The organism is Streptomyces yamdrokensis, assembly GCF_053890455.1.
In genome coordinates this window covers 6897868-7122906 of record NZ_CM132679.1, presented here as the reverse complement: position 1 = coordinate 7122906, position 225039 = coordinate 6897868, and the positions used below count along the sequence as shown (strand labels likewise).

The following is a 225039-nucleotide window of genomic DNA, read 5'->3' as shown; positions in this document are numbered from 1 at the left end:
CGAGGCCGGTGACGGTGCGGAGGCGATCTCCATGGCCCGCGCCCAGGAGATCGACCTGGCGGTGCTGGACATCGCCATGCCCCGGATGACCGGTCTGCAGGCCGCCCGTGAGCTGTCCGCGCTGAAGCCGGGCCTGCGCATCCTGATGCTGACGATGCACGACAACGAGCAGTACCTGTTCCAGGCGCTCAAGGCCGGGGCCGGCGGGTACGTCCTGAAGTCGGTCGCCGACCGTGATCTGGTCGCCGCCTGCCGGGCCGCGATGCGTGACGAGCCCTTCCTCTACCCGGGGGCCGTCACCGCCCTGATCCGCAACTACCTCGACCGGGTCAGGCACGGCGAGGAGGCACCCCAGCTGCTGACGCCGCGCGAGGAGGAGGTGCTCAAGCTGGTCGCCGAGGGACACTCGTCGAAGGAGATCGCCGGGCTGCTCTTCATCAGCGTCAAGACGGTGCAGCGGCACCGCGAGAACCTGCTGAACAAGCTGGGGCTGCGGGACCGCCTGGATCTGACCCGGTACGCCATCCGCGCGGGGCTCGTCGAGCCTTGAACGCCACCCCGCCGGGACGTGCCGCCCGCCTTCCGCTCCGCGCCGTCGCGGTCCTCGCCGCCCTGGCCTCCGTCCTCCTGGCCCTGGGGCTCGGTCTCGCCGACGACCCACGGACCGTCCGCGCGGCGCGGTCACCGGTCCACGACGCCCCTGCGGCTCCCGGCCCCGTGGCTCCCGGCCCGTCCGGACCCGCTCCCGCCGTACCCGGTGCCCCGGCACCCGACGGGCCGGGGCCGTACGCTCCGGACCCCTCCGCCGCGCCCGGAGCCGGCTCCTCGGACGCACGTCCGCGGACCGACGACGGCTGCACCGCCCGTACCGTCCCGCTCAGGCCGCAGCGGGACGCCGGGGAGCGCACGGTTCCGGCGGGTCATCTGCTCTTCACCCCCGCGCACACCCCCCGTATCCCGCCGCGCCCGGCCCGGCCCGCCCCGGCGGCCGGGCACGCGCCGCCCGCCGCCGCGCACATGCCGGCGGACCTCGGCCGGGCGCCGCCCGGGCCGTCCAGCACGTGAGAGTCCCGTTCCTCTTCCCCTCCGCCGCGTGCCCGACCGGCCGCGGCGCGACTGCTGGAGTCATCCGTGAAAAGTTCCGCCCGTGTCCGGGCGTTGTTCGCACTCGCCGTGATCGCCGTGTCCGTCTACATCGCCGCGACGGTCCCCGTACGTCTGGGACTCGACCTGCGCGGCGGTACCCAGATCGTGCTGGAGACCCGCTCCACCGAAACCCTCGAGGCCGACGGCGAGGCGACCGACCGCACGCTCGAGGTCCTGCGGGGCCGGATCGACGCGCTCGGCGTCGCCGAGCCCACCATCGTCCGCTCCGGTGACAACCGGATCATCGTCGAGCTGCCCGGTGTGCAGGACCCGCGGCAGGCCGCCGAGGTGCTGGGACGTACCGCGCAGCTCACCGTCCATCCGGTGCTCGGACCCGGTACCGGGTCCGGCCCCGACGATCCGCTGCCGAAGGGCGAACGCGTCCTGTCCGACGAGGCCGGGGAGCAACTCCACCTGGCTCCCGCCGCGCTCACCGGCGAGGACGTGGAGGGCGCCGAGGCCGCCTTCGACCAGCAGGGCGCCGCCGGCTGGCTCGTCACCGTGGACTTCAAGGACGACCGGGGCTGGGCGAAGCTGACCGGCGAGGCGGCCTGCCACCCGGCGGGCGATCCGCAGCGCCGGGTCGCGATCGTACTGGACGACAAGATCATCTCGTCGCCGCAGGTCGATCCGTCCGTGGCCTGCGGCGCCGGTATCACCGGCGGGTCCACCCAGATCACCGGTTCGTTCACCAGCGACGAGTCCCGCGAACTCGCCCTGCTCATCAGCGGCGGCGCCCTCCCGGTGCCGGTCGAAACGGTCGAGCAGCGGACCGTGGGGCCGACGCTGGGTGCCGAGGCCATCGAGTCGAGCGCCTGGGCCGCCGTCGTCGGCACCGCCCTGACCGCGGTGTTCATCATCGCCGTCTACCGGCTGATGGGTCTTCTGGCCACCCTGGCCCTGGTCTGCTACGGGGTGATCTCCTACGCCGCCCTCGCGGCCCTCGGCGCGACGCTGACGCTGCCGGGTCTGGCCGGTTTCGTCCTGGCGATCGGTATGGCCGTCGACGCCAACGTGCTGGTCTTCGAACGAGCGCGCGAGGAGTACGGCCATCGCGGCCGGCCCAGCAGCCGCTCGGCGCTGACCTCCGGGTTCAAGGGCGCGTTCAGCGCGATCGCCGACTCCAACATCACCACGCTCATCGCGGCGGTGCTCCTGTTCCTGCTCGCCTCCGGTCCGGTGAAGGGCTTCGGCGTCACCCTGGCCATCGGTGTCGTCGCCTCCATGATCAGCGCGCTGGTGATCACGCGGGTGTTCGCCGAGTTCGCCGTGGCGCGCCGGTGGGTGCACCGTCGGCCGAAGGTCACCGGCCTGGCCTCCATCGGCCGGGTCCGCGAGTACCTCACCCGCCGCGACCCGCAGTTGATGCGCCGCCCACGCCGCTGGCTGGCGGTCTCCCTCCTCGTGCTCGTCGTCACCGGCGCGGGCATCCTGGTGCGCGGGCTGAACTTCGGCGTGGAGTTCACCGGCGGCCGCCTGATCGAGTACTCCACCAGCAGCACGGTCGATCCGGACCGGGCCCGGGCGGCCCTGGCCGACGCCGGTTTCCCGCAGGCCGTCGTGCAGTCCTCCGGGGACAACCGGCTGACCGTGCGCACCGAGGAGCTGAGCAACGCCGAGGCGGTCGAGGTCGCCGAGGCCGTCGGCGAGGTCGGCGGCGGGGCGGAGAAGGTCCGCGACGAGCTGATCGGTCCGAGCCTCGGGGACGAACTGCGCCGCAACGCGCTGATCGCGCTGGGTCTGGCCCTCGGCGCCCAGCTGGTGTACCTCGCCGTCCGGTTCCGCTGGATGTTCGGTACGGCCGCGGTCGGCACCCTGGCGCACGACGTGGTGATCCTCACCGGCGTCTTCGCCTGGCTGGGCAAGCCCATCGACGGGGTGTTCCTGGCCGCACTGCTCACCGTGATCGGTTACTCGGTGAACGACTCCGTGGTGGTCTTCGACCGCATCCGGGAACTGTGGGCCAAGAACCCCAAGGCTCCGCTGGCCTCGTCCACCAACCGGGCGATCCTGCAGACGCTGCCCCGTACGGTCAACACCGGCATCGGTGTGATCTTCATCCTGACCGCGCTGGCGGTGCTCGGCGGTGACTCGCTCACCGACTTCGCGCTCGCGCTGCTGATCGGCGTCGCGGTGGGCACGTACTCGTCGGTGCTGACCGCCTCACCGCTCGCCATCGAGCTCGACGCGTACAGCGGAGGGCGTGGCGGCGGCCGTGAGGGCTCCGGCCGCGGCCGCGGTCGCGGCCGTGGCCGTGGCGGTCCGAAGAGCGGGAGGTCCGGCGACGGGGAGAGTTCCGTGCGGAGCGGGGCGACTTCCGTGGAGAGTGACGCGGAACGACCCTCCGCAGGGAACCGCAAGGAACCGTAGGCGGCCGTACGCGCGAGCACCGCCGGCGCTCGCGCGTACGCCCCACGGGGCGTCGGGTGTCAGGTCCTGGGCGTCGGGTGGGCTCTACACCACCACCGCCGCGCTCCGCTCCTGGTCCGCGGGCCGGCGGGCGAACTGGGTGCGGTGCAGTTCGGCGTAGCGGCCGCCGAGTGCCAGGAGTTCCTCGTGCGTGCCCCGCTCCACGATGCGGCCGGCCTCCACGACCAGGATCAGGTCCGCGGCCCGGACGGTGGACAGCCGGTGCGCGATGACGATGGCCGTCCTGCCCTCCAGGGCTTCCGTGAGGGCCTCCTGGACGGCCGCCTCGGAGGTGTTGTCCAGGTGGGCCGTGGCCTCGTCGAGGAGGACGACCCGCTGCCGGGCGAGGAGCAGCCGGGCGATGGTCATGCGCTGGCGCTCACCGCCGGAGAACCGGTAGCCGCGCTCCCCGACCACCGTGTCCAGACCGTCGGGCAGGGAGCGTACGAGGTCGTCCAGGCGCGCGCGGCTCAGCGCGTCCCACAGGTCGGGCTCGCTCGCGGCGGGCGCGGCGAGCAGCAGGTTGGCGCGGACGGTGTCGTGGAAGAGGTGGCCGTCCTGGGTGACCATGCCGAGGGTGTCGCGCAGCGACTGCGCGGTGAGGTCGCGCACGTCGACGCCGCCCACGCGCACCGCGCCCGAGTCGACGTCGTAGAGGCGCGGCAGCAGGTGCGCGATGGTCGACTTGCCGGCGCCGGAGGAGCCGACGAGGGCCACGGTCTGCCCGGGTTCGGCGCGAAAGGAGACGCCGTGCAGGACCTCGGCGCCGCCGCGCGTGTCCAGGGAGGCGACCTCCTCCAGGGAGGCGAGGGAGACCCTGTCGGCGGAGGGGTAGCCGAAGCGGACGTCGTCGAACTCGACGGAGACCGGACCGTCGGGCACGTCGCGGGCGTCCGGCTTCTGCTCGATCAGCGGCTTCAGGTCGAGCACCTCGAAGACCCGCTCGAAGCTGACCAGGGCGCTCATCACCTCCACCCGCGCCCCTGCCAGGGAGGTCAGCGGGGCGTACAGACGGGTCAGCAGCAGCGCCAGGGACACGACGGCGCCGGGTTCCAGGGAACCGCGCAGGGCGAGGTGACCGCCGAGGCCGTAGACGAGGGCCAGGGCGAGGGCGGAGACGAGGGTGAGCGCGGTGATGAAGACGGTCTGGGCGGTGGCCGTCCGCACGCCGATGTCCCGGACCCGGCGGGCGCGCAGCGCGAACTCCTCCGACTCCTCCTGCGGGCGGCCGAAGAGTTTGACGAGGGTGGCGCCGGGCGCGGAGAAACGCTCGGTCATCCGGGTGCCCATGGCCGCGTTCAGGGCGGCGGCCTCGCGCTGCATCCTGGCCATGCGGCGGCCCATGCGCCGGGCGGGGACGACGAACACCGGCAGCAGGAGCAGGGCGAGCAGGGTGATCCGCCAGGACAGGGTGAGCATCACCGCCAGGGCGAGCACCAGCGTCACCACGTTGCCGACCACGGTGGACAGGGTGTTGCTGAAGGCCCGCTGGGCGCCGATCACGTCGTTGTTGAGACGGGAGACGAGCGCGCCCGTACGGGTGCGTGTGAAGAACGCGACCGGCATCCGCTGCACATGGTCGAAGACGGCGGTCCGCAGATCGAGGATGAGTTCCTCCCCGAGGGACGCCGACAGTCTCCGGCCGAGGATGCCGAGCGCCGCCTCCACCACCGCGATCAGTGCGATGAGCAGGGCCAGCCTGACGACCGTGGCCGAGTCTCCGCCGGTCACGATGGTGTCGACGACGCGTCCGGCCAGTACGGGGGTGGCGACGGCGAGCATCGCGGTCGCGGATCCGAGCAGGACGAAAAGGGCCATGCGGCGGCGGTGCGGGCGGGCGAACCCCGCGATGCGGCGCAGCGTCCGGCGCGCGAAGGGGCGGTGTTCCTCCTCCGCTGTCATGACGCTGCGCAGCTGGGTCCAGGCTGTGGTTTCCATGCTCATGTCGGGAAAGGTAGAACCTCAACCATTGTTGAGGTCAAGACCCGCCGCCTGCACGGAATGGGCGCGGCCCGTCCGACCAGGGCGGCAGCAGGCCTCCCCGCGGCCACGGCGTGGTACGAACCGCCCTTGCGGATACGGCAGGATGAGCGATTGTGCCGACCGCCGGCGACCGGTTCGGCACGGCACGCCCTCCCGGGCCGCACTCCCCCGGGCATCCCCGAACGCGAGCAGGTGACGAGACGTGACACGACATCACATACGTTCCATGGCAGGGGCGTTCGCCGGAGGTGAGCGATGACGCGTGCGCTCACCATGAACGACGTGCTGTACGCCGGTATCGCGATCGTCGCCGGCCTGCTCGCGGCGTTCCTGCTGCGCATGCTGCTGCGCTGGCTCGGCCGGCACGCGGACCGCACCCAGTGGCGCGGCGACGACGTCGCCGTGGCCGCCCTGCGCATGATCGCGCCGTGGGCGGCGGTCGCGGGCGGCGCCGCGTCCGCGGCGGCGGCGCTGCCGCTGACCAGGACCGTGCAGCACAACGTCAACCAGACGCTGACGGTGCTGGTCATCTTCGCGGCGACGGTGTCGGTGTCCCGGGTGGTGGCCGGCCTGGTGCAGTCGGTGACCCAGGCCCGGTCCGGCGTCGCCGGCTCGGCCACGATCTTCATGAACATCACCCGGATCCTGGTTCTGGCGATCGGTTTCCTGGTGATGCTCCAGACGCTGGGCATCTCCATCGCCCCGCTGCTCACCGCCCTCGGCGTCGGCGGTCTGGCGGTCGCGCTGGCGCTCCAGGACACGCTCGCCAACCTGTTCGCGGGCATCCACATCCTCGCCTCCAAGACCGTCCAGCCCGGTGACTACATCCGGCTGAGCAGCGGCGAGGAGGGCTATGTCGAGGACATCAACTGGCGTCAGACGACGGTCTGCGACCTCTCCAACAACCTGGTGGTCATCCCCAACGGACAGCTCGCGAAGACGAACATGACCAACTTCATGCGTCCCGAGCAGGAGCTGACCATCCTGGTGCAGGCCGGGGTGTCCTACGACAGCGACCTGGAGCAGGTGGAGCGGGTCACCATGGAGGTCGTCGCCGAGGTGATGACGGAGATCACCGGGGCGCTCCCGGAACACGAGCCGGCGGTGCGTTTCCACACCTTCGGCGACTCCCGCATAGGTTTCACCGTGATCCTGGGCGTCGGCGAGTTCAGCGACCAGTACCGGATCAAGCACGAGTTCGTCAAACGGCTGCACCGGCGCTACCGCGAGGAGGGCATCCGCATCCCGTCGCCCGCGCGGACGGTGGCGCTGCAGCAGGGCTCGGTGATCTTCCCGCAGCAGCGCGGCGCCGAGCCGGAACCGGGTGACATGACGGTGTCCCGGCCGATCTGACGTACGGCGGGCCGACCGGTTCGCAGGGGTCCGAAACCCATGGGGGCGGCGCGGTCGGCCCCCATACGGTCCGGACCCCTGTCGAGCTCAGGGCGCGTACGGGATATCTTGATGTCGAGCAATGTTGCAGACGTGGAGCGGAGCACCCGGTGACTGACTCGACCATCATCTATACGCACACTGACGAGGCCCCCGCCCTGGCGACGTATTCGTTCCTGCCGGTGGTCCGGGCGTACGCCTCCCAGGCCGGTGTCCCCGTGGAGACGCGTGACATCTCGCTGGCCGGACGCATCATCGCCGTGTTCCCGGAGCACCTCACCGAGGACCAGCGCATCCCGGACGCCCTCGCCGAGCTCGGCGAGCTGGCGAAGACCCCCGCGGCCAACATCATCAAGCTGCCGAACGTCTCGGCGTCGATCCCCCAGCTCAAGGCCGCGGTCGCCGAGCTCCAGGGCCAGGGCTACGCGCTGCCGGACTACCCGGACGACCCGAAGACCGACGAGGAGCGCGAGATCCGCGCCCGCTACGACAGGATCAAGGGTTCCGCCGTGAACCCGGTCCTGCGTGAGGGCAACTCCGACCGCCGCGCCCCCGCCTCGGTGAAGAACTACGCCAGGAACCACCCGCACCGCATGGGCGCCTGGACCGGCGAGTCCAGGACCAACGTGGCGACGATGGGTGAGAACGACTTCCGTTCCACCGAGAAGTCCGCGGTGATCGCCGAGGACGGTGCGCTGCGCATCGAGCTGGTCGGTGACGACGGCACCACCACGGTGCTGCGCGAGTCCGTACCCGTCCTGAAGGACGAGGTCGTCGACGCCTCCGTGATGCGGGTCGCCGCGCTGCGCGAGTTCCTCACCGCGCAGGTCGCCCGCGCCAAGCAGGAGGGTGTGCTGTTCTCCGTGCACCTGAAGGCCACGATGATGAAGGTCTCCGACCCGATCGTCTTCGGCCACGTGGTGCGCGCCTTCTTCCCGAACACGTTCGCGCGGTACGGCGAGCAGCTCGCCGCGGCCGGCCTCAGCCCGAACGACGGTCTGGGCGGCATCTACAAGGGTCTCGAGGGCCTGCCCGAGGGCGCCGGGATCAAGGCGTCCTTCGACGCCGAGCTCGCCGAGGGCCCGAAGCTGGCGATGGTCGACTCCGACAAGGGCATCACCAACCTGCACGTCCCCTCGGACGTCATCGTGGACGCGTCCATGCCGGCCATGATCCGCACCTCCGGCCACATGTGGGGCCCCGACGGCCAGGAGGCCGACACCCTCGCCGTCCTGCCGGACTCCAGCTACTCCGGCGTCTACCAGGCCGTGATCGAGGACTGCCGCGCCAACGGCGCCTTCGACCCGTCCACCATGGGCTCGGTGCCGAACGTCGGCCTGATGGCGCAGAAGGCCGAGGAGTACGGCAGCCACGACAAGACCTTCGAGATCCCGGTCACCGGAACCGTCCGCCTCGTCGACCGGGCCGGCAACACCGTCCTGGAGCAGGCCGTCTCCGCCGGTGACATCTTCCGCGCCTGCCAGACCAAGGACGCGCCGATCCGCGACTGGGTCAAGCTGGCCGTCACCCGCGCCCGCGCCACCGGCTCCCCGGCCGTGTTCTGGCTGGACGAGACCCGCGCCCACGACGCCCACCTGATCGCCAAGGTCGAGCGGTACCTGGCCGAGCACGACACCGAGGGCCTGGACATCCGCGTCCTGAACCCGGTCGAGGCCACCAAGCTGTCGGTGGAGCGCATCCGCCGTGGCGAGGACACCATCTCGGTCACCGGCAACGTGCTGCGCGACTACCTGACCGACCTGTTCCCGATCCTGGAGCTGGGCACCAGCGCCAAGATGCTGTCGGTCGTCCCGCTGATGGCGGGCGGCGGCCTGTTCGAGACGGGGGCGGGCGGTTCCGCGCCCAAGCACGTGCAGCAGCTGGTCAAGGAGAACTACCTGCGCTGGGACTCGCTGGGCGAGTTCTTCGCCCTGGTGCCGTCCCTGGAGCAGTTCGCCGAGACCACGGGCAACGCCCGCGCCAAGATCCTCGCCGACGCCCTCGACCGTGCCACGGCGACCTTCCTCAACGAGGACAAGTCCCCGAGCCGTCGCCTCGGCGGCATCGACAACCGCGGCAGCCACTTCTACCTGTCCCTGTACTGGGCGCAGGAGCTGGCCGGTCAGACCGGCGACGCGGACCTGGCGAAGGCCTTCGCCCCGCTCGCCGAGACCCTCGCCGCGAACGAGCAGAAGATCGTCGACGAGCTGGGCGCCGTCCAGGGCGAGCCGGCCGAGATCGGCGGCTACTACCAGCCCGACCCGGCGAAGGCGGCCGCGGTCATGCGTCCGTCCGCCACGTGGAACGAGGCGCTGGCGTCCCTGAGCTGACGCCACCGGGCAGCCCTCGAGGGCTGCCCGCTCCGCCCCGGCCGGCAGCGCGCCCGGCCGGGGCAAAGCCGTGTCCGGGCGGTCCGGGCCGTCGCCTCGCGGGACACCGTCTCGATCTCGTTGCTCGCCTCCACGAACGCGGCCGCCGGGTCGTTGAACTCCTCGGTCGCGGCGTGGGTGAGGACGTGGAGCGCGGGCAGGCCGGCGGGCCGCTCCGCCTCGATCCGCGCGCACAGGGCGAACAGGACGCCGCGGCCCCGGTCGACGACGTGGTCCGGGCAGCGGCCGTCCCGGAACAGGTCCCGGAGGAACGCATGGGCGGTGACCTGCGCGTTGGTGAGGGGCATGGGACCGGTCCTCGGTCCCGGTGCGGCGGCTGCGTTGTCAGTGGCGTGTGGCACCTTGATCTTGTCGCGCACCACTGACAACGCCCTTGGAGCAGCCGTATGACCGATGTCCCGCCGGTACCGCAGCACACCCCGCAGGTCCCGCACGTCCCGCAGCCCTTCCGTCTTCTTCCCGGTGCCGGGGACTCCCCCGTGATCCTCCATGTGCCGCACTCCTCGCGGGAGATACCGGCCGGGGTGCGGTCCGGGATCGTGCTGGGCGACGCGGAGCTGGAGCGGGAGCTGGACCACATCACCGACGCGCACACCGCCGCGATCGCCGAGGCCGCCGCCGAGGCGGCCGGGATCACTCCGTGGCGGTTCGTGAACGGACTGTCCCGGCTGGTGATCGACCCCGAGCGGTTCCCGGACGAGCGGGAGGAGATGCTGGCGTCCGGGATGGGCGCGGTCTACACCCGGACCACGCACAAGGAGACGCTGCGGCCCGAAGGGTTCGAGCACGGGCCGCTGATCGAGCGGTACTTCCGTCCGTACGCGCAGGCCATGACCCAGGCTGTGGCGGACCGTCTGGCGGCCACCGGGCGGGCCGTGATCATCGACGTCCACTCCTACCCCACCGCGCCCCTGCCCTACGAACTCCACGGCGAGGGCCCGCGCCCGCCGGTCTGCCTGGGCACCGACGCCTTCCACACGCCGGCCGGTCTGCTCGACGCGGCCCGTGAGGCGTTCGCGCCCTGCGGGGAGACGGGACTCGACAGCCCGTTCGCCGGGACGTACGTGCCGCTGGAGTTCTACGAGAAGCGGGCGGAGGTGACGGCGCTGATGGTGGAGATCCGCCGGGACACGTACATGACCGAGCCGGGCGGTCCCGCGGGAGCGGGCCTGCGGGACCTCGCCTCGGCCCTGGGGACCCTGGTGGACGCGGTGTCGCGCCGACCGGGCGTCGTTCCCGGCGCCCGGTCGTAGCGCGACGCGCTACGACCGGGCCGGGATACGGCTCAGGTGCGCAGCCACTCCGTCTCGACCACGTCCCCGGCGGTCCGCAGGCGCAGGGCGAACGGGCCGGAGGGCGGGGTGGCGCCGGTGAAGCGGCCCATGTCGTCGGCGGTGAGGGAGGAGCCCGGCTGCGGTCCGCCCAGCACCTCGATCCGGGCCGGCTGGGGCGGCAGCAGCTGCCCCATGAGGCCGTGCGCGGTCACCTCGACGTCCACGGTCACCTCGCCCACGCTGAAGGTGAGCATCCGCGGCGGGTCCTCGGCGCCTCTGACCGGGATGGCGTCGACCAGCGAGTCGAAGGTCAGCTCGGCCACCCTGGCGTCCAGGTCGTGCAGCGCGTAGGCGTCCACGGCGATCTGCAGCAGCGCCGGCGGCAGCGGGTCCAGGACGGCGGCGGCCTGCCGGAGTTCCTCCTCCAGCAGATCGTCGTCCATCCCGTCGTGCGTGCCGTCCATGCCGTCCATGCCGTCCATGCCGTCCATGCCGTTCACATCGCCCCCCGTGCCTCGAGCCGGGCCCGCAGCCGGCGCAGACAGCGCTGGCGCAGGGGCCCGATACTGCCCACCGCGATACCGAGCGCGGCGGACACCTCCTGATAGCTGGGCGGCGGCGAGGCGATCAGCACGCGCAGCAACTGCCTGCACCGGTCGCCGAGTTCCTCGAACTCCTGCCACATCCGCCGTACCCGTTCGCTCTGGGCGGCGGCTTCCTCCGCCTCCAGCAGCGACTGCTCCGGTGCACCGTCCTCGCTGGCCCGGTCCAGGAGCTGCGGGTCGTCCGTCAGGGTCAGCCGGCGCGCGTTCCTGAGCACCTTCAGGCACTCGTGCCGCGCCGTGCTGGCCAGCCAGGCGCCGGTCTTCTCCGGTTCGCGGATGCGCCCCAGGTTCTGGGCGAAGCGGAACCACACCGTCTGGTAGACCTCGTGCGCGTCCGCGTCGGAGAGCCGGTGGGCGCGCACCACGGACCACACCAGGGGGCCCAGCCCCTCCACGATCGCCTTCCAGGCCGCCGCGTCGCCGCCGACGGCGGACTGGACCAACGCGCCGACATCAGTACGGTCCACGTCCCCACCCCTCGTGTACGGCACGTCATCGTACGCCGCGGAGGGGACGGTTTTGGACCTCATGTCCGGGCGGAGGGGAGCGCGACCGGCGTGGGACGCCAGGTGGCCGGGATGAGCGCCGGTACGTTCGCCCCGCGCACCTCGGCGACGTCGCTGTTCGCGTCCATCAGCTGCCGCCGGGCCTTGCGCGGGTCCGTCTCGGCCCGCGCGGTCATGTGGGCGGCGACCATGCCGACGGCGACGGGGGTGGCGAACGAGGTGCCGCTCCACTGGGCGAGGCCCTCGAACATCACCTGGTCCGGCTTGCCGGAGCCGCCCTCCTCGCTGAGGACGCCGGTGTGCCGGGGGTGGCTGCAGGTGCAGGCGTAGCCGAAGCCGTAGCGGCAGGCGTCGTAGGTGGAGTGCTGGTACACGTACGGCACGGGGGTCTCGAAGCCGGTGAGCGCGCTGGTGAGGCGCTCACCGGGGGCGTAGGCCCTCACCCAGGCGCCGTGGTTGCTGAAGCAGGCGCCGAAGTCGCCGTCGCCGCGCAGGGCGCCGATCGACAGGACGGCGTTCTCGAAGCCGGGGAGGTCCGCGTAGGCGGCGGGCCAGAACGGCGTGGCGCTGGAGTTGTTGCCGGCGGCCGCGACCAGCAGGGTGCGCCGCTGCCTCAGTTCCCGCATGAAGGCGTCGACGCCGAGCAGTCCGTCGGTGCGGCCGTTGGAGGTGCCGGCGGAGAGACTGATGACGTCGGGCCAGCCGCCCTGGTCGACGGCCTCGAACAGCTTCTCGCCGAACTCGGACTCCAGGATGGCACCGGCGTCGTTCAGGGTGCCGCGGACGGTGATGTCCGTGTTGGGGGCGACGGCCGCGACGAGCCCCGCGATGAACGTGCCGTGACCGCAGTACTGCCTCAGGAGGCCGTCCTCCCCGCACTCCTCGACCTGGGCGTCGCCCCGGGTGTGGGCGAGGAGCGGGTAGGACCGGTAGTCGTTCATGAGGCCGGTGTCGATGACGAGGACACCGACGGCGCTGTCCCCGGCGTACGCGCCGTCGGCGACGGCCGGGTTTGGCTGCGCGTCGGCCCCCACGGGGACGGGCTCGTCGCCGGGGCAGGCGTTGACGGCGATCGACACCACGTGATTGCGGCTGACCAGCCGGCGGCCGGTACGGCCCTCCGGCTCCCGCAGGGCGCGCAGGGCGCCCGCGACGGCGGGGTCGCCGCTGCCGTCGCCCTGCCCGGGGTCGGCGACCCGGATGCGGGTGATGCCCGAGCGGTTGGTCTCCGGGCCCGTCCGGCGCACGTGGTCGGCGGTCAGGCCGGCGAACGCGGTGAAGTGCTGCCGCACGGTGTCCTCGACGAGGCGGGCCTCCTCGCCGTCGCGGGCGAGCACGACGCCCTTCTCGTAGAGGAACTCTCCCGCGTCGTCCGGGCCGATCGCCAGGGGGACGTCGGGCATGGAACGCTGGATCTGGTCGTACTGCTCACGGAATCGCTGTGGTGCCATGGCGTGTCCTCCACCGGGACGATGGCGGCCGGGGCCGCGGGAGCTGTCGTGGAGCGGAGTCGGTGTCGTCGGGTGACGCTGCCGTCGGGCGGTGCTGCCGTCCGACGGCGCCGGTCGGACGACGCGTCGTGAATCAGAGTCGTGGGACGGTCTTTTGATACAACGTCACACCTGTGGGGCGCGGTTGCGGAGCACTACCATCCATGAGGTGACAGCGGGAAGCGAATCGGTGCTGGAACTGCTGCCGATGGTGTTCGCCGCCCCGGGCGAAGCCCTGGCGGGGGCGGAGAAGGTACTGGGCGGCCGTCCCACGCCGCTGCACGCGTCCGTCGCCCACCAGGTGATCGGCATGTGGCAGCGGGACTTCGGCGACATGCGGCTGGCCCTGACCCATCTGCGGCGGGCCCGGGACTGGGCGGCGCGCGCGGACTCGGCCGAGCGGGAGGCGGACGTCCTGGGCACCCTCGGGGTGGCGTTGGTTCACGCGGGGCGCACTCGGCAGGGTCTGGACGCCCTGAGCCGTGGCGTCGAGCGGTGCACCGGGCACACACGCGCGCGCGTGCTGTTCCGGCGTGCGTACGCGTGGTGGGTGCTGGGGCATCACAAGGAGGCGCTGGAGGACGTACGGCGGGCGATCACCGTGCTGCGGCAGGTGGACGACGTGATCTGGACGGCGCGTGCCCTGACCCTGCGCGCGACGGTGCATCTGGCACTGGGCGCGGTGGAACGGGCGGAGGCCGACTTCACCGCGGCGGAGGCGCTGTGGGACACCACGGGCCAGGAGCACGACAAGGCGGACGCCGTGGAGAGCCGGGGTCTCGCCGCGTTCCGCTCCGGTGACGTCCCGGCGGCACTCAGGCTGCTGGACGAGGCGGAGGAGCGCTACGCCAAGCTCGGCACGCCGACGTTCATGCTCGACATCCGGCGCTGCGAGGTGCTGATGGCGGCGGGGCTGGCGTCCGAGGCGCTGGCCGGGGCGGACGCGGCGGTCAAGACGCTCGACGGGATCGGCGGCCAGTCCACCCGCAAGGCGGAGCTGCTGCTGGCCGCCGCGCGGGCGGCCCGGCTGGCGGACGACCCGCAGACGGCGATCGCCCGCGCGGCGCTCGCCGTACGGCTGTTCGCGGGACAGCGGCGCGCCTGGTGGGAGACGCACGCACGGCTGGTGCTGATCGAGGCGCGGCACGCGGCCGGACGCGGTTCGGGACGGCTGGTCGCGGAGGCGGCCGCGGTGGCCGACCGGCTGGCCGCGCTGGGCGCGCCGACGGCGCCGGAGGCGTCGCTGCTCGCGGGCCGGATCGCGCTGGATCTCGGCTGGACGGCGGACGCCGAGCGGCATCTGACGGTCGCCGCCCGCAGCAGACGCAGCGGGCCTCCGCTCGCGCGGCTGACGGGCTGGGCGGCGCAGGCGTTGCGGGCGCAGGCGGCCGGGTCCGCGCGGGGTGTGCTGGAGGCCTGCCGACGGGGGCTCGACGTGCTCGACGACCACCGGATGACGCTGGGCGCGTCGGAACTGCGGGCCCGTGCCACCGCTCAGGGCGCGGAGCTGGCCGCCCTGGCGCAGCGGGCGAGCCTGGTTTCGGGCGGGCCGCGGCGGCTGCTGGTGTGGAGCGAGCGCTGGCGGGCCACCGCGCTGTCCACACCGCCCACCCGGCCACCCGCCGACCCGGCGCTGCTCAGTGGCATGACGGCCTACCGGGAGATCGCCGCCCGCGCGGAGGAGTCGCGGAGGGACGGCAGGGCCGTACCGGCGCTGGAGCGGGAACAGCGGCGTCTGGAGCGGGAGATCCGTTCCCGCACCCTGCACGTGCGCGGTACGCCGGCCGACGGCCGGGGCCGCTTCGACATCGGGGACAGGTTCGATGTCGGCAGGCTGCTGCAGCGGCTGAGCGACAGTGGTGACGTCCTGCTGGTGGAACTCGCCGTGCTCGACGGGCGGGTGCAGGTGCTGCTGTGCGGACAGGGGCGGGTCCGGCGGTTCGAGGCGGGGCAGCTGGCCGCGGCGGAGACCGAGGCCGAGCATGTGCAGGCCGGGCTGCGGCGCCTCGCCCATCCGGGGGCTCAGGCACGGCTGCCGGTGGTGGAGGCCGCGGGCAGGCGTCTGGAGGAGCTGCTGCTGGGTCCGGCGGCGGCGCATCTGGGCACCGGTCCGCTGGTGGTCGTGCCGCCGGGGCGGCTGCACCGGGTGCCGTGGGCGCTGCTGCCGTCGTTGCGGGACCGGGTGTTCAGCGTGTCGCCGTCGGCGAGCGGCTGGCTGCGCGCGCGGGAGACCGCGCCGCCGTCCGGGGGCCGCCAGGTGCTGGTGCGCGGCCCCGGGCTCGCGACGGGCGGCGCGGAGGTGTCGGAGCTCGCCGGCCGGTACGGCGGGGCGCGGGTCCTGGAGGAGGACGACGCGAGGGTGGAGCGGGTCCTGGAGGAACTGGACGGGGCCGAGCTGGCGCACATCGCCGCGCACGGCGAGTTCCGTGCGGACGGCCCGCTGTTCTCCTCGCTGCGGATGGCCGACGGGCCGCTGATCGTGCACGACTTCGAGCGGCTCGACCGCAGCCCGTACCGGATCATCCTCTCCTGCTGCGACACCGCGCGGTTCGCCAGCGTGGGTGCGGACGAACTCCTGGGCCTGGTCACGGCGCTGCTTCCACTCGGTACCGCGGGCGTGGTGGCGTGCAGCGCGCCCGTCAACGACGCCGCGGTGGTGCCGTTGATGCTCGCGCTGCACAAGGGGCTCGACGCGGGCCTTTCCCTCGCGGAGGCCCTGCGCGACGCACGGGCCTCCCTGCCGGGCGACGCGGTGCACCGGGCCACCGGATGGTCGTTCTCGGCGTTCGGCGCGGCCTGAACAAAGTCCTTGGGGACCGGGGTACGGGGGTCAGACGGGCTGGGCCTCCCGGGGTGCGGCCGGCCGGGGTTGCGTCATGCGTGGTTCGGCCGGCCGGGTTTCCACCGGCCGGAGTTCCGTCAGCCGGGGCAGGGCGGTGCGATCGCTCGCGCCGAGGCGGGTGTAGGCGCTGTACAGGTGGTTGCCGACGGTTCGGACCGACAGGGTGAGGTGTTCGGCGATCTGCCGGTTGCTGAGGCCGGTGGCGGCAAGGGTGACGATCTGCCGTTGCCGTGCGGTGAGTTCACCCAGGACCAGGCCCGCCAGCACGGGGGTGCGGGCGCCCTGGCAGCGGCGGGCGAGGGCGAGGGCACGGGTGCGTGCGGTGCGGGCGGCGCCCGGGGCGCGGTGGGCGGTGGCGGCCTGGGCGTAGGCCTCGGCCGCGTACAGCAGGAAGCCGCGCCGCTCCAGCTCTCCCGCCGCGCGGTCCAGGGCGGGGCCGTCGGCGTGCACGAGGGCGTCGGCATGGGCGGCGAAGACACCGGTGAGCCGCCCGGCGGCCCGCTCGGGGGTACCCAGGCGGACGGCTTGGTAGGGGTCGTGGGAGGGGTGGGTGGCACCGGGGACGTGCCGCACGCCTGTGCTGCCGTCCGACTGCGCTTCGGCGAGGGCGAGTTCGGCTTGGCAGGAGGGGGCGGAGGGCGTCGTGCGCAGTCCCTCGCGGGCCCATGCGGCAGCCTCCCGCACCTCGCCCCGCAGCCGCGCGAGCCGGGCCCGCAGAGCCGCGTACGCCGCGGGCACCGGGGCGCCCTCCGCCACCAGCCAGTCCCCCACGGGCGCCGGGACCGTCCGGACGTCGTCCTGTTCGACCAGCGTGGTGAGGACGGCGGTCTCGGCCGCCAGGGCGGGTTCGTACTCCTCGGGGGCGCGGGCCAGCCGTCGCGCCCGCAGCCTGCCTGCCGCGGCCCGCAGGACGCAGCCGTGCAGGGCGTGGGCCAGGCCGAGGGTCCCCCGGTCGTCGACGTGGACCAGTCCGTCGTCCTCCAGGCGTTCGAGGGCGTCGAGGTCGAGACCGTCCGGGCTCACCGGGTCCACCGGGTCCACCGGGTCCACCGGGTCCACCGGGGCCACCGGGGCCACCGGCAACGGTTCGGCGAAGGCGAGGCGGTCGAGCGTCTCGCGCTCACCGGGGCCGGTACGGGTGAGCAGGTGGGCGGTGCGTTCGCGGACGGCCGGGGTGAGCGGCACCGGGCCGCGCCAGGCCCACTCGGCGGTGCCCGGTACGCGGGTGAGCCGCCCGTGTTCCCCCAGCGCGCCGAGGAGTTCGCGCAGCAGCCGCAGGTCGCCGCCGGCGAGGCGGTGCAGCCGGTTGACGGTGAGCGGTTCCAGAATCCGGCCACCCGGGCCCGCCGCGACCAGTGGTGCGCTCTCCTCGCGGGGCAGTGGCTCCAGGACCAGGCGGGGCAGCAGTTCACCGGTCCACAGCCGGGACACCGCGGCGGGTACGGGGGCCCCGTCCGTGACGACGATCAGCAGCCGGGTGTTTGACCGCACGGCGAGTTGATGGACCAGGGCGGCGGAGGAGTCGTCGAGCAGGTGGGCGTCGTCGACCAGCAAGGTCCTTGCTCCGGAGAGGAATTGAACCGCGCGGTGCAGGGTGACCGATTCCGGCAGCAGCGGGGCGAAGGCGGCGAACGGTATCCGGTGGGCCTGCGGGATCCCCGTGGCCCGGGTGCAGTCGGTACCGCGGAGGGCCTCGGTCACGAGCCGGGTCTTGCCCCGCCCCGCCGGCCCGGCCACCACGAGGCCGCGCCGGGCGCCGGTCAGCGAGCGCCGTACCAGCTGGAGTTCGTCCTCACGGCCGGTGAACGGCCAGACCGGCAAGGGCTCCGGCGCCACCGCGTCCCTGACGTACGGCGCCTCGTCCCTCTCGTTCGGCGTGAACCGCGTGTACGGCGTGGTCGTGTTCCCCGGAAAAGTCGTCACGGCAACAGGAGCAGGGATACTCACCCTTGATACAGGGCGAATTGAGTAGACCCCGACTCAGGCGCCGAAGGCCCCGCGTGGGGCACCCTGTCGCCCATGACCCCTCGCTACTGCTCGCTGCCGCGGCAGCCGGCCCCCGCCTTCGCGCCGGGGCTCGCCGCCGAGCGGCTCGGCGCGCTGACGGCCGGGCGGCGGATGTGGGTCAACGGCACCGTGCTGCACTACTGCTTCTTCCGCGGCGACACCGACGGGTCGGTCATTCCCGTGCCGGGAACCGGTCGGACCCGCTGGGTGTCGTGGGGTGGTACCAAGAGGCAGCAGGACGTGGTGCGCGCGTGCTTCGCCGAGTGGCAGGACCTCGGGATCGGACTCACCTTCGCCGAGGTCCGCGACCACTCGGAGGCGGAACTGCGCATCGGCTTCCAGTCCGGCGGCGGTTCCTGGTCGGCCGTGGGCAAGGAGGCGCTGCCGGCAGGTCTGCACGAGCGCACCATGAACTTCGGCTGGGACCTGACCGCGCCCGGGGAGCGCGGGACGGCCCTGCACCAGATAGGGCACGCCCTGGGCATGCTGCACGAGCACCAGAGCCCCTGCGCCGGTCTCCACTGGGACGAGGAGGCCGTGTACGCCGAGCTCGCGGGCCCGCCCAACCACTGGAGCCGGGAGCGGACGCACCGCAACATCCTGCGCGAGCTGGACGCGAACGAGGCCAACGGCCCTGTCTGGGACGCCGATTCGATCATGGGGTACACCTTCGCGCCGGGGCTGATCCTGGAACCGGAGCAGTACCGCGGGGGCGTCCATCCGCCCGGAACCCTGTCCGCGGCCGACAAGGAGTTCGTCCTCGGCTGGTATCCCCCGGCCGAACGGCCCGGCCCGCCCACGCTGGTGCCGTTCCGTTCGGTACCGCTGGGCCTCGGCCCCGGCGAACAGGCCGACTTCCACATCGACCCGGTGGAGTCCCGCGCGTACACGGTGGGCACCTTCGGCGACGGCGACCTGGTCGTCGTGGTGTTCGAGGAGCGGGACGGGGAGCCCCGCTATCTCGCCGGGCACGACGACGGGGGAACCCCGCGCAACGCGACGCTCGCGGTCCGGCTCGTCAAGGGCCGCCGCTACTTCGTCCGGATCCGCCTGTACTCCGCACGGGGTTCGGGCGAGACGGCGGTCATGTGCTGGTAGCAGCACCGGGCCGCCGCACCGGACGCCACGACCACTGTCCGGCGCCGGGGGAGCGGTCGGGCGTCGGTCACCTTCGGGGGAGGGTGACCGGCGCCCGGCCCACGCCGCCCGCCGGTCCCGCGAAAGCGGACATGCTGTGCGGGGACCGGTGGACGGCGGCCGGCAGGGGCGCTCAGTAGGGGCGGTCGCCGGCGATGGCGACGCGCTCGGCGACACGGCGCTCGCGGCCGTAGTCGTTGACGGCGTAGTGCTGGGTGGCGCGGTTGTCCCAGAAGGCGACGTCCCCCGGCTGCCAGCGAAAGCGCACCTGGAACTCCGGAACGTGCGCCTGCTGGAAGAGGTACCGCAGCAGCCGGTCGCTCTCGTCGCGGGCCATCCCGGTGATGTGGGTGGTGAAGGAGGTGTTCACGAACAGCATGCGCCGCCCGGTCTCGGGGTGGGTGCGCACGACCGGGTGTTCCACGGGCGGGAACCGGTCCTGATGGGGGATCAGCCGCTCGGGCCCGTAGAACCTGGCGAAGCCGGGAATGAAGTCGTGCACGGCCCGGGCGCCGTCGATACGGTCCTTCACCTCCTGGGGAAGGTTGTCGTAGGCGGCCGCCATGTCCGCCCACATGGTGTCCCCGCCGAACGGGGGCATCTCGCGTACCTGGAGGACGGCGCCGAGCGCGGGCCGCTCCCGGAAGGTGACGTCGGCGTGCCAGACGTTCTCGTAGGTCGGGGTGGCCGAGTCACGCTTGTCGAAGCGGACGACGTCCTCGGTGGAACCGGTGGCGAGCAGCGGGTTCGTCTCCAGCTCGCCCCAGTGGCCCGCGAAGGCGCGCTGCTGGTCGGAGGTGAGGTGCTGGGCGCGGAAGAACAGCACCTTCCACTCCAGCAGAGCCCGGTCGAGTTCCTCGCGAAGCGCGGGACCGAGCGGGCGTGAGAGGTCGACACCCTTGATCTCGGCGCCGATCGTGCGCGCCTGCGGGAGCACGTCGAACCGTTCGTAGGGACGTTCCTCCCGTCCCTCGGGCAGCCGGCGCAGCGTGCGCCTCCCCTCGTACATCCCGTCCTGCGGGATGCGCGCTTCGCGCAGGCCGACGGCCGGACCAGCATGCGTGACGGTCATGAAGTGCTCCTTCTCGTGTCTGTTTCGCCACGGTGTCCGGCGTCCGCGGAAGACAGGGGTGCGGACGGTCTGAAAGCCGCCGGGACGGCCGGGCGCAATGATGCCCGCAGCGTCCGCCGGAAAGACGGAGGCGCGGGACGGGTTCAGGGTCGGGGTGCGTCGAGCCTGCGGCTCAAGGGCAGCCGATTATCGACCGGAGCGTTCACAACCGATTCGGTTCGGGACGCGCAGAGGCCCCGCCATCGTGTTGAACCGGAGTGTGGTCACGGCACTGATTGTGTGTTCTGCGTCCTCCTCTGTCAACGGGGCGTCACAGGGAGGGAACAGCGGGCGCGTGGAGGCCGGGCGTCACCCGAGCCTCCCGGCGCAGCAGCGCGGCCGGCCGCCAAAGCCGGTCCTGTCACGGTCCGTCCCGGCCGGCCAGGCAGCAGTCACCGCACTTCGAGCCGTTCGGTGCACGGTAGTGGAGGCAGCAACTGCGGCGTCGGAACGTGAGATCCGGTCCGGTGATCATTCCCGTACCCGCAGGTCGCCCGGTCCCCAGCAGCTCGGCCGTGAGGCCGGTGAGCGGCTCACGCAGCCCGGGGCGGGCCCCCAGCAGGGCGTGGGCCGCCCCGGCGAGTGCGGAGGCGGCGTTCCCTCCCGTCCAGCAGACGCGGAGCGATCCTGACGCGGAGTCCGTCCGCGGGCCCCCGCAGATGGCCCATCACCTGCTCGTTCAGCGCGAGAGCGGGTTGGTGCGCCACGGCCTCGGCCGGGTCGGTGAAGCCCCCCGCGTAGGAGTGGTCGAGCGGATGCCGGCCCTCGTCCCGGCCGCCGACGCGCATGACGAAGAAACCGCCGAGGGCCGCCACGTCCTGGAGAGCCGCGGCGACGGCCCCGGCAGACGCCCGGGCGTGTTCGGTCATGTCGGGGCGCTTCCTTTCGGCGGATGTACCGGCGCAGGACCGGTGCAGGGGCGAGCGCGGTCTCAGGAAGCCGTACGCCGCCGCGGTGGCGTGATGGCGTACAGGTTCGAGGATCTGACAGGGACCCGCCGCCTCCTGAGCCGCCGGGTACATGGATGCGGATCGCGCCCTGTGGGGTGCGTCGTCAGTCCGCCCTCACCGGATGCGTAAGGTTCGCTCCGGTCGCCGGGTCGAACACGTGAGCCTTGGCCATGTCGACCTGCAGCTCCACGGGTTCGCCCTCGCGGGCACGCGTGGCGGCGTCCAGGCGGGCCACGAGGTGACGGGTGTCGGCGCCGGTGTCGCGCAGGCCCGAGTCCTTGGCGAGCTCCTCCAGTTCGGTGGTCGTCGCGGGCCCGCCCTCCGCGGTGAAGTAGACGTACACATCGGATCCCAGCGACTCCAGTACCTCCACGACGGCGTTGAAGACCGGGCCCGTCCGGTCCCGGTCGTGTGACAGGGCCACGTCCTCGAACGCCTCCGGTCGCAGCCCTACGATGACCTCGCGGGGCGCGTTCCGCCGTTCCAGCGACTGCCTCGTACGGCCGTCGAGAGGCAGGTCGCCCAGGGACGAGCGCAGGACACCGCCCTCCAGGGTGGCGCTCAGGAAGTTCATCGCCGGGGAGCCGATGAAGCCCGCGACGAAGATGTTGCGCGGCAGGTCGTACAGCTCGGCAGGCGTGCCGATCTGCTGGACCAGGCCCTGTCTCATGACCACGACCCGGTCGCCGAGCGTCATCGCCTCGGTCTGGTCGTGGGTGACGTACACGGTGGTCGTGGCGAGGCGCCGCTGCAGCCGGGAGATCTGGGTGCGCATCTGTACCCGGAGTTTGGCGTCCAGGTTGGACAGCGGCTCGTCCATCAGGAACGCCTTGGGATCACGGACGATCGCCCGCCCCATGGCCACCCGCTGGCGCTGACCGCCCGAGAGGGTGGCGGGCTTGCGGTCCAGGTGCTCGGTCAGGTCGAGGATCCGGGCGGCTTCCGTCACCTTGGCCTCGACGGTGGCCTTGTCCACCTTGGCCAGGCGCAGCGGGAAGCCCATGTTCTCCCGGACGTTCATGTGCGGGTACAGGGCATAGCTCTGGAAGACCATGGCGACGTCGCGTTCCTTGGGAGCGAGGTCGTTGACGACTCGGTCTCCGATGCGCAGGGTGCCCTCGGTGATGTCCTCAAGTCCGGCGATCATGTTCAGGGTGGTGGACTTGCCGCATCCCGACGGACCGACCAGGATCACGAACTCGCCGTCGGCGATCTCGAGGTCCACGTCCTTCACGGCGAGGGCCCCGTCGGGAAAGCGCTTGGTGACTCCCTCAAGGATGATCTCGGCCATGGATGGTGCCTCCTTGACTTCATGCCTCCGGGTCCGGGTGCTGCGGTCGGTGTCCCGGACCCGGAGACCCGTCTGCCGTGGTGGGCCCGTTCACCCCTTGACTGCCCCGGAGGTCAGTCCGGCGACGATCCGCCGCTGGAAGAACAGGACGAAAACGATGATCGGGATGGTGATGACCACAGCGGCGGCGGCGATCGACCCCGTGGGCTGCTGGAACTGGGAACTCCCGGTGAAGAACGCGATCGCGGCGGGCACTGTGCGCGCGGACTCGGTGGAGGTCAGCGAGATCGCGAACAGGAAGTCGTTCCAGCAGAAGATGAACACGAGAATGGCCGTGGTGAACACGCCCGGCGCGGCCAGCGGCACGATGACCATCCGGAAGGCCTGTGCGGGCGTCGCCCCGTCGACCTTGGCGGCCTTCTCCAGATCCCAGGGGATCTCCCGGAGGAACGCCGACAGGGTGTAGATCGCGAGCGGCAGGGAGAAGGTCATGTACGGGATGATCAGTCCGATCCAGGTGTCGAAGATCCCGATGGTCCGCTCGATGTCGAACAGCGGTGACACCAGGGAGATCGGCGGGAACATGGCGATCAGCAACGACATGCCGATGAGCACCCGCTTGCCGGGGAAGCGCAGCCTGGCCACCGCGTAGGCGGCCATGGTGCCCAGCACCACCGCGATCACCGTGGCGATCAGGGCGATACCGATCGAGTTGATCAGCGCACGGGTGAACTCGGCGGTCTCGAAGATGCCCTGGTAGTTCTCCCAGGTCCAGTCCGTGGGGATGTAGTTGCCGTCGGTCAGGGTGCTGGGGTCCTTGAACGACAGCGCGGCGATCCACCACACCGGGAACAGGGCGTACAGCACCACCACCACGTTGATGACACCCCATCGGGCGGCGTGCGTCTTTCCCACCGCGGCCATCATCAGCGCTTCACCTCCGCGCCGGGTGCGGCGGCGCCGAAGAGTCCGACGAAGGTGAAGGCGATGATCCCGACGCAGATGAAGATCAGGACCGAGATCGCGGACCCGATGCCGAGGTTCAGCGCGGTGAACAGGTTGTCGTACCCGAGGATCGACAGGGAGCCGGTTCCCTGGGCGCCCGCGGTCAGGATGTAGATGTTGTCGAAGATCCGGAACGCGTCCAGTGTGCGGAAGAGCAGTGCCACCAGGACGGCCGGTTTCATCAGCGGCAGCATGATCTTGGTGAAGCGCTGCCAGGCGGTGGCGCCGTCCACCATGGCCGCCTTCAGGGCCTCCTCGGGGATCAGCGCGAGGCCCGCGAGCAGCAGCAGGCCCATGAACGGCGTCGTCTTCCACACCTCGGCGAGGACGATCAGCCAGAGGGCGGGCCACTGCTCGGTCAGCGGCGCCTCCCCGCTGGGCAGCAACTCGGCGAGGTATCCGAGTTCCGGGGTCCAGGCGTACTGCCAGGAGAAGGCGGCGACCACGGTGACGATCCCGTACGGAATGAGGACCGACGTGCGGACGACGCCGCGCCAGAAGATCGTGCGGTGCATCACCAGGGCGAGCCCCATTCCGAGGACGAGTTCGATCGCCACGGACACGACGGTGATGAACAGCGTGACCCAGAAGGCGTCCCACCAGAACGGGGAGGACAGCACCGCCCCGTAGTTGCTCAGGCCAACGAACTCCGCCCGTCCGGGAAAGCGCAGGTCGTACCGCTGGAGGGACAGATGGACGGCGTACCCGATGGGGTAGGCGGTCACGGCGATCATGACGACGACGGCGGGCGCGCAGAGCAGCCAGCCGAGCCGCCGCTCCTGCCTGGCGCCCGCCGAGAGTGCCGCCCGGCCCGCCCGGTCCGGCCCCGCCTGCTCCGTCTTTGGCCCGGGGGGCGGCGGGGTTCCGGCGGGTTGCGCCCGCGTGCTCATCCCGGACCGCCAAAGGACGAGACCCGCGCGCTGCGGCGCCGGGCGACGAAGTGGTGCGGGAGGTGGTGGTTCACGGGATCACACCCTCGGATCGCAGGGCATCGTCGATCTGTTCCCCGATGGTGTCGACCGAGCTCTCCGGTGTGATCCCGGACGGCGGAGACAGCGTGTGGGAGACCGCGATCGACACGTTCTGGTAGACCGGAGTGACCGGGCGCACACCCGCCGACTCCAGGGCGGCCAGCACTTCCCCGGAGAAGGGGTACTCCTTCATGAACGCGGGCTCGTCGTACAGGGCGCGCAGGGTGGGCGGCAGACCGCCCTCGAGCGCGGCGGTGAGCTGGTTCTCCCGGTTGCGCAGGCACAGCGCCGCCTCGAAGGCCAGGCCGGGGTGGCGCGAGTAGGCGCTCACAGCCAGATCGATGCCGCCGATGGTGGGCCGTGCCGGGCGGTTCGCGTCGACCCGAGGGTACGGCGCCCAGCGGAAGTCCTTGAACAGCTCGGGGTTGTTCGCCCTCATCGACGGATAGACGAACGGGTAGTTGAGCTCGAACGCCGCCGTCCCCGACTCCATGGCGAGCCGGTTCTGGTCCTCCATCTGGTTGGGCAGGGAGGGGTCCGCGGCCGGGGAGTTCGCCAGATCACGCATGATCCCGGCGGCCCGCACGGCAGGAGGACCGAGGGAGGGCTCGGTCGCGCTCGCGTTGAGGATGGAGCCGCCCGCGCTGTTGATCAGCGTGTTGAACCAGACGGTCAGACCCTCGTACTGGGCGCCCTGGATCTCCACGAAGTGCGGTTTGCCCTGCCGGGCGAGGGCTCCGGCCATGTCCAGCATCTCGGCCCAGGTCCTGGGTGGGGTGGGCACCAGGTCCTTGCGGTACCACAGGATCTGGGTGTTGGTGTTGTACGGGACGGCGTACAGCTTGCCCTTCCAGGTCGAGGTCTGCAGCGGTACGCGCAGGGTGCCCTCGACGGCCTGCCGCTTCGCCGTCCCCGTCCATTCCCGGATCCAGCGCGCCTCGGCGAACTCCGCCGCCCAAGTGACGTCCAGGCCCAGGATGTCGAGCGAGTCGTCCTCGGCGGCGAGTCTACGGACGAGCTGCTGGCGCTGGCCGTCCGCGGCACGCGGGAGCTTGTTGTAGCTGATCCTGTAGCGGCCGCCCGACGCCTGGCCGCACCGGTCGGCCGCCTTCTGGAGCGCACCGGAGTCGTCGGGGAAGTTGTACCAGTTCAGGGTGGGTCCACCGGAGCCCTCGTCACTGCCACAAGCGGTGAGCGCTGACGCCAGCAACGGCAGCACGGCGAACGCCCGCAGCCATCGCGTCCCTCTGGGACGTCCCTTGCGACCCGGAACCGGCCGGCAGCCGCACCTCGCGTGCACGCGCTCCACACCTCGCTTCCGGACGGTGGCACGGGCCTCGGACCTCGCAGCGCTTCCCTCCCGGCGAACACTAAAGACCGCATAAAGCAAGATCAAGCACATATCGCACCCAATCGCCCGGCGGCCCACCGCGGGACCGGCTCGGCGAACCTGCGGGCACGGGAGGGGGACGATCAACCCCGGCTGCTTCCCACTGCTCCACGGGAGGGCGCGCGATCCGTTCGACACGGAACGGGCCGCCGAACCCGATGGGGGTGCCGGCTTGCGCGCGGCCGCGCCCTGTCGGCCGGACGCGGCATCAAGGGAAACGCCTGCTCAGGTCGGAGCGTTCGACGATCGCCCCGGTGACGCACCTGGCCCGAGTCACGGGGCGTCACATGACCGCCCCGTGGCACTCGGTCCCCATCCGGTCCCCAGGAACGACGAAGAGGCCACTTCCGGTCAACCGGAAATGACCTCCGACCTGCTACTTCGCAAGTCGGGACGACAGGATTTGAACCTGCGACCCCTTGACCCCCAGTCAAGTGCGCTACCAAGCTGCGCCACGTCCCGATGCGGTCCGCGGGTGAACCGCGTGATCACGCAGGTCAACCCTACCGCATACGAGGCTGCCCCAAAGACCCCGTGCGGCGCTCGCCCCACGGTGCCAAATGACCGGCCGTCAGCCGCTCAGCGCCTCGATCACGCTGGTCAGGTGGGCGCGGACGGCCGCCTCGGCCGCTTCCGGGTCCCTGGCCCTGATCGCCTCGATCATGGCCAGATGCTCGGTCAGGGAGTGCTGCGAGCGTCCCGGTCTGAGCGCCAACTGGAAACGGTGACGGACCAGTTGGCCGTTGAGGCGGTCCAGCAGGGCCACGGCTGTGCGCTGGCCGGAGAACTCCTGGATGCGGGTGTGGAGTTCCTGGTTGAGCTGGGAGTAGACAAGGGGCTCGCCGTCGGCCACGGCCTTGGACATCGCCGTGCCCAGTTCGGTGAGCCGGTCCAGTTGCGCGTCGTCGGCCGTGGCGGCGGTCTTGGCCGCGCACAGCCCTTCGAGCACCATCCGGCATTCGGTGATGGCGACCGCCTCCTCCACGGTCACCACCCGCACCCGTGAACCGCGGTTGCGGATCCGCTCGACCAGTCCCTGGGCCTCCAGGTCGATGAGCGCGGCCCGGATACTGGCCCGGGTCACCCCGAACCGCTCGGCGAGCTCGTTCTCCACCAGACGCTGGGCCGGTGCCATCTCGCCGCGCAGGATCGCCTGGCGCAACTGAGCGACGGCGTGCTGCTTGGCCTGCTCCCCGGTGCTCGGGCGGACTTGGTCGGGCATCGTCGCTCTCCCCTGAGTGGGTGCCTGGTGACCCTAACCCTATCCAGACAGAATGGTCAACAATTCTGTTCACTTCTTTGCGGACAAGTACTGCCCGCCTGTCACCCTCCTTGACACCCTCACCCGTACACACTCAAGGTTTGTCTGGACAATGCTGGACGGAACAGGGAACGGTCCGGTCACGGAACGGTCCGAGGAAGGGCTCTCATGGTGGATACGCTCGGTGTCGCCGTCATCGGATTCGGCTGGATGGGGCGGGTGCACACCCAGGCGTACGCGCGCGTGCCGCACCACTATCCGCAGCTCGCCCTGCGCCCGGAGCTGATCACGGTCGCCGAGGAGGTGCCGGGCCGGGCCGAGGAGGCCGCCGCGCAGTTCGGGTTCGCCCGCACCACCCGCGACTGGCGCGACGTGGCCGCCGACCCCCGCGTCCAGGCGGTCAGCATCACGGCCCCCAACTTCCTGCACCGTGAGATCGGCGTCGCGATGGCCGAGGCCGGCAAGCACATCTGGATCGAGAAGCCGGTCGGTCTCACCGCCGACGACGCCCGCGCGGTGTCGGACGCCGTCGAGAAGGCCGGCGTCCGCAGCGCGGTCGGCTTCAACTACCGCAACGCGCCCGCCGTCGAGGCGGCCCGCGCACTGATCGCCGCCGGTGACATCGGCACCGTCACCCACGCCCGCATCCGCCTGTTCAGCGACTACGCAGCCCACCCCGAGTCCGCCCTGACCTGGCGCTACGAGCGGGAGCGCGGGGGCAGCGGAGTGCTCGGCGACCTGGCCTCGCACGGCGCCGACCTGGCCCGCTTCCTGCTCGGCGACATCGCCTCGCTGACCGCCGACACGGCGATCTTCCTGCCCGAGCGGGCCCGCCCGGCCGGTGCCACGGCCGGCCACGCCCGTGCCAGTGGCGGCGAACTCGGCCCGGTGGAGAACGAGGACTACGTCAACTGCCTGCTGCGCTTCGCCTCCGGCGCGCGCGGTGTGCTGGAGGCCTGCCGGGTCTCGGTCGGCGAGCAGAACAACTACGGCTTCGAGGTGCACGGCACCAAGGGCGCCGTGTTCTGGGACTTCCGCCGGATGAACGAGCTCGGCGTCAGCCGCGGCACCGCCTACCAGGACCAGCCGGTGAGCACGGTCCACGTCGGCCCGGGCGACGGCGAGTTCGGCGCGTTCCAGCCGGGCGCGGCGAACGCCATGGGCTACGACGACCTGAAGGTGATCGAGGCGCACCGTTTCCTGCGTTCCGTCGCCGAGGGCGCCGAGTACGGCGCCACGCTCACCGACGCCGTGCGCAGCGCGGCCGTACTGGACGCGATGGTGCGGTCGGCCGGCAACGGGGCCTGGGTGACGGTGGACGCCCCCTCGTGACGGTTCAGCGGGCCGCGCCCTCCCGGCGGCCCAGCCAGACCTTGAGCGGCACCAGCACCAGCCACCACCACATGGCGGCGGGCCCGACGGCCAGGGCCAGCGGGATGGTCACGAGGAACACCGCCACCGTCGAGCCCAGGTCGGCGATGGAGAGCCCCTCCTCCCGTGCCGGGGCCGCGTCGCCGCGCAGCCAGGGGCGTCTGGCGAGGAGGACGGCCAGCATGAGATGGACCCCGCCGAGTGCGGCGACCGCCGCCGAGTAGATGACCACCGAGACGCGCTCGTCGCCGTACTCCGAGATCAGCGCGGTCGGGAACGGCAGCAGTGCCGCGACGCCCAGGCCGAGCACGGTCAGCGAGATCACCTGTCCGTCCACCTGCCGGACGGTGCGGAAGATCGCGCGGTGCTCGCGCCAGAAGCCGGCCAGCACCACCAGGCTGATCGCGTAGGCGCCCAGGTTGGGCAGCAGCTCGCGCAGAGCGTCGTGGTACTCCTCGGGGCTCAGTCCCCGCGGCACGGAGAGGTCAAGGACGAGCAGGGTGATGGCGATGGCGAACACGCCGTCGGCGAGGGTCACCAGCCGCTCGGGCCCGCCTTCCGGGGTCGGTTTCCTCATGCGCACGACGGTAGGCAGCCCCGGCCCGCCGGGCGGGGATACACGCCCGGGCCGCGGCTCCTTCACCGCGAGCCGTCACCCGGCCACCGTGCCGGGCGGCATGTTGTAGGGGGTGACCACCTGGATCGCGGAGGGGAGGGTGGGCCCCGCGGGCGGCAGGGCGCCGTGGGCGCGCATCACGAGGTGGCAGGCCTCGCGCAGGTCGTGGCGCAGATCGTGGTGGAGCACGGCGGACAGGCGGTGCTCGCGCAGCAGCCGGGTGTTGTCGTGGTCGAGGTCGTGCGCGACGAACACGGCGCACTCGCGCCCGGCGTCCTCGAAGGCCCGCAGGGTGGCGATGTTGCCACCGCCGATCGAGTAGACCGCGCGGATGTCCGGGTCGCGGTCCAGCGCCGCCCGGACGAGCTCGTACTGGGTGGTGTCCAGGCCCTGTCCCTCGGCGATCTCCACGAGGGCGCGCTCGGGGTACCGGGCGCGCATGGCGCTGCGGAAACCCATCTCGCGCTCCTCCTCGTTGCGGAAGAAACCGCTGGAGAGGCTGGTGAGCACATTGCCGGGGCCACCGCCGAGCCACTGCCCCATGAGATACGCGGCGGTCGCGCCGGCCGCCCGGTTGTCGCTGCCGACGTAGCCGACACGGGCGCTCGCGGGCAGGTCGGTCACCAGCGTCACCACCGGGATGCCCGCCGCCGCGAGCCGGCCGACGGCGGCGGTGACCTCGGGGACGTCCGGGGCCTTGAGAACCACCCCCTGCGAGCCGCGCCGTCCGATCCGGTCGAGGGCGGCGACCAGCTCCCCCGCCGGACCCGTCTCGCGGAAGTGGAAGCGGGAGCGGACCACGGCCGGTCGCAGGGAGGGGAGTTCGGCCTCCAGGGCCGCACGGACGGCGGTGGAGAACCGCGCCGGCGACTGCATCACGATGTCCACCATGAACGTACGGCCGACCAGCCGTACCTGGGTGCGCTGCCGGTCCAGGTCGGCGATCGCCCGGCGCACCTCCTGCGCGGTGCTGTCCCGCACCCCGCCCCGGCCGTTGAGCACCCGGTCGACCGTGGCCTCGCTCAAACCTGCCTGACGTGCGATTTCCCTGATCAGGAAAGGGTGGCCCATGCGACCGGCTCCTGAGACTCCTGAGGGGTTTTTGATGGCTGACTGCTGGTTGTTCGAAGGCTTTGTACTGACAAGAATGACAGAGCCGAGTCCCCCGTGACCCGAAACGTGACCCGAAGGGACGAGCATGTCCTTCTCCACCGCCTCCACCCCGGCCCAGCCGTCCGCGCGGCAGCGGCACTGGCTGTCCGAGCAGGACTGCGACCTGGACGCGTTCCGTGCCCTGGTCGAGCGGACCACGGACCGTTCCGCCTACCCGCACGCCTGTGCCGTGGAGCAGAACGTGCTGCTCTACGACGCCGACCGGCTCTCCCTCGCCGACCGGCGCGAGGTCCAGGCCGAGCTGGTACGCGCCCTCGCCGACGGCCCCGGCGTCGTGATCGTCCGGGGCGCCTTCCCCGACCCGGCGGTCGTGGACCGGGCCACCGCCGTGTTCGACGCCCTGATCGCCGAGCAGCGCGCCACGGGTGCCACCGCCGGCGACCACTTCGCCAAGCCGGGCGCCAACGACCGGGTGTGGAACGCCCTGGAGAAGGCCGCCCTCTACGACCCGCAGGCCTTCGCCGACTACTACGCCAACGACGTGATCGCGCTGGTGTCCGCGGCCTGGCTCGGCCCCGGCTACCAGGTCACCTCCCAGGTGAACGTGGTCAATCCGGGCGGTGCGGCCCAGACCGTGCACCGCGACTACCACCTCGGCTTCCTCTCCAACGAGGCCGCCGCCGCCTACCCGGCGCACGTGCACCGCCTCTCCCCCGTGCTCACCCTGCAGGGCGCGGTCGCGCACTGCGACATGCCCGTCGAGTCCGGGCCCACGCTGTACCTGCCGCACTCGCAGAAGTACGGGCCCGGTTACCTCGCCTGGCGGCTCCCCGGGTTCCGGGCGTACTTCGAGGAGCACCACGTACAGCTGCCGCTCGCCAAGGGCGACGCGGTCTTCTTCAACCCGGCGCTGCTCCACGCCGCCGGCGCCAACCGCTCGGCGGACATCCGGCGCATGGCCAACCTGCTCCAGGTGTCCTCAGCGTTCGGCCGGGCCATGGAGACGGTGGACCGCGAGACCGTGACGGGCGCCGTCTACCCGGTGCTGCTCAAGAGCCGGGCAAAGGGCGCCGGCGAGCAGTGGCAGGAGAACGTGATCGCGGCGAGCGCGGAGGGCTACCCCTTCCCCACCAACCTCGACAACGACCCGCCCGCAGACGGCCTGGCCCCGCCCTCGCAGGCGGACCTCGTACGACGGGCGCTGCGCGAGGGCTGGACCGTGCGGACCCTGCGGGAGGCGCTGCGGGCCGGCGCCGGACGGCGTGAGAGCTGAGAGGAACCGGAACACGGACATGGGACTTCTCGACGACAAGGTCGTCCTCGTCAACGGTGGCAGCCAGGGTGTCGGCGCCGCCGTCGCGCGGGCCGCGGTCCGCGAGGGGGCGGACGTGGCCGTCACCGGGCGGCGGCCCGAGCCGGGTGAGGCCCTCGTGGCCGAGCTGACCGCCGCGGGCGGCAGGGCGGTGTTCGTCCGCGCCGACCTGGCCGACGCCGAGCAGGCCAGGGGCTCCGTCGCCGAGGTCGTACAGGCGTACGGCCGGGTCGACTGCCTGGTGAACTCGGCGGGGCTGACCTCGCGCGGAACCCTGCTGGACACCACACCCGAGCTGTTCGACCAGCACATCGCGATCAACCTCAAGGCACCGTTCTTCGCCATGCAGGCCGCCGTCGCGGACATGGTGCGGCGCGAGGAACCCGGCACGGTCGTCAACGTCATCACCTCGTCGGCGCACGGCGGACAGCCCTTCCTGGCGCCCTACGTCGCCGCGAAGGCCGGACTGATGGGCCTCACCCGCAACGCCGCACACGCCCACCGGTGGGACCGGATCCGGATCAACGGGCTGAACATCGGCTGGACCGCCACCGAGGGCGAGGACGCCACCCAGCGCACCTTCCACGGTGCCGGCGACGACTGGCGCGAGCGGGCAGCCGTCCGGCTGCCCATGGGCAGGCTGGGCCGGCCGGACGAGATCGCCGACTTCGTGGTCCTGCTGCTGTCCGACCGCTCCGGCGTGGTGACCGGCTCCGTGATCGACTGGGACCAGAACGTCCTCGGCGGCCTCGACTGACAGGGCAGCACCCGCCACACCCCACTCCCTCCCCCCGCTCTCTCCCCCCGCGCAAGACCGCACCCGCACCCGCACCCCGCACCCCGCACCCAAGGAGCACCACCCCCATGCGCATCGGAATCCTCGGTCTCGGCCGTATCGGCGCCTTCCACGCCGAGACCCTCTTCGGGCTCGGCTCCGTCGAGTCGCTCGTCGTCTCCGACCCGTTCGCGGACGCCGCGAAGGCCGCCGCCGAGCGCTTCGACGCCGAGGTCGCGGACTCCCCCGAGGCCGTGCTCGCCGCCGGCGTGGACGGCGTGGTGATCGCCGCGGCGACCGACGCCCACCCCGGGCTGATCCTCGCCTGCGTCGAGGCGGGCGTCCCCGTGTTCTGCGAGAAGCCGGTGGCCCGCACGATGGCCGAGGGGGCGCGGGTGCTGAAGGCGGTCGAGGGCCGCGACGTGCCGATCCAGATCGGCTACAACCGCCGCTTCGACGCGGGCTTCGTCGCCGCGCGGGCGGCCGTGCGGAGCGGAGAGCTGGGCAGGCTCCACACCGTGCGCTCGACCACGCTGGACCCGGCGCCGCCGCCGGCCGCGTACATCGCCGCGTCGGGCGGCATCTTCCGCGACTGTTCCGTGCACGACTTCGACATCATCCGCTGGGTGACCGGCCGCGAGGTGACCGAGGTGTACGCGGTCGGCGGCAACCGGGGCGCCGCCTACATCAAGGAGGCGGGCGACGCCGACACCACCGGCGCGATCCTCACCCTGGACGACGGCACCGTCGCCGTGGTCTCCAACAGCCGGCACAACGCCCGGGGTTACGACGTCCGCATGGAGATCCACGGCTTCACGGACTCCATCGCGGTCGGTCTGGAGGACAAACTGCCGCTGCGGTCGGTGGAGCCCGGGGCGACCTTCCCCGCGGACACCCCGCACGACTTCTTCATGGACCGCTTCACCACCGCCTACCGCGCCGAACTCACGGCGTTCACCGAGGTCGTGGCCGGCTCCCGGCCGTCCCCGTGCACGGTGGCGGACGCCCTGGAGGCGGGCTGGATCGCCGACGCCTGCACCCTGTCCCTGCACGAGCACCGCCCCGTCACCGTCGAGGAAGTGCGGCAGGCGTGAGCGGCGGTACGCGCCCCTGGACTCCGGTGGGATGAACAGTGTGGGTGGGGCCGCCCTTCGAAAGGGCGGCCCCACCCACGCGTTGCATCACCTCACCGGTACAGCGCCGGTTTCTCCGCCGGTTCGACCGCAACCCGGCCGCCCTCCTCCAGGGCCCGGACGCCGGCCTCGCAGACGGCGGCCGCCGCGTAGCCGTCCCAGGCGCTGGGGCCGTCGACCTCGCCCCGGCGGGTGGTGTCGACCCAGGCCCGGAGCTCGTCGTCGTAGGCCTGGGCGAAGCGTTCGGTCCAGTCCTGGGTGATGGTGCCGCCCCAGCGGCCGGCCGTGCTGGTGACCAGGTGGTGGCCGTCGCCGACACGGGCGGTGCCGCGCTCGCAGACCACCTCGGCCTGGACCTGGTAGCCGAAGCCGCAGTTGACGAAGATCTCGACGTCGCTCAGCGCGCCGCCGTCGGTCTCCAGGACGACGAACTGCGGGTCGCGCAGCCCGTCGGGCGCCCCGGCCGAGGAGTCGGGGGTGAGCACCGTGACCGCCGTGATCTCGTGGCCCAGCAGCCAGCGGGTGACGTCGACCTCGTGGGAGACGGAGTCGGTGATCAGCATGGAGCTGCTGAAGAACGGGGAACTGCTCACATTGCGGTGCCGGTTGTGCAGCATCAGGGGGCGGCCCAGCCGCCCGGTCTCCAACAGCGCCTTGAGGCGGACGTACTCGGCGTCGTAGCGGCGCATGAAGCCGACCTGGATCCGGCGGTGGCCGAGTGCCTGTTCGGCTTCGACGACGCGCAGCGCGGAGGCCGCGTCGGGGGTGAGCGGCTTCTCGCACAGGACGGGCAGGTCCAGCTCGAACGCGGCGAGCAGGGCGGCCTCGTGGGCCGGCCCCGGGGAGGCGACGAGCACCGCGTCGACTCCGGCCGCCGCCATCGCGGCGGCCGGGTCGGTGTGCGCGGTGCAGCCGTCGATGCCGGCGGCCACCGCCTTGGCCCGTTCCGCGTCGGTGTCGGCGACGGCGGCGACCCGCGCGCCGCTGATCACCCGGTCGATCCGGCGCACGTGGTCCGCGCCCATGCGGCCCGTGCCGATGACGGCGATTCCCAGGGGCTGGTTGCCGTGCACGGCTCCCGCCTCCCTTCCGGGTCGTCCGGCGGTGTCAGGCGCCGCAGGAGCGGAGGAACCTGCGGGTGCGGACCGCGATCGGCAGCGGCTTGTCCGGCTCGCAGGGGTACATGTCCTGCTCGACGATCGCGAACAGGTCCACATCCAGCTTCTGGGCCGCGGTCAGGACCGCGCCCAGCTCCGGTACTCCGGCGGGCGGTTCGCACATCACGCCGCGCTGCACGGCGGGACCGAACGGGATCTCGTTCGCGACCACGTCGGCGAGGACGTCCGGGTCGACCTGCTTGAGGTGCAGGTAGCCGATGCGTTCGCCGTAGGTCTCGATGAGCTTGACGCTGTCGCCGCCGCAGTAGGCGTAGTGCCCGGTGTCCAGGCACAGGTTGACCAGGGAGGAGTCGGTGGAGTCGAGGAAGCGCCCGACGTGCTCCTCGGTGTCGATGTGGGTGTCGGCGTGCGGGTGGACGACGATGTCGAGCCCGTAGGTGTCCCGCACCTGGCGGCCGAGGCGTTCCATGCCCCTGGCGAGGTGGCCCCACTGCTCGGTGGTCAGCTCCGGGGGCTCCAGGATCTCGGCGGTCTTGTCGTCGCGCCAGAAGGACGGGATGACGACCAGGTGCTTGGCCTCCATGGCCCGGGTGAGCGAGGCGACCCGGCTGACCTGCTCCCAGGTGGACTCCCACTCGGAGGGGCCGCGGTGCAGTCCGCAGAAGATGGTGCCGGCGGAGACCTTGAGGTCCCGCTTCTTCACCTCGTCACTCAGGCGGGCCGGGTCGGTCGGGAGGTAGCCGTAGGGGCCGAGTTCGATCCAGGAGTAGCCGGCCTCGGCGACCTCGTCGAGGAAGCGCTGCCAGGGCACCTGCTGCGGGTCGTCGGGGAACCAGACGCCCCAGGAGTCGGGGGCGGAGCCCACCCTGATGCGGTCGAGCGCGACTGCCATGTCAGGACTTTCCTTCCGGGGATGCCACTGCGGGGGCCTGGAGCTCTCCCTCCTCGGGGAGCTCCTCGACGTCGACGCCGCGGACCTGCGCCAACTCGTGTTTGAGGGCGGCGAGTTCGGTACCGCCGGCCATGTGGTTGGTGAGTTCCTCCAGGGAGACCTCGCTGCGGGCCGCGGAGAGCTCCATGGTGCCCAGGCGCAGGACGCTGAAGTGGTCGCCGACCATGTAGGCGTGGTGCGGGTTGTGGGTGATGAAGATGACGCCGAGGCCGCGGTCACGGGCGGCGGCGATGTACTTCAGCACCACACCGGACTGCTTGACGCCGAGCGCGGCGGTGGGCTCGTCCAGGATGAGGACGCGGGCGCCGAAGTAGACGGCGCGGGCGATGGCCACGCACTGGCGCTGGCCGCCGGAGAGGGTGCCGATGGGCTGTTCCAGGTCGTCCAGGACGATGCCCATGTTGCGCAGTTCCTCGTCCGCGGTCCTCTTCATCCGCTCGATGTCGAGACGGCGGACCGGCCAGGGGCCCTTGGTCATCTCCGAGCCGAGGAAGAAGTTGCGCCACACCGGCATCAGCGGAACGACGGCGAGGTCCTGGTAGACGGTGGCGATGCCCTTGCCGAGGGCTTCGCGCGGGGTGGAGAACCGTACCGGGGTGCCGTCGACGAGGAACTCGCCCTCGGTGTGCTGGTGCAGCCCGGACACGATCTTGATGAGGGTGGACTTCCCGGCACCGTTGTCACCGAGTACGCAGGTCACGCGGCCGGGGTGGACGGCCAGGTCGACCCCGTGCAGGGCGCGGATGTTGCCGTAGGACTTGCCGGCTCCGCGGAGTTCGACCAGGGGGTGCTTCCCGTCGGGGGCGGTGTCCTGCAGGACACCGCCGTGAGTGCCGGTCGTGTCGTCGGTCATTGCGGTCACCTCCGGGTCGCCGTGCGCTGGACCCACAGATTGATGAGGACGGCGCCGAGGAGCATCACGCCGAGGAAGGCCTTGAACCAGTCCGGGTTCCAGCCGGCGTAGACGATGCCCTGCTGCACCATGCCGAACATGAAGGCGCCGAAGACCGGGCCGATCGCGGAACCGTAGCCGCCGGTCAGCAGGCAGCCGCCGATCACCGCGGCGGCGATGTAGATGAGCTCCTGGCCCACGCCCTCGCCGGACTGGACGGTGTTGAAGGAGAACAGCTGGTGCATGCCGACGAACCAGGCGCCGAAGCCGACCAGCATGAACAGGGAGATCTTGGTGAACGTCACCGGCACACCGACGGCGCGGGCGCTCTCCTTGTTGCCGCCGACCGCGAAGATCCAGTTGCCGTACTTGGTGCGGAGCAGCACCCAGGAGGCCAGGACCGCGAAAATCAGCCACCACACGACGGTGATCTTCACCTGGACGCCGCCGACCTCGAAGCTCGAGGCGAAGACGGCCTTGGCCTGCTCGAAGCCGTCCATGTCGCTGATGTCGTCGGTCGCGACGTTCCCGGTGACCAGTTTGGTCACGGCCAGGTTGACGCCCTGGAGGATCAGGAAGGTGCCGAGGGTGACGAGGAAACTGGGCAGCCCCGTCCTGACCAGGAACCAGCCGTTGAACAGGCCGACGGCGAGGGACACCGCGAGGGCGACGATCACGCCCACCCAGACGTTCATGGACAGCTGGTAGGCGAGCATGCTCGCGGTGAGCGCCGAGGTGACCACGGCGACCCCGGCCGACAGGTCGAACTCGCCGCCGATCATCAGCAGCGCCACCGGCAGGGCCATGATCCCGATGGTCGACGACTGGTACAGGATGTTCGCCATCGAGCCGCCGTCCCGCATGGGCGGGGCGGCGATCAGGAAGAAGACCAGCACGGCCAGGGCGCCGAGGAAGACGCCGACCTCGGGCCTGGCCAGCAGCCGCAGTGCCGGCGGGCGCCGCGCGGTGCGGCCGTCGGTCTCCTTCGGGCCGGGGGCCGGCGGTGGGGTCACCGCCGGCTCAGCCTGTCGGGTCATACTCATCACCGAGTGCCCTTCGCGGCGTACTCGGCGACCGCGTCGACGTTGGACTCGTCGACGAACGCGGGGCCGGTCAGCACCGGCTGCTCACCTCCGCCGCTGTAGTTGCCGTTGTTCTCGTAGAGCCACAGGCCGTCGACGGCGAGGTAACCCTGGAGGTAGGGCTGCTGGTCCACGGCGAACTCGATGTCGCCGGCCTGGATCGCCTTGGTCAGGTCCTTGTTGAGGTCGAAGGTGGCGACCTTCGCCTCGCTGCCGGCGTCGCCGACCGACTGCACCGCGGTCTGCGCGAAGGGGGCGCCGAGAGTGGCGACGTAGTCGACGGAGGAGTCCTGCTTGAGCTTGGCGGTGATCGTCGACTTCACCGACGGCATGTCGGTGCCGTTGACGTTGAGGATCTGGGTCTCGCCCTCGAAGGTCTCCTTCAGACCGTCGCAGCGCTGGGTCAGGCCGACGTTGCCCTGCTCGTGGACGACACAGACGGTGTTCTTGGCGCCGACCTCGTTGAGCTTCTTGCCGAAGGCCTCGCCGGCCACGGACTCGTCCTGGCCGAAGAACTCCAGCAGGCCGAGGTCCTTCCAGTCGCTCAGGCCGGAGTTGAGGCCGACGACGGGTATGCCGGCCTTCTCCGCCTTGGCGAGGACGCTCTTGAGGGCGTCCGGCTTGGCGAGGGTGACGGCGATGCCGTCGACCTTCTGGTCGATCGCGTTCTGCACCAGGTTGGCCTGGTTGCCGGCGTTCGGGTCGGCGGAGTAGATGAGATCGACGTTGTCCTTCGCGGCGGCGGCCTCGGCGCCCTTGCGGACGATGTCCCAGAAGGTGTCACCGGGCGCCTGGTGGGTCACGAGGGCGACGGTCATCTCGGGCGTGTCCGCCTTGCCGGCCGACGCGCCGTCGCCGCCGCCCTCCTCGGCCTTCTTGCCGCCGGAGCCGCTGGAGCAGCCGGCGAGGGTCAGGGCGGCCGCCGCGGCCACCGCGACGAGGGGCACGATTCTGCGGGGGCGGTGGTGGGAAGAGCGGTCCATCTTGCCTGCACCTCACTGTGCTACGCGGAAAAAGGGCGGGGGTCCGAGGATCCTCCCCGGAGCCTCGGACGTCCGGGTCTGTGTCGTCGTGCGAAACAGCTGTCGTGCTGGGACGGGATCAAAGTCCCTGACGCGCACTCTGTCAATACTTTGTTAAGACATCATTTCACTTGCTAGTCCGAATGTAAGTACAAACTATTGACATCGCCGCCCTTCGAGACCTACACCTGAGAGGCGGCAGGTCCCCGGCTTCCACGCCCCACCGTGGCAGGGCGTCCCGGGACCCGCATCCCCAGCAGTTCGAGGAGCTTCGCTCGATGACCGACTCAGACGCACCACAGTATTTCGACCTGATCACCATGGGCCGCATCGGGGTCGACCTTTACCCACTGGAGACCGGCGTTCCGCTGACAAAAGTCGAAACGTTCGGAAAGTTCCTCGGCGGTTCGGCCGCGAACGTGGCGGTGGCCGCCGCCCGGCTCGGCCGCTCCACGGCCGTGATCACCCGTACGGGAGACGATCCGTTCGGCACCTATCTGCACGAGGCCCTGAGGGACTTCGGCGTCGACGACCGGTGGGTCACCCCGGTCGCCGCGTACCCGACGCCGGTCACCTTCTGCGAGATCTTCCCGCCGGACGACTTCCCCCTGTACTTCTACCGCCGGCCCAAGGCTCCCGACCTGGAGATCCACACCGCCGAGCTGGACCTCGCCGCCGTCCGCGCGGCCGGGATCTTCTGGATCACCGGCACCGGTCTGAGCGAGGAGCCGAGCCGCCGGGCGACGCTCGACGCGCTCGAGGCACGTGCCAAGGCGGGCACCACCGTGTTCGACCTGGACTGGCGCCCGATGTTCTGGCGCGACCCCGACGAGGCCCGCCCCTACTACCGCCAGGCCCTGCGGCACGCCACGGTCGCGGTCGGCAACCTCGACGAGTGCGAGGTCGCCACCGGAGTGCGCGAGCCCGAGGCGTGCGCCGAGGCGCTGCTGGCGGCCGGTGTGGAACTCGCCGTGGTCAAGCAGGGCCCCCGGGGAGTGCTCGCCGTGCACCGCGACGGCACCCGCGCACAGGTGCCGCCGGTCCCGGTGGACGTGGTCAACGGTCTCGGCGCGGGCGACGCCTTCGGCGGCTCGCTCTGCCACGGTCTGCTCTCGGGCTGGGACCTGGAGCGCACCATGCGCCACGCCAACGCCGCCGGCGCCCTCGTCGCCTCGCGCCTGGCCTGTTCGTCCGCCATGCCCACCGGGCCGGAGGTCGCGGACCTCCTCGCGCGGGCCGTGCCGCCGGGCGACATGAGCCTGCCGAGCCAGTCCTGAACGGAGTCCTTCCTTGAACCTCAGCATCTGTGACCTCACCACGGTCCGGGCCCGGCATCCGGAGGCCGTCGCCGAGGCGGCCGCCCGCCGGGCCCGCCGTCCGCTGATCGGCGACAGCGGACGGCTGATGATCGTGGCCGCCGACCATCCCGCGCGGGGTGCGCTCGGCATCGGCGACCGGCCCCTGGCCATGGCCGACCGCGCCGAGCTGCTGGAACGGCTGTGCGTCGCGCTGTCCCGGCCCGGTGTCGACGGGGTGCTGGCCACCGCCGACATCCTCGAGGACCTGCTGCTGCTCGGCGCGCTCGAGAACAAGGTCGTCATGGGGTCGATGAACCGCGGAGGTCTGGCCGGCTCGGCCTTCGAGATGGACGACCGCTTCACCGGCCACCGTCCCGAGGACATCGAGCGGTTCGGCTTCGACGCGGGCAAACTGCTGGTCCGCATCGACTACGACGACCCGGGGTCCCTGACCACCCTGGAGTCCACCGCCCGCGCCGTCGACGCCATGGCCGAACGCCGGCTCCCGGTGTTCGTGGAACCGTTCATCTCGCGCCGGGCCGGCGGCAGGGTCCGCAACGACCTGTCCGCCGAGGCAGTCACCCGCTCCATCGCCATAGCCTCCGGACTCGGCGGCACCTCCGCCTACACCTGGCTGAAACTGCCCGTCACCGAGAACGCCGACGACATGGCGGAGGTCCTGCGCGGCTCCACGCTGCCCGTGGTCCTGCTCGGCGGCGAGGTCGGCGACCAGGAGGCGGCGTACGAGCGGTGGGGCAGGGCGCTGAAGCTGCCCTCCGTGCAGGGCATGGTGGTCGGCCGCTCGCTGCTCTACCCGGCCGGCGGCAGTGTGGAGGAAGCGGTGGACACGGCCGTGAGTCTGCTGTGAACGATGCGTCAGCCGTGAACCATGAGTCTGCTGAGCCTGTTGTGAACCGTGAGCCGGTTGTGACCGGAAAGGCTGCCATGACCCATCACCTTCCCGCGGACCGTGCCCCGGCCGGCCCGTACCGTGTCGACGTGTCCCCCGAGTCGGCCGGCTGGGGCCATGCCGGCCTGCGTGTGCTGGAGCTGGAGCCGGGCGGCACGCACACCTTCGACACCGGCGCGAGCGAGTGGATCGTCCTGCCGCTCAGCGGCGGCTGCACGGTCGCCTCCGCCGACGACTTCGGCCACGACTCGTTCGAACTCGCCGGCCGCACCGGCGTGTTCGACGGCGTCACCGACTTCGCCTACGTGCCGCGCGACGCCCGCGCCACCGTCACGTCGGCCGGCGGCGGACGGTTCGCGCTCACCGGCGCCCGCTGCACCCGGCGGCTGCCCGCCCGCTACGGACCCGCCTCGGACATCCCCGTGGAACTGCGCGGTACCGGCACCTGCTCCCGTCAGGTCAACAACTTCGGGGCGGCCGGCACCTTCGAGTGCGACAGGCTGATCGCGGTCGAGGTGATCACCCCCGGTGGCAACTGGTCGTCGTTCCCGCCGCACAAGCACGACGAGCACCGGCCGGGCGAGGAGTCCGTGCTGGAGGAGATCTACTACTTCGAGTTCGCGGACCACGACGGCATCCCCGGCCTCGGCTACCAGCGGGTCTCCCCGTCCGGTCCGGGCCGGGACACGGACGTCCTGGCCGAGGTGCGCGACGGCGACGTGGTGCTCATCCCGGACGGCTGGCACGGGCCGTCCATGGCCGTGCCCGGCCACCACATGTACTACCTCAACGTCATGGCGGGCCCCGAGGACGAACGCGCCTGGCTGATCTGCGACCACCCCGACCACGCCTGGATCCGCTCCACCTGGCCCGACCAGCCCCTCGACCCCCGCCTGCCCCTCTACACCGCCCCGGAGAGGTCCGTATGAGCGCCGCCACCCGCCGACTGACGACCGCCCAGGCCCTGGTGCGGTTCCTGGCCGCCCAGTACACGGAACGGGACGGCGTACGACACCGGCTGATCGCCGGCACGTGGGGCATCTTCGGCCACGGCAACGTGGCGGGCGTCGGGCAGGCGCTCGTCGAGTACGCCGACGTCATGCCGTACCACCAGGGCCGCAACGAGCAGGCCATGGTGCACGCGGCCGTCGCCCACGCCCGCCAGCTCAACCGGTTGTCGGCGCAGGCCGTGACGACCTCGATCGGCCCCGGCGCCACCAACCTGGTCACCGGCGCGGCACTCGCCACCGTCAACCGGCTGCCGGTGCTGCTGCTGCCCGGCGACTACTTCGCCTCGCACGCGGCGGACCCGCTGCTCCAGCAGCTGGAGCACCCGGTCGAGGCGGACGTGTCCGTCAACGACACGCTGCGCCCCGTCTCCCGCTACTTCGACCGGATCACCCGCCCCGAGGCCCTGATCGCGTCCGCGCTGAACGCCGTACGGGTGCTCGCCGACCCGGCCGAGACCGGCGCCGTCACCCTCTGCCTGCCGCAGGACGTGCAGGCCGAGGCGTTCGACTGGCCTCAGGAGTTCTTCGCCGACCGCGTCTGGCGCGTGAGGCGTCCGGCACCGGACCCCGTCGAGCTGGAGGCGGCGGCCGAGGCCGTACGGGCCGCCCGCCGTCCGCTGATCGTCGCGGGTGGCGGCGTCCACCACAGCGAGGCCGAGGAAGCACTCCGGGCCCTCGTGGACGCCACCGGCATCCCGGTCTCCTCCACCCAGGCCGGCAAGGGCTCCCTGCGTCACGACCACCCGGCCGACCTGGGCGGCATCGGCCACACGGGCACGGCGGTGAGCGACGAACTGGCCCGCACCGCCGACCTGGTGATCGGCGTCGGCACCCGCTACTCCGACTTCACCACCGCCTCCGGCACCCTCTTCGCCGACCCGGACGTGCGTTTCCTCAACCTCAACATCACCGGCTTCGACGCGCACAAGCTGGGAGCGCGCACCCTGGTCTGCGACGCGCGGACCGGTCTGGAGGCACTGGCCGGAGCGCTGGCCGGGCACCGCGTGGACGCCGCGTACGAAGCCGGGTACGCGGCCGGGAAGGAACGCTGGGAGCAGGTCGTCGAGGCCGCCTACCGCGCCGATGACGAGAACGCCGTACCGACGCAGACCCAGGTGCTCGGCGCGCTCGACGCGGTCGTGGGCGACGCGGACGTGGTGATCAACGCGGCCGGTTCGCTCCCCGGCGACCTGCACAAACTGTGGCGGGCGCGCGGCCCGCGCCAGTACCACCTGGAGTACGGCTACTCCTGCATGGGCTACGAGATCCCGGCCGCGATCGGCGTCCAGCAGGCCGCGCCCGGCACACCGGTGTGGGCGCTGGTCGGCGACGGCACGTACCTGATGATGCCGACGGAGATCGTCACGGCCGTCCAGGAGCGGCTGCCGGTGAAGCTGGTGCTGGTCCAGAACCACGGGTACGCCTCCATCGGCGGCCTGTCCGAGGAGACCGGCGGCGAGCGCTACGGCACCGCCTACCGCTACCGGGCGAAGGACGGCACCTTCACCGGCGCCCCGCTGCCCGTGGACCTCGCGGCGAACGCGGCCAGCCTGGGCATGGACGTGCTGCGCGCCAGGACCGTGGGGGAGCTGCGCCACGCCCTGGCCCGGGCCCGCACCGCCGAGCGTCCGACCTGCGTGTACGTGGAGACGGACCCGGCGCCCACCACTCCCCCGGCCGAGGCCTGGTGGGACGTGCCGGTGGCCGAGGTCGCCTCCCGCGAGGCCGCCGTCCGGGCGCGCGAACGCTACGACGCCCGGGCCGCCGGCCGCCGCCGCCACCTCTGACCCTCTGCACCGCGGCACTTCCGCACCGCGCCGCCGACACCCCGGGCCCGGCACCCGAGCCCCCTTCCCTACCAACCCGACCACACGTGAAAGGTCGTCCGCTCTCATGAAGACCGTCAGCCACTGGATCGGCGGCAAGCCCGCCGAAGGCACCTCCGGCCGTTTCGGCCCCGTCTGGAACCCGGCCACCGGCGCCCAGGAGAAGCAGGTCGCGTTCGCGGACACCACGGAGGTGGACGCCGCCGTCGCCGCCGCCAAGGACGCCTTCGAGAGCTGGGGCACCTCGTCGCTGGCCAGGCGCACGGCGATCCTGTTCAAGTACCGCGAGCTGCTGGACGCCCACCGCGACGAGATCGCGGAGCTGATCACCGCCGAGCACGGCAAGGTGCACTCCGACGCCCTCGGCGAGGTCGCGCGGGGCATGGAGATCGTGGAGCTGGCCTGCGGTATCAGCGTGCAGCTGAAGGGCGAGCTGTCCACGCAGGTCTCCAGCCGCGTCGACGTCGCCTCGATCCGCCAGCCGCTGGGCGTGGTCGCCGGCATCACGCCGTTCAACTTCCCGGCCATGGTGCCGATGTGGATGTTCCCGCTGGCCGTCGCGTGCGGCAACACCTTCGTGCTGAAGCCGTCCGAGAAGGACCCGTCGGCCTCCGTCCGCCTCGCGGAACTGGCCACCGAGGCGGGCCTGCCGGACGGTGTGCTGAACGTCGTGCACGGCGACCGCACGGCCGTGGACCGCATCCTGGAGCACCCCGACATCGAGGCCGTCTCCTTCGTCGGCTCCACCCCGATCGCCCGGCACATCCAGCTGAAGGCGACCGAGCACGGCAAGCGGGTCCAGGCCCTGGGCGGCGCCAAGAACCACATGCTGGTCCTGCCCGACGCCGACCTGGACCTGGCCGCCGACCAGGCGATCAACGCGGCGTACGGTTCGGCCGGCGAGCGCTGCATGGCCGTGTCGGTCGTGGTCGCGGTCGGTGACATCGGTGACGACCTGGTCGGCCGGATCACCGAGCGGGCCAGGAAGCTCCGCATCGGTCCGGGCAACGACCCGGCCTCCGAGATGGGCCCGCTGATCACCCGCGAGCACCGCGACAAGGTGGCCTCGTACGTGACGGGCGCGGCGGCGCAGGGCGCCGAGGTCGTGCTCGACGGGACGGGTCTGACGGTCGACGGCCACGAGGACGGCTTCTTCGTCGGTGTCTCGCTGCTCGACCGGGTGCCGCTGACCGCGGACGCCTACCAGGACGAGATCTTCGGTCCGGTGCTGTGCGTGGTCCGTGCGGAGACCTACGACGAGGCCATCGCGCTGATCAACGACTCCCGCTGGGGCAACGGCACCGCGGTCTTCACCCGGGACGGCGGCGCCGCCCGCCGCTTCCAGCTCGAGGTGAAGGCGGGCATGGTCGGCGTCAACGTGCCGATCCCGGTCCCGGTGGGTTACCACTCCTTCGGCGGCTGGAAGGACTCCCTCTTCGGCGGCCACCACGTCTACGGCAACGACGGCGTCGCCTTCTACACCCGGGGCAAGGTCGTCACCACGCGCTGGCCCGACCCGTCCGACGGGGGCATCAACCTCGGCTTCCCGAGCAACTCCTGACCCCCGCCCCCTCAGCGGCTCCTGCCCCGGGAGCGCTCCGCGACAGGAAGGTACGTCCATGGCGAAGACCGGTGGTCCGGCCCGTGCCGTGACCGGACCCGCGCTCGGTTCACTGGACTTCCCCCTGGACCGGGGCAGTCCGGTGCCGCTGTACCACCAGTTCGCCCAGCAGCTGGAAGCGGCGATCGTGCAGGGCGTCCTCGCCCCGGGCAATCTCCTGGGCAACGAGGTCGACCTCTCGGTGCGCCTCGGTCTGTCCCGCCCCACGGTCCGCCAGGCCATCCAGTCCCTCGTCGACAAGGGGCTGCTGGTCCGGCGGCGTGGGGTGGGCACCCAGGTGGTGCACAGCCAGGTCAGGCGCCCCCTGGAGCTCAGCAGCCTCTACGACGACCTGGAGGCGGCCGGGCAGGGCCCGAGCACGGAGGTCGTCCGCCACGAGACGGTCCCGGCGCCCCCCGGCGCGGCGGCGGCCCTGGGTCTGCCCGAGGGCGGAGAAACGGTCCGCCTCGAACGTCTGCGCCGCACCCACGGCCTGCCCGTCGCCCTCCTGTGCAACTACCTCCCGTCGGGCCTGCTGGAACTGGACGACGCCCGGCTGGAGTCGACCGGCCTGTACCGCATGATGCGCGCGGCGGGCATCACCCTGCACAGCGCCAGGCAGACCGTCGGCGCCCGTTCGGCCACCGCCGGGGAGGCGTCCCGCCTGGACGAGAAGGAGGGCGCCGCCCTGCTCACCATGCACCGCACCGCCTACGACGACACGGGCCGCGCGGTGGAGTACGCGGCCCACGTCTACCGCGCCTCGCGCTACTCGTTCGACTTCCAGCTGCTGGTCAGGTCCTGAGCGGGTGGCCTTCGGCGGGCACGGGGCGGGCGTCCCGGGCGTCTCAGTGCGCCGCGTCCAGCCGGGCCCGCTGCTCCGACGACAGCTCCAGGTCCACCGCCGCCAGGTTCTCCTCCAGCTGTGCCACGGAGGAGACTCCGGCCAACGGCAGGATCGGCGGTTCGTGGCCGAGCTGCCAGGCCAGCACCACCTGGCCGGCGCCGGCCCCGGTCTCCCGGGCGACCTCGTGCAGCACCTTCAGCCGGGCGGGTGTCCCCGGGTGGTCGTAGTCCCGGGGCAGCCGCTCCGGCCGGGCGTACGCGCCCTTCAGCAGCGGCGAGTACGCGACCAGGGTCAGCCGGGGCTCGTCCCGCAGGTAGGTGAGCAGTTCGGCGCCGGCGTGCCCGAGGCTTCCGTCGGGGAAGAGGTCCTCGGGCACGTCGGCCCGGGGCCGCAGGTAGCTGTGCTGGTACTGGAGCACCTCGTAGCCGGGCAGTCCCGCGGCGGCGGCGAGGGCGCGGGCCCGCTCCACCCGCCACACCGCGTGATTGCTCGCGCCGAGCAGTCCGACCGTGCCCTCGGCGACGAGGGCGGCGAATCCCTGGGCCGTCTCCCGGAGAGGGACCGCACGGTCCTCGATGTGCGCGTAGAGCAGGTCCAGCCGTTCCATGCCGAGCCGCTCCCTGCTGCGCTCGGCGGACTCCCTGATCACCTTCGCCGACAGCCCCTCCGGGTTGTCGATGTAGCTGGTGCCGGGGGCGAGGGGCCGGGCGGTGACGGGGAACGGCCTACTTGTTCGTGGCCCGGAAGCGGCCGAACGCCTTCGTGAGGCTGCTGAGCGGCGAGCCCTCCTCCCCGGCCGCCGGTCCCGGAGCGGGCGGCAGGGGTACGCCGTCGCCGCCGGGCACCTCGGCGAGTGCGGCCTGCGCCGCCTCGGCCGCTTCCCGGTACCGGTCACGGGACTCCGTCATGGCTTCGAGCGCGTGGGCGTACCTGGCGACCATGTCCTGGGCGTGGGCCAGCTCCTCGTCCGGGCTGAGCAGGTGCCAGCCCTCGCGCAGCCGCGTCAGGGCCTGCTCGGCCCCGGACGGCAGGGGCCTCGGCAGTGCGGCGGACTCGATGATCCTGCCGAGGAACTCGACCGGTTCCGAGCCGTCCAGGAAGATGTTGCGCACCGTGGAGTGCTCCGGGTCGTAGCCCGGTTGCCGCGGCACCGTGGGCAGGACGACGGCGCCTCCGCGCGGCATCCGCAGCTTCAGCTCCCGCTGCAGCGCGAAGTCGGCGATCCGGGCCTGCTCCGGCGTGCCCCGGTGCTCGACCACCCGGTGCCGCAGGCTCGGCGGCAGGAATTCCGCGATCGGCCGCTGCCCGCGCGTGTCCGGTGTCATCGCCTCGTGCACCACGACATGGACGAACCAGCTGCCGCGCGCGCAGTCCCGCAGCCGGCGGCGCACCTCGTCGTCGTCCTTCGGCAGGTGGTTCACCGTCCGCAGGCGCACGCCCGGCACCGTGTCGTGGTCCCACTCGACCCGGCTGCTGTCCGGCCAGAACAGGGTGGCGGGCGACGGCCAGCGGGCGTCCCACGCACGCCCCGCCTCGGCGACGAGGATCCAGGTGACCCCCTCGGCCTCCTCCCCCCGGGCCTGCGGGTCGTACGTGGTCAGCTGCGCGCGCACCGTGACGTCCCCGGCCACACGCCAGCGGGCCTCGAAGAGGCGGCGGGCCGACGGGCCGGGGTCGGCGGAGGCGTCCCGGGGGTGCAGGACGGTGGACCGGACCGCCTCGACGGGGTCGAGCTCCAGGAAGTCGTCGAGGCCTTTGGCCGCCTTGAGGGCGATGAGGTTGCGGCGGACGTCCAGCTCGGGCTCAGGGCCCGGGTGGCGTCCGCGCGCCAGCCATACGGTGTCGGGGACGGTGGGCGTGGGAGTGCTGTTTTTGACCATGGAGTCGTTCTGTGAGTGGCCAGGGGCCCGATCAGTATGGTCGGTGCACCGGCGTACCGTCCATGACCTGCGGCACCTCGCTCACGGACGCCGGCACTGTCCCGGCTCCCGGCATGCTCTCCACGCGCCCCGCAGCGGTGCGGAGAAGCGCCCCTGACGCGGCTTTTGTCATGCCAGCGGGTCGTGGCCCCAGTTCATGAGCGAATACCGCCACCGGGTGTCCTCGACGTCGCCCGAGGGCCGCTGGGCCAGATGCCGCCGGACGTAGCCGACGACTTTCCGCATGTGCTGATAGTCGTCGTCCGAGAGGTCGCCTTTCTTCGCGCGCAGGATATCCACGATCCGGCGGCCCGAGGCGTGCCCCGTGGACTCTCCCCCGCCCTTGTCCTGTCCGGCGTTTTGCGACTGCTCCGAAGCCAGCCACTTCTCCAGTTCGGCCGGCTTCATGTTCACCAGCTCACGGAATGCGTCCCAGGTCTCTTTCCGCTCGTCGCCGTCCACGCGGCCTCACTTCTTCTTCAGGGCGGACGGCTTGTGCACCGCGGACCTGCCGGACTTCTCGCTGCGGACCTGATACTGCGGGTCGTCCGGCGAGGCGTCCACCGTCCGTCCCGCGGCCTCCGTCCGCTCGGTGATCTCCTTCTCCACCTCGCCCTCGGCCTGACTTCCGTGGCTGCTCCAGGCGACCTTGTCGCCTTTCTTCGGCTTTTTGCCCTCACTACGGTTCTTCGCCATTCCGGGTCCCCTCACCGTGCACTGCGGGAAGCTCGTTCCCTCTCCTTCCAGGGTGAGGGATCACCGTGCGCCCCGCAGCTCACGAGAGGGTCCGGGCCGGGGAAGCGGCCTCCTGCCGGGTCGTCGGCCCCGGGGAGAGGGCGTGTACGGCCACGTCCGGTCGCTGGAGGACCGCGCCCGGAGGTTGCTGCCGGTCCGGCACCGGGCGCGTTCCGCAAGCGATGTCCCGCACACCGCCCCCGGGTGTCGCCGGTGCTACTTCTCGTAGGTCGACAGTGCAAGGCCGAGGGCGAAGAAGGTGGGGGCCCACTCCCCGACGAAGATGCCCCAACGATCGGCGCGCTCCTCTCCCTTCTTCTCCACACGCAGTGAGGCCTTCCAGGAGACGACGGACAGACCGATGGAGACGAAGCCGGCCGTGTAGGCGTGTTCGGCTCGGACTCCGGACTCGTGCAGCTTCTTGACCAACACGACCGACTCGCTTTCTGCTGGGGGGGGAGGTCACCCTCATCACAACCGCCGTCCGGCGAATCAGCGAGCGGTGTGCCGCCGAACGGCTCACCGTCCTGCGGTGGGGGGGCCGGGCGCCGCACCGTGCCGGCCGTGCCCTTCCCCACCCGCACGCCCGTCAGGGGATGCACCGACCACCGGATGCCGTGATCGTGGCATCGCAGGCTCCGGCTCTCCGGCTCCCCAGCGAACAGGCGGGACACATGGACAGGACCCAGTTGATCGAGGCGACCGCGGGCAACGCGGCGGACAACGGCGACGGCCGTCGGCTCACCCCCGAGCATGCCGAGCGTGCGCTCGACGCCGTCTTCGGGACCGTGGAACATCCGGGCTCGATCGCCGAGGCCCTCCGTCGAGGGGAAACGGTCGTCCTGGGCAGCTTCGGCAGTTTCCACACGGACGGCGAGGCGGTCACGTTCCGGCCGGGCAAGGCCCTCACCGAGTACCTCCGGAACACGACAGGTTGACCGCAGCCCATGAGGCGGCCGCGTAGGGACGACGGTGCCGCTGCCCCGTGAGGGGCGCGACGGGCACGGCCGGCCACCGGCGAGTGGCGCCGGCGGGGGCTCCGTGCCGGACCATGGAGCCGCGGTCGCTGTCGCCCAGCAGGGCCGCCATGGCGGCGGCCTCGGTCCGGCCCGGCTCGGCGTACCCGGGCTTCTCCACGCGCGCCCCGTCAGCCCGATCCGTTCGGCGGTCTTCGCGCAGGGCAGAGCGGGCGGCGCCTTCCGGGCGGCCCCGCAGACGGGCGCCGCCCCCGCACATGGCCGAGGGCCGGTGTCGGACATCTCCGACACCGGCCCTCGCCTGCGACTCTCGCGAGTCGGGACGACAGGATTTGAACCTGCGACCCCTTGACCCCCAGTCAAGTGCGCTACCAAGCTGCGCCACGTCCCGATGCGCTCACATGCGGTGGACCGCGTGATCGCGCGGTCAGTACTTTACCCCACGGCCCCGGCCGGGCCGAAAGCGGTCCGGGCACGGGACAATCGGGGTATGGGAAGCAAGGACAGCATCTCCTGGGAGCAGGACGACAGGGCCGCCTCCGGGCGGACGGGCGACGCGCGCGACCGGGACGGCGACGGGCGGGCGCGCAGTGCGCGGCCCCGGGACGGGCTGGGGCGACCGCTGCCCTACGGGGCGCAGGGGGTGCCGCGACAGCCCGAGGGAGTTGTCCGGCCGCCGCTGGAGAGCGTCGCCGAGGCGCAGCGGCTGCTGGACGAGGGGAAGCCGTTCCACGCGCACGAGGTGTTCGAGGACGCCTGGAAGTCGGGGCCCGAGGAGGAGCGGGAGCTGTGGCGGGGGCTCGCCCAGCTCGCCGTGGGGCTCACGCACACGGCGCGCGGGAACGTGACCGGCGGGGCCCGGCTGCTGCGGCGCGGGGCGGGCTCGGCCGAGGAGTGGGCGGCGGGCGCGGGAGAGACGCGTCCGTACGGGATCGACCTCGGCGGTGTCGTCGCGTGGGCCCGGGAGCTGGCGGCGGAGGCCGAACGGGGGGACGGCGTTCCCGTGGACGCCGGGGCGCGGGCGCCCCGGCTGCGGGCGGGGGCGCGGGGGCAGGGCTCGTAGGCGGGAGGTTCCTTGGCGGCGGCTCCCGGCAACGGGGGCGGGGGGCGGTGTGTGGAGGCGGTGGGCCCGGTGCCGGCGGCGTGCGGCAGACTCGGGGCGTGCGAAAGATTCATGTCATCGGTATCGGTGCGGGCGACCCCGACCAGCTGACCCTGCAGGCGGTCGGGGCGCTGCGCGGCACGGACGTGTTCTTCATCCTCGACAAGGGTGAGGTGAAGGCGGATCTGACCGGCCTGCGCCGGGACATGCTCGACGCGCACCTGCCGGAGCGGGCGTACCGCGTCGTCGAGGCGCGCGACCCGGAGCGGGACCGGCGGGCCGGCGGTGCCGCCTACTCCCCCGCCGTCGGCGACTGGCGCGGCGCCCGCGCGGACATCTACGCCCGGCTGATCGCCGATGAGCTGGGCGAGGACCAGGTCGGCGCGTTCCTGGTGTGGGGCGATCCGGCACTGTACGACAGTACGCTCGCGATTCTCGAGGAGGTCCTGGCGCGGGGCGAGGTCGCCTTCGACTACGACGTCGTCCCGGGGATCAGCAGTGTCTCCGCCCTCGTCGCCCGGCACCGTACGGGACTCAACCGGGTCGGCCGCCCGGTCCAGATCACCACCGGCCGGCGGCTCGCGGAGGGATTCCCGCAGGGGGTGGACGACGTGGTCGTGATGCTGGACGCCCACCAGGCCTTCCGGCGGTACGCCGACCAGGACGTCGACATCTACTGGGGCGCCTACATAGGGACCCCGGACGAGATCCTCGTGTCCGGACCGCTCGCCGAGGCGGGCCCGCGGATCGAAGCGCTGCGCGCCGAGGCCCGCGAGCGCAAGGGCTGGATCATGGACACGTACCTGCTGCGCCGGAACCCCGAAGACGGGTGAGCCACGGGGACGCGCGAGCCCCGGGAGGCGTCAGAGAGGCCCCAGTCGCTCCAGGGCGCCCGCGACGTCGGGCACCGCGCGCACGCCTTCCGGGAGGGGCGGGCGGCTGACGACCACGACCGGCAGACCGAGTTCGCGTGCTGCCGTGAGTTTGGCGGAGGTCGCCGGCCCCCCGCTGTCCTTGGTCACCAGGACGTCGATGCGGTGCTCGCGCAGCAGGGCCGTCTCGTCGGCCACGCCGAACGGGCCGCGGGCCAGCAGGACACGGGTGTGCGGCGGCATGGGCGGCTCGGGGGGTTCCACCGACCGTACGGCGAAGTGGAGCCGGGTCAGGTGTGCGAAGGCGGCGAGGCCGAGGCGGCCGGTGGTGAGCAGGACCCGGTGCCCGAGCCGGGGCAGCAGTTCGGCGGCGGCCTCCAGGGTGGGGACCGGGTGCCAGCGGTCGCCGGGGCCCGGCTGCCAGCCGGGGCGGCGCAGGACGACCAGGGGCAGGCCGGTCGCGGTCGCGGCCCGAGCCGCGTTCGCCGTGATCGTCCCGGCGAACGGGTGGGTGGCGTCGATCAGGGCGGTCACGCGCTGGTCGCGCAGCCAGTCGGCGAGTCCTCGGGCCCCGCCGAAGCCGCCGACGCGCACCTCGCCCGCGACCGCTCCGGGCCGCGCCACGCGTCCGGCGAGCGAGGTGGTCACCCGTACGCCGGGGCGGGCGGTCAGCTCGGCGGCGAGTTCGCGTGCCTCGGTGGTGCCGCCGAGGACCAGGACGTGCGGGGGCGGCGACGGAGACGACGGCTGCGGGGACATGGCGTCGAGCGTACGAGGCCGGTACGGGGCGGTCGCGGCGCAGGTACGGGGCCGGTTGCCGAAGGACGCGCGGCGGCCCGGGAAAAGAGGCGCCGCGCGGGCCGGAACGCGCCACGGCGAGGGCCGGAACCGATCAGGACGGGTACGGGAACGGGTCAGGCACACGGATGTCGGACATGCGCCGTGACCAGGTCACGGAACCCGGTCCCGCCCATGGTCTCGTACACCCTACGATGACGCCGGCGACTGGAGGAGTCATGGCCGTGGACTTGAGCAGGCAGGCCTACTGGGCCCAGCGGTGGGCCGCCCGGGCGGCGCTGGCCGCGGCCGCGCTCGCGGTGGTGATCCCGCTCGTCTACGGCGGCACACGAGGCCTGGTGGTGCTGCTCTGCGGTGCGCTCGGGCTCGCCGCCAGCGCCGCCGCCCTGTGGTGGACGCTGACCCTGCGGGGGCCGCTGCGCTGGGTCGCCGCACTGGTCGCCGTCTGTGTGCCCGCGGCCGTCATCACCGTGTACGCGGTCATCCTGTTCTGGGCCCTCCCGCTGTCACTGGCCCTGTGGGCGCTGGCCGTGTGGAGCGGGAGGTTCGCGCTGCGCGGGACGGGAAGCGAGCGGCTGCGCGAACGGCCGGGGGAACGGCGGACGCCGCCGCCCCGGCGGGCGGTGCTCATCATGAACCCGCGGTCGGGCGGCGGCAAGGTGGGCCGCTACCGGCTGCGGGAGAAGGCGGAACGGCTGGGCGCCCGGGTCGTCCTGCTCGATCCGGAGAAGGAGAACGACGTGACGGCCATGGCCCGGGAGGCCGTCGCGGGCGGCGCGGATCTGCTGGGCGCCGCGGGCGGTGACGGCACACAGGCGCTGGTCGCGGCCGTGGCCGCCGAGCACGACATCCCGTTCCTGGTCATCAGCGCCGGGACCCGCAATCACTTCGCCCTGGACCTGGGCCTGGACCGCGGTGACCCGGCGGCCTGCCTGGACGCGCTCACCGACGGGGTGGAGCTGCGCATCGATCTGGGTTTCGCCGGTGGCCAGCCCTTCGTGAACAACGCGTCCTTCGGCGCGTACGCGTCGATCGTGCAGAGTCCGGCCTACCGGGACGACAAGATCGGCACCAGTCTGGAGCTGCTGCCCGACCTGCTCACCGGCCAGCAGGGAGGCCGGCTGGTCGCCCATGTCGGGGACACGGTGCTCGACAATCCGCAGGCCGTACTGATCAGCAACAACCCCTACCGCACCGACGACCCCTTCGGCCTCGGCCGACGGGAGCGGCTGGACACGGGTGTGCTCGGGGTCCTCGGCGTCAAGGTCGAGAGCGCGGTCGACGCCGCCGTGCTGCTGCTGGACCCCTCGCGGGGCCGGCTCACCAACCTGACCGCCTCCGAGGTCCTCATCGAGGGCGACCGGGCGGAGATCGAGGCCGGGGTCGACGGCGAGGCGCTGCTGCTGCCCGCTCCCGTCCGCTGCCGTATCGCGCCCGGCGCGCTCCGTGTCCGCGTCCCGCGCAAACGGCCGGGGGTGGCCCAGGCACCCCCGCGCCTGAACTGGAGGATGCTGCGCAAACTGGCGGCGACGGTCGGCCGTACGGCGGCCCCGAGCCGGTTCCGGCACCACCCGGATCTCCCGGACGTACCGGAAGGACAGGGGCCCTTCCTCGGACGGTGAACCCAGCCCGGCGCGCGCAGCAGCGGCTCTCCCCGTCGGCGCTTCCCGCTCCCTCCTCAGCGCAGCAGGAGTTGCAGGCCGCCCACCACCGTCGCCGCGATCACCAACTGCTCGAACAACCGCTGGTTGATCCGGCCGACGGCCCATTTCCCGAGCAGCGCGCCGGGTACGACGAACAGCACGAGCGCCGCGTCGAGCAGCAGTGACTCCGCGTTGATCAGTCCGAGGCCCACGCTGAACGGCACCTTGGACGTGTTGACGATCAGGAAGAAGAACGCCGAGGTCCCGAGGAACCCCAGTTTCCGGAAGCCGGCGGAGAGCAGGTACATGGACATCACCGGCCCGCCCGCGTTGGCGACCATGGTGGTGAAGCCGCCGAGGACGCCGTACGAGCGGGCCCTGATCCGGCCGGACCGGGAGGTGACCTCGTCCGGGCCGTTCCGTCCGCCCTGTTCGTTCTCCGCCTCGGAGGCGGTCTTCGCGGCCCGGTCCGCCACCCGCCGCCGCCACACCGTCACCGCGGCCATCAGCAGCAGGATCGCCCCGATCGACGTCCCCACGGCCTCGTCGTCCGCCCACGTCAGGAAGACGGTGCCGACGACGACACCGGCCGCGACCGCCGGGAACAGCCGCCACAGCGTGGGCCAGTGGGCGTGCCTCCGGTAGGTGAGGACGGCGAGCACGTCACCGGCGATGAGGATGGGCAGTAGTACGCCGGTGGAGGCGCGGGCGGGCAGCATCGCCGCGAAGATCGCGAGGCTGACCGTGTTCGCCCCGCTGACGGCGGTCTTGGAGAAGCCCACGAGCAGGGCTGCGAAGGCGAGGGCGGCGAACTCCCAGCCGGTGAGGTGCCAGAGCGTCATCGTGTCCATTGCGGAGACCGATGCTATGTCCACCTAACGATCGCCGTAAGCACCGTCTCGCCTGTCGGCTTCCCGCACGGCGCTCGCCGCCACCCCCGCCCGGCCCCGCGCGCACCGCGGCGGGCCCGCGTTTGCGCGGAGGGAAGCGGGGCACCCGCGCGTTCGCGGAGCGCCCGCGAATCCGACCGACGAGGAGCGACACCCCATGACCGTTGTGCGGAGCACCCTGCCCGACGAGGCCCGCCGGGTCGCCGGCAAGGCACTCCAGGACACCCTGGTGGATCTGCTCGGTCTCTCACTGATCGGCAAGCAGGCCCACTGGAACGTCGTGGGTCCGCGGTTCCGCTCGGTCCACCTCCAGCTGGACGAAGTGGTCTCGACCGCGCGTACCGAGGCCGACACGGTCGCGGAGCGGGCCGCGACGCTCGGCGTGCCGCCGGACGGCCGCCCGGAGACCGTCGCCAAGGTCTTCGCGCTGCCCGTCCCCGAGGAGGGTCGGCTGCGCGACGCGGACGCCGTGCGGCTGATGACGGAGGCGCTGGGGGCCGCGATCGTACGGCTGCGCGAGCGCATCGACGCCACCGAGAAGCCGGACCCGGTCACCCAGGACCTGCTGATCTCCGTCACCGCCCAGCTGGAGAAGCAGCGCTGGATGTTCGAGGCCGAGAACTCCCCCCACCAGGCGTGACGGACCGCGGCGACGGACCTCCACGGCGCTTCCCGCCTTCCGTCGGCGTCCCCTCCCCTTCCGCCCCGCCCCGCTCTCCCATTCCCGGGACAACGTGATCACCGCGCGGGCACAATGGCCGCGACGGCCGGATCCGGTCGCGGGAAAGGGCGAAGGCAGGGGAGAGGGAGGGGAGGAGACGTGGATGAGAAGCACGCCCCGCCGCGCGGCTCGACGCGGCTGGACACCTCGGTGGCGCACAACGCCCGCGTGTGGAACCACTGGATCGGCGGCAAGGACAACTACGAGGTCGACCGGCGGGTCGGCGACCAGGTCGCCTCGATCATCCCCCTCATCCGGGACATCGCCCGTGCGGACCGGGACTTCCTGGGGCGGGCCGTCACCTACCTGGCCGGTGAGCGCGGTGTGCGGCAGTTCCTCGACATCGGCACCGGACTGCCCACCGCGGAGAACACCCACGAGATCGCCCAGCGGATCGCGCCCGACTCCCGGGTCGTCTACGTCGACAACGACCCGGTCGTGCTGTTGCACGCCCGGACCCTGCTCACCGGCACCCGGGAGGGCGCCACCGACTACGTCGACGCCGATGTGCGCGACCCGGACGCCATACTCGAACGGGCCACCGCCACCCTCGACCTCGGCCGCCCGGTCGCGGTGATGATGCTGGGGATCCTCAACTTCGTCCTCGACACCGAGCAGGCGCGCGCAACCGTGCGGCGCGTCATGGACAGGCTGCCCTCCGGCAGTTTCCTCGTCCTCACCCACCCCACCCACGACGCCGAGGTGGGCGGCGAGAACCAGATCCCGGCGATGGAGTTCTGGAACGAGAACGCCACTCCCCCGATCACGGCTCGCAGCGCCGAGGACATCGCCACGTTCCTCGAAGGGCTGACTCCGGTCGAGCCCGGCCTGGTGTCCTGCTCGCGATGGCGCGCCGGGACCGGCTCCGTCGCCCCGGTGGTGCCGCAGTACGGCGCGGTGGCCATGAAACCCTGACGCGTCGCCCCGGACCCCCGCCGCCCCGCCCCTGCCGGCCCGGCCGAGCCCTTCGAGGAGGACACACCCCCGCGGAGCGGCCATCCCCGTCAACCCGACCGTTGAAAGTATGATCAAACAATGTCTGACACGACCGAAACCACGCCGGGATGGCTGTCCTCCGACGAACTGGAGATGACACGTGCCCGCATGCCGATCCTGTACGTCGAGTCCGTCCCCGTACGTGTCGACGACAGCGGCGAAGTCACCAGCGTAGGCCTGCTGCTGCGGATCGGACCGGACGGCACGGTCAGCCGGACGCTGGTCTCCGGCCGGGTGCTGCACCACGAGCGCGTCCGGGACGCGCTGCTGCGCCATCTGGAGAAGGACCTCGGCCCGGTGGCGCTGCCCCGGGTCCCGGCGTCGCTCCAGCCGTTCACTGTCGCCGAGTACTTCCCGACGCACGGGGTCACGCCGTACCACGACCCACGCCAGCACGCGGTGTCCCTGGCCTACATCGTGCCGGTGACGGGTGACTGCCGGCCCCGGCAGGACGCCCTCGACCTGGTGTGGTTCAGCCCTCAGGAGGCGCTGTCGGATGCGGTGCAGAACGAGATGCCGGGCGGGCACGGGGTCCTGCTGAGGCAGGCCCTCGCGCACGCGGGCTGCCTGAGCTGACGCGCTCCCTGCCGCTTCCCGGCCGTTCTCGTCGCGCCCCGGTCATACGGCTCGCCAGATGTTGTCGAAGGCCGCCGCCTCGACGGCCCGGCGCTGTCGTACACCGGCCAGCTCGACGACGGCTTCGTTGACCGCGGCGAGCACGGTCACGATCCGGTCGTCGCCGAGATCCGCGAGGTCGTCGTGGTCCCCGAGGGCGTTGTCGGGATCGTCGGCGCCCGGGTCACCGGCGTCCCGGGCGCCGACGCCCGCGGCGGCGGCGAGGGCGGTGAGCACGGGTTCGTGCGCCGCCCAGCGGTCGTTCGCGTGACGGCGCGCCGGTGAGTCGGCCAGCGCCGAGGGGTCGATGCTCAGCGAAGGCTTCCGCGTCCGCCAACGGGGGGCAGCCGATCCCGTCGTCTCCGACTCCGCGAGATACGCGTCCACCAGGTCGCGGCCACGGCGCCACAGCCAGTCCTCGACCGGCTCGTGGGGTTCCTGCCGGACCAGCGAGGACGCGGCCTGCCGCAGCAGCGGATCGTCGGTGGCCGGGCCCGCGGCGGGCTCCGCCGCCTGCCGCGGGTCCGGCGCCACCACTCGGTCCCCGTCGAGGTCGGCGGCCCCGGTGTCGATGAGGTCGATCAGCTCCGCGCCCGCGAGCGCCAGCGACAGATCGCCCGGCTCGACGGACGTACCGGACCGTGTGTCGATGACGACGACGAGCAGATCCCGCGCTGTGGTCATGAGTGACTCCACATCAAAGGGGCGACGGAGAAGGGACAACGGGCTTCGGCGGGTCACCCGTCGCCCCCACAACCACGAGGGCGGCCTGCTCATTCCCGGCTCGTTCCCGGCTCATTCCCAAAAGGGGAGCACCACCGGCCGAAGGCGAGCCGGGCCGGGAAGGACGCGACGACGACGAAGACGATGCCGCCGGCGAGCACTCCGCCGAGCAGGAACAGCCCCGGGGCCGTCGCCGGCAGGTCGCGAGCCTGGTGCCCGGCGCGCGAGCCGTGACGCCGTGGACGGCGAGCGGCGGGAGCAGCCCGCCGATGACGCCGGTGACGCCGCGTACGGCGGCCACCGGCGAGGGGAGGCGGTACCGCGCGAAGAGGCCGGTGCGGGGGCGACGACTGCGGTCGCGGCAGCGGGCGGCCCGCGACGGCTCAGGCCACGCCGTCGTGCGGTGCCCCTGCCTCAGAACAGGTCCTGAGCCTCGTCACGCAGGGCGGCCAACGACCGCCGTGCTGCCGCGGTGTCGGGCAGGACGGCGAACAGCAGGGGGCCGCCCGCGCCCGGTTCCTCGGCGAGTGCCCGGCGGACCCACTCCATGCCTTCCTTGAGTTCGGCGTACGCGTCCGCCGTCCCGCCGCTGCGGGCGAAGTCGCCGAGCGCCGACCGGTGCATCGAGTCGATCAGCGCGGAGAGCGCCATCGGCAGGAACGGCGGACGGTCCGCCGGCAGGTGGTCGCGCAGGTACCCCCTGGTCAGGGACACGTAGCGCTCGTTCTCGAGTACTTCGCGCCTGCGCAGCTCGGGCACGATCCGGGTCAGCTTGAAGCGGCGGAGCACCAGTTCGGGCCTGCTGAGGAAATCGAGCATCACCACCTCGGTGGCCGCGATGACGACGTCCACCGCCGACCGTTTCGGGGTCGGCTCCACCAGGTGGCGCGCCAGCAGTTCCAGTCGTGCGGAGTGGTCGGGGAACGCCAGTTCGTCCTTGCCGTCGAAGTACCGGAAGACCGTCCGCCGGGACACCCGCGACGCGTCCGCGACGGCCTCCACGGTGACGCTCTCGTAGCCCTGCTCCAGGAACAGCGCCATCGCCGTCTCCGCGATGCGGTACTTCGTCTCCAGCCCCCGCTCGGCCACGGCTCCCGCCTCCCGGTCGTCGTTCACGAACCTGCCCGGAAGTCTATAGACCACGGCGGCGACAGGGCCGGGACGGCCGTCATCCCCCGCTCTCGACGGCTGCCGCCTGCCCGCCGAACATGCCTGGCCGGGCGGTCGCGGTCGTGTTCCCCGCGTCCAGGGTCATGTTGTCCGGCCATCGGCCCCACCGTGCGCCGAGGCCGTCGTGCTGCGGACTGCCGGTACGCACGAACGCGCGGACACTGTCCGTCATCATGTGCGACAGCTGGAGCCGTCCGGGCTCGTTGCGCCGGCTGAACGAGAACGCGAACACTCCCTGGTCGAAGGTGTGGAAGACGAACGGCAGGTCGATGGCGTGCGCCGCGCCGTAGACGGTGTCGAACGGTGCGGGCTGCTGGTTCCAGTCGAACCGGTAGTGGAAGAGACGCTCGTTTCCCGCCGCCTTCAGGGAGTCCATGGAGTCACGGATGATTCCGGTGAAGACGGCGTCGGTCAGTTCGCCGGCCGCCTCGTTCCATCCGCCGGGGGCGTCGGCCGGCAGGTACCGGTCGACGATGAAGTCGTCGACCCCCAGTCCGGACGGGCGGTCGGGATCGAACCGGTACTGCCACGTGAAGCGCTGGTAGTCGGTCGGGCGGTACGCACCGATGACCGAACCGAACAGCTTCCCCTCCTCCGCGGTGTTGCCGGCGAGCACCGGCACGTCGCGGTACCGTCCGGCCGCTACCGCGGCGTGAGGGTCGGTGGGCAGCACCGAGCCGTCCGCGATCACCCGGGGCGGGTCCCCCGTTTCGGCACCGAGCCGCACCTGCGCGCGGACGAGGTCGTCGGCCGGCATCGCCCTCAGGCGGCGCACGGCCTCGTCCGGTTCGTGCACCGCGCCCGCCGCCTCGTCCGCGAACCGCTCGGCGTAGGTGCGTGCCGATGCCGGCGTGGCGAACTGCAGGCCGCCGCTGAGCGGGATCGCCTTGTGCATCAGGCCCTTGCTCAGCGGCGAGACCATGAGCGCCCAGACGTTCACCGCGCCGGCGGACTCGCCCATGACGGTCACGTTCGAGGAGTCGCCGCCGAAGGCGTGCGCGTTGCGCTGGACGAAGCGAAGTGCCTCGACCTGGTCCAGCGTGCCGAAGTTGCCCGAGTCGTTGTCCGGCTCGCGGGTCTTGAGTCCGGGCAGGTCGAGCCATCCGAAGACGCCCAGGCGGTAGTTCACGGTGACCACGACCGCGTCGGCCTCGCGTGCCAGTGCGCGTCCGTCGTACATCGGGTCCGCCGAGTAGCCGACCATGTTGCTTCCGCCGTGGACGAACACGATGACCGGGAGGTTCTTGCGCGCGGTCGACGGGCGGAACACGTTGAGCGTGAGGCAGTCCTCCGAACCGACGGGTTTCCTCAGCCCGTCACGGATGTCGAGCCCGTAGTGCGGACCGCTCGGCGCCGGACTGAAGAAACGCCCCTCCTGGATGCAGCCGTCCCCGTGGCGGCGCGCGTCGCGCACTCCGCGCCACGGCCGGTGAGTCACCGGCGCACGCCAGCGCAACTGGTCGACGGGGGGCTCCGCGTACGGGACTCCGAGCCAGGCGAGAGTGCCGGTGGACCGGCTCTGGTCGATGCCCTTGACGAGTCCGAGGCTGGTGCGGCGCACCACGGACGACTCGTGTGCGCTCGCGGGCGACGTCACGCCCCACGAGGTGACGGTCGTCAGGACGCCGAGCAGGACGGCGACGACACGGTTGCGTACGTTCACTTCGCTCCCTTGGTGAGAACCCGCTCCGGCGACTCGTCCGTGTCACGGGCGGACCCGCGGTCCTCGGAGCGCACCGTGCGCCACAGCACCGGCACGAGCAGCGCCCCCAGGAGGGATGCTCCGATGAGCACGGCGTGCCCGGCCGCCTCACTGCCCCGGCTCTCGGCGAGTCCGTACAGGTACGGCCCGACGAATCCGCCCAGGAGTCCGACGGTGTTGATGAACGCCAGCCCGGCCGCCGCCATCAGCCCGGACATTCTCGCCATCGCCACCGACCAGTAGAGCGGGAGGACGCCGATGAGCAGCATCATGGCGGCATCGATCAGCAGGATACGCGTCAGGGCACCGTCGGAGGCGCTGTACGCGACCGCCACCAGGACCGTGGCGGCCGTCACGTACGTCAGGACCCGGATCTCGTCGCGCACACGGCGCTGGATCCACGGGATCACGAGTACGCCGACGAACGCGCTGATGCCCACGCTGCCGCTCACGACGCCGATCATGAAGGATCCTTCGACGTCGAGACTTTCGACGATCGACGGGAAGTTGTACTGGATCGCCACGCTGTTGACCTGGTTGGCGAAGTAGATCAGGGACAGCGCGATGATGAACGGCCGGGCGAAGGCGACCCTGAGGTTGCCCTTCAGGCTGCTGTGCCCGGGAGCCGTCCGCACGACCGCGCGGTCGTTGAGCACCCCGGCCTCCCGTGCCGTGAGCCACGGGGCGTCCTCGGGCCGGTCGGGCACCCGGGTCCACACGAGGTACGCGACGGCGACCGTGATCACGCCCTCGACGAGGAACATCCACTGCCAGCCGTACAGCCCGCCGGCTCCGTGGAGTTCCATGAGCGCCCCGCCGAGGGGGCCTCCGAGCGTGAGGCCGGCACACACGGCCAGGTAGATGATCCCGACCACCGTCACCCGCTGCTTCTGCGAGAACCAGACGGTGACGATGTACATGAGCGCCGGGTAGAGCCCCGCCTCGGCCGCTCCGAGCAGGAACCGGACGATGTAGAACGACAGCTCGCCCTGTACGAACATCATGCAGGAGCACAGCAGGCCCCAGGTCACGGCTATACGGGTGATCCACCGGCGCGGACCGACGCGGTGCATGATCAGGTTGCTGGGCACCTCGAGAAAGGCGTAGCTGAGGAAGAAGACACCGGCACCGACGCCGTACGCCGCGGCGCTGATGCCCACGTCGGCTTCGAGCGCCGTCTTGGCCATGCCGACGTTGGTGCGGTCCACGAAGGCCATGAAGTACACGAGGCACAGGATCGGCAGAAGACGGAACGCGGCCTTGCGGCTCGCCGTGGCATGCAGGACGTCGTCGATGTCGTCCGGCTCGGTTCGCTGCTGCTTCACAACGGTCTCCCGGAGGTTTACGGCACTGGATGCCATCCGTTGACACCCGGTGACGATGGACCGTGTCACACGTCACACCGGTGCGCAAGATCTGTGCACACACCGAGTTGAGCCGACTCGCGGCATCACCGCCTCCCGGACACCCGGGGCGTCACCCGCCGGCCGGCGGGTGGGGCGGTGTCACCGACACTGCGGGCTGGGGGTGACGGGACCGCGCCGTCGGCGGGGCGGACGAGGAGGCGGGCCCGGGCCGGCTCCCGCCCAGGAACAGCAAAAGCCGTTTCCGCTGTCCGCGGAAACGGCTTCCGACCTGCGATGAAGCTGGTCGGGACGACAGGATTTGAACCTGCGACCCCTTGACCCCCAGTCAAGTGCGCTACCAAGCTGCGCCACGTCCCGTTGCCCGTCTGACCTGGTGGTTTCCCCGGGCCGACGTGCACCGAAACAATACCGCACCCAGGGGGATGATCGCGCACCCCTTTGGCCGAGTGGCAGCGCCTTCGAGGAGTCGGGGCCCGTTCTGATCGCCGCTCCGGCCGGGCCCCGAACCAACGGCCGACGCCTTCGCCGACGAAGCCCCGCGTGCTCACTCCCCCGGCGGCCGGCCCAGCCCGGGATGGGCGTCGAGCAACCGGGGCGGGGCCGCCTGACGCCAGGAGTCGGCGAGGATGTCACGCAGTTCGTCCTCGTCCTCCAGGGCGGCGAGGCGGGCCCGGACCCAGGCGAACTGCGCCTCGTGGCCGGCTGTCCAGAACTTCTCCGGCTCCGCGAGGGCCAGTTCGTCGCGCTCCTCCTTGGGACAGCGCACGGCGATGGACGTCTCGTCCTCGGGCAGGGTGACGAACATCTTCCCCGCCACCCGGAACGTGGGCATGCTCCAGGCCACTTTCTCCGTCGTGTCCGGCAGGGACAGCGCGATCCGTCGTACGTCTTCGGCATCCGGCATGGCAGGCACCGTAGCGGTCGGCACTGACAATCACCCGGTGGCAGCGGCGAGGGGCCGTGCGGGCGCCGGGGAGCGCGGCGGGCGAGACGACAAGAACCCGTCCCGCGTGGGCGGTCGGGCGACGCGCGGTCAGATGGACCTGTCCGTGCCCGGGAAGACGGGCACGGACAGGTGGGGCACGAACGGGGAGACCACGCCGACCAGGGTGGCGCGGCCGAGGGGCACGCCGGTCATCGACAAGGTGTCCGCTGCTTCCACGAGCGCGTCTTCTCCTCGAGTCCGTTCCCGCGTGGCCCATGTGCCTCGCGCAGCCGCACGGCCGACTGCGGGGACGGCCGGACGGACCGCTTCGGTTCCGCCGGGAGGAGGCCGGCCCGGGAACGGGGAATCGACGCCGCCGACGCCGCCGTGTCCGGCCCTACGCCTCGCCGGCGGCCTCGCCGAGCGCGTCCAGGACCGGGCGGATCAGCGGGTGGCCCTCGGCTCCCCGGCGTACGGCGGCGAAGACCCGGCGTGTCGGCGCGACACCGTCGACCGGTCGGACGGTCACGCCGGTCAGGTCCGTGCCGCGCAGCGCCGAGCGCGGGACCAGTGCGACGCCCACGTCCGCCGAGGCCAGGGCCACCACCGCGCGGAAGTCGTCCGAGGAGTGCTCGAGCCGGGGCTGGAATCCGGCGTTCTCGCAGGCCAGGACGACGACATCGTGGCAGGGGTTGCCGGGGTACGGGCCGATCCACGGGTCCTTGGCCAGCTCGGCCAGCGGTACCTCGGCGATGTCGGCCAACCGGTGCGTGACGGGGACGACCGCGTCGAAGGGCTCCGCGTACAGGGGGACGTGCGTCAGGCGGGGGTCGTCGGCGGCCGGCGCCCCGCGGTACTCGACGGCCACGGCCACGTCGACCTGCCGGTCCAGGAGCATCGGCAGGCTGGCGTCGCCCTCGGCGTCCTGGACACGGATGCGGATACCGGGCGCCCCCGCGGCGAGGCGGACCACCGCGGGGACGACGACCTGGGCGATCCCGGTCGCGAAGGAGGCGACGGTGACGGTGCCGGCCGCGCCCGAACCGTATGCGGCGAGTTCGGCCGCGGCCCGCTCCAGCTGGGCGAGGACCACATGGGTGTGGCCGAGCAGGATCTCACCGGCCGGGGTCAGCCGTACGCCCTTGGCACCCCGCTCCACCAGCCGGTGGCCGGTCTCCTGCTCCAGCGCGGCAAGCTGCTGGGACACCGCGGACGGTGTCAGATACAGCGCGGCGGCCGCCGCCGTGACCGTGCGGTGGTCGGCCACCGCACGGAGGATGTGGAGCCGCCGTGCCTCGATCATGCAACCGATTCTCTCAGGCGTCGAGCTCCGCCCGCGCCGCCACGAAGGCCTCCACCACGCGGTTCACGTCCTCGGTCGAGTGCGCGGCGGACAGTTGGACCCGGATCCGGGCCTGCCCCTCGGGCACCACGGGGTAGGAGAAGCCGATCACGTAGACACCGCGCTCCAGCAGCAGCTCCGCCAGGCGTCCCGCGCGGGACGCGTCGCCGATCATCACCGGGGCGATGGGGTGGTCGCCGGGGAGGATGTCGAAGCCCTCCTCGGTCATCCGGCGGCGGAACAGGGCGGTGTTCTCGCCCAGCCGGACCCGCAGGTCGTCGGCGGACTCCAGCAGGTCGAGGACCTTCAGCGAGGCCGCGGCGATCACCGGGGCGAGCGTGTTCGAGAACAGGTACGGCCGGGAGCGCTGGCGCAGCAGGGCGACGATCTCCGCGCGGGCGGCGACATAGCCGCCGGAGGCACCGCCGAGTGCCTTGCCGAGGGTGCCGGTGAGGATGTCGACGCGGTCCATGACGCCGTGCAGTTCGGGCGTGCCTCGTCCGCCGGGTCCGACGAAGCCCACGGCGTGCGAGTCGTCGACCATGACCATGGCGTCGTGACGTTCGGCGAGGTCGCAGATCTCGGCCAGCGGTGCGACATGGCCGTCCATGGAGAAGACGCCGTCGGTGACGATCAGCTTGCGGCGCGCCCCGCCCTCGGTGGCCTCCTTCAACTGGCGTTCCAGGTCGGCCATGTCGCGGTTGGCGTAGCGGAAGCGGCGGGCCTTGGACAGGCGGATGCCGTCGATGATCGACGCGTGGTTCAGCGCGTCGGAGATCACCGCGTCCTGCGCGCCGAGCAGGGTCTCGAACACGCCTCCGTTGGCGTCGAAGCAGGACGAGTAGAGGATCGTGTCCTCCTGGCCGAGGAACGCCGACAGCCGCGCCTCCAGGTCCTTGTGCACCTCCTGCGTGCCGCAGATGAAGCGCACCGAGGCCATGCCGTAGCCCCAGCGGTCGAGGGCCTCGTGGGCGGCGGCGAGCACCTCGGGGTGGTCGGCGAGGCCGAGGTAGTTGTTGGCGCAGAAGTTGAGGACCTCACCGGGCTGGCCGCCCGCGGTGACGTTCACCGTGGCGGACTGCGGGGTGCCGATCACGCGCTCGGGCTTGTGCAGTCCGGCGGCGCGGATCTCGTCGAGGGTGGCGCGGAGGTCGTCGCGCACGGAGTCGAACATCGGGAAGCTCCTGAAAGTGCTCGCGGAAGAGGAAGGGGAGGAGGGGGCGCCGAGAACGGCGCGAGGCGGGCTACGCCGTCCAGTCGAGGATGATTTTTCCGCTGCGGCCGCTCGCCGCGTCCTCGAAGGCCGCCTCGAAGTCGCGGTGGGAGTACCGGCCGGTGATCACGGGGGCGAGGTCCAGGCCGCCTTCGAGGAGCACCGACATGGCGTACCAGGTCTCGAACATCTCACGGCCGTAGATCCCCTTGAGGGTGATCATCGAGGTGACGATCCGGGACCAGTCGACCGCAAACTCCTCGGCCGGCAGGCCGAGCATCGCGATCCGGCCGCCATGGGTCATGTTGGCGATCATGTCGCGCAGCGCCTCGGGCCGGCCGGACATCTCGAGGCCGATGTCGAAGCCCTCGCGCAGGCCGAGGAGGTGCTGCCCGTCGGCGATCGCCGAGTCCCGCACGTTCAGCGCCAGGCTCACGCCGATCTTGCGGGCGAGTTCCAGACGCTCCTCGCTGACGTCGGTGATCATGACGTGGCGGGCGCCGGCGTGCCGGGCCACCGCGGCGGCCATCAGGCCGATCGGTCCGGCACCGGTGATCAGGACGTCCTCGCCGACGAGCGGGAAGGACAGGGCGGTGTGCACGGCGTTGCCGAACGGGTCGAAGATCGCGGCGACATCGAGGTCGACGGGGACGCGGTGCACCCAGACGTTGGCCGCGGGCAGGGTGACGTACTCGGCGAACGCGCCGTCGCGGCCGACGCCGAGGCCGATGGTGGCACGGCACAGGTGCCGACGGCCGGCCTGACAGTTGCGGCACTTGCCGCACACCAGGTGGCCCTCGCCGCTGACCCGGTCACCGGTCTTGATCTCGCCGACGTCCCGGCCGGTCTCGACGACCTCGCCGACGAACTCGTGCCCGAGGATCAGCGGGGTGCTGATCGTCTGCCGGGCCCAGCCGTCCCAGGCACGGATGTGCAGGTCGGTACCGCAGATACCGGTGCGCAGCACCTTGATGAGTACCTCGCCGGGGCCGACGGCCGGCTCCGGGACGTCCGCGAGCCACAGCCCGGGTTCGGCCTTGTCCTTGACGAGCGCCTTCAACGCCACGGCTCCTCGGGGTGAGTCCCGGCTCCGGGCATGCCGGAGCAGCCCTGGCCGGAAGCGGGGTGGGATCGCACTGCAATCTGCCGTACGACACCATCACCGGTCCATCGAGGATTTCTTAAGCGCGGCCACAGCTTTCCTTCACGCCGTCACCCCATCGGCCGCAGCACACCGCGTCCGCGGGCTCGAAGAAGCGGGCCCGTCTCCGCGGTTTCAGAAGGGCAGTCCGTGTCTCTCCCCGTGTTCGAGGCGTACGACGAGATCCGCGGCCCGTTCCTTGATGGCGGCGAGCCCTTCCTGTCCCCAGGCCCGGGGGCGGATGTCGGAGACGGACACGGTGCCCAGCACCGTGCCGGTGCTGTCGATGAGCGGGGCACCCAGGTAGGAGCGCACCCCGAACTCGTCGACGACCGGGTTGCCCGCGAACCGGGGATAGTCGCTCACGTCCCCCAGGACCAGTGCCTTGCGGCGGGCCACCACATGGGGGCAGAAGCCGTGGTCGCGGGGCAGCGACCGGCCCAGCAGTGCGCCGGTGCCGTCGCCGCGGACGACGGGGGCGACCGCCGGGGTGTGCAGCCCGGCGAAGAACTGTCCCTCCTCCCCCAGGAAGTTGACCATGGCGTACACCGCCCCCGTGAGCTCGGCGAGCCCGTACGCGAAGGCGTCGAGCGTGGGCTCGGGACGCTCGCCCAGTCCCAGCCGGCGCAGCCGCTCGATGCGGGCCGGGGCTTCCTTGTCCTCGGGGGTGAGCAGCAGACGACCGGCCGGACGCGGCGGGTCGTAGCTCATGGGCGGGCTCCCTGAATGTGGGCACATGTCATATACGGGCTCCGTGGTGGTGTGTGGGGATCACATGTGGGCGCGGTACCCCGTCGCGGGGGCCGGGGCGTGGGCGATGAGATGGCGGACCAGGGTCAGCAGGGTCTGGACGCCCGAGCTGGAGATCCGGGCGTCGCAGCACACGACGGGGATTCCGGCCGGCAGGTCCAGGGCTGTGCGTACCTCCTGGGGGTCGTAGCGGAAGGCGCCGTCGAACTCGTTGACGGCGATGATGAAGCCGAGGCCGCGTTGCTCGAAGAAGTCGACGGCGGCGAAGCACTCCTCCAGGCGTCGGGTGTCGGCGATGACGACCGCGCCGAGGGCGCCCTCGCAGAGTTCGTCCCACATGAACCAGAAGCGTTCCTGGCCCGGTGTGCCGAACAGGTAGAGCACGTGTTCCCGGTCCAGGGTGATGCGGCCGAAGTCCATCGCCACGGTCGTCTCGACCTTGTTCTCGATGCCGTCGAGCCGGTCGGTGGCAGCGCTGACCGTGGTGAGCAGTTCCTCCGTGCTGAGCGGCGCGATCTCGCTGACCGCGCCGACGAAGGTGGTCTTGCCCACGCCGAACCCGCCCGCCACGAGGATCTTGAGCGCGGTGGGGAACACGTCGGCGGCTGCGCCGCGGTCAGAGCTGTCGTCGTAGTCCATCAAGCACTGCCTCCAGAAGGGCCCGGTCCGTCGGGTTGTGGTCGAACACGGGGGGCTTGGTGGTGAGGCCTCCGCTGTCGACGAGGTCCGCCAGCAGCACCTTGGTGACGGCCAGCGGCAGCTTGAGGTGGGCGGCCACCTCGGCGACCGGGAGGGGCGCGCGGCACAGTTCGAGTGCCTGCGCGTGCTCGGGGCCGAGGTAACCGAAGGGGGTGGCCCCGGTGGCCATCACCTGTGACATCAGGTCGAGTTCGACGGTGGGGCGGGTGCGGCCGTCGCTGACGGTGAAGGGGCGCACCAACCGCCCGGCCGCGTCGTCCAGCCAGGGGCCGTCACCGGCCGTCGTCACGTTCAAGGCCTCATCGCCGGCGGTTCGACGGCGGGCTGCCGGGGGGCGGTCACCAGGTACGGCCGCACGCTCTTGACCAGCATGGCCATCTCGTAGCCGAGCACCGCCGCGTCGGCCTCGCGGCCGGCCAGCACGGCGAGGCAGGTGCCGGAACCGGCGGTGGAGACGAACAGCAGCATCGAGTCGAGTTCGACGACGACCTGGCGGACGTCGCCGCCCCCGGCGAAGCGGATGCCGGCACTGCGGCCGAGGGAGTAGAGGCCGGAGGCCAGGGCTGCCATGTGGTCGGCGCTGTCCGCGTCGAGACCGTGCACGGACTTCACCAGCCCGTCGCAGGAGAGCAGTACGGCGCTGGAGGTGTGCGGCACCCGTTGCACGAGGCCGCTCATCAGCCAGTCGAGATCGGAAACGTGGGCGGTCGGCGCATCGCTCGCCATGGTGGATCGACTCCTTGGGGTACGAAGGTCTGCGGGAGCGCTGGGGGCGGGGACGGGCGGGGAGGTGAGGGCCCGGTAGGGGGAGGAGGGTGCGGGCGTGCTCATCCGGCGGGTGCGCTCCCGTCGTGCCGTGCGGTGGGGTGGTCGGTGCGGGGCGCGGGCACGCCGTCGCGGGCTCCGCGTGCTTCCTGGGCTGCCGCACGCGTGGGACGCGCGTCGGCGGGGTGGGACTCCGTGGTGGGGGACTCCATCGCGTGAGTCGTGACGCTGTGGTGCGGGTCCGTGAAGCGGGCGGCCACGTAGTGGGTGTCGACGGAGTGGGTGTCGACGGAGTGGGTGTCCATCGGGTGGGCGGGGGGACTGGGGCGCTCGCCCATGGGTGACGACGGCGGCCCGGGCAGGGACGCCGTGTGGTCGCCCGCCATGTGGTCGTCGGCCGTGCCGTCATGGCACAGGTCGCCGCGGCCCACGTCCTCGTTCCCCATGTGGCCCGTGTCCATGGACTGTTGGGTTTCGGCGAGGCTGACGCCCCGCCGGAAGGCCGCCATCAGGTGGGGGTCGTGCCCGGCGACGTGCTCGGTGTCCTGGCGCGGCGTGGGACCGTCGCGGAGCTGGGGCGCCAGGTGTTCCTGGGCACGGCGGAGGGGCAGTCGGGGCCTGCCCGTGGTGCCGCGCACCGTGGTGCTGCGTGGGGTGAGGGGAACGGTCCCGATCCCGCTCTCCTCGAGCGTCCGCCGGTCGCCCGGGGTGACCCCGGGCACGGCCTCGGCCGGATTGGGCCGCACCGCGCGGGCGCCGCGCAGCGGCAGGGGTGGCGCCACGCCGTCGGGAGCCGTCGGGGCCGGGGCGGTGGCCCGGTCATGGTGCCGCGCGGACGGTACGGCGGGGGGCGACACCGGGGTGAGGGACGTCCCGCTCCCGGATTCCGGCGACAGGCCGGATCCGGTCTGCCGCACGAGGCCGGTCCGCGCGTCGGGCCCGGTCTGCGGGCCGGTGTCGTCGGCGTACGGACCGGTGCCCGTCTGCGGCCCGGCCGGCTGCCGGCCGCCCCCGTGCCCGGCGGGACCGTTCGGCGGGAGGCTGCCGGACGCGGGGACGGCATGCGCGGGCCGGTGTACCGGTCCGCCGCTGTGTTCCGCGCCCGGTGCCGCGTGATTCCGGGGCAGCCGGCCTGCGCCCGCGCCCTGCTCCGCGGACCACTGCTCGGCGCCGAGCAGGGCCTGCGGCACCACGAGCACGGCTTGCACTCCGCCGTAGATGTTGTTCTGGAGCCGGACCTGGATGCCGTGCCGCCGCGCGAGCTGCGAGACCACGTACAGGCCGATGCGCCCGTCGGCCAGCAGGCTGGCGACATTGACCTGGTCGGGGTCGGCGAGCAGGGCGTTCATCCGGTCCTGCTCGCCCACGGGCATGCCGAGCCCGCGGTCCTCGACCTCGACGGCGAGCCCGGAGGTGACGAGACCGGCGCGCAGCAGCACCTGGGTGTGCGGGGCGGAGTACAGCGTGGCGTTCTCGACGAGTTCGGCGAGCAGGTGGATGACGTCGGCGACGGCGTGCCCGCGCAGGGTGCCGTCGACCGGCGGCACGAGTTTGACCCGTGAGTACTGCTCGACCTCGGCGATGGCCGAGCGCAGCACCTCGGTCATGGAGACCGGGTGGCTCCACTGCCTCCGGGAGACGGCCCCGCCGAGGACGGCTAGGTTCTCGGCGTGGCGGCGGATGCGGGTCGCGAGATGGTCGACGTGGAAGAGGCCCTTGAGCAGGTCGGGGTCCTCGATCTCGTTCTCCATCTCGTCGAGGATGGAGATCTCACGGTGCACCAGGGACTGCAGACGCCGGGCCAGGTTGACGAACACCTCGAGCTTCTGCTCGCTGCCCGCCTGGCTGGAGAGCCGGGACGCCTGGACGACGGCGGTGACGGCGCTGTCGTGGGCCCGGGACAGGTCGGCGGCGAGCCGGTCGAACTCGTCGGCGTCCCCCGGCGTTCTGCCCGGCTGCGTGCGCGGGGGCGGGCCGTCGCCGCGGCGCAGGGTGTCCACGAGGGCATGCAGATCGGCCTCGCGCCGGGCCGTGCTCCGGCGCAGGCGCTCGACGCGGTCGTGCACGGCCTGCGCCGCGCGGTCGGCGGCGACGGCGGCGATGACGATGCCGGCGAGGGTCACCGACACCGCGCCGCCGAGCACGCCCCACAGGGGCGCGCCCGGCCGTACGCCGGTGGAGCGGATGAGGAACAGCACGGCGGCGCAGGCGCTGAGGGCGACCGCCACGGGCGGCAGGACGGCGAGCCGCAGCAACTGGGGCCGTATCTGCGCCTCGGGGTGCGCGGGGGCGGGCCGGGAGGGCGGGCGTCCGTGCCGTCCGCCCTCCCGGCGGTCCGTGCGGGAGGGCGGACCGGCGGGAGGGCGGGGGTCGGGCATGGGTGTCCTCGAACTGGTCCGTCGGTCCTGGGTGCGGGGTGAGCGCGTGGCGCCACGGCCGCCGGGCGCGCGGGAGCGGTTCCGTGCATCGCGCGGCTCGCCGCCGCGTGGTACGGGAGTACGCCCGTCGCCGGCATCGGCACGCGGGCCGGCCGGCGGCCCGTCCGGGACGCCCGCGGCTGTCTGCGACCCGGCAGGCGCGCCGGGCGCACCGGTCACGCCCGAGGCGCCGGCCGGGACCGAGCGCCGGGGCGTGGCACCCCGGCCTCTTTCTCGTCCGCCTCCGCCTTCTGCCTGCACCTACCGGTCCCCGCTCCCTGATCCGATCTGATGGGCGCGACCCCGTGGCGCGATGCGCCGAGCGACGGGTGTCGTCGCGGTGTCGCCGTACCGGTCGGGGACGCCTCGGAAGGCCGAGGGCGTCGGCCATGCGTCACCCGACCGACACTCACCGTAGCCACCACCGCATCATGTGCGGTGGTCAGTTGACAAACTCGCACGGACAGCGTCCCGCTCTGGTATGAGGCTTCGTACGACAGACCGATAAACCCACCTCCCCCTCACCAAAGAACGGGCGCCAATCGATCCGACCTGCTCAGATATGGTCACCGGGAAACGCCGAGGGCCGGGGAGCTCGCAGCTCCCCGGCCCTCGTCCTTCCATCCGGCCGCCCGGTCGGAGGCCATCTCAAAGGCCCTCCTCAGGGGCCCTCCCGCACTGTGCGCCACTCATGAATATCACTCAAAGTAGCGATCGAGGCCAAGGATCATTCCTCCCCCACCAGGTCCAGGCCCTCGTGGGAGGAGTCGGTGACGGGGTCGGGCAGCGGCCACTTGTGGTCCGGGACGTGTCCCAGGCCCCGCCACCACGGCTCGGCCGGCAGCTCCCCGGCGGGCTCGAACGGCAGGCCCGGGACGGGGAAGGCGGCGGGCTGCCCGACCGCGTCGGCCGCCGCCATGGTCCACTCGCCGGGCTCCGCCCACGGATGCGGCGCCAGGTTGAAGGTGCCCCAGTGGATCGGCAGGAGGACTCCGCCCGGCCGGCCCTGCTGGAGGTCGAGGTGGGCCCGGAGGCCTTCGGCGGGGTTCATGTGGATCTCCGGCCAGGAACCCGGTCCCGGAATCGGGTCCGACTGTCCCTTGGGCCAGAAGTCCGAGTACGCGCCGATCTGGATCATCGTCGCGTCGAAGGGGCCGTGGGCGGCGCCGATGTCCTTGAAGCCGTCGAAGTAACCGGTGTCCCCGCTGTGGTAGACGCGGTGTTCCCCGCCCGCGACGACCCAGGAGGCCCACAGGGTGTGCTGCGTGTTGCGCAGGCCCCGGCCGCAGAAGTGGCGGGCCGGGGTGGCGGTGAGGGTGAGTCCGCCGGCCTCGGTCGCCTCGTGCCAGTCCAGTTCGCGCAGCCGGCCGGCGGACACGCCCCAGTGCTCGAGATGGGCGCCCACGCCGAGCGGCACGGCGAACAGCGTGTCCGTGCCGGCCAGCGCCTTGATGGTGGGCAGGTCCAGGTGGTCGTAGTGGTCGTGCGAGATCACGACGACGTCGACCGGGCCGAGCGCGGCCAACGGCAGGGGTGCCGGGTGCAGCCGCTTCGGGCCTGCGAAGGGGAACGGGGAGCAGCGCTCGCCCCACACGGGGTCGAACAGCACCCGCCGCCCGTCGATCTCCGCGAGCACACTGGAGTGTCCCATCCAGGTCAGGCGCAGTCCAAAGGCCGGCGGGCGGGCCAGGTCGGCGAGAGTGGTGGCGTGCACCGGCAGGGGGTGGTGCGGGGCCCGGCGGGACCGGGTCTCCTTGTCGAAGTAGGTCTTCGCCAGGTCCCGGGACGAGCCCGGGGGCCGGGGCCGGGTGGGGCCTTTGGGATTCTGGAACACGCCGTCCCGGTAGTGCGGGGACCGGCGGATGCGCGCCATGCGCTCACCGGCGGGGTCCGCGCCGAAGGCCGCGGGCCGTAGCGCACGGAGCCCGGAGCTCTGGGAACGGATACCGGCCACGATGCCTCCAAGTGGAATCGGTCAGACATTCCATTATGTGCGTCGGTGCGGCGCCGCGGAGACGGGTGCGCGCGCCCGCACCGGGCTCCGTACGCGCCCCCTCCCCGCTCCCCTTCGCGCCCTCACGCCCGGTGTCAGGCCACCGCGGCGATGCGCTCCCTGATGTCACCCGGGGACAGCACTCCCTTCGCCGTCACATGGTCCCCCGACGACTCCCCGCGCAGCCTGCGTCCTATCCACGGCACCAGGTACTCGCGCGCCCACTGGACGTCGTCCCGCCGGACGTGGAGGCTGCCGCGCGGCGGCAGCGGGGGCCATGCCTGCTCCGGGTCGGCCGGGATGTCCAGGCCGAGGGCCTGGCCCGCGCGGAGCGCCACGCGGGTGTGTCCCTCGGGCGACAGGTGCAGCCGGTCGGCGTCCCAGGCCCTGCGGTCCTGGATGCTCCTCAGGGACCACAGGTCGAGCACCGGACAGCCGTACCGGTCGGCGACGGCCCGCACGTGCCCGTTGTAGGTGGCGATCTTGCCGCGCAGATGCCTCAGCAGGGGCACTCCCCGGGTGTCGAACCCGGTCGTCACCAGCACCGTGCCGGAGGCGGCCGTGAGCGCGGCGATCGCCCGCTCGAAACGCTCGGCCACCTCGTCCGGGTCACTGCCGGGGCGCAGGATGTCGTTGCCGCCCGCACAGAACGAAACCAGTGCGGGGGCCAGCTCGACGGCCCGCGGGAGCTGGTCGGCCACGACCTGGTCGAGCAGTTTCCCGCGCACCGCGAGATTCGTGTACTGGAAGTCGCCTTCGGGGCGCCGGTCGGCGAGGAGTACCGCGAACCGGTCGGCCCAGCCGACGAACGCCCCGCCGGGGCCGGGGTCGCCGACGCCCTCGGTGAAGCTGTCCCCCACCGCCACGTACGACCCGATCACTGGCTTGCTGTCATTCTTCGAATCGTCTGCCACAACCGGACATGATTCACCTTCGAATGTGACCTACGCGACCGTAGGAAGGCATTGACGGCCGGTGAGATAAGCCACTCGCAAAGCATCGGCCAATTCCGGAATAGCCCTCGGGAGGGGGATGTTGGGCGGCGGGCGACGTGACGTACGGAACACTCCGGGCACACACCGAACACACCGAACGCGCCGAAGGCCGGACCCGGGGATCGGGGTCCGGCCTTCGGCGCGTGCCGGGCAGGTTGCCGCGGGGGTCAGCCGATGGAGACGCCCTTGCCGCGGAGGTAGGAGACCGGGTCCACGTCCGAGCCGTAGTCCGGCGTGGTGCGGATCTCGAAGTGCAGGTGCGGGCCGGTCGAGTTGCCGGTGGAGCCCGAGAGGCCGACCTGCTGGCCGCCGCTCACGGCCTGGCCGGCCGAGACGGACAGCGAGGACAGGTGGGCGTACTGGGCGTAGTGGCCGTCGTTCAGCTTGATGACGACCTGGTTGCCGTACGCGCCGGCCCAGCCGGCGGAGACGACGGTGCCCGGGCCCACGGCCTTCAGGGAGGTGCCCGTCGGGACGGCGAAGTCGACACCGGTGTGGTAGCCGCTGGACCACATGCTGCCGGCCACCTTGTAGGCGGTGCCGAGGCCGCCGCCGGGCACCGGCGAGCTGTAACCGGAGGTGTTCGCGGCCTGGTTCACGGTCGCCGCACCGGAGGACGCCTTCGACGCGGACTGCTCGGAGGAGTCCGAGGACGGCTTCGAAGCGGACTGCTCCGAGGACTCACCGGCCGCCGCCGGCTTCGACGCGGAGGACGGAGCGGACGAAGAGGGTGAAGCGCTCCTCTCGGGAGAAGAGGACTTCTTCGGCGTACCGGTCGCGGCGGCCTTGCCGTCGACCGAGAGCTTCAGACCGGGGTGGATGAGCGACGGGTCACTGCCCACAGCCTCGCGGTTGTCGGCGTAGAGCTGCTTCCAGCCGCCGTCGACGCTCTCGGACTCGGCGATCTTCGCCAGGTAGTCGCCGCCCTTCACTATGTACGTGCGGGCGTCGCCCCCCTCTTCGCCGTCGGTCTTCACGCCGTCAGCCGTCTTGCCGGCGACGGAATACGACTGGACGGCCTTTTCCGGAGCGATCTGCACAGGGGCGGCGTTCGCTCCGGTGGCACCGAGAAGCGGCAGGGCGAGTGCGGCGCCACCGGTCCCGGCGACGGCGATGGAACGGGTGAAACGCAAAGCGCTGGGGCGGCGGTGCTTACCCTTTGCGGGCATGACGAATTCCTCTCCGGCGCCTACGAGGTGAGCTGTCGGGTTCGGACTGGAGATGCCCGGCCGCGCCGAAACGCGGCTTAACCCCGAGCCGTTCCGGAGACCGGAACAGGCAGTCGTACCTGTGGGTCCCCCGCTCCTGCCGCACACGGGTCAGAGTGTGAAGGCTCCGGACAGCGGCAGGATTAGGCGTCTGTCCGGATCGATGGTGAACGTAGGCGACCGGGACGCAAAGGAACAAGCGCGATCTTCCGAGCAAAGGCGCATTTGTGTGATCCATTGACATAAAAACCGTCACCCAGAGTCGCCCCGATTGTCACGCACCCCCGAATCCCCTTGCGAAACACCGAAATTACGTGAGCATGGCGACAACGCATCGTCACCTCTATGACGATGCTCACCACCCCATTCCCATCTCCCTTTCTATCGGGGCATGTTATGACGAAACTATCCAAACGGACAGAACGCCCGAATAGCAGAAGAAGGGGCCTTTCGGTCCGGCTGGGGGCCGCTCGGGAGCCGTCACGGGTCCGTCCGCGCAGGCGGCTCGAGACCGCCGGCTGCCACGCCGCCGGCCCGGTCACCAACTCATGGCCCCGCCAGGCATGTCGTATCGTCGGGTGACACCCGTCGACGCCGCCGCGCCGGCGGCGCAGAGTGGGAAAGGGGCCCCCGTGACGCAGCAGATCCCGTCGACCGAACCCGAGCTCACCGGTGTGCGCAATTTCCGTGACGTGGGCGGCCTGCCGACCGTCGACGGCCGCCGGGTGCGGCACGGGATGCTGTTCCGCAGCGGCCACCTCGCACACGCCACCGAGGAGGACGCAGCCTTCCTGTCCTCCCTGGGACTGCACACCGTCTTCGACTTCCGTAACGCGGCCGACCACAAGCTGGACGGACGGGACATCGAGCTGCCCGGCGTGCGCAATGTGAACCTGCCGCTGAGCGACCCGGCCGACGGCGCCGAGTTCTGGAGGATGGTCCGGGACGGGGACCTCGACCAGCTCCGCGCGATCCTCGCCGACGGCAAGGGAGCGGACCGGATGATCGCCTCGTACCGCGCGACCGTGACGCAGCGCACCTCCGAACACTCCCGCGTGCTGATCTCGCTCGCCGAGGAGAGCCTGCCCGCGCTGATGCACTGCGCGGCGGGCAAGGACCGCGCGGGCCTGTCGGTGGCGGTGACGTTGCTCGCGCTGGGCGTGGAACGGGACGCGATCTTCGACGACTACCTGAAGTCCAGCGCCGCGCACCGCCGCTACAAGGTGCGCCGCAGCGCCACCTCCGCCTCGGCCTACTCACCCGAGGTCATGGAACTGCTCGACCCGCTGTTCGACGCCCGCGCCGAGTATCTGTCGGCCGCGCTCGAGACGATCGAGGAGACCTGGGGCGGCGTGGACCCCTACCTCGAGCAGGCTCTCGGGTTCACCCCCGAGTACCGGGAGCGGCTGCGCGATCGCATGCTGGACTGAGCGGCCCCTCGAGGGCTACGCCTTCGCGCCCAGCTCGAAGAGCAGGTAGATGAAGGCCGCGAAGAGGTGGCCCACCACGACGTAGATGAACAGCCTCACCCACAGGGCGCGAGGGAATTTCTCCTCCATGTCCTTCATGACACATCTCCATGGGTGGGGCCCAGGCACAGGGCGGCCGTGGGGCTCTGCAGCAGGGTGTGGACGAACAGCAGCTCGACCCCGTCGGGGTCCTCGGCGGCGATGCGGTGCGGCGTCAGCGAGTCGAAGTGCGCGCTGTCGCCCGGAGCGAGGCGGTGCAGGGTGTCCCCGAGGCGGAGCCGCAGCCGCCCCCCGAGGACGTACAGCCACTCCTCGCCGGGGTGGACCCGAACGATGTCGCCCTGGGATCCCTGCGGGACCAGGACCCGCAGGGCCTGCATCCCGCGCCCCGCGGAACCGGCCTGCCGGTAGGTCCAGCCGCCGGCCGTGGTCGGCTCCATGCCGGCGGCGCGCACCACGGCTTCACGGTCGGCGGCGGTCTCACCGAGCAGTCCGGAGACCGTCGTACCGTAGACGCGGGCGAGGGAGAGCAGCATCGGCAGCGAGGGCTGGCGCTGTCCGGTCTCCAGCCGGGAGAGGTGGGCGGGCGACAGTCCCGCGTCGCGGGCGGCGGCCTCCAGCGTCAGGGAGGCCCGGCGCCTGAGGGCGCGCAGCTGCGGGGCGACCGCGGGAAGCGCGTCGGCCGGTTCGGCCGGCGTCCCGGCCTCGGGGGAACTCATGACTCCATTCAGCCGTAGCTTTGCCCGGGGGGCAAATTTTTTGCCTCCCGGGCAAGAAGTGTCGTTCTCACCGGTCGGCGACCGCCTGCTTCACCAGTGTCCTGCCGAACTCCCACACCAGACCGCCCTCATGGGCATCGTCCATGACCGCGGTGAAGGCGTCCACGAACCGGTCCACCTCCCGCTCGCCGATGATCAGCGGCGGGATCAGCTTGATCACCTCCAGGTGGTCGCCGGAGACCTGGGTGAGGATCCTGTGCTTCTGCAGCAGCGGGACGACCACCATCTGCGCGAAGAGCCCTTTGCGCGCGGCCTGCAGCATGGCCCAGCGACCGCGCAGCTTCAGCGACCGCGGCCGGCCGAACTCGATGCCGATCATCAGGCCCCGGCCACGGACGTCGGCGAGCAGCTCGTAGGTGTCGACGAGGGCCGCGAGCCGGGACCGCAGCAGCTCCCCGGTGGCCCGGACGTTCGCGACGATCTGCTCGTTCTCCATGACCGACAGCACCGCGAGGCCGGCCGCCATGGCCTGGGCGTTGCCCCCGAAGCTGGCCGAGTGGACCAGCACCCGGTCCATCGACGAGTAGACCTTGCGGAAGATCCGGTCCTTGCCGAGCGTGGCCCCCACCGGGACGTAACCGCCGGAGAGCGCCTTGGCCACGCACACCAGGTCCGGTTCGACCCCTTCCTCGTGCTGGTAGGCGTAGAAGTCGCCGGTCCGTCCGAGCCCGGTCTGCACCTCGTCGGCGATCAGCAGCGCCCTGTGCCGGTGCAACAACTCCTGGGCGGTACGCAGGTAGCCGGGCGGGGTCGCGTGCACGCCCTTGCCCTGGATGGGTTCCACGATGAGGGCGGCGACGTCGCCCTTGGCCAACTCCTTTTCCAGCGCGTCCACATCGCCGAGGGGTACGGCCGTGTCGGGCAGCAGTGGGGCGAATCCGTCCCGGAAGCCGGACTCACCGTTGACGGACAGGGAGCCGGTGGTCAGCCCGTGGAAGGCGTGCGCGCAGTACAGGACGCGGGGCCTGCCGGTGGCGTACCGGGCGAACTTCAGCGCGGTCTCGACTGCCTCCGTGCCGCTGTTGCCGAAGAACACCCGGTCCAGGTGAGGACTGTGGGTGAGCAGCTTCTCGGCCAGCAGTCCGGGCAGCGGCGGGCAGTCGAAGCGGGTGAGGTCGGCGAGCGAGGCGTCGAGGACGTCGTGCAGGGCCTTGCGGACCACGGGGTGGTGGCGCCCCAGGCCCATCACCCCGAATCCGGCGAGCATGTCCAGGTGGTCGTTGCCGTCCGCGTCCCAGAAGTGGGCTCCCTCGGCACGTTCGTAGACCTTGTCGAACCCGATGGTGTGCAGCATGCGCGGGAGCTGGTGGTTGAGGTGTCTGGTGTGCAGCTCGTAGCGCTCGGCTCCGCGCTCGGCCAGCAGTGCGCCGAGGTCGAAGTCCCCGGCCGCCCGTGACGGCTCCGACGGCTCCGACGGCTCCGACGGCTCCGGGGCGGACTCCGCAGTGGTCATGGCTGTTCCTCCCGTTGCTCCCGTGGTTCCCCTTGCCCCCACTGCTCCCGCTGTTTCCCGGGCGGTTCGTTCCGGAGCTGCCGCTCCTCCTCCACGTCCGGGCTCGCGCCGATCCGGCCGGCGATCCCGACGGGCGTCAGGCCGATGTCCGCCGGCACCTCACCGCGCTCGGCGTGCGCGAGGAACTGCCCCGGAACGCCGAACCGCCGTACCGGCACGTCGACATCGGCGTCGCCCGGCGCCAGTGCCAGTGCCACGGCCGAACCCACGCCCGCCGCACCGCTGTTGTCCTCGACGACGGCCACGAGGAGGATCTGCCCCTTGCCGTTGCCCGAGGCCACACCCAGGTCGGCCTCGCGGGCCTCCCCCGGGCCGCGTCCTGCGTCGGACACGCCGCCCGCACGGTCTGGCCCCCGACGCCGTCAGCTCCGCGATCCGCTGCGACGTCGCCCCGACGTCCGACGTACGCGTGGTCGTCGTCGACCGCACCCACACCGGCGCGTCCCCGCCCACCACCACCGGCCCGACCGGGATCCGCCGGCTCCTGCGCCGCGGGGCGGGCGGCCGCACCGGCATCCTCGGGACCCGAGGAGGACAGCCGTCACGGCGTCACTCCCTGTTTCCCGAGACCGTCTCGCGCAGGGCGCGCAGGGACTCCTTCAGGGACCCGGTGGTGGCGAGGACGGCGGTGGGTTCGTAGCCGCAGTGCGCCATGCAGTTGGCGCAGCGCGGGTCCTTGCCGCGGCCGTACTTGTCCCAGTCGGTCTTCTCGATCAGTTCCCGGTACGTCGGCACATAGCCGTCGCTCATCAGGTAGCAGGGACGCTGCCAGCCGAAGAGCGAGTAGTTCGGGATCGCCCACGCGGTGCACGGGAAGTCGACCCTTCCCTCGAGGAAGTCCAGGAACAGGGGCGAGTGGTTGAGCCGCCAGCGACGGCGGTTGCCACCGGCGAACGCCTTCCTGAACAGCTCGCGGGTCTGCTCCACACCGAGGAAGTGCTCCTGGTCGGGGGCCTTCTCGTAGGCGTAGGCGGGCGAGATCATCATCTCGTCGACCCTGAGGTCGTCGTTGAGGTAGTCGAGTACCTCGATGACGGTCTGCGGGGTGTCGGTGTTGAAGAAGGTCGAGTTGGTGGTGACCCGGAAGCCGCGCCGCTTGGCCTCCTTGATGGCGGCCACCGCCTCGTCGAACACGCCCTCCTTCGCGACGGACTCGTCGTGCCGCTCGCGCAGCCCGTCGATGTGCACGGCGAACGCGAAGTACGGCGACGGGGTGAACTTGTCCATCTTCCTGCGCAGCAGCATGGCGTTGGTGCACAGGAACACGTACTTGCGCCGTGCCACCAGCTGGCGGACGATCTCGTCGATCTGGGGGTGCATCAGCGGTTCGCCGCCGGCGATCGACACCATCGGCGCCCCGGACTCCAGTACCGCGCCCACGGCCTGCGCGACCGGCATGCGCTGCTTGAGCACCCCGGCCGGGTGCTGGATCTTCCCGCAGCCCTCACAGGCCAGGTTGCAGGCGAAGAGCGGTTCCAGCTCGACGATCAGCGGAAACTTGTCACGTCGGCGGAGCTTCTGTTCGGCCAAGTATGTGGCGACCTTGACGGACTGACGCAGCGGCATGGCCATCTGGCTCACCTCCCAGGGAGCAGCAAGGAACGGTGCCATTCGAGATACGCGGGAAGAACGGAACGAAGGACGCGGAAAGCCGATATTCCACCGCGCACCGTGCCGATCCGGACCAGTTCGTATTCAGGAGCGTCCACGACCACCCGTACGGCCGCAACGGGGCGCGCACCCGCGCGGACGGCGCTCAGGAGCGTGGCAGCGGACTCCATGTCGACCGCGATCGCGCCGGTGGCGAGCAGCTCGGGCCGTTCGTGTCCGCGGACCACGTGCCCGGAGCCGGTGAGCGGCCCGGTGTGGACGGTGCGCCCCGGCGCGACGCGCGCCAGTTCCTTCACCAGCAGGTCGGTTCCGACGCACGGCACGCTGCCGCGCGGGTCGCGGGTCTCCCCGGCGACCACCAGGTCGCCGGGGTGCATCCCGGGGGCCAGCCCGGCGCAGAAGCCGGTGGCCAGCACGGCGGCGTCGCGCAGCGCCGGGCCGGCGAGCGCCCGGGTGACGGAGCGCTCGGCGGCCGCCGGCCCCATGCCCGTGCGCAGGACGGTGACCGGCTCGCCGGCGCCGTGGCCTCTCCCGCGCAGGGCGAGCCGCTCGATGCCGAGCGCGCAGGCGATCAGCAACGGGGCCGGCATCGCCCGGGGGCCCATCAGCTGCCCGTCGCCCCGGCCAGCCGCTGCCGCTGCGCACCGGCGTCCGCCCCCGGCTGCACGACCGGCGTCTTTGTCGGCACCGCCGTCGGCGTCTTGGCGAACGGTTCCCCGTTCACGTACCGGCCGAGCGCGGTGAGCGGGAAGACCTGCCGGTAGAGGTGGTAGTTGATGGAGAAGTCCCAGGGGAAGCCCGTGCCGGTGAAGTAGGGCTCGTCCCAGGAGCCGTCCTCGTGCTGGGTGGCGGCCAGCCAGGCGATGCCGCGTTCCACGGCCGCGGACTTTTTCTCGCCGGCCGCCAGCAGGGCCATCAGCGCCCACCCGGTCTGCGAGGCGGTCGAGGCGCCCTTTGCGCTCCACTCGCGGGAGTCGCGGTAGGAGCGCAGGTCCTCGCCCCAGCCTCCGTCGTCGTTCTGGACCGATTCCAGCCAGGCCACGGCCCGTCGGATCGCCGGGTGCGAGCCGGGGAGACCGGCGGCGACCAGCGCCGGCACCACGGACCCGGTGCCGTACAGGTAGTTGACTCCCCAGCGCCCGAACCACGAGCCGTCCGGCTCCTGCTCGTCGAGCAGCCAGCGGATGCCCCGCCGGGTGCGCGGATCGTGGGCGAGCCCCTCGACGGCGAGCATCTCCACGACGTGCGCGGTGACATCGGCCGACGGCGGGTCGACGACCTCGCCGAAGTCGCAGAACGGCAGCCGGTTGGGGAACGGGCTGGTGTTGTCGACGTCGAAGGCGCCCCAGGCGCCGTTGCGGGACTGCATGCCGAGGTTCCAGCGGACCCCGCGGCCGATGGCGTTGTCCACCCGCTCCGGGTCGTGGTGCTTGACCCTGCGGAGCGCGAGGACCACCTCGGCGGTGTCGTCGATGTCGGGGTAGTTGTCGTTGTGGAACTCGAACGCCCAGCCGCCCGGAGGGAGTCCGGGCCTGCGTACCGACCAGTCGCCCGGCCGTACCACCTGTTCGCCGAGCATCCAGTCGGCGGCCCTGACCAGTTGGGGGTGGTCGGCGGGCAGGCCGGCGTCGGCGAGGGCGATGGTGGCGAGGCAGGTGTCCCACACCGGGGACTGGCAGGCCTCCACCATCCGGGCGCCGTCCTCGCGCCACACGGCGAACCGGTCGAGGGAGTCCAGTCCGGCACGCATCACCGGGTGGTTCAGGTCGTAGCCGAGCAGGTGCAGCGCGATGACGGAGTACACGGCGGGCGGCTGGATACCGCCCCAGCAGCCGTCGTTCTCCTGCCGCTCGATGATCCAGCGGGCCGCGGTGTTCATCGCCGCCCCGCGCAGTCGGCGCGGGACGGCCCGGCGCAGCGCGTGCAGGCCCTTGTCGAGCCGCTGGAAGGCGCCGTCCCAGCTGGTCACCGGTGCTGTCCGTCCGGGAGGGCGGGGGCGGGCCGGGTCGGTGTGCAGTTCGTCGAGCGGGAACGGGGCGGGCCGTACCGGCCGCTTGGCCGAGACGATCGTCAGCGGGACGATGGTCTGGCGGGCCCAGCAGCCGAAGTCGTAGATGTTGAGCGGCGCCCAGGAGGGGAACCAGATCAGCTCGGGCGGGAGTTCGGGCAGGTCCTCCCACTTCCACCAGCCGAACAGGGCCAGCCAGATCCGGGTGAAGACCCGGGAGGCGGCGATCCCGCCCCGGCCGCGGACCCAGGCGGCGGCGCGCGCCATGTGCGGGGCGTTCGGCGCGTCACCGGCCAGCCGCAGGGCGACGTACGCCTCGATGGTGGCGGAGAGGTCGCCGGGCCCGCCGTGGAAGGTGGCCCAGGTGCCGTCCGCGCGCTGCTCGCCCCGGATGAACAGGGCGGCGGCGCGGGTGGTCTCCTCCTCGAGGATGCCGAGGAACTGACGCAGCAGCAGGTCCTCGGCGTCCATCGTGACGTTGGTCTCGAGGTCCCCCTTCCACCAGCCCTGGTCGTCCTGGCGGGACAGCAGGAACTCGGTGGCGCGCCGCATGGCGCCGGCGGCGATGTCGGGTACCCCGGCCGCCGCGGGGATGTCGGTGTCGGTGTCGCTGGCCGCGGCCACCGAGGACGGCAGGGCCGCCCCGGTGCTTCCGTCGGTCGTCGCTGTCATGGCTTCCCCTTCGTGCAGTCCTGCAATGTGTGCGTCTGCTGTGGGTCCGCCGTCGGCCGGTGCCGTACTCCCCGCAACACCGGCCGGCGACTACGCGAGGGCTATTCGACCGATAGTGATCATCTCTTTCGTACGACGACGAAGTCCGCGAGTGCCGTGAACTGCTCCCGCACCCTGTCGGGCATGTCGACGGCGTCGAGGGCCTCGATGGCGATGGTGTGCTGACGACGCGCTTCCTCGGCGGTCCACTCCCGTCCGCCGGCCTGCTCGATGAGGGCCGCGCGGGCCGCGAACTCCTCCTCGGAGAAGGTGGCGAAGTCGCTGCCGCCGGCGTCGGCGGCGAGGATCCCCGCAAGCTGCTCGGAGGCCGGGCCGCCCGCGGCGAGCGCCGACACGACGGGGAGGGACTTCTTGCGCTGGCGCAGATCGCTCCAGGTCTGCTTGCCGGTGGCCGCCGGGTCGCCCCAGATGCCGAGGAGGTCGTCGACGGCCTGGAAGGCCAGACCGAGGTGGTAGCCGTACTTCTCCAGGGTGTCGGCGGTGTGCGCGTCGGCGCCACCGAGCACGGCGCCGACGGAGCTGGCGCAGGCGAGCAGGGCGCCGGTCTTGTTGCCCTCCATCTCCAGGCACTCCTCGACGCCGACGCGGTCTCGGTGTTCGTAGGAGATGTCCTGCGCCTGGCCGTCGATCAGGGCGCGGGTGGCGGTGGTCAGCCGGCGGGTGGCCCGGCCGGCCTCGACGGTGCCGAGTTCCAGCAGCACCTCGTTGGCGAGGGCGAACAGGGCGTCGCCGACGAGGATGGCCTGGGCGGGGCCGTGCGTCTTCCAGACGGTGTCGCGGTGCCTGCGCTGCTCGTCGCCGTCCATGAGGTCGTCGTGCAGCAGGGAGAAGTTGTGGACGAGTTCGACGGCGACCGCGCCGGGGACGCCGACCTCGGGGGCGGCACCGGTGACCTCGGCGGACAGCACGGCGAGCGCGGGGCGCACGGCCTTGCCGCCGTCGCCGTCCGCGGGCCTGCCCTGGGCGTCGATCCAGCCGAAGTGGTAGGCGGCGACGGTGTCCATGGGAGGCGCCAGGCGGCCGATGGCCGCCCGCAGTACCGGCATGGCCAGTGTCCTGCCGCGCTCCAGGAGCGCGGGCACGTCCGCCGCGGTCCTTCCAGCGGCCTTCGAGGCCGGGGGCACAGTGGGCACAGTCTCTCCTCTTGTTGCGGTACCGGGGGTGCGGGGACCCGCCGCGGCGGGTGCGTCGGCGCTCACCGGAGTCCCTCTCGCACGGCGGGGCCCCGGGCGCCGCGGCCGGCCTCCCCGTCCCACGCGAAGAGGTGGCGGGGCCGTGGCCGGCCCAGGGCGCTCAGCGCGGCGTCCGCCGCGCCGACGCCGCTGCGGACCGCACCCTCCATGGTCGCGGGCCACCCGGTGGCGGTCCACGCTCCGGCCAGGTACAGGCCGGGAGCCTTGGTGCGGGCGCCGGGCCTGAGCCGTCCGACGCCGGGAGCGGGGGTGAACGTCGCGGTGCGCTCCCGGGTGACGAAGAAGTCCCGCACGCCGGCCTCGCGGGCGCGCGGCAACAGGCGTTCCAGTTCGGGCAGGTAGCGCTCACGCAACGCGGCCACGGGCTCGTCGATGTCGCCCTGGGCGACCGACTGCGAGACGGCCAGGTACTGGCCCTGCCGCAGACCGGAGGTCCGGGTGCGGTCGAAGACCCACTGCACGGGGCTGCCGAGGGCGGCGAAGAAGGGGCTGGTGAGCACGGTGCGGTCGTAGACGACGTGGAGGTTGAGGATCGGCGCGGTGCCGATGCCGAGCAGCCGCCCGGGATCGTCGAGCGCTCCGGCGGGCAGCAGGCCGTACGCCTCGCGCTGCGGTACGGCGAGGACGACGGCGTCCGCGTCGAGGGTCTCGCCGGGAGTCCGGACGCTCCAGCCCCCGTCGCCGCGGGCGGTGACGGAGGTGACGCGGGTACGGACCTCGGTACGGACCGCGGCGGAGTCGAGCGCCTTGCGGGCCAGCCGGTCGTGCAGGTCCCCCAGCGGGACATGGGCCCAGCCGATGTCGGCCGCGCCCGGGTCGGACAGCAGGCCGGTCTTGAAGACCATCGCGGCGAGTGCCAGCGAGGCGTCGCCCGCGACCGCGTTGAGGGTGGCGATCCCCACCAGGTCCCACAGTGCCTCGACGGCGCGCGGCGACTGGCCGTGCGCGGCCAGCCAGCTGCCGAAGTCCTGGTCGTCGAGGGCGGGATCGGTGAGGTCGAGTCCCTTGAGCGCGAGCGCGGCGCGGCCCACGCCGGCCCGTTCGGCGAGCGAGAGGTGCGGGTAGGCGGCGAGACTGCGCCCCAGGTGCAGGGGTACGGGCAGCGGGTCGCGGCGCAGTCGGCCGAGCCGGCGTCCCTCGGGCCGGTCGGCGTCGATCACGGGCACGTCCAGACGGTTCTGCAGCGGTGCCAGGGCCGTGCCGTCGATCCGGTCGAGGAACCAGCGGTAGGCGGTGCAGCAGCGCAGGTAGACGTGCTGGCCGTTGTCGACGGTCAGGTCGCCGCGCTGGAAGGAGAAGGCGAGTCCGCCGAGCCGGGGACGGCCTTCGAGCAGGGTGACGCGCACGCCGGCGTCGGCGAGCGCGAGCGCGGCGGTGACGCCGGCGAGACCGCCACCGACCACGACGGCGTGCCGCCCCGCCGGTGCGTCGCCGCCGGCGTGCGATTTTTCGGAGCTGTCGACACGGGTCATGGCGCGCCCTCCCCTGCCCGGCCGCCGTGCCGCCGGATCGGTGCGCGGCGGGCCGTCCTGGGAAGGGACGCGAGACCGCGGCGGAGGGTTGCGCCCCGTTTGCCGGGGGCGCGACCGGGTGGGAGAGGTCTGTCCATCAGGCGCGCCTCCTGACGGTCCGCCGGGTGACGTGCCGGGTGTCCAGGCCGGAGAGGCCGCGCACCGCGACGTAGGCCTTCTCCCGTCCGGGCAGGGAGACCCGGCCGCGCAGCACGGCCTCGGGCTCGCGCTCGATGCGGTCGAGGAGGCGGCGGTAGATGCCGGCCATGGCGGCGACACAGGCGCCGCTGCGACGGTCGAGCATGGGCAGCAGCCGGTAGCCCTCGGCGAACAGGGCGCGGGCCCGGCGCACCTCGAAGTGGACGAGGCCGGCGAAGTCGGAGCCCTCCGGCGGGGTCGGCCCGCTGAACCCGGCCGAACAGCCGAACTTGGCGAGGTCGTCGGAGGGCAGATAGGTGCGCCCTCCCTCGGCGTCCTCCCGGACGTCCCGGAGGATGTTGGTGAGTTGGAGCGCGAGCCCCAGCGTGTCGGCGTATTCGGGGGCGCGTTCGACGCCCCGTGCGCCGGGTTCGGTGCCGAAGACGCCGAGGGAGATCCGCCCGATGGCACCGGCCACGCAGCGGCAGTAGACCTTCAGGTCGTCCCAGGTCTCGTAGGTCTCGCCGCGCACGTCCATCCGGACGCCGTCGATCAGTTCGTCGAGGCCGCCGAGCGGGACCGGGAACTGCCGCGCGGTGTGTGCGAGGGCGACGGCCACCGGGTCGGTGTCGTCCTCGTCGACCGCGCCGTCCCGGACCCGGGTGAGCAGCGCCCGGGTGTCCTCGAGCCGGGCGACCTTGACGTCGTCCGCCAGCGTGCCGTCGCCGATGTCGTCGACGCGCCGGGAGAACGCGTACAGCGCCGACATCGCGCGCCGCTTCGGCGTCGGCAGCAGCCGGATGCCGTAGGCGAAGTTCCGGGCCTGCTGTCCGGTGACGGCCTCGCAGTAGCTGTATGCGGCGAGTACCGGCGCCGATGTGTGCGTGTCCGACTCCACTGCCGGAATCACCCCTCTTCTCGCAGCGTCGTGCCGGCCTCGCGCAGCAGCCGGGCCTTGCCGACCCCCGGCGGGCCGGGAAGTACGTCGTACTCGGCGGCGGCGATCGCGCCCAGGGCCGCCCGTCCCCCTGCCACGAACCCCGCGAGCAGCAGCTTCAGCCTGCCGCGGACGCTGCCCACCAGGGGGGCGCCCTCCTCCAGGAGTTCCCGGGCGCGCTGCGCCTGGAACGCGACCAGGGCGCGCACCGCCGCGCCGGCGTGCGGCGCGGCGAGATCCGCCTCGTCCACGTGGAAACGTTTCATGTCCTCGGCGGGCAGGTAGACACGGTCGCGGCCGAGGTCCTCGGTGACGTCCTGGAGGTGCTCGACGATCTGGAGGGCGGTGCAGACCGCGTCTGAGCGGCGGATCCGCTCGGGGGTCGAGGTTCCGGTGACACCGAGGACGAGGCGGCCGACCGGGTTGGCCGACAGTTCGCAGTAGGCGAGCAGGTCGTCGTAGGTCTCGTAGCGGCTGACGATCTGGTCCTGGCGGTTGGCGGCGATCAGGCCGAGGAAGGGGCCCGGGGTCAGGCCGCGGCGGCGGACCGTCGGCTGGAGCCTGCGCAGCAGCGGATGGTGCGGGACCGCGTCGAAGACGCGGCGCAGATCCGCCTCGAGGGCGTCGAGCAGCACCGTCCGGTCGGCCGCCCGGTCGGGGGCGACGCCGAGCAGTTCGGCGTCGGCACCGCCGGGGGCCAGGTCACCGTCGCCGATGTCGTCGACGAGCCGGGCGTAGCCGTAGACCGCCATCAGGTCGTCGCGCCAGGCCCGGGGCAGGAAGAACGGCGCCACCGGGAAGTTCTCGGTGGCGGCCTTGTCCAGAGTGGCGCGCTCGGTGTCCAGGGGGGCGCCCCCGGGATCTGCCGGGTGCGCCGTGCCGGTTCGCCTCATCGCGGGCAGCCCTGGGCGGGGACGGCACATGCTGCGTTCAGCAGGGGAGTCTCCGTAGCCATTGCCGTCACATCTCCCGTTCTACACTGCCGACCCAATACACACTATTTCGGACACGCCACTTGTGTTTGCACCCGGCCGGATCGCCGACGGGTGTCACGCGTTATGGCCCTGATTGCCGTCTTTAGGGACCGGTACAGCTTACGTCGTGCAGCGCGGCACGGACCGCCGGGGTGCCCCCGCGCCCCGGAACAACGAACCGGTCCGTGTCAAGATTCCTGCGCACGGCAGGAGTTGACGTTTCCTTTGCAGACGCCCGCTTCTTTCGGCCGGTTTTGGCCGCAGAGACACGGGTGGGCGGACCGGGCTACCTGGCGGTGAACTTCTCGTACTCCTTGAGGACCTCGTCGGTCGGGCCGTCCATGCGCAGTTCGCCCCGCTCCAGCCACAGCACGCGGTCGCAGGTGTCGCGGATCGACTTGTTGTTGTGGCTGACCAGGAAGACGGTGCCGGCCTCTTTGCGCAGTTCCCGGATGCGCGCCTCGGAGCGCTTCTGGAACTTGCGGTCGCCGGTGGCCAGCGCCTCGTCGATCATCAGGACGTCGTGGTCCTTGGCCGCCGCGATGGAGAAGCGGAGCCGGGCGGCCATGCCGGAGGAGTAGGTGCGCATCGGCAGGGTGATGAAGTCGCCCTTCTCGTTGATGCCGGAGAAGTCGACGATCTCCTGGTAGCGCTCCCTGATCTGTTCGCGGGACATGCCCATGGCAAGCCCGCCGAGTATCACGTTCCGTTCGCCCGTCAGGTCGTTCATCAGGGCCGCGTTGACGCCGAGCAGGGAGGGCTGGCCGTCGGTGTAGACCTTGCCCTTCTCGGCGGGCAGCAGGCCGGCGATGGCCCGCAGCAGGGTCGACTTGCCGGAGCCGTTGGAGCCGATCAGACCGATGGCCTCACCGCGGTAGGCGACGAAGGAGACCCCGCGCACCGCGTGCACCTTGCGCACGCCCCGCGCCTCGTCGTCCTTGCCCCGTCGTATCATCCGGCCGAGTGCCGCCGTGGCGCTGCCGCGGCCGCCGCGCACACCGTTGACGCGGTAGACGATGTGCAGGTCGTCCGCGACGACGGTGGGGATGTGCGTGTCCGTCCTCCGGTCAGCCACGGCCGTACCTCTCCTCCGCCTTCCAGAAGTACACGAAGCCGATCACGCCGGCCAGCAGCGCCCAGCCCACCGCGAACGCCCACACGTGCGGCGGCAGGTACGAGGAGCCGTAGCCGTCGATCAGCGCGAAGCGGACCAGGTCCATGTAGACCGCGGCGGGGTTCAGCTGCAGGACGTCGGCGAGCCAGTGGGGGACGTCCTTGTCGGCGAGCATCGCCGGGATGCTGAACATGACGCCCGAGGCGTACATCCAGGTCCGCAGCACGAACGGCATCAGCTGGGCGAGGTCCGGCGTGCTGCTGCCCAGGCGCGCGAAGGCCAGCGCGAGGCCGGTGTTGAAGACGAACTGGAGCAGCAGCGCGGGGACGACCAGCAGCCAGGACAGCGCGGGCATGCTGCCGAACGCCATCACCACGACGACCAGGACGACCATCGAGTACAGCAGCTGCTGCAGCTGCTGCAGCGCGAAGGAGACGGGCAGCGAGGCCCGCGGGAAGTGCAGGGCCCGCACCAGGCCGAGGTTGCCGGAGATGGCCCGCACCCCGGCGAGGACCGAGCTCTGCGTGAACGTGAACACGAACACGCCCGTCACCAGGAACGGGACGTAGACCTCGCTCGGGATGCCCCGGCGGGCACCCAGCAGCAGGCCGAAGATGAAGAAGTACACGGCCGCGTTCAGCAGCGGCGTGGCCACCTGCCACAGCTGGCCGAGCTTGGCCTGGCTGTACTGCGCGGTCAGCTTCGCCCGGGAGAAGGTGAGGATGAAGTGCCGGCGTCCCCAGAGCTGCCGGACGTACTCGACGAGCGACGGTCGGGCGCCGCTCACCGTCAGTCCGTACTTGGCGGCGAGCTCGGCCGCCGTGAGGCCGTCGTCGGGCGGCCCGGACGCGCTGACCGCGGCCGGGCCGTCGTGCGTTGTCTCACTCACTGGTGAAAGCTTTCCCTCTTCGAGATGCCCGGCCCGTACGGACCGGGCATGTGCCGGGAGGCCTGGGTGCGGCCCCGATGGTCCCGGACACGAGCTTGTCAGATGACAGGGGGCCGGCCCAGCCGGGTCAGCCGCCACACCGTACGCCACTTCATGGGCCGGCGAGGACCGCTGGGGGTGGTCCAGCCCTCCCAAAAGCCGCCGAACCAGGCCTTGAGAGCCGGGCGCGAGGGTCTGCGGAGCAGGGTGAGCAGCATCCAGGCGCCCAGGTAGAGGGGGACCAGGGGCGCGGGAAGGTTGCGGCGGGCCAGCCAGACACGGTTGCGGGCGACCATGCGGTGGTAGACCGCGTGCCGCGAGGGGGCGGTGGTCGGGTGGTACAGCACCATGTCGGACCGGTAGTCGATCATCCAGCCGGCGTCGAGGGCCCGCCAGGCCAGGTCGGTCTCCTCGTGCGCGTAGAAGAACGCGTCGGGCAGGCAGCCGGCGTCGGCGAAGACCCGGGTGCGTACGGCGTTGGCGCCGCCGAGGAAGGTGGTCACCCTCGATGAGCGCATCGGGTCGGCGGCGCGCAGCCGGGGCACGTGGCGGCGCTGGGTGCTGCCGGTTTCCGGGTCGGCGATGCGGAAGCTGATGATGCCGAGCTCCGGATCGGCGGCGAACGCCTGGCGGCACAGCTCGACCGTGTCGTGGTGCGCCAGGAGGCCGTCGTCGTCGAGGAACAGCAGGATGTCGACCTCCTGGCCGTTCGGGCCGAACGCCTCGATGCCGACGTTGCGTCCGCCGGGGATGCCGAGGTTCTCCGGCAGTTCGACGGTGCGCACGCCGTCGGGGACCTCCGGGACGGGCGAGCCGTTGCCGACGACGACCGTCCGGACCGGGTCGCCGTCCTGCTTGGCGACCGAGTCGAGCAGGGCGCACAGCTCGTCGGGGCGGTTGCCCATGGTGATGATCACCGCGCCGACCTTGAGGGAGGATCCCATCGCGGTCACCTCAGCCTGCTGGAAGCAAGGACGGACACCAGGTGCAGCAGGGTCTGCAGCAGGGCTATCCCGGCGAGGACGGCGACACCCAGGCGGGTGAAGAACAGGTCTCCCCGGGCGGCGTCGACGATCGCGAGGAGCACGATCAGCAGCGACGCCTCCATGCCGAGGATCAGCCGGTGGAACTTCAGGGCTCCGGCGGCCCGGCGGGCGAGCGCCATGCCGGAGGAGCGCGGCTCGGCGGCGGCCTCCTTGACCGGCGGGAGTCCGCCCTGGTGGCGGGCCACACCGACCAGGTCGGTCTCGGCCTTGATCAGGATGGCGCCGAGGGCGGCCAGGGTGCCGAGGAAGGCCCAGAGCCAGTCGATGCGGCCGGTGCCCCACAGGTCGGCGGCGCGCAGGCCGAATCCGACGAGGACGGCCGCGTCGCACAGGTAGGCGCCGACCCGGTCGAGGTAGACCCCGCTGAGCGAGAACTGCTGCTTCCAGCGGGCGATCTCGCCGTCCACGCAGTCGAGCAGCAGGTACAGCTGCACCATGACCAGGCCGAGGACCGCGCCCGTGATCCCCGGCACCAGCAGGGCCGGGGCGGCGAGGACGCCGAAGACGGTCATCAGATACGTGAGCTGGTTGGGCGTGACCCTGGTGTTCACCAGGTAGCGGTCCACCCGCAGGGACACCTCACGCATGTAGAGGCGTCCCATCCAGTGCTCACCGCTGCGCCGGTCCTTCACCCCCGCGGGGTGGACGACCGGACGGAGTTCAGCTACCGATGGCCTTGACATAGTCGGCGTAGACGTCCTTGATCTGTTCGGTCTTCAGGTCGAGATGTTCGAGGATCGTGAAGCGGCCGGGACGGGTCTCGGGGGCGAATTCGACGACTTTGACGAACTCCTCCACCGTGAAGCCGATCTCCTGGGGCAGTACCGGGAGTCCGTGCCGGCGCAGTACTCCGGCCATGTACGCCGACTCCTCGTGCGCGCCGCGCAGGTACATGGCGAAGGCCGCGCCCAGGCCGCACTGCTCTCCGTGGGCGGCGGCCCGCTTGGGGTAAAGCAGGTCGAAGGCGTGGTTGATCTCGTGGCAGGCCCCGGAGGACGGCCGCGAGTCGCCGGACACCGACATGGCGATGCCGCTGAGGACCAGTGCCTCGGCGAGCACCTGGAGGAAGTCGTTGTCGCCGATGCCCCCGGGGTGGCGCAGCACGGACTCGCCGGCCTGCCGGGCCATGGCGGCGGCGAGCCCGTCGATCCGCTCGCCCTTGATCCGGTTGGCCAGCTCCCAGTCCGCGATGGCGGAGACGTTGGAGACGGCGTCGCCGATTCCCGCGCGTACGAAGCGCACCGGGGCGTCCCGGATGATGTCGAGGTCGATGACGACCGCGATCGGGTTCGGCACGCCGTAGGATCCTCGGCCGGCGTCGTTGTCGAGGGTGGCGACGGGCGAGCACAGGCCGTCGTGCGCGAGGTTCGTCGGTACGGCGACCAGGGGGAGGCCGACGCGTGCCGCGGCGAACTTGGCGCAGTCGATGATCTTTCCGCCGCCGAGTCCGACGATCGCGTCGTAGTGGCCGGCCTTTATGGCGCCGGCCAGCCGGACCGCGTCGTCGAGGGTGCCGCCGCCGACCTCGTACCAGGTGGCGCCGGGCAGCGACGGGGAGAGCCGCTCGCGCAGCCCGGCGCCGGAGCCGCCGCTGACGGCGACGGCGAGGCGGCCCGACTGCGCGATGCGTTCGTCGGCGAGGACCCCGGCCAGGTCGTCGAGGGCGCCGGGGCGGATGTCGACGACGAGCGGGGAGGGGATGAGCCGGGTCAGTACTGGCATGCGATCTCCCGTCCACGGGCGAGGTCGTCGTGGTTGTCGATCTCCACCCAGTCGACGTCACCGATCGGCGCCACGTCGATCCGGAAGCCGCGGTTCACCAGTTCCTGGTAGCCGTGCTCGTAGAACTGCTGCGGGTCGGTCTCCCACACGGTCTTCAGCGCCTCGGCCAGCGCGGGGGCGGCGTCGCCCTCGATGAGGGTGACGCCGATGTACTCGCCGGTGGCCTCGGCGGGGTCCATCAGTTTGGTGATCGTCGTCATGCCCTTCGCGGGGTCGACGACGACCTTCATCTCCTCGTCGGCGAGCTGCTTGACCGTGTCGAGGGCGAGGATGATCCTCTTGCCGTCGCCGCGGGCGGCGAGGAGCGTCTTCTCGACGGAGACCGGGTGCACGGTGTCGCCGTTGGCGAGGATCACGCCGTCCTTGAGGGCGTCACGGCCGCACCACAGGGAGTAGGCGTTGTTCCACTCCTCGGCCTTGTCGTTGTCGATGAGGGTGAGCTTGAGCCCGTACTTCTGCTCCAGGACCGCCTGGCGCTCGTACACGGCCTCCTTGCGGTAGCCGACGATGACGGCGGCCTCGGTCAGGCCGATCTCGGCGAAGTTGCCGAGGGTGAGGTCCAGGACCGTCGGTTCGCCCTCTATGCCCGCGGGCCCCACCGGCACCAGCGCCTTGGGCAGGGTGTCGGTGTAGGGGCGCAGACGCCGTCCGGCGCCGGCCGCCAGCACGAGGCCGATCATGCGGGTTCTCCTTCATCGTGTACGGCGGGTGCGCCGCCCCGGTGGGCGGCCACCCAGAAGCGGATGCTCTCGAAGAGCACCAGCAGGGCCACGGCCACGGCGATCACCGTGAGCGCGACGGCGAACTGCGAGGCGGTGAGCAGGGCGGCCAGGACGACGACCGCCAGGGTGCGGCCTTCGTGCCCCCCGATCGCCCGCACCAGCCAGGGCGGGGGCGCGCCCGCGTCGCCGCGGATGCGGTAGACCGTGTCGTAGTGATGGTAGGCGACGGCGGCCACCAGGCCGTAGGCCGCCGGAAGCGCTCCGTTCACCCCGGCGCCCGCCGCCAGTGCCAGGACGGTGCCGTACTCGGCGGCGCGCAGGAACGGCGGGACCAGCCAGTCGAGGGGGCCCCTGAGGGGGCGGGCGACGGCCAGGGCGGAGGTCAGGACGTACAGGAGGGCGGCGAGGACGGGCCACGGTCCGCCGAAGCCGGTCAGCGCGGCCGTGGCGGTGACGGCGGCGCCTCCGAGCAGGGCGACGGCGGGGGCGGTGAAGCCGGGCAGGCGCCGCGCGGCGGTCTCCAGCGCCCCGGCGAGGCGTTCGGCGAGCGGTCCGGTGTCGGTGAGGTCCGCGAGGGCACGCGCCGCTCGGTCGGTCCTGCGGGCCTTGCGGGTCAGGGAGCGCAGGACGCGGCCGGCCGTGGTGTACGTCGCCGCGAAGGCGCAGCCGACCAGCAGGGCGCAGAAGGTGATGCGGGGGGTCGTGAGGGCCGTGAGGACCGCGATCATCGCCCAGCGCTCGCCGATCGGGAGGACGATCATGCGGCGCGCCCAGACCGTCCAGCCGACGCTGTCGAGCCTGTCGGAGAGGGCGGCGGTGGGGCTGGTGCCGGCGGTGGCGGCCGTGCTGTCGGCGTTCGCCTCGTTGAAGGAGAAGTCCACGACGTGCCGGCAGGTCTGCAGGACCATCGCGCCGAGGGCGAGGGCCCACACGTCGTCGCCTCCCCCGCTGCCGCTCGCGGCCGACGCGCCGAGGGCGAGGCCCGCGTAGTAGGCGTACTCCTTGGCGCGGTCGAAGGTGGCGTCGAGCCAGGCGCCGAGGGTGGAGTACTGCAGGGAGTAGCGGGCGAGCTGGCCGTCGGTGCAGTCCAGCACGAAGGAGGCGAGGAGCAGGACACCGGCGGCGACGAAGCCCGGGCGGGTGCCGGTGGCCGCGCAGGCGGCCGCTATGAGCGCGGTGACCAGGGAAGCGGTGGTGACCTGGTTGGGGGTCAGACCGCGCCGGGCGCACCAGCGGGCGATGTAGCGGGAGTACGGGCTGATGCAGTAGGTGGTGAAGAACCCGTCGCGGGCCTTGACGGCCGACTTCAGCCGGACGGCCTCGTCGTCGACGGCGGCGACGGCCTGCCGGGCCTCGTTGCGGGCCTGCGGGCCGTCGGGGACGGTGGCGACGAGGCTGCCGAGGTCGGGACGGTGCGGATCGCTGCCGTCGGCGCTCAGGGCGGTGACGACGCGGTCGGTGAGGGGGCCGGCGAGGGTGGTCCCGGCGGATGCCGGGATCCCGCCGGTCGCGGGCTCACCGGTCGCGGGCTCGGAGACCTCGGTGTTCTCGCGGGCCATCGCGCGGGCCAGGGCCTGGCGGGCGGCCGGCTGCGCGGTGACGGCACCGGGGATCGCGGCGAGCGGGAAGCGGGGGTCGGTGAGGCCGAGACGCAGCGCGTGCTCATGGCCCACGAACCGGGCGTCGACGACGGCGACCCGCTGACCGGCGGGCACCTCGGCGAGCAGGGCCTTCGCCGCCGCGGTGTCGGACGCGATCCGCACGTCGAAGCCGAGGGAACGCAGGTCCGCCTCGAGCGACGAACCCGGAACCGGCTGGCCGGTGAGGATGGCGGTCGACAACCGAATCTCACTCCCTGGATGCCGACGCGTCCACGCCGGTCGTGTACATGATGGGGGCGGCCGTACGGGGCCCCGGGCGGCATGTCGGCCGAGGTTAGCGGATGTCCCTGAGCCCGCGTTCACCGCCCGTTCGGCGGTTGGATCGCTGTGGTTTCACCTGCGTCCCTGCCGCGATCATCATCGGGGATAGCGGGGCCTGCCCACAAACCGCGTACCCAGAAGGGGCACTGAGGCGGATACGGGGCATTGCTCCGGCGCCGCCCACTCGGCGCCGGGCGGGCCGCACCGGCCTGGAGGACGGGTGCCGCAGGACGTGTACGAGACGGGCCACGGCCACTGCCGGAGAGCGGGTTGCCAGCCTCTGACCAGCGCGATGTCGGCCGGTGAGGCCCACGGACCGCCCGGTGGAGGTCCTGGGCGCCCTCGCCCTCACCGTATCGCCGGGGAGGGCGAGAGCCCTCCCGCTCCCGCGCCGGGCGCCGCGCCGGCGAGGACTCCACGCTCCCCGCTCCGGGAGTCGCGCACGGCAGGGCCGGTGTGGATCTCATCACGGAGACCACGCCCTGCGCCCCGGCACATGCGCACGGTGAGAACGGTCCCGCACCGGGCGGCACCCTCGACTTCGGCTCGTCCGCGGCGTCGGCCGGGGCGCCCGGGCGATGCGCACTCTCCCCGAACACGTCTGACCTGCATGCCGTTTCCGCAGGTCAGAGCACATGACAACGGTGTTCAGTGCCGCGTTGCCGGATACCCCCGGCCCGTAGTTCACTGTGAGCCGGACGAGTCAGGGAGGGACGGCTTCCATGGGGGCTGGGCACGATCACGGGCACGGCGCGCCCGCCGGCGGTACGGCGAGCGCGGCGTACCGCGGCAGGCTGCGGGCGGCGCTGGCGATCACGCTCGCCGTCATGGTCGTCGAGATCATCGGCGGTGTGCTGGCCGACTCGCTCGCCCTGGTCGCCGACGCGGCTCATATGGCGACGGACGCGCTGGGGCTCGGCATGGCGCTGCTGGCGATCCATTTCGCGAACCGCCCGCCGAGCGAGCGCCGCACCTTCGGTTACGCCCGCGCGGAGATACTCGCCGCGCTCGCGAACTGTCTGCTGCTGCTCGGAGTGGGCGGCTATGTGCTGTACGAGGCGGTCCAGCGGTTCATCACGCCGGCCGCCACCGAAGGCGGGCTGACACTGGTCTTCGGCGCGATCGGTCTGGTCGCCAACATGGTGTCGCTGACGCTGCTGATGAGCGGGCAGAAGGAGAGCCTGAACGTGCGCGGGGCGTTCCTGGAGGTGGCCGCCGACGCGCTGGGCTCGGTGGCGGTGATCGTCTCGGCGCTGGTCGTCGTGGCGACCGGCTGGATGGCCGCCGACCCGATCGCCTCCCTCGTGATCGCCGCACTGATCGTGCCCCGCACCTTCAAGCTGCTGCGCGAGACCCTGGACGTCCTGCTGGAGGCGGCACCCGAGGGCGTGGACATGGCCCAGGTCCGGGCGCACATCCTCGGCACGCAAGGCGTCGAGGACGTGCACGATCTGCACGCCTGGACCATCACCTCGGGCATGCCGGTGCTGTCCGCGCACGTGGTCGTCAGCTCCGAGGTGCTCAGCGCCATCGGGCACGAGAAGATGCTGCACGAACTGCAGAGCTGTCTGGGCGACCACTTCGACGTGGAGCACTGCACCTTCCAGTTGGAACCGCGGGGTCACGCGGAGCACGAGGCGCGGCTCTGCCACTGAGACGGCACCGGGCCGCGGACGCCGTCCCGGCGCCGTGGGGTGACGTGGCGACGGCGGGGTGCGGCCGGGGTGGGAGGCGCCGATGGGGCGTGAGCGTGGCCCCCGTGCGCCGGGGGAAGCATCCTTCCGCCCCCCGGCCTGCGTCCTTTCGTCCATGGCGCCACGCTTCCCACGGTTCTCCCGCCGCCGGTCCGGGCAGGTCGTCCACGGGGCCCCTCTTCCGGTGTCCGGCCCGTGCCGGCCACTTCCCGCACCGCCCGCGGGACATGCGGGCGGTGCGGGAAGTGCCGGATTCGTGCGGCAGACTTGGGGTGCGAAGACCGAGTGAAGGATGGGTATGCCGATCACACCTGCCACCGCGACGCACAGCCCGTCGGGCTCTGCCGCCGAGTCGATTCTGCTGGAGCTGGTCGACGAAGACGGCGTGACGATCGGCACCGCGGAGAAACTGGCCGCCCATCAGCCCCCGGGGCGGTTGCACCGGGCGTTCTCGGTGTTCCTGTTCGACGAGCGGGGGCGGCTGCTGATCCAGCGGCGGGCGCTGGGCAAGTACCACTCCCCCGGTGTGTGGTCGAACACGTGCTGCGGGCACCCCTATCCCGGTGAGGCGCCGTTCGCGGCGGCGGCCCGGCGGACCTTCGAGGAGCTGGGACTGTCCCCGTCGCTGCTCGCCGAGGCGGGCACGGTGCGCTACAACCACCCCGACCCGGCCTCCGGTCTGGTCGAGCAGGAGTACAACCACCTGTTCGTCGGCATGGTGCAGGCGCCGCTGCGGGTCAATCCCGAAGAGGTGGTGTCCACGGCGTTCGTGACTCCGGACGAGCTGGCCCGGCAGCATGCCGAGGGCACCTTCTCGGCGTGGTTCATGACCGTGCTGGACGCGGCGCGCCCGGCGGTCCGGGAGCTGACCGGACCGTCGGCGGGCTGGTGACCGTGCGCGGGGCCGGTCGCGGGCCCGCGTGCGCGTCGGGCAGACCGGGCTCGGGCGCCGGGTCCGCCCGGGCCCGCGCGGTCGGGGCCGTCAGACCTGCGCGGGCTTGAGCGGCAGGGCGGCCCAGATCACCTTGCCGCCGCTCGCGGTGTGCTCGACGTCGCACATGCCGTTCGCCTCGCGGGCGATCTCGCGCACCAGGAGCAGTCCGCGGCCGCCGGTGCGGCCGTGGTCGGCCTCCAGAGCGGTCGGGCGGTAGGGGTGGCTGTCCTCCACGGACACCCGGACCCACTCGGCTCCGACGGCGACCTCGACGGCGAGCGTCGGGGAGAGCAGGGCCGCGTGCCGTACGGCGTTGGTGACCAGTTCCGACACGATCAGCAGCAGTCCCTGGACCACCTCGTCGGCGGCCGGCACCCCCTGGCGCAGCAACAGGTCCCGTACGGCGTGGCGCGCCTGCGGGACCGAGGCGTCGACGGCGGGGGCGGTGAACCGCCATACGCCTTCGTACGGCAGTGGCGCCGGTCGCGGTGTCGCGCTCTTCGCCTCGGCGGGTCTCTCCCCGCCCTGTGGGCGTGGGCCGGGCCCGCACCCCTGGTCGTCCATCGTCCGGTCGCCACCCTCACGCTCGATTGTCACCACACGTCGAGTGTTGGTAACTATGCGCGCCCCACCGAAGCCCTGAACAGAAGTCAGCGGATATCGAGCGTTTCTGGCCGTTGGCTTACGTTTTCGTCGCTTGCGGCACTGTTTCTGTCCGCTCTGTGTCGTGTCGGCGCACTATTCGGGTTGTACGGGTTTGGCATGGGGCCCCGCCTCCTCCGGGCCCGTCAGCCGGTCGGAGACCATGCCCACGATCCTGCGCCCGCCGTAGCCGGTGGCGATCAGCCCCAGCCCGTCGAAGAGCAGGGTGAGCGAGAGGAAGGTGCCGATCACGTACTGACTGCTGCCCGGCCAGGTGGCCAGGACCAGGATGCCGAGCAGGAGGCCGAGGACGCCCTGCAGGAGCGTCACACCGAACTGCGGCCCGCGAACCACCATGCTGCCCACCAGACGGAACAGTCCGCCGGTGAGGAACAGCAGCGCGGCGAACATGGTCAGTGCCTCGGCCGCCGCCTCCGGTGTGCGCAGGACCACCACGCCGGCCGCGATGTTCAGCGCCGCGACGATCACGGCGAGCCAGAAGAAGCTGGTGTGCCGGGCCTGGACCGCGTGCAGCAGCGAGACCGCACCGCCGATCAGCAGCAGCCAGCCGAACAGCACCATCGTCGTCAGAGTCGCGACGCCGGTGTAGACGAGACCGAAGAGGCCGGCGACGACCAGGATCACGCCGAGCGCGGCGAGCCGGCCGAAGCCGCTCTTCAGTTTGGCCGCCTCGCTACGCGGTTTGGTGGATTTGGCCATGACTGCCTCCTCGTTGTCCGCTCTCTCCCCTCCTCCCCTGCTCCCGGTGTCGCGTAACGCCCCGCACGCTCCCGCCGGTCGGCACTCCGACCGGGGTGGATAGCATCCGGCGCATGGAGCCGCAGCTGTCGCACAGCGTCACCGACTCGGTCGCCACGGTCGTCATCCGCCATTCGGCGAAGCGCAACGCCATGACGACCGCGATGTGGCGTGCGCTGCCGCCGCTGCTCGACACGCTGGCAGAGGACGCCGGGGTGCGGGCGCTGGTGCTCACCGGCGAGGGCGGAACCTTCTGCGCCGGGGCCGACATCTCCACGCTCAAGGGGTCGCCGCAGGAGGCGCAGCTGCTCGCCGTGGCGGCCGAGGAGGCGCTGGCCGTCTTCCCCAAACCGACGCTCGCGGCGGTCCGGGGCCACTGTGTCGGCGGCGGGGCACAGCTGGCGGCGGCCTGCGATCTGCGGTTCGCGCAGGAGGGGGCGGTCTTCGGGGTGACCCCGGCCCGGCTCGGGATCGTCTACCCGGCCTCCTCCACCCGGCGGTTGGTGTCGCTGGTGGGGCCGGCCACCGCCAAGTACCTGTTGTTCTCCGGCCAGTTGATCGACACCGCACGGGCGCTGCGTACGGGGCTGGTCGACGAGGTGCTGCCCGTGGACGGACTGGACCGGCGGGTCGCGGAGTTCACCGCGACCCTGGTCTCGCGTTCGCGGCTGACGCAGGCGGCGGCGAAGGAGTTCGCGAACGGACGCACCGACCGGGACGCCCACTGGAGCGGTCAGGCGCGCGGCACCGGCGACACGGCGGAAGGAGTCGCCGCCTTCCTCGAACGCAGGCCGCCCCGGTTCGGCTGGACCCCGCCGGGACGCGGGTAGGACACGACGTACGCGGCGGACAGGCATGTTGAAGCGTTGACGAGGTACCCGTAGGTCACCGCCCGTTCCGGCCCGGGACGGACGGTGAACCGAAGGAGGAGATCGTTTTGCGTGCCATCGCGGATGTTCTGCGTCAGATCGGCGGCGCCGCCGCCACCGTCGTGACCCTGCCGTTCCGGGCGCTGGCCCGGCTGTTCGGGGGCGCCTCGTCCGCGGGGCGGGGCCGGCGCGCCTGACCCGGCGCGCACCGGGGCTCCGCGAGTCGCCGCCCTGATCCCCGATTGTCGGCACCACCTGCCACAATTGCCGCGCAACCTCAGCGAAGAAGGCGGTACGGGATCGTGACGACACCCCTCCAAGGGTCCATCGAAGGCAGGATCGCCGAGGAGCTCGGCGTACAGGAGCGGCAGGTCAGGGCCGCCGTGGAACTGCTCGACGGCGGTTCCACGGTGCCCTTCATCGCCCGCTACCGCAAGGAAGCCACCGAGATGCTCGACGATGCGCAGTTGCGCACGCTCGAGGAGCGGCTGCGCTATCTGCGGGAGCTCGAGGAGCGTCGTACGGCGATCCTGGACTCGGTGCGCGAGCAGGGCAAGCTCACCGAGGAGCTTCAGGCACGGATCCGGGGCGCGCAGACCAAGGCACGCCTGGAGGACGTCTACCTGCCGTACAAGCCGAAGCGGCGTACCAAGGCGCAGATCGCGCGCGAGGCGGGGCTCGAGCCGCTGGCGGACGGGCTGCTCGGGGATCCGGGCGTCGAGCCCCTCGCCGCGGCCGCCGCGTTCGTGGACGCCGACAAGGGTGTCGCCGATGCGCAGGCCGCCCTGGACGGCGCGCGGGCCGTCCTCACCGAGCGGTTCTCGGAGGACGCGGACCTCATCGGCGAGCTGCGGGAGCGCATGTGGGTGCGCGGGCGGCTCGCCGCCAAGGTGCGCGAGGGCAAGGAGGAGGCGGGCGCCAAGTTCTCCGACTACTTCGACTTCGCCGAGCCGTTCACCGAGCTGCCCTCGCACCGGATCCTGGCGATGCTGCGCGGCGAGAAGGAGGAGGTCCTGGACCTCGTCCTGGAGCCGGAGGAGGCGACACAGGGCCCGTCCTCCTACGAGGGTACGGTGGCCCACCGGTTCGGAATCGCCGACCAGGGCCGTCCGGCCGACAAGTGGCTGCTGGACACGGTCCGCTGGGCGTGGCGCACGCGCATCCTGGTACATCTCGGGATCGACCTGCGGCTGAGGCTGCGCACGGCGGCCGAGGACGAGGCGGTGCGGGTGTTCGCGGCGAATCTGCGCGACCTGCTGCTCGCCGCTCCGGCCGGCACCCGCGCGACCCTCGGCCTCGACCCCGGCTTCCGTACGGGGGTGAAGGTCGCCGTGGTGGACGCGACGGGCAAGGCCGTCGCCACCGACGTGATCCATCCGCACGTCCCGGCGAACCGGTGGGACGAGTCGATCGCCAAGCTGGCCCGGCTCGCGAAGGAGCACGCCGTCGAGCTGATCGCGATCGGCAACGGTACGGCGTCCCGCGAGACCGACAGGCTGGCCGGCGATCTCATCACCCGTCACCCCGAGCTGAAGCTGACGAAGGTGATGGTGTCCGAGGCGGGCGCCTCGGTGTACTCGGCGTCCGCGTTCGCCTCGCAGGAGCTGCCCGACATGGATGTGTCGCTGCGCGGGGCGGTGTCGATCGCGCGCCGGCTCCAGGACCCGCTGGCGGAGCTGGTGAAGATCGATCCGAAGTCGATCGGCGTCGGCCAGTACCAGCACGACCTGTCCGAGGTGAAGCTGTCGCGCTCGCTGGACGCGGTGGTGGAGGACTGCGTGAACGGCGTGGGGGTGGATGCCAACACGGCGTCCGCGCCGCTGCTCGCCCGGGTCTCCGGCATCACCTCCGGGCTCGCCGAGAACATCGTCTCCCACCGGGACAGCAACGGGCCGTTCGGGTCCCGCGGCGAACTGAAGAAGGTGCCGAGGCTCGGCCCCAAGGCGTACGAGCAGTGCGCGGGCTTCCTGCGGATCCGCGGCGATGACCCGCTGGACGCCTCCAGCGTGCACCCGGAGGCCTATCCGGTGGTCCGGCGCATGGTGCAGAAGTCCGGCGAGGAGGTCGCCTCCCTGGTGGGCAACGCGGGGGTGCTGCGCTCGCTGAGGCCGCAGGACTTCGTGGACGAGACGTTCGGTCTGCCGACCGTCTCGGACATTCTCAAGGAGCTGGAGAAGCCGGGGCGCGACCCGCGACCGGCCTTCAGGACCGCCGCCTTCAAGGAGGGCGTGGAGAAGATCTCCGACCTCTCCTCTGGGATGGTCCTGGAGGGGGTGGTGACGAACGTGGCGGCCTTCGGCGCGTTCGTCGACATCGGCGTCCACCAGGACGGCCTGGTACATGTCTCCGCCATGTCGAAGACGTTCGTCAAGGACCCTCGGGACGTGGTGAAGCCGGGCGACATCGTCAAGGTGAAGGTCCTCGACATCGACATTCCGCGCAAGCGGATCTCGCTGACCCTGCGGCTGGACGACGAGGCGGCGGAGCAGACCGAGGCGGCTCCCGGCGGGCGCCGGCAGCGCGGCGGCGGGCGCCCGCCGCAGCAGCGCCAGGGGCAGGGGCAGGGCCGTGGTGGTAATGGTGGTGGCGGCGGCGGTCGCGGAAACGGCGGCGCGCGTCAGGCACCCGCACCGGCGAACGGCGCGATGGCCGACGCCCTGCGCCGGGCGGGGCTGGCCGACCCGAAGAAGGGCAAGCGCTAGGTGTCGCGTCGGCCGACGGCCCGGTTGCTCCGCTGTGTGCGAGGGGCCGGGCCGTCGGGCTGTTCGGCGGCGTCCTGGTCAGGGCCCGGTCAGGGCTCGTCCGTACCCGGTCAGTGTTCGGTGACCTTGCCGTCGGCCACTTCCAGACGGCGGGTGACGTGGACCGCGTCGAGCATGCGCCGGTCGTGGGTGACGAGGAGGAGGGTGCCCTCGTAGGAGTCGAGGGCACCCTCCAGCTGCTCGATGGCGGGCAGGTCGAGGTGGTTGGTCGGCTCGTCGAGGACGAGGAGGTTGACGCCCCGGCCCTGGAGGAGGGCGAGGGCGGCGCGGGTGCGTTCGCCCGGTGAGAGGGTGACCGCCGGACGCATCACATGGTCCGCCTTGAGGCCGAACTTGGCCAGCAGGGTGCGGATCTCGGCCGGTTCGGTGTCCGGGACCCCGGCGCGGAAGGCGTCGAGCAGCGCTTCGGTGCCGTGGAACAGCGCACGGGCCTGGTCGACCTCACCGAGCAGCACGCCCGAGCCCAGCGCGGCGTGCCCGACGTCGACCGGGACGCGGCCCAGCAGGGCGCCCAGCAGGGTCGACTTCCCGGCACCGTTGGCGCCCGTGACGGCGACCCGGTCCGCCCAGTCGATCTGCAGGGTGACCGGCCCGAGCACGAAGTCGCCGCGCCGCACCTCGGCGTCCCGCAGCGTCGCCACCACCGCGCCGGAGCGCGGGGCCGCCGCGATCTCCATGCGCAGCTCCCACTCCTTGCGCGGCTCCTCGACCACGTCGAGGCGTTCGATCATGCGCTGGGTCTGGCGGGCCTTGGCGGCCTGCTTCTCACTGGCCTCGCTGCGGAACTTGCGGCCGATCTTGTCGTTGTCGTTGCCCGCCTTGCGACGTGCGTTCTTCACGCCCTTGTCCATCCAGGAGCGTTGCGTCCGGGCCCGGTCCTGGAGCGCGGACCTCTTGTCGTCGTACTCCTCGTACTCGTCGCGGGCGTGCCGGCGGGCCACCTCCCGTTCCTCCAGATAGGCCGCGTAGCCGCCGCCGTAGAGGTTGATCTGCCGCTGGGCGAGATCGAGTTCGAGGACCTTGGTGACGGTGCGTGTGAGGAACTCGCGGTCGTGGCTGACCACGACCGTGCCGGCGCGCAGACCTTTGACGAAGCGTTCGAGGCGCTCCAGGCCGTCCAGGTCCAGGTCGTTGGTCGGTTCGTCGAGGAGAAAGACGTCGTAGCGGGACAGGAGGAGGGAGGCGAGGCCGACGCGGGCCGCCTGGCCGCCGGACAGGGCGGTCATCGGCTGGTCCTGGCCGATCCTCAGCCCGAGCGACGAGGTGACCTCCTCGGCGCGTTCGTCGAGGTCCGCGCCGCCCAGGGCCAGCCAGCGCTCCAGGGCGTCCGCGTACGCGTCGTCGGCGCCGGGCGCCCCGTCGACCAGGGCCTGTGTCGCCTCGTCCATCGTCCGCTGGGCCTCGGCGACGCCGGTGCGGCGGGCCAGGAAGTCCCGGACGCTCTCGCCGGGCCGGCGCTCCGGCTCCTGCGGGAGGTGGCCCACACTCGCCGTGGGCGGGGAGAGCCGCAGCTCGCCCTGTTCCGGCGCGGTGAGCCCGGCGAGCAGGCGCAGCAGCGTGGACTTGCCGGCGCCGTTGGCACCGACCAGGCCGATCACGTCGCCGGGGGCGACGACGAGGTCGAGGCCGCTGAACAGGGAGCGGTCGCCATGGCCGGCGGAGAGGTTCTTGGCGACGAGGGTGGCAGTCATCAGACCGCCGATCCTAGCCTTCGCGCGTCACCCCCCGGACACCCGGTTTCCGGCGCTCCCGCGACCGCCGCGCCTGCCCGGACGGCTCCGCGTGCGTCTCCCCGTACGCGCTCCCCGCCCCGGCCCGCCTCCCGGCCCTCACCGCCGTACCGCCGTCGTCAGGACCGCCCCGGCGGTGCGGGCCACCAGGTAGGACTCGCCCCTGACCGTCCTCGGGTCCAGGGGGATGCGGTGGCGGCCCGGTTCCAGGACGCCGTCGAAGACGTCGCGGGTGTGGCTGCGGGTCAGGCGGTCGAGGCGGTACGCGGTGAGTCGCACCCGGCACGACGCGGTGACCTCGACCTCCGCGTCGGCACCCGCCGAGGCCGAGGAGGCGGGGGCGGTCAGCACGGTCAGGCGGCGCTGTCCGGGCGGGCTGCGGTCCAGGGCGTGCTCGGTCTGGGCGACGAGCAGCGGGACGATCGGGGCGTGGCCGTCGACGCAGGGCACGTCGACGCCGGCGGCGGCGAAGGCCGCGCGTACGGCGGCACGTTCGGCGGGGTTGACCGACCGGTCGAAGACGACGGCGGCGTAGCCGCGCAGTTCGTCGGCGGGGACGCCGTCGGCGTCGTGGGCGATGTCGGCGCCGACGCCGATGGTGCGCAGGGCCGCGGCGAGCCTGGCCGGCAGGGCGACGCGGGCGCCGATCAGCAGGACGCGGCGGCGGGTGCCCGGGGCGCCGTCGGCCAGCAGGGCGGCGAGGGCCGTGCGGTAGTCGGCGCCGCGGAAGCGGAACGGGCCCAGGCCGTGATACCCGTTGCGTTCCAGGTCGGCGTGTTCGTCGGTCTGCCAGGCGAAGTCCCGCCAGATGTAGTCCTCGCCGTCCCGCTCGATGGCGGTGGTCACCGCACCGCAGCCGAGGTCCTCGCAGTCGGGGCAGCCGTAGACGATGTACCGGCCGGACGGCAGCGGTGCCCCGGTCTCCAGGAGCAGGCTGCGGACCTGGGCGGTGAAGATGGCGGGCGGGACGTCGGAGGCGAGCGGGGAGACGGCGTCGAGGTCACAGAGGCGGAACAGCAGCGGGCGTCCGTCGACGACGAAGTCGACGAAGTCCCGGTGGACCTGGTGGTCGCCGCCGGGGAGGAGGCCACCGGCACGGATCGCCGGTGTCAGGCCGAAGGTCGCGTACTCGGCAGACATGCTGTGAGTATTCCCGCAGCGGGACGGACCTGAGCACTGCATGACATATTCCGCTAACGTCCCCGCATGGAAACCGAACCGGTCTTCGATGTCCGTGTGATCGGCGGCGGGGTCGTCGGACTGACGACGGCCGTCGTCCTCGCCGAGCGGGGCGCACGGGTACGGCTGTGGACGCGCGACCCGGTCGGGCGGACCACCTCGGCGGTTGCCGGGGCGCTGTGGTGGCCGTACCGGATCGAGCCGGTGGTGTCGGCGCACGCGTGGGCGCTGAGTTCGCTGGACGTGTACGAGAAGCTGGCGGCGCGGCCGGAGGTCACCGGCGTACGGATGGTCGAAGGGGTACTGGGCGGGACCACGCTGGACGAGGTCGGCGCCTGGGCCGCCGCGCGGCTGCCGGGGCTGCGGGTGTCGAGCGCGGAGGAGCACCCGTCGGGGCCGGGCGTGTGGGCCCGGCTGCCGCTCGTCGACATGTCGGCCCATCTGCCCTGGCTGCGGGAGCGGTTCGTGGCCGCGGGCGGAGTGGTGGAGGAACGCGCGGTGACGGACCTCGCTCAGGCGGACGCCCCGGTCGTGGTGAACTGCTCGGGGCTGGGGGCGCGCGACCTGGTGCCCGATCCCGCGGTGCGTCCGGTGCGGGGGCAGCTGGTCGTGGTGGAGAACCCGGGGATCCGTACCTGGACGGTCTCCACGGGCGCCGACGGGGCGACGGCGTACGTCCTCCCGCAGCCGGGGCGGCTGGTGCTGGGCGGTACGGCGCAGGAGGACGACTGGTCCCTGGAGCCGGACCCCGCTCAGGCCGAGGCGATCGTGCGGCGGTGCGCGGCGCTGCGGCCACTGGTCGCGGGGGCGCGGATCCTGGAGCACCGGGTGGGACTGCGGCCCGTCCGGGACACCGTCCGCCTCGGACGCGAGCCGCTCCCGGACGGGCGGAGGCTGGTGCACAACTACGGTCACGGGGGCGCGGGTGTCACCGTGGCCTGGGGTTGCGCGCGGGAGGCGGCGGAGCTCGCCCTGGGGTGAGAGGCGGCGGGGCGGCTCCGGAAACGGCCGGTGACGGCCAAAGCGGCTGCCGGCGGTCAGGGCTTGGTCGATGCCTCGTAGTGCTTGCCGACCGGATCCCCCTCCACGTCCGTACCGGCCCCGGGTCCGATACGGAGTTCGAATTCCCCGTCGTACTTCGTGTGCCCCGCGATGACGGCCAGGTCGACCGCCTCGGACCCCACCTCCCTGCGCACGATGACCGGGTCCCGGCGCAGGTCGCGCATGAGCGCCACGCACATCAGGATCATCACGACGACGAACGGGGCCGCCGCGAGGATCGTGATGTTCTGCAGGCCGGTCAGCGCGTCGCCGGAGCCGCTGCCCACCAGCAGCATGATCGCGGCGACCGCTCCGGTGACCACGCCCCAGAACACCACCACCAGGCGTCCCGGTTCGAGCGCCCCCTTCTGTGAGAGCGTGCCCATCACGACCGAGGCGGCGTCGGCGCCGGAGACGAAGAAGATGCCGACGAGGATCATCACCAGGAGGCTCGCCGCCGTGGCGAGGGGGTACTCCTGGAGCACCGCGAACAGCTGTCCCTCGGCCGTCGACTCGTCACCGAGCCGGCCCTGCTCCTGGAGCCTCATCGCGGAGCCGCCGAAGACCGCGAACCAGACCAGGCTGACCGTGCTGGGCACGAGGATGACTCCGCCGATGAACTGACGGATCGTACGGCCCCGGCTGATACGGGCGATGAACATGCCGACGAACGGCGTCCAGGAGATCCACCACGCCCAGTAGAAGACGGTCCAGCTGCCCAGCCAGTCCGCCACTCCCTCGCCGGTGCTGGCCTCCGTACGGCCGGCCATCTGGGGCAGTTCACCCAGGTAGCCGAAGACCGAGGTGGGCAGCAGGTCGAGGACGAGGACCGCGGGACCGACCACGAACACGAACAGGGCGAGCACCAGGGCGAGCACCATGTTGGTGTTGGACAGCCACTGGATGCCCTTCTCCACGCCCGAGACCGCGGAGGCGACGAACGCGACCGTGAGCACCGCGATGATGCCGACGAGAAGCCCCGTGCTCACCTCGTCCATCCACTCCAGCTCCTGCATGCCGGAGCCGATCTGCAGCGCGCCGAGTCCCAGTGAGGCCGCCGAGCCGAAGATGGTCGCCACGATGGCGAGGATGTCGATGGCTCGTCCGGTGTTCCCGTTGGCGTGCTTCGATCCGATGAGCGGGGTGAAGACGGCGCTGATGGTCTGCCGGCGGCGCCTGCGGAAGGTGCTGTAGGCGATGGCGAGGCCGACCACGGCGTAGATCGCCCACGGGTGGAGCGTCCAGTGGAAGAGCGTGGTCGCCATGGCCAGTTCCATGCGCTCGCCCGAGTCGGCCGGGTCGGTGCCGGGCGGCGCCGTGACGTAGTGCGCCAGCGGCTCACTGACGCCGTAGAACATCAGACCGATTCCCATGCCCGCGCTGAACATCATCGCGACCCACGACACGGTGCGGAACTCGGGTTCCTCGCCCTCGGCGCCGAGATGGATCCGGCCGTAACGGCTGGCCGCGAGCCAGAGGGCGAAGACGACGAAGCCGGAGGCGGCCAGCATGAACGCCCAGCCGCCGTTGTGCATCAGACTCGAGAGCGCGCTGCTCGAGACGTTCTCGAGCGAATCGGTCGCGGTGGCGCCCCAGACGACGAACGCGACGGTGAGCACCGCCGTGACACCGAACACCACCCGGTCGGTCCGAGGCCTCTCACGGCCCGCCAGGCCCGTTTCCGAGCCTGGCAGAGGGCCCGCCGTATGCTCCTTGTCGCTGTGCTGGTCCTTCGTCACAGGCGGCACCTTTCATCGAGCCGTTGGCCGGAGGATCACTCCCCCAGCCATGCCCCTACCACCTCTGGCGCAAAACTCACCTCTCCAGCGGTCACGTTCCTGTCAACCGACGGGCGGATGGCGATCGAAGTGATCACCGTCCGCCCGAGTCGCTGATCGCTCGTGCGCGAGGCCGTGACCGGCGGCGCGTGGTTCATCCGGTTCCGGACGTACCTCCTCCTTCTCCCGGAACGCGCTGGACGGTGTGCGGAGGTCGTACGCCGTCGCGGACGGTGGCACCAAAAGCGTGCCCGGACCAGGTGGGCGCGTCCGCGGTGGCGCGGGCGAAGGCGGCGGTTCCGCCGGTGAACGGGACGCGCACGGAGGTCCGGGCGAGGTCGACGGCGAGGGTGGGGGTGTCCGCCGGTGGGTCGATCAGGCCACGGGCCGTGCCCGCGACGATCAGGGCGAGACGGTGGCCCTCGGGGACGACGTGGTCGGTGGCGGCCAGGTCGAGGGTGATGGTGTAGCGCTTGCCCGGGGAGAGCGGGGCGCCCTTGCCGTCGGAGGCGTGGTTGCCCAGGTCGGCCCAGCCCCGGCTGACGATCGTGTGACCGACGTCGGCGGTCGTGGCATCGGTCTCCCGGTAGCAGGAGCTGTCGCCCTCGGTGCTCGCGCCCCAGCAGGTGCGGTCGGTGCGGGTGGTGATCCCCTCGCCCGCGGCGGCGTAGTCGCGGATGGTGTCGGGACCGAGGTCGACGAGGACCGCGGACAGGTGTGCCGTGGGGGTGCTGGGGGTCACGGTGACGGTGGCCTCGGAGGCACCGGACACCCGCAGGTCACGGGAGAGGGGCACGGTGACGAAGCCGGCCTTGTCCGGTGTCGATGTGTCGACACCGGCCGCCCAGTCGGTCTCGTCGAGGCTCGGGTCGTCGGTGAACGTCTCGGTGCCGCGGCCCTTGCGCAGGCCCAGTGTGCCGACGCCGTCCTCGGTGCCGTGGGCGGGACGCAGGGTCGCGGCGCGGGTGCCGCGCGGCGGCCAGCTCTCCGAGGTCGCCCACTGGCCGGGCGCGCGCTCGATGTCGGCCATGGGCTCGCGGTCGATCCCGTTGTCGAGGCCGAGGAGTTCGTGGTCGAACCAGCGGTGCAGGGTGTCGACCCAGTCGGCGCGGCGGAAGTCGAACGGGTCGACGTGTCCGGTCTGGGAGAGCCAGATCTTGCGGTCGACTCCGTTCTTCGCGAGGGCGTCCCACCACGGGCCGACGTGCTGCATCCGCACGTTGAGGTCCTGCATGCCGTGTACGAGGAAGACGCTGGCCTTCACCTTCTTCGCGGCGCGCGCGTAGTCGCGTTCGGTCCACAGCGGCGTCAGGTCGCCGGTGCGCGGGGCGCCGTCGACGAGCTCGCGCTGGACGGCCCCGCACCGGGCGCGGGCGTCCGGGCTCTCCACGTAGTTCGACAGCCAGTCGGGGCCGGAGTCGTAGAGCGGGGCGCCCTTGCTGAAGTAGTAGTCGTACCAGGAGGAGATGGCGGCGATCGGCACGATCGTCTCGAGGCCCTCGACGCCGGTGGCGGCGACACCGTTGGCGATGGTGCCGTCCCAGCTCTTGCCGATCATGCCGGTGCGGCCGTTGGTCCAGCCGGCGTCGGCCCGCTCGGCGCCGGTGCGGGTGGTGTAGGCGGTGCCGCGGCCGTTCAGCCAGTCGACGACCGCCTTCGCGGACCGGATGTCGGAGCGGCCGCCGACGTCCACGCAGCCGTCGGAGCGGCTGGTGCCGGCCAGGTCGACGCCGACGACGGCGTAGCCGCGCGGCACGAAGTAGTTGTCGTAGAACAGCGGCATCCGTACGACGTCGCCGTTCGCGTCGTACGTCTTGCGCTCGCTCTCGTTGCCGCGCCCGCAGCAGGAGTAGTACGGGCTGGCGTCCATGATGACGGGGACCTTTCGGCCCCGCTGCGCGGGTTCGGCGGGGCGGACGATGTCGACGGCGACCCGGTCGGTCCGTCCGTCGCCGTCCCCGTCGAGTCCGGTGTCCACCCAGACGGCCTCGCGGATCGCGTCGTCGTAGGAGTGGACGGGCAGGCTCTCGCGCGGCGCGGTGCTCGCCGCGGTCGCCGTCGTGGGGGTGAGCAGCGTGGCCGTCAGGGCGGCCAGGGCCACCGTCACGAGCGGTCTCCAGGTCGTGAAGCGCGTGCGTATCGGCATGCGCGGACGGTACAACGGTCAACTCGTGTGCAGAAGGGGGCGTCTGACGGACCGTGGACATGCGAGCGGAGCCGGGAACCGCGAACCCGTCCGGCGCGCGGAAGCCGGCGCACGGGTACCGTACGGGCGCTCGGCCTCCGTCGTGCTCGTACACGGTCACCGGTACGCCGCGCCGGACCAGCCGCTCGGTGATCAGCGGTTCCACACGCGACCGCCTGCCGGCGCCGGCACTGCCAGTCGGGTCCGGTGCGTTCCGGGGCAGGTGAGGTGTCGCAGCACTGGTGGGACAGTAATACTGCTATGCATGACGACCGACATCGAGGAGCCGGCCCTCACCATCGACGAGCTGGCGGCGCGGGCCGGGGTCACGGTGCGGACGGTCCGGTTCTACGGCAGCAGGGGACTGCTCCCGCCGCCGGTGATCGGGCCGCGCCGTGTCGGTCACTACGGGCAGGAGCACCTGGCCCGGCTGGCACTGATCGAGGAGTTGCAGCGGCAGGGCATGACGCTGGCGGCCATCGAGCGGTATCTGGGGCGGCTGCCGCCGGATCTGAGTGTGCGGGACCTGGGGATCCAGCGCGCTGTGGTGGCCTCCTGGGCGCCCGACACGGTGGAGAAGGTGTCACGCGAGGAGCTGGAGCGGCGGGCGGGGCGGGCGCTGGACGACGAGGATCTGCGTCGGCTGGCGGCGCTGAGCGTCGTCGAGCGGGACGGCGAGGACTTCCGGGTCGACGCGGGGTTGCTGCGACTCGGCGTCGAACTGCTGGACGTACCGCTGACGCACGAGACGATCCTCGAGGCCCGTACGGCGCTCACCGGGCATGCCCGCGCGGCCGCCCAGGAACTGTCGCGGCTGCTGCGGGACGCGGTGGCGCAGCGGGACCCGCGGGAGGTGAGGTCACTGTCCGCCCGTATGCATCCGCTGGTGGTGCAGGCGCTGCTCACGGCCTTCCAGCGGTCGCTGCGCGAGGAACTGCGGGAGTGGCTGGACGGCGGGGAAGGGCCGGGGACGGCGGAGCCGGCGGGGAAGGGAGACTGATGCTCCCGTCCCCGCCGGCCGGCCGGCCCCCGGCACCGCCCGCGCCAGAGGGTCAGCGGGCATCCGTGAACCGCTCGCCCTTCTCCGCCTTGTCCACCAGCAGCGCCGGCGGCGCGAACCGCTCACCGTAGCGCTCGGCGAGTTCACGCGCGCGGGCCACGAATCCGGGCGGCCCGGCCTCTCCCCCGGCGCCGCCCTCGTAGCCGTTGATGTACTGCAGGACGCCGCCGGTCCAGCCGGGGAAGCCGATGCCGAGGATGGAGCCGATGTTGGCGTCGGCGACCGAGGTCAGCACACCCTCCTCCAGCAGCCGGACGGTGTCCAGCGCCTCGGCGAACAGCATCCGCTCCTGCATGTCCCGGAACGGGATCCCGTGCCCCTGCTTGGTGAAGTGCTCGCGCAGGCCGGGCCACAGGGCGGTGCGCCTGCCGTCCTCGCCGTACTCGTAGAAGCCGCCGCCGCCGGCACGGCCGGGGCGGCCGAACTCGTCGACCATGCGGTCGATGACGGCCTCGGCGGGGTGCTCGCTCCAGGTGCCGCCGGCCTCCTCGACGGCCCGCCGGGACTCGCCCCGGATCCTGCGCGCCAGGGTGAGCGTCAGTTCGTCCATGAGGGAGAGCACCTTGGCGGGGTAGCCCGCCTGGGCGGCGGCCTGTTCGACGGAGGCGGGCTCGATGCCCTCGCCGACCATGGCGACGCCCTCGTCGAGGAAACGGCCGATGACCCGGGAGGTGAAGAAGCCGCGCGAGTCGTTGACGACGATCGGGGTCTTCTTGATCTGCCGGACCAGGTCGAAGGCGCGGGCGAGCGCCTCGTCTCCGGTCCGCTCGCCCTTGATGATCTCGACCAGCGGCATCCTGTCGACCGGCGAGAAGAAGTGCAGCCCGATGAAGTCGCCCTGGCGGTCGACGCCTTCGGCGAGGGCGGTGATGGGGAGGGTGGAGGTGTTGGAGCACAGGAGCGCGTCGGGTTCGACGACGTCCTGGATCTCCTGGAACACCTTGTGCTTGAGGGCGGTGTCCTCGAAGACTGCCTCGATGACCGCGTCGCAGCCGGCCAGGTCCTGCGCCTCGGCGGTGGGCGTGATCCGCGCGAGGAGCGCGTCGGCCTTCTCCTGGGTCGTCCGGCCCCGGGAGACGGCCTTGGCGCACAGCTTCTCGGAGTACTCCCTGCCCTTGGCGGCGGCCTGGAGGGTGACGTCCTTGAGGACGACGTCGATGCCCGCGCGTGCGCACGAGTAGGCGATGCCGGCGCCCATCATCCCGGCGCCGAGCACGGCGACCCTGCGGACCGTGCGGGGCTCGATGCCCTGGGGGCGGTTGGCGCCGGAGTTGACGGCCTGGAGGTCGAAGAAGAACGCCTGGATCATGTTCTTCGACGTCTGCCCGGCGGCCAGCTCGACGAAGTAGCGGGCCTCGATCACCTGGGCGGTCTCGAAGTCGACCTGTGCGCCCTCCACGGCGGCGGCGAGGATGCTGCGTGGCGCCGGGTAGGGGGCGCCGTTCGTCTGCTTGCGCAGGGTGGCCGGGAAGGCGGGGAGGTTGGCCGCGAACTTGGGGTGGGACGGGGTGCCGCCCGGGATGCGGTAGCCGGGCCGGTCCCAGGGCTGGGCGGACTCGGGGTTCGCGTCGATGAAGGCACGGGCCTTGGCGATCAGTTCCTCGCGGGTGTCGGCCACGTCGTCGACGAGGCCGTTCTCCCGGGCGCGCCGCGGGCTGTACTGGGTGCCCTGGAGGAGCACCTTGAGCAGGGCGTCGGCGATGCCGAGCAACCGGACGGTGCGCACGACGCCACCGCCTCCGGGGAGCAGGCCGAGGGTGACCTCGGGGCAACCGATCTTGGAGCCGGGCGTGTCCAGGGCGATCCGGTGGTGGCAGGCGAGGGCGAGTTCGTAACCGCCGCCGAGGGCCGCTCCGTTGATCGCCGCGACGACCGGTTTGCCGAGGGTCTCGATACGGCGCATCTGGCGCTTGATCGCCATGCCGCCGTCGAACAGGTCCTGCGCCGTTTCGGGGGTGACCTTGATCAGGTCGCGCAGGTCGCCGCCGGCGAAGAAGGTCTTCTTGGCGGAGGTGAGGATGACGCCGCGGATGCCGTCCTTCTCCGCCTCCAGGCGGTCGGTGATCACGGCGAGGGAGTCGCGGAACGCCCGGTTCATGGTGTTGGCGGACTGCTGGGGGTCGTCGAGGACGAGGGTGACGACACCGCTGTCGTCCTGTTCCCAGCGGATGGTGGGGGTGTCGGTCATGACAGGTCTCCGTAGAAGTCGCTCGGGTCCGGGGTCCGGGGTCCGGGGTCCGGGGTCCGGGGTCCGGGGTCCGGGGTCCGGGGTCCGCCGGGATTTCAGAGGCGCTCGACGATGGTGGCGATGCCCATGCCGCCGCCCACGCAGAGCGTGGCGAGGCCGTAGCGCTTGTCCTGACGCTCCAGTTCGTCGACGAGGGTGCCGAGGATCATCGCGCCGGTGGCGCCGAGCGGGTGGCCGAGCGCGATGGCGCCGCCGTTCACGTTGACCTTGTCCAGCGACAGGCCCATGTCCTTCACGAAGCGCAGCACGACCGCCGCGAAGGCCTCGTTGATCTCGACGAGGTCGATGTCGTCGATGGTCAGTCCGGCCTTGGCGAGCGCCTTGCGGGTGGCGGGGGCGGGCCCGGTGAGCATGATGGTGGGCTCGGAGCCGGAGACGGCGGCGGAGACGATCCGCGCGCGGGGGGTGAGCCCGTACCGCTCGCCCACCTCCTTGGTGCCGATGGCCACGAGGGAGGCGCCGTCCACGATGCCGGAGGAGTTGCCCGCGTGGTGGACGTGGTCGATCCTCTCCACCCAGTGGTATTTCTGCAGCGCCACCGCGTCGAAGCCGCCCAGCTCGCCGATGTCCGCGAAGGACGGCTTGAGCCCCGCGAGGGAGTCGGCGGTGGTGCCGGGGCGCAGGTGCTCGTCGTGGTCGAGGACGACGAGTCCGCTGCGGTCCTTCACCGGGACGACGGACCGCGCGAAGCGGTTCTCCTTCCAGGCGGTGGCGGCGCGCTCCTGGGAGAGGGCCGCGTACTCGTCGACGTCCCGCCGCGAGAAGCCCTCGATGGTGGCGATGAGGTCGGCGCCGATGCCCTGGGGGGCGAAGTTCGTGGCGAGGTTGGTCATCGGGTCGTTGAACCAGGCGCCGCCGTCGGAGGCCATCTTCACCCGGGACATGGACTCCACTCCGCCGGCCAGGATCAGGTCCTCCCAGCCGGAGCGGACCTTGGCGGCCGCCAGATTGACGGCCTCGAGGCCGGAGGCGCAGAAGCGGTTCTCCTGGACGCCGGCGACCGTGTCGGGCAGCCCGGCCGCGATGGCGGCGATCCGGGCGATGTCGGAGCCCTGGTCGCCGACCGGACTGACGACACCGAGCACGACGTCGTCGACGGCGGCCGGGTCGAGGTCCGGGAAACGGTCGCGGATCTCGTGGATGAGCCCGACCACCAGGTCGACGGGCTTCGTGCCGTGCAGGGCGCCGTTCGCCTTGCCGCGCCCGCGCGGGGTGCGGATCGCGTCGTACACGTACGCTTCGATGCTCACGAGGTGGCCTTTCGCTGAGGGTGCCGGAGCGCGGACAGCAGTCGGGGTACGTCCCAGTCGCGGGCCACGTCGTCGGTGCCGGTGCCCGGCCGGGCGGGCCCGGTGCGGACGCTGGTGGGGGTGGCGGAGAACCGCGGGGCCGGTGCGGGCTGGGTGATACCGGCGTGGTCGGTGAAAGTGCCGCGGGCGGCGAGGTGCGGGTCGTGCGGGGCCTCGCGCAGCGACAGGACGGGGGCCACGCACGCGTCGGAGCCGTCGAAGACGGCGGTCCACTCCTCTCGGGTGCGTCCCTTGAAGCGGGCGGTGACCCTCTCGCGCAGGCCGGGCCACCGGGTGACGTCGGTGCGGGCCCCAAAGGGCCCGGGCCCGGCCTCGCCCTCGTCGTCGCGGCCCTCGTCGTCGATGCCGAGCAGCCGCAGGAACTCGTCGTAGAACTGCGGTTCGAGCGCGCCCACCGCCATGTGTCCGCCGTCGGCCGTCTCGTACGTCCCGTAGTACGGGCAGCCGCCGTCGAGGAGGTTGGCTCCGCGCCGGTCCTGCCAGGCTCCGGCGGCGAGCATGCCGTGGATCATGGCGGACAGGTGGGCGGTGCCGTCCACGACGGCCGCGTCGACGACCTGCCCGGTGCCGCCCGCGCGCGCGTGGTGCAGGGCGGCGAGGACGCCGACGACGAGGTAGAGGGAGCCGCCCGCGTAGTCGCCGAGCAGGTTGGCCGGGACGGCCGGTGGCCGGCCGGGGCTGCCGATCATGCCGAGGGCGCCGGCGCGGGCGATGTACGCGATGTCGTGCCCCGCGCGGTCCGCGAGGGGGCCCTGCTGGCCCCAGCCGGTCATCCGGCCGTAGACGAGGCACGGGTTGCGGGCGTGGCAGTCCCCGGGACCGACGCCCAGTCGCTCGGCGACACCGGGGCGGAAGCCCTCGACGAGGATGTCGGCGCGCTCGACCAGGTCGAGGACGAGGCCGGCGCCGTCGGGGGCCTTCAGATCCACGACGACGGAGCGCTTGTTGCGGTTGGTGACGTCGTACGCCGGGTCGATGCCGATCCCGGGGCCGCCGGGGCGGTCCACGCGGACGACGTCGGCGCCCAGATCGGCCAGGAGCATCGCGGCGAACGGTCCGGGTCCGATCCCGGCCAGCTCGACCACCCGCACGCCGGTCAGCGGCCCCTGCCCCGACGTCCGTGCGGGCGCAGGTACCTGTGCCTCAGTCATCGCACCCCCAGCTTTGACACGACCGATGTCACATCGATGATGCTAAGAACACGTTCCACTCGGCACAAGAGCGGGCGAGCAAGCGCTTGGCCACTGTCCGCCCACTGTACGACGCGGTCCGTGTCCCCGCCCGGTTCAGGTGTCGGCCGGGCCTGTCCGGCGGATCAGGTCGGAGGTGACCGGTGACACCGGGTTGAGACTTTCCGGCAGCGGATCCGGACTGTTCGGCACAACCTTCCGCACAAGTGCCAAAGGGAAGTTCAATGGAACACTTGAGGGCATGAGATTTCTTCTCGAAGTGGGCATGGACGACGAGGCGTTGGCGAAGGACCCCGTGGGTGAGCTGGGGCGGATCCTGCGCTACTGGGGCGGCAACCTGCGGCACTACCCGATGAAGGCCGGCGACGGGGCGGAGATCTACGACTCGGAGTACCGCGAGGTGGGCCGTTGGCGCATCGAGCAGGACGAGCGGAGCGACCGGGAGGACCGGGGCGAGCGGGAGGGAACCGCTTAGTGGTCCGCTCCGGAAGTCCTTCGGGGGTTGACCGGGGGACTTGTCTCGTGGTGTCCGTGGGCCGGTGGCGGAGTGGACGGGCGACCGGTGCCGGTGTGTGTGCTGCTGGCCAGGCGAGGCCCCTCTACGGGATCCGGGGGATCCGAGCCCGGGTCCGGCCCGAAGTTTCACTCGGCGGCGGCATGCCGTGCGTGCCGCAGGCCGGCCGACGGGCGCCAATACGAGCGAGAGGCAAGAGAGGTGGGGATGATCTCCCGCGCCGCGCTGACGTAGCCGCGAGGGCGCCTGGGTCCCCGCCGATGCGTTCGGCGCCGGCGCGCATGGCACCGGACAGCAGCTCCACCGCGAGGTGCACATCTCCGACATCGCGGAACTCTCCGCGCGCGATGCCGTCCCGGACGACAGTCTCCACGTTGACCACGGTCGGGTGGAACGGGCTGTCCGGCCCCTGCGGCACCTCGGCGACCGGCCCGGAACCCGAACGGGGCGTACGTGCACCGTCGTTCGCTGCGGGCCCTCACTTGCCTGAGTAGACACTTTAGGCTCAACATGTAAAGCTTGAGCCCAAAGCCTGGTGAGGAGTGTGATGACGACGCAGACCTGGACCGGGAGCCGAATCTCGGACATGGCCGGCCAAACGCCGATCGCGCCACGGGCGGACTCGGACCCATCTGTACGACCATCGCGGTCCGGCGTGCGCAGGGCGCAGGGCCATACGGGCCCAGGACGCGAATGGCGCGTCGGCCGCGGGGAGGCGAACGCGGACCTGACGGGTATGGACTACGCGCCCCTCAGGCGGCGGGAAGCGCAGGTGCCCGCGTGACGAGCCAGAGCGGGCGGGCGCTGTCGCGCAGTGAGGAGATCGCGGACGCCGTGATGCCGGTTTTCTTGCGCTTCGGCCTACGCAAGACCTCCATGGACGACCTCGCCGAGGCGGCCGGGCTCTCCCGTCAGGGCCTGTACCTGCACTTCAAGAACAAGCAGCAGCTCTTCCACGCCAGCCTGCAGCGCGTGATCGCCCAGACCCAGGCCGCCGTCGCCCAGGAACTGGCCAGAGCGGACCTGTCGGCGCACGAGCGGCTGATGGGCGCCTTCAATGCGTTGCATGGACCCGCCGCCACGGCGACCAGCGAGGCGGTGAACGAACTCCTCGCCGCAGCACGCACGTTGGGAGACTCGCTCCTGCACGACCTGGAGCGCTTCGTCGTCGAGGCGGTGGCCGACGTTCTCCGCGCCGAGGGGGCGCCGGAGCGCACCCCAGGCGTCTCCGCCGAGGATCTCGCCTTCCAGTTGCTCGCCGTCGCGGCCGGCGTCAAGCAACTCACCGTCCCGCCCGGCGACCGGGCCCGGCACGTCCAAATCGCGATCGCTCTTGTTCTCGGCCCAGCCGACTAACCTCCCACGACTGGACACACCATGACGTCAACTGAAGCCCAAAAGCTGGTCGTAGTCACCGGAGCCTCCACGGGCATGGGCGCGTCAGCCGCCCGCGAACTGGCCCGGCAGGGATTCCACGTCCTGGCCGGCGTGCGACGCGACCGTGACGCCGACGCCATCGGATCGACCGGCATCGAGCCGGTCATCCTCGACATCACCAAGTCCGAGCACGTGGCGGCACTCGCCGCGCGGGTCGCCGACGACTCGCGCGCACTGCACGCGCTCGTCAACAACGCCGGCATCCAGGTGAACGCCCCGGTCGAAGCCCTGCCGATGGCCGAATGGCGGCGGGTCTTCGAAGTCAACCTGTTCGGCCACATCGCCGTCACCCAGGCGCTCCTGCCCGCACTGCTGCGCAGCAAGGGCCGCGTGATCAACATCAGCTCGATCGGCGGCAGGTACGCCATGGCCACATACGGCGCGTACGCCGGCGCGAAGTTCGCCCTGGAAGCAGTCAGCGACTCACTCCGCCGCGAGGTCGCACCGCTGGGCGTACAAGTCGTCGTGGTCGAGCCCGGCGGCGTCCGCACACAGATCGCCGCCCGCGGGATCGCGACGGCCAACGACCTGGCGGCCAAGATGACACCCGAGCAGGATGAGCGCTACGGCAGCCTGGTCCAGGCGAACAACAAGTTGATGGCCTCGGGCACCGCATCGGGCCTGACCGCCGACGCCGCCGCCCGGGTCATCGCGAAGGCCGTGACGACCCGCAGACCGCGCACCCGCTACACCGCCGGCCGGGATGCCGCCCTGATCATGCGCCTGGGCCCGATCCTGTCCGACCGCGCACTCGACCGCATCCTCGCCGCCAACCTGCGCCGGCTCTCCCCAAAGGCAGCCACGGCATGACCCACCGCGTCAGCATGGTCGGGCTGAGCCCGGGCGGTCACATCGCCTACGTCGCAGCCACCGGGTTCGACCTCGCCGAAGCGGCCGTCTTCTACGGCGGCTGGCTGCCGAGCACCGACATCCCGATCAGCCGGCCCGAGCCGACACTGTCGCTGCCCCCGAACCCCACCGGATGTGTCCTCTTCCTCGTCGGGGAGGAGGACCATGTCGTGCCGCCCGCACAGCACACACTGCTGAACAGCGCCGAAAACTGACCACCGAGGCTTCCGGGCCGTGCCGGTGAGGGGAACCGGCCCGTGGCTCGTGTTCACCGCCCCCGGAGAGATGGGCCGTCCTTCTTCCATGCCCGTGTGCTCTGCCGTGCCGGTGGAACTGACCGCTTGTGAGCGCCGTCGGCTCAAGAAGATGGCCTACGGCCACAAGACCCTGTATCAGGCACGCCGGCGGGCAACGGTCGTGCTGCTGGCAGCACGGGGCCGCGGCAACGCCCGAATCGCTGCCGAAACCCACCTTCACGTGGACACCGTGCGCCGCTGGCGCGGCCGGTTCGCGGCCGGCCGGATGCTCGCCCTGGCCGACCGCAAGCGGCCAGGGCGACCACCGACGTTCACCGCGCTACAGATCGCCGAAGTCAAGGCGCTGGCCTGCCAGTTGCCCACCCAGTGCGGAACCCCGCTCTCACGCCGGTCATGCCCTGAACTCGCACGCGAGGCCGTCACCCGGGCCATCACCGAGACGATCCCCGCCTCCACGGTGCGCCGCTGGCTCAAGGACGACGCACTCAAGCCCTGGCAACACCGCTCCTGGATCTTCATCCGCGACCCGGACTTCCGCGCCACCGCTCGACGGGTCCTGAACCTGTATGCCCGCATCTTCGACGGCGCCCCGCTCGGCGAAGACGAGTACGTCATTTCCGCGGATGAGAAGACCTCCATCCGGGCCCGCCGCCACCCCACCCCGGCCCCGGGCCAGGCCCGCGCGATGCGCGTCAACCACACCTACGGACGCGGCGGAGCCCTGGCCTACCTGGCCGCCTACGACATCCACCGGGCCGAGGTCTTCGGCCGCTGTGAACAGACCACCGGCATCGTGCCGTTCATGAAACTGGTCGAGCAGGTGATGACCAGCGAGCCCTACACCAGCGCGAAACGGGTCTTCTTCATCGTCGACCACGGCTCCTCTCATCGCGGCAAGCGGGCCATCGACCGTCTGGCCTCCAGGTTCCCGAACGCCGTAATGGTCCACACACCCGTCCACGCATCCTGGCTGAACCAGATAGAGATCTTCTTTTCCATCGTGCAGCGCAAGGCCGTCTCACCCAACGACTTCACAGACCTCGACGAGGTCCGAAACCGGCTCCGAGCATTCGAAGACCGCTACAACGCCATGGCACAGCCGTTCCAGCGGAAGTTCACCACCTCCGACCCGAACGCTCTGCTGGCCCGGCTCGACCGACACACACTCGCCGACCGATGAGAAGAATCCTCCGTCGCCCTGACCGCTTGATCAACCCCCGAAGGACTTCCGACGCCGACCACTTAGGGGTCCTTGCACTGTGAGCGCCCGATGAGGTCGCGTGGTCCGGTGCCGGGGGTACCGCCCACGCCTTTCAGGCAGTGGGGGAGCATCGCGAGGCGCCGCAGAGCCCTCGTGGCGGAGCCACCAGGGCTCTGTGGCAACGCGGCGAGGTGCGGTGCCGGGCCGCGCGACCCGGGCGGGCACAGTGCAAGGACCCCTCAGGCGTCCGTCCCCGCCGCCTCCCGCAGGGCCCTGCGGCACAGGGCGTCCGCCCGGCGGGTGGTCTCCGGGAGGCGGTGGGCGGGAGTCAGCGCTAGGGTGTGGGCGCAGGCGTTGGCGAGGCCGACACGATGGCCGACCGAGACGAAGACCGGCTTGACGAGGTCCCGGGTGCGCAGGGCCCGGCCGACCTCCTCGGCGCCGGCGAGCAGCGGGGCCGTACTGCCGCGCGGGGTCGCCGGCGCCGTGAAGGTGAAGGTGAAGGGGTTCTTCGCGACGCCGATCGTCTGCAGGCCGGTGAGGACCCCCAGGTGGCTGGCGAGGCCGAAGCGACGGGGATGGGCGAGCCCGTAGCCGTCGCAGACGACCAGGCCGGGCGGACACGGCAGGGCGTCGAGGGCGGCCAGCACGGTGGGGATCTCGCGGAAGGCCAGCAGGCCGGGCACGTACGGGAAGGAGATCCGGCCGACGGCCGTGGCCTCGGCGACGACCTCGAGGCTCGCCGCGTCCAGGACGACGGCCGCGGCGGCGACGAGGTCGCGCTCGTCGTCGTACGCGACGTCGACACCGGTGACCCGGCCCGTCCCGGGCGGCGGGCCGGGCTCGTCGAGCACCACCCGCCCGCGCAGTCCGTCCTGGACGGCCCGGGCCGCTTCCTCGGTCGTGGGCCAGCCGTCGGGGATGCGTACGCTCGTCATGGTGGCGAGGAGCCTACTGGGTGGGGGACTTCGGGTCCCGGGCCGGGGCCCGGGCCCCGGGCCGCCGCACCTCACCTGTCGCCGGGCGCCCGCCGGAGGGCAGGCCGCCCCGCCTGCCAAACGAGATGTCCTCGGCCGAGGTGCGGCGCGCCGTTCCGGACCCGCGTGGCGCGTCCGCTCCTTCCGCGGCCCGTGGACCGGTCCGGTGCATGGAAGCGGTGACGGAGGTCACCCTGTTCCGGGGGGCACGGATCGACCGGTTCCGTCGTCTCTTTGAGTAGCCCGCCCTATCCGCCCGGAAGCCGTCCAGCCGTCACGAGGGAGCAAGGCGTTGTCCATCGTCATCGAGCAGCCCGTCGAGGCCCGTCTCGTCGCCGCCGCGCCGCGGATGGCGAGTATTCCCGCCACTCTGCACTACGACCGGAGCGATCCGTTCGCCGTCCGCATGACCTTTCCCGCCCCCGCCACTCTGGAGGGCGTCGAGGTCTGCTGGACCTTCGCCCGCGAGCTGCTCACGGCGGGGCTGCACGAGCCCGAGGGCCACGGTGACGTCCGCGTGCGGCCGTACGGCTACGACCGGACCGTGCTGGAGTTCCACGCTCCGGAGGGAACCGCCGTCGTGCATGTCCGCTCGGGCGAGATACGCCGGTTCCTGGAGGCGGCCGGCGAGCTCGTGCCGGCCGGCCTGGAGCACCTCCAGCTCGACCTGGACCGCGATCTCGCCGAGCTGATCCGCGACGCCTGCTGAGCGAGCGGCGCCGGACGAGTGTTTGCGGATCGTCGGCGCGCTTGACAGCCTGCGATCATGAGCACCCCCCACGGCCCCACCGACGGCTCCTCCCCCACTCCCCCGGCGGAAGGCTGGATCACCACCCCGCTCACCGAGGATCTGCTGCGCGGCGCACTCGAGCTGGAGCGGACCGCGCGGGGAGTGCAGCCGCACCGGTTGCCCGCCCGGGCCCGCGCGCAGGCCGCCGACGGACAGCTGGCCATGGCGGAGGCGCAGCCGTCCGGCGTCCGGCTGGTGCTGCGCACCCGGGCCACGGCTGTCGAACTGGACGCGCTCCGCACCAAGACGGCCTACGAGGACGCTCCGCCCCGCCCGGACGGTGTCTACGACCTGCTGATCGACGGCGAACCGGCCGGGCAGGCCCGTCTCACCGACGGCAACGTCATGCTGGTGAACATGGCCACGGGCTCCGAGGAGCTCCGGCCGGGTCCTGTGGACACGGTCCGGTTCACCGGACTGCCGGGCCATGACAAACGCGTCGAGATCTGGCTTCCGCACAACGAGATGACCCAGCTGGTCGCCCTGCGCACCGACGCTCCCGTGACACCGGTGGCCCCCGGGGGTCGCAGGGTGTGGCTGCACCACGGCAGCTCGATCAGCCACGGCTTCGAGGCCGCGAGCCCGACCACGACCTGGCCCGCGCTGGCCGCCTCGCTCGGCGGGGTGGACCTGGTGAACCTGGGGCTGAGCGGCAGCGCGCTGCTCGACCCGTTCACCGCTCGGGCGATGCGGGACACGCCCGCGGACCTGATCAGCATCAAGACCGGCATCAATCTGGTCAACATGGATCTGCTGCGGCTGCGTGCCTTCGCTCCGGCGGTGCACGGTTTCCTCGACACGGTCCGCGACGGCCATCCGACGACGCCGCTGCTGGTCGTCTCGCCCATTCTGTGCCCCATCCACGAGGACACCCCGGGCCCGAGCCTGCCCGACTTCAGCACCACCGGCGAGGGCCGGCTCCGGTTCGTGGCCATGGGAGACCCCGAGGAGCGGACCGCCGGGAAACTGACCCTCGACGTCGTACGGGAGGAGCTGGCCCGCGTGGTGGAGCAGCGGGCGGCCGACGACCCCCATCTGCACTACCTGGACGGCCGCGAGCTCTACGGCGAGGCGGACCACGCCGAGCTGCCGCTGCCCGACGCGCTGCACCCGGACGCCGCCACGCACCGTCGCATGGGCGAGCGCTTCGCGGAGCTGGCCTTCGGCACCGGCGGGGCGTTCACCGGCTGAGCCGGGCCGCCCGGCGGGCCTGCCCGGTCCGTCCGGCACCCTTCCGGTCTGCGGCCCTGCGGCCCCCGCGAAAACGCGTTGACAGCCGTCCCCGGCCCTTCGTACGGTGTACAGGCTTCTGTTGCCGTCGATTGGAGAGGGACGTTGCTCGTCTGAGGTCCTGAGACACCGCGTCACACCCGTGTGGTGTGCACGCAGCGTGCGACCTCGGCGTACGAGCCGTCCTTGCGGAGCAGGGCTTTTTTCATGCCCGCGTCTCCCCGCCCGGCTCCCGGTCGCCGTCTTCCTGCGGTGTCTCGACACGCGTTTGCCCCGACCGCACCACGCAACCGCAAAGGCCCGCATGTCCACAGCCATCACCTGTACCGCCCTGTCCTTCACCTGGCCCGACGGCACCCCCGTCCTCGAGGGCCTCGACGTCGCCTTCGGCCCCGGCCGGACCGGCCTCATCGGCGTCAACGGGTCGGGGAAATCGACCCTGCTGAAGCTGATCGCCGGTGAACTCCGGCCGGCCGACGGCGCCGTCCGCGTCACCGGCGAGGTGGGATACCTGCCGCAGAACGTCACGCTCGACACCTCGCTGAGGGTCGACGAGGTGCTCGGTATCGCCGCACAGCGGGCCGCGCTGCACGCCATCGAGACGGGCGACGTGGCCGAGGCGCACTTCGAGACGGTCGGCGACGACTGGGACGTGGAGGAGCGCGCCCTGGCCACGCTCGGCGAACTCGGCCTGGGGCGGATCGGGTTGGACCGCACCATCGGCGAGGTCTCGGGCGGCGAGTCGGTGCTGCTGCGGCTGGCCGCACTGCTGCTGGACCGGCCGGACGTGCTGCTGCTCGACGAACCCACCAACAACCTCGACCTGTACGCCCGCAGACGGCTGTACACGGCCGTCGGGAACTGGCCGGGCGTCATGGTCGTGGTCAGCCACGACCGCGAACTGCTGGATCTGGTCGACCAGATCGCCGACCTGCGCTCCGGAGAGGTGACCTGGTACGGCGGCAACTACACGGCCTACGAGGAGGCGCTGGCGGTCGAACAGGAGGCGGCCGAGCGCATGGTGCGGGTCGCCGAGGCGGACCTGCGCAAGCAGAAGCGCGAACTCGCGGACGCTCAGGTCAAATTGGCCCGTCGCAAGCGGTACGGGCAGAAGATGTGGGACCAGAAGCGCGAGCCGAAGATCGTCATGGGTGCCCGCAAGCGGGCGGCCCAGGAGTCCGCGGGCAAGCACCGCATCATGCACGAGGAGAAACTCGCCGGGGCGAAGGAGCGGCTCGACGAGGCGGTGGAGGCCGTACGGGACGACGACGAGATCCGTGTCGACCTGCCGTACACGGCCGTACCGCCGGGACGTACCGTCCTCACCCTCACGGACCTCGAACTCGCCTACGGCGCCCGGGTGGAGGGCGGCTTCGAGCTGCGGGGCCCGGAGCGGGCCGCGCTGATCGGACGCAACGGCGCGGGCAAGACGACGTTGCTGCGCACCGTCGCGGGCGAACTCCCGCCGGTGTCCGGGCAGGCGGCGGCGCAGGTTCCGCTGCGGTTCCTGCCGCAGCGCCTCGATGTCCTCGACGGCGAGCTGAGCGTCGCCGAGAACGTGGCACGGTTCGCGCCGGGCGCCACCGACAACAGGATCCGGGCGCGACTGGCCCGCTTCCTGTTCCGGGGTGCCCGCGCCGACCAGAAGGCGGTGACACTGTCCGGCGGCGAACGCTTCCGGGCGACGCTGGCCGCGCTGATGCTGGCCGAGCCGGCGCCGCAGCTGCTGATGCTGGACGAGCCGACCAACAACCTCGACATCGCCAGTGTCCGGCAGCTCACCACGGCGCTGGAGTCCTACCAGGGGGCGCTGATCGTGGCGAGCCACGACCTGCCGTTCCTGAAGTCGGTCGGGATCACGCGCTGGCTGCTGATGGAGGAGGGGGAACTGAGGGAGATCGCGCCGGAAGCCGTCGGGTGACCCGGGTGCGACCCGCGCGGGCCGGTCACCGGTGGTGGATCAGCAGGCCGCCGGGGGGTGACCCGGGCCGGGTTCGCCCTGCATGATGGCTGCGCCGGACATCCGGGGGAAACCGGCCGGCCCACCGGCGCCCTCGGTACCGGCGGCAGCCCTGCCCCGTCCGATACGGAGTCCCGCACGTGCCCAGCAAGAAGGCTCTCGTCCGCCGCCCCGGCCCCCGACTGGCCGAAGGGCTGGTGACCCATGTCGAACGGGAGGCCGTCGACCTCGGCCGCGCGGTGGAGCAGTGGGAGGCGTACTGCGAGGCGCTGCGCGAGCACGGCTGGGAGACGGTCGAGGTGGTCCCGGCCGAGGACTGCCCGGACTCCGTGTTCGTCGAGGACACGGTCGTCATGTACCGGAACGTGGCTCTGATCGCCCGGTCCGGCGCCGAGTCCCGGCGCGCGGAGACCGTCGGGGTCGAGGAGGCCGTGGCCGCGCTGGGCTGCTCGGTGAACTGGGTCTGGGAGCCGGGCACGCTGGACGGCGGGGACGTGCTCAAGATCGGCGACACCCTGTACGTCGGCCGGGGCGGGCGTACCGACGCGGCCGGGATCCAGCAGTTGCGGGCGACGTTCGAACCGCTGGGCGCCCGGGTGGTCGCGGTGCCCGTGAGCAAGGTGCTGCATCTGAAGTCGGCGGTGACTGCGCTGCCGGACGGGACGGTCGTCGGACACATCCCGAACCTGGACGCGCCCTCGTTGTTCCCCCGCTTTCTGCCGGTACCGGAGGAGTCCGGGGCGCATGTGGTGCTGCTCGGCGGGGACCGGCTGCTGATGGCGTCGAGCGCGCCGAAGACGGCGGAGCTGTTCGCGGACCTCGGCTACGCGCCGGTGCTGGTGGACATCGGGGAGTTCGAGAAGCTCGAGGGCTGCGTCACCTGCCTTTCGGTGCGGCTGCGGGACCTGTACGCCTGAGGGACGGCTCCCGGGCTGATCAGCAGTCTTTACGACACGCTTAACCTACGGTTTCGTAACCTACGGATTCGTAGCCTACGATTCCGTAGGTTGTCGGCACCGCTCGCCGATGCCCATGTACGTCCCCGTCCCCCTGGAGTACTGTATGTCGATCACCTCTCCCCACCTCGGCAGCTCTTCCGCCTGGACCGACGCCCGGCTGCTGTACGCGCTGGAGGAAGTGGTCGAGACGGAACTCAACCGGCACCTGAAGGTCGCCAAGGACTGGATGCCGCACGAGTACGTGCCGTTCAGCGACGCCCGTAACTTCCCCGGGTTCTTCGAGGACGGCGAGGCCTGGGAGAAGGAGCAGTCCAAGGTCACCGAGGTCGGCCGGATCGCCCTGGTGGTGAACCTGCTGACCGAGGACAACCTGCCGAGCTACCACCACGAGATCGCCACGCTGTTCGGCCGCGAGGGGGCCTGGGGCACCTGGGTGCACCGCTGGACCGCGGAGGAGGGCCGGCACGGCATCGTGATGCGGGACTACCTGCTCGCCTCGCGGGCGGTGGACCCGGACAAACTGGAGCAGTTCCGCATGTCCCACATGAGCGAGGGCTTCGAGTCGGACAACCGCCACTCGATGCTGCACTCGGTCGCCTATGTCGCGTTCCAGGAGCTGGCCACCCGTATCTCGCACCGCAACACCGGCCACCAGTCCGGTGACCCGGTCTGCGACCGGATGCTGGCCCGCATCGCGACCGACGAGAACCTCCACATGATCTTCTACCGGAACCTGCTCAAGGCCGCCTTCGAGATCGCCCCCGACCTCACGATGCAGGCGGTGCGGGACGTCGTCGTGAACTTCCGGATGCCGGGCCACAGCATTCCCGGCTTCGAGCGGGCCGCGGCTCAGATGGCGATCGGCGAGGTCTACAACCTGCGCATCCACCACGACGACGTGCTCCAGCCGGTGATCCGCTTCCTGAAGGTCATGGAGATCGACGGGCTCGGTCCCGAGGGCCTGCAGGCCCAGGAGGAGCTCGGCCTGTTCCTCGGCGGTCTGGACTCCGAGGCGAGCAAGTTCGACGAGAAGCTCGCGGCGCGCAAGGCCCGGATGGCGGCGCGGGCGGCCGGCTGACCCCCGCCCTCCCGCCGCCGTCTCCCCCCCTCGGCCGACGTGAGCGGGGTCCGGCACGTGCGGCCGCAAAGCGGAGGAGGGCGTGCGGGCCCCGCGTCTCCGGCATGATCCGCCGGGCAGGTCCTGACGACCCGCGCGCCCCTCGCCACCCGCCACCCGTCACCCGTCACCCGTCACCCGTCACCCGTCACCGGGACGTACGGCGCAGCTCCAGCCGCTCCTTCTCGGAGAGTCCGCCCCAGACGCCGAAGCGCATGTCGTTGGTCATGGCGTAGTCGAGGCAGGCGGCCCGGATGGGGCACAGACCGCAGATCCGCTTGGCGTCACGGACCGAACTGCCGGGCTCGGGGAAGAAGAAGTCTCCCCCGGTCTGCGCGCACAGGGCCTCCTCCTGCCACGCGAGGTCGGGCGACGCGATGGTGTCGATGTGCATGCCCGACAGCGTGCCGGGGCGCGAAAAACGTTCGATCAACGCGGGATCAACGCGGCTCCCCGCGCCTCGGCTCCTGGCCCGCGCCCGGACGCCCAGGCCGGCACCCGTTCCGGCCGACCGCACGAACGATGCCCGCCCCGGCGCCGGAACGCACGGCGGCGCGCGGAGCGTTCCACGCCGAGGCGCGGGCACGCGCGGGCGCCGTCGGAGGCAGGGGCCCCTGGGTGTCCGGGCCTCACGCGGAGGCGCGGCGTACCAGGGTCGTCGGGAAGATCACGCTGGAGGGGGCGCCGCCCACGGTCTCGTGCGCGGCGGTGGTGCGGTCGAGGCCGCGCAACAGGAGCCGGGCCATGAGCCGGCCCATCTCCTCGATGTCCTGGCGGACGGTGGTCAGCGGGGGGTCGGTCTGCTCGGCGAACGGCAGCATGTCGTCGAAGCCGACCACCGCCACGTCGTCCGGCACCCGGCGTCCGTGCTCGCGCAGCACCCGCAGCGCTCCCACCGCGGTGAGGTCGTTGGCGGCGAACACGGCGTCCAGGCCGGGGCATGTCTCCAGCAGCTCCCGCATCGCCCGTTCGCCACCGGCCAGGGTGAAGTCGCCCTCCGCCACGAGCCGCGGACCGGCGTCGGCCATGGCGTCCCGGTAGCCGTCGAGCCGGTCCACGGCCGAGGTCTGGTCCAGGGCGCCGGTGATGTGCGCGACCCGGCCGCGGCCGAGGCCCAGCAGGTGCCGCACGGCGTCGCGGGCGCCGCCGCGGTTGTCGCTGTCGACGTAGACGACACCGTCCCTGCCGCCGGACCAGCCGGGCCGGCCGCCGAACACGACCGGGACGCCCGCACGCTGGATCAGCTCGGGCAGCGGATCGTCCAGGTGCAGAGAGAAGACCAGCGCGCCGTCGACATGGCCGCCGGCCAGGTAGCGGGCGACGCGGGCGTGGTCGTGGCGGCCCTCGGTGAGCAGCAGCACGAGCTGGTTGTCGCGCGCGGTCAGCTCCCTGCTGATGCCGCGCAGCTGGCGGGCGAAGAACGGGTCGGCGAAGACGCGGCTCTCGGGCTCGGCGACGACGACGGCGATGGCGTCGTGCCGGTTCGTCACGAGGGTGCGGGCGGCCTGGTTGGGCACGTAGCCGAGTTCCTCCACCGCCTGCCGGACGCGCTCGGCCAGGGGCTCGGTGACGCCGTCGGCGCCGTTGACCACACGGGAGACGGTGGCCCGCGAGACCCCGGCCCGCGCGGCCACGGCCTCCAGGGTGGGGCGCGGCACTGTCTCGGTCACGTCGGGAGCTCCTCACCAGCGGCTGCGGATCAGGATAGCCCCGGAGCCCCTGGGGACGAGAGCGCTCTCACCGAGGGGCCGCCCCGGGGTACGCCCGTACCCCGGGGCCCGTGCCCCGTGGCCGCGTGTCCCTCGGCGCCCGTGCCCCGAACCCCGTCAGTGCTCGTGTTCCCCGCTCCCGCTCTCCTCGGGGTCGGGCTCCTGGCCGTGGTCGTGTTCGTGCGGGTCGTAGCCGGGGATCGTGCCGTCCGGCTTCTTCACCAGGAACATTCCGGTCATGCCCATGTCGGAGTGGCTCTGGACGTGGCAGTGGTACATCCAGGCGCCCGCCCCCACCCCCTCCCCCGCGATGATCTGGAAGCCGAAGGAGTCCGCGGGGCCGACGATCTTGTTGTCGACGACCTGGCTCGGGTCGTCGGGTCCGGTGAGCATGCCGGTGCGGTTGTCGGCCCAGCGGTGACCGTGCATGTGGAAGGTGTGGTAGTACTCGCCGTGCGTGATCATGACGATCTCCACGCGGTCGCCGACGGTGGCCTCGAGGTCGGGGCCGGTGTGGGCGGGCCTGTTGTTGATCGTCATGTCGTTGAAGACGATCGTGTGCGTGCGGTCCGGCAGGACGTCCCCCTTGCGCCGCACGATCACCCCGCCGTACAGGCCGTTGCGGATGCCGCCGGTGCCGTGGTCCGTACCGACGACGTGGTCGTGGTAGTGCCAGTAGCCGGCACTGCCCGACCGCCAGGTCCCGTCCGGGCGCCGTCCGGGCTTGTGGGTGCGCCAGGTGTAGGTGCGCGTGCCGCCGGGCGCGACGTCGCTGCGGTTCATCTTGGTGCCGTCGCTGGAGATCTCGTAGTCCAGGCCGTGGACGTGCAGGCTCACCGGTACGTCCATGGTGTTCTCGAACTCGATGTGCAGCGTGTCGCCCTCGTTGAGCTCGATCAGCGGGCCGGGGACGGACGCCTTGCCCTTTTCCAGGCCGTAGCCCATCTTCCCGCCGTCGAGTCGCTCGGCGTACAGCTTGACGCGTCTCACCTCGCCGCCGGCGGGCGCGGTCTTCGCCGGTGTCGGAGCGCTCACCGCCTCGGAGGATCCCAGGGACAACGATGTCGCGGCGACAGCGCCACCCAGCAGCACCCGCCGGTTGAAGCAGCGTCTGTCCATGCCGAACTCCTCCTACTGGTACGGAACGTGATGGTGCCGATGGTTGAGAGGTGTGAGCACGATGACGGTGCGACAGCCGTGAGTTGACTGTCATGAGCCTGGGAAACCGTACCGGCCGCCCTTCCGTTCATCCACACTCAGGACAAAGTTCGTTTCATTGCGGCCATAGGTATTGGCGTGTGACGCAAAGAGGTCTAGCTTCCTTGACGCTGTTGCTGCGACCGAGGAGGGGTGGGTGGCCACGTGCGGTTCACATCGCATCAAGGACCCATGCGCTTGCACGGGTTGAGCACGAGAAGCACGAGAGAGACCAGAACCGGGCGAAGGGCCTGGGCGGCGACCGTCGCCGCCGGGGTCGTCGCCGCCGGACTGCTGTCGGGTCCCGCCGCCACCGCGCGCCCGGCTCCCGACCCGGCCCTGACAACGATGTCGATCAAGTCGCCCCCGGGCGGCGCGAACGTACGGGTGCTGCTGTTCCACGGTTCCGCCGCGGCCGGCGACGAGTCGCCGCTGGTGAACGCCGGGATCGAGGCGATCGAGAGGATCGGGCTGTCCGGTCCGCAGAACCAGCGGTTCGCGGTCACGGCGACGGACAACGCCTCGGTGTTCACCAACGACACCAGGCTGAGCCGCTTCAACGCGGTCGTCTTCCTCACCGGCGGCGGAGATGTCCTCGACCCGGCCCAGGAGGCGGGCCTGGAGGCCTACATGGAGGCCGGCGGCGGATTCGTCGGCATTCATGACGCGGCCCGCGCGGAACCGTACTCGGACTGGTTCACCGGTCTCATCGGCGCCCGCCCTGCCGCGTCCGGCCCCACGGACGTCCAGCGGGCGACCGTCGAGGTCGGCGACCGGCGGCACCCGGCGACCAAGAGCCTGCCGCAGGAGTGGAAGCGGCCCGACAAGTGGCTGAACTGGGAGAGGAACCCGTCCGGCGAGGTGCACACCGTCGCCAGGGTCCGCGAGTCGAGCTACCGGCCGGGGACCGGCGCGGGCGGCGCCGACCACCCCGTGAGCTGGTGCCGCGACTACGACGGCGGCCGGTCCTTCTACACCGGCATGGGCGGCACGGTGTCGTCGTACGACGAGACCGACTTCCGCGACCATCTGCGCGGCGCCCTGCTGTGGACCAGCCGGCTGGCGCAGGCCGACTGCAAGGCGACGATCAACGGCAACTACGAGGCCGAGCGGCTGACCCGGCCCAACCAGCCGGGTCGAAGCGACCAGATCGGTGAGCCGCACGGACTGGTCACCGCCCCCGACGGCCGCGTCTTCTACATCGGCCGCGGCGGCGCCGACTCCTCGCGGCCCGTGGTCACCGACTGGAACGACCCGGACATCGGCAAGGGCACGGGCGAGATCCACGTCTACGACCCGGGGACCGGGAAGGTCACGCTCGCCGGGGCGCTCACCGTCTTCGGCAACAAGGGCGGCGGTGACGAACTGGTCAAGGTCGAGGAGGGGCTGCTCGGCATCGAGCTGGACCCGCGGTTCGAGCGGAACGGGTGGGTGTACCTGCACTACACGCCCCACTCGGAGATCGACCGCGACAAGCGCATGGCCGACCGGCGGGTCTCCCGCTTCACGTTCGACGAGTCCACCGGCAAGCTGGACCTGGCCAGCGAGAAGGTCCTGCTCGACTGGCCGGTGCAGATCCACAGCTGCTGCCACTCCGGCGGCGGGCTGGCCTGGGACTCCGAGGGCAACCTGTACATCGCCACCGGTGACAACAACTCCAGTGGCTTCAGTGGCGGTTACTCGGGCAACAACCCCGAGCCGAACTACAAGGGCGTCTCCTTCGCGGACGCGCGCCGCACCGCGGGCAACACCAACAACCTCAACGGCAAGATCCTGCGCATCCACCCGGAACCGGACGGCACGTACACCCTCCCCGAGGGCAACCTGTTCACCGGCGAGGAGAGCGCCGAGGGCGGCGGCAAGACACGCGGCGAGATCTATGTGATGGGTGTGCGCAACCCGGCGCGCATCTCGGTCGACCCGGCGACCGACGTCCTCTACGCCGGCTGGGTCGGCCCGGACGCCGGCCAGCCGTCGACGACCTGGGGCCCGGCCAAGTACGACACCTTCGCCGCGATCACGAAGGCGTCCAACCGCGGCTGGCCGTACTGCATGGGCAACAACCAGCCCTACCGGGACCGGAACCTTCCCGACCCGTCGCGGCCCCTTGGCTGGTACGACTGCGACAACCCGAAGAACGAGTCGCCGAACAACGACGGTCTGGTCAATCTGCCGCCGGTGACCGGCAACAACATCTGGTACTCGCCGCAGGGCGGCGCCCCGGACTTCCCCCGGGACGAGAACGGCGTCCCGTCCTACAGTCAGGACGAGGCCTCCTACCGGCTGCCCTGGCTCAAGGGCGGCGGCCAGGCCGCGATGAACGGGCCCGTCTACCGCTTCGACGAGGCGAGCGGCAGCGACACCAAGTGGCCGGCCTACTGGGACGGCAAGTGGTTCGTCGGCGACTTCTACGACGCCGACCAGCCGCGCAACGCGGTGCTCATGAACCCGAAGACGCAGGGCGACGGCGGACTGCCGGTGCACTCGGAGTCGCTGAAGAAGATCGTGCCGGTCGGCAACGACGGCATCAAGAACCTGATGGACTGGAAGTTCGGTCCGGACGGCGCGCTGTACGTCCTCGACTACGGCCGCGGTTTCTTCACCTCGGACTCCAAGTCCGCTCTGTGGCGGGTCACCTACACGGGCGGCGGCCCGACCCCGGCCGCCGGTCAGCTGGCGAGGAAGGCCGAGTGAAACCAGTGATGCACAGGCAACGAAGAGTCTGGGCGGCCCTGCTGGCCACCCTCCTCATGATGCTCGGCCTGCAGAGCGTCTCCGCGGCCGGCGAGCCGGAGGCCGGGCGGACGGGGAAGGCCGGGGCCGCGGCGGACCAGGTGCTCACCTGGACCGCGGGCAACGACATCGACAAGTACCTCACCGCACCGGCGACCGCGGTGGCCGGTCCGGCGACGATCGTCTTCGAGAACAGTGTGGCCACCGGCAACACCACCGGTATGCCGCACACGTTGACGTTCGCCACGTCGGACCCCGAGTTCAACGACGACGTCCAGCTGAACATCCTGGCCAACCCCGGTGACGCCCGGGGCGGCCGGCACACCGCCGAGGTCACGCTCACCCCGGGCCGCTACTTCTACCACTGCACGATCCCCGGCCACGGTGCGATGCAGGGCATCCTGGTGGTGACCGAGGGCAGCGGCGAGGACACCACGGCACCCGAGGCGACGGCCGCGGTGACCGGCACGCGGAACGCCGAGGGCGCCTACGTCGGTGCGGCGAGCGTCGTCGTCGAGGCCACCGACGAGGGCTCGGGCGTCGACCGGATCGAGTACGCGATCGGCGTCGACGGCGCCTGGCAGCCGTACACCGCGCCGGTGGTCGTCGACCAGGTCGGCACGCACACGGTGCGCTACCGCGCGCTGGACAGGGCGGGCAACGTCTCGGCGGTCAAGAGCGTCGGGTTCACCGTCGTCCCCCCGCCGACGGACGACACCACCGCGCCGGAGACCTCGGCGACGGTGGACGGCGAGAAGAACGCCGACGGTGCCTACATCGACATGGCGACCGTCACCGTCAGCGCCTCCGACACGGGCTCCGGGGTGAACACCATCGAGTACGCGCTCGGCGCCGACGGTGCCTGGCAGGCGTACGGCGGCCCGGTGATGGTGCATCAGGTCGGCACCCACACCGTGCGGTACCGCGCCACCGACAGGGCGGGCAACGTCTCGGCGGTCAAGAGCGTCGGGTTCACCGTCGTCACCGCGCCCCCGCAGGACACCACCCCGCCGGTGACGGGCGTGGACGTCGAGGGTGCGAAGAACTCCGACGGGGCGTACGTCGGCAGCGCGAAGGTGACCGTCAGCGCCACCGACGCCCACGGTTCCGGCGTCGCGTCCATCGAGTACTCGCTCGACTCCGGGCCCTACCTGGCGTACACGGAGCCCGTCGTCGTCGACCGGGCGGGCAGGCACACCGTCGCGTACCGGGCGAGCGACAAGGCGGGCAACACCTCCGCGCCGCTCACGGTGAGCTTCACCGTCGTGACCGGCCAGGTACCCGCGCCGCCCTGCCCCGAGTACGACGAACGGCTGACGGTGGTCGTCGGCGAGGTCGACTCGGGCGTGCCCAACCGGGTCACCAACAACCGGTGCAGGATCGGTGAGTTGATCGAGGACGAGAAGGAGTGGACGTCCAGCGCGCTGTTCCTGAAGCACGTGAGGAGCGTGCTGGACGAGCTGAGGAAGGAAGGGGTCATCGACCGGCGTGAGCTCCGGGCCGTCAACCAGGCGGCCCGCCAGTCCGGGATCGGCGAGCCGGGCCGGACCGACGGCTACCGCAAGATCCTCGACGGCAGTGCGGAGGCGTTCGCCAAGTGGCAGCAGGTGGGCGGTGGTTCGTTCGCGCTGAACCCGGACGGATCGATCACCTCCGGCACCACGAAGTCCGGGCTCGGCATGCTGTGGTTCCCCGAGCGCAAGTACGGCGACTTCTCGCTGAAGCTGCAGTGGCGTGACGACGCCCCGGGCACCGGGCACGCCAACTCCGGTGTGTTCGTGCGGTTCCCGCAGGTCCACGACCACCCGGAGGAGACCCGGCCGGAGTGGGTCGCCATCAAGTACGGGCACGAGATACAGGTGTTCGACTCACCCACCGGCGACATGTACAAGACGGGCTCGGTCTACGGCTTCGACCGGGTGGGCCTGGCAGGCGCCGGTGTGACGCAGAAGGGCACCTGGAACGACTACGAGATCCGGGTGGAGGGCCAGCACTACTCGGTCTTCCGCAACGGCGTGCTCATCAACGAGTTCGACAACACCGGCGGTCAGGACTTCGCCCCGCCGCGCTCGGACGACCCGGGCACGGACGGGCGGCGGTTCGCCTCCGGCCACATCGGACTCCAGGTCCACGGCACCACCGACGTGGTCTCGTACCGGGACGTCCGGATCAGGGAACTGCCGTGACACAGCGCTGATGTACCCGTGAGGGTGATTCGGCGCGCCGGGTCGGGAAGCCGCGGGCCCGGGCTTCCCGACCCGGCCCGGCCGTGCCCGACGGGGTTCGTCCGGCGTCTTCGGGGACTCGGGCGGGTACGGCGGATCGCGGAGTCCGGCGAAGCGGGCGGCTGCGGCTGCGGCTACGGCTACGGCTACGGCTACGGCTACGGCTGCATGAGGATCTTGACCGCGCCGTCCCGCTTGCGCTGGAACATGTCGTAGGCCCGGGGCGCCTCCGACAGCGGCAGGCGGTGGGTGGCGAAGTCCTCGACGCCGAGGGGGTCGTCGTCCGTGAGGTGGGGGATGATCTCGTCGCTCCAGCGGCGCACGTTCGCCTGCCCCATGCGCAGCTGGATCTGCTTGTCGAACATGGTGAGCAGGGGCATGGGGTCCGCCGAGCCGCCGTAGATGCCGGAGACCGAGACGGTGCCGCCGCGGCGCACCAGGTCGATCGCGGTGTACAGGGCGGCGAGCCGGTCGACGCTGAAGCGTTCGGCCAGGGGGCCGCCGAGTTTCCGGGGCAGCAGCGCCGCGGCGTTCTGCACCATGCGGGCCGCCGCGCTGCCGTGTGCCTCGGTGCCGACGGCGTCGATCACGGCGTCGGGGCCGCGGCCGTCGGTCTGGTCGCGGATCGCGCCGACGAGTTCCTTCTCGTCGGCGAAGGAGCGCAGGTCGAAGGTCTCCACGCCCCGTTCGCGGGCCCGGCGCAGCCGTTCCGGGACCAGGTCCACGCCGAAGACCCGGCCGGCTCCCTTGAGCCGGGCGATCCGGCAGGCCATGTCGCCGATGGGACCGAGGCCGAGCACGGCGATGCTGCCGCCCTTCGGGACGTCGGCGTAGGCCACCGCCTGCCAGGCGGTGGGCAGCACGTCGGAGAGGTAGACGAACCGGTCGTCGGACGGCCCCTCGGGGACCTTGATCGGGCCGTACTGGGCCTGCGGGACCCGCAGGTACTCGGCCTGGCCCCCCGGTACCGCGCCGTAGAGGCGGGTGTAGCCGAACAGGGCCGCGCCCATGCCCTCGGCGCTGACCTGGGTGGTCTCGCACTGGGTGGGCAGACCCGTGAGGCACATCCAGCAGTTGCCGCAGGCGATCTGGAACGGCACGACGACGCGGTCACCGGCCTGGAGGTCCGGCACCCCGGCGCCGACCTCCTCGACGATGCCCATGGGCTCGTGGCCGAGGATGTCGCCGGGGGTCATGAACGGGGTGAGCACCTCGTAGAGGTGCAGATCGGAGCCGCACAGTCCGGTGGACGTGACGCGGATGACGGCGTCCGTCGGTTCCTCGATCCGCGGGTCGGGCACCTCCTCCACCCGGACGTCCCTCTTTCCCTGCCAGGTCACTGCCTTCATCGCCGCCTGCTCCCTGCGTCGTCGTGGCCGGTGCGCCGTCCGTACGGCGGGCTCCGGGTACCCGTGCGCTCCACACCGAACCGCGCCCCGCTGAGCCGATCGGCGGAAGCCACCGCGCGGGAACACCATTGATCAGACCTGTCCACCGACGATCAGAAAAGCGCACAATCGAGACAACCGATGACGTGGGGCAGGCAGGGTGGCGACGGTGGGCACGGGACGAAGAGCACGCACACGGCGCGTCGCGACGGCGAGAGCGCTGCTGGCGACGCTGCTGGCGGCCGGTCTGGCGGCCGGCTGCACCGCGTCGGACGGTCCGGGCGACGACGGACGCGGATCGCCCCGCACCACGCGACCGGGCGGGACGGAGGGCACCGGAACGGAGGGCACCGAAGGGGGCGGCCGCCCGCCGGTCCTCGCGGTGAAGATCGACAACGCTCCCGCGGCCCGCCCCCAGACGGGTCTGGAGTCTGCGGACGTGGTGTACGTGGAGCAGGTCGAGGGCGGTCTGAGCCGGCTGATGGCGGTCTACGCCACCCGGCTGCCCGAGTCCGTCGGACCGGTGCGCAGCGCCCGGGAGGCCGACCTGGAGCTGCTGCGCCAGTTCGACCGGCCGGTTCTGGCGTTCTCCGGGGCTCAGGGCAGGCTGCTGCCGCTGCTCGACCGGGCTCCGCTGGAGCCCCTGACGCCCGGGACGTCCGACGCGGGGGCGGACGTCTACGTCCGGGGCGCCACCCGGTCCGCCCCGCACAACCTCTACCTCCAGCCCCGGCGGTTCATGGACGGCCCGCCCGGCCGGGCCTCGCTGACCACCGGCTTCCGCGACGGCCCGCCGCCCGCGGGCGGCGAACCCGAGAGCACGCGTACGGTGCGCTATCCGGCGGCCCGCTTCACCTTCACCTGGTCCGGCGCCCGGGACCGCTGGCTGGTATCCATGGACGGCACCCCCACGGTCACGGCGCGGGGCGAGCCGGTGGCGCCCGCGACCGTCGTCGTGCAGTACGTGACCGTCCGCCCGTCCGGCTATCACGACTCCCGGGGCAACAACACGCCGTACACCGAGACGGTGGGCTCCGGAACGGCCACCGTGCTGCGCGACGGGCGCGCCCACGACATCCGCTGGAACCGCCCGGACGCCTCGGACGGCACCGCGTTCACGACAAGGGACGGCGCTCCGGTGAACTTCGCGCAGGGGCAGGTGTGGGTGGTCTACGCGGAGGCCTCCTGACCGGCACGGACGCGGCCGGCGGGCTCACCGGGTCACCGAGCCGCCGGCTCGCCGGGACGGCGCAGCCCTTCGGCCGCGTCCGCCACCCGCCGGATCAGCCCGAAGAAGGCGGCCTGCTCGTCGGCGTCCAGCGGGCCCAGGAAGACCTGGTTCATCCGGGCGGTGCGCACCGTCAGCCTGCGGTGGGTGCGCAGGCCGTCGTCCGTGAGCCGGAGCAGGAAGCGGCGGCCGTCCTGCGGGTCACGGACCTTGCCGAGCAGTTCCCGCCGGATGAGCCGGCCGATCACCTCGGCGATGGTGGACCGGTCGAGACCGACCCGCTCCCCCACGGTCCGCTGGTCCAGGCCCGGCTCGGCGACGAGCGCGTTGAGGACCGCGAACTGCGGGGAGGTGATCTCCTCGGACACCATCGTGTTCCACAGCAGGTGGTGCGCCTGCTGGAGCCGCCGGGCCAGGTGCCCGGGATGCGTGGTGAGGTCCACCGCGGCCATGTACGCCCCTCACTGCCGATTCCGCCGATTCGTCGGTGCACTGAACAATACCCGTGCACGGCCGGCCTTGTCTGCGACACATGACGACATCAGCGCAGGTTGGACGAAGGTATTGACGCCCCCACCCAGCGGTGGCAGCGTGAAGGAGTTGTTATGAAAATACTCAGTGCCCTGACTAATAAAGGTGGTGGCCTCTGTGACGAACGTTCTCACCCAGCACGACATCGACCAGGAGATCGCGGCCGAGCACGCCGCGTACGGGAAACGGGTGGCGGGCGGCGCCCCCGTCGAGCACCATCCGCGCCGCGACTACCGGCCGTACCGCTCGTCGGTGCTGCGCCACCCCCGGCAGCCGGCGATCGCGGTCGACGCCACCAGGGACCCGGAGCTGGTGGAGCTGTCCTCCCCCGCCTGGGGGGAACGTGACGTCACCGAGACCGACAACGACCTCACCCGGCAGCACACCGGCGAGCCCGTCGGCGAGCGGATCACCGTCTCCGGGCGGCTCCTCGATCGGGACGGGCGTCCCGTGCGCGGTCAGCTGGTGGAGGTCTGGCAGGCCAACTCGGCCGGACGGTACGCCCATCAGCGGGAGCAGCACGACGCCCCGTTGGACCCGAACTTCACCGGCGCCGGCCGCACCCTCACCGACGCCGACGGCTTCTACCGCTTCACGACCATTCAGCCGGGTCCTTATCCGTGGCGCAACCACGTCAACGCGTGGCGTCCGGCGCACATCCACTTCTCCGTCTTCGGCAGCGCCTTCACCCAGCGGCTGGTGACGCAGATGTACTTCCCGAACGACCCGCTGTTCCCCTACGACCCGATCCTGCAGTCGGTGACCGACGACGCGGCCCGTCAGCGGCTGGTGGCGACCTACGACCACGGTCTGTCGGTGCCGGAGTTCTCCCTCGGCTACCACTGGGACATCGTGCTCGACGGGCCGCGGGCCACCTGGACGGAAGAAGGGCACCGACCGGCATGACGAAGATCGACACGGGCAGTCCGGAGAGCGTGCTGCCCACCCCCTCGCACACCGTGGGCCCCTTCTACGGGTACGCGCTGCCGTTCCGCGGCGGCGAGGACATAGCGCCGCTCGGCCACCCGGACACCGTCACCGTGCACGGCTACGTGTACGACGGCGAGGGCGACCCGCTGCCGGACGCGCTGCTGGAAGTGTGGGGGCCGGACCCCCGGGGCAACCTGGCGACCGCCGACGGCTCGATGCGGCGGGACCCGGCGAGCGGCGACTTCCTGGGCCGCAACGGGGTGGAGTTCACCGGCTTCGGCCGGATCCAGACCGACACCGACGGCCACTGGTACGTGCGCACGCTGCGGCCGGGGGCACGGGGGCGGCACGCTCCGTACCTCAGTCTGTGCGTGTTCGCGCGGGGCCTGCTGACGCATCTGTTCACCCGGATCCACCTGCCGGGCGACGAGGCGGCACTCGCGGCGGACCCGCTGCTGTCCCGGCTCGACACGGAGCGCCGCGCCACGCTGGTCGCGGCGGACGAGGGGCGGGGGACATACCGTTTCGACGTCCGCCTCCAGGGCGAGGGTGAAACGGTCTTCTTGGAGTTCACGTGACATCAGCCGATGCCGGCACCGGCCTGCTCGCCCCCGGGTGGGCCGGTTCACCGGCCGCCGCCGAGGCCGATGACGGCGCCGTGCTGCGGGCACTGCTCGACGCCGAGGCCGCGCTGACCCGGGCGCAGGCGGCCGCCGGGCTCGCCCCCGCCGGGGCCGGCGCGGCGGTAACGGAGGCGGCCGCCGACCCCGGGCGCTTCGACCTCGCCTCTCTCGCCGGGCGGGCGCGAAGCGGCGGGAACCCGGTGATCCCGCTGGTCGCGGATCTGACCGGGGCGGTGGGCGAGCCCTACGGCTCCTATGTGCACCGGGGTGCCACCAGCCAGGACATCATGGACACCGCGCTGATGCTGGTGGCCCACCGCGCCCTCGGTCCGCTTCTCGACGACCTCGACCGTGCTCAGCGGGCGCTGTCCGGCCTCGCCGCCGAGCACCGCGACACGGTGCTGCCGGGTCGGACGCTGACCCAGCACGCGGTACCCACGACGTTCGGACTGAAGGCCGCCGGGTGGCGCTCCCTGGTGCTCGACGCACGCGACCGGGCGACGGCCGTACGCGTCACGCTTCCCGCCCAGCTCGGCGGCGCGGCAGGAACACTGGCCGCGTTCACGGCGTACGGGGCGACAAATCCGACCGGGCTTCCCGCTCTCTACGCCCGGGAGCTGGGGCTGTGCCCGCCCGCTCTTCCCTGGCACACGCTGCGCACCCCGGTCGCCGACCTCGCCGGCGCTCTCGCCTTCACCGCCGGAGCGCTGGGCAAGCTCGCGGCGGACGTGCTCACGTACTCCCGCACCGAGATCGCCGAGGTCTCCGAGGGCAGCGGCGGCGGGTCCTCGGCCATGCCGCACAAGGCCAACCCGGTGCGTTCGACGCTGATCGCGGCGGCGGCCCGGCAGGCCCCGCAGCTCGCGGCCACACTGTACGGCTCGCTGGTGGCCGAGGACGAACGGCCGGCCGGGGCCTGGCACGCCGAGTGGGAGCCGCTGCGGGAACTGCTGCGCCTGGCCGGCGGCGCGGCCCACCACGCCGCAGAACTCACCGAAGGGCTCCGGGTGCACGCGGACGTCATGCGCGAACACCTGGACCTGACCCACGGGTTGATCGTCTCCGAACGGCTGTCCGCCGAGCTGGCGCCCGTCCTCGGGCGCGGTCGGGCGAAGGAACTGCTCACCGGTCTGGCGCGGCGCGCGTACGCGGAGGGCCGCGGCCTCGGAGCGCTGCTCGGCGAGATGCTCGACGGACTTCTGTCCGCGGAACCAGAGTTGGCGGAGCGTCCGGAGTGGAGGAGCTTCGACCTCACCGCCGCGACCGATCCCGCCCGTTACACCGGCTCCGCCGGGCCTCTCACCGACCGTGCACTGGAGCGCTCGTGACCGACCCTCTCCTCAACCACCTTGTCGAAGGATCCGGTTCCGCTCCCCCGCTGCTGCTCGGCCCCTCGCTGGGCACGTCGTACGCCCTGTGGGACAAGGTGGCGCCCGAGCTGTCGGTCACGCACCGGGTGGTCCGCTGGGACCTGCCGGGGCACGGCGGTTCGGCGGCCGGGCTGATCGGCCCCGGCGCGAGGGTCGGCGATCTCGCGGATCTGGTGATCGCGCTCGCCGACTCGCTCGGCATCGGGCGGTTCGCCTACGCGGGGGTGTCGGTGGGGGGCGCGGTGGGTCTGGAGCTGGCCGTACGGTATCCGCAGCGGGTGTCGTCGCTGGCCGTGATCTGTTCCTCGGCGCACTTCGACGGTGCGAAGGCGTGGGAGGAGCGGGCGGCGCTGGTGCGGAGCGAGGGCCTGGCGGGGCTCGCTCAAAGCGCGGACTCCCGCTGGTTCACGCCCGGTTTCACGGTGCCCGAGCTGGTCCGTGACCACCGGGACGCCGATCCCGGGGCGTATGCCGCCTGCTGCGACGCGCTGGCCGCGTTCGATCTGCGGGACCGCCTCGCCGAGATCGGGGCGCCGACGCTGCTGGTGGCCGGCCGGGAGGACCCGGCGACGCCCCCGGCGCATCTGCGCGAGATCGCCGACGCGGTACCCGGATCGGGGCTCGTGGAGATCCCGGGGGCCTCGCATCTGGCGCCGGCACAGCGTCCGGAGGCGGTGCTGACGGCACTGCGGGCGCACTTCGGCGGGGACGCGGCGAGCGGGATGCGGGTACGGCGCGAGGTCCTCGGGGACGCGCACGTGGACCGGGCCCAGGCACGGCAGACGCCGTTCACCGCGCGGTTCCAGGACTTCATCTCGCGCTACGCCTGGGGCGAGGTGTGGACCGACCCGACGCTCAGCCGCCGCGAACGCAGCATGATCACGCTCACCGCCCTGGTCGCGCACGGCCACTACGACGAGCTGGCCATGCACGTCCGCGCGGCACGCCGCAACGGCCTCACCCCCGAGGAGATCGGGGCCGTCCTGCTGCAGACGGCGGTGTACTGCGGAGTCCCGGCGGCCAACTCTGCGTTCGCCACGGCCCAGCGAGTACTGGCGGAGACGGAAGCGGGGGCGGGGGCGGGGGCGGAGGAGTCCGGCGGAGCGTCGTGACCCGCCGCCGGGCCGGTGGGCACCGGGAGGGAGCGTGCGCGGCGGTGAGGGGTGGGTCCGGGACGGGGCGGGACACGACGGACCACCGGCGGGCGGGTGGTCCGGGCTCGGGCCGTCGAGGGGCCGGTGAGCGGGCCGGGCCGAGGAGCCTTTGGAGCCGAGGCGCGCCCGGACTCCCGGCGCCGGTCCCCGTCTCCGGCGGCCCGGCGCACCTCCCCCAGGGCGTGGTCCGCGGGCGCGGACCACGGCAGCCGCACCGCGACGAACGCGCTGACGGCCCGCAGCTTTCGCGGGCGACGTCGGCCCGGGTCCGTCCGCCGCAGCCGTGACGCCGTGGATCGTCGCCGGTCGGGGCGCGGTCTTGCGGCCCGACCGGGGCCCCGGGCAGGCCGGCTCCCGCCACTGGTCGCCCCGTCCGCGAGCGCGCGCCGTTCGGTGGCCGAGAAAGGCGGCTCCCCTCGGCTGCCTGCCCGGGGGTCACCGGGGCCGGTGCCCCGGCTCCCCTGGCGGGGTCGCGGCCCGGGCCGCTGTCGCCGGCCGGCCGGTGAGTACGGCCAGTCCGGCCTCCGCGCGGGCGGCCAGGCCGTCCGCGCCGCAGGAGCGCGCGAGGGCCAGGGCCCGCTCCAGGTCGGTCCGCGAGCGGGCGAGGATGCCGTACTCGACGCGGGCCGCCGCGTGTTCGTACTGGCAGGGCGAGGATTCCAGGTGGGCGACGGCCTGCGCGGCGAGCCGCACCGCCCGCTGGCCGGTCTCCAGGGCGGCGGCGCAGCGCAGGGCCTCCCCCATGGCGGTGTCCGTGCCGAAGCGCTCGGCCTGGCGGCGGTACTCGACGGCGAGCCGGACGGCACGGGCCGGGTCCTGGGCGGCGAGGGCACGTGCGAGGTCGGCGGCCCAGAAGACGTGGACGGGGTTGCGGTGGCCGCGGGAGACCGCCGCCTTCTCCGCGGCCTCCAGTTCGTTGATGCCGTCCTTCGTACGGCCGACCGCGAGCAGCAGCCTGCCGCGCACCGAACGGGGGTCGGGCAGCACGATGGTGGACGGGTAGGGAGGCGTGAACCCGTGCCGTTCGGCGACCTCCCATGCCTCCTCCACATGGCCGCGGACGAGCAGGGTGTCGACCAGGTTGCAGGTCGCCGTCCAGTACAGGGGCAGGCCGCGGCCCACGCGTTCGGCCAGGCGCAGGGATTCGCGCAGCGACTTCTCCGCCGCCGCGAGGCGGCCCCGCCTGCGGTGTGCGAGACCGACGTAGGCGTGGGCGAGGGCCAGGTGGCCACCGCTCCAGCCGGCCGACTCGTAGGAGCGCAGGGCCTCGGTGTAGAGGCTCTCGGCGCGGTCGAGGCGGTCGGTGTAGGCGTACGTGCTGGCGAGCATCAGGAGCAGTTCGACGCCCCACTCGGCGTCGGTCCAGCCGAGGCCGGGCGCGAGACGGCCGTCGACGAGGGCGCGGTCGCTGATCTCGGCGACCTCCTCGGCGTTCTCGCCGCGCATCATGGCGTCGAAGCCACGCAGAATGAGCAGCGCGCGTTCGGCGTTGTCCCGGCCGGTGCAGGTGGCGGCGAGGGCGGCGAGGCGTTCGGAACGGCCGGGGGCGGTGGCCTCGCCGGCGTGGATGCCCTCCCACATGAACTGCACGGCCTGCAGCCGCATCCGGGCGGGGCCGGGCTCCAGCCGCGCGGCCTCCGCCTCGACGGTGCGGACGGCCTCCTCCATCTGGTTGTTGTGCATCAGCGCCTGGGAGAGCCGGACCACGGCGTCCACCCGCGCGTCCCCGTCGAGGCCGGACATGCCGAGCGCGGTCCGCAGATGGCCGATGGTCCGGGCGGGCGCGGTGAGGAAGGTCGCGCAGCCCAACTCGTAGAGCACGCGCGCGTGGACCTCGGGGCGGGGTGGTTCCTCCAGGGCACGCTCCAGGCAGCGGCGGGCGGCGTCCGGGGCGCCGACGGCGAGGTGTTCACCGGCGGCGTCCCGCAGTTGCCGGACGAGTTCCTCGTCGTCGTCCGGGTGCACTTCGAGGAGGTGGCGGGAGGCGGCCGCGGCGCCGCGTCCGGAGTCGGTGACGATCCGGGCGGCTATGCCGTGCATGGCGCGGCGCAGCGCGTCGGGGATGGAGTTGTAGACGGCGGTGGCGATCAGCGGGTGGACGAACTCGAGGTCGGCGGCTCCGCTGCGGCCGGTCCCGGGGTCGGGTGCGGTGAGGATACGGGCGGTGCGCAGGCGTTCGGCGCAGCGGACGGCGTCGGCGTGCTCGAGGGTGGCGAGCTCGGCCACCAGACCGACGGTGATGTCGCTGCCGAGGATCGCGGCGGCCCAGGCGAACCGGGTGGCGTCTATGCCGAGTTCCTCCAGCCGGGCGACGAGTCCTCCGCCGCGGGCGGAGCGGTTCAGTTCGCGCAGTTCACCGGCGTACGCCTCGACGGGTTCGAGTGCACTGTCCCGGACCTTGGCGAGCAGTTCGACGGTGTCGTAGGGGTTGCCGCCGGTGACGGCCCACACCTCGCGGCAGAACGCGGCGTCCGCGTTCTCACCGAGGGTGGCGCGGGTGAGGCCGGCCGCGGCGGGCGGGGTCAGCGCGCTGAGGACGGTGACGGGATGCGCGGCCGCCTCGGCGACGGCTTCCAGGTGGCGGGCGCTCACCCCGGAGATCTCGCCGGGCCGGCGGGCGACCACGACGAGAACGGGCAGGTCCGGCAGGCTTTGCGCGAAGACGGAGAGCCAGTACAGGGTCTCCTGGTCGACCCAGTGGGCGTCGTCGATCGTCAGCACCAGCGGCCAGTCCCGGCGGGCCAGCCGGCGCACGGCGGCGACCAGGCCCTCGCAGACGCCCTGCGGGTCGGCGTGGCGGCCGCCGGGCTCGGCTATGCCGAGGGCGGGGCCGGCGATGTCGTACCAGTCGCCGAGGTACTCGCGGGCCTCTTCCGGCACCATCGACACCAGCGCGGGCTGGAGGAGCTGGCGTACGACGTGGAACGGGACGGTGCGCAGGGTCTCGCCGCCGCGGGCCGACCACACGGTGCAGCCGCGTTGTTCGGCGATACGCCGGGTCTCGGCGAGCAGCGCGGTCTTGCCGAGTCCCGCCTCGCCCCGCAGCACCAGCAGGCTGCCGGGCGAGGACCGGTCCGCGCACAGGGCGTCGACCATCGCGGTGATGGCGGCGACCTCCTCCTCCCGCTCCCAGAGAGAGGCCGAGGCCGATGCCATGGGCCGTACCTCCGTCATCCCGCTACCTCCCCAAGTCGCCCGAACGACGTACAGGCGTCGAGCGTAGCCCTCCGACGGCCCCGACGGAGCGGTACCGGCCGGGCTCTTGCCGTGATGGGGGACAGCGGGTACAGAGGTCGACGCGCCCTACCGCTCACCAGGGCCCGACAGTCAACGCCGTTCACCGGAAAGGAAAATGACGGGGCGTCGGGTTGTTTCGACAAGGGCGGGAGGCAGGGCGGGGCCCCGGGACGAGGCTCCCCGGGCCGGGTTTTGGGGGTTCGGACGTCCGGCCGCCCGCCCGACCGGACCCGCGCGCCCACGGACACGCGCGCCCACGGACACGCGCGGACACGCACGGGCGCGCACGCGTGGGCCCGCCCGGGCCCGTGGAACCCCGGAACCCCGGATATACGGACCTCTCTCATCCCTCTTTCACCGACGCCTCATACGGTGGGGGCATGACGCAGGCGACTCCTCCCGGGTGGTATCCCGACCCCGGGCAGACGAATGACGGACCGGCCACCGAGCGCTGGTGGGACGGCACCGCCTGGACGGACCAGGTCAGGCCGACGGGATCGGCGCCCGCCTGGGGCCCTCCGGCCCCGGGTACGGCGGCCGGACCGGCGTATCCGAACCAGCCGGACCAGCCGACCCGGCCGGCGTACCCCGCGTACCCGGCGCATCCCGGGTATCCCGGGGTCGTGCAGTCCGGCCCGGGCTCCGGCCGAGGGCGCGGGCTGCGCATCGGGATCGCCGTGGCGGCGGCCGTCGCGGTGCTGGCGAGCATCGGGATCGGCGTGTACGCGCTGACCGACGACGGCGGGAGCGACAGCTCCACCGCCTCGCAGGCACCGGACGGACGGGACGGCGGGCCGGGCGGGGGCACGGAGCGTGCTCCAAAGGGCGGTCCGGGGGAGGAGGGCGAGGAGGGCCCCGGACCGGACACCTCACAGCCGCCGCGGATCGAGAGCGGGTCGGTGACCGACGGGCTGAGCGGGATCAGCCTGCCCATCCCGGACGGCTGGTACGGCCAGGAGGGCCAGGTGGGCGCCCAGATCATGTCGGAGGACACGTACGACTGCCCCGGCGACACCTCCAGCACCTGCACCAAGGGCGGCGCGTACTCGGCACCGGCACTGGCCCTCGGCACCCGCGGCTCCACCGCGGAGGAGGTCGCCAAGGCGGACATCTCCGCCAACGCCGAGGAGTCGTACGGCGGCGATTCCTACGGGAGGATCAGCTCGCACGAGGTCCTCGAGTCGAAGGCGGTGACCGTCGCCGGGCAGAAGGGCTACCTGGTGCGCTGGAAGGCGGTCACCAGCAAGGGCTCCGACGGGTACGTCCAGTCGCTGGCCTTCCCCTCCCCCGCACAGCCGGAGCAGATCGTCGTGGTCCGCTTCGGTGTGGACACCGACCAGAAGCAGTCCGTCCTCGACGACATCGCCGAGGGCATAGAAGAGGCGGAGGGCAGCGGCGGCGGCGGCAACGGCCAGGACGTCTGAGCCCGCCACCCTGCGCCGCGCCGTCCGCCCACCGGAACGACGGCCGGGTGGGGTTCCCCTCCGCTCGGGGGGAGCCCCACCCGGCCGGTGGTGCGCGCCGCCCCCGTCCCCACGGTGCGGCGCGGCCGGGTCGCCGCCCGGTCATCCGGGAACGGCGGCCCTGGTCTCATTCGAGGCCGAGTGCCGGCAGTACGGCGGCCTCCACGAACCCGAGCAGGTAGTCCGGGTCCGCGTCCTCCTCCAGGAGGGGCCGCACCCGCAGCACGCCGAAGAACTGGGCCGGGACGTACGCCAGTGCCGGGTTGTCCGCGGGGACCTCACCGCGTTCGACCCCGCGTCGCACGATCGCCCTCAGTGCGACGATCTCCGGTTCGACCAGCGCTTCGCGCAGGGCCTGCGCCAGCTCCGGGTCCTGCGTGACCGCGTGCCCGAGTGCCTGTAACAGCGAGGTGTCCTTCGCCGACCACGCGCCCGCGCTCCGGGCGGCCTCGCGCAGGTCCCCGGCGAGGGTGCCGGTGTCGATGCCGGCGAAGCGCGCCTGCCCGCTGGACCGCAGGGCCGCGGCGACGAACCGGGGCTTGGTCTGCCACTGCCGGTACAGCGTGGACTTGCTGCACCGTGTCCGGGCGGCGACCCCCTCCATGGTGACGGCGTCGTAGCCGCACTGGCGGATCTGTTCCAGGACCGCGTCGAAGAACTCCCGCTCACGCTCGGGCGTGATCTTGGAGCGGCGCGAACTGCCGACCGGTTCCGGCCGGTCCGCGGCCTGCGACGTCATCGGCTCGGCTCCTCGTCCTGGGGGTGGGTCCTCCGGGGTGCCGGCTCCCGGCGGGCCCGCGTCCCCCACCCATCGATACGCGAGTGTACCGGAACGGTACCGTATCGGTACACTCGCGTATCGGTACGACTTCGTATCGGTACGATTGCGTGTCGAATCGAATTCGTACCGCTGAGGCTCGGCACCGCAGCGCGATCCGGAACCACCAGTGCCACCGGCACCACCACAGAACCAGCGTCGGCGAAAGGGCCGGGGGATGAATGCCCGCAGCGAGCCACCGAGCGAGCCGCCACCGGCGGGGCCCGGTCCGCCGTCGGCGTCCGGTGCGTCGGCGGCGTCCGGTGCGTCGGCGCGTCCGCCCCTCCTCCGCGAGCTCCTGCTCGTGGTGGGGCTCTTCCTCGTCTACAAGTTCGGCCGTCGGCTGGCGACGGGCCACTCCGAGGCGGCCCTCCGCAACGGGCACGACGTGTGGGAGCTGGAACGGGCACTTCACCTGCCCGGCGAGGGAGCGGTGCAGTCCCTGCTGCTGCACGGCGACGGCCTGGTGCACCTCGCGAACACCTACTACGCGGCCGTCCACTTCCCGGCCACCGCCGCCTTTCTGATCTGGCTCTTCCTGCGCCGTCCGGTCCACTACGTGTGGGCGCGAGGGGTACTTGCCGCGGTCACCGCCGCCGCCCTGGTGCTGCATCTGGCGTTCCCGCTCGCGCCGCCCCGGATGCTCGCCGCCACCGGCCTGGTGGACACCGCGCGGGTGTACGGGCCCTCGGTCTACGGGCCTCCGCGGACCGACACGTTGTCGAACCAGTTCGCGGCGATGCCGTCGCTGCATTTCGGCTGGGCGCTGATGGTGGCGATCGGCCTGGTGGTCGCCACCCGCTCACGGTGGCGGTGGCTGTGGCTGCTGCATCCGCTGCTGACGCTGCTGGTGATCGTCGGTACGGCGAACCACTTCTGGCTGGACGCGATCGCGGCGGCCGTGCTGCTGGGCGTCGCCCTCGCGGCCCTGCGCCTCCCCCACCGGGCCCGCCGGACGCCGGCGGTGCCGACGCAAAGAGACAAAAAGGGTGCGGCGGGTGCGGCGGGTGCGGCGGGCGCGGCGGACGAGGCGAGGGCCGTGGACGAGGAACTCGCGGGGGTGCGCCGATGAGCGCGGTCCTCGTCGCCGTCGCCCTGTCCCTCGTCTCCGCCGTCGCCTACGCGGCCGCCGCGGTCGCGCAGGAACGGCTGGCGTCACGGTCCCCCGGCGCCGGTGCCCTGCGGCTGCTGGGCACCGGCGCCTGGTGGTGGACGGTCGCGCTGAACGCCGCGGGCGCGCTGCTGCACGTCGTGGCGCTCGCGTACGGCCCGCTGACCGTGGTCCAGCCCCTCGGCGCGCTCACGCTGGTCGTGGCCGTGCCCACGGGGGCGTGGATCGCGGGGCGGCGGGTGGGGCGCGCCGAGTGGCGGGGCACCGCGTTCACCCTGGCCGGTCTCGCGGCGATCCTGGCCACCGCGTCGGAGCCGGCACCGGACGGCACACTGTCCGTGTCCGAGGCGCTGCTGGTCGCGGGCGCCACGGCCGCTCTGATCGGCGTACTGTCGCGGCCCGGCGCCCGGCCCGGACTGCGGCACGCGACCGCGTCGGGCATCGCCTCCGGGGTGGCGTCGGCGCTCACCCAGTCCGTGACGGCGGCCGTGACGGACCGCTCGGGCCCGCTGCCGGACGTCCGGATGGTCGGGGTGGCCCTGCTCGTCGCGGTGTTCGCGGCCGGCGGGCTGCTGCTGTCCCAGACCGCGTACCGCAGCGGGCTGGGCGCCCCGCTCGCGGTGGTGACCCTGGCGAACCCCGTGGCCGCCGCGGTGATCGGACTCTGCCTGCTCGGCGAGAGGTTCCGGGGCGGTCCGGCGGGGGTGCTGCTCGCACTGACCGGCGCGGCACTCGCGTCATGGGGCGTGCTCCTCCTGACCCGGGCGGCCCCGCGCCCGCACCCCGGCGAGCACACCGGAGTGCACACCGCGGCGGACTTGCCCGTGCCGGGTCGCTCCGAGGCCGCTCACCCCGAGGCCGCTCACCCCGGGACCGATCGCTCCGGGACCGATTGCTCCGGGGCCACGGTCCTCACCCTGCGTCCGGGACCGGCGGCGTCATCGGAACCCGCCGGCCTCGCACCCCGGCCACGGCACAGGCGGAAGCACCGGCTCCGGCACAGGCATCGGCATCGGCAGCCCGAACAGGGCCACCCGGCCGACGTGGCGTAGACGGCCGCACGGCAGGGCCGCGGACAGGGGCCGGGCCCAGCGCTGGTCCCCGGCCCGGTCAGCGCCTGTCGCGCGTCACCTCGTCGACGACGAATCCGACCCCGACCCCGAGCATCCAGACGTCCTTGGCCAGTGCGAGGCCCTCCTGGGTGGGCCGCAGGCTGCCTTCCTCACGCATCCCCGGCGTCCGCAGGTACATCCCCAGCAGCGCCGCCGAGAACGCCGCCAGCCCGGCACCGGCGACGACGGTGGGGACGACGGGCAGCAGCAGGGCGGCGCCCAGCGTGATCTCCCCGGTGGAGAGCAGCCGGGAGAAGGCGGCGGGCCGCACCTTCTCGAGGAACGGATAGGTGTTCTTCGCCATCCCGTGCAACTGGGCTGCCGTCTCCTCGTCGGCGCCCCGCTTGGACAGTCCGGAGTTGAGGATGAACGCCCCCGTGGCCAGACGGGGTGCCACGTGCCTGGGTTCGATGGGCAGACGCATGAGAGCTCCCGGTCGCTGTGTGGCGCAGTGCCGTCCACCCTAGAACGCCCCGGCCCTCCCGGCAGGTCGGCGGCGGGGAGACCGGCCGCCGCGCCGACTGCGCCTTCCCTCCGCCCCGCAGTGGGCTGCGCCCCGGTGGCACAACGCCCCGGTGGCGCATCGGCTCGGCCGGCGTGAGTACGCTCCGGTGCCCGAGTCCGCGTCCCCCTGGGCGCTACGCTGCCGCCCCGTGGCGTATCCGTCGTCCGGGAGCCGAGCACGCGACTCGTCCGGCCCGTCGCGCTCGGCCCCGGCGACAGGGGCCTCGCCGCCGGGCCGCGAAGGCCGCAGAGGCCGCGAGGAGCCTCATCGGACAGACGGCCCGGCTGCCGGGCGCCCCGAAAGGGCCGTCGACAGCACCCGCTCGCCGCACCGGGCCGGACGGCTGCGGGCCCGGCGCCGGAGCAGAAGGTGCGTCCTGTCGGTCCTGTTCCGGTTCGCCGAACGGCGGGTGCTCGCCTGGTACCACGGCCTGCGCGACGCCACCAGGGGGTCGTCGTGAGGCTCGGGAAAGGAGGGTCCATGCTCGACGTACGCGGCCTGCGGAAGGCCTACGAGGGTTCCGGGCGCCGTACCGAAGCGGGCCGCGATCTCACCTTCACGGTCGGGGCGGGTGAACCGGTCTGTCTCGTCGGCCCGTCGGGCTGCGGCAGGACGACTCTGCCGAAGTGCGTGAGCGGACTGCTCGCACCGACGTCGGGCGAGGTGACGCCGGGCGGGCGGAAGACCGACGGACCGCCGCCCGGGATGGCGTTCGTCTTCCAGGAGTACGGGCGCGGTCTCTTCCCGTGGAGGCGGGCCGGCGCGAACGTCGAACTCCCGCTGAAGCGGAAGGGCCTGAGCGCGGCCCGGCGCGGGGAACTGGTCGCCGACGCCCTGGAGTCGGTGGGCCCGGCGGACGCCGCCGGGGCGTATCCCTGGCAGCTGTCCGGCGGCATGCGGCAACGGGTCCCGATCGCCGGGGCGTTGGCGTACGAGCCCGATGTACCGCTGATGGACGAGCCGTTCGCCGCCGTGGACGCGCAGACCCGGGCCGATCTCGAGGACCTGGTGTGCCGGCCGTGGCAGGAGCGGTCGATGACCGTCCTGTTCGTCCCCACGGTGGTCCAGGAGCAGCTGAAGGTCGATCTGCCGTGGGAACGGGACCAGTCGACCACCCGGGTCGCCCCGCGCTTCGCCGAGCTGCGGACCCGTGTGTACGAACAGATCCAGGCGGCGAAGCGCGGGGCGGTGACGGCGGCCGAGGACACCCCGGTGGACTTCAGGAAGGACGCGCCTCCGGTTCGCCAGGTCCTGTCGGCCCGGGCCGGGCCGTCCGCGTGCGGAGCCAGACGGCCGTGTCCCCCGGCAGCCGGTTCCCGGCGTCGAGGGGCCCGCTGGCGAGCAGGATCCCGGCGTGCTCGGGCAGGTCGGCCGGGGTGTCGGCGAGGTTGACGAGGCACCGCACGCCGTCGGCTCGCTCGAAGGCCAGGACGCCTTCGGGGGCGGGGAGCCAGGTGAGCGGGCCCGTGCCGAAGGCGGGGCGCAGGCGGATCGCCCGACGGTAGAGGGTGAGCATGGAGCCGGGGTCGTCCTGCTGCCGGTCGACCGCGTACACGGCCCAGCCGTCCGGCTGCGGTAGCCACGGTGTGCCCCGGGACCCGAATCCCGCGTACGGTTCCCGCGCCGCCCACGGCAGCGGCACCCTGCATCCGTCGCGTCCCGGGTCGGTGCCCCCGGAGCGGGCGTGCATCGGATCCCGGATGTGTTCCGGTGCCACCTCCGCCTCGGGCAGGCCGAGTTCCTCCCCCTGGTAGAGGTAGACCGCGCCGGGAAGCGCCAGCGACAGCAGGGCGGCGGCGCGGGCGCGGCGGGTGCCGAGGGCCAGGTCGGCCGGGGTGCCGAAGGCCTTGGTGGCGAAGTCGAATCCGGTGTCCGAGCGGCCGTAGCGGGTGACCGTGCGGGTCACGTCGTGGTTGCACAGGACCCAGGTGGCGGGTGCGCCGACGGGTGCGTGCGCGGCGAGCGTCTCGTCGATGGAGGCCCGCAGCCGGGCCGGGTCCCAGGGGCAGGTCATGAAGGAGAAGTTGAACGCCGTGTGCAGTTCGCCGGGGCGCAGATAGCGGGCGAAGCGTTCCGCGTCGGGCAGCCAGACCTCGCCGACGAAGACGGCGCCGTACTCGTCGGCGACGGCCCGCCATGCCCGGTAGACGTCGTGGAGCTCGTCCCGGTCGACGTACGGGTGCGGGCCCCGGCCCTCGACGAGGTCCGGCAGCAGGGGGTCCTTTGCCGGCAGGGCGGCGGAGTCGATGCGGACGCCGGCCACCCCCCGTTCGAACCAGAAGCGCAGAACGTCCTCGTGCTCCTGGCGGACCGCGGGGTGCGCCCAGTTGAGGTCGGGCTGTTCGGGGGCGAACAGGTGGAGGTACCAGTCACCGTCCGCAAGGCGGGTCCAGGCGGGGCCGCCGAACTCCGACGTCCAGTTGTTCGGCGGCAGTTCGCCGTTCTCGCCGCGGCCCGGCCGGAAGTGGAACAGCTCCCGTTCGGGGCCGCCGGCCAGGGCTGCGCGGAACCAGGCGTGCTGGTCGGAGACGTGGTTGGGCACGATGTCGATGATCGTGCGGATGCCGAGTTCGCGTGCCTCGGCGATGAGTTTCTCCGCCTCGGCGAGGGTGCCGAAGGCCGGGTCGACCGTCCGGTAGTCGGCGACGTCGTAGCCGCCGTCCTTCATCGGGGACAGGTACCAGGGGTTGAACCACAGCGCGTCGACACCGAGTCCGGCGAGGTACGGCAGTTTCGCGCGGACTCCGGCGAGGTCGCCGGTGCCGTCGCCGTCGCCGTCGGCGAAGCTGCGGACGTACACCTGGTGGATGACGGCGGAGCGCCACCAGTCGTCGTCGCTGCGGGCGGGGGCGGACTCTCCCACGGTGCGTGCCTTTCTCTTCGGTGGACAGGTCCGGCGTCGGCCCTCGGTGCGCTGCGTCAGCCCTTGGTGCCGCCCGCGCCGATCCCGGCGACGATGTACCGCTGGAAGACGAGGAACAACGCGACCATGGGAATGCTGGCGATCACCATCGCGGCGATGAGGACGGTCAGTTGGACGTTCTGCGACAACTGCACCAGGGCCACACCGATCGGCTGCTTGTCGGTGTCGGAGAAGACCATCAGCGGCCACAGGAAGTCCTGCCACACCGCGACCAGGGCGAAGATCGACACGACACCGAGCACCGGCCGGGACATGGGCAGCACGATGGACCACAGGACGCGCAGCCGTCCGGCGCCGTCGATCTCGGCGGCCTGGAGGACGTCCCTCGGCAGCTGGTCGAAGAACCGCTTGAGCAGGTAGAGGTTGAAGGCGTTGGCGACGGCGGGCAGCCAGATGGCGAGCGGGTCGTTGAGCAGGCTGGTGTGGATCAGCGGCAGGTCGGCGACGACGAGGTACTTGGGGACGACCAGGGCCTGCGCGGGGACCATGAGGGTGGCGAGGATGCCGCCGAGGATCACGTTGCCGAAGGCGGGCCGCAGTCTGGACAGGGCGTAGGCGGCGGCCGTGCAGAAGACCAGCTGGAACAGCCAGGCGCCGGCCGCCTGCACCACCGTGTTCCACAGGTGGGTGGGGAGCTGCATCAGTTCCCAGGCGTCGGTCCAGCCGCTCGTGCCCCACCGGTCCGGGAGGAGGTCGGGCGGGGTGCGCGCCACCTCGTCCGGGGACTTCATCGCGCCGGTGACCATCCAGTAGACCGGGAAGAGGAAGGCCAGCGCGAAGGTCAAAAGGACGCCGGTGAACACGGTCCAGTAGACGGCCCGGCCTCGGGGGCGGGCCAGGACGGCCGGGGAGACGAGGGTGCGGGTGCTGCTCATGCCGCCTCCTGGGAGGAACGGGTGAGCCTGAGGTAGACGGCGGAGAATCCTCCGAGGAGGGCGAGGAGCATCACGCTCAGCGCGCAGGCACCGCCGAAGTCGTTGTAGAGGAAGGCGTACTTGTAGATGAGGTAGAGGACGGTGACGGTGGAGTTCTCCGGGCCGCCGCCGGTGATCACGAACGGTTCGGTGAACACCTGCATGGTGGCGATGATCTGAAGTAGCATCAGCATAAGGATGACGAACCGGGTCTGGGGGACCGTCACGTGCCGGATGCGCTGGAGCAGGTTCGCGCCGTCGAGTTCGGCGGCTTCGTACAGTTCGCCGGGGATGGACTGGAGGGCGGCGAGGTAGATCAGGACGGTGCCGCCCATGTTGGCCCAGGTGGCGACGATCACCAGGGAGACCAGGGCGGTGTCGGCACCGTTGGACCAGTTCGAGGTGGGCAGGTGCAGAAACCGCAGCGCCTCGTTGGCCAGGCCGGTGCCCGGGTCGTAGAACCACTTCCACAGCAGGGCGCTGACCACCGGCGGGATCATCACCGGCAGGTACACCACGACGCGGAAGAACGCCTTGGCGTGCCGGAGTTCGTTCAGCACGAGGGCGAGGACGAACGGGACGGCGAAGCCGATCAGCAGGGCGAGCAGGGTGAAGGTGAGGGTGTTGCGCCAGGCCGCGCCGAACTCGGGGTCGGACAGGACGCGGGTGAAGTTGGCGGTGCCGACCCATTCGGGCGGTGAGCCGGGCGTGTACCGCTGGAAGGCGATCACGACGGCGCGGATCGCCGGGTACCAGGAGAACAGGGCGAAGCAGACGAGGCCGCCGAGGAGGAAGCCGTAGGCGTGCGCCTGGTCGGCGAGGCGGCGGCGCCCCCGGCCTGCGGACGGGGGCGCCGCCTTCACCGGGCGGACGGCGGGTGGCGGGGCGGCGCGCCGTGCGGCGGCGGTCTTCGTCGCCACCGGTCAGCCTCGTGCCAGGATGCCGTCGATCTTGGTGGAGGCGTCCTCCAGGAGCCGGTCGATGTCGGCGTCCTCCTTGGTGAGGACAGCGGAGACGACACCGTCGAGGACGGAGTAGAGCTGCTGCGCCTGTGGCGGCTCGATCTTCGTCTCCAGGCTCTGGTTGCCGTCGAGGAAGGCCTGGTAGTTCTCCACCGGGACGTTGGCGTGGTCCTCCTTGACCTGCTGGTCCTTGGCGTCGGCGGCGCCGGTGAACAGCCGGGGTTCGGGCAGGCCGACCGGCGCGCCGTTCTTCTCGGCGCGGGCGTAGTCGCCGAGGAAGCCGTCGCCGGGGGTGAGGAACATGTGGTCCAGCCACTTCAGGCCGGCCCTGATCTGTTCGGGCGAGGCCTTCTCGTTGAACATGTAGCCGTCGCCTCCGATGAGGGTGGCCTGTCCGCCGGGCATGGGGGCGAGGGCGAGGTCCTCGTACTCGGCGCCCTTCTCCTTCACCAGGATCGGGATGTTGTCGGGGGCCGCGAGGTACATGCCGAGTTTGCCGGCGCCCATCATCTGCTGGACGTCGTTGATGACGAGCAGCTGCTTGCTGCCCATGGACTCGTCCTCCCACCGCATGTCGTGCAGGGTCTGCAGCACGGCGCGGCCTTCGGGCGAGTCGACGGCGGCCTCCTTTCCGTCGGGGGTGACGACGTCGCCGCCCTGGGAGTAGAGCTCGGCGGTGAAGTGCCAGCCGCCCTGGTTCTGGGCGCTGTAGTCGGCGTAGCCGACGGTGCCGTCGCCGAGTGCGGCGATCCTCTTCGCGGCGTCGCGGACCCCGGCCCAGGTGGTGGGCGGCCGGTCGGGGTCGAGTCCGGCCCGCTCGAAGAGCTGCCGGTTGTAGATCAGCCCCATGGAGTATCCGGTGCGCGGTACGCCGTAGATCCTGCCGTCGACGGTGTAGATGTCCCGCAACTGCTGCTGGATCGTCCCGTAACTCCTCAATTCCCTGACGTACGGGGTGAGATCGGCAGCCTGGTTGATGTCGACGACATGACCGGCGTCGGTGAAGTACGTGTAGAACACGTCCTCCATCTGCCCGCCGGCGAGCTTGGCGTCGAAGGTCTTCGGATCCTGGCAGGGGAACGCGTCGTGCGGGACGACGTCGATGTCCGGGTTCTTCTTCTCGAAGGCGGCGACGTCCTCCTCGAAGAACCGGCGGTCGACCTCGGCGCTCTTGGGCGGCATGCAGTTGACCGTGATGCGGGTCTTGCCGTCGGCGGCCTGGTCGTCGTTCGACCCGCAGGCGGTGAGCGTGAGGGCGCCGACGCCTAGCGCGACGAGGGTACGGCGGATCCCGGTGCTTCTCATCGGTGGACCCCTCTGGGACAGGAGCGAGTGAACCCCTCGGACAGGAGCGGTGGGCGGGGCACACTCAAGCACCGGCGACAAGGGTCCGCAAGATGTCGCGCAGAGTTTGAAATTATTCGACAGATAGCCGGAAGCGGGGGCGGAAGCAGCCCCGGAGGGGCCCGCGGACTCCGGGCCCCGGAGGGCCGGAGTCCGCGGGCCGGTGCTCAGCTCCGGGGTGCCTGTGCGGTCGACCCGCGCACCACCAGCTCCGGCTCGAACAGCAGCTCCTCGGCGGCCACCTGGCCTCCGTTGATCTGCGCGTTCAGCAGGTCCACGACGGCCTTGCCCATGGCCTCGATGGGCTGGCGGACGGTGGTGAGCGGGGGCTCGGTGCAGTTCATCAGGGCCGAGTCGTCGTATCCGACGACCGAGATCCGCGCGGGGACGTCGAGCCCCCGGCGGCGGGCGGCCCGTACGGCGCCGAGGGCCAGGGGGTCGCTGGCGCAGATGAAGCCGGTCACGCCCCGGTCGATGAGCCGGGAGGCGGCGGCGTGCCCGCCCTCGACGGAGAACATGGCGCGGGCGACGTGCTCCTCGGGCACCTCGCCGGCGACCGCGCGGAGGGCGGCCAGCTTGCGGGCCGACGGCACGTGGTCGGCGGGGCCGAGCACCAGACCGATCCGCTCGTGGCCGAGTGAGGCCAGGTGCCGCCAGGCCTGTTCCACGGCCACCGCGTCGTCGCAGGAGACCCCCGGGAAGCCGAGGTGCTCTATGGCCGCGTTGACGAGGACGACCGGGATGTTGCGCTCGGCGAGCTGCCGGTAGTGGTCGTGGGGCGCGTCGGCCTGGGCGTAGAGCCCGCCGGCGAAGACGACGCCGGACACCTGCTGCTGGAGCAGCAGCGTCACGTAGTCCGCCTCGGAGACGCCGCCGCGGGTCTGGGTGCACAGCACCGGCGTCAGTCCGAGCTGGGCCAGCGCGCCGCCGATCACCTCGGCGAAGGCGGGGAAGATCGGGTTCTGCAGTTCGGGCAGCACCAGGCCGACCAGGCGGGCACGCTCGCCGCGCAGCTGGGTGGGCCGCTCGTAACCGAGCACGTCCAGGGCGGAGAGCACCGCCTGCCGGGTGGACTCGGAGACTCCCGGCTTGCCGTTGAGCACCCGGCTGACCGTGGCCTCGCTGACCCCGACCTTCTTCGCCACCACAGCAAGTCGTCGCGTCATGATCGCAAGAATAACGCAAGCCGCGCAAGCTGTTTGCGCGAATACGCAAGAAACCGGCGCCACCATGACGGCTCCGACTCCGACTCCGACTCCGACTCCGGCTCCGGCTCCGGCTCCGGCTCCGGCTCCGGCTCCGGCAGGACGGTTCAGTCCGCCGCCGGCACCACGCTGAGGTGGGAAGCGGCGCGCCGACGTCTGCGGTGGCCGGCCGGGGTGCGGGGCGCCTCGCGCAGGACCAGCGTCAGCCGGACGCAGTCCATGTCGTCGAGAACCCTGGTCGTCTCCACGACGAGACGGCAGTCGGTGACCCCCCAGCGCGGATCGGGATGCCGCAACGGCCTTACCGCGCCGTCGTGCTCGGCGGCCTGTTCGCCGACGGCACGGAGCCAGTGCGGCAGCCCCTGCCGGTAGGCGGCCTCCATGATGGGGTCCTGGGCGATGTCCCGGCGGATGGCCTGCAGCCCGCGGTCGTGATCGTGCCGTTCCACCGTCTTGGCGAAGTGCGCCAGCATCGGCAGGCACCAGCTCGACTCGTGTTCGCCCAGCACGGTGGCGGCGTCCGGGTGGAAGAGGACGAACCGGAGGAAGTTGTCGCCGGGCATGGCCGTCGGATGCGGTTCGACATCCCGGAAAAGTGTCCGGAAAGCGGTGTTGGCCAGCAGCACGTCCCAGCGGTGGTCGACCACCAGGGAAGGGAAGGGCACCGCGTGGAGGAACGCGGCGTAGTCCTCCAGGTAGGCCCGCGCCTCGGGAGTCTCGGGGCCGGGCCGCGGCATCGGCCGCTGCCCTCCTGCCTGATGTGCCATCGGGAGGCTCACCCCTCTTGCCTGTGCGGCCTTGACGCGGCGCCCCGATCCTGCTGCCCGAACCTCGGGCGTGTCAACTATCGTGGCATTTCATGCCGGTTGACGGCTGAAATTGGCCACAGTTGTGGCGAGACCTGGATGTGAGTTCGAAGCACGGGCTAGTCTCCGTGAAGTTCACGGCAATCCCGTGTGAGAAGCCTGTGAGAGACGTAGGAGATCTGTCGGTGACCGGTGGCTTCGTGGGTGAGGGGCAGGACACCGCGCTGACGACCGCGCTGACGGCCGTCGTCGCCCGCGTCGCCGCACTCGCCGACCGGCTCGACGTGCCGCACACCGAGGTCTTCGGCGTCGGCCGGCTCTCCGCGGCCTCCGGAGTCCCGGAGCCTGTCGTCAAGGCCCTGTTGAGCGGCCGCCCGGCGGGTGAGCCCGAGGTGCAGACCCGGTTCGTGCAGCGCCTGGACCTGCTGCGCCGCACCCGGCTCAAGCCGAACGGCCGCAAGTACACACAGCAGGAGATCGCCGACGGCGCGGGCATGTCCCGGCAGCAGGCCGGCGCCCTGATCAACGGCGACCGGCGTCCCACCATGGAGCACTGCGACGCCATCCAGCGGTTCTTCCGGGTGCACGCCGGATTCCTCACCGCCGAGGACCCCGAAGCCCTCGCGAACGCGCTCCAGCACACCGAGCAGGAGCTGTTGCAGAACCTGGCGGACCGTGAGCGGCGGGCCGCGGTGGCGGTCGGCGACCCGCTGGAGCGGCTGCTGCAGGACCACGGGGTGCGCGGCATCGCGTGGCGGGCCGCCCAGCTCCCCACCGACCAGCACCGCGACAAGGTCGCGGAGTGGCTGGACATGCTCCTGGAGAACGTCCAGCCTCCCAAGGCCTGAGCGGGGCGGGCCGGTTCAGCCGGGCGGGCCGGTCCGCGGCACGGACCGGTTGTCAGTGGTGGGCGGCAGACTGGGGGCGCGCCCGCACCGCGCGGGACGCGCGATGCCGGACCACGACCTGGGGAGAGCCGAGCGATGCCCACCGCCGTACCGACCGACCGCGAGCGCACCGCCGTCCGGGCCTATCTGCGACTGCTGCACACGGTGCGCGCCGTCCACGACCTGGAGACCGGCCCCCCGGGCACCCGCAGGCCCCCGGTCGTGGCACCCTCCGTCCTCGCGGAGGCGGAGACGGCCCTGGCCCGGGCTGGGCTGTCCGGCAACGAGGAGTCCTTCTTCCGGTTGCTCCGCGACTGGCACCCAAAGCCGTGACAGGTCAGCCGTGCGGTACGGCGACCGCGGTCCCGACCAGGCCGCCCTCGACGCCCCAGCGGCCGTCGAAGTGGTCGAGGCGGCGGTCGCCCACCCAGGGGCCGGGGACCAGGAGCACCGCCCTGAACCCACCGCGCGCCGGAGCGCCGGAACCACCGGCGCCGTCGGCAGGTTCGGCGAACAGCTCGATGTCGGCCTCCATGAAGTCGAGCCACCTCCCGGTGAGCGGGAACCACGCCTTGTAGACGGCCTCCTTGGCGCTGAACAACAGCCGGTCCCAGTGCACCCCCGGCCGTTCCCGGGTCAGCCGGGCGACGCGCTCCGCCTCCCCGGGAAGGGCCACGGAGGACAACACCCCCGCGGGCAGCGGCCCGTGGACCTCCGCGTCGACGCCGACGGAGGCCAGGTCACCCGTACGGACCAGGGCGGCGGCGCAGTAGCCCGCGCAGTGGGTCATGCTGCCGGCCAGCCCGTCGGGCCAGCCGGGCGCGCCGCGCTCGCCGGGCAGCACGGGGTGCGGGGGGACGCCGAGCTTCCTCATGGCCCGGCGGGCGCAGGAGCGTACCGCGGTGAACTCCCGCCGGCGCTTGTCGACGGCCCGCGCCACGACGGCCGCCTCCTCGGGGTAGAGCGGGGCGTCGGCGCCCTCGTCGCCGTAGGCCTCCACCACGACGACCGTCTCGGGCAGCAGTTCCCCGATCACCGGTTCCCGCCCTTCCCCGTCGCGGCCCCGGGCGTGGACGCGGACTCCGTCGCCTGCGCCTCCCCCGGCACGATCCGGCGCAACCGCCCCGGCGGTGTCGGCCGCTTCCGCCATTCGCGGGGGTAGCCCACGGACACCTCCTCGAAACGGACGCCGTCCTGCCGGGTGCTGCGCGGGATGTGGAGATGGCCGTAGACCATCGTGTGGACGTTGAACCTGCGGTGCCAGTCGTCGGTGAGGACGGTGCCGCACCACATGGCGAACTCGGGGTACCACAGGACGTCCGTGGGGTGCCGGTGCAGCGGGTAGTGGTTGACGAGGACGACGGGCAGGTCGGCGGGCAGGCCGGCGAGCCGCCGTTCGGTCTCCGCGACCCGGGCCCGGCACCAGGCCTCCCGGCTCGGGTACGGGTCGGGGTGCAGCAGGTGTTCGTCGGTGCAGACGACGCCGGTTCCCTGCGCGTACTCCAGCCCCTCCTCCTTGGTGGCGCACCCGGCCGGCAGGAAGGAGTAGTCGTACAGGAGGAACAGCGGGGCCACCGCCACGGGACCGCCGGGGCCCTCCCAGAGGGGGTAGGGGTCCTCGGGAGTGACCACGCCGAGGTCGCGGCACTGTGCGACGAGGTGGTCGTAGCGGGCGACGCCGCGCAGGGTGACGGAGTCCTTCGGGTGGGTCCACAGCTCGTGGTTGCCCGGCGCCCAGACGACCTTCCGGAACCGGCCCGCGAGGGTCTTGAGCGCCCAGTGGATGTCGTCCACGGTCTCCGCGACGTCTCCGGCCACGAGGAGCCAGTCGCCGTCCGACTCGGGACGCATCCGCTCCACCAGGGCACGGTTCTCGTCATAGCCGATGTGAAGGTCGCTGATGGCCCACAGCTGTCCGCCGCCGCCCGCTGTTGACGTCATCTGTCGCCCCTTGAATCTGAACGATCAATCCGTACGCACACCATGGCACGAAGAGTACGGTCACCGGCGGGCAGGACCACCGAATCCGTAACACGACCGTGGTTCGGGAGCACGGATCGAAGCCGTATGATCGGCGCTACACCGCCGCAGTGAAGCCCTTCCCGGGGCCGTCCGGCGACCCTCCACACCCTCTGCCCGGGCACGGGCCGCCGAGGCCTGCCCGCACACCCTGAAAGGCGGCCCTGCATGGCCTCTTGCGTACGCGTATGGCTCAACCGCACGTACGCGGAGAACGTGTTCTTCATGGATCAGCTGAGAAGGAATCCCAGCGACCGGGCCGTCGAGATCCATGCCACCCACGGCGACCCGGACTCCCCCGTACTGGCCGCCGCCGACACCGCCGAGCTCGAGCCCGAGGGCCTGTCCCCGGCGGCGTACGTCGAGTACGCGCTCGCCCAGTGCGCCCGGCGCGGCATCGACGTGTTCGTGCCGCGGCTGCACCAGGGCGCGATCGTCTCGCACCGCGCGGAGTTCGAGGCGGCCGGTACGGCGTTGCTGGCGCCGCCTCCCGAGGCGGTGGCCGTCTTCCACGACAAGGTGATCGCCTACGAGGCCGTCCAGGCGATCGGGGTGCCGGTGCCGCCGTGGTGGCGGGTGCGGTCGGCGGACGAACTGGTCCACGCGGTCGACGAGCTGGAGGCGCGGGGGCACCGGGCGTGCTTCAAGCCCGCGTCCGGCGCGGGCGGTGTGGGCTACCGGGTGATCACGCGTGTCCCCTTCTCGCTCACGCAGCTGGACGGCTTCCCCAGCCCGTACGTGCCGCTGGAGCTGGTACTGGAGGCGGTGCGGCAGGCCGAGGAGCCGGTGGACTGGCTGGTGATGCCGGTGCTGGGACAGCCGGAGGTGTCGGTGGACTGCCTCACCGGGCCGGACAACCGGGTCCGGCTGGCCGTCGGCCGCACCAAGAACGGCCGCCGCAGGGGGTTCACACTGCACGAGCGGTGGCTGGAGCCGGCCCGGCGGATCGCGGAGGGGTTCGGGCTGCACCATCTGTCCAACATCCAGTTCCGGATGTTCGGCGAACGGCCCGTGCTGATGGACGTCAACACCCGACCGGCCGGCGGTCTGCACCAGCTGTCGTTGTGCGGGGTGAACGTGCCGTGGGCCGCCGTGCGGCTGGCGCTCGGTGACGACCCGGGGGAGATGTTCCCGCCGTTCCTGGGCCAGGACTACTCGGTGGTGTCGGGGCCGCGTCCGCTGCGACCGGTGTCGGTGTCGGTGTCGCAGCAGCGTACGGGCCTGCCCGCGGACAGCCCCGTGGACGTGCCCACGCCCTCGCTGAGCGGTGTACCGGCCCCGGCCGTGCCCGCCGGGCCCCGGACGGCGGCCGACTCCGGTCAGGTGCGCACCGCCGCCGCGGACGCCGTTGCCGGCGGCCCCGCCTGGGGAACGCACCACCGTTAGAACCCGGATTTCCCACGCACTCACTCACCGTTCCCGCCCCCACCGGCCGGTCCCGGCGCGCTTCCCGTGCCGGGACCGGATTTTTCCCGGGAAATTCCTCCGGAGGGTGTATCAGGCGGCGGGGGGCGCGCTCTTAACGGTGAAGGGCGACGGGGGAAGCCCCTCCGGGGGACGGGGAAGCCTCCCGGAGGGGATGGGGGAAGCCCGGGGAAAGCACGGGGGAACGGGGGGGGCTCGGGTCGGTCGGCCGCTGTCACGGGGGGTGACCGGCCGGCCCGATGCACACCGTCGGTCCCGTCTCAGTCCCGCCGCACCGCCAGCCGCAGGGTCAGCACCTGGAAGGGTCGCAGGGCCACCGGCACGGTGTTCCCGTCGGTGTCCGCCGGTTCCAGCGGGCGTTCCAGGAGGTCGGTCACCGTGGCGCCGCCGAGCGGGAAGCCGGTGCGCAGGGTGCCGGTGGCGCGCCCGCCCCGGGACTCGTAGAGGCGGACGACGACATCACCGGAGGCGTCGTCCGCGAGCTTGACGGCCTCCACGGTCACCCCCTCGCCGTCCACGGAGACAACGGGAGCGGCGGGAGCGGCGGGAGCGGCGGCAGCCACGAGGGCCTGTGGGTCCGGCGGGACCGCCGGCCGGGTCACGCGCAGCGGCAGGTTGAGGGCGTAGCCCTCCGCGACGGCCTCCTCGATGCCCGCACCGGGCAGCAGCGCGTAGGTGAGGCGGTGGGTGCCCTGGTCGGCCCCGGGGTCCGGGACGCGGGGCGCGCGCACCAGGCTGAGGCCCACCGTGGTGGTCGTTCCGCCGTCGTCGCGGACCGTGCGGGTCACGTCGTGGCCGTACGTCGAGTCGTTGAGGACGGCGACACCGTAGCCGGGTTCGCCGAGGTGCACCCAGCGGTGGCCGGACACCTCGAACCGGGCCGCCTCCCAGCTGGTGTTGGTGTGGGTGGGGCGCTGGACGTGGCCGAACTGGATCTCGGCGGAGGAGTGCGGGGCCCGGATGTCCACCGGGAAGCCGGCCTTGAGGATCTTCTCGGCCTCGTGCCAGTCGATCTCGGTCTCGAAGTCGATCCGGGGGCTGCCGGCGCGCAGGGTGATCGTCTGGGTGATCCGTGAGCCGCTGCCGAAGGCGCGCTCCACACGGACGGCGCCGATCATCGGGTCCTTCGCGACGACGGTGACGGACTCGGTGCCGAGCAGGTCCGTGCGGCGGTTGCGGTAGTGCTTGTCGATGTCCCAGGCGTCCCAGTGGTTGGGGAGGTCCGTGTGCAGCCGCAGCAGGTTGCCGGGACCTGCCAGTACCTCGCGGGCCGACCGCAGATCGTATACGGACGACAGTGTCCCGTCGTCCGCCACCCGCACCCGTACCAGCCCGTTGTCGAGCACCCGCCCCGTGTCCGTGGCCGTGACGGTGACGGGCCGCGGGGGCACGGCCGGAGCCGCATCCGCCTCCAGCTCCGCCCGCAGGGGTGCGCTGCCGTTCGCGGGCACCGTCACGTACACGGGCGGGCCGTCGGGGGTGCGGACCACCTCGGCACGGTCGTAGGGGCTCGTGTTGAACACCCGGGCCCCGGCGCCGGGGCGGCCGGCGCCCAGGGCGTCGGTGGCCTCCCTCGTCAGCCTCTCCAGTTCCTCCGCGACCTCGGCGTACTCGGCCTCGGCCTCCCGGTGCACCCAGGCGATGGAGGAGCCGGGCAGGATGTCGTGGAACTGGTGCAGCAGGACGGTCTTCCACAGCCGGTCGAAGGCGTCGTACGGGTAGGAGTACTGGTCCGGCGCGTGCAGGGCTGCCGTCGTGGCCCACAGCTCGGCCTCGCGCAGCCGGTGTTCGCTGCGCCGGTTGCCCTGTTTGGTGCGGGCCTGGCTGGTGTAGGTGGCGCGGTGGAGTTCCAGGTAGAGCTCGCCGTTCCAGACCGGTGCGTTCGGGTACTCCTCGCGGGCCTTGGCGAAGAAGGCGTCGGGGTGTTCGACGACGACCTTCGCGGAGCCCTCCAGATCGGCCAGCCGGCGGGCCCGTTCCATGTGTTCGCGGGTGGGGCCGCCGCCGCCGTCGCCCCAGCCGAACGGCGCGAGCGAGCGCCTGCCGCCGCCCTTCTCGCGGTAGTTGCGCACGGCGCGGGCCATCTCGTCGCCGGTGAGGGCGGCGTTGTAGGTGTCGACCGGCGGGAAGTGGGTGAAGATGCGGGTGCCGTCGATGCCCTCCCACCAGAAGGTGTGGTGCGGGAACCTGTTGGTCTGGTTCCAGGAGATCTTCTGGGTGAGGAACCAGTCGTTGCCGGCGAGCTTGGCGAGCTGTGGGTAGGCGGCTGTGTAGCCGAAGGAGTCGGGCAGCCAGACGCCCTTGGTCTCGATGCCGAAGTGTTCGAGGAAGAACCGTTTGCCGTGGACGAGTTGGCGGGCGAGGGCCTCGCCGCCGGGCAGGTTGCCGTCGGCCTCGACCCACATGCCGCCCACCGGCGCCCACTGGCCCCTCTCGACCGCCTTCTTGATCCTCTCCCACACCTGGGGGCAGTGCTCGCGCACCCACGCGTACTGCTGGGCCTGCGAGCAGGCGAAGACGAACTCGTCGTACTCGTCGGCGAGCGCGGTGGCGTTGGAGAAGGTGCGGGACGTCTTGCGCCGGGTCTCGCGCAGCGGCCACAGCCAGGCGGAGTCGATGTGGGCGTGCCCGACGCCGGAGACGGTGTGCGCGCTGGCGTGCGCGGGCCGCGCGAGGACGGGGGCGAGGATCTCGCGGGCCGCGGGGGCACTGCCGGAGACGTCGTCGAGGTCGAGGGCGTCCATGGCCCGGTCGAGCGCGTGCGCGATCTCGTGCCGGCGGGGCTCGTGCTCGCCCAGTTCGGCCATGAGCTCGCGCAGCACCTGGAGGTCGAGGTCGAGGTGCCAGACCGGTTCGTCGAGGACGGCGAGGTCGGCGCCGCGGAACACGTACAGCGGTGTGTCACCCGCCGTGAGCCGGTCGCCGAGCGGGGTCGGGCGGGCGAAACCGTCGGCCAGGATGTCGGGGTTGGAGGCCGCCTCGACCAGGTAGTCGATCTCCTCGCCGCCCGCGGCCGGGCGGCCGACCGGGACGTACCGGTTGAACGGGTTGACTGCCTTCAGGGGGGTGCCGTCGGGCAGGTGCACGAGGCCTTCGGCCTGGAAGCCCGGTCCGGCGCCGGTGAAGCCGAGGTCGATGACCGCCTCGACGCGCCGTCCGGCCCACGTCCCGGGGACCCGTCCGCGCATACGGAACCAGGTGGTGCCCCAGGGCGGGCCCCACGGGGTGCCCGGGGCGAAGGGCGCGTAGGGGGCGGCCGCGGCCTCGGCGAAGGGGACCGGTTCGCCCGGTGCGTGCCAGGCCTCGACGGTGAGGGGAACGGTGGCGGCGTAGACCGCGGGTTTGACGCGCTGGTGGTGGAGCCGCTGGGCGCGGTGCTCGATCCGGTGGCGTTCGTCGTGCATGAGGTGCGCTCCTCCTGAGGTGCTCTTCCCGCAGGGCTACTTGAGGTGGGCGAGGCCGGGGTGGACCGCGGTGTAGCCGTCGACGAGGCGGCGGGCCACGTTCACGGAGTCGACGAGCGGGTGCAGCGCGAACGCCTTGACCGCGTGGGTGCGGGAGCCGGACTCGGCGGCACGGAGCACCTCGCGCTCGACCGCCTTGACGGAGCAGACCAGGCCGGTGGCGTGAGCGGGCAGCGGATCGACGCATACGGGGTGTGCTCCCTGGGCGTCGACCAGGCAGGGGACCTCGATGACCGCGTCCCCGTCCAGCGCCGACAGGGTGCTGCGGTTACGGACGTTGAGGATCAGGGTGGTGCGTTCGTCGCGGGCGACGGCCCGCATCAGGGCGAGGGCCACCTTCTCGTAGCCGCCGGACAGGTCGTCCTCGTCGCGGTCGCCGGCTCCGGCGGTCTCGCGGTTCTCGGACATGTAGGTGGCCTCGCGTTCGGCGCGGGTGCGCTCCCAGGTGGCGAGGGCGGGGGTGCCGGGGTCGCCCACCTGTGTGTAGAAACGGGCCTGCTGCTCGTGGAGGAAGGCGCCGCGGGTCTTCCGGGCCTGCTGGTAGGCGCGGACGGTCTCCCGGTTGAAGTAGTAGTAGTGCAGGTACTCGTTGGGGACGGCGCCGAGGGACTGGAGCCAGTCGGCGCCGAAGAGCCGGCCCTCCTCGAAGGAGCCGAGCAGCGGCAGGTCGGCGAGCAGGCGCGGGAGTTCGTCACGGCCCTTGACGTACAGGCCGCGCACCCAGCCGAGGTGGTTGAGGCCGACGTAGTCGACCCACGCCTCCCGCGGGTCCGCGCCGAGCACCCGGGCGATGCGGCGGCCGAGGCCGACCGGTGAGTCGCAGATGCCGATGACCCGGTCGCCGAGGTGCCGGGACATGGCCTCGGTCACCAGGCCCGCCGGATTGGTGAAGTTGATGACCCAGGCGTCGGGGGCGAGCCGGGCCACCCGGCGGGCGATGTCGACGGCGACGGGGACGGTCCGCAGCCCGTAGGCGATGCCGCCCGCGCCGACCGTCTCCTGCCCGAGGACGCCCTCGGCGAGCGCGACCCGTTCGTCGTGCGCGCGGCCCTCGAGTCCGCCGACCCGGATCGCGGAGAAGACGAAGTCGGCACCGCGCAGCGCTTCGTCCAGGTCGGTGGTGGTGCTCACCTCGGGGGCGTCGGGCACGTCGGCCGCCTGTTCGGCCAGTACACGGGCGACTGCATACAGTCGACGGTCGTCGACATCGTGCAGAACGACCCGCGTCACCCGCCCCTCGGCGTGGTCCCCGAGGAGAGCGCCGTACACCAGCGGGACCCGGAATCCTCCGCCGCCCAGAATCGTCAGTTTCACGTCCGCACCCTTCCCACCACGGCGGCTCCGACGCCTGCCGGTCCGTTCGTCCACGATGCCACCGCCGCCGGTCCTGCCCTCGATCATGACGCCTTCGACCGCACACCGGGGCATCCGGCCGGGCGCCGCTTCGTGCCGCCGCGCGTGGCGCTGTTGCACCCATTCGCGTCAATTCATGAGATGAACCCTTCCCGCGCACAAGGACTTTCTCGGTTACACCTCTTGACGGTCACGGGGGCACGGAGCACATTGGCGGCACCCTGAGAGCGCTCTCAGACCGACGAGCAGGGCTCTTGGGGCACTCCCCGCACCCGGATCGGCAACACATCCGCATCCGTACTCCTCTCCGAGAGGCATCCCCACATGAGTGACCCCTCCGGCACGCCCCGCAGACCCCGTGTCCCCCGCGGATCCCGTTCGCTGCGGCGGACGCTGATGGCCGCCGTCGGCACGCTCGGGCTCGCGCTCGCGGCCTCCACCATCGCCCTGCCGTCGGCGAGCGCCTCCGCCCCGACTCCCCCGTCGGGCTGGAACCAGGTCTTCGTCGACGACTTCAACGGCGCCGCGGGCAGCGGCGTCAACACCTCCCACTGGCAGTACGCGACCGGCAAGGGATATCCGGGCGGCCCCGCCAACTGGGGCACCGGCGAGATCGAGACGATGACGTCGAACCCGGAGAACGTCTCCCTCGACGGCAGCGGCAACCTCCGTATCACCCCGCGCCGGGACGCCTCCGGGAACTGGACCTCCGGCCGCGTCGAGACCAGGCGTTCCGACTTCGAGCCGCCCGCCGGTGGCGTCCTGCGCGTCGAGAGCCGTATCCAGGTGCCGAACGTGACCGGTGCCGCCGCCAAGGGCTACTGGCCGGCGTTCTGGATGCTGGGCGCGCCGTACCGGGGCAACTACTGGAACTGGCCTGCCGTCGGTGAGCTCGACATCATGGAGAACACGCAGGGCAACAACACCGTCTTCGCCACGATGCACTGCGGCACCGCGCCCGGCGGGCCGTGCAACGAGAACAGCGGCATCGGGGGTTCGACCACCTGCCAGGGCACGACCTGTCAGGCCGGCTTCCACACCTACCGTCTGGAGTGGGACCGCTCGGGGAGCGTGGAGGAGATCCGCTTCTACCTCGACGGCAACAACTTCCACACCGTGCGGGAGAACCAGGTCGACGCGACGACCTGGACGAACGCCACCGACCACGGCTTCTTCATCATTCTCAACGTGGCGATGGGCGGCGGTTTCCCCGACGCCTTCGGCGGCGGCCCGGACACCGGTACGCAGCCCGGACACCCGATGCTCGTCGACTACGTGCAGGTGCTGACCTCCGGCGGCGGGGGCGGCACCACACCGCCTCCCTCCGGCAACCGTGACGCCTACGGCACCATCCAGGCCGAGTCCTTCGACGGCCAGTCCGGCACGATGACGGAGACCACCTCGGACTCCGGCGGCGGTCAGAACGTGGGCGCGCTGGCCAACGGCGACTGGCTGCAGTTCAAGGGCGTGAACTTCGGCTCGTCCGCGGCCAGGCAGTTCTCGGCCCGGGTGGCGAGCGGCGCGCCCGCCGGGGTCAGCGGTCTGGTCGAGGTACGTCTGGACAGCCGCGGCAACGCCCCCGTCGGAAGTTTCTCGGTGGGCAACACGGGCGGCTGGCAGTCGTGGCGGACCGTCCCGGCGAACATCGGGTCCGTGACGGGCACGCACGACGTGTATCTGACCTTCACGAGCGGCCAGCCGCAGGACTTCGTGAACGTCAACTGGTTCACGTTCGGCCGCTGACCCATCGGTTCCACTGCTCCGCCGAGGGGCTCCACGCACGCGTGGGGCCCCTCATCCGTGTCCGCCGCCCGCGGCTCTCCCGGAGCGCCCACGCCGCAGGGCCCTTCCCCTCGAATACGTCATACTTTTACTCGTGAACGGGTTACGGAGGTGAGGGTTCGGGCGTACCGGGACACCCTGTAGGTGGAGGAGAGGACCGAGGGTGCCACGAGGTACGGCGAGGCAGGCCCTCGGCCGCCTCGACGACAAGGAGCTGACGCGGAATGACCGAGGAGACCGAGGAGACCGAGGAGACCGGGGAGACCGAGGAGACCGGGGTGCCGGCCCGGGCCGGCACCGGTTGGTCCAACCCCCTGCGTGACCCGCGCGACCGCCGTCTCCCGCGCGTCGCCGGCCCTTCCGGGCTGGTCATCTTCGGAGTGACCGGCGACCTGTCGCGCAAGAAGCTGATGCCGGCGGTGTACGACCTCGCCAACCGGGGGCTGCTGCCGCCGGGCTTCTCGCTGGTCGGTTTCGCCCGCAGGGACTGGGAGGACCAGGACTTCGCACAGGTGGTGCACGACGCGGTCAGGGAGCACGCCCGCACGCCGTTCCGCGAGGAGGTCTGGCAGCAGCTCACCGAGGGTACGCGGTTCGTACCGGGTGACTTCGACGACGACACGGCGTTCGAGCAACTGCGCTCGGCCGTCGACGAGTTGGACAGTTCCCGGGGCACCAGCGGCAACTACGCCTTCTATCTCTCCGTACCGCCGAAGTTCTTCCCGAAAGTGGTCCAGCAGCTGAGGAAGCACGGGCTGGCCGACGATCCCGCGGGTTCCTGGCGGCGCGCGGTGATCGAGAAGCCGTTCGGCCACGACCTGAGGTCGGCCCAGGAACTCAACGCGATCGTGCACGAGGTGTTCGACCCGGACCAGGTCTTCCGGATCGACCACTACCTGGGCAAGGAGACCGTCCAGAACATCCTGGCCCTGCGCTTCGCGAACACGATGTTCGAGCCGATCTGGAACCGGTCCTTCGTCGACCACGTGCAGATCACCATGGCCGAGGACATCGGCATCGGCGGCCGGGCCGGCTACTACGACGGCATCGGCGCCGCCCGTGACGTCGTCCAGAACCACCTGCTCCAGCTCATGGCGCTCACCGCGATGGAGGAACCGGCCTCCTTCGACGCGGCGTCGTTGCTCACCGAGAAGCTGAAGGTGCTCCGGGCCGTGCGGCTGCCCAAGGACCTGGGCCGGCACACCGTGCGCGGGCAGTACGAGGGCGCGTGGCAGGGTGGCAGGCGGGTGCCTGGTTACACGGAGGAGGACGGCGTCGACGCGGGCTCCACCACCGACACGTACGCGGCGATCAAGCTGGGCGTGGACAACCGCCGCTGGGCGGGCGTCCCCTTCTACCTGCGCACCGGCAAGCGGCTGGGCCGCAGGGTCACCGAGATCGCGGTCGTGTTCCAGCGGGCACCGCACTCCCCCTTCGACTCCGCGGCGACCGAGGAGCTCGGATCGAACGCCGTCGTCATCCGGGTGCAGCCGGACGAGGGTATGACGGTGCGGTTCGGTTCCAAGGTGCCGGGCACCTCGATGGAGATCCGGGACGTGACGATGGACTTCGCGTACGGCGAGTCGTTCACCCAGGCCAGCCCGGAGGCCTACGAGCGGCTCATCCTCGACGTCCTCCTCGGGGACGCCAACCTGTTCCCCCGGCATCAGGAAGTGGAGGAGTCCTGGAGGATCCTCGATCCGGTCGAGGAGTACTGGGCTTCCCACGGCAGACCGGCGCGGTACGCCTCGGGCAGCTGGGGGCCCGCGGAAGCCGACGAGATGCTCGCACGAGACGGACGGAGCTGGCGCAGGCCATGAAGATCGATCTGACCGACACCACGGCAAGTGATGTCAACAAGGCGCTGGTGCGGGGCCGCCGCGCCATCGGCACCCCGGCGGTGGGCATGGTCCTGACGATGGTGGTCGTCACGGACGAGGAGAACGCCTACGACTCGATCAGGGCCGTCGAGGAGGCCTCGCACGAGCACCCCTCGCGCATGCTGGTCGTCATCAAGCGGCACGCCCGCACTCCGCGCGAGCGCACCCGTCCGCGGCTGGACGCCGAGGTGCGGGTCGGTTCGGAGGCCGGTACGGGCGAGACGGTCGTCCTGCGGACCTACGGCGAGGTGTCCGACCACGCCGACTCCGTGGTGCTGCCGCTGCTGCTGCCGGACGCCCCGGTGGTCGTGTGGTGGCCGGCGGACGCGCCCGAGAACCCCTCGAAGGACCCGCTGGGCGCTTTGGGCCAGCGCAGGATCACCGACCTGTACACGGTGGACAACCCCCTGGAGGTCCTGTCGGCCCGGAGGCGCACCTACGCGCCCGGTGACACCGACCTGGCCTGGACCCGGCTGACGCCGTGGCGTTCGATGCTGGCCGCCGCCCTGGACCAGGCCCGGCTGACGGTGACGTCGGCGGCCGTGGAGAGCGAGGCCGACAACCCCAGCGCGGAGCTGCTGGCACGCTGGCTGGAGGCCCGGCTGAACGTACCGGTCGAACGCGTGGAGACGGCCGGCCCGGTGGTGACGGGGGTGCGGCTGGGCACGGCGGACGGCGAGATCGTCATCGACCGGCCGGAGGGCCCGATGGCCACGCTGTCACTGCCGGGGCAGCCGTCGCGGCGGCTCGCGCTGAAGGTCCGCCCCCTGTCCGAGCTGATCGCCGAGGAGCTCCGGCGGCTCGACGCGGACGAGATGTACGCCGTCGCCCTGCGCGGCGAGAGCGCCGAGGAGGCCACCACCCCTGCCTGAGAGGCCCTTCTTTCCTCATGCCTGACACGGGTGACACGTCCGCACCGACCCGCCGCCCCGGTGGGCCGCCCCACCACGACATCGGGAAGTGAACTGACATGCAGATCGGCCTTGTTGGTCTCGGCAGGATGGGCGGCAACATGCGCGAGCGCATCCGCGCCGCCGGGCACACCGTCGTCGGCTACGACACCAATCCCGACCTCTCCGACGTCGCCCATCTGTCCGACCTCGTCGACCGGCTCGAGGGGCCGCGCGCGGTCTGGGTGATGGTCCCGGCCGGTACCGTCACCCAGCGCGTCATCGACCAGCTGGGGAGCCTGCTCAAGCCGGGCGACACCGTCGTCGACGGCGGCAACTCCCGCTGGACGGACGACGAGAAACACGCCAAGGAGCTGGGCGCCCGGGGCATCGGCTTCGTCGACGCGGGTGTCTCGGGCGGTGTGTGGGGGCTGGAGAACGGCTACGCGCTCATGGTCGGCGGTGACGACGAGCACGTGGAGCGCCTGAAGCCGATCTTCGACGCGCTCAAGCCGGAGGGCCCCTACGGCTACGTCCACGCGGGCCGGGTCGGCGCCGGGCACTTCGCGAAGATGGTCCACAACGGCATCGAGTACGCCATGATGCAGGCGTACGCCGAGGGCTGGGAGCTGCTCGAGAAGGTCGACTCGGTGGACAACGTCCGCGAGGTGTTCCGCTCCTGGCAGGACGGCACGGTCATCCGTTCCTGGCTCCTGGACCTCGCGGTCGACGCCCTCGACGAGGACGCCCACCTGGAGAAGCTGCGCGGCTATGCCGAGGACTCGGGCGAGGGCCGCTGGACCGTGGAGGCGGCCATCGACAACGCGGTGCCGCTTCCCGCGATCACGGCCTCCCTGTTCGCCCGGTTCTCCTCCCGGCAGGAGGACTCGCCGCAGATGAAGATGGTCGCGGCGCTGCGCAGGCAGTTCGGCGGGCACGCGGTCACGTCCGCGGACACGTCGGCGGACCGGCCCGACCAGGGAGGCCATGGAAGCCCGGAGGGCCGGGGAAGCCGGACCGCCGGAGGGCTCCGGGCGGACCGGGCGGACCGGGCAAGCCCGGACGAGGTGTAGCGGCCGTGGGTGATCTGCTGCTCGCCCGGCACGGTGAGACGGAGTGGAGCAGGTCGGGGCGGCACACCGGCCGCAGCGACCTGCCCCTGACGCAGGACGGCGAGGCGCAGGCCAGGGCGCTGGCCCCGCTGCTCGCGGGCCGCTCCTTCGCCCTCGTGCTCACCAGCCCGCTGGCCCGCGCCCGGCGCACCGCCGAACTGGCGGGCCTGGCGGAGGCGTTGCCGGAGCCGGACCTGCGGGAGTGGGACTACGGCGGCTACGAGGGCGTCACCACCGCCGACATCCGCCGCACCCGGCCCGGCTGGGACCTGTGGACCGACGGGGTGCCGCCCGGCCCCGAGTTCCCCGGCGAGTCCCCCGGGCAGGTCGGCGCACGGGCCGACCGGGTGCTGTCCAAGGTGGCCGGGGCACTCGACGCGGGCGATGTGATGCTCGTGGCGCACGGCCACCTGCTGCGCGTCCTGACGGCACGCCGGCTGGGTCTGCCGCCCGCGGACGGACGGCTGTTCCGGCTGGAGACGGGCACGCTGAGCCGGCTGTCGCTGGAGCACGGCAGTCCGGTGATCGAGGAGTGGAACACCCGGCCGTGACCGGAGCCGCGTCGCGGCCCGGCGGTCCGGCGGGGCGTGTCGCGAAAGCAGCGCCGTCCACCCGCGGGGCCGGTCCCCGTGGCGCCGTGGGGCTTCCTGTTCGCGGAGCTCGAGGTAGCGCGTGCCGGGCGGGGCGGACGGGGCTTGCGCGACACGCCGTAGCCCGGGCAGGGGCTGTTCGCCGGCTGCTCAGGCGCCGCCGCCGAGTGCGCTCGCGGTCCGTACGGCGTGCTGGGCGGCCAGTCGTACCGGCGCGTTGCGGGCACCGTAGCCGCGGTGGCCGCCGTCGCGCTGGATGAGTTCGAAGAACACCCGGCCGACGGTGCGGGTGTAGCAGTGCCGCAGGCTGCCGCCGTTGTCGTCACGGTCGTAGAGGATGCCCAGCTCGCGGTACGTCTCCAGCTCCCCGTCGGCGAACTCGTGGCGGGCGGCGAGGTCGTCGTAGTAGTTGGCCGGGATCGGCAGCAACGGGGCGCCGGCCTCGCGGAGTCGGCGGGCGGCGGCGACCACGTCGTCGGTGGCGAACGCGATGTGCTGGGCGTGCACGGTGTCGTCGGTGGGCGCGGCGCCGACGGTGAGGGCGATCCGGACGGTGCCGTCGGGGTTGCTGACCGCGCGGCTGCGCCGCAGGCCGTAGGGGTCGGCGACGTCGACGCTGTCCTCGGCGTCCAGGCCGAGCACGCTGCGGTGGAAGAGCGTCGCCTCGTCGAAGTGGTGCCAGGGCTGGGTGAGCGCGAGATGGTCGATGCGGCGGACGCCGGTGGCGGTGGCGGCCGGAGTCTGTCCGGTGTCCTCGAAGTCGGCCCGCCAGTCGGTGCGCCGGGCGTCGCAGAAGAACAGTTCGGTGCCGTCGGGTGCGGCGACCGCGTCCAGCGGGGCGTCCTCGGGTGCGCGGCGGCGGGGCAGCACGGGCGCCAGCAGGGCCTCCGCACGGCCGGCGGCGCCGCGCGGGTCGGGTGACTCCAGGCCCACGGCGGCGAGGTGGGCGGCGTCGCGACGTACGACGGCTCCGGTGTTGACGAGGATGCGGGCCTCGCCCTGCTGCCAGAGGTCGACGGGCTTGCTGCGGTGGCGGGCGGTGCGGGCGAGGCCCAGGGCGGCGAGGAGGCCGGTGAGGGGTTCGGCGTCGGCGGCGACGAGTTCGGCGAAGGCGAAGCCGGTGGGGACGACGGGGGCGGGGATGACCGGGGCGGGCGTGAGGGACGCGGGCGGCGTGTCCTCCCCCGCACCCACCTCCTCCTGCAGCGCGAGCAGGGAGCGGCGGGCGTCGACGGCGGTAGGGGCGGCCTCGGCCTGCCGGAACACGTCGTTGAACACCTCGAGGGACAGCGGCCCCGCGTAGCCGGTGCGCAGGACGTGCCGGACGAGCCCGGCGACGTCGAAGCCGCCCTGTCCGGGGAAGCAGCGGTGGTGGCGGCTCCACTGGAGCACGTCCATCGCGGGCAGCGGGGCGTCGGCCAGCTGGAGGAAGAAGATCTTCTCGCCGGGGATGTCCTCGATCCCCTCGGGGTCGGAGCCCCGGGAGAGGATGTGGAAGCTGTCCAGACAGGTACCGAGCGCCGGATGCCCCGCTGCCTCGACGATGCGCCAGGCGTGGTCGTACGTGCTGACGTACCGCCCCCAGGCCAGCGCCTCGTAGGCGACGCGAACGCCGAAGTCCTGGGCCAGGTCGGCGAGTTCACGCAGCTGCGCGGCGGCGAGGGCGTCGTCGTCGACCGCCTCGGGGTCGACGCTGGAACAGACGAGCACGGTGTCGGCGCCGAGTTCGCGCATCAGGGCGAACTTGTGCCGGGCACGGCGCAGGTTGCGGGCGAACAGCTCGGCGGGCACCGCCTCGATGTCCCGCATCGGCTGGTAGAGGTCGACGGTGAGGCCGAGGTCGGCGCACCGGGTGCGGATCTCCCCGGGGGTGAGCGGGCTGGCGAGCAGATCGTTCTCGAAGATCTCCACGCCGTCGAAGCCCGCGCGGGCGGCGGCCGTGAGCTTCTCGGTGAGGGTGCCGCTGAGGGAGACGGTGGCGATGGACGTACGCACGTCGGTACCTCTGCTTCCGTGACGTTCCGTGGAGTTCCCCACGGTGAGGACTACTGGGGAGCGGGGACCGGGCCGGTGAGGTCGGTGAGGTGGGCGAGCATGCGGGCCCGGTCGGGTTCCCGGCCGGTGAACAGGCGGAACGCGTCGGCGGCCTGGAAGGCGGCCATGCCGCCGCCGTCGAGGGTGGCGCAGCCGGCGGCGCGGGCGGCTCGCAGCAGATCGGTCCGCAGTGGCCGGTAGACGACTTCGGCGACCCACAGCCCGGGGTGCAGCAGGTCGGCGGGCAGGGGCAGGCCCGGGTGGGCGGCCATGCCGGTGGGGGTCGCGTGCACCAGGCCGCCGCTGCCGTCGGCGGCGGCGAGGAGTTCGGGCAGCAGGTCCAGGGGGGCGGCGGTGGCGCGGCCGGCGCCGAAGGCGCGGTTGAGGGAGTCGGCGAGTTCGTCGGCCCGCTCGGGCAGGGCGTCGACGACGCTGACCCGTCCGGCGCCGAGGGTGAGGACGGCGTGCGCGACGGCGGCACCCGCGCCGCCCGCGCCGAGCTGCACCACCCGCTCCAGCGGCACGTCGGGCAGGCCGCGGGCGAAGGAGGCGGCGAAGCCGGTGACGTCCGTGTTGTGGCCGACGGCCCGGCCGTCCTCGAAGACGACGGTGTTGACCGCGCCGAGCGCCTCGGCCCGCGGATCGAGCGCGTCCAGGTGCTCGACGACGTACCGCTTGCACGGGTGGGTGATGTTGAGCCCGTCGAATCCGAGCAGCCGGGCCGCGCTCAGCAGCTCGCCCACCGCCTCGGGCGGTACACCGATCGCGTCCAGGTCGAGGAGCCGGTACAGACAGCGCAGACCCTGCCGCGCGGCCTCCCGCTCGTGCAGCGCGGGGCTGAGCGACGGGCCGATGCCGGAGCCGATCAGCCCGACGAGATACGAGTCCTTGAGCACCGACGCCTCCAGAGAGCGGCCCAGTAATGTACGAACCAGTACGTTAGCTATATCAGCCGGTCGGGTCGCGCGGAAGACCCGACGGGCCGGGCACGGCCTCCTTCTACAATCACCGGCACGGCCCTCCCACCCGAAGGAACCCATGACCAGCGTCGAAGAACCGGCACGGCCCGGCGAGCGCGGGCGCGTCCGTGACGCGGCCCGCACCAGGGCCGAGATCCTCGACGTGGCGACCCGGGAGTTCGCGCGGGCCGGCTACGACGGCGCCCGCGTCGACGAGATCGCCGCCCGCACCCGCACCACCAAGCGGATGATCTACTACTACTTCGGCGGCAAGGAGCAGCTGTTCACGGCCGTGCTGGAGCGTGCGTACGGCGTGATCCGGGAGGCCGAGCAGGAGCTGGACGTCGACCACCTGGACCCGGTGGCGGCCATCCGGCGCCTCGCCGAGGTGACCTTCGACCACCATGAGCAGCACCCGGACTTCATCCGCCTGGTCAGCATCGAGAACATCCACGGCGCGGAGCACATCGCGGCCTTCGGGAAGCTCGGGCGGATGGGCTCGCCCGCGCTCGACGTGATCCGCCGGATCCTGGCCGCGGGGCAGAAGTCGGGCCTGTTCACGGCCGACGTGGACGCCGTCGACCTGCACGCGATGATCAGCGCGTTCTGCTTCTTCCGGGTGTCCAACCGGCACACCTTCGGCGTGCTGTTCGGCCGCGACCTGGTCGACGCGGACCGGCGCGAGCACTACCGGGCGATGCTGGGCGACATGGTGATCGCGTACCTGACGGCCGAGCGGGCGACGGACTGACGACGGGCCCGGCGCGGCCCCGGGGCCCGCGGCCCCGCTCCGGCGGATCCGGAGCAAGTCCGTACGACGCCACCCCTTGACACCGTGGACGGTCGGGCGCAGCATCCGTACCCAGCCGCAACTAACTACCCAGTGGGTTAATTAGAACAGCGGCGCCTCCCCTCCGCTCGCTCTCCACGTACCGTCGTGGAGTCCCCTCGAAGGAGCCCGCCGTGTCCGTCCCCAACCCGCCCCGCGACTCCTCCCCGCCCGGACAGCCGGCCGGACAGCCGAGGAAGGCGGCGACCGCCGCCTGGATCGGCAGCGCCCTGGAGTACTACGACTTCTTCATCTACGGCAGCGCGGCGGCACTGATCTTCCCGGAGGTGTTCTTCGACGACTCCGACCCGGCCACCGCGACCCTGCTGTCCCTGGCCACGTTCGGTGTCGCGTACGCGGCACGGCCCATCGGCGCGCTGTTCCTCGGCCACTACGGTGACCGGGTCGGCCGCAAGAAGATCATGGTCTTCACCCTGATGCTGATGGGCCTGTCGACGTTCCTCATCGGCTGCCTGCCCACCCGTGACCAGGTCGGCACCCTCGCGCCGGTCCTGCTGGTGCTGTGCCGCGTCCTGCAGGGCATCTCGGCGGCGGGCGAGCAGGCCAGCGCGAACTCGATGACCCTGGAACACGCACCACCCCACCGGCGCGGCTTCTTCACCAGTTTCACCCTGAGCGGCACGCAGGGCGGTCAGCTCCTTGCGACGCTGGTCTTCATCCCGGTGGCCGCGATGCCCGAGGAGCAACTGCTCTCCTGGGGCTGGCGGGTGCCGTTCTGGATGAGCGTCGCGGTCGCCGTGGTCGGGTACGTGATCCGCCGCAAGCTCGACGAGACCCCGGCCTTCGAGCAGCAGAGCGCGACCGAGGGTGTCGTGAAGCTGCCGCTGGTGGTGCTGCTGCGTGAGCACTGGGCGGACGTTCTGCGGGTGGTCGCGGGCGCGCTGGTCGCCTCGGTCAGCACGATCTTCACGGTGTGGGCGCTGGCGTACGCGACCAGTGACTCGGTCGGCATGTCCCGGACGTCGATGCTGTGGGTGGCCGCGCTGGCGAACGTCGTCGCGCTCGCCGCGATCCCGCTGTGGGCCATGCTCTCCGACCGGATCGGCCGCCGCCCGGTCTACCTGGTCGGCGCCGCGGGCAGCGCGGTGGCGATGTTCGTCTACCTGTGGGCCGTCTCCACCGGCGACCTCGCACTGACGATGCTTCTGGGCATCCTCGCCTTCGGTGTCGTCTACAGCGCCGCCAACGGTGTGTGGCCCTCCTTCTACGGCGAGATGTTCCCGACCCGGGTGCGGCTCTCGGGCATGGCGATCGGCACCCAGATCGGGTTCGCCGTGGCCGGTTTCGCGGTCACCTTCGCCGCGCGGATCGCCGGCCCGGACGGCGACGACTGGATGGCGGTGGCGCTCTTCACGGCCGCCCTGTGCGTGCCGCCGGTCGTCGCGGCGCTCTCCGCCCGGGAGACGCACCGCGTCCCGACCGAGCAGCTCGGCGAACGCGCGAACGACGACGGGGTCACCCGCCCGGAGAAAGTGACGGCCTGACCCGCACCGGCCGCCCCACTCCGTCGCCCCCGTCCACTCCCCCCGTCCCCCCGCCGGCCGGGACCCTGGATGCCGCACCGTCGGCTCGAGGGCCCCGGCCGGCTTTCGTCCGTCGCCTGCGCCCTCCCTGCGCCCTCCCTGCGCCCTCCCTGCGCCCGCCCGTCCGCGCCCGTCCGCCCGCTACGCCTGTGACGCGCCGCGTCGCGGGATCCCGTACACGTGCTCCACACGCAGTCTCAGCACGAGCCGGCCGTCGCGGACCATGGCGGCGCGGTAGTCGTCCCAGTCGGGGTGCTCGCCCTGGACGTCGCGGTACAGCCGGACGAGTTCCTCCACCGTCTCGTCGTGCGGACCGGCGGCGACGGGCGACAGCTCTGCGGTGCCCTCGGCGACCGTGTACGCCCACCGGTCGGCGGTCGTCACGTGGTAGGACGCCCGGGGGTCGCGCCGCAGGTTGCGGGTCTTGGCGCGGCCGTCCGTGAGGGAGACGCGGATCATCCGCTCGTCGGGGTGGTAGACGTGATTGACGTTCGACAGCTGGGGCCGTCCGTCCCGCTTCAGGGTGACGAGCACCCCGCCGTCCTGGTCGCCGATCAGCTCCAGCAGGGCCTGCTGTGTGTCCTGTGTCATACCCGGCTCAACGGAACGCACCGGCCCGGGTGTTCCCCGGCCGGGTTCGCCGGTGTGTTCCCGTGCGCGGCGAGGTCTGACCCGGCCCGGGCGGGGTATTCCGGGAATCGGCCCGTGAGGTTGATCGAAGGAGTGCCATGGGACTGCTGCGGCAAGAGGCCGACCCGGAGGAGACCGGTCTTGACGCGAGGGCGCTGGACCGGATGGACCGGCACTTCGCGCACGAGGTCGACGAGGGGCGGCTGCCCGGATTCCTGGTGTCCGTCGCCCGGGGCGGGCGGATCGCCCATCTCACGGCGTACGGGAAGCGGGACGTCGCGGCCGGGCTGCCGGTTCGGAGCGACACACTGTGGCGGATCTACTCGATGACCAAACCGGTGACGGCCGTGGCCGCGCTGATCCTCGTCGAGGAGGGCCGGCTGTCCCTGGACGACCCGGTCGGCCGTCACCTGCCGGCGTTCGCCGAGCCCCGCGTGTACGAGAGCGGTTCCGGCGACGGGATACGGACGCGTCCTGCCGCGGGCCCCCTGCTCGTACGGCATCTGATGTCCCACACCGCCGGGCTGACGTTCGCCTTCTACCACGCCCATCCGGTGGACGCGCTGTACCGCGAGGCGGGGCTCGACTCGTCGGTGGCGCCGGGAACGGACCTGGCGGGGACGGTCGACGCGTACGCGCGGCTGCCGCTGCAGTTCGACCCGGGGACGCAGTGGAACTACTCGGTCGCCTCCAATGTGCTGGGGCGGATCATCGAGGTGGTGTCCGGGCAGCCGCTCGACGTGTTCTTCGCCGAACGGATCTTCGGACCACTGGGGATGACGGACGCCGGGTTCCAGGTCTCCGACGAACAGGCCTCGCGACTCGCGGAGTTGTACGGGGAGACGGGCGGATCCGGCGGCGACGGCGGCAGTGGTGGCGGCAGTCGCGGCATCGAGCCCGTCGCCGGGCTGCCGCTGCACGGGCGGCCGCGGTTCCTGTCCGGCAGCGGGGGCATGGTGGCCTCGGCCCACGACATGCACCGGTTCACAGAACTTCTGCGACGACGGGGCGAGTTGGGCGGGGTCCGGCTGCTCGCTCCGCAGACCGTGGACCTGATGACCCGCAACCACCTCCCCGGCGGCGCCGATCTGCGCGCCGTCGGCAGCCGTCCGGCCCACGACGATCCCGGCAATGAGGGGGTCGGCTTCGGCCTCGGCGTCTCCGTGGTCGTCGACCCGTCCCGTACGCAGACCCCGTCCGGCCTCGGCACGTACGGCTGGACGGGGGTCGCCACCACGGCGTTCTGGGTCGACCCGGGCCGCGACCTGACCGTGCAGTTCTACACGCAGGTGCGGCCCAGGTCCTCCCACGCGGTCTTCCGGGACCTCAGGCGGCTCGTGCACGAGACCGTCGCCGGCTGAACCCTCCGCTGTCCGGCCGGGGGCGCCGTCAGGACCAGTGCGCCACCGCGTCGAGGTGGGGCAGGTTGTGGTCGAGGCGTTCCCGCTTGGTGCGCAGGTAGGTGATGTTGCTCTCGCACGGCGGGATCAACAGCGGTACCTGCTCGGTGACCTGGACGCCGTGCTGCTGCAACGCATCGCGTTTGCGCGGATTGTTGGACATCAGCCGGACCGACTCCACGCCCAGGTCCTGGAGGATGCCGGCGGCGACACCGTAGTCGCGGGCGTCCACCGGCAGACCGAGGGCGAGGTTCGCCTCGACGGTGTCCAGGCCCTCCGCCTGCAGGGCCATCGCGCGCAGCTTCGCCAGCAGGCCGATGCCTCGGCCCTCGTGTCCTCTCAAGTAGACGACCACGCCCGCTCCTTCGGCTGCCACGGCGCGCAGCGCGGCGGCGAGCTGGTCGCCGCACTCGCAGTGCTGGGAGCCGAACGCGTCCCCGGTCAGGCATTCCGAGTGCAGCCGGGTGAGGACCCGGTCCGTGCCGATGTCGCCGTGGACCAGGGCGACTTGTTCGTCACCGCGGTCGTGGTCCAGGTAGCCGACCGCCTGGAACTTTCCGTACACGGTGGGCAACGGCGCATTCACGACGCGTTCCACGCCGGTCCGCTGCGGGGGCTTCTTGCCGAGTACGCCTATGTTTTCTGTCATGATTCTCGAGTTCCTAAGCAGAGACGAAAGGCCGTGAGGATATGAGTGGTTCACCAAAGCGGTCGGCGGCATACGGCCCGGTCCACGGTCTGTTGCCGGCGGATACTACAGAAGATGTACGGAATCGGGGCGCCGACGTCTCACGGCAGATCGCGGTCCTTCCCGTAGGGAGTTTCGAGCAGCACGGCCCGTTCCTGCCGCTGGCGACCGACACGCTGGTGGCGTGCGCCGTCGCGCGGGAGATCGCCGACGCGTATCCGGTGCATCTCCTGCCTCCGGTGACGATCGGCTGCTCGCACGAGCACGCGGCCTGGCCGGGGACCGTCTCCATCTCCTCCGTGACCCTTCACGCGGTGGTACGGGACATCGCCGACTCGCTGCGCCGGTCCGGTGTGGAGACCCTGGTGGTGGTCAACGGACACGGCGGGAACTACGTACTCGGCAACGTCGTTCAGGAATCGTCCGCCCGCGGTGAGCGCATGGCGCTGTTCCCCGCCCCGGAGGACTGGGAGACCGCGCTGCTGCACGCCGGCGTGGAAACCTCACTGCTCACCGACATGCACGCGGGGGAAATCGAGGCATCCATCCTTCTGCACACTCATCCCGAATTGCTCCGCCCCGGTTATGAGACCTCCGATCACGTCGCCGACGACCGGCGCCGGTTGCTCACGCTGGGAATGTCCGCCTATACCGATTCCGGTGTCATCGGCCGTCCTTCGCTGGGCTCGGCGGAAAAGGGCAGGGAACTCCTGGTGAGTCTCGTGGATTCCTTCGGCGCGTATTTCTCGATGCTCACCTCCGCCTCCGCCCCGGCCTCCAGTGGTGGCAGCGGCGCGTAGTCCGGGGCGCCCTGCGCGTCGGAGCCGGGCGCGGGTCCGGGCGCGGGTCCGGGCGCGGGTCCGGGCGCGGTGGTGGCGGCGGCCGTCCGGCGTCCGGCGCGCAGGCCTGCGTACCAGCGGGCGACGAGCACGATCACTCCGGGCAGACTCGCCGCGAGGCTGAGCACTCCGTAGACCACGGCGACGGTCAGGCCGCGGCCCGCGCCCAGTCCCGCGGCGCCGAACGCCCAGGCGGCGACGCCCTCGCGGGGACCCCAGCCGCCGACGTTCAACGGCAGCGACATGGCGAGCAGCGCCAGGACGGCCAGCGGCAGCAGCTCGGTCACCGTCGCGCCGACCCCGGCGACGCGGGCGGCGAGGACGAACATCGCCAGGTATCCGGCCAGGACGACGGCGGAGGAGACCAGGACGCCCGGCCCGTTGCGCCGGGACAGCAGTCCTTCGCGTGCCTCGGCGAGCGCCGACCGCAGCGCCCGGCCCCGGCGGGAGGGCCCCGGCCGGTTCATCCGCAGGGCGAGGACGACGGCGCAGGCGCCCAGTGCGGCGAGGCCCGCCATGGGTGCCGCCTGCCGGAGGTCGTCGCGGACCGGCGACGGCATGGTCAGCAGCATCACGGTACCGGCGGCGAACAGCGCGAGCTGTCCTGCGGTCCGCTCCAGGACCACGGACCGCACCCCGCGGCCCAGGTCACCGGTGCTCTGCCCGTGCCGTACCGCGCGGTGGACGTCGCCGAGGACGCCTCCGGGCAGGGCCGCGTTCAGGAACAGGGCGCGGTAGTAGTCGGCGACCGCCGGGGCCAGCGGCAGCCGGATGCGCAGGCCGCGGGCCACCAACGCCCAGCGCCAGGCGCTGAACACCGTGGTCACCAGCCCGATCCCGAGCGCCACCAGCAGGGACGGCCCGTCGATCCGGCGCAGCCCGTCGACGAGGACGCCGGTGCCCAGGCGCCACAGCAGCACGGCGAGGATGACGACGCCTGCGGTGGTGCCGAGGCGGGTGCGTACGGCGGGGGTGTTGAGCCGGGCGAGGAGGGCGCGGAGGCCGGTGGCGGGGCCGGCACCGGAACCGGTGCGTGCGGGGTGCGACGGGGACGGCTCCGGAACGGGCAGGCCCAGTACCGGTGTCTCCACCGCCCTGGCGGTCACGCGGTGCCGCCCGCCGGCCGACACAGGGCGAGCAGGTCGGTGTGGTGGACGACGACCCGCAGGTCGCCCGCGGCGCAGGCCTCCAGACGTTCGGTCAGGTACCGGCCCGCGGGCCCGGCCAGTTCGGGGCGTTCCTCGACCGCCGCGCCGACCCAGCCCCGCAGCCACTGGGCGGTCAGCCCGGCGTGCTCGGGGCCGAGCCGCCAGGGGCTCGGGTTGAGCCGTACGGTCGCCCCGTGCTCGGAGAAGGCCTCCGCGGCGGCGGTGGCCGCGTCCGGGCCGAGCAGTCCGCCTCGCTTCTGGTGGGCGTTGAACGCCTCGGCGATCTCCTGGTCCATCGGGTGCGGCGCGGTCAGTTCGACGCGTCCGGCCACCGACAGCGTGAGCAGTGCCGGGCAGCCGGCTCCGGCGCAGGCGGCGGCGAGGGCGTCGACGTCCTCGCGGGTGAGGACGTCGAGGAGTGCGGACGCCGTCACCAGGGAGGCGCCGGACAGGGCGTCCGCGGTGAGCCGGGCGACGTCGCCGCGCCGGGTCTCCACGCTGACGCGGCTGCCGTCGGCGGCGGACCGCGGGGAGGTGACGGCGGCGAAGTGCAGGAGGTAGGGGTCCCGGTCGTGCAGGACCCAGTGCTGGGCGCCGTCCAGGCGGGGCGCGAGCCAGCGGCCCATCGAGCCGGTGCCGCAGCCGATGTCGTGGATGATGAAACCGTCGGCCCGTTTCGGCAGGTTGGCGAGCTTGACGCGCAGCGGGTCGAGCAGGTCGTGGGCCCGTGCGAAGGCGTCGGCGGGCTCGCGCAGCTGGAGCCACTCGGGCGCGTACCGGGCGGGCTCGTCGGCCTCGGGGCCGGTGTCGCTGCCCGTCCCCCGCAGTCGGAGGGTGGCCCGCTCACCGGGGCGCGGCGCGGGTCCGGCGCCGGGGATGACGGACCGGGCGTCCTCGTACCGGGGGCCGGGCTGGGCCGGGATCGCGCCGGGGCCGTCCGTGTCCGTGGTCATGGCCGTCCTCGCGCCGGTTCCGCCGCCGGTCTGCTGTGTCGTCGCCTGGTCGGTCATGCGGCCCTCCGGGGTTCGGCAGGAAGCCGGCGCAGTACCGTCGCCAGGCTCTGTGCGGTGCTCGCCCAGCCGCCCAGCGCGGCACGCCGGCCGCGGGCGGCCGCCTTCAGCCGGCGGCGGACGTCCGCCTCGCCGAACCAGCCGCGCAGTTCGAGGGCGATGGCGGCGGGGTTCTCCGGCGGGACGAGGATGCCGGGCACCCCGCCGTCGGGGGCGCGGCCGACGGCCTCGGGCAGCCCTCCGACATCGGTGGCCAGCACCGGGATGCCCCGCGCCAGTGCCTCGGTGACCGCCATGCCGTACGTCTCGGCGTACGAGGTGAGGACCATCAGGTCGGCGGTGGCGTAGCTGGCGTCGAGTTCGGCGCCGGTCTTCGGTCCCGTCAGTTCCAGCCGGTCCTGGAGCCCGTGCTCGCGGATCAGGTACCGCAGACGGGTGACGTACTCGGGGTCGTGGGTGAGCCCGCCGACCAGGGCGCAGCTCCACGGCAGGTCGGACACCGCCGCCAGCGCCTCCACCAGCCGGTGCTGTCCCTTGCGCGGGGTGACGGCGGCGACGCAGAGCAGCCGGGAGACGCCGTCGGTGCCGGAGGCGAGGGGCGCGATGTCGGCGCCGGGGGCGGCGACGTGGACGCGGTCGGGCGCCAGGCCGTGGTGGGAGACCAGGCGGCGTACCGCCCAGTCGCTGGTGCCGATCACGGCGGGCACCGCGCGCAGCACCGTACGTTCGCGGGCGTCCAGGTCGGCGGCGAGGGCCGGGTCGAGCCCGGTCTCGTCGCCGAGCGGGAGGTGGACGAGGACGGCCATGCGCAGCCGCTGCGCCTGCGGGACGACGATCTCGGGGACCCCGCAGGCGACCAGCCCGTCCAGCATGACGACGCTGCCGTCCGGCAGTTCGCGCAGGGTGCGGGCGAGCGCGCCGCGGGCGGCGGCGTCCGGGCGGGGCCAGTCACCGGCCACGGCGTGCCGCTCCACCTGCCAGCCGAATCCGGGCAGGTCCAGGCACACGCGCCGGTCGTAGGCGTTGCCGCCGCTGGGCACCGACGGGTCGTCGACGCCACCCGGCATCAGGAAGTGCGCACGGCGCAGGGACATGGGGATGATCCCGCCGTTCCATCGAGCGGAGGCCTGGGTGGCGGCCTGGGCGGACTGCTGTGGTACGTAGTCCAGGCGGGCCCGGCCGAAGGCGTTGCCGGGGGCCTTGCCCGTGGCCCCGCCGGTCTCGTGGACCGTCGTGTCGAGAGCGGTGTCGAGGGCGGTGTCGACGCTCGTGTCGGTCACAGCGCACGCTCGTAACTCGCCCAGGCGATGTGCGACTCGTGCAGGGTGACCGTGAGCTGCGCGATGCCCTTGGCGCCCTCGCCGAGCGCGCCCCTGTGGACGCGCTCGGCGAGCCGGTCGGCGATGACCTTGGCCAGGTACTCCGTGGAGGTGTTGACCCCCGCGAAGTCGGGTTCGTTGTCGAGGTTGCGGTAGTTCAGCTCGCCGACGACGGCCCCGAGTTCCTGTGTGGCCAGGCCGATGTCGACGACGATGTTGTCCTCGTCCAACTGTTCGCGCCTGAATGTGGCGTCCACGAGGAACGTGGCCCCGTGCAGGCGCTGGGCCGGTCCGAAGACCTCGCCGTGAAAGCTGTGGGCGATCATGATGTGATCGCGGACGGTGATGCTGAACAACGGACGACCCTCCAGGTGCGGCGCGTCTGCTCCCCGGCTGATCGCCGCCGGGGATGCCGGGTAGTACGGCCGGACGCCTCCGGGCGTTCAGCGTCGGGCACGTCTTTTATCAGGTCAGGCGGCGGCCTCGTCGTAGCGCACGAGGTGGCACAGGGCCGGGATGTCGCCGGAGGCCAGGCGGGGCATGAGCGCGGGCAGTTCCGCGAACTCGGACTCGCCGGTGATGAGCGCGTCCAGGGCCGGATCGGCCAGCAGGTCGAGGGCGAGGGCGAGCCGGTCGGCGTAGCTGCGGCCGGGGCGGGCCGGTGAGACGGTGCCGACCTGGCTGCTGCGGATCACGAGCCGCCGTGAGTGGAAGGCCTCGCCCAGCGGAAGGCTCACCTTCCGGTCGCCGTACCAGCTCAGCTCGATCACCGTGCCCTCGGCGGAGAGGAGTTCGAGGGAGCGGGTGAGCCCCTGTTCGGTGGCGCTGGCGTGCACGACCAGGTCGCAGCCGCCGAGGGCGTCGCCGGGCAGCGCGAACCCGACGCCGAGGGCCTCGGCGGTCCGGGCGCGCGCGGGGTCGGCGTCGACGAGCTGGACCCGCACGCCCGGGAAGCGGGCCAGCAGCGCGGCGACCGAGCTGCCGACCATGCCGCCGCCGACGACGGCGATCCGGTCGCCGATCAGCGGCGCGGCGTCCCACAGGGCGTTGACGGCGGTCTCCACGGTGCCGGCGAGCACGGCCCGCCGGGCGGGCACGGTGTCGGGCACGGGTGTCACCGCGCCCGCCGGGACGACGTAGCGGCTCTGGTGCGGGTAGAGGCAGAAGACCGTCCGCCCGACGAGCGTTTCGGGCCCTTCCTCCACCACGCCCACGTTGAGGTAGCCGTACTTCACCGGCCCCGGGAAGTCGCCCTCCTGGAACGGCGCGCGCATCGCGGCGTGCTGGCTTTCGGGCACCCGGCCGCGGAAGACGAGGGTCTCCGTGCCGCGGCTCACTCCGGAGTACAGCGAGCGCACCAGGACCTCGTCCCCGCCCGGTCCGGACAGGGGGACTTCCCTGATTTCGCCTCGGCCGGGCGAGGCGAGCCAGAACGCATGAGCGGCGCGGTTCATCGGTTTCCTCCTGAACGATCGTCACGTTGCACGCGTACCGAGTGGTGCACAGGCCGCGCACAAGGTAGCGGCGTTGATCGACTCTGTCACACGGCCGGAGGGTGTTCGGTGGCCCTGAACAACAGTTACGACGCGAGGCTCGTACAGCAGGAGACCGCCGTGGGGGCGGGTGTACAGGTCCTGCTGCTGGTGCTGCTCGGTACGGCGATCGGCATGGGCCCTGCGGGCTGGCTGACCGGCCTCGCGTTCGCGACCGCCACGTGGGCGGTGCTCTCCCGGGCCCTGCACCGGTCCCGGCTGCGCTCGTTCGGCGCGGCCAACCGGGTCACACTCGGCCGGGCGATCCTGGTCGGCGGGGTGACCGCGCTGGTCGCCGACTCCTTCCAGGACTCACCGCCCGTCAGTCTCTTCGTCGGCCTGACCGCCGTGGCCCTCATCCTCGACGGGGTGGACGGCAAGGTGGCGCGCAGGACCGGCACGTCGACGCCGCTGGGCGCCCGCTTCGACATGGAGGTGGACGCGTTCCTCATCCTGGTGCTCAGCGTGTACGTTTCCATGGCCATGGGCCCCTGGGTGCTGCTGATCGGCGGTATGCGGTACGTCTTCGTCGCCGCGGCCCGGGTGTGGCCGTGGCTGAACGCCGCGCTGCCGCCGAGCACGGCCCGCAAGACGGTGGCCGCGCTCCAGGGCGTCCTCCTGCTGGTGGCGGGCGCGAACCTGCTGCCGCACCCGGTCAACGTCGGGGTGACGGCGCTGGCGCTGGGGCTGCTGGTGTGGTCGTTCGGCCGGGACGTGCTGTGGCTGTGGCGGACCTCGCGGGTGCGGCCCGCCCACGTCGAGCGGCCGGTGCGGGAACTCGTCGCGCGGTGACGCGCGGTGACGTCCGGTCGGCCGCGGCCGGCGCCCGGACGCCGGCCGCGGTGGCCGGCGCGGGCCCTGTGGTTGGTCGCACGACGGCCGTCACCCGGCGTTCGGTTGCCCGATGCTCGCCTCGTCCGTGTCGTAGGGGGACGGGGGCGTGTTCTCGGGGTCCAGGATCTCCAGAGCACCGTGGATCCAGCCGCCCGCCTTGCCCGTGTTCAGCGCGAAGCGGGCGTGGGAGAGCGGGCGGGTCAGCGGGTTGCGGCGGTGGGCACGCGCCGCTTTCCGCGCGCCCTGGAGGGCCTTGACGGCAAGGGCGAGCCGGAGCTGGAGGTCTCGGGGGACCTTGACGTCGGCCAGGTCCACGGCGCAGGAGGCGATCTTCTCGGCAGCCCCTTCCAGTTCGGTGGCCCGGCGGATACTGGACGGCCCCTGGAAGGACGCCAACAGCTCACGTACCTCGTGCAGTTGGGCTATGGCTTCGGAACTCATGCGTACAGCATGCCTCAACGGGGAGTGAGTCCCCCATCGCGCCGGCGACGGACACCGCGGGGCCGGGAGGACCAGGCGGTCGCGAGGTGTCCCCGGCCGTCACCCACGCCGGGGCAGCAGCACCACCGCCGCCGCCGTGACGCCGGCCAGGACCAGCCAGGGCACCCCGGGGGGCAGTCCCGCGTCGAGCAGGACTCCGGTCGCCGAGCTGCCGGCCAGGACGATGAGGCCGGAGACGGAGGACAGCGCCCCGGTGTAGAGGCCGAGCCGGCCGTCCTCGGCGAGATCGGGGACCCAGGCACGGGCCACGGGCGCGACCAGCATCTGGCCGAGGGTGAGCAGGACGACGAACCCGGTCACGGGTGCCGGCGCGGCGGCTCCCGGCCACTGCGTGGGGCGTGTCGTCGCAGCGGCGCCCGCCACCACCGCGAACCCGGCGGCGATCAGCAGCAGACCGGCCGCCATGGACCGGCGCGGCGTCAGCCGCCTGCCCGCCCAGCGGGTCACGGGCAGCTGGGTGGTCACCACCAGCAGCGAGGACACCGCGAACAGCCAGGCCAGCGACGTCTGCGAGCCGGTGACGCGCTCCACCTCGGCGGGCAGCGCGAGATACATCTGGTTGTACGCGAGCAGGAAGGCTCCGTACGCGCAGCACAGGGCGAGGAAGGGCCGGTTGCGCAGGACCAGCCGCGGTCCGCCCCGGACCGGCGTCCGCTTCCGTCCCGGTATGCGCTGGGGCAGCATCCGGGCGTGCCCGGCGAGGACGAGGACGAAGACCCCGGCGCCCGCGAGACACGCGGTGCGGAAGTCCACGGCCAGCAGGAGGGCGCCGAGCAGCGGCCCGACGAACGCCCCCGCCTGTCCGGCCACGGTGAACAGCGCGAGGACGCGGGTGCGGGGCCGGTCGCTCCCCTCCTCCCACACGACGGCCTGCCGGGCCACCTCGGACTCGACGGCCGGTGAGAACAGGGCGGCGGCGAAGCCGATCAGCAGCACCGCGCCGATCACCGCCCAGGTCCGCCCGGCGTACCCGAGCCACACGAACCCGGCGATCCGAAGGGCGCAGCCCGCGAGGACCACGGGCCGGATGCCGTACCGGTCGGCCAGCACCCCGCCGACCACGAACAGCCCCTGCTGGCTGAACGTCCTGAGCCCCAGCACCAGCCCGACCAGCCATCCCGCCATGCCCATGTCCTGCCCCAGGTGGGCGGCGAGGAAGGGCAGGACGGCGTAGAAGCCGAGGTTGAAGGCGAGCTGGGTGAGGATCAGCAGCCGCAGCAACGGGGAGAGGCGGGTGCGGCGGCCGTCCTCCGCCCCGGCTCCGCGGGAGCCGAGCAGGGCCGGGAACGTCATCGTGCCTCCACCAGCCGGTCCCTGTCCTGCGTGCTGCCGGGCTTCCCTGCCGGGGCCGGCCCTTTCAGCCCTTCCGGCCCGGACGGCCCGTGCCTCCCCCGGCCTCGTCCCCTCCCCCGCCCCTGCCGTCCCAGCCCGCCCGCCGCCGTGACCGAGAGGGCGCCGAGCAGGGCGAGGGCGGCGGCCGGGGCGAGGACGGCCCAGGGGGCGCGTTCGGCGTAGGGCTGGTTCTCGGCGAGGAGCAGGCCCCATTCCGGGGACGGCGGCTGGGCGCCGAGCCCGAGGAAACCGAGGGAGGCGAGGGCGAGGGCGATGCCGGGCAGCCGCAGCAGGGCGTGGCGGGCGACGGGCGGGAGGACGGCGGGAAGCAGGTGGTGGCGCAGCACATGCCGACGGCCGGCGCCCAGGCCCTTGGTGGCTGCGACGTGCTGGGTGGCGCGTTCCTGGAGCAGCAGCGCGGAGGTGTGCGCGGCGAGCGCGGTCCAGCCGACGGCGGTCACGGCGAGCGCGGGCGTGGTGGCGCCGCTGCCCACGGCGGCGGTGACGAGCAGCGCGGCGAGCACCGGCGGTACGGCGTTGGCCGTGTCGACGAGGGCCCCGGACAACCGGGGTACGAGCCCGAGCAGGACGCCGATGCACAGGGTCGCCGCGCTGATCCCGAGGGCGAGCAGCAGGGTGTCGAAGGCTCCGTGCCCGACGCGGGCGAGCATGTCCCGGCCGAGGGCGTCGGTGCCGAACGGGTGGGTGAGGGAGGGAGGTCGCAGCCGCTGCCCGGTGTCGAGTGCGAGCGGGTCGCGGGCCAGCCCGAGCACGACGACGACGGCCAGGACGGCGCCGTGGGCGAGGGGCTGGACGCGGCGGGCCGGTGGCGGCGGCCGGTGCAGTGTCGACAGGGCGCCGTCGCGCAGGGCGGGCCCGGTGAGCAGCCGGGCGGCGAACCGGCAGGCGGCGGTGACGAGGGCAGCGAGCAGGACGAGGGCGAGGGTGCCCGCCTGGAGGACGGGCAGGTCCTGGGCGAGGGCGGCCTGGAGGGTGGTGCGGCCGATTCCCGGGATGTCGAAGACCTGCTCGACGGCGACGGCCCCGCCGGTCAGCCCGACGGCGAACAGTCCGAGGTTGGGCAGCAGCGCGGGCAGGCAGCGGCGTACCGCCTGGCGGGCGACGCGCCGGCCGGGGATGCCCCGGGCGGTGGCGCTCAGGGCCCAGGGTTCGGCGAAGGCGCCGGGCAGCAGATCGTCGAGGAGCCTGCCGAGGACGGCCCCGGCGGGCAGGCCGAGGGCGAGGGCGGGGAGCACCGTCCACCGGGGTCCGTACCAGCCGAGGGCGGGCAGCCATCCCCACTGGACGGCGACCACGGTGGCGAGGACGGACGCGAGGAGGAATTCGGGCAGGGCGGCGAGCGCCGCGGACCCGGTGCCCGCGGCGCGCCGGCCGCCGAGCCGTCGCCGCGCGCCGAGGCGGAGCGTACGGGCGCACACCAGCGCGGCGGTGAGGGCGGCGGCCAGGAGCGCCACCGTCATCAGCAGCAGGGAGGCGCCGAGTGCCCGGAGCACGTCGGGCATGACCTCGCTGCCGGAGATCCACGACCGTCCCGCGTCCCCGCGCCACAGACCGCTCAGCCACTGCCCCAGCAGGTGTGCGGGCCCGGCGTCGAGTCCGAGCTGGGCGCGGATGCCGGCCAGGACCTCGGGGGTGGGGTCGCGTTCGGCGGACCGGGCCTTGAGGACGGTGCGCGCCGGGTCGGTGCGCGAGAGCCAGGGCAGCAGGCCGATACCGCACACCAGGGCGGCCGCGAGTAAGGCCCGCCACAGGAGTGCGGACGCCCGCTGTCGCATCGTCAGCGCCGCGTTCCCGTACCGACGAGGGTGCGCTCGTACGGGTCGGACAGCACGCCGCGCACCGAGGTGCCGACGCCGGTGATGATGCGCTGGTGGACCAGCGGCAGCACCGCGTCGCTGCCGAGGACGGCGGCCTCGGCGGTCATGGCGGCGTCCTGCCGCTTGTCGGGGTCGGCGGTCCGCTCGGCCTCGGCGACGGCCCGGTCGACGTCCTCGTCGCAGAGCTGGGCGATGTTGTTCGCGCCGTCGCAGGTGTAGTCGGCGGCGAGCACGGCGACGGGGTCGCCGGTGTCCAGCATCGTGTTGCGGGCGAGGACGAACGCGTCGAACTTCCCGTCCAGCGCGTCGGTTTCGAGCCGTGAGTACTCCCGCACCTCCAACTCGACCTCGAACCCGGCCTTCTCCAGCTGCTGCTTCAGCACCTGCGCGGTTTCGGGGAGTTCGGGCCGGTTGTCGTAGGTGGCGAGGGTGATCGCGGCGCCGTCGCCGCCACCGGCCGCCCGGGTCCGTCCGGTGGGCTTGCCGCGCTTGCCGTCGGCCCAGGTCACGGCGGGCCCGTAGACACCGGCGCCGGGGTCGGCGTATCCCTCGTACACGCCTTCGGCGAGCGTGGAGGTGTCGAGGGCCTCGCGGGCGGCGGCGCGCAGCCTCGGGTCCTCGAAGGGGCCGGAGGAGGCGTTGAGCAGCAGGCTGGTGGTGCGGGTGGTGGCGGTGTCCCGGCGCACGGCCGCGTCGAGGGTGGCGGCCTGGGCCACCGGTACGGCTTCGGCGATGTCCAGTTCACCGGTGCGCAGGGCGTTGGCGCGGGCGGTGCCGTCGGCGATGAACCGGGCGTCGATGCCGGAGGCCTGGGCGCGCCCGGCCCAGTAGTCGTCGAAGCGGTCGAGGGTGGCGGAGGCGGCCCCGTCGACCTTGGTGAGCTCGAAGGGTCCGGCGGCGGTGCCGACGGGGTCGACGCGTGAGGCGCCCTTCGTCTCCCCCTCCTTCTCTTCGTAGGCCTTCTCGGCGAACACGGCGAGGCTGGGGCTGGAGAGCCGCAGCGGCAGGACGGGGTCGGGCTCGGCGGTGCTGACGCGGACGTCCCGGTCGCCGTCGGGGTCGGCGGTCAGGGTGACGCCGGTGAGGGCGCCGGGGACCGGCTCGGCCTCGGCGGCGTGGGTGAGGGCGGCGGCGACGGCGGCCGGGGTGACGTCCGTACCGTCCTGGAACCGGGCCTCGCGCAGCGTGAACACCCAGCTCTTGTCGCCGTCCCGGCGCCAGGACTGGGCGAGCGCGGGCGCGGCGGCGCCGTTGGCGTCCATCGCGGTCAGCCCCTCGGAGACACCGAGCCGGCTGAGGAGGGTGGCGTCGGCGCCGTAGGGGGAGAGCTGCTCGGCGGGCGGGAAGGCGAGCGCGACGCGCAGCCGGGAGCCGCCGCCGGCGTCGTCACCGCCGGCGGAGTCCTCGCCCCCGGAGGCGAAGCAGCCGGCCAGGAGAGGGGTGACGGCGAGGGCGGCGAGCAGCCGCGGAGGAAGCCGGCGCACCGGTCACCGTCCCATCGGGATCTCGAAGTGGACGACGCCGCTGCCGCGGTCCGCGTCCTCACGTTCGTCGTGCACGACCTTGGCGAGGGACCGCCAGAAGGGCTCGGCGCCGGGGACGGACGGGTCGGTGTGCAGGTACACGGACTGGTAACCGCCGTCGGCCGCGGCGAAGTCGAGCAGTTCGTGGACCATGCGCCGGGCGAGCCCGCGCCTGCGGTGGTCCGGCCGGACGTACACGCGCCGCACCTGCGCGGTCTCGCCGGAGGGGTACCGCTCGGCGAGTTCGCGCGGGTTCGGCGTGTGCGCGGGCCCTCGGGAGTCGAGCGCCGCGGTGGCGACGACGTCACCGGCGCCGCCGCCGTCGCCGCTGTCGCCCTCGGGGTCGATCGCGACGAGGAGGGTGTGGCGGGGCGAGGAGAGATAGGCGGCGGCCGGATCGACGATGTCGCCGTGCCACCGGGGCACGTAACCGGTGCCGAAGTCGCGGTAGACGGTGTCGAGCATCACGGCTCGCGCACGGTCGAGGTCCGCCGGGCCCGCGGTCCTGATGATGTAGTCACGCACCTGCGCATCTTACGCATTAAGCCTCCTGAATCGATCATCCGGGTGAACCCCACGGCGGACGGCCGTGACACGCGACGCGGAATTTGACACCGCCGCGACCGCACCCCTAGAACCTACCGACATGACATTCGTTTTCAAAAGGGTGGGGCGTCGATGAGGATCGCGTTCGTCGGCAAGGGCGGCAGCGGCAAGACGACGCTGTCGGCCCTCTTCTCCCGGCACCTGGCCGCCGCCGGCGCCCCGGTGCTCGCCATCGACGGCGACATCAACCAGCACCTGGCCGAGGCGCTCGCCCCCGCCGGGAGCTCCCCGGTGACGCCCCCTCCCCTGGGCCCGCGCCTGCACGACATCAAGGAGTACCTGCGCGGCACCAACCCCCGCGTCACCTCCACCGAATCGATGATCAAGACGACCCCGCCCGGCCGCGGTTCGCGCCTCCTGAGCCTGCTCGGCGACGACGAACTGCACGCGCGGCACGTCTCCCGGGCCGGCGGTGTCCCGCTGATGGTCACGGGCGAGTTCGACGACAGCGACCTGGGTGTGGCCTGCTACCACTCCAAGCTGGGCGCGGTGGAGCTGTACCTGGGCCACCTGACCGACGGCCCCGGCGAGTACGTGGTGGTCGACATGACCGCCGGCGCCGACGCCTTCGCCTCCGGCCTGTTCGCCCGCTTCGACCTCACCTTCCTGGTCGCCGAACCCACCCGCAAGGGCGTCTCCGTCTACCGCCAGTACCGCGACCACGCCCGCGAGTTCGGCATCCGTATCGCGGTCGTCGGCAACAAGGTGACCTGCGAGGAGGACCTCCTCTTCCTCAAGGAACAGGTGGGCGACGACCTTCTGACCCACCTGGTGCACTCGGACTGGGTGCGGGCGGCGGAACAGGGCCGTGCGCAGCCCACCGACCCGGCGGCCTCCGGCTCCCCGGACGCCTCGGACCCCCTGATCTCACTCGAGCCCCACAACCGCCACGCCCTGACGGTCATGCGCGAGGCCGTGGACTCCCACCCCCGCGACTGGGGCCGCCTCCACCGCCACGCCGTGGAGTTCCACCTGCGCAACGCCCGTTCCTGGGCCGACGCCCGCACCGGCGAGGACCTGGCCGCCCAGGTGGACCCGGAGTACGTGCCCGGCCCGGCGACCCTGCCCTTCTGAGGCGCGCCCCTCGGCACCGCCCCCGGTCCGAAACGGACGGGTGGCAGGCGACGGACGGTCTCCAGGACCTGCCCCGTCACCCACCCGGTGGCCTGCGAAAAGCAGTTGCGCCCGCTGTCCTCCCCCGGGCAGGGTGCGACGGTGATCGGCACAGAGATCGAACTCCCGGTTTCCGACGGGGTGGTGTCAGGCCTCGACTTCGGTGGTCGCGGTGAGGGGGTGCTGCTCGTCCATGGCAGCGGGCACAACGCCGCGGCCTGGGCAGATGTGGCAGCCCACCTGGTGCGGGACTGCCATCCGGTTGCCATCGACCTGCGCGGCCACGGGCGGACCCGGCTCGTTTCCACGGGCCCGGAGCAGTACTGGCGGGACATCGGAGGCATCGTCACAGCGCTGTCCTGGAACCACCCCGTGCTGGTGGGCCATTCCACCGGCGGATACGCGGTGACCGCGGCCGCTGCGGCGGGTGTGGTGGAACCGGCCGCCCTGTGCGTCGTGGACGGCGTGGTACTCGACGACCGGGACACGTCACTCGCCGGGCACGCCGCCCTGCGGACCACGGAGACGGCGGACCGCCTCCGGACGATGTTCCGCTACGGCTGGGACGCCACCGAAGAGCAGATGCGGACCCACGTCGAGCAGTGCGTGCGGGAGGCCGGAGGGGACTGGCTCAATGCCGGGGCGCGGCCCGCGCTCGTCGAGGAGGTCACCCGGCGCTCCTTCCTCCGCCGCGGCCACGGATGGACACGACAGCCGGCCGTCGAGGAGATCGTGACCGTCAGTGCCGTCGAGCCCGGTGCAGCGGTCTTCCCGAGCATCGACGTGTACGACAGCGTCACCTGCCCGATGACGATCGTGCTGGCCGACAACGGCTTCCACGCCTCGCGACGCGACGAGGTACACGCAGTCGTCGACGCCGCCCCCGGCCGCCGGCTGACCGGCATCGGTTCGAACCACAACGTCCCCATGACCCGGCCCGCCGAGCTCGCCGCGGTCATTGCCGACCTCGTACGAAACCGATCCGAGACCATCGGTCAGGAACGCTGATCGATGCCCGGCCCCGCAAGGAGTTGCTGTGCCCCCTTCCGACGCACCAGTCATCAGGGAGATCCTCGTGGCGGACAAGGAGGCCGGGCCTTACGGCATCGCGGCCGGCCCCGACGACGCCCTGTGGCTCACCTTCGCGCACAGCGGTCGCATCGCACGTCTCACCCTCGACGGCGAGCTCGAGGAGCACCCCCTGGACCCACCTGCCTGCCTCCCCGCGGTCATTGCTCCCGGACCGGACGGGGCCCTGTGGTTCACTCGTGCTCGGGACCACCGGATCGGCCGCATCACCACTGCCGGCGAAACGGACTCCTTCCCCCTGCCGACGCCCGACGGCGGACCCTTCGGCATCACCGCGGGCCCGGACGATGCGGTGTGGTTCACGCAGATGAACACCGACCGCATCGGCCGCATCACCGGTAAGGGAGAGATCACCGAGTTCGCCCTTCCCACCGCGGGCGGCTTCCCCTCGGCGATCACCACAGGCCCTGACGGAGCCCTGTGGTTCACCCTCAACCAGGCGAACGCGATCGGCCGCGTCACCACCGACGGCGACACCGCCATCCACCCACTGCCCACCCCGGGCGCCGCGCCCGTGGGCATCACCAGTGACGGAACGGCCCTGTGGTTCGTCGAGATCGCAGCGGGCCAGATCGGCAGGATCTCTGTGGACGGCGATATCAGGGAGTTCCCGCTCCCCAACCGTACGGCCAAGCCCCACGCCATTGCCGCGGTCTCCACCGGGGACTGCTGGTTCACCGAGTGGGGGAACAACCGCATCGGCCACATCACCGCGAGCGGTGAGATCACCGAGTACGACCTGCCGTCACCGTCGTCCGAACCACACGGCATCGCCCTGGGTCCCGACGGTGCCCTCTGGGCGGCCCTCGAGACAGGAGGGGTCGCCCGGGTGGCCCCATAGCCCATAGCCCGTAGCCAGGCCCCACCATGGCCGCCGGCCGTTCCGCCCCCTGCGCGACGTGCCCGGCCACGCGGAGACGCCCTCCGTCTCCCCGGGACTTCGAGGCGCTCCTCAGCAGGATGGACGGCCCAGCCCCGACAGGGGGTGTCCGGCGGCATGGGCGGCCGGCTCGCAGCGGGCGGGCCGGCTCCCCGGCCGCAACGAGGCAGTCTCCTCCCGCCCGCCGGAACTCCCCCACTACTCGATACCGGTCGCGTCGAGGAGCCGGACCAGGTCCTTGCGCCCGTACCCGAGCAGGCGGGCACGGTATACGCCCATGAGCAACAGGTGTGCGACGATGTGCGCCGCGTACCCGTCCCTGTCGTCGCCCAGCCACTCCTGAGGCTTCTCGACCTCAAGACTGTTCATCACCGGCCCGTGCTCGCGCCGGACTTGGGCGACGGTGCCGGCGACCGCGTCCAGCAGCGTCCTCCCCGGCCACTCGCACTCCAGCGCAAGGCGCCCTCAGCCGACCGGCAGACATCCGTCCGGCGGCCGCTCCCGCAGCCCCGCGTACCGCTCGTCCCCGAACCCGGCCGCGTCGAACTCCTCGTGCACCAGGGAGAACCGATGGAACCCGGTCGGCATCGGAGGCGGCGGTGGCGTGTACTCCCACCCCGCGTCCTCGTACAACTGCCGCTCGACCTCCTCCTCGCCGGCGTGGGTCACAGTGAACCCGCTGGCGTCGTTGCGCCCGGTGGTCGTGCCGCCGGGGTTGCGGTGAAAGCAGAGATCCATGTGTACTCCCGTGGTTCACAAGGGGGACGAATAGCGATGAACAGGGGTGAAAGAGAATCCCTCGCCGCTGGATCGAACGGCCCACGGCCCCCACCCGTGCCCGCCCCGCCCCGCCCTCACCCCATCGTGTGACTACGAGTCACAGGCTGACGCGGCCGGCGAAGCGCTACGGCCCCACCTGCGGAATCCACCGCATTCCCTCCGCCCCGTCGCGCCCCCTGAACTACCGTGACGCCATGACGACACAGCCCGGGAAGCCGCTTCCCCACCTCACCCCGACCGGCACCTGCTGGTGCGGCTGCGCCAGGAAGGTCGGCGCGGGTTCCTTCTTCGCCCAGGGCCACGACAAGGTGGCCGAGGCGGCCTTGCTGGCAGCGGAATACGGCTCCTCCATCGCCCAGTTGCTGCACGCGCACGGGTACGGGCCCGGCCACTCGGTGAGCGCCCGCGCAGTCGCCGAGGGCGTGTGGCGGAAGTGCCCGTCGTGCGCCTACGTCGGCGCCCCGGCGAGCATCACCCACCACACGAGGCGCGCGCACGCGCCCGCCGCAGCCGAGCAGGCGTGAGGACCGGCACGATGACCGAACCGATTGCCGGCACGTCCAGCCAGCGCGCCGACCTCGAGAAGGCGGTACGCGCCTACGGCGGCTGCTGGGACACCACCCGGGGCCTGCGCGCCCTGCGCGACGCGGGACACGAGCCCCAGGAGAAGAACACCCGCCGGATCCTCCGCGACCTCGCCGCCGGCGGCCTCCTGATCAAGACCGAGGACCGGCCCGTCCGGTACACCGCCGCAGAGAAGGAATCAGACGACAACACCGCAGATGGGCGTGCCTGACCCCGCAGAGAACGCCGACGACGAGCAGCCGTGAGGCCGACCTGCGGCTCAGCACACGGCCGGGCCGCAACCCTTTTCCTGAGCGACCGATCCGGCCCAACCCGATTCCCGGCAACGACGGCGAAGCGGAACTCTGCGCCAGGGGATCAGTAGCGCTTCGCGATCAGCGCGCCCACCGTCACCAGGTCCGGGTCCGGGTCCGGGTCCGGGTCCTGTCCGCCGGCGGCCGGCGGCATCCGTCATCGGTGCGCATGCCCGGGCTCACGTCATGGGCGTGAATTCGGGCAGGGTGAGGGCCGAATGGGCCGGTCGCCCCTCCGCGGAGGGCATGTCGCTGAGATTGCGCAGCATGTCGTTTCGCTGCTCCAGGGCCCGGGCAGTGGCCGGGAAGAGTGTGGCAGCGCCCTCGCCGACCTGCTCCTGGTTCACGGTCACGAACTCACGGGTGTGGTGTTCGTAGGCGGCGAAGCCCGCGGCGTGGTCCCGGTCGGCCAGGGAACCGGCGAGCATGTACGCGCCGACGAGCGCGAGGCTGGTGCCTTGTCCGGTGAGGAACGAGGGTGCGTACGCGGCGTCGCCCACCAGCGCGACCCTGCCGCTGGACCAGCGGGGCATGCGGATCTGGCTGACCCCGTCGAAGAACAGGTCGTCCGCGTCGTGCATGGCGGCCAGCATGCCCGGGACCTCCCATCCCGCGTCGGCGAAGACCGCGGCGACCAGGTCCCGCTGGGCTTCCGGGTTCCGGAACGCGTCGAACGGCGGTTCCGGGTGCGCGAAGTTCAGGAAGGCGTGCACTTCGTCGTTGTCCCCCACGGCGTAGAGTGCCGCGGCTCTGCCCGGGGTGTTCCACATCATGATCTCGTGGGAGATCCCGAAGGTGTTGTGCATGGTGAACCCGGCGAAGCAGTAGCCGAGGTACCGGTGGAACTGCTCTTCGGGGCCGAACAGGAACTCCCGGGTACGTGAGTGCAGACCGTCCGCACCGAACACCATGTCGAACGTACGCCTGCCGCCCCCGCGGAAAGTGACGTCGACCCCGTGGCCGGACTGGTCGAGGGTGTCGATGGAGTCGTTGAACAAGAACTCCACGTCGTCACGGACCGCCGTGTGGAGAGCGTCGGTCAGATCCTCGCGCCGCACCTCGAGGTCCGCTCCCGCGGCACCGCCGGTGACGGTGTGCGGCTTGAGCGAGGCCACCTCACCGCCGTCCCCGTCGAGGAAGGTCAGCCGGCGCAGGTCGATGTGCGCGTCCTGCAGTTGCGGCAGGATTCCCATCCTCCGGACGACCTCGAGTGCGGTGCCGCGCACGTCGATGGGGTAACCACCGCAACGCGGTGTGTCCGCCTTCTCGACCACCGTGACCGCGAATCCGTAGCGGTTCAGCCAGAACGCGAGGGCGGGCCCCGCGACGCCGGCCCCGGATATCAGGACCTTGCGCCTCGGCGTGGTACGGATATCCCTCAACAGGTCAATACGGGTCATTCCTCGACTCCTTTGCTCATGGTGCGGGCGACAAGCAGGGACAGCGCCGTGACGGCACCGGCTATGGCGAAGCCGGTGACGAAGGCCGATTCGGCCGGGACGTCCGACCCGGAAGGGGTCCCGGCGGTGAGGATCGCACCACTGACCTGCACACCCACGGCGTAGCCGATCACGCGAGTCACCAGGACCAGACTGGTGGCGATGCCGGTGTCGCTTTGATCGACGGATGTGGCGGTGCTGGTCACCATCGCCGTGACGCACAGGCCGTTGGCAAGCGCGATCATCATCTTGCCGATGACGAGGTGCCAGACCTCGGTGTGCACGGCCGCCAGGGTGATCAGGGAGGCGACCATGATGACGATCCCCGCGGTGACCACGGCACGCGAGCCGAAACGCCGCGCCCCGATCCCGCTGATCGGCCCGGCCAGCGACGCCGCCACGGCGCCGGGCAGCAGGAAGAAGCCGATCTCGGTGGCGTCGGCCCCGAAACCGTACTCGTCGGCGGACACCGCGAACATCTGCGGGACGAGATAGACCGCCACCGAGGTACCGACGCACATCACGAACGTCAGCACACACGACTTCCACACCGCAGGCCGTGCCAGCATGTGCAGATCGACCATCGGCGAGGCCACACGGCGCTCAACGGCTGTCCATCCGGTCACGAAGGCGGCCAGAACCACGACGAGGGCGCCGAGCACGAGTGGCTGCGAGCCCATGTCGGGCGCCAGCGCGAGCACGAGCATGAGCGTGACCAGCGTCCCGCTCAGGAGAACCAGGCCGGGCCAGTCGACCCCGGCAGCGTCCGACCGGCCCGGCGGATCATGCGGCATCAGCCTGTTCACAAGCACGGTGGCCCCGATGACCGCGACCGTCGGCAGCGCGAACATCCAGTGTCGGGAGAGCCCTTCCGCCACGGGTCCGGCCGACAGCGTTCCCGCCATCCCGCCCCCCACGAACAGCCCGCTGACCACTCCGATGGCCACCTTCGACTCTCCCGCCGGGAGGTGTTCGCGTACCAGGATGAACGACAGGGGCAGCGCGCCCACCATCGCTCCCTGCAGTACCTGGCCGAGCAGCAGTACGGGCAGGTTCGGCGCCAGGGCGGACACCAGACCACCGGCCGAGACCACCGTCATCAGCCTGATCAGGACTCGTTTTCCGCCGTAGCGGTCGCCGAACTTGCCTGCGACCGGTGTGACGAGCGCGCCGGTGACGAGGAGCATGATGCTGAGTAACGCCCCTTCGGCCGGACTCATATCCAGCTCGCGTTGCAGGAGCGGGAGCGTCGGCGTCACCACCGACTCCAAGGCACCGGTGGCGACTGCCAGCATGCCGAGAGCAGCGACAGCGGCCCTTCCGATGCGGACCGGGGGAGCCAGAGTTGCGGTCATGGACGTCCTTTCCGTCATTGCCGGGCGAGTGAGGAGTCGGCCGTACACGTGGCGCTGCCGCCCTGCCGTGCCCGGCGCGGACACGGCGGCCACTCACCGGGGGCAGCCGGGGGCAGCGCGCATGGTGCTGTGTGGACGGGTCCGGGGTCGTCCGGCGGGGTGAACCCGGTGAAGCGGTGTCCGAGGTGGCGCGTGCACGGCTCCGTCGGCGGAGCGAGTGCGGGAGTGCGGCACGCGCCATGAGTCGACATTACACTACACCGTGCAGTGTAGGACGGTTAGGATGTGCCCATGCCGACCACGAAGACACTGCGCGAGGGGTCCACGCCAAAGCGGGCCGCCATCCTCTCGGCGGCCCGGGAACTGTTCCTCGCCGACGGCTTCGACCGGTCCAGCGTCGACGCGGTCGCCGCCCGGGCCGAGGTGTCCAAGCGGACGGTCTACGACTACTTCGGCGACAAGCAGACGCTGCTGCGAGCAGTCGTCGACGCCGTCGGCCAGTCGCTGATCACCACGATCCGGCGCACCCTGGACGACACCCTCACCGACCTCACCGAGGGCGCCGACCTCGAGGACGCCCTGGTCACCTTCTCCATGCGCATCTCGACCGACATGCTCGACTCGGCGGAGTACGCAACGCTGCGACGACTGGTCCGGGCGGAATCCGGCCACCTGCCGCACCGGGGCTACAACTCCATGGCCGACATCCCCGAGGAGGCACTTGCCGAGCGGTTCGCCGCCTTCGCCGCGGCCGGACTGCTCGACGTCCCCGACCCCCGGCTCGCGGCCGACCAGTTCATCGCGCTGACCTTCGGCGTCGCGATGGACAGGCTCGGTTCCGCGAATGCCGCGGAGGACGGCCGCGTCCGGCCACTCGTCGTCGAGGGAGTGCGGACCTTTCTCCGGGCATACCGAACCGTGCAGGGCTGAGGCAGCGCGGACAGCACACCGGAACGGCGAGCGGTGGTTACCGGTCACCGGTGTCAGAGGGCCTGAAGCGGCCTCCCCTCGGGGATCCGCCCCGCCTGACCGGAGATCAGGCGGGGCGCGAGTCCCGGACGACCGCCGTCAGTGGCGCCGGCGTGTCGGCACGGCGGCGTTGGGGGTGCGGGGATTGAAGACCCAGAGCCCCTGGGAGTGGGTGGCGCCCAGGGCCCGGTTGTTCTCCAGGAGCCAGGGGTTGGCCTTCTGGAAGGGGGCGAAGTTGTCGTTGGAGACGATCACCCCGCCGATCTCGTCGGCGATGCTGATGACCAGCGCGTCGCCGCGGCCCTCGGTGCCGGCGGGCGGCTGGACCACGGTGCCGTCGGCGACGGCCTGCTCCACCAGCGGCCGCTCCTCCGCCGTGACGTCGTGGCGGAGTGTGGCGTCGACGACGACGTGGATGTCCCGGTCGGGGTTCTTGAACTGCAGGGACCTGATGGCTGCTTGCAGGGCGAGGAAGCTGGGCTTTCCCCCTGCCGCGCGGGGCGGTCGGCCGTTCCAGGCCAGGTTGGACCCGTCGACGACCAGGGCGGCGGGCTTCTGCCCGGTCGCCGGAGCGGGCTTCCCGGCCACGGGCGTCGGCGGGGTGAGCGGCGCCCGGCCGGCGGCCTTGGCCGCCGGGAGGACCGGCGACGGCGACCCGGCGTTCTTCGCCGGGGGTCCGCCGGCGGGTCGTCCACCGGGCTGCGCGCCGGCGGGGCCGGGGTCCCGCTGGGGGTGGGTGGGCCGGGGCGCCGCGCGCTCGGAGGCGCTCAGGGCGAACAGCCTCGTGAGCTCCTTCTCGACCTCCGGGGGGACCGTGCTGTCGCCGAAGACCCTGACCTCTCCGTCGAGTACGGTCTCGCCGGTCCTCTGGAGGGTCGCCTTCACGGTCAGCAGCCCCTCCTTGCTGTATGTGTACTCCAGGTCGAACGCGCCCTCTTCGGCCTGGGAGCGCTGCGGGTAGGCGAGGACGAGTTCGGTCAGTTTGACGTTGTCGGGGTGGTCGACGGGCCGGTCCGGGTCTCCCTCCCACACCTCCACGGTCAGCCGCCGCACTCCGTCCCTGGAGGGCTGGTACGACTTGGCGCGCTGCTGCGGCAGCCGCTGGTTGCGGTCGATGAGCGCACTGAAGGCCCGCGTGCCGTCCCGGTCCTTGGTCACCGTGCCCAGCGCGTGGGTGTTGACGACCCGGATGATGCTCTCGAGTTCGCCGTCCATGGCGGCCGCGCTGATGGCGGCCCCCTGGGCGACCGCGGTCATGGGGTCGCACAGTTCGGGCCCGACCAGTTCGCAGTCCAGCGCTTCCGCCACGGCCTCGCGCACCGCGGGAATCTGGCTGCTTCCGCCGATCATCAGGACGGCGGTGAGGTCGCGCGGGTCGATGCGGGCCTGTTCGAGGCATGCCTCGACCGGGTCGAGGGCGCGGCTGATCAGGTCCTGGATCGCGGCGGAGAACTCCTCCTGGCCGATCTCGACGACGACGCCGTCCGGGGTCGTGACGCGTACGGACTCCTGGGACGACAGGAGGATCTTGTTGCGTTCCAGGTCGAGGCTGAACTGCCGCTGCTCGGACTCGGACCACTCTCTGCGTGCGGGCGCCCGGTTGAGGACCATGCGGCGCAGACGGGCGTCGATCTCCAGGCCCCCCAGCTGGTTGACGCCTCGGCTGGCCTTCTCGTCGAAGAAGCCCCCTTCGTGCAGGAGCAGGGTGGCGTCCATGGTTCCGCCGCCCCAGTCGAAGACGAGGAACTCTCCGTCCTCCTCCACGGCGTGCGCGTACGAGATGGCGGCGGCCGTGGGCTCGTTGAGAAGGGTCTTGACCGTGATGCCCGCCGCCCGTGCCGCCTCGCGGGTGCGGAACCTGGCCGCGCCGGTGGCGTTGGCGGGGACGGTGATCACGGCTTCCGCGATCTCGGTCGCGGCTTCCTCCTCCGCGGCCGCGGCCATGGAACGGAAGACTCCGGCGGCGGCGGTGGTCGCGGCGAACCGCTCCCCTCCGATCTTCACGAGGGGCTCCTCGCGCAGCATGCGCTTGCACGCTTCGACCGCCTGCTCGGAGCGGAGTTTGGCCTCCCAGCCGAACAGGGCTCCCGCCCGCAGGGAGCTGGTGCCCACCACCGACCAGGGGCATGTCCACGTACGAGACGATGTCGTTCCATCTTGAGACCGAGCGGCTGACACTGCGACCGTGGGCCGATTCGGACGCCGCTGAACTCCGCGCCCTCCACTCCGAACGCGGCAACGGGACGCCCACGATTGAGCACACCCGGGCGTTCATCGCGAAGCAGCTCACCGCAACGGCGACAACGGGGATCGCCCTCCTGCCCGTACAGCGCCGTGACGAAGGCGACTTCATCGGCTGTCGCGGGTTGCCCATCGGCCGCTCCATCCTGGAGGAGCCTGAAATCGCGTACGAGTTGTTCCAGCGCGCGCATGGGCGCGGCTACGCCACCGAAGCGGCCAATGCGGTGCTCGATGCCGCTGTGGCGACCGGGCGGAAACGGCTCTGGTCGACCGTCGGCACATGGAACACACCATCGCTCCGTGTCCTCGAGAAACTAGGCTTCGAGCGGCATCACGTTGCCACAGACGACCGTGGTGAGCGTGTATGGCTCACACGCTCGTTGTCGTGACGCGGGGTCGTGCCCCGGGACTTCATGCTCACGTGACCGAGTGCGCTCAGGCGGAGTGGGCGGCCTGACGGCAGTGGTGGCCGGCTCGGGATCGGGCATGGTGGCGGCGACGCCAGTGGGACCATCCGAGCCGGCGGGCCGTCTTGGTCCCGCGACCCGCACCAGCGTCGTCAGCGGCACCGGCTGGGCCCGGCCCGGCCTGGCCCCAGAGCGAGCGTCCAAGGTCGGTCACGCGAAACGTGGCCGCGGGGAGACCATCATGCGGAGGAGCGGGGGCGGTTCTGGTCGCGCCAGGCCCGAGGCGAGAGTCCGTACGCTTGTTTGAACACCTTGCTGAAGTGGGTCGCGTCCACGAAGCCCCAGCTCCGTCCTATCGCTGCGATGGTCCGCAGCCGGCCGTTCGAGTCGGCCGGCTCTCGCCTGCATTCGGCCAGGCGGCGAGTACGGATCCAGTCCCCGAGGCTGATTCCCGACCGGGACAGCACAGCGTAGAGGTGGCGTACGGAGATGTCGTGTGCGGCGGCGATCCGTGCCGCCGACAGATCGGGATCAGCCAGGTGGGCCCGGATGTACTGAGTGATCCGCAAGCCGAGTGTCGCCTCCAACGGTGCCCTGGCCAGGCTGGAGTTGCCGTGCTGGGACGTCAGGGCGGCCCGGAGGAGTTCGACGCTGGGTTCCACGACGGCGTCGGCGTGCGCGTCCTGGTGCAACTCGTCGGTGACGGCCAGCTGGGAGAAATAGGTGAAGGCGAGGCGCGCAACGGGGTTGTCGGGTCCCAGGGGGACCGCGGTGATGTCTCGCAGTAACCGGTCGGGGAGCGCGAGTGTCGCGCAGGGGAAACGGATGAAGTGGTAGTCGACTCCCTCGTCGAAGAGAAGGGTGTAGGGAGCGATCGATTCGAAGACGGCGCAGTCCCCCGGCCTCAGCAGGCACTCGCGACCGTTCTGCACCACCATGCTGCTGCCCGTCATCTGAACACCGAGAGAGACGGCCGGCTCCTCGTCCTCCCGAGCCAGCCGCTCCGTCCGACGGAGAGCGACCGCGGTCGCCCGCGCCGAACAGACCCTGATGGGCCCCACGGTGCCGAGGAGGTCTTTCGCTTCTGGACCGACGAGATTCGAGAGGTCGGCGTCCACCTGTTGGGGCGACGGCTGTACGAGACGATGCTGTACTGGGAGACCGCCGACCAGGATCCATCGCTCGACGACTCCATGCGCGAGTGGACCGCGCTCTGGAAGCCGCTCCCGAAGGTGGTGTTCTCCACCACCTTGTCGGCGGTGCAGGGCCATGCACGCCTGGCCTCCGGCGGCCTGGCGGAGGAGATCGAGCGGTTGCGGGCCGAGCCGGGGAAGGGCGACATCGCGATCGGCGGCGCGACTCTCGCCGCCGAGGCGGCCGCGTCGGGTCTGGTCGACGAGTACCGGGCCATGGTCTACCCGGTGCTGGTCGGCGGTGGCGTTCCGTTCTTTCCCGAACGCGAGCGCCGGGTGGATCTCGAACTCGTCGAGACCCGCACCTTCGGCTCGAGATTCGTCTACCTCCGCCACCGCGTGGCGCGTTAGCCGGCTCGGCCGCCGAGCCCTGGGAAGAACGGGCCGGCCAGTGACGTCTTCTCAGTGAAGATCACTTCCAGTGTCTGCCGAGGACAAGGGCGGTGCGAGTGATGTCGCCGATTCGGCTTGGGCGAGGGTGACATGGGGCAGGGTCCGCCGACGGCACCACTTACGGGCGGGGCCTCGAACTGGGCGGCAGTCGTGGGCTGTGAGACATTGATACCTGCCCTGGCCCACAGCATCGGAATTGAGCGGCAGAACATACTTGACCCCGGGACGACTTCCTCCGGGGCCCTCCGCTTACGGAGGTCACGCCGCCGGACCGGGGTGGATTCGACAGAGTGACCTGCACGTTCTCGGACGGATGTCAAAAATGAAGATCGCCAGTCATGCACTTCTCGCAGTATCACTGATCTCAATGACTGTCGCCAACGGAGTACTGCTTACCAGTGACACTGGAACCGCACGCCGCCGGTTCGCCCGAAAAGGCGTGATCATCATCGTTCCCTTCATTGTTCTCGGCATCACAGGAATGCTCCTGACGTAGCCGATATCCACCGGCAGGTAGTGTCGCGACACCTCATCCGCGGCACTGTCCGGGGAGGGGGCGAACACAGCGCAGGCACGGCTGGGGTTCCTCCGGGACGCGGGAGACCTCAGCAGAATCACCCCACACACGCTCGTCATGTCCCGCGCCTCTCCCCGGGCCGCGCCGTACCGTTCCGTACACCGCCTCGCGCCGACGCGCACGACGCCGTCACGCTCGTCGCGGCCGAGCTGCGCTCCAACGCCGTATGGCACGGGCACGGGCCCGTGACGGGCCGGGGCTTCCACCTGCTCCTGACGGCCGACGCCGCCACCGGAACCGTACGCGTCGAGGTCACCGGCACCCGTGGCGAACGCCCGCCCGAGCTTTCGCCCCCACCGTCGGCCGACGGCGACGGGACGCTGCTCCCGGCGGAAAGACTTCAGTCAGTAGTACCTGACGGAGTCGATGTAGATTTCCGGGTCGTCCGGCAGGTCACCTTCGAAGGAAGCACCCATGACATTCGTTTCCGAGGCAGTCCGACCTGGAGGTACCTGCTGAAATTCAAAATTGTTGGTCGTCACCCAGTCCGTTCCATTACCGACACTGACGGTGACTCTTATGTTGCGAGTTTTGTCAGCGGTGTTGGTGGTATTACAGGCGACATTGATGCCTATTTCATTACGAGTGGCCCGGATCTCCGTATCGCCGAGCGTGACAATCTTCGTCCGCCCCAGGAAGCTGATGACCGGTGACGGTTCCGGGCTGGCTTCGGACGATCGCGAAGCGCTTGAGGCGCTGCTCGGCACGGCAGGTGGAGATGGCAGGGGATCAGGACGGGAGTTCTCGCCGTTCGAGCATCCGGTGACCAGTGCGGTGACGAGCAGTGTTGCGCCCCACAGAGCGGGGTGCAGCATGTTGCGAGATGACATCAGTTGCAGGACCCTACGGTGAGATGGTTGTCGACCACGTCGCTTTTGGCCTTCATACAGGAATACGCCCGGCCGCAATAGCCACGGTTCTGACAGACGGGCCCGGCGTGAGAGCCGTACGTGCCGAGGTCCTCAACGTCCGGGGTGTCGGTGCAGTTGTCCTTCAGTAACCAACAGAATCACGCGCCGGCCCTCCGTTCGTACATCCGCCGCCGGTCAGCGCCCGGCGGTCGTGTCCACGAATTTGGCCCACGCTTCCGGCCCGAGGGCCGGCCTGGCGTCAGCAGGGCACTTGGAGTCCCGTACGAGAACCGCTCCGGGTACTGCGGCGACCTCTACGCGTTGGCCGCCCTCAGTACCGCTGCAACTGCTCCTGACCCAGGGCTGCGTCGCTCTCGCGGGGTGTCCGGTTTGATCACCTGATGTTCAAGGCGGCCAAGGGTCCGGCGGTGTTGCGGGCGTGGTGGCGGAGGCCGGCGGCGATGCTTGTCGGCCGGTGAGCCGGAGGGGGCCGATGGCCGGGTTCCTGAGGGCGGCCATGGTTCGGGGTGCGGTTCCGGTACTCACTCGGGAGGCGTCTTCTCCGTAGGCGCGGACCCGGCTCGGCAGGCTGCCGTCAGGAAAAGCGGTGAGGGGCGTGGCCGCGGTCCGGTCCGGAACGGCGGGCGACCCCTTGGAGGCATCGGCATCGGTTCGCCCCCCTGCGACCGCACGACGCAGCAGCGGCCCGCAAGGGCCATTCTCTCGTCAACATACATGTTCCAAGCGGGAGTTGAGCGACAGAGACCCCCTGCTACGGTGGACCGATGGCATCGGTCAAACAGTTCCAAGTCACCTTCGACTGCGCAGAACCTGAGCGCGTCGCTCGTTTTTGGTGCGAGGTGTTGGGGTACGTCGTACCGCCGCCACCGGAAGGGTTTGCTACTTGGGACGATTTCAATCGCTCGCTGCCGCCTGAGCGTCAGGGGTCGGCGTTTGCCTGCAGTGATCCCTCAGGTGCGGGCCCGCGACTGTTCTTTCAGCGCGTTCCCGAAGGCAAGGCCGTCAAGAACCGGCTGCATCTCGACGTGCGGGTCGGCACCGGGCTCGTGGGTGAAGAGCGCCTCGCCACGCTTGAGGCCGAGTGCGCACGACTGGTCGCGCTCGGTGCGGTGCGCGTGCGACTACTGCGTGCCGACGGCGTCAACGAGTCGTGCATCGTGATGCGGGACATCGAGGGCAACGAGTTCTGTCTCGACTGAGGGTTCCCCGGGACGGCGAGGTGGGGAGCCGTTGAGCCGAAGCACGTCAGTCGTCACGAAGGCAGGATTGTTGTCACCGTGCCGCTGTACGGCGGACGGTGTGCCGTGCTTCACCGGGATGGACGGAGGAAGGACTGGATGGTACTGAGCCGTGCGCGGACGTATGCCAGCTCTTCCTCAATCCTGTCGAGGGGTATCCGGGCTGCACGGGCAGTTCCGTGTGGATGAAGTCCATGCGGAAGTCGAGGACTTGGTGGCTGGAAGGGAGTCGCGGCCGACTTGCGGCGCAGGCGGGGTGTACGGGGATCCATGGTCCCTCTTCTCTCGTCCTCGTCACTCTAGGGGTGGCCGCCTTCAGCCGGCCGGAAGCACTCTCTTGCGCAGCAGGGCAAAGCCCGACCGGCCGAACATCCGGCGCTTGAGCATCTTGATTTGGTTGACGTGGCCTTCGACGACGCCGGAGCTCCAGGGCAGCGTGAGGCCGGCAATGACCGCGTCGCGGTCACGGCCGATGCCCGCGGCGAGGGTGTGGAGGCTGGGGAGGTCGTCTTGCCGGACGGCGTCGGGCCACTGCGGCAGTCGTTCGCCCTGGCGCTCGGTGAGCACCTGGCCGAAGGAGCGGACGTGGCCGGTGAGGTCGTCGGGTTCGAGGCAGTGGACCAGTAAGGTGCTCGGTCTCGGTGAGGGTCTGGGGCCGACGCAGGATCCATCCGGCGACGACACGGGGTGACGGGACCGAGCGGTGACGGGGCCGGGTAAGAGCCGCTTTTCCCGGCAGTGGGCGCGAACCCGCTGGTAGCTGCCCTTGTAGCCGAGGGGCACGATCTCCTCCCACGCTGTCCAGGCGTTCGTGCGGCCCTGGTTCCAGCGGTCATCCGGGCAGGGCTTGAACGCGTCGAGCTTGGACGGCCGCCCCTGCCACTGCCCGCGGAAGAGGCCCTCCGGGGCGGCAGCGTCGACGAAGGGCTCGACGGTGCGGGAGGTCATGCCGAGCCGGCGGCCGACCGCCCTCCGGCCGAGCCTGGCAGCCGGCAGTTCATGGACGGTGGCGTGCTTGGCGCGGGTGCGGTCGGCGAAACGACGTCCGGTGGGCCAGAGCGAGCCGGACGGGTCTTCGAACTTCTCCGGCTCGGCGGCCGGCTGGGCTGGATCCGGTGCCGGCACCCTCAGGCATCCACGGTGGGCTGCGACACAACGCTCGGCGGCCTCGCTCAGGTTGTGCCACAGGTGCCACCTGCACCGCCTGATGCGCTCCGGCGGTGGCACCCTCGGTAAAGAACGGAAAGTGAGCCGGAACCGTTTCTGGTGGATGTCTCGTCCGGGCCCGGGTCACCGGGCACCGGGGTGGCCGGCATCTCGCCGCGCAGCCGTGCGGCCCGCTTGACGAAGAAGGAGTCGAGGAGGGGTCGTCGAGGGCCCGTACGAGCGGGGCGCGCGGTTCGGCGGCGGTCAGCGGGCTGACGGACCCGGATGCGGGAGTGCGGTCAGGTGGTGGGGGCGGACGGCCCGGTGGAGGGTCCTCGCTCGTGTCCGGCGCGGTCCCGGTCTCCGAGGTGTCGGCACGTCCAGCCGGCGCGGGGCGTGCATGGCGTGAGCGCGCCCGCGGGTGGAGGCCACCACGCGCCCCTCGTCGTGCAGACCGTCCACGGCGGTCCGCTCGGCCGCCCCCGGACACGGGCGCGACAGTCGGCCTCCCACGCCTCGGTGAGGGAGGCGACGACACCGGTCTCATGAAGACTTCCGTCGACGCGATCGACCAGGTACGGGCCCGTTCCCCGCCAGCACGAACCCCGGTTTTCCGGTACGCACGAACTCCCCGGACGTCCAGTGGACGATCCACACCAGTTCGTGTTCCGCCACGGACGTCACCGTCGTGCACATCGGATGCAGGCCCGCCGACAGTTGCTCCTGAAGGGTGCGTTCGGGTTCTTCCCCGATCATCCGAGCGGCGGCCTCTCGCTGAATCACCCGTACAGCATTCCCTGTGGTTCGGGTGGTTCGGGTGGTTCGGGTGGTTCGGGATGGAGGCCGGCGGGTTGTTCCCCCTGTCTCACCCGCCCGCTGCCGGCTTCCTTACGGAGCGTTCGGCCTTGTCCAGCCAGTCGGTGTACCAGCGTGCGAAGGTGACCGGCTTGGCCTCGGTGTCGAGGAGCGGCTCGAGGTCGGCGTCGTCCGCTCGGGGATCGGACCAGACCGTGCCGCGGTAAGGGCCGCTGATGACCAGCCATTCCCGCAGGGCACAGCCCGCATGGCAGATCACGACGGCTCCGGCGGTGCGCGCGGGGGCGAACATGACGGATTCCCAGCGCTCGTCCCAGGCCTCGATGGCGTCGTCGAAGTCCTCGATCTCGTCGAAGTCCTCCTCCTCGGGGCGCTCGGCCGTGAGCGCGTCGAGGAGTTCCGGGTCCGGGCCCTTCTCGGGAAACGGCTGGGCCAGCGTGGAGAGGTCCGCCAGATCGGCGCCGTCGCCCTCCCAACGCCAGCGGCCCTGCACACGCCGTACCGGGAAAAGACCGTAGGCGGGGCCCGCGCCCCCCGCACCGACCTGAGCGAGGAACGCCCGGTACTCCGCGGGCAGGCTTACGCCCAGCTGGGTTTCCAGCTCCGTGAGTTCGTCCTCGGTCAGCGTCCCTTCCAGGGCCCAGCGGTGCCCGGACGACCCGAACACCTCGCTGCTCGCCGGCAGCGCGCCCAGCGCCGCAACTCTCTCCCGCACCCCGGTCCACTTCTGATCAACCATGCGCAGACCCTACGCACCACCAATGACACAGCGGTCCGGGCGGTCTTCCGCGCGGGCGATCGGCCCAGGGGTCAGACGATGTCGGCACGCCACCGCTCCACCCACTCGTCGGGCGGGCCGTCACGAACGGTGTATGTACGCAGCTGAGTGGTCCTGGGCATCGAGTGGTCCTCCTGTCGGGTCGAGCCGGTCGGCGGATCGCCCCGACGTCCCGCCCGCACGTGGCGGACGGCCGGTCCGGCCGTCCGCCACGGGGCGCGTGCCCGATGGGGATGCCGAAGGCCGGCCGGCTCGAGGCGGACCCCGGCGCCGGGTCTGCCGCCCTCGGCGCCGGCGCGTCACGGTGTCGGTGGCGTCGTCCCGCAGTCGGGTACGCCGTCGAGCCACGCCGGTCCCTTGATGTAGATGTTGGTCATCCACGCCCTGTAGTCCGGCAGGTACGACCACACGTCGTTGGTGTAGCCCTCGGAGGTGACCGGTTCGGCGTGCTTCTGGCACTGGACTCGGATGGTGGTGGAGTACGGGAAGGCGTAGACGCGGGCGGCCCTGATGGAGGGTTCGGCCTTGGTCCACACGCCGGTGCCCCAGGTCTGGTGGATGTGACCGGTGACGGGCCCGGTGTTGACGCGGACGGCGCCGAAGTAGTCGCCGTTCAGGCGGACGTCACTGACCATGAGCCTGGTGCCGGACTCCTTGGCCTCGACCATCTTGCCCGCGCCCAGGTAGATGGCGATGTGGTGCAGGTCCTGCGAGGTACCCCAGGCGAGCAGGTCGCCCGGAAGCAGCGGGGCCAGGCCCTGGGCGGCGGTGAAGCGGCCGACGGCGCGGTGCGTGTAGTACTGCTGACTGGCGACACCGTTGAGGATGTCGGAGCCCGCCGCCTTGGCGTACGCGTGGCGGACCAGGCCCGAGCAGTCGAAGCCGAGCCGCTCGGGATCGTGCTCGCTGTCCGGGTCGGTGGGGTCGACCTGGCCGTACGTGGCGCCCGGCTGGGGTCCGTGCCCGCCGCCCCACGTGTACCAGGTACCGGCCGCGACCTCTGCGCAGGCGGCGGCGATCGCGCGTTCGGCTGCCGCGGAGGCTCCGGGTGCGAGGGCGCCGCACGCGTCGGCGGCCGAACGCTGCGCGGGCGCCGTGGTGTTCGCGGCGGCGGCGGACACCGGCGCCCAGAAGAGGAAGGCCAGTAACGCGACCAGTGTGCGGATGAGACCGGTCCGGCGAACCATGCCAGGACCCCCGTTTCCTGTGGGTGGTGAAGGGAGTGGTCGCACAGCAGCCTGCCGACCGTGCCTCGCGCTTGTCGAGATCCAGGTGTCGCCTCCCGCCGATGGGCAACGGGAAACACCTGGGAAACCCCCTTCGAGCAGGCGGGTCGCCGTCACCCCCGGCCGTCGCAGGGCGCCCCGTCGGAGAGAGGCGTACCGGGCAGGAGCTTCGCGCGCTCGTCCGCACCGATGCTCGCGCGCAGCCGGCAGATCTCCGCCAGCTGAGCCCCTGGATCGAGATCCCACAGCCGTGCGGTGCCGTCCGTGCCGGCGCTGGCCACCGTGCGTCCGTCGGGGGCGAAGGTCACGCTCCACACCGAGTCGGTGTGGCCCGTCAGCGTCGCCCACGGACGCCGTCCGGCGACGTCCCACAGGCGCACCGTACGGTCGTTGCCGCTGCTGGCGAGCGTGCGGCCGTCGGGAGCGAAGGCGATGCCCCGGGTGGAGCCGGTGTGGCCGGTCAGGACGGCCTCAGAGCGGCGTTCGCGGACGTTCCACAGCCGTACGGTGCCGTCGTTGCCGCTGCTGGCCAGCGTCCGCCCGTCAGGGGTGAAGGTCACGCTCCGCACCGCGCCCGTGTGGCCGTTCAGCGTGCCGAGCGGGCGGCGCGAGGAGACGTCCCAGAGCCGTACGGTCAGGTCGTCGGCGGCGCTCGCCAGAATCCGGCCGTCGGGGCTGAAGGCGACACCGTTGGCGAAGTCCCGGTGGCCGGTCAGCGTCGCCAGCGGCGCGCGCTTCGTCACATCCCACAGGCGCACCGTGCGGTCGGCGCCGGCCGAGGCGAGACTTCGGCCGTCGGGGGCGAAGGCGAGGGAGTAGACCTGCCCGGTGTGGCCGGTCAGGGTCGCCAGCGGCCCACGTTCGGCCACGTCCCACAGCCGGATCGTGCCGTCGGAGCCCGCCGATGCCAGGGTCCGCCCGTCGGGTGCGAAGGACACCGAGAAGACCGCCTCGGTGTGTCCCCGGAGCGTCGCCAGGAGCCGGCGCCCGCCCACCTCCCACAGGCGTACCGTGTGGTCGGCGTCGGCGGTGGCCAGCAGTCTCCCGTCGGGGCTGTACCGGGCCTGCCAGACCTCCGTGAACGGACGGGCCGTCAGAGCCGGGCCGCCGAGGTCCCACAGGACCACGGACCGGTCGAAACCGGCCGTGGCGAGCAGGGTGCCGGCGGAGGTCACGGCCGCCCCCATCACGTAGTCGGTGTGACCGGCGAGCACGGCGGTCTGCCGGCCGCTGCGGACGTCCCACAGCCTGGTCGTCCCGTCGCCGACCGCGCCGACGACCGTGGCGCCGCCGTGCGTGTACGCGACGGCGTTGACGTCGTCGCTGCTCCCGGACAACGTCGCGCCGAGCCGGCCGCCGCGCACGTCCCACAGCCTTACGGTCCGGTCGATGCCTCCGGAGGCCACCTTCCGGCCGTCCGGGGAGAACACCGCGCCCAGCACTTCGTCGGTGTGCCCCTCGAGTACGGCGAGGGGCCGGGCCCGGTCGGTGTTCCACAGCCGCACGGTCCGGTCGGCGCCGGCGGAGACCAGGGTCCGGCCGTCGCGGGCGTGATCCAGGGCGTTGACCGTTCCCTCGTGCCCGCTGAGGGAGGCGGTGACGCGGTGCGTGCGCGCCGTGTCCCACAACTGGATCGTCCCCTGCGCGGTCGCGACGGCGAGCCGGTGCCCACGGGGGTCGAAGGACAGCGCCCGGGCGCCCTTCGTGCTGTCGCCGAGCACGGTCCTCCTCCGACGCTCGGCGATGTCCCAGAGACTCACGGGCCCGCGCGTCGACGTCGCCGCGAGGGTGCGGCCGTCGGGACTGAAGGCGATCGAGCGGACCGGCCCGGACACGGCGAACGTGGCGGTCGTACGGCGGTCCGACACCCGTCGCAGGGTCACCGTCCCGTCGGAACTGGCTGTCGCCAGGGACCGGTTGTCCGGCGCGAAGACCACCGCGTTGACCGGCCCCCGGTGACCGCTCAGCCGGCCGGAGAAGGGCTGGGACTGCGTGCTCAGCAGCGCGCCGCGCGCTTCGGCGGTGGCGTGGGCCCGGTAGGCCTCCCCGGCCAGCAGCATCGACGCCTCCGGCTGGCCTCCGGCGAGGGACGCGGACCGCACGGCGAGTGCCTGGGAACGCGCGACACGTTCCTGGTCGAGGGCGCTCTCGCGCTGCTGGTGGGCGAGGCCTCCGGCGGTCAGGGCGAGCCCCAGCAGGACGACGAGCGTGGCGAGCATCGACTGCCGGAGCCGGACCTGCCGTACGGCCTGCCTCTCACGGCCTTCCCGCTCGGCCAGGCTCGCTCTGAGGAACGCTTCCTCGCCGGGGCCGAGCCGGCTCCAGCCGTCCAGTTCGTCGGCCCAGGAGCCCACGGTGTTCAGCCGGGTGCCGCGGTACAGCGCGGACGGATCACGGCCTTCGCGCTCCCATTCGGTGGCTGCGTGCGCGAGTTGCTGGTGCAGCAGCAGCCCGGCGCGGTCGGCGTGGATCCAGTCCCGCAGCCGTGGCCAGGCGTGCAGCAGGGCCTCGTGGGTGATCTCGACCGTGTCGCTGTCCATGGTGATGAGCCGGGCCCGTACGAAGGCGTCGAGCGCGGCGGCCGCGCCGGCCGCGCCGGCGAACTGCTCCATCAGGGCGGCCCTGCTCGTCCGGCGACGGGTCGCCCCGCCGCCGTCCGCGACGTACACCAGACGGGACAGGACGCGGCGGATCGTCTTCTGCTCGGCCGGATACAGCCGGGCGAAGACGTTCTCGGCGGTCCGCGCGATCGCACCCTGGATCCCGCCGGCCCGCTCGTACCCGGCGACGGTCAGCGCTGCCCCCTCGCGCCGCTGCCAGGTGGCCAGCAGGGCATGGGAGACGAGGGGGAGTACGCCGGAGGGTGTCACGTCGGCTCCGGAACCGGCGTCCTTGCCACTGCCCCGCAGTGTGCTGCCCGGCTCGCCGCGCAGCCCCGCGTCGCGCAGGAGCAGGGGCACCAGGCCCGGCTGGAGAGTCAGTCCGGCGAGTTCCGCCGGCCGGGTGATGGACTCCCGCAACTCCACCACGGACATGGGCGGCAGCACGAACAGCCCGTCGGTGAGGACCGGGGCCAGTTCGGGAAGGTCCAGACAGTTGCCGGTGAAGTCGGCCCGGACGCCGAGCACCACGACGGCGGGACCGTGTGCGCTCTCCTCCGGCCGGGAGGCCGCCAGCGCACAGAGCACCCGGACGAAAGAGCGCCGCTCGTCCTCGTCCGCGCAGAGGGTGAAAAGCTCCTCGAACTGGTCGACGATCAGCACCGGCCGACAGGGCGGGGGCCGGCGCTCCCCGGGTGGCGCCGACGGATCGTCCGCTGTCGCGCGTACGGCGTCCAGCACCGCGTCGGGGTTCTCGCGCACCTCCTCGACGGTGACGGCGAGGTCCCCGCCCACCGCTTTCGCGGTGCGTTCCAGGAGCTCGTCCAGGGGCCGTGAAGTGGGAGTGAACGTCACCACCGGCCACCGGTCGGCGCCCGGCATCGGAAAGTCGCCGCGCCGCAGGGCGGGCACCAGTCCGGCGTTGAGCAGGGACGACTTGCCCGCGCCCGACGGGGCGACGAGCATCAGAGGGCCGCTTCCCACCCGTTCGAAGACCCGTTCCACCAGTGCGGCCGTCGCGCGCTCCCGGCCGAAGAACCAGTCCGCGTCCTGCGGGGTGAACGCCGACAGGCCCCGGTACGGACACGCCCCGTCGGACTGCCGCTCGGAAGCGGCGTTCTCGGCGCCGCTCCCGCTCTCGGCGGGCGGTCTCTCCTGTACGAGCCTGAGCAACTCCCCCTCAGCGCCCAGTACTCGGTCACACAGACGGGCGACGTCGACGGTCGCCCGCTTCGTGCCGGTCTCGATCTTGCTGAGGTAGCCCTTGCTGTAATGCGTCTGCCGTGCCAGGTCGGTCAGCGACAGGCCACGCGCCTGTCTGAGTCGTCTCAGTTGCGCGGGAAAGGAGTGCGTGGTCGGCGCGTCCCGGTCCCGCCCGTTCCAGTGGTCGGCTTCGTGCCCGTGCTGCGGATCTCCCACGGAGTCCCCCATGCGGTGCGGCCGTGAGACGGTGGACGCCCAGGTTACTGCCGGGGTGGTGAACGCAGCCAAACCTTTCCCCCGTTTGGCGCACACACGAACGTCCGGAACCATGGGGCGGTTCCGGACGTTCGTTCCCCGTCGCACGGGCGGACGGGCGGACGGGCGGGTCAGGTCAGGAAGGCCCCGCAGGCGCTGCGGGCCACCCACCGGTGCGAGGAGATGGTGTCGTTCGCGTTGACACCGTTGGTGAACCGGTTGTCGGTCAGGTTGTCGGCGTAGAGCTCGCCCGGCGCGAGGCAGGCGTGGCCGCCGCCGAAGCCGGAGTTCTCGTAGAACGCGACGTGGTCGAGGCCACCGGTGAAGCCGCGGTTCATGACGGACGTCGCCCTGTCCTGCGAGCCGACCCACCAGTCGCTGTTGCCCGCGGTGCGGATCAGTTCGGCGCCCGAGCAGTCCAGGTTCTCCCAGGCGTACACGTTGCCGTTGCGCGGCCCCCACTTGCTGTCGCAGCCCGGTCCGGCGACGGTGTTCCCGGCCGCCTGCGAGGCGGTGGCGGGTACGACGACGCCCAGGGCAGTGAGCCCGAGGAGGGCCATCGTGACGGTGAACTTGCGCATGCTGTCTCCCTCGTTTTCCTCTGACGGTGTGGTGCGTTGGCGGTGGTGCGTTGGCGGTGGTGCGTCGGTGCCGGCGCACCGGGCCGGCAGCCCGGCGTGCCCTCACCGGGGGCGGTGTCCGTCCGGGAGCGGGGAGTGGTCAGCCCCGCTTTGGAACGACGCGCACCGCCCGGTCGTAGGCCCGCCGGCCGAGGTGCCGGTAGGTGTCGATGTCCCTGCCGAACCGGTCCCGCAGGCGGTCCAGGTAGTACGTCTCCCGCGCCGTGGCCACGGCGCGCAGGGAGGTTTCCCGGGCACAGGTCGCGTCGGCGACGGCGGTCCTCCGCTCGGCGGTGAACGCCTCGTCGGCGCGGGCCGCACCCAGCCGGCCGGCGTTGGCCCGGACGGCTTCGCGGGCCGCCCGGGGGTCCTCGTAGGGCCGGCCCGCCCTCTTCATGCATCGGGACCAGGCCCGTACCGCCGCGGTCAGGTGGCGGTCCCTCATCAGCTCCTTGCCGTAGAGGGCGTTGAGGCCGGTGGCGATCTTTTCGGTGCGGTACCACTCGGCCGGGTCGCCGTAGAGTGCGCGCTCGGCCTCCTCCGTGCAGCCGCCGATGCGCCTGCGCGTCTCCCTTCCGCCCGGCAGTGATGCCGTGAGCATGCGGGCGCTGTCGCCGCCGTCGAGCGCGGTGTCGAAGGCGATGCGCCGGGACGGGGAGAGGTTCTGGCGGTAGGTTCCGTTGGGGTTGCGTTCGCGGACGCGCAGGCTCTTCGCTTCGATCCGGCCGCCGTACCCGTACGTACGGGCCCAGGCCACGTCGTCCTGCACGTAGCGCACCGGGCGGCTCTCCTGGAGCGTCAGGCCACGGTCCTCCCAGTAGGTGAAGCCCCGGCGGTTCATGCACTGCTTGGTCAGACGTTGCTGCGCGTCGGCGACGCGCAGTTCCTGTTGCCAGGTCAGTGCCCTGGGACGCGGATCCTGTTGTGCCCGGCCGTCACCGCCGTCGCCGCATCCGGCCGTGGCGGCCGCCACGGCACCCACGACCGCGCACAAAGACACGAGTGCACGTCTCATGGACCCGACCCCCCTTCGCTGCCGCTTGCTGACGGATTCAGAGTCGTCCCGCTGCCGACAGAGGTCGACGGGTTTCCCGTTGCCCGCCGGGCGGTCGGCCGGGAAACAGGCGTGAGCAGGGAAAACTCGGGATGGAGGCAACACGGCGAGGACGGTCGGAAGAGATGCGGGTGAGGAGCGGCCCCCTCACCCGCACCGCGAGCGCCGCGGCCACCGCGAACGCGGGGCAGAGCCGCGGCTTCCCCGCAGCGGGTCGCTGGACATCACGCCCGGGAAGAAGTGGGGGTACCGGGGCGCGGTCTCCTCCCCCATGGCCGGCTCCGCGGGCCCTGCCCGGGACAGGGGCCCACGAGTGGCTTCGTTCACTTCAAGCGGCGGCGTCTGTCCATCGCTTCGACCGCCGATCGGCGGTCGACGGTGACCGGAACGCTCACGACGAATACGTCACCGCATGGGCCGCCCGCCGTCTGTGACAGCTTCCTCGAGCCTCCTCGATGACCAGGCAGGCAGTGAAAGGCTCCGCAGGGGGCGGACGCCCCTCACCACGGGAGCCTGTCCAAACCGCGCGGACCTCACAGGTCACCACGCTGGTCGGCCGTTTTCCTGACCGGCCACGGAGGTAGCGATGAGTTTGTCCGGTCCCGAGAGTCCCACGGTTGTTGTCACCCCATCGCAGGAGGAACGCGTGGCTCAGCTATTGAGAGTCCAGAACTTCAACGTCTCGAGTGACGGCATCGGTGCCGGTGAGGACCAGACCCTTGAGAGGCCGTTCGGTCATGTCGAGCCCGAGAGGCTGTTCGCCTGGGCCGGTGCCACGGCGAGCTGGCCCATGCGCACCGACCCCGGGGGGAGCCGGGGTCTGGACGACTACTTCACGCGGGACTACGCGCACAACATCGGCGCCGAGATCATGGGCCGCAACAAGTTCGGGCCCCAGCGCGGGCCCTGGCAGGACCACGAGTGGCAGGGCTGGTGGGGTGACGAGCCCCCTTTCCACACCCCGGTGTTCGTCCTGACCCACCACAAGCGTCCTTCTTTCACGCTTTTTGACACCACGTTCCACTTCGTCGACGGCGCCCCTGCCACGGTCCTCGGGCAGGCCCGGGAGGCGGCGCAGGGCAAGGACGTCCGGCTCGGCGGCGGGGCCACCACCATCCGGCAGTTTCTCGACGCAGACCTCGTCGACACCATGCATGTGGTGGTCTCGCCGGTGAAGCTCGGGTCCGGAGTACGGCTCTGGGAGTCCCCCGATGAACTGCTCGACCGGTTCCATTTGGAGGTCGTTCCCAGCCCGAGCGGAGTGACGCACCACCTGTTCTGGCGAAAGTGACCGGTCCTCAGGGCCGGCCCCGGGCAGCTGTTCCGCCTTCCGGGGCCGCCCCGGGGCGGGCCGTCGAGTCACGCCTCAGGCGGTCAGCCGGCCTTGGCGGTTTCCTCAGCTCGTGCCCGGGGGCGAGCCGGTAGGAGTCGGTGCCGGTATCGGTGATCGTGCCGTCGGACGTCGGACGGTCGACGACGGCCGCGGCAGGCGGCAGGCGGCGTCGGTCGCGGAGTCGGGCGGTCCGCTCGGTCAAGCCTCGCCGGCGGGGCGGGGCACTGGGCTTCTCCCCCACGATGGTCGCTGCCGCAGGTGCGGCGGCGTCGGAGCAATTGGTCACGGCCCTGTTCTCGTATAGCTACGGCGAACGGACATGTAGCGCCGTGCGACTGCTGTGGTCGTCGTTCCCCCTCGTCGGGCGCCTCGTTGAGCTGAACGAGTGATCTCGGGCGGGGTGGAGGAGTGCGGGTGCGGCAGGACTGGGAGCCGGAGGACCTGATCGAGGTCTGGACGCTGCTCAAAGACGACATGAGGCGGGTGCGGAACAAGTCCGGGGCGACCCGGCTCGGGTTCGCGTTGTTGCCGAAGTTCTTCGAGGTGCTGGACATGAACAGCCGCCCAGAGCTGGACCTGACCGCCCGGGCCGCGATGTTGCCCGGCCCGCGCGCCCCCGAGAGTGAGAGCGCGACGGCCCCCGCTTGACTGGGGCGGCGTGGCCGGGCGGATGCTCCGCTGGGCCTGCATCCTCTCTCTCACCGTCGGTGGCATGACGACGCGCGGAGAAGGTCGCCGAGGACCTCACCGTGAGGACTCGCGGCGTCACCCCAGAGGAAGCCGAGGAGGTGCGGGGCCCTTCGGCGACCTCGTCATGGCCGCTTCCCGCCGCATCTGTGCCGGCCGCGCCCAGGAACCGGGCTGGCATCCCGAGCACCGCGGCATGCTCGCCATGAACGGTGACCAGCGTCTGCGTGATCAGTTCTGCTGAGCGCACGAAAAGACCTCCGTATGGTCCCTGGACGGTCATGGTGGAAGTCTCTCGGTCGGTCGTGACGGGCCTTACGCCCGTGGCGGGACGGCAGGGCGAGTTCAGAGCTGGGTTTCGCCGCCGTCCACGGCCAGCTCGATGCCGGTGGTGTACGTGGCATCGAAGGCGAGGAATGCGGCCGCCTTGGCGAACTCCTCGACCGTGCCGTAACGCCCCATGGGGTTGCTCGCGGTCCGCTCCGCCCTGAACTGTTCGGCGGCCTCTTCGGACAAGTTCATCCTTTCCAGGATCCCCGAGTCGATGGGACCCGGGCTGATCGCGTTGACACGAATACCTCGCGGAAGCAGCTCGCGGGAGAAGGTGCGGGCCATCGAGCGCAGCGCCGCTTTGCCGGCCGCATAGACGCTGGTGTCCACCAAACCGATGACGTTCGCGATCGAGGTGGTGAGGACGACGCCGGCGTTCGTGCTCAGCAGCGGGGCGAGCTTCTGCAGAGTGAAGAAGGCGCCTTTGACGTTGATCGCGAACAGTTCGTCGTATGCCTCCTCGGTCGTCGACTCGAGGGGCGTCAGGGCGGAGATCCCGGCGTTGACGAACAGAGCCTCGATCGAGCCGAGCTCGCTCTTCACACCGTCGGCGAGCGTGTCCAGGTCGGACAGTGAGGCCACATCGCTCCGGACGGCCACGGCATTCTCGCCGAGCCGTTTGCGCGCCGCGTTGAGCGTGTCCTGAGACCGGCCGGTGATCACCACGCGGGCTCCGCCTTGCACCAGCAGCTCCGCCACCGCGAGCCCCATGCCGCTGCTGCCACCCGTGATCACCACGTTCTTGTCGCTGTACTTACCCATGCCGAGGTTGCTCCGTTCCATCATCAAAAACGTGGTGGTATGTCTGGATGTCGCGGTTCATGAAGTGAATCAGCGGCGGCTTTCGATCTTCATGTCGCCTGTGGTGACCGTGCGGATGTGGTCGCTGGCGAGCAGGCCGTGCGGATTGCCGAGGTCGATGGCGCTGACCTCGTCGAGGCGGGCCAGCTGGGAAGGAGCGAGGTCGACCTGCAGGGCGCCCAGGTTGTCTTCCAGTTGCGCGATGGTGCGGGCGCCGATGATGGGTGCCGTCACGCCCGGGGAGTGCAGGTTCCAGGCCAGTGCGACCTGGGCAGGTGTGCGGCCCAGCTCCGAGGCCACCTCCTTCACCGCAGCGGCGATGGCAAGATTACGGTCGGTGACCCATCCCAGGGCGGCGTTGAGGCTTTTGCGGTTGCTGGCGGTTTCGCCGGCAACCGGGCCCACCGGGTTCTGGTCCTCCCTGCTGTACTTGCCGGTGAGCACCCCGCCGCCCAGCGGGGAGAAGGAGACCACACCCAGCCCCATCTCGCGTGCCATGGGGATCAGGTCACGCTCCCCGGTACGGTCGATCAGGCTGTACTCCG

The 225039-nt window shown here is 72.0% G+C and carries 193 protein-coding genes, 3 tRNA genes, 10 pseudogenes and 1 riboswitch (2 of these 207 cut by a window edge); of the genes and pseudogenes, 79 read left to right on the top strand and 127 right to left on the bottom strand.

All coding sequences use genetic code 11. The features are described 5' to 3' along the window. The 3 genes from ACWZEH_RS31485 to secD form a co-directional block, all read left to right on the top strand. On the top strand, positions 1 to 550 hold the 3' portion of the coding sequence (locus ACWZEH_RS31485; protein WP_456194454.1) for a response regulator. It extends 116 nt beyond the left edge of the window; 550 of the gene's 666 nt are visible here — the last part of the coding sequence; the start codon falls outside the window, past its left edge; its stop codon occupies positions 548 to 550. Then, the gene (locus ACWZEH_RS31480) at positions 547 to 1065 is read left to right on the top strand and encodes a hypothetical protein (RefSeq protein WP_456194453.1); all 519 of its coding nucleotides are present in this window, start codon (positions 547 to 549) and stop codon (positions 1063 to 1065) included. The genes ACWZEH_RS31485 and ACWZEH_RS31480 overlap by 4 nt, the downstream gene beginning before the upstream one ends. A gap of 66 nt (positions 1066 to 1131) precedes the next feature. Next, entirely contained in the window at positions 1132 to 3516 is a 2385-nt protein-coding gene (gene secD / locus ACWZEH_RS31475; protein ID WP_456194452.1) for a protein translocase subunit SecD, read from the top strand. A gap of 84 nt (positions 3517 to 3600) precedes the next feature. On the opposite strand, the gene ACWZEH_RS31470 is transcribed toward secD, so the two are convergent. Further along, complete coding sequence (locus tag ACWZEH_RS31470; protein WP_456199940.1) at positions 3601 to 5493, bottom strand: ABC transporter ATP-binding protein; 1893 nt, start codon at positions 5491 to 5493, stop codon at positions 3601 to 3603. Between the two features lie 300 nt (positions 5494 to 5793). Here ACWZEH_RS31470 and ACWZEH_RS31465 point away from each other — a divergent pair, with 300 nt between their 5' ends. Both ACWZEH_RS31465 and ACWZEH_RS31460 read left to right on the top strand, forming a co-directional pair. Beyond that, positions 5794 to 6891 (top strand): mechanosensitive ion channel family protein, encoded by a 1098-nt coding sequence (locus ACWZEH_RS31465; RefSeq protein ID WP_456194451.1) that lies wholly within the window; start codon positions 5794 to 5796, stop codon positions 6889 to 6891. A gap of 149 nt (positions 6892 to 7040) precedes the next feature. After that, positions 7041 to 9260: an NADP-dependent isocitrate dehydrogenase gene (locus ACWZEH_RS31460; RefSeq protein WP_456194450.1), complete on the top strand. Its 2220-nt coding sequence runs from the start codon at positions 7041 to 7043 to the stop codon at positions 9258 to 9260. Here ACWZEH_RS31460 and ACWZEH_RS31455 read toward each other — a convergent pair. Beyond that, on the bottom strand, positions 9179 to 9607 hold the full coding sequence (locus ACWZEH_RS31455) for a DUF5713 family protein (protein ID WP_456194449.1): 429 nt from the start codon (positions 9605 to 9607) through the stop codon (positions 9179 to 9181). The genes ACWZEH_RS31460 and ACWZEH_RS31455 overlap by 82 nt on opposite strands. A 99-nt stretch (positions 9608 to 9706) precedes the next feature. Between ACWZEH_RS31455 and ACWZEH_RS31450 the strand changes: the two genes are divergently transcribed. Further along, positions 9707 to 10573 carry an N-formylglutamate amidohydrolase gene (locus tag ACWZEH_RS31450; protein WP_456194448.1) on the top strand — a complete coding sequence of 289 codons (867 nt, stop codon included), beginning with the start codon at positions 9707 to 9709 and terminating at the stop codon, positions 10571 to 10573. A gap of 32 nt (positions 10574 to 10605) precedes the next feature. Here the strand turns inward: ACWZEH_RS31450 and ACWZEH_RS31445 are convergent, their stop codons facing one another. From ACWZEH_RS31445 to ACWZEH_RS31435, 3 genes are read right to left on the bottom strand one after another with little or no spacing between them, the layout of a single operon-like run. Then, the gene (locus tag ACWZEH_RS31445) at positions 10606 to 11076 is read right to left on the bottom strand and encodes a hypothetical protein (protein WP_456199938.1); all 471 of its coding nucleotides are present in this window, start codon (positions 11074 to 11076) and stop codon (positions 10606 to 10608) included. A 14-nt stretch (positions 11077 to 11090) separates the two neighbouring features. Further along, entirely contained in the window at positions 11091 to 11666 is a 576-nt protein-coding gene (locus ACWZEH_RS31440) for an RNA polymerase sigma factor (protein WP_456194447.1), read from the bottom strand. 59 nt (positions 11667 to 11725) lie between these two features. Continuing rightward, positions 11726 to 13156, bottom strand: a complete 1431-nt coding sequence (locus ACWZEH_RS31435; RefSeq protein ID WP_456194446.1) for a S8/S53 family peptidase — start codon at positions 13154 to 13156, stop codon at positions 11726 to 11728. A 247-nt stretch (positions 13157 to 13403) separates the two neighbouring features. Here ACWZEH_RS31435 and ACWZEH_RS31430 point away from each other — a divergent pair, with 247 nt between their 5' ends. Further along, positions 13404 to 15995, top strand: coding sequence for a CHAT domain-containing protein (locus ACWZEH_RS31430; RefSeq protein WP_456199937.1), 2592 nt, complete (start codon positions 13404 to 13406; stop codon positions 15993 to 15995). Between the two features lie 30 nt (positions 15996 to 16025). On the opposite strand, the gene ACWZEH_RS31425 is transcribed toward ACWZEH_RS31430, so the two are convergent. Beyond that, on the bottom strand, positions 16026 to 17873 hold the full coding sequence (locus ACWZEH_RS31425; RefSeq protein ID WP_456199936.1) for a LuxR family transcriptional regulator AbsR2: 1848 nt from the start codon (positions 17871 to 17873) through the stop codon (positions 16026 to 16028). Between the two features lie 183 nt (positions 17874 to 18056). Between ACWZEH_RS31425 and absR1 the strand changes: the two genes are divergently transcribed. Then, the gene (absR1, locus tag ACWZEH_RS31420; protein ID WP_456194445.1) at positions 18057 to 19142 is read left to right on the top strand and encodes a beta-glucuronidase AbsR1; all 1086 of its coding nucleotides are present in this window, start codon (positions 18057 to 18059) and stop codon (positions 19140 to 19142) included. Between the two features lie 172 nt (positions 19143 to 19314). Here absR1 and ACWZEH_RS31415 read toward each other — a convergent pair whose 3' ends face one another. The 9 genes from ACWZEH_RS31415 to ACWZEH_RS31375 form a co-directional block, all read right to left on the bottom strand. Further along, positions 19315 to 20253, bottom strand: a complete 939-nt coding sequence (locus ACWZEH_RS31415; RefSeq protein WP_456194444.1) for a TauD/TfdA dioxygenase family protein — start codon at positions 20251 to 20253, stop codon at positions 19315 to 19317. A gap of 400 nt (positions 20254 to 20653) precedes the next feature. Beyond that, positions 20654 to 20767 (bottom strand): (2Fe-2S)-binding protein, encoded by a 114-nt coding sequence (locus tag ACWZEH_RS31410; protein WP_456194443.1) that lies wholly within the window; start codon positions 20765 to 20767, stop codon positions 20654 to 20656. 58 nt (positions 20768 to 20825) lie between these two features. Further along, entirely contained in the window at positions 20826 to 21161 is a 336-nt protein-coding gene (locus ACWZEH_RS31405) for a hypothetical protein (protein WP_456194442.1), read from the bottom strand. 184 nt (positions 21162 to 21345) lie between these two features. After that, positions 21346 to 22533 carry an ABC transporter ATP-binding protein gene (locus ACWZEH_RS31400; RefSeq protein ID WP_456194441.1) on the bottom strand — a complete coding sequence of 396 codons (1188 nt, stop codon included), beginning with the start codon at positions 22531 to 22533 and terminating at the stop codon, positions 21346 to 21348. A 90-nt stretch (positions 22534 to 22623) separates the two neighbouring features. Further along, the gene (locus ACWZEH_RS31395; protein ID WP_456199934.1) at positions 22624 to 23457 is read right to left on the bottom strand and encodes a carbohydrate ABC transporter permease; all 834 of its coding nucleotides are present in this window, start codon (positions 23455 to 23457) and stop codon (positions 22624 to 22626) included. Positions 23458 to 23459: 2 nt separating this feature from the next. Further along, positions 23460 to 24428: a carbohydrate ABC transporter permease gene (locus ACWZEH_RS31390; RefSeq protein ID WP_456194440.1), complete on the bottom strand. Its 969-nt coding sequence runs from the start codon at positions 24426 to 24428 to the stop codon at positions 23460 to 23462. A gap of 70 nt (positions 24429 to 24498) precedes the next feature. Beyond that, positions 24499 to 25728: an ABC transporter substrate-binding protein gene (locus tag ACWZEH_RS31385; RefSeq protein ID WP_456194439.1), complete on the bottom strand. Its 1230-nt coding sequence runs from the start codon at positions 25726 to 25728 to the stop codon at positions 24499 to 24501. A 559-nt stretch (positions 25729 to 26287) separates the two neighbouring features. Further along, positions 26288 to 26361, bottom strand: a tRNA-Pro gene (locus ACWZEH_RS31380). A gap of 109 nt (positions 26362 to 26470) precedes the next feature. Beyond that, positions 26471 to 27121, bottom strand: a complete 651-nt coding sequence (locus ACWZEH_RS31375) for a GntR family transcriptional regulator (protein ID WP_456194438.1) — start codon at positions 27119 to 27121, stop codon at positions 26471 to 26473. A gap of 207 nt (positions 27122 to 27328) precedes the next feature. Here ACWZEH_RS31375 and ACWZEH_RS31370 point away from each other — a divergent pair, with 207 nt between their 5' ends. Then, the gene (locus tag ACWZEH_RS31370) at positions 27329 to 28492 is read left to right on the top strand and encodes a Gfo/Idh/MocA family protein (protein ID WP_456194437.1); all 1164 of its coding nucleotides are present in this window, start codon (positions 27329 to 27331) and stop codon (positions 28490 to 28492) included. Positions 28493 to 28496: 4 nt separating this feature from the next. Here ACWZEH_RS31370 and ACWZEH_RS31365 read toward each other — a convergent pair whose 3' ends face one another. Beyond that, positions 28497 to 29108 carry a TMEM175 family protein gene (locus ACWZEH_RS31365; RefSeq protein WP_456194436.1) on the bottom strand — a complete coding sequence of 204 codons (612 nt, stop codon included), beginning with the start codon at positions 29106 to 29108 and terminating at the stop codon, positions 28497 to 28499. Positions 29109 to 29183: 75 nt separating this feature from the next. Next, positions 29184 to 30218 (bottom strand): LacI family DNA-binding transcriptional regulator, encoded by a 1035-nt coding sequence (locus ACWZEH_RS31360; protein ID WP_456194435.1) that lies wholly within the window; start codon positions 30216 to 30218, stop codon positions 29184 to 29186. Between the two features lie 127 nt (positions 30219 to 30345). On the opposite strand from ACWZEH_RS31360, the gene ACWZEH_RS31355 reads away from it, so the two are divergent. The 3 genes from ACWZEH_RS31355 (at position 30346) to ACWZEH_RS31345 (ending at position 33441) form a co-directional block, all read left to right on the top strand. Then, positions 30346 to 31533, top strand: coding sequence for a phytanoyl-CoA dioxygenase family protein (locus tag ACWZEH_RS31355; protein WP_456194434.1), 1188 nt, complete (start codon positions 30346 to 30348; stop codon positions 31531 to 31533). A 19-nt stretch (positions 31534 to 31552) separates the two neighbouring features. Next, positions 31553 to 32329, top strand: a complete 777-nt coding sequence (locus ACWZEH_RS31350; RefSeq protein WP_456194433.1) for an SDR family oxidoreductase — start codon at positions 31553 to 31555, stop codon at positions 32327 to 32329. Positions 32330 to 32436: 107 nt separating this feature from the next. Then, positions 32437 to 33441, top strand: coding sequence for a Gfo/Idh/MocA family protein (locus ACWZEH_RS31345; RefSeq protein WP_456194432.1), 1005 nt, complete (start codon positions 32437 to 32439; stop codon positions 33439 to 33441). A 92-nt stretch (positions 33442 to 33533) separates the two neighbouring features. Here the strand turns inward: ACWZEH_RS31345 and ACWZEH_RS31340 are convergent, their stop codons facing one another. Genes ACWZEH_RS31340 through ACWZEH_RS31320 form a run of 5 tightly spaced genes read right to left on the bottom strand, consistent with a single transcriptional unit; the run spans position 33534 to position 38507 of the window. Then, positions 33534 to 34553 carry a Gfo/Idh/MocA family protein gene (locus ACWZEH_RS31340; RefSeq protein WP_456194431.1) on the bottom strand — a complete coding sequence of 340 codons (1020 nt, stop codon included), beginning with the start codon at positions 34551 to 34553 and terminating at the stop codon, positions 33534 to 33536. Positions 34554 to 34587: 34 nt separating this feature from the next. After that, positions 34588 to 35490 carry a sugar phosphate isomerase/epimerase family protein gene (locus ACWZEH_RS31335; protein WP_456194430.1) on the bottom strand — a complete coding sequence of 301 codons (903 nt, stop codon included), beginning with the start codon at positions 35488 to 35490 and terminating at the stop codon, positions 34588 to 34590. 1 nt (position 35491) lies between these two features. Next, a complete protein-coding gene (locus tag ACWZEH_RS31330) occupies positions 35492 to 36403 on the bottom strand; it encodes an ATP-binding cassette domain-containing protein (protein WP_456194429.1) in 912 nt (303 codons plus the stop codon). Between the two features lie 5 nt (positions 36404 to 36408). After that, the gene (locus tag ACWZEH_RS31325) at positions 36409 to 37485 is read right to left on the bottom strand and encodes an ABC transporter permease (RefSeq protein WP_456194428.1); all 1077 of its coding nucleotides are present in this window, start codon (positions 37483 to 37485) and stop codon (positions 36409 to 36411) included. Then, entirely contained in the window at positions 37485 to 38507 is a 1023-nt protein-coding gene (locus ACWZEH_RS31320) for a sugar ABC transporter substrate-binding protein (protein WP_456194427.1), read from the bottom strand. Before ACWZEH_RS31320 ends, ACWZEH_RS31325 begins: the two co-directional genes overlap by 1 nt. 317 nt (positions 38508 to 38824) lie before the next feature. Here ACWZEH_RS31320 and iolC point away from each other — a divergent pair, with 317 nt between their 5' ends. The 6 genes from iolC to ACWZEH_RS31290 all read left to right on the top strand — a co-directional run bounded on the left by iolC (position 38825) and on the right by ACWZEH_RS31290 (position 45995). Further along, complete coding sequence (gene iolC, locus ACWZEH_RS31315) at positions 38825 to 39823, top strand: 5-dehydro-2-deoxygluconokinase (RefSeq protein WP_456194426.1); 999 nt, start codon at positions 38825 to 38827, stop codon at positions 39821 to 39823. A gap of 13 nt (positions 39824 to 39836) precedes the next feature. Continuing rightward, entirely contained in the window at positions 39837 to 40712 is an 876-nt protein-coding gene (locus ACWZEH_RS31310) for a Cgl0159 family (beta/alpha)8-fold protein (protein ID WP_456194425.1), read from the top strand. Positions 40713 to 40789: 77 nt separating this feature from the next. Further along, a complete protein-coding gene (gene iolB, locus ACWZEH_RS31305) occupies positions 40790 to 41683 on the top strand; it encodes a 5-deoxy-glucuronate isomerase (protein WP_456194424.1) in 894 nt (297 codons plus the stop codon). Beyond that, positions 41680 to 43551 carry a 3D-(3,5/4)-trihydroxycyclohexane-1,2-dione acylhydrolase (decyclizing) gene (gene iolD, locus ACWZEH_RS31300; protein WP_456194423.1) on the top strand — a complete coding sequence of 624 codons (1872 nt, stop codon included), beginning with the start codon at positions 41680 to 41682 and terminating at the stop codon, positions 43549 to 43551. The genes iolB and iolD overlap by 4 nt, the downstream gene beginning before the upstream one ends. Positions 43552 to 43657: 106 nt before the next feature. Beyond that, positions 43658 to 45151 (top strand): CoA-acylating methylmalonate-semialdehyde dehydrogenase, encoded by a 1494-nt coding sequence (locus tag ACWZEH_RS31295; RefSeq protein ID WP_456194422.1) that lies wholly within the window; start codon positions 43658 to 43660, stop codon positions 45149 to 45151. A gap of 58 nt (positions 45152 to 45209) precedes the next feature. After that, complete coding sequence (locus ACWZEH_RS31290) at positions 45210 to 45995, top strand: GntR family transcriptional regulator (RefSeq protein WP_456194421.1); 786 nt, start codon at positions 45210 to 45212, stop codon at positions 45993 to 45995. Positions 45996 to 46038: 43 nt separating this feature from the next. Here the strand turns inward: ACWZEH_RS31290 and ACWZEH_RS31285 are convergent. The 5 genes and pseudogenes from ACWZEH_RS31285 to ACWZEH_RS31265 all read right to left on the bottom strand — a co-directional run. Further along, positions 46039 to 46749 (bottom strand): annotated as a pseudogene (locus ACWZEH_RS31285) (aldo/keto reductase); the annotation flags it as partial. A 13-nt stretch (positions 46750 to 46762) separates the two neighbouring features. Next, the gene (locus ACWZEH_RS31280) at positions 46763 to 47917 is read right to left on the bottom strand and encodes a hypothetical protein (RefSeq protein ID WP_456194420.1); all 1155 of its coding nucleotides are present in this window, start codon (positions 47915 to 47917) and stop codon (positions 46763 to 46765) included. A gap of 168 nt (positions 47918 to 48085) precedes the next feature. After that, positions 48086 to 48418, bottom strand: coding sequence for a DUF3140 domain-containing protein (locus ACWZEH_RS31275; protein ID WP_456194419.1), 333 nt, complete (start codon positions 48416 to 48418; stop codon positions 48086 to 48088). 6 nt (positions 48419 to 48424) lie between these two features. Next, positions 48425 to 48652, bottom strand: a complete 228-nt coding sequence (locus ACWZEH_RS31270) for a hypervirulence associated TUDOR domain-containing protein (protein WP_456194418.1) — start codon at positions 48650 to 48652, stop codon at positions 48425 to 48427. A gap of 255 nt (positions 48653 to 48907) precedes the next feature. Then, the gene (locus ACWZEH_RS31265) at positions 48908 to 49123 is read right to left on the bottom strand and encodes a hypothetical protein (protein ID WP_456194416.1); all 216 of its coding nucleotides are present in this window, start codon (positions 49121 to 49123) and stop codon (positions 48908 to 48910) included. Between the two features lie 242 nt (positions 49124 to 49365). Between ACWZEH_RS31265 and ACWZEH_RS31260 the strand changes: the two genes are divergently transcribed. Then, positions 49366 to 49629, top strand: coding sequence for an HU family DNA-binding protein (locus ACWZEH_RS31260; RefSeq protein ID WP_456194415.1), 264 nt, complete (start codon positions 49366 to 49368; stop codon positions 49627 to 49629). A gap of 356 nt (positions 49630 to 49985) precedes the next feature. On the opposite strand, the gene ACWZEH_RS31255 is transcribed toward ACWZEH_RS31260, so the two are convergent. After that, positions 49986 to 50059 (bottom strand) — tRNA-Pro (locus ACWZEH_RS31255). Positions 50060 to 50158: 99 nt separating this feature from the next. Between ACWZEH_RS31255 and ACWZEH_RS31250 the strand changes: the two genes are divergently transcribed. Both ACWZEH_RS31250 and cobF read left to right on the top strand, forming a co-directional pair. Continuing rightward, the gene (locus ACWZEH_RS31250; RefSeq protein WP_456194414.1) at positions 50159 to 50731 is read left to right on the top strand and encodes a DUF309 domain-containing protein; all 573 of its coding nucleotides are present in this window, start codon (positions 50159 to 50161) and stop codon (positions 50729 to 50731) included. A 98-nt stretch (positions 50732 to 50829) separates the two neighbouring features. Then, positions 50830 to 51603, top strand: a complete 774-nt coding sequence (gene cobF, locus ACWZEH_RS31245) for a precorrin-6A synthase (deacetylating) (RefSeq protein ID WP_456194413.1) — start codon at positions 50830 to 50832, stop codon at positions 51601 to 51603. Positions 51604 to 51633: 30 nt separating this feature from the next. On the opposite strand, the gene ACWZEH_RS31240 is transcribed toward cobF, so the two are convergent. After that, complete coding sequence (locus tag ACWZEH_RS31240) at positions 51634 to 52401, bottom strand: cobalt-precorrin-6A reductase (protein ID WP_456194412.1); 768 nt, start codon at positions 52399 to 52401, stop codon at positions 51634 to 51636. Between the two features lie 257 nt (positions 52402 to 52658). On the opposite strand from ACWZEH_RS31240, the gene ACWZEH_RS31235 reads away from it, so the two are divergent. Continuing rightward, positions 52659 to 54062 (top strand): diacylglycerol/lipid kinase family protein, encoded by a 1404-nt coding sequence (locus ACWZEH_RS31235; protein WP_456194411.1) that lies wholly within the window; start codon positions 52659 to 52661, stop codon positions 54060 to 54062. 56 nt (positions 54063 to 54118) lie between these two features. Here the strand turns inward: ACWZEH_RS31235 and ACWZEH_RS31230 are convergent, their stop codons facing one another. After that, positions 54119 to 54934, bottom strand: coding sequence for a sulfite exporter TauE/SafE family protein (locus ACWZEH_RS31230; RefSeq protein ID WP_456194410.1), 816 nt, complete (start codon positions 54932 to 54934; stop codon positions 54119 to 54121). A gap of 196 nt (positions 54935 to 55130) precedes the next feature. Here ACWZEH_RS31230 and ACWZEH_RS31225 point away from each other — a divergent pair, with 196 nt between their 5' ends. From ACWZEH_RS31225 to ACWZEH_RS31215, 3 genes are all read left to right on the top strand, one after another. Further along, a complete protein-coding gene (locus ACWZEH_RS31225; protein WP_456194409.1) occupies positions 55131 to 55613 on the top strand; it encodes a Dps family protein in 483 nt (160 codons plus the stop codon). Between the two features lie 180 nt (positions 55614 to 55793). Beyond that, positions 55794 to 56609: an SAM-dependent methyltransferase gene (locus ACWZEH_RS31220; RefSeq protein ID WP_456194408.1), complete on the top strand. Its 816-nt coding sequence runs from the start codon at positions 55794 to 55796 to the stop codon at positions 56607 to 56609. A 120-nt stretch (positions 56610 to 56729) separates the two neighbouring features. After that, positions 56730 to 57266, top strand: coding sequence for an NUDIX hydrolase family protein (locus ACWZEH_RS31215; protein ID WP_456194407.1), 537 nt, complete (start codon positions 56730 to 56732; stop codon positions 57264 to 57266). Positions 57267 to 57308: 42 nt separating this feature from the next. Here the strand turns inward: ACWZEH_RS31215 and ACWZEH_RS31210 are convergent, their stop codons facing one another. The 18 genes from ACWZEH_RS31210 to ACWZEH_RS31125 all read right to left on the bottom strand — a co-directional run bounded on the left by ACWZEH_RS31210 (position 57309) and on the right by ACWZEH_RS31125 (position 75676). After that, positions 57309 to 57989: a GPP34 family phosphoprotein gene (locus tag ACWZEH_RS31210; protein ID WP_456194406.1), complete on the bottom strand. Its 681-nt coding sequence runs from the start codon at positions 57987 to 57989 to the stop codon at positions 57309 to 57311. Between the two features lie 453 nt (positions 57990 to 58442). Then, positions 58443 to 59144: a TetR/AcrR family transcriptional regulator gene (locus tag ACWZEH_RS31205; RefSeq protein ID WP_456194405.1), complete on the bottom strand. Its 702-nt coding sequence runs from the start codon at positions 59142 to 59144 to the stop codon at positions 58443 to 58445. Between the two features lie 52 nt (positions 59145 to 59196). Further along, entirely contained in the window at positions 59197 to 60861 is a 1665-nt protein-coding gene (locus ACWZEH_RS31200; RefSeq protein ID WP_456194404.1) for a carboxylesterase/lipase family protein, read from the bottom strand. After that, the gene (locus tag ACWZEH_RS31195; RefSeq protein WP_456194403.1) at positions 60858 to 62225 is read right to left on the bottom strand and encodes an MFS transporter; all 1368 of its coding nucleotides are present in this window, start codon (positions 62223 to 62225) and stop codon (positions 60858 to 60860) included. The genes ACWZEH_RS31200 and ACWZEH_RS31195 overlap by 4 nt, the downstream gene beginning before the upstream one ends. Before the next feature lie 322 nt (positions 62226 to 62547). Continuing rightward, positions 62548 to 62624, bottom strand: a tRNA-Pro gene (locus tag ACWZEH_RS31190). A 187-nt stretch (positions 62625 to 62811) separates the two neighbouring features. Then, positions 62812 to 63171: an MmcQ/YjbR family DNA-binding protein gene (locus tag ACWZEH_RS31185; RefSeq protein WP_456194402.1), complete on the bottom strand. Its 360-nt coding sequence runs from the start codon at positions 63169 to 63171 to the stop codon at positions 62812 to 62814. Between the two features lie 129 nt (positions 63172 to 63300). Further along, positions 63301 to 63429: a hypothetical protein gene (locus ACWZEH_RS31180; RefSeq protein ID WP_456194401.1), complete on the bottom strand. Its 129-nt coding sequence runs from the start codon at positions 63427 to 63429 to the stop codon at positions 63301 to 63303. A 160-nt stretch (positions 63430 to 63589) separates the two neighbouring features. Further along, positions 63590 to 64495: a LysR family transcriptional regulator gene (locus ACWZEH_RS31175; RefSeq protein ID WP_456194400.1), complete on the bottom strand. Its 906-nt coding sequence runs from the start codon at positions 64493 to 64495 to the stop codon at positions 63590 to 63592. Positions 64496 to 64508: 13 nt separating this feature from the next. After that, positions 64509 to 65708 carry a glycine C-acetyltransferase gene (locus ACWZEH_RS31170; protein ID WP_456194399.1) on the bottom strand — a complete coding sequence of 400 codons (1200 nt, stop codon included), beginning with the start codon at positions 65706 to 65708 and terminating at the stop codon, positions 64509 to 64511. A 70-nt stretch (positions 65709 to 65778) separates the two neighbouring features. Beyond that, positions 65779 to 66807, bottom strand: a complete 1029-nt coding sequence (gene tdh / locus ACWZEH_RS31165) for an L-threonine 3-dehydrogenase (RefSeq protein WP_456199932.1) — start codon at positions 66805 to 66807, stop codon at positions 65779 to 65781. A 216-nt stretch (positions 66808 to 67023) separates the two neighbouring features. Next, entirely contained in the window at positions 67024 to 67599 is a 576-nt protein-coding gene (locus ACWZEH_RS31160; RefSeq protein ID WP_456194398.1) for a GAF domain-containing protein, read from the bottom strand. A 60-nt stretch (positions 67600 to 67659) separates the two neighbouring features. Then, the gene (locus tag ACWZEH_RS31155; protein ID WP_456194397.1) at positions 67660 to 68277 is read right to left on the bottom strand and encodes a GTP-binding protein; all 618 of its coding nucleotides are present in this window, start codon (positions 68275 to 68277) and stop codon (positions 67660 to 67662) included. After that, positions 68255 to 68626, bottom strand: a complete 372-nt coding sequence (locus ACWZEH_RS31150) for a DUF742 domain-containing protein (protein WP_456194396.1) — start codon at positions 68624 to 68626, stop codon at positions 68255 to 68257. The genes ACWZEH_RS31155 and ACWZEH_RS31150 overlap by 23 nt, the downstream gene beginning before the upstream one ends. A gap of 2 nt (positions 68627 to 68628) precedes the next feature. After that, the gene (locus ACWZEH_RS31145) at positions 68629 to 69063 is read right to left on the bottom strand and encodes a roadblock/LC7 domain-containing protein (protein WP_456194395.1); all 435 of its coding nucleotides are present in this window, start codon (positions 69061 to 69063) and stop codon (positions 68629 to 68631) included. Between the two features lie 101 nt (positions 69064 to 69164). After that, on the bottom strand, positions 69165 to 71480 hold the full coding sequence (locus ACWZEH_RS31140) for an ATP-binding protein (protein WP_456194394.1): 2316 nt from the start codon (positions 71478 to 71480) through the stop codon (positions 69165 to 69167). 766 nt (positions 71481 to 72246) lie between these two features. Continuing rightward, positions 72247 to 73473, bottom strand: a complete 1227-nt coding sequence (locus ACWZEH_RS31135) for an MBL fold metallo-hydrolase (protein ID WP_456194393.1) — start codon at positions 73471 to 73473, stop codon at positions 72247 to 72249. A 134-nt stretch (positions 73474 to 73607) separates the two neighbouring features. Beyond that, positions 73608 to 74393 carry an SGNH/GDSL hydrolase family protein gene (locus tag ACWZEH_RS31130; protein ID WP_456199931.1) on the bottom strand — a complete coding sequence of 262 codons (786 nt, stop codon included), beginning with the start codon at positions 74391 to 74393 and terminating at the stop codon, positions 73608 to 73610. A 281-nt stretch (positions 74394 to 74674) separates the two neighbouring features. Further along, positions 74675 to 75676, bottom strand: a complete 1002-nt coding sequence (locus tag ACWZEH_RS31125; RefSeq protein WP_456194392.1) for a M23 family metallopeptidase — start codon at positions 75674 to 75676, stop codon at positions 74675 to 74677. Between the two features lie 2 nt (positions 75677 to 75678). Further along, a riboswitch (cyclic di-AMP (ydaO/yuaA leader) is annotated at positions 75679 to 75842 on the bottom strand. A gap of 505 nt (positions 75843 to 76347) precedes the next feature. Between ACWZEH_RS31125 and ACWZEH_RS31120 the strand changes: the two genes are divergently transcribed. Then, complete coding sequence (locus ACWZEH_RS31120) at positions 76348 to 77145, top strand: tyrosine-protein phosphatase (RefSeq protein ID WP_456194391.1); 798 nt, start codon at positions 76348 to 76350, stop codon at positions 77143 to 77145. A gap of 15 nt (positions 77146 to 77160) precedes the next feature. On the opposite strand, the gene ACWZEH_RS31115 is transcribed toward ACWZEH_RS31120, so the two are convergent. From ACWZEH_RS31115 to ACWZEH_RS31020, 20 genes and pseudogenes are all read right to left on the bottom strand, one after another. Continuing rightward, positions 77161 to 77283: a DUF6126 family protein gene (locus tag ACWZEH_RS31115; protein ID WP_384023001.1), complete on the bottom strand. Its 123-nt coding sequence runs from the start codon at positions 77281 to 77283 to the stop codon at positions 77161 to 77163. Next, on the bottom strand, positions 77280 to 77903 hold the full coding sequence (locus ACWZEH_RS31110; protein ID WP_456194390.1) for a helix-turn-helix domain-containing protein: 624 nt from the start codon (positions 77901 to 77903) through the stop codon (positions 77280 to 77282). Before ACWZEH_RS31110 ends, ACWZEH_RS31115 begins: the two co-directional genes overlap by 4 nt. 67 nt (positions 77904 to 77970) lie before the next feature. Next, the gene (locus ACWZEH_RS31105; RefSeq protein ID WP_456194389.1) at positions 77971 to 79416 is read right to left on the bottom strand and encodes an aspartate aminotransferase family protein; all 1446 of its coding nucleotides are present in this window, start codon (positions 79414 to 79416) and stop codon (positions 77971 to 77973) included. Next, positions 79413 to 79724 (bottom strand): annotated as a pseudogene (locus ACWZEH_RS31100) (1-deoxy-D-xylulose-5-phosphate synthase); the annotation flags it as partial. The pseudogene ACWZEH_RS31100 and the gene ACWZEH_RS31105, both read right to left, overlap by 4 nt. 50 nt (positions 79725 to 79774) lie before the next feature. Continuing rightward, a pseudogene (locus ACWZEH_RS31095) lies at positions 79775 to 79992 on the bottom strand (flavodoxin-dependent (E)-4-hydroxy-3-methylbut-2-enyl-diphosphate synthase); the annotation flags it as partial. A gap of 33 nt (positions 79993 to 80025) precedes the next feature. Beyond that, on the bottom strand, positions 80026 to 81048 hold the full coding sequence (gene hpnH / locus ACWZEH_RS31090) for an adenosyl-hopene transferase HpnH (protein ID WP_456194388.1): 1023 nt from the start codon (positions 81046 to 81048) through the stop codon (positions 80026 to 80028). Between the two features lie 5 nt (positions 81049 to 81053). Beyond that, complete coding sequence (locus ACWZEH_RS31085; protein ID WP_456194387.1) at positions 81054 to 81692, bottom strand: phosphorylase family protein; 639 nt, start codon at positions 81690 to 81692, stop codon at positions 81054 to 81056. Then, entirely contained in the window at positions 81692 to 83767 is a 2076-nt protein-coding gene (shc, locus tag ACWZEH_RS31080; protein WP_456194386.1) for a squalene--hopene cyclase, read from the bottom strand. Before shc ends, ACWZEH_RS31085 begins: the two co-directional genes overlap by 1 nt. Before the next feature lie 119 nt (positions 83768 to 83886). Next, on the bottom strand, positions 83887 to 84951 hold the full coding sequence (locus ACWZEH_RS31075; RefSeq protein WP_456199929.1) for a polyprenyl synthetase family protein: 1065 nt from the start codon (positions 84949 to 84951) through the stop codon (positions 83887 to 83889). Positions 84952 to 85022: 71 nt separating this feature from the next. Continuing rightward, a complete protein-coding gene (gene hpnE, locus ACWZEH_RS31070) occupies positions 85023 to 86492 on the bottom strand; it encodes a hydroxysqualene dehydroxylase HpnE (RefSeq protein WP_456194385.1) in 1470 nt (489 codons plus the stop codon). After that, complete coding sequence (locus ACWZEH_RS31065; protein ID WP_456194384.1) at positions 86489 to 86629, bottom strand: DUF6380 family protein; 141 nt, start codon at positions 86627 to 86629, stop codon at positions 86489 to 86491. The genes hpnE and ACWZEH_RS31065 overlap by 4 nt, the downstream gene beginning before the upstream one ends. Then, the gene (gene hpnD / locus ACWZEH_RS31060; RefSeq protein ID WP_456194383.1) at positions 86629 to 87579 is read right to left on the bottom strand and encodes a presqualene diphosphate synthase HpnD; all 951 of its coding nucleotides are present in this window, start codon (positions 87577 to 87579) and stop codon (positions 86629 to 86631) included. The genes ACWZEH_RS31065 and hpnD overlap by 1 nt, the downstream gene beginning before the upstream one ends. Then, a complete protein-coding gene (hpnC, locus tag ACWZEH_RS31055; RefSeq protein ID WP_456194382.1) occupies positions 87576 to 88499 on the bottom strand; it encodes a squalene synthase HpnC in 924 nt (307 codons plus the stop codon). Before hpnC ends, hpnD begins: the two co-directional genes overlap by 4 nt. A gap of 367 nt (positions 88500 to 88866) precedes the next feature. Beyond that, positions 88867 to 89655, bottom strand: coding sequence for an ABC transporter ATP-binding protein (locus ACWZEH_RS31050; protein WP_456194381.1), 789 nt, complete (start codon positions 89653 to 89655; stop codon positions 88867 to 88869). Further along, positions 89648 to 90583, bottom strand: coding sequence for an ABC transporter permease (locus ACWZEH_RS31045; protein WP_456194380.1), 936 nt, complete (start codon positions 90581 to 90583; stop codon positions 89648 to 89650). Before ACWZEH_RS31045 ends, ACWZEH_RS31050 begins: the two co-directional genes overlap by 8 nt. A 98-nt stretch (positions 90584 to 90681) precedes the next feature. Then, the gene (locus ACWZEH_RS31040) at positions 90682 to 91566 is read right to left on the bottom strand and encodes a glycosyltransferase family 2 protein (RefSeq protein WP_456194379.1); all 885 of its coding nucleotides are present in this window, start codon (positions 91564 to 91566) and stop codon (positions 90682 to 90684) included. 5 nt (positions 91567 to 91571) lie between these two features. Continuing rightward, complete coding sequence (locus ACWZEH_RS31035; protein WP_456194378.1) at positions 91572 to 92351, bottom strand: CDP-alcohol phosphatidyltransferase family protein; 780 nt, start codon at positions 92349 to 92351, stop codon at positions 91572 to 91574. After that, positions 92329 to 93390, bottom strand: coding sequence for an iron-containing alcohol dehydrogenase family protein (locus ACWZEH_RS31030; protein WP_456194377.1), 1062 nt, complete (start codon positions 93388 to 93390; stop codon positions 92329 to 92331). Before ACWZEH_RS31030 ends, ACWZEH_RS31035 begins: the two co-directional genes overlap by 23 nt. Next, a complete protein-coding gene (locus tag ACWZEH_RS31025; RefSeq protein WP_456194376.1) occupies positions 93378 to 94130 on the bottom strand; it encodes a phosphocholine cytidylyltransferase family protein in 753 nt (250 codons plus the stop codon). The genes ACWZEH_RS31030 and ACWZEH_RS31025 overlap by 13 nt, the downstream gene beginning before the upstream one ends. Beyond that, complete coding sequence (locus ACWZEH_RS31020; RefSeq protein ID WP_456194375.1) at positions 94127 to 96013, bottom strand: DUF5941 domain-containing protein; 1887 nt, start codon at positions 96011 to 96013, stop codon at positions 94127 to 94129. The genes ACWZEH_RS31025 and ACWZEH_RS31020 overlap by 4 nt, the downstream gene beginning before the upstream one ends. 803 nt (positions 96014 to 96816) lie before the next feature. Here ACWZEH_RS31020 and ACWZEH_RS31015 point away from each other — a divergent pair. Both ACWZEH_RS31015 and idi read left to right on the top strand, forming a co-directional pair. Next, positions 96817 to 97749, top strand: a complete 933-nt coding sequence (locus ACWZEH_RS31015; protein WP_456194374.1) for a cation diffusion facilitator family transporter — start codon at positions 96817 to 96819, stop codon at positions 97747 to 97749. 337 nt (positions 97750 to 98086) lie between these two features. Beyond that, positions 98087 to 98680, top strand: a complete 594-nt coding sequence (gene idi / locus ACWZEH_RS31010) for an isopentenyl-diphosphate Delta-isomerase (protein ID WP_456194373.1) — start codon at positions 98087 to 98089, stop codon at positions 98678 to 98680. Positions 98681 to 98770: 90 nt separating this feature from the next. Here the strand turns inward: idi and ACWZEH_RS31005 are convergent, their stop codons facing one another. Continuing rightward, a complete protein-coding gene (locus tag ACWZEH_RS31005; RefSeq protein ID WP_456199927.1) occupies positions 98771 to 99286 on the bottom strand; it encodes an ATP-binding protein in 516 nt (171 codons plus the stop codon). Between the two features lie 174 nt (positions 99287 to 99460). After that, positions 99461 to 100084 (bottom strand): HdeD family acid-resistance protein, encoded by a 624-nt coding sequence (locus ACWZEH_RS31000; RefSeq protein ID WP_456194372.1) that lies wholly within the window; start codon positions 100082 to 100084, stop codon positions 99461 to 99463. A gap of 113 nt (positions 100085 to 100197) precedes the next feature. Here ACWZEH_RS31000 and ACWZEH_RS30995 point away from each other — a divergent pair, with 113 nt between their 5' ends. The 3 genes from ACWZEH_RS30995 (at position 100198) to ACWZEH_RS30985 (ending at position 103694) form a co-directional block, all read left to right on the top strand. Then, positions 100198 to 100953, top strand: coding sequence for an enoyl-CoA hydratase/isomerase family protein (locus tag ACWZEH_RS30995; RefSeq protein ID WP_456194371.1), 756 nt, complete (start codon positions 100198 to 100200; stop codon positions 100951 to 100953). Between the two features lie 101 nt (positions 100954 to 101054). Continuing rightward, positions 101055 to 101189 carry an LPFR motif small protein gene (locus ACWZEH_RS30990; protein ID WP_384019428.1) on the top strand — a complete coding sequence of 45 codons (135 nt, stop codon included), beginning with the start codon at positions 101055 to 101057 and terminating at the stop codon, positions 101187 to 101189. Positions 101190 to 101294: 105 nt separating this feature from the next. Then, positions 101295 to 103694: a Tex family protein gene (locus tag ACWZEH_RS30985; RefSeq protein ID WP_456194370.1), complete on the top strand. Its 2400-nt coding sequence runs from the start codon at positions 101295 to 101297 to the stop codon at positions 103692 to 103694. A 110-nt stretch (positions 103695 to 103804) separates the two neighbouring features. Here ACWZEH_RS30985 and ACWZEH_RS30980 read toward each other — a convergent pair whose 3' ends face one another. Next, on the bottom strand, positions 103805 to 105445 hold the full coding sequence (locus ACWZEH_RS30980) for an ABC-F family ATP-binding cassette domain-containing protein (protein ID WP_456194369.1): 1641 nt from the start codon (positions 105443 to 105445) through the stop codon (positions 103805 to 103807). A gap of 138 nt (positions 105446 to 105583) precedes the next feature. Next, positions 105584 to 106624, bottom strand: a complete 1041-nt coding sequence (locus ACWZEH_RS30975) for an oxidoreductase (protein ID WP_456194368.1) — start codon at positions 106622 to 106624, stop codon at positions 105584 to 105586. Between the two features lie 66 nt (positions 106625 to 106690). Here ACWZEH_RS30975 and ACWZEH_RS30970 point away from each other — a divergent pair, with 66 nt between their 5' ends. Continuing rightward, the gene (locus ACWZEH_RS30970) at positions 106691 to 107644 is read left to right on the top strand and encodes an FAD-dependent oxidoreductase (RefSeq protein WP_456194367.1); all 954 of its coding nucleotides are present in this window, start codon (positions 106691 to 106693) and stop codon (positions 107642 to 107644) included. A gap of 56 nt (positions 107645 to 107700) precedes the next feature. Here ACWZEH_RS30970 and ACWZEH_RS30965 read toward each other — a convergent pair whose 3' ends face one another. The 3 genes and pseudogenes from ACWZEH_RS30965 to ACWZEH_RS30955 all read right to left on the bottom strand — a co-directional run. Then, positions 107701 to 109443, bottom strand: coding sequence for a BCCT family transporter (locus ACWZEH_RS30965; protein ID WP_456194366.1), 1743 nt, complete (start codon positions 109441 to 109443; stop codon positions 107701 to 107703). A 193-nt stretch (positions 109444 to 109636) separates the two neighbouring features. Continuing rightward, complete coding sequence (locus ACWZEH_RS30960) at positions 109637 to 111628, bottom strand: Xaa-Pro dipeptidyl-peptidase (RefSeq protein WP_456194365.1); 1992 nt, start codon at positions 111626 to 111628, stop codon at positions 109637 to 109639. Between the two features lie 142 nt (positions 111629 to 111770). After that, a pseudogene (locus tag ACWZEH_RS30955) lies at positions 111771 to 111902 on the bottom strand (Appr-1-p processing protein); the annotation flags it as partial. Positions 111903 to 111932: 30 nt separating this feature from the next. Between ACWZEH_RS30955 and ACWZEH_RS30950 the strand changes: the two are divergent. After that, entirely contained in the window at positions 111933 to 112667 is a 735-nt protein-coding gene (locus tag ACWZEH_RS30950) for a MerR family transcriptional regulator (protein ID WP_456194364.1), read from the top strand. Between the two features lie 52 nt (positions 112668 to 112719). On the opposite strand, the gene ACWZEH_RS30945 is transcribed toward ACWZEH_RS30950, so the two are convergent. From ACWZEH_RS30945 to ACWZEH_RS30935, 3 genes are all read right to left on the bottom strand, one after another. Further along, entirely contained in the window at positions 112720 to 114915 is a 2196-nt protein-coding gene (locus ACWZEH_RS30945) for a 3-hydroxyacyl-CoA dehydrogenase NAD-binding domain-containing protein (protein ID WP_456194363.1), read from the bottom strand. A 95-nt stretch (positions 114916 to 115010) separates the two neighbouring features. Beyond that, complete coding sequence (locus ACWZEH_RS30940; protein ID WP_456194362.1) at positions 115011 to 116225, bottom strand: acetyl-CoA C-acetyltransferase; 1215 nt, start codon at positions 116223 to 116225, stop codon at positions 115011 to 115013. After that, positions 116222 to 117436 (bottom strand): CaiB/BaiF CoA transferase family protein, encoded by a 1215-nt coding sequence (locus ACWZEH_RS30935; protein WP_456194361.1) that lies wholly within the window; start codon positions 117434 to 117436, stop codon positions 116222 to 116224. Before ACWZEH_RS30935 ends, ACWZEH_RS30940 begins: the two co-directional genes overlap by 4 nt. A gap of 280 nt (positions 117437 to 117716) precedes the next feature. Between ACWZEH_RS30935 and ACWZEH_RS30930 the strand changes: the two genes are divergently transcribed. The 5 genes from ACWZEH_RS30930 (at position 117717) to ACWZEH_RS30910 (ending at position 121712) form a co-directional block, all read left to right on the top strand. Continuing rightward, complete coding sequence (locus ACWZEH_RS30930) at positions 117717 to 117950, top strand: hypothetical protein (protein ID WP_456194360.1); 234 nt, start codon at positions 117717 to 117719, stop codon at positions 117948 to 117950. Positions 117951 to 118769: 819 nt separating this feature from the next. Further along, on the top strand, positions 118770 to 119345 hold the full coding sequence (locus tag ACWZEH_RS30925; protein WP_456194359.1) for a TetR/AcrR family transcriptional regulator: 576 nt from the start codon (positions 118770 to 118772) through the stop codon (positions 119343 to 119345). Between the two features lie 21 nt (positions 119346 to 119366). After that, entirely contained in the window at positions 119367 to 120236 is an 870-nt protein-coding gene (locus ACWZEH_RS30920; protein ID WP_456194358.1) for an SDR family NAD(P)-dependent oxidoreductase, read from the top strand. Further along, positions 120233 to 120490, top strand: coding sequence for a dienelactone hydrolase family protein (locus ACWZEH_RS30915; protein ID WP_456194357.1), 258 nt, complete (start codon positions 120233 to 120235; stop codon positions 120488 to 120490). Before ACWZEH_RS30920 ends, ACWZEH_RS30915 begins: the two co-directional genes overlap by 4 nt. An 88-nt stretch (positions 120491 to 120578) precedes the next feature. Continuing rightward, positions 120579 to 121712 (top strand): IS630 family transposase, encoded by a 1134-nt coding sequence (locus ACWZEH_RS30910; protein WP_456194356.1) that lies wholly within the window; start codon positions 120579 to 120581, stop codon positions 121710 to 121712. A 260-nt stretch (positions 121713 to 121972) separates the two neighbouring features. Here the strand turns inward: ACWZEH_RS30910 and ACWZEH_RS30905 are convergent, their stop codons facing one another. Continuing rightward, positions 121973 to 122671, bottom strand: coding sequence for an endonuclease V (locus ACWZEH_RS30905; RefSeq protein ID WP_456194355.1), 699 nt, complete (start codon positions 122669 to 122671; stop codon positions 121973 to 121975). 331 nt (positions 122672 to 123002) lie between these two features. Here ACWZEH_RS30905 and ssgD point away from each other — a divergent pair, with 331 nt between their 5' ends. The 5 genes from ssgD to ACWZEH_RS30880 all read left to right on the top strand — a co-directional run bounded on the left by ssgD (position 123003) and on the right by ACWZEH_RS30880 (position 128727). Beyond that, on the top strand, positions 123003 to 123419 hold the full coding sequence (ssgD, locus tag ACWZEH_RS30900; RefSeq protein ID WP_456194354.1) for a spore wall synthesis regulator SsgD: 417 nt from the start codon (positions 123003 to 123005) through the stop codon (positions 123417 to 123419). A 57-nt stretch (positions 123420 to 123476) separates the two neighbouring features. Then, the gene (locus ACWZEH_RS30895) at positions 123477 to 124691 is read left to right on the top strand and encodes a GDSL-type esterase/lipase family protein (protein WP_456194353.1); all 1215 of its coding nucleotides are present in this window, start codon (positions 123477 to 123479) and stop codon (positions 124689 to 124691) included. Positions 124692 to 125034: 343 nt separating this feature from the next. After that, positions 125035 to 126651, top strand: coding sequence for an ABC-F family ATP-binding cassette domain-containing protein (locus ACWZEH_RS30890; RefSeq protein WP_456194352.1), 1617 nt, complete (start codon positions 125035 to 125037; stop codon positions 126649 to 126651). 179 nt (positions 126652 to 126830) lie between these two features. After that, a complete protein-coding gene (ddaH, locus tag ACWZEH_RS30885) occupies positions 126831 to 127607 on the top strand; it encodes a dimethylargininase (RefSeq protein ID WP_456194351.1) in 777 nt (258 codons plus the stop codon). Between the two features lie 145 nt (positions 127608 to 127752). Further along, positions 127753 to 128727, top strand: a complete 975-nt coding sequence (locus tag ACWZEH_RS30880) for an acyl-ACP desaturase (protein ID WP_456194350.1) — start codon at positions 127753 to 127755, stop codon at positions 128725 to 128727. A 187-nt stretch (positions 128728 to 128914) separates the two neighbouring features. Here ACWZEH_RS30880 and ACWZEH_RS30875 read toward each other — a convergent pair whose 3' ends face one another. The 3 genes from ACWZEH_RS30875 to ACWZEH_RS30865 all read right to left on the bottom strand — a co-directional run bounded on the left by ACWZEH_RS30875 (position 128915) and on the right by ACWZEH_RS30865 (position 131594). Next, on the bottom strand, positions 128915 to 129160 hold the full coding sequence (locus tag ACWZEH_RS30875; protein ID WP_456194349.1) for a WhiB family transcriptional regulator: 246 nt from the start codon (positions 129158 to 129160) through the stop codon (positions 128915 to 128917). 235 nt (positions 129161 to 129395) lie between these two features. Further along, complete coding sequence (locus tag ACWZEH_RS30870; protein WP_456194348.1) at positions 129396 to 130436, bottom strand: LacI family DNA-binding transcriptional regulator; 1041 nt, start codon at positions 130434 to 130436, stop codon at positions 129396 to 129398. Between the two features lie 156 nt (positions 130437 to 130592). Continuing rightward, entirely contained in the window at positions 130593 to 131594 is a 1002-nt protein-coding gene (locus tag ACWZEH_RS30865; protein WP_456194347.1) for a multicopper oxidase domain-containing protein, read from the bottom strand. Between the two features lie 270 nt (positions 131595 to 131864). Between ACWZEH_RS30865 and ACWZEH_RS30860 the strand changes: the two genes are divergently transcribed. Together ACWZEH_RS30860 and ACWZEH_RS30855 are read left to right on the top strand one after the other, a co-directional pair. Further along, a complete protein-coding gene (locus ACWZEH_RS30860) occupies positions 131865 to 134366 on the top strand; it encodes a ThuA domain-containing protein (RefSeq protein WP_456194346.1) in 2502 nt (833 codons plus the stop codon). Positions 134367 to 134374: 8 nt separating this feature from the next. Next, positions 134375 to 136591 (top strand): OmpL47-type beta-barrel domain-containing protein, encoded by a 2217-nt coding sequence (locus ACWZEH_RS30855; protein ID WP_456199925.1) that lies wholly within the window; start codon positions 134375 to 134377, stop codon positions 136589 to 136591. Between the two features lie 197 nt (positions 136592 to 136788). Here ACWZEH_RS30855 and ACWZEH_RS30850 read toward each other — a convergent pair whose 3' ends face one another. Next, positions 136789 to 137979, bottom strand: a complete 1191-nt coding sequence (locus ACWZEH_RS30850; protein WP_456194345.1) for a zinc-dependent alcohol dehydrogenase — start codon at positions 137977 to 137979, stop codon at positions 136789 to 136791. Between the two features lie 199 nt (positions 137980 to 138178). On the opposite strand from ACWZEH_RS30850, the gene ACWZEH_RS30845 reads away from it, so the two are divergent. Next, a complete protein-coding gene (locus ACWZEH_RS30845; RefSeq protein ID WP_456194344.1) occupies positions 138179 to 139207 on the top strand; it encodes a DUF3048 domain-containing protein in 1029 nt (342 codons plus the stop codon). Positions 139208 to 139239: 32 nt separating this feature from the next. Here ACWZEH_RS30845 and ACWZEH_RS30840 read toward each other — a convergent pair whose 3' ends face one another. After that, the gene (locus ACWZEH_RS30840) at positions 139240 to 139698 is read right to left on the bottom strand and encodes a MarR family winged helix-turn-helix transcriptional regulator (RefSeq protein ID WP_456194343.1); all 459 of its coding nucleotides are present in this window, start codon (positions 139696 to 139698) and stop codon (positions 139240 to 139242) included. A 196-nt stretch (positions 139699 to 139894) separates the two neighbouring features. Between ACWZEH_RS30840 and pcaH the strand changes: the two genes are divergently transcribed. The 4 genes from pcaH to pcaDC are packed head-to-tail and all read left to right on the top strand — an operon-like array spanning position 139895 to position 143812. Then, positions 139895 to 140683 (top strand): protocatechuate 3,4-dioxygenase subunit beta, encoded by a 789-nt coding sequence (pcaH, locus tag ACWZEH_RS30835; RefSeq protein ID WP_456194342.1) that lies wholly within the window; start codon positions 139895 to 139897, stop codon positions 140681 to 140683. Further along, the gene (gene pcaG, locus ACWZEH_RS30830; RefSeq protein WP_456194341.1) at positions 140680 to 141285 is read left to right on the top strand and encodes a protocatechuate 3,4-dioxygenase subunit alpha; all 606 of its coding nucleotides are present in this window, start codon (positions 140680 to 140682) and stop codon (positions 141283 to 141285) included. Before pcaH ends, pcaG begins: the two co-directional genes overlap by 4 nt. Beyond that, complete coding sequence (gene pcaB / locus ACWZEH_RS30825; protein WP_456194340.1) at positions 141282 to 142658, top strand: 3-carboxy-cis,cis-muconate cycloisomerase; 1377 nt, start codon at positions 141282 to 141284, stop codon at positions 142656 to 142658. The genes pcaG and pcaB overlap by 4 nt, the downstream gene beginning before the upstream one ends. Then, entirely contained in the window at positions 142655 to 143812 is a 1158-nt protein-coding gene (gene pcaDC, locus ACWZEH_RS30820) for a bifunctional 3-oxoadipate enol-lactonase/4-carboxymuconolactone decarboxylase PcaDC (RefSeq protein ID WP_456194339.1), read from the top strand. The genes pcaB and pcaDC overlap by 4 nt, the downstream gene beginning before the upstream one ends. 477 nt (positions 143813 to 144289) lie before the next feature. Here the strand turns inward: pcaDC and ACWZEH_RS30815 are convergent, their stop codons facing one another. Next, positions 144290 to 147028: an ATP-binding protein gene (locus ACWZEH_RS30815; RefSeq protein ID WP_456194338.1), complete on the bottom strand. Its 2739-nt coding sequence runs from the start codon at positions 147026 to 147028 to the stop codon at positions 144290 to 144292. 443 nt (positions 147029 to 147471) lie between these two features. On the opposite strand from ACWZEH_RS30815, the gene ACWZEH_RS30810 reads away from it, so the two are divergent. Next, a complete protein-coding gene (locus ACWZEH_RS30810) occupies positions 147472 to 148515 on the top strand; it encodes a DUF2510 domain-containing protein (protein WP_456194337.1) in 1044 nt (347 codons plus the stop codon). Between the two features lie 166 nt (positions 148516 to 148681). Here the strand turns inward: ACWZEH_RS30810 and ACWZEH_RS30805 are convergent, their stop codons facing one another. Further along, positions 148682 to 149293 (bottom strand): TetR/AcrR family transcriptional regulator, encoded by a 612-nt coding sequence (locus ACWZEH_RS30805; RefSeq protein ID WP_456194336.1) that lies wholly within the window; start codon positions 149291 to 149293, stop codon positions 148682 to 148684. Positions 149294 to 149549: 256 nt separating this feature from the next. Here ACWZEH_RS30805 and ACWZEH_RS30800 point away from each other — a divergent pair, with 256 nt between their 5' ends. Then, positions 149550 to 150443 carry a phosphatase PAP2 family protein gene (locus ACWZEH_RS30800; protein WP_456194335.1) on the top strand — a complete coding sequence of 298 codons (894 nt, stop codon included), beginning with the start codon at positions 149550 to 149552 and terminating at the stop codon, positions 150441 to 150443. Beyond that, positions 150440 to 151534 (top strand): DMT family protein, encoded by a 1095-nt coding sequence (locus ACWZEH_RS30795; protein ID WP_456194334.1) that lies wholly within the window; start codon positions 150440 to 150442, stop codon positions 151532 to 151534. The genes ACWZEH_RS30800 and ACWZEH_RS30795 overlap by 4 nt, the downstream gene beginning before the upstream one ends. 58 nt (positions 151535 to 151592) lie before the next feature. Here the strand turns inward: ACWZEH_RS30795 and ACWZEH_RS30790 are convergent, their stop codons facing one another. Beyond that, a complete protein-coding gene (locus tag ACWZEH_RS30790) occupies positions 151593 to 152018 on the bottom strand; it encodes a hypothetical protein (RefSeq protein WP_456194333.1) in 426 nt (141 codons plus the stop codon). Between the two features lie 561 nt (positions 152019 to 152579). On the opposite strand from ACWZEH_RS30790, the pseudogene ACWZEH_RS30785 reads away from it, so the two are divergent. After that, positions 152580 to 153335: pseudogene (locus tag ACWZEH_RS30785) on the top strand (ABC transporter ATP-binding protein); the annotation flags it as partial. On the opposite strand, the gene ACWZEH_RS30780 reads toward ACWZEH_RS30785, so the two are convergent. From ACWZEH_RS30780 to ACWZEH_RS30755, 6 genes are all read right to left on the bottom strand, one after another. After that, a complete protein-coding gene (locus ACWZEH_RS30780; RefSeq protein ID WP_456194332.1) occupies positions 153319 to 154962 on the bottom strand; it encodes a glycoside hydrolase family 13 protein in 1644 nt (547 codons plus the stop codon). The pseudogene ACWZEH_RS30785 and the gene ACWZEH_RS30780 overlap by 17 nt on opposite strands. Positions 154963 to 155018: 56 nt before the next feature. Further along, positions 155019 to 155897, bottom strand: coding sequence for a carbohydrate ABC transporter permease (locus ACWZEH_RS30775; protein ID WP_456194331.1), 879 nt, complete (start codon positions 155895 to 155897; stop codon positions 155019 to 155021). Next, positions 155894 to 156856, bottom strand: a complete 963-nt coding sequence (locus tag ACWZEH_RS30770; RefSeq protein ID WP_456194330.1) for a carbohydrate ABC transporter permease — start codon at positions 156854 to 156856, stop codon at positions 155894 to 155896. Before ACWZEH_RS30770 ends, ACWZEH_RS30775 begins: the two co-directional genes overlap by 4 nt. Before the next feature lie 3 nt (positions 156857 to 156859). Beyond that, positions 156860 to 158203, bottom strand: coding sequence for an ABC transporter substrate-binding protein (locus ACWZEH_RS30765; protein ID WP_456194329.1), 1344 nt, complete (start codon positions 158201 to 158203; stop codon positions 156860 to 156862). A gap of 206 nt (positions 158204 to 158409) precedes the next feature. Further along, complete coding sequence (locus tag ACWZEH_RS30760) at positions 158410 to 159408, bottom strand: LacI family DNA-binding transcriptional regulator (protein WP_456194328.1); 999 nt, start codon at positions 159406 to 159408, stop codon at positions 158410 to 158412. 146 nt (positions 159409 to 159554) lie between these two features. Then, positions 159555 to 160214 carry an MmyB family transcriptional regulator gene (locus ACWZEH_RS30755; protein WP_456194327.1) on the bottom strand — a complete coding sequence of 220 codons (660 nt, stop codon included), beginning with the start codon at positions 160212 to 160214 and terminating at the stop codon, positions 159555 to 159557. Between the two features lie 224 nt (positions 160215 to 160438). Between ACWZEH_RS30755 and ACWZEH_RS30750 the strand changes: the two genes are divergently transcribed. Next, entirely contained in the window at positions 160439 to 161101 is a 663-nt protein-coding gene (locus tag ACWZEH_RS30750) for a helix-turn-helix domain-containing protein (RefSeq protein WP_456194326.1), read from the top strand. Positions 161102 to 161236: 135 nt separating this feature from the next. After that, complete coding sequence (locus tag ACWZEH_RS30745; protein ID WP_456194325.1) at positions 161237 to 161473, top strand: hypothetical protein; 237 nt, start codon at positions 161237 to 161239, stop codon at positions 161471 to 161473. A gap of 4 nt (positions 161474 to 161477) precedes the next feature. On the opposite strand, the gene ACWZEH_RS30740 is transcribed toward ACWZEH_RS30745, so the two are convergent. Both ACWZEH_RS30740 and ACWZEH_RS30735 read right to left on the bottom strand, forming a co-directional pair. Beyond that, complete coding sequence (locus tag ACWZEH_RS30740; protein WP_456194324.1) at positions 161478 to 162176, bottom strand: 4'-phosphopantetheinyl transferase family protein; 699 nt, start codon at positions 162174 to 162176, stop codon at positions 161478 to 161480. Beyond that, complete coding sequence (locus ACWZEH_RS30735; RefSeq protein WP_456194323.1) at positions 162173 to 163081, bottom strand: metallophosphoesterase family protein; 909 nt, start codon at positions 163079 to 163081, stop codon at positions 162173 to 162175. The genes ACWZEH_RS30740 and ACWZEH_RS30735 overlap by 4 nt, the downstream gene beginning before the upstream one ends. A 246-nt stretch (positions 163082 to 163327) precedes the next feature. Here ACWZEH_RS30735 and ACWZEH_RS30730 point away from each other — a divergent pair, with 246 nt between their 5' ends. After that, positions 163328 to 164545 (top strand): ATP-grasp domain-containing protein, encoded by a 1218-nt coding sequence (locus ACWZEH_RS30730; protein WP_456194322.1) that lies wholly within the window; start codon positions 163328 to 163330, stop codon positions 164543 to 164545. Between the two features lie 299 nt (positions 164546 to 164844). Here ACWZEH_RS30730 and ACWZEH_RS30725 read toward each other — a convergent pair whose 3' ends face one another. Beyond that, entirely contained in the window at positions 164845 to 167988 is a 3144-nt protein-coding gene (locus ACWZEH_RS30725) for an alpha-mannosidase (RefSeq protein WP_456194321.1), read from the bottom strand. 36 nt (positions 167989 to 168024) lie between these two features. After that, positions 168025 to 169362 carry a 6-phospho-beta-glucosidase gene (locus tag ACWZEH_RS30720; protein WP_456194320.1) on the bottom strand — a complete coding sequence of 446 codons (1338 nt, stop codon included), beginning with the start codon at positions 169360 to 169362 and terminating at the stop codon, positions 168025 to 168027. 363 nt (positions 169363 to 169725) lie between these two features. Here ACWZEH_RS30720 and ACWZEH_RS30715 point away from each other — a divergent pair, with 363 nt between their 5' ends. The 5 genes and pseudogenes from ACWZEH_RS30715 (at position 169726) to ACWZEH_RS30695 (ending at position 175616) form a co-directional block, all read left to right on the top strand. Next, positions 169726 to 171144, top strand: coding sequence for a glycoside hydrolase family 16 protein (locus tag ACWZEH_RS30715; protein WP_456194319.1), 1419 nt, complete (start codon positions 169726 to 169728; stop codon positions 171142 to 171144). A gap of 263 nt (positions 171145 to 171407) precedes the next feature. Next, entirely contained in the window at positions 171408 to 173003 is a 1596-nt protein-coding gene (zwf, locus tag ACWZEH_RS30710) for a glucose-6-phosphate dehydrogenase (protein ID WP_456194318.1), read from the top strand. Beyond that, positions 173000 to 173935 carry a glucose-6-phosphate dehydrogenase assembly protein OpcA gene (gene opcA / locus ACWZEH_RS30705; RefSeq protein WP_456194317.1) on the top strand — a complete coding sequence of 312 codons (936 nt, stop codon included), beginning with the start codon at positions 173000 to 173002 and terminating at the stop codon, positions 173933 to 173935. Before zwf ends, opcA begins: the two co-directional genes overlap by 4 nt. A 98-nt stretch (positions 173936 to 174033) precedes the next feature. Further along, positions 174034 to 174903 (top strand): annotated as a pseudogene (gnd, locus tag ACWZEH_RS30700) (phosphogluconate dehydrogenase (NAD(+)-dependent, decarboxylating)); the annotation flags it as partial. Between the two features lie 128 nt (positions 174904 to 175031). Then, positions 175032 to 175616 carry a histidine phosphatase family protein gene (locus tag ACWZEH_RS30695; protein WP_456194316.1) on the top strand — a complete coding sequence of 195 codons (585 nt, stop codon included), beginning with the start codon at positions 175032 to 175034 and terminating at the stop codon, positions 175614 to 175616. Between the two features lie 189 nt (positions 175617 to 175805). Here ACWZEH_RS30695 and ACWZEH_RS30690 read toward each other — a convergent pair whose 3' ends face one another. Both ACWZEH_RS30690 and ACWZEH_RS30685 read right to left on the bottom strand, forming a co-directional pair. After that, positions 175806 to 177650, bottom strand: a complete 1845-nt coding sequence (locus ACWZEH_RS30690) for a bifunctional sugar phosphate isomerase/epimerase/4-hydroxyphenylpyruvate dioxygenase family protein (protein WP_456194315.1) — start codon at positions 177648 to 177650, stop codon at positions 175806 to 175808. Positions 177651 to 177700: 50 nt separating this feature from the next. Next, the gene (locus tag ACWZEH_RS30685; RefSeq protein ID WP_456194314.1) at positions 177701 to 178585 is read right to left on the bottom strand and encodes a shikimate dehydrogenase; all 885 of its coding nucleotides are present in this window, start codon (positions 178583 to 178585) and stop codon (positions 177701 to 177703) included. 142 nt (positions 178586 to 178727) lie between these two features. On the opposite strand from ACWZEH_RS30685, the gene ACWZEH_RS30680 reads away from it, so the two are divergent. Both ACWZEH_RS30680 and ACWZEH_RS30675 read left to right on the top strand, forming a co-directional pair. Beyond that, positions 178728 to 179399, top strand: coding sequence for a TetR/AcrR family transcriptional regulator (locus tag ACWZEH_RS30680; protein WP_456194313.1), 672 nt, complete (start codon positions 178728 to 178730; stop codon positions 179397 to 179399). A gap of 212 nt (positions 179400 to 179611) precedes the next feature. Next, positions 179612 to 180982, top strand: a complete 1371-nt coding sequence (locus ACWZEH_RS30675) for an MFS transporter (RefSeq protein ID WP_456194312.1) — start codon at positions 179612 to 179614, stop codon at positions 180980 to 180982. A 180-nt stretch (positions 180983 to 181162) separates the two neighbouring features. Here ACWZEH_RS30675 and ACWZEH_RS30670 read toward each other — a convergent pair whose 3' ends face one another. After that, on the bottom strand, positions 181163 to 181612 hold the full coding sequence (locus ACWZEH_RS30670) for a PPOX class F420-dependent oxidoreductase (protein ID WP_456194311.1): 450 nt from the start codon (positions 181610 to 181612) through the stop codon (positions 181163 to 181165). A gap of 137 nt (positions 181613 to 181749) precedes the next feature. On the opposite strand from ACWZEH_RS30670, the gene ACWZEH_RS30665 reads away from it, so the two are divergent. Continuing rightward, positions 181750 to 183012: a serine hydrolase domain-containing protein gene (locus ACWZEH_RS30665; RefSeq protein WP_456194310.1), complete on the top strand. Its 1263-nt coding sequence runs from the start codon at positions 181750 to 181752 to the stop codon at positions 183010 to 183012. A gap of 28 nt (positions 183013 to 183040) precedes the next feature. Here ACWZEH_RS30665 and ribA read toward each other — a convergent pair whose 3' ends face one another. Then, entirely contained in the window at positions 183041 to 183700 is a 660-nt protein-coding gene (ribA, locus tag ACWZEH_RS30660; RefSeq protein ID WP_456194309.1) for a GTP cyclohydrolase II, read from the bottom strand. 41 nt (positions 183701 to 183741) lie between these two features. Here ribA and ACWZEH_RS30655 point away from each other — a divergent pair, with 41 nt between their 5' ends. Then, positions 183742 to 184539 carry a creatininase family protein gene (locus ACWZEH_RS30655; RefSeq protein ID WP_456194308.1) on the top strand — a complete coding sequence of 266 codons (798 nt, stop codon included), beginning with the start codon at positions 183742 to 183744 and terminating at the stop codon, positions 184537 to 184539. A gap of 209 nt (positions 184540 to 184748) precedes the next feature. Here ACWZEH_RS30655 and ACWZEH_RS30650 read toward each other — a convergent pair. The 5 genes and pseudogenes from ACWZEH_RS30650 to ACWZEH_RS30630 form a co-directional block, all read right to left on the bottom strand. Next, positions 184749 to 185498, bottom strand: a pseudogene (locus ACWZEH_RS30650) (lysylphosphatidylglycerol synthase transmembrane domain-containing protein); the annotation flags it as partial. Between the two features lie 182 nt (positions 185499 to 185680). Continuing rightward, entirely contained in the window at positions 185681 to 186679 is a 999-nt protein-coding gene (locus ACWZEH_RS30645; protein WP_456199923.1) for a class I SAM-dependent methyltransferase, read from the bottom strand. Between the two features lie 53 nt (positions 186680 to 186732). Next, positions 186733 to 187905: a glycosyltransferase family 4 protein gene (locus ACWZEH_RS30640; RefSeq protein ID WP_456199921.1), complete on the bottom strand. Its 1173-nt coding sequence runs from the start codon at positions 187903 to 187905 to the stop codon at positions 186733 to 186735. Positions 187906 to 188012: 107 nt separating this feature from the next. Next, a complete protein-coding gene (locus ACWZEH_RS30635; protein WP_456194307.1) occupies positions 188013 to 188411 on the bottom strand; it encodes a 6-pyruvoyl trahydropterin synthase family protein in 399 nt (132 codons plus the stop codon). Positions 188412 to 188525: 114 nt separating this feature from the next. Further along, complete coding sequence (locus ACWZEH_RS30630; RefSeq protein WP_456194306.1) at positions 188526 to 189509, bottom strand: zinc-dependent alcohol dehydrogenase; 984 nt, start codon at positions 189507 to 189509, stop codon at positions 188526 to 188528. 108 nt (positions 189510 to 189617) lie between these two features. On the opposite strand from ACWZEH_RS30630, the gene ACWZEH_RS30625 reads away from it, so the two are divergent. Continuing rightward, the gene (locus ACWZEH_RS30625; RefSeq protein ID WP_456194305.1) at positions 189618 to 190379 is read left to right on the top strand and encodes a CDP-alcohol phosphatidyltransferase family protein; all 762 of its coding nucleotides are present in this window, start codon (positions 189618 to 189620) and stop codon (positions 190377 to 190379) included. Between the two features lie 90 nt (positions 190380 to 190469). Here ACWZEH_RS30625 and ACWZEH_RS30620 read toward each other — a convergent pair whose 3' ends face one another. The 5 genes from ACWZEH_RS30620 to ACWZEH_RS30600 all read right to left on the bottom strand — a co-directional run bounded on the left by ACWZEH_RS30620 (position 190470) and on the right by ACWZEH_RS30600 (position 196140). Further along, positions 190470 to 190862, bottom strand: a complete 393-nt coding sequence (locus ACWZEH_RS30620) for a hypothetical protein (protein ID WP_456194304.1) — start codon at positions 190860 to 190862, stop codon at positions 190470 to 190472. Between the two features lie 99 nt (positions 190863 to 190961). Then, on the bottom strand, positions 190962 to 192215 hold the full coding sequence (locus ACWZEH_RS30615) for an MDR family MFS transporter (protein WP_456194303.1): 1254 nt from the start codon (positions 192213 to 192215) through the stop codon (positions 190962 to 190964). Then, a complete protein-coding gene (locus tag ACWZEH_RS30610) occupies positions 192212 to 194050 on the bottom strand; it encodes an ABC transporter permease subunit (RefSeq protein ID WP_456194302.1) in 1839 nt (612 codons plus the stop codon). Before ACWZEH_RS30610 ends, ACWZEH_RS30615 begins: the two co-directional genes overlap by 4 nt. Positions 194051 to 194052: 2 nt before the next feature. Then, entirely contained in the window at positions 194053 to 195576 is a 1524-nt protein-coding gene (locus tag ACWZEH_RS30605; RefSeq protein WP_456194301.1) for an ABC transporter substrate-binding protein, read from the bottom strand. A 3-nt stretch (positions 195577 to 195579) separates the two neighbouring features. After that, positions 195580 to 196140 (bottom strand): GNAT family N-acetyltransferase, encoded by a 561-nt coding sequence (locus ACWZEH_RS30600; RefSeq protein ID WP_456194300.1) that lies wholly within the window; start codon positions 196138 to 196140, stop codon positions 195580 to 195582. A 153-nt stretch (positions 196141 to 196293) separates the two neighbouring features. On the opposite strand from ACWZEH_RS30600, the gene ACWZEH_RS30595 reads away from it, so the two are divergent. The 3 genes from ACWZEH_RS30595 (at position 196294) to ACWZEH_RS30585 (ending at position 199264) form a co-directional block, all read left to right on the top strand. Further along, positions 196294 to 197295, top strand: a complete 1002-nt coding sequence (locus tag ACWZEH_RS30595; RefSeq protein WP_456194299.1) for an ATP-binding protein — start codon at positions 196294 to 196296, stop codon at positions 197293 to 197295. Positions 197296 to 197436: 141 nt separating this feature from the next. Then, complete coding sequence (locus tag ACWZEH_RS30590; RefSeq protein ID WP_456194298.1) at positions 197437 to 198342, top strand: alpha/beta fold hydrolase; 906 nt, start codon at positions 197437 to 197439, stop codon at positions 198340 to 198342. Between the two features lie 28 nt (positions 198343 to 198370). Then, entirely contained in the window at positions 198371 to 199264 is an 894-nt protein-coding gene (locus tag ACWZEH_RS30585; protein ID WP_456194297.1) for a Vgb family protein, read from the top strand. Positions 199265 to 199501: 237 nt separating this feature from the next. On the opposite strand, the gene ACWZEH_RS30580 is transcribed toward ACWZEH_RS30585, so the two are convergent. Beyond that, on the bottom strand, positions 199502 to 199672 hold the full coding sequence (locus ACWZEH_RS30580; protein WP_456194296.1) for a hypothetical protein: 171 nt from the start codon (positions 199670 to 199672) through the stop codon (positions 199502 to 199504). A gap of 96 nt (positions 199673 to 199768) precedes the next feature. Next, positions 199769 to 200041, bottom strand: coding sequence for a hypothetical protein (locus ACWZEH_RS30575; protein ID WP_456194295.1), 273 nt, complete (start codon positions 200039 to 200041; stop codon positions 199769 to 199771). A gap of 236 nt (positions 200042 to 200277) precedes the next feature. Between ACWZEH_RS30575 and ACWZEH_RS30570 the strand changes: the two genes are divergently transcribed. Then, on the top strand, positions 200278 to 200607 hold the full coding sequence (locus ACWZEH_RS30570) for a hypothetical protein (protein WP_456194294.1): 330 nt from the start codon (positions 200278 to 200280) through the stop codon (positions 200605 to 200607). Between the two features lie 11 nt (positions 200608 to 200618). Then, positions 200619 to 200879 (top strand): hypothetical protein, encoded by a 261-nt coding sequence (locus ACWZEH_RS30565; RefSeq protein WP_456194293.1) that lies wholly within the window; start codon positions 200619 to 200621, stop codon positions 200877 to 200879. Positions 200880 to 201140: 261 nt separating this feature from the next. Here the strand turns inward: ACWZEH_RS30565 and ACWZEH_RS30560 are convergent, their stop codons facing one another. Next, positions 201141 to 202361 carry an FAD-dependent monooxygenase gene (locus ACWZEH_RS30560; RefSeq protein WP_456194292.1) on the bottom strand — a complete coding sequence of 407 codons (1221 nt, stop codon included), beginning with the start codon at positions 202359 to 202361 and terminating at the stop codon, positions 201141 to 201143. Continuing rightward, complete coding sequence (locus ACWZEH_RS30555) at positions 202358 to 203755, bottom strand: MFS transporter (protein WP_456194291.1); 1398 nt, start codon at positions 203753 to 203755, stop codon at positions 202358 to 202360. The genes ACWZEH_RS30560 and ACWZEH_RS30555 overlap by 4 nt, the downstream gene beginning before the upstream one ends. 291 nt (positions 203756 to 204046) lie before the next feature. Here ACWZEH_RS30555 and ACWZEH_RS30550 point away from each other — a divergent pair, with 291 nt between their 5' ends. Further along, the gene (locus ACWZEH_RS30550) at positions 204047 to 204685 is read left to right on the top strand and encodes a TetR/AcrR family transcriptional regulator (protein ID WP_456194290.1); all 639 of its coding nucleotides are present in this window, start codon (positions 204047 to 204049) and stop codon (positions 204683 to 204685) included. A 138-nt stretch (positions 204686 to 204823) separates the two neighbouring features. Here ACWZEH_RS30550 and ACWZEH_RS30545 read toward each other — a convergent pair whose 3' ends face one another. After that, positions 204824 to 206839 carry an Hsp70 family protein gene (locus ACWZEH_RS30545; RefSeq protein WP_456194289.1) on the bottom strand — a complete coding sequence of 672 codons (2016 nt, stop codon included), beginning with the start codon at positions 206837 to 206839 and terminating at the stop codon, positions 204824 to 204826. Between the two features lie 11 nt (positions 206840 to 206850). Here ACWZEH_RS30545 and ACWZEH_RS30540 point away from each other — a divergent pair, with 11 nt between their 5' ends. Beyond that, positions 206851 to 207354 carry a GNAT family N-acetyltransferase gene (locus tag ACWZEH_RS30540; protein ID WP_456194288.1) on the top strand — a complete coding sequence of 168 codons (504 nt, stop codon included), beginning with the start codon at positions 206851 to 206853 and terminating at the stop codon, positions 207352 to 207354. A 257-nt stretch (positions 207355 to 207611) separates the two neighbouring features. On the opposite strand, the pseudogene ACWZEH_RS30535 reads toward ACWZEH_RS30540, so the two are convergent. Continuing rightward, positions 207612 to 208442, bottom strand: a pseudogene (locus ACWZEH_RS30535) (AraC-like ligand-binding domain-containing protein); the annotation flags it as partial. Between ACWZEH_RS30535 and ACWZEH_RS30530 the strand changes: the two are divergent. Continuing rightward, positions 208437 to 208916 (top strand): annotated as a pseudogene (locus ACWZEH_RS30530) (dihydrofolate reductase family protein); the annotation flags it as partial. The pseudogenes ACWZEH_RS30535 and ACWZEH_RS30530 sit on opposite strands and share 6 nt — an antisense overlap. A 364-nt stretch (positions 208917 to 209280) precedes the next feature. Further along, on the top strand, positions 209281 to 209454 hold the full coding sequence (locus tag ACWZEH_RS30525) for a hypothetical protein (protein WP_456194287.1): 174 nt from the start codon (positions 209281 to 209283) through the stop codon (positions 209452 to 209454). A gap of 425 nt (positions 209455 to 209879) precedes the next feature. Here ACWZEH_RS30525 and ACWZEH_RS30520 read toward each other — a convergent pair whose 3' ends face one another. Both ACWZEH_RS30520 and ACWZEH_RS30515 read right to left on the bottom strand, forming a co-directional pair. Further along, complete coding sequence (locus tag ACWZEH_RS30520) at positions 209880 to 210350, bottom strand: hypothetical protein (RefSeq protein WP_456194286.1); 471 nt, start codon at positions 210348 to 210350, stop codon at positions 209880 to 209882. A 231-nt stretch (positions 210351 to 210581) separates the two neighbouring features. Beyond that, positions 210582 to 210734, bottom strand: a pseudogene (locus ACWZEH_RS30515) (DUF397 domain-containing protein); the annotation flags it as partial. Between the two features lie 437 nt (positions 210735 to 211171). Here ACWZEH_RS30515 and ACWZEH_RS30510 point away from each other — a divergent pair. Beyond that, complete coding sequence (locus tag ACWZEH_RS30510) at positions 211172 to 211606, top strand: VOC family protein (protein WP_456194285.1); 435 nt, start codon at positions 211172 to 211174, stop codon at positions 211604 to 211606. A gap of 354 nt (positions 211607 to 211960) precedes the next feature. Here ACWZEH_RS30510 and ACWZEH_RS30505 read toward each other — a convergent pair whose 3' ends face one another. The 6 genes from ACWZEH_RS30505 to ACWZEH_RS30480 all read right to left on the bottom strand — a co-directional run bounded on the left by ACWZEH_RS30505 (position 211961) and on the right by ACWZEH_RS30480 (position 221304). Then, a complete protein-coding gene (locus tag ACWZEH_RS30505; RefSeq protein ID WP_456194284.1) occupies positions 211961 to 212770 on the bottom strand; it encodes a transposase in 810 nt (269 codons plus the stop codon). An 886-nt stretch (positions 212771 to 213656) separates the two neighbouring features. After that, positions 213657 to 214346 carry an SMI1/KNR4 family protein gene (locus tag ACWZEH_RS30500; RefSeq protein ID WP_456194283.1) on the bottom strand — a complete coding sequence of 230 codons (690 nt, stop codon included), beginning with the start codon at positions 214344 to 214346 and terminating at the stop codon, positions 213657 to 213659. A gap of 338 nt (positions 214347 to 214684) precedes the next feature. Then, positions 214685 to 215572: a C40 family peptidase gene (locus tag ACWZEH_RS30495; protein ID WP_456194282.1), complete on the bottom strand. Its 888-nt coding sequence runs from the start codon at positions 215570 to 215572 to the stop codon at positions 214685 to 214687. Positions 215573 to 215724: 152 nt separating this feature from the next. Then, complete coding sequence (locus ACWZEH_RS30490) at positions 215725 to 219630, bottom strand: nSTAND1 domain-containing NTPase (RefSeq protein ID WP_456194281.1); 3906 nt, start codon at positions 219628 to 219630, stop codon at positions 215725 to 215727. A 170-nt stretch (positions 219631 to 219800) separates the two neighbouring features. Continuing rightward, the gene (locus ACWZEH_RS30485) at positions 219801 to 220250 is read right to left on the bottom strand and encodes a hypothetical protein (RefSeq protein ID WP_456194280.1); all 450 of its coding nucleotides are present in this window, start codon (positions 220248 to 220250) and stop codon (positions 219801 to 219803) included. Positions 220251 to 220389: 139 nt separating this feature from the next. Next, positions 220390 to 221304 carry a hypothetical protein gene (locus tag ACWZEH_RS30480; RefSeq protein WP_456194279.1) on the bottom strand — a complete coding sequence of 305 codons (915 nt, stop codon included), beginning with the start codon at positions 221302 to 221304 and terminating at the stop codon, positions 220390 to 220392. Positions 221305 to 221989: 685 nt separating this feature from the next. Here ACWZEH_RS30480 and ACWZEH_RS30475 point away from each other — a divergent pair. Further along, positions 221990 to 222634 (top strand): dihydrofolate reductase family protein, encoded by a 645-nt coding sequence (locus ACWZEH_RS30475; RefSeq protein WP_456194278.1) that lies wholly within the window; start codon positions 221990 to 221992, stop codon positions 222632 to 222634. Positions 222635 to 223090: 456 nt separating this feature from the next. Beyond that, positions 223091 to 223324 (top strand): hypothetical protein, encoded by a 234-nt coding sequence (locus tag ACWZEH_RS30470; protein ID WP_456194277.1) that lies wholly within the window; start codon positions 223091 to 223093, stop codon positions 223322 to 223324. A gap of 384 nt (positions 223325 to 223708) precedes the next feature. On the opposite strand, the gene ACWZEH_RS30465 is transcribed toward ACWZEH_RS30470, so the two are convergent. Further along, the gene (locus ACWZEH_RS30465; protein ID WP_456194276.1) at positions 223709 to 224455 is read right to left on the bottom strand and encodes an SDR family oxidoreductase; all 747 of its coding nucleotides are present in this window, start codon (positions 224453 to 224455) and stop codon (positions 223709 to 223711) included. Between the two features lie 69 nt (positions 224456 to 224524). Beyond that, positions 224525 to 225039 carry the 3' end of an aldo/keto reductase gene (locus tag ACWZEH_RS30460; RefSeq protein WP_456194275.1) on the bottom strand. 556 nt of this gene lie beyond the right edge of the window, so the window shows 515 of its 1071 coding nt (coding positions 557–1071); its start codon lies beyond the right edge, outside the window — the gene reads right to left on this strand; it ends in the stop codon at positions 224525 to 224527.

What these genes read in the sequence shown, in the direction of transcription:
- ACWZEH_RS31470 (WP_456199940.1), bottom strand. Translation starts at nt 5,493, where the DNA reads ATGGAAACCACAGCCTGGACCCAGCTGCGCAGCGTCATGACAGCGGAG.
- ACWZEH_RS31465 (WP_456194451.1), top strand. Translation starts at nt 5,794, where the DNA reads ATGACGCGTGCGCTCACCATGAACGACGTGCTGTACGCCGGTATCGCG.
- ACWZEH_RS31455 (WP_456194449.1), bottom strand. Translation starts at nt 9,607, where the DNA reads ATGCCCCTCACCAACGCGCAGGTCACCGCCCATGCGTTCCTCCGGGAC.
- ACWZEH_RS31450 (WP_456194448.1), top strand. Translation starts at nt 9,707, where the DNA reads ATGACCGATGTCCCGCCGGTACCGCAGCACACCCCGCAGGTCCCGCAC.
- ACWZEH_RS31445 (WP_456199938.1), bottom strand. Translation starts at nt 11,076, where the DNA reads ATGGACGGCATGGACGGCATGGACGGCACGCACGACGGGATGGACGAC.
- ACWZEH_RS31435 (WP_456194446.1), bottom strand. Translation starts at nt 13,156, where the DNA reads ATGGCACCACAGCGATTCCGTGAGCAGTACGACCAGATCCAGCGTTCC.
- ACWZEH_RS31430 (WP_456199937.1), top strand. Translation starts at nt 13,404, where the DNA reads ATGGTGTTCGCCGCCCCGGGCGAAGCCCTGGCGGGGGCGGAGAAGGTA.
- absR1 (WP_456194445.1), top strand. Translation starts at nt 18,057, where the DNA reads ATGACCCCTCGCTACTGCTCGCTGCCGCGGCAGCCGGCCCCCGCCTTC.
- ACWZEH_RS31415 (WP_456194444.1), bottom strand. Translation starts at nt 20,253, where the DNA reads ATGACCGTCACGCATGCTGGTCCGGCCGTCGGCCTGCGCGAAGCGCGC.
- ACWZEH_RS31410 (WP_456194443.1), bottom strand. Translation starts at nt 20,767, where the DNA reads ATGATCACCGGACCGGATCTCACGTTCCGACGCCGCAGTTGCTGCCTC.
- ACWZEH_RS31405 (WP_456194442.1), bottom strand. Translation starts at nt 21,161, where the DNA reads ATGACCGAACACGCCCGGGCGTCTGCCGGGGCCGTCGCCGCGGCTCTC.
- ACWZEH_RS31400 (WP_456194441.1), bottom strand. Translation starts at nt 22,533, where the DNA reads ATGGCCGAGATCATCCTTGAGGGAGTCACCAAGCGCTTTCCCGACGGG.
- ACWZEH_RS31395 (WP_456199934.1), bottom strand. Translation starts at nt 23,457, where the DNA reads ATGGCCGCGGTGGGAAAGACGCACGCCGCCCGATGGGGTGTCATCAAC.
- ACWZEH_RS31390 (WP_456194440.1), bottom strand. Translation starts at nt 24,428, where the DNA reads ATGAGCACGCGGGCGCAACCCGCCGGAACCCCGCCGCCCCCCGGGCCA.
- ACWZEH_RS31375 (WP_456194438.1), bottom strand. Translation starts at nt 27,121, where the DNA reads ATGCCCGACCAAGTCCGCCCGAGCACCGGGGAGCAGGCCAAGCAGCAC.
- ACWZEH_RS31370 (WP_456194437.1), top strand. Translation starts at nt 27,329, where the DNA reads ATGGTGGATACGCTCGGTGTCGCCGTCATCGGATTCGGCTGGATGGGG.
- ACWZEH_RS31365 (WP_456194436.1), bottom strand. Translation starts at nt 29,108, where the DNA reads ATGAGGAAACCGACCCCGGAAGGCGGGCCCGAGCGGCTGGTGACCCTC.
- ACWZEH_RS31360 (WP_456194435.1), bottom strand. Translation starts at nt 30,218, where the DNA reads ATGGGCCACCCTTTCCTGATCAGGGAAATCGCACGTCAGGCAGGTTTG.
- ACWZEH_RS31355 (WP_456194434.1), top strand. Translation starts at nt 30,346, where the DNA reads ATGTCCTTCTCCACCGCCTCCACCCCGGCCCAGCCGTCCGCGCGGCAG.
- ACWZEH_RS31350 (WP_456194433.1), top strand. Translation starts at nt 31,553, where the DNA reads ATGGGACTTCTCGACGACAAGGTCGTCCTCGTCAACGGTGGCAGCCAG.
- ACWZEH_RS31345 (WP_456194432.1), top strand. Translation starts at nt 32,437, where the DNA reads ATGCGCATCGGAATCCTCGGTCTCGGCCGTATCGGCGCCTTCCACGCC.
- ACWZEH_RS31335 (WP_456194430.1), bottom strand. Translation starts at nt 35,490, where the DNA reads ATGGCAGTCGCGCTCGACCGCATCAGGGTGGGCTCCGCCCCCGACTCC.
- ACWZEH_RS31330 (WP_456194429.1), bottom strand. Translation starts at nt 36,403, where the DNA reads ATGACCGACGACACGACCGGCACTCACGGCGGTGTCCTGCAGGACACC.
- ACWZEH_RS31325 (WP_456194428.1), bottom strand. Translation starts at nt 37,485, where the DNA reads ATGAGTATGACCCGACAGGCTGAGCCGGCGGTGACCCCACCGCCGGCC.
- ACWZEH_RS31320 (WP_456194427.1), bottom strand. Translation starts at nt 38,507, where the DNA reads ATGGACCGCTCTTCCCACCACCGCCCCCGCAGAATCGTGCCCCTCGTC.
- iolC (WP_456194426.1), top strand. Translation starts at nt 38,825, where the DNA reads ATGACCGACTCAGACGCACCACAGTATTTCGACCTGATCACCATGGGC.
- iolB (WP_456194424.1), top strand. Translation starts at nt 40,790, where the DNA reads ATGACCCATCACCTTCCCGCGGACCGTGCCCCGGCCGGCCCGTACCGT.
- iolD (WP_456194423.1), top strand. Translation starts at nt 41,680, where the DNA reads ATGAGCGCCGCCACCCGCCGACTGACGACCGCCCAGGCCCTGGTGCGG.
- ACWZEH_RS31295 (WP_456194422.1), top strand. Translation starts at nt 43,658, where the DNA reads ATGAAGACCGTCAGCCACTGGATCGGCGGCAAGCCCGCCGAAGGCACC.
- ACWZEH_RS31290 (WP_456194421.1), top strand. Translation starts at nt 45,210, where the DNA reads ATGGCGAAGACCGGTGGTCCGGCCCGTGCCGTGACCGGACCCGCGCTC.
- ACWZEH_RS31280 (WP_456194420.1), bottom strand. Translation starts at nt 47,917, where the DNA reads ATGGTCAAAAACAGCACTCCCACGCCCACCGTCCCCGACACCGTATGG.
- ACWZEH_RS31270 (WP_456194418.1), bottom strand. Translation starts at nt 48,652, where the DNA reads ATGGCGAAGAACCGTAGTGAGGGCAAAAAGCCGAAGAAAGGCGACAAG.
- ACWZEH_RS31260 (WP_456194415.1), top strand. Translation starts at nt 49,366, where the DNA reads ATGGACAGGACCCAGTTGATCGAGGCGACCGCGGGCAACGCGGCGGAC.
- ACWZEH_RS31250 (WP_456194414.1), top strand. Translation starts at nt 50,159, where the DNA reads ATGGGAAGCAAGGACAGCATCTCCTGGGAGCAGGACGACAGGGCCGCC.
- ACWZEH_RS31240 (WP_456194412.1), bottom strand. Translation starts at nt 52,401, where the DNA reads ATGTCCCCGCAGCCGTCGTCTCCGTCGCCGCCCCCGCACGTCCTGGTC.
- ACWZEH_RS31235 (WP_456194411.1), top strand. Translation starts at nt 52,659, where the DNA reads ATGGCCGTGGACTTGAGCAGGCAGGCCTACTGGGCCCAGCGGTGGGCC.
- ACWZEH_RS31230 (WP_456194410.1), bottom strand. Translation starts at nt 54,934, where the DNA reads ATGGACACGATGACGCTCTGGCACCTCACCGGCTGGGAGTTCGCCGCC.
- ACWZEH_RS31225 (WP_456194409.1), top strand. Translation starts at nt 55,131, where the DNA reads ATGACCGTTGTGCGGAGCACCCTGCCCGACGAGGCCCGCCGGGTCGCC.
- ACWZEH_RS31215 (WP_456194407.1), top strand. Translation starts at nt 56,730, where the DNA reads ATGTCTGACACGACCGAAACCACGCCGGGATGGCTGTCCTCCGACGAA.
- ACWZEH_RS31210 (WP_456194406.1), bottom strand. Translation starts at nt 57,989, where the DNA reads ATGACCACAGCGCGGGATCTGCTCGTCGTCGTCATCGACACACGGTCC.
- ACWZEH_RS31185 (WP_456194402.1), bottom strand. Translation starts at nt 63,171, where the DNA reads ATGCCGGATGCCGAAGACGTACGACGGATCGCGCTGTCCCTGCCGGAC.
- ACWZEH_RS31175 (WP_456194400.1), bottom strand. Translation starts at nt 64,495, where the DNA reads ATGATCGAGGCACGGCGGCTCCACATCCTCCGTGCGGTGGCCGACCAC.
- ACWZEH_RS31170 (WP_456194399.1), bottom strand. Translation starts at nt 65,708, where the DNA reads ATGTTCGACTCCGTGCGCGACGACCTCCGCGCCACCCTCGACGAGATC.
- ACWZEH_RS31160 (WP_456194398.1), bottom strand. Translation starts at nt 67,599, where the DNA reads ATGAGCTACGACCCGCCGCGTCCGGCCGGTCGTCTGCTGCTCACCCCC.
- ACWZEH_RS31155 (WP_456194397.1), bottom strand. Translation starts at nt 68,277, where the DNA reads ATGGACTACGACGACAGCTCTGACCGCGGCGCAGCCGCCGACGTGTTC.
- ACWZEH_RS31145 (WP_456194395.1), bottom strand. Translation starts at nt 69,063, where the DNA reads ATGGCGAGCGATGCGCCGACCGCCCACGTTTCCGATCTCGACTGGCTG.
- ACWZEH_RS31140 (WP_456194394.1), bottom strand. Translation starts at nt 71,480, where the DNA reads ATGCCCGACCCCCGCCCTCCCGCCGGTCCGCCCTCCCGCACGGACCGC.
- ACWZEH_RS31125 (WP_456194392.1), bottom strand. Translation starts at nt 75,676, where the DNA reads ATGCCCGCAAAGGGTAAGCACCGCCGCCCCAGCGCTTTGCGTTTCACC.
- ACWZEH_RS31115 (WP_384023001.1), bottom strand. Translation starts at nt 77,283, where the DNA reads ATGAAGGACATGGAGGAGAAATTCCCTCGCGCCCTGTGGGTGAGGCTG.
- ACWZEH_RS31110 (WP_456194390.1), bottom strand. Translation starts at nt 77,903, where the DNA reads ATGAGTTCCCCCGAGGCCGGGACGCCGGCCGAACCGGCCGACGCGCTT.
- ACWZEH_RS31105 (WP_456194389.1), bottom strand. Translation starts at nt 79,416, where the DNA reads ATGACCACTGCGGAGTCCGCCCCGGAGCCGTCGGAGCCGTCGGAGCCG.
- hpnH (WP_456194388.1), bottom strand. Translation starts at nt 81,048, where the DNA reads ATGGCCATGCCGCTGCGTCAGTCCGTCAAGGTCGCCACATACTTGGCC.
- ACWZEH_RS31085 (WP_456194387.1), bottom strand. Translation starts at nt 81,692, where the DNA reads ATGGGCCCCCGGGCGATGCCGGCCCCGTTGCTGATCGCCTGCGCGCTC.
- shc (WP_456194386.1), bottom strand. Translation starts at nt 83,767, where the DNA reads ATGACAGCGACGACCGACGGAAGCACCGGGGCGGCCCTGCCGTCCTCG.
- hpnE (WP_456194385.1), bottom strand. Translation starts at nt 86,492, where the DNA reads ATGACCCGTGTCGACAGCTCCGAAAAATCGCACGCCGGCGGCGACGCA.
- ACWZEH_RS31065 (WP_456194384.1), bottom strand. Translation starts at nt 86,629, where the DNA reads ATGGACAGACCTCTCCCACCCGGTCGCGCCCCCGGCAAACGGGGCGCA.
- hpnC (WP_456194382.1), bottom strand. Translation starts at nt 88,499, where the DNA reads ATGAGGCGAACCGGCACGGCGCACCCGGCAGATCCCGGGGGCGCCCCC.
- ACWZEH_RS31040 (WP_456194379.1), bottom strand. Translation starts at nt 91,566, where the DNA reads ATGGGATCCTCCCTCAAGGTCGGCGCGGTGATCATCACCATGGGCAAC.
- ACWZEH_RS31035 (WP_456194378.1), bottom strand. Translation starts at nt 92,351, where the DNA reads ATGTCAAGGCCATCGGTAGCTGAACTCCGTCCGGTCGTCCACCCCGCG.
- ACWZEH_RS31030 (WP_456194377.1), bottom strand. Translation starts at nt 93,390, where the DNA reads ATGCCAGTACTGACCCGGCTCATCCCCTCCCCGCTCGTCGTCGACATC.
- ACWZEH_RS31025 (WP_456194376.1), bottom strand. Translation starts at nt 94,130, where the DNA reads ATGATCGGCCTCGTGCTGGCGGCCGGCGCCGGACGGCGTCTGCGCCCC.
- ACWZEH_RS31015 (WP_456194374.1), top strand. Translation starts at nt 96,817, where the DNA reads ATGGGGGCTGGGCACGATCACGGGCACGGCGCGCCCGCCGGCGGTACG.
- idi (WP_456194373.1), top strand. Translation starts at nt 98,087, where the DNA reads ATGCCGATCACACCTGCCACCGCGACGCACAGCCCGTCGGGCTCTGCC.
- ACWZEH_RS31005 (WP_456199927.1), bottom strand. Translation starts at nt 99,286, where the DNA reads ATGGACGACCAGGGGTGCGGGCCCGGCCCACGCCCACAGGGCGGGGAG.
- ACWZEH_RS31000 (WP_456194372.1), bottom strand. Translation starts at nt 100,084, where the DNA reads ATGGCCAAATCCACCAAACCGCGTAGCGAGGCGGCCAAACTGAAGAGC.
- ACWZEH_RS30995 (WP_456194371.1), top strand. Translation starts at nt 100,198, where the DNA reads ATGGAGCCGCAGCTGTCGCACAGCGTCACCGACTCGGTCGCCACGGTC.
- ACWZEH_RS30980 (WP_456194369.1), bottom strand. Translation starts at nt 105,445, where the DNA reads ATGACTGCCACCCTCGTCGCCAAGAACCTCTCCGCCGGCCATGGCGAC.
- ACWZEH_RS30975 (WP_456194368.1), bottom strand. Translation starts at nt 106,624, where the DNA reads ATGTCTGCCGAGTACGCGACCTTCGGCCTGACACCGGCGATCCGTGCC.
- ACWZEH_RS30970 (WP_456194367.1), top strand. Translation starts at nt 106,691, where the DNA reads ATGGAAACCGAACCGGTCTTCGATGTCCGTGTGATCGGCGGCGGGGTC.
- ACWZEH_RS30960 (WP_456194365.1), bottom strand. Translation starts at nt 111,628, where the DNA reads ATGCCGATACGCACGCGCTTCACGACCTGGAGACCGCTCGTGACGGTG.
- ACWZEH_RS30950 (WP_456194364.1), top strand. Translation starts at nt 111,933, where the DNA reads ATGACGACCGACATCGAGGAGCCGGCCCTCACCATCGACGAGCTGGCG.
- ACWZEH_RS30945 (WP_456194363.1), bottom strand. Translation starts at nt 114,915, where the DNA reads ATGACCGACACCCCCACCATCCGCTGGGAACAGGACGACAGCGGTGTC.
- ACWZEH_RS30935 (WP_456194361.1), bottom strand. Translation starts at nt 117,436, where the DNA reads ATGACTGAGGCACAGGTACCTGCGCCCGCACGGACGTCGGGGCAGGGG.
- ACWZEH_RS30930 (WP_456194360.1), top strand. Translation starts at nt 117,717, where the DNA reads ATGAGATTTCTTCTCGAAGTGGGCATGGACGACGAGGCGTTGGCGAAG.
- ACWZEH_RS30920 (WP_456194358.1), top strand. Translation starts at nt 119,367, where the DNA reads ATGACGTCAACTGAAGCCCAAAAGCTGGTCGTAGTCACCGGAGCCTCC.
- ACWZEH_RS30915 (WP_456194357.1), top strand. Translation starts at nt 120,233, where the DNA reads ATGACCCACCGCGTCAGCATGGTCGGGCTGAGCCCGGGCGGTCACATC.
- ACWZEH_RS30910 (WP_456194356.1), top strand. Translation starts at nt 120,579, where the DNA reads ATGCCCGTGTGCTCTGCCGTGCCGGTGGAACTGACCGCTTGTGAGCGC.
- ACWZEH_RS30905 (WP_456194355.1), bottom strand. Translation starts at nt 122,671, where the DNA reads ATGACGAGCGTACGCATCCCCGACGGCTGGCCCACGACCGAGGAAGCG.
- ACWZEH_RS30895 (WP_456194353.1), top strand. Translation starts at nt 123,477, where the DNA reads ATGAGCACCCCCCACGGCCCCACCGACGGCTCCTCCCCCACTCCCCCG.
- ACWZEH_RS30890 (WP_456194352.1), top strand. Translation starts at nt 125,035, where the DNA reads ATGTCCACAGCCATCACCTGTACCGCCCTGTCCTTCACCTGGCCCGAC.
- ACWZEH_RS30880 (WP_456194350.1), top strand. Translation starts at nt 127,753, where the DNA reads ATGTCGATCACCTCTCCCCACCTCGGCAGCTCTTCCGCCTGGACCGAC.
- ACWZEH_RS30875 (WP_456194349.1), bottom strand. Translation starts at nt 129,160, where the DNA reads ATGCACATCGACACCATCGCGTCGCCCGACCTCGCGTGGCAGGAGGAG.
- ACWZEH_RS30865 (WP_456194347.1), bottom strand. Translation starts at nt 131,594, where the DNA reads ATGGACAGACGCTGCTTCAACCGGCGGGTGCTGCTGGGTGGCGCTGTC.
- ACWZEH_RS30860 (WP_456194346.1), top strand. Translation starts at nt 131,865, where the DNA reads ATGCGCTTGCACGGGTTGAGCACGAGAAGCACGAGAGAGACCAGAACC.
- ACWZEH_RS30855 (WP_456199925.1), top strand. Translation starts at nt 134,375, where the DNA reads ATGCACAGGCAACGAAGAGTCTGGGCGGCCCTGCTGGCCACCCTCCTC.
- ACWZEH_RS30850 (WP_456194345.1), bottom strand. Translation starts at nt 137,979, where the DNA reads ATGAAGGCAGTGACCTGGCAGGGAAAGAGGGACGTCCGGGTGGAGGAG.
- ACWZEH_RS30840 (WP_456194343.1), bottom strand. Translation starts at nt 139,698, where the DNA reads ATGGCCGCGGTGGACCTCACCACGCATCCCGGGCACCTGGCCCGGCGG.
- pcaG (WP_456194341.1), top strand. Translation starts at nt 140,680, where the DNA reads ATGACGAAGATCGACACGGGCAGTCCGGAGAGCGTGCTGCCCACCCCC.
- ACWZEH_RS30815 (WP_456194338.1), bottom strand. Translation starts at nt 147,028, where the DNA reads ATGACGGAGGTACGGCCCATGGCATCGGCCTCGGCCTCTCTCTGGGAG.
- ACWZEH_RS30810 (WP_456194337.1), top strand. Translation starts at nt 147,472, where the DNA reads ATGACGCAGGCGACTCCTCCCGGGTGGTATCCCGACCCCGGGCAGACG.
- ACWZEH_RS30805 (WP_456194336.1), bottom strand. Translation starts at nt 149,293, where the DNA reads ATGACGTCGCAGGCCGCGGACCGGCCGGAACCGGTCGGCAGTTCGCGC.
- ACWZEH_RS30800 (WP_456194335.1), top strand. Translation starts at nt 149,550, where the DNA reads ATGAATGCCCGCAGCGAGCCACCGAGCGAGCCGCCACCGGCGGGGCCC.
- ACWZEH_RS30795 (WP_456194334.1), top strand. Translation starts at nt 150,440, where the DNA reads ATGAGCGCGGTCCTCGTCGCCGTCGCCCTGTCCCTCGTCTCCGCCGTC.
- ACWZEH_RS30790 (WP_456194333.1), bottom strand. Translation starts at nt 152,018, where the DNA reads ATGCGTCTGCCCATCGAACCCAGGCACGTGGCACCCCGTCTGGCCACG.
- ACWZEH_RS30775 (WP_456194331.1), bottom strand. Translation starts at nt 155,897, where the DNA reads ATGAGCAGCACCCGCACCCTCGTCTCCCCGGCCGTCCTGGCCCGCCCC.
- ACWZEH_RS30765 (WP_456194329.1), bottom strand. Translation starts at nt 158,203, where the DNA reads ATGAGAAGCACCGGGATCCGCCGTACCCTCGTCGCGCTAGGCGTCGGC.
- ACWZEH_RS30760 (WP_456194328.1), bottom strand. Translation starts at nt 159,408, where the DNA reads ATGACGCGACGACTTGCTGTGGTGGCGAAGAAGGTCGGGGTCAGCGAG.
- ACWZEH_RS30755 (WP_456194327.1), bottom strand. Translation starts at nt 160,214, where the DNA reads ATGGCACATCAGGCAGGAGGGCAGCGGCCGATGCCGCGGCCCGGCCCC.
- ACWZEH_RS30745 (WP_456194325.1), top strand. Translation starts at nt 161,237, where the DNA reads ATGCCCACCGCCGTACCGACCGACCGCGAGCGCACCGCCGTCCGGGCC.
- ACWZEH_RS30735 (WP_456194323.1), bottom strand. Translation starts at nt 163,081, where the DNA reads ATGACGTCAACAGCGGGCGGCGGCGGACAGCTGTGGGCCATCAGCGAC.
- ACWZEH_RS30730 (WP_456194322.1), top strand. Translation starts at nt 163,328, where the DNA reads ATGGCCTCTTGCGTACGCGTATGGCTCAACCGCACGTACGCGGAGAAC.
- ACWZEH_RS30725 (WP_456194321.1), bottom strand. Translation starts at nt 167,988, where the DNA reads ATGCACGACGAACGCCACCGGATCGAGCACCGCGCCCAGCGGCTCCAC.
- ACWZEH_RS30715 (WP_456194319.1), top strand. Translation starts at nt 169,726, where the DNA reads ATGAGTGACCCCTCCGGCACGCCCCGCAGACCCCGTGTCCCCCGCGGA.
- zwf (WP_456194318.1), top strand. Translation starts at nt 171,408, where the DNA reads ATGACCGAGGAGACCGAGGAGACCGAGGAGACCGGGGAGACCGAGGAG.
- opcA (WP_456194317.1), top strand. Translation starts at nt 173,000, where the DNA reads ATGAAGATCGATCTGACCGACACCACGGCAAGTGATGTCAACAAGGCG.
- ACWZEH_RS30680 (WP_456194313.1), top strand. Translation starts at nt 178,728, where the DNA reads ATGACCAGCGTCGAAGAACCGGCACGGCCCGGCGAGCGCGGGCGCGTC.
- ACWZEH_RS30670 (WP_456194311.1), bottom strand. Translation starts at nt 181,612, where the DNA reads ATGACACAGGACACACAGCAGGCCCTGCTGGAGCTGATCGGCGACCAG.
- ACWZEH_RS30665 (WP_456194310.1), top strand. Translation starts at nt 181,750, where the DNA reads ATGGGACTGCTGCGGCAAGAGGCCGACCCGGAGGAGACCGGTCTTGAC.
- ribA (WP_456194309.1), bottom strand. Translation starts at nt 183,700, where the DNA reads ATGACAGAAAACATAGGCGTACTCGGCAAGAAGCCCCCGCAGCGGACC.
- ACWZEH_RS30655 (WP_456194308.1), top strand. Translation starts at nt 183,742, where the DNA reads ATGAGTGGTTCACCAAAGCGGTCGGCGGCATACGGCCCGGTCCACGGT.
- ACWZEH_RS30645 (WP_456199923.1), bottom strand. Translation starts at nt 186,679, where the DNA reads ATGACCACGGACACGGACGGCCCCGGCGCGATCCCGGCCCAGCCCGGC.
- ACWZEH_RS30630 (WP_456194306.1), bottom strand. Translation starts at nt 189,509, where the DNA reads ATGAACCGCGCCGCTCATGCGTTCTGGCTCGCCTCGCCCGGCCGAGGC.
- ACWZEH_RS30620 (WP_456194304.1), bottom strand. Translation starts at nt 190,862, where the DNA reads ATGAGTTCCGAAGCCATAGCCCAACTGCACGAGGTACGTGAGCTGTTG.
- ACWZEH_RS30615 (WP_456194303.1), bottom strand. Translation starts at nt 192,215, where the DNA reads ATGACGTTCCCGGCCCTGCTCGGCTCCCGCGGAGCCGGGGCGGAGGAC.
- ACWZEH_RS30610 (WP_456194302.1), bottom strand. Translation starts at nt 194,050, where the DNA reads ATGCGACAGCGGGCGTCCGCACTCCTGTGGCGGGCCTTACTCGCGGCC.
- ACWZEH_RS30595 (WP_456194299.1), top strand. Translation starts at nt 196,294, where the DNA reads ATGAGGATCGCGTTCGTCGGCAAGGGCGGCAGCGGCAAGACGACGCTG.
- ACWZEH_RS30580 (WP_456194296.1), bottom strand. Translation starts at nt 199,672, where the DNA reads ATGAACAGTCTTGAGGTCGAGAAGCCTCAGGAGTGGCTGGGCGACGAC.
- ACWZEH_RS30575 (WP_456194295.1), bottom strand. Translation starts at nt 200,041, where the DNA reads ATGGATCTCTGCTTTCACCGCAACCCCGGCGGCACGACCACCGGGCGC.
- ACWZEH_RS30570 (WP_456194294.1), top strand. Translation starts at nt 200,278, where the DNA reads ATGACGACACAGCCCGGGAAGCCGCTTCCCCACCTCACCCCGACCGGC.
- ACWZEH_RS30565 (WP_456194293.1), top strand. Translation starts at nt 200,619, where the DNA reads ATGACCGAACCGATTGCCGGCACGTCCAGCCAGCGCGCCGACCTCGAG.
- ACWZEH_RS30560 (WP_456194292.1), bottom strand. Translation starts at nt 202,361, where the DNA reads ATGACCCGTATTGACCTGTTGAGGGATATCCGTACCACGCCGAGGCGC.
- ACWZEH_RS30555 (WP_456194291.1), bottom strand. Translation starts at nt 203,755, where the DNA reads ATGACCGCAACTCTGGCTCCCCCGGTCCGCATCGGAAGGGCCGCTGTC.
- ACWZEH_RS30550 (WP_456194290.1), top strand. Translation starts at nt 204,047, where the DNA reads ATGCCGACCACGAAGACACTGCGCGAGGGGTCCACGCCAAAGCGGGCC.
- ACWZEH_RS30540 (WP_456194288.1), top strand. Translation starts at nt 206,851, where the DNA reads ATGTCCACGTACGAGACGATGTCGTTCCATCTTGAGACCGAGCGGCTG.
- ACWZEH_RS30525 (WP_456194287.1), top strand. Translation starts at nt 209,281, where the DNA reads ATGAAGATCGCCAGTCATGCACTTCTCGCAGTATCACTGATCTCAATG.
- ACWZEH_RS30520 (WP_456194286.1), bottom strand. Translation starts at nt 210,350, where the DNA reads ATGCTGCACCCCGCTCTGTGGGGCGCAACACTGCTCGTCACCGCACTG.
- ACWZEH_RS30510 (WP_456194285.1), top strand. Translation starts at nt 211,172, where the DNA reads ATGGCATCGGTCAAACAGTTCCAAGTCACCTTCGACTGCGCAGAACCT.
- ACWZEH_RS30500 (WP_456194283.1), bottom strand. Translation starts at nt 214,346, where the DNA reads ATGGTTGATCAGAAGTGGACCGGGGTGCGGGAGAGAGTTGCGGCGCTG.
- ACWZEH_RS30495 (WP_456194282.1), bottom strand. Translation starts at nt 215,572, where the DNA reads ATGGTTCGCCGGACCGGTCTCATCCGCACACTGGTCGCGTTACTGGCC.
- ACWZEH_RS30485 (WP_456194280.1), bottom strand. Translation starts at nt 220,250, where the DNA reads ATGCGCAAGTTCACCGTCACGATGGCCCTCCTCGGGCTCACTGCCCTG.
- ACWZEH_RS30480 (WP_456194279.1), bottom strand. Translation starts at nt 221,304, where the DNA reads ATGAGACGTGCACTCGTGTCTTTGTGCGCGGTCGTGGGTGCCGTGGCG.
- ACWZEH_RS30465 (WP_456194276.1), bottom strand. Translation starts at nt 224,455, where the DNA reads ATGGGTAAGTACAGCGACAAGAACGTGGTGATCACGGGTGGCAGCAGC.